The sequence below is a fragment of the Streptomyces sp. MI02-7b genome, assembly GCF_033793585.1.
Classification (GTDB): domain Bacteria; phylum Actinomycetota; class Actinomycetes; order Streptomycetales; family Streptomycetaceae; genus Actinacidiphila.
The window spans coordinates 56,709-265,619 of sequence record NZ_JARAWX010000012.1; the positions used below are offsets into that span (position 1 = coordinate 56,709).

Sequence of the window (208,911 nt, forward strand, 5' to 3'; positions counted from 1 at the left end):
GCCGCCGGTCCAGGCGTACTCGGCCCAATAGCTCTGCGGGGTCAGTGACACGCCAGGCCCTCCAGTACGTCGGCGAGTGCGGTCACCCCGGCCAGGCAGTCGTCCTCGGTCGCGGTCTCCGCCGGGGAGTGCGAGACCCCGGTGGGGTTCCGTACGAACAGCATGGCGGTCGGGACCGCCTCGGAGAGGATGCCGGCGTCGTGTCCCGCGCCGGTCGGCAGCACGGGCACCGTCCCCCCGCCGTCGGCGGTGGTACTCCCGCCGAGCAGCTTGGCGAGCCCGTCGCGCAGGTCGTGGGCGAACTCCACGACCGGGGTGAACGACTCGCGGGTCACGCTGACCGCGACGCCGTCGCGCTCACCCTGCTCCACCGCGGCGTGCTCGATCTCCGCGACGAGTCCGGCGAGGGTCGCCTCGTCGGGCGCGCGGGAGTCCAGCCATCCGCGGACCAGGGAGGCGATGGCGTTGACACCGTTCGGCTCGACACCGACCTTGCCGAAAGTGGCCAGCGCCCCGGCGAGCCGGGCCCTCTCGCGGGCCGCGAGCACGGTGCCGGCGTACGTCAGCATCGGATCGTGGCGGTCGTCCAGGCGGGTGGTGCCCGCGTGGTTGGCCTCGCCGTGGAAGTCGAACCGCCAGCGGCCGTGCGGCCAGATCGCCGAGGCGACGCCCACCGCGTGCGGCGTGTCGGCGAGCGCCCGGCCCTGCTCGACGTGGAGTTCGACGAACGCGCCGATCCGGGCGAGGCGTTCGGGGTCGGGGCCGATCGCCTCCGGGTCGTACCCGGCGCGTTCCATGGCCTGCGCGAGGGTGACGCCGTCGCCGTCGCGCAGTGCCCGCGCCTTCTGCGCGGTGAGCTGCCCGGCGGTGAGCCGGGAGCCGACGCACGCCAGCCCGAAGCGGGCGCCCTCCTCGTCGCCGAAGTTGACGATCGCCAGCGGCTTCGCCGGGCGGGCGCCCCGGGCGCGCAGTTCGTCCAGGGCCGCCAAGGACGACACCACGCCGAGCGGTCCGTCGAAGGCGCCGCCGTCCGGGACCGAGTCCAGGTGCGAACCGGTGACGACGGCGTCCCCCGCGGCGGGGTCGCCGAGCCAGGCCCACTGGTTGCCGTTGCGGTCCACCTCGTACGCCAGGCCGCGGCTCTCCGCCTGCGCCTGGAACCAGGCGCGGCAGTCGGTGTCCGCGCCGGTCCAGGCGTAGCGGCGGTAGCCGCCGGAGCCGGAGTCGCGGCCGATCGGCCGCAACTCCGTCCACATCTCGTGGAACGAGGCGATCACGCCTCCCCGCCTTCCGCGCCCTCGCGCATCGGGACGCGCACGCCGCGCTCGGCCGCGACCTCCTCCGCACGGTCGTAGCCCGCGTCCACGTGCCGGATGACGCCCATGCCCGGGTCGTTGGTGAGCACGCGGCGGATCTTCTCGCCCGCCAGCTTGGTGCCGTCGGCGACGGTGACCTGGCCGGCGTGGATGGAGCGGCCGATGCCGACGCCGCCGCCGTGGTGGATGGAGACCCAGGACGCGCCGGAGGCCACGTTGACCATGGCGTTGAGCAGCGGCCAGTCGGCGATCGCGTCGGAGCCGTCGAGCATGGCCTCGGTCTCGCGGTACGGGGAGGCGACGGAGCCCGCGTCGAGGTGGTCGCGGCCGATGACCACCGGGGCGGCCAGGGTGCCGTCGGCGACCATCTCGTTGAAGCGCTCGCCGGCCTTGTCGCGCTCGCCGTAGCCGAGCCAGCAGATCCGGGCGGGCAGGCCCTGGAAGTGGACGCGCTCGCCGGCCATCTTGATCCAGCGGGCCAGGGACTCGTTCTCCGGGAAGAGTTCCAGGATCGCCTTGTCGGTCTTGGCGATGTCGGCCGGGTCACCGGACAGCGCGGCCCAGCGGAAGGGGCCCTTGCCCTCGCAGAACAGCGGGCGGATGTAGGCGGGGACGAAACCGGGGAAGGCGAACGCGCGCTCGTACCCGGCGAGTTGCGCCTCGCCGCGGATGGAGTTGCCGTAGTCGAAGACCTCGGCGCCGGCGTCCTGGAAGCCGACCATCGCCTCGACGTGCTTGGCCATCGCCTCGCGGGCCCGCTGGGTGAACTCGGCGGGCTTCTCGGCGGCGTAGGAGGCCATGTCCTCGAAGTCGACACCGATCGGCAGGTAGGCCAGCGGGTCGTGCGCGGAGGTCTGGTCGGTGACGATGTCGATCGGGGCGTCCATGGCCAGCAACTGCGGCACGAGCTCGGCGGCGTTGCCGAGCACGCCGATGCTGAGCGCCTTGCGCCGGTCGCGCGCCTCGGTCGCCAGCGCGAGGGCGTGGTCCAGGGAGTCGGCGCGCACGTCCAGGTAGCGGTGCTCGATGCGGCGCTCGATGGCGCGCGGGTCGACGTCGATGCAGATGACGACGCCGCCGTTCATGGTGACGGCGAGCGGCTGGGCGCCGCCCATGCCGCCGAGGCCGGCGGTGAGCGTGATGGTGCCCGCGAGGCTGCCGCCGAACTTCTTCTCCGCGACGGCGGCGAAGGTCTCGTACGTGCCCTGCAGGATGCCCTGGGTGCCGATGTAGATCCACGAACCGGCCGTCATCTGGCCGTACATGGTCAGGCCCAGCGCCTCCAGGCGACGGAACTCCTCCCAGGTGGCCCAGTCGCCCACGAGGTTGGAGTTGGCGATGAGCACGCGCGGCGCCCACTCGTGGGTCTGCATCACGCCGACCGGGCGACCGGACTGGACGAGCATCGTCTCGTCCTGCTTCAGCCCCTGCAGGGTGCGGACCATCGCGTCGAAGGACCGCCAGTCGCGGGCGGCCTTGCCGGTGCCGCCGTACACGACGAGCTTCTCGGGGTGCTCGGCGACCTCCGGGTCGAGGTTGTTCTGCAGCATGCGCAGCGCGGCTTCCTGCTGCCAGCCCTGTGCGGTGAGCGCGCTTCCGCGCGGTGCGCGCACGGTCCTCGGTCCGCTGCCGGTTGCGGTCATGCCCCTGCCTCCTCGCGACTGGATTGAATCATTCACATCCTTGCCTGGTGAATAGCCCCAGTCAACCGGGTCTGTTCCCCTGAGGGAATTGTCCGCCCGCGTCACCATGGAGGCATGAGCCAACGGGCGAACGCCCTGCGCGCCGCCGTCGAGCAGGGGCTGGTCGGACCGGAACGGCCGGTGGCCGGCCTGCTGGACCTCGACGGGATCCGCGCCTCCGCGGCCGCCCTGCGGGACGGCTTCGCGACGCCCGGTGTCGAGGTCACGCACACCTTCGCCGTCAAGGCCGCCTCGCTCGTACCAGTGCTGCGCCTGCTCGCGGAGGAGGGCATCGGGGCCGAGGTCGCCAGTCCCGGGGAACTCGCGCTGGCGCGGGCGGCGGGCGTGCCACCGGACCGCGTCGTGCTGGACTCCCCCGCCAAGACGCCCGCCGAGCTCGCCGAGGCCCTCGCCCTCGGTGTCGCCGTCAACGCCGACAACTTCCAGGAACTCGCCCGGCTGGACCGGCTCGTGCGGCCGGGGACCACCGCGCCCCTCGGGCTCCGCGTCAACCCCCAGGTCGGCGGCGGCACCATCGGCGCGATGAGCACCGCGACCGCCACCTCGAAATTCGGCGTCGCCCTGCGCGACGAGGGCGCCGCCGACCGGGTCGTCCGGGCCTTCCTCGACCGCCCCTGGCTCACCCGCCTCCACACGCACACCGGCTCGCAGGGCGTCCCCCTGGACCTCATGGCGGCCGGCGTCCGCGCCGCGTACGAACTCGCCGAGCGGATCAACCACGAGGCCGGCCGGCAGCAGGTCCGCGTCATCGACATCGGCGGCGGCCTGCCGGTGGACTTCACCTCCGACGACGCGCGGCCCACCTTCGCCGAGTACGCATCGGTGCTGCGGGCCACCGCCCCCGGGCTCTTCGACGGGCGCTACGGGCTGGTCACCGAGTTCGGCCGCGCGCTGCTGGCCCGGCACGGCACGGTCCTCGCGCGCGTGGAGTACGCCAAGTCGGCGGGCGGCCGGGCCATCGCGGTCACCCACGCCGGCGTGCAGGTCGCCACCCGCACCGTCTTCGCCCCCGGGGCGTGGCCGCTGCGTGTGCTGGCGCTCGACGGCAAGGGCCGCCCGAAGCAGGGCGACCCCGTCCTCCAGGACATCGCCGGCCCCTGCTGCTTCGCGGGCGACCTCGTCGCCTCCGCCCGCGCCCTCCCCCTGCTGGAGGAGGGCGACCACGTCGCCCTCCTCGACACGGGCGCGTACTACTTCTCCACCCACTTCGCCTACAACTCCCTGCTGCGCCCCGCCGTCCACGGCCACACCGGCGACCCCCCGCGCTTCCGCACGCTGCGCCGCGCCCAGACCCTCGCGGAACTCGTCACCGAGTCCGGCGGCTGAGCGGCGCGAGGCTTCCCCGGGCGACGGATGCCCCGCATCCAGGGCCGCGCAGGCCCCGGCACCCGTACCGCACCTGAACCACGGGCACGGAGACCGGGCCCACGGCAGTTCCGCACGCCCATCGGGGCCGGGACGGCCCGGCCGGTGCCTGCCCGGCTGTGTGGCTGCCCGGCTGTGTGGCTGCCTGGCTGTCGCAAGCGGAACGGGCCAACGCGCCGCGCAGCCGGGCAGGCCGGACCGGGCACGTCATCAGACGGAGCCCTCGACCCGTCCCGGTCCCGCAACGCGACACCGCACTGGCGCACATCGCCGGAACACCCACCCCTCCGGCGGCAGGACGGCCGCACAGCACCGCCGCCGCGAGCCGAACCCGCGCACGTCGCCCGACGGGGAGGCCCGGGCCGCGCCCGTACCGCGTCCGCCCGCGGCGCAGCCGCGTCAGCGGGCGGCGGCGGGGAGGCGGCGGCGGGTGCCGCCGGGGCCGGCGTCGCCGGCGACGGGGCCGGTGGCCTCGTACGAGGGGACGGACGGTGCGGCCGGGCCGCGGCCGGCGTGCTCGGGGCGGACCCAGAGCAGTTCGTCGTGCGCACGCTCCCAGCGGCCTATGCCGACCGCCTTGGCCCACAGGCCCGCACCGAGGCCCGCGAGCAGCATCCCGGCGGCCGCCGGGACGGCGACGCTGGAGGCCAGGGCGACGGCGAAGGCGCCCAGCAGCCACCAGCGGCGCGAGCGCGCCCAGCCGCGGGCCGTGACCCGGCGGTCCTGGAGGTACACGGACCGGGGGGCACGCCCCGCCTGCCCGGCCAGCGCCACGTACCGCCGCCGCCGGACGAGGAAGGCGGCGAAGGCGGCCACCACGAACAGGGCGGCGCCGCCGAGGACACCGATGCGCCGCCCGGTCAGGCCGGGGAGGAAGACCCCGATCCCCGCCGCGACGACGCCGAGCCACCACAGCCAGCGCGCCGCCGCCCGCACCAGAACCGCGACCCTCGCCAGCACATACGTTCCGCGTACCACGTCCTGCCCCTCCTCCGCGCTCCGCCGGATGTCGAGGAGGGAGATTACTCGGCGAACATCAGAATTCCGTGAGGAGAACTCACTCCACGAAAAGACCCGCGGCCGCCGCCTTCGCGTCGAACTCCTCCAGCCGTGCCTGGGCGTCCGGCAGCCCGTCGCACATGGCCTCCAGCAGCACCCGCCCCAGCAGCATGGGGGCGCACGCGGTGTCGAAGGCGAGGCCCGTGCCCACCGCCGCGGGAAGCAGGATGTCGGAGTGCGCCGCGACCGGCGCGAAGGCGCTGTCGGCCACGGTCACGACGGTCAGACCCGCCCCGCGGGCGTACGCGAGCGCCTCGACCACCTCGCGCGGGTGCCGCGGCAGCGCGAAGCACAGCAGTGCGCTCGCGCCGGCCAGCACCGCCGCGTCGACGCGGTCGGCGAGCATGCTGCCGCCCTCGTCGAGCAGGCGCACGTCGGGATGGACCTTGCCCGCGAAGTAGCCGAAGCCCCGCGCCTGGGCGGCGGCCGCGCGCAGGCCGAGCACGAGCAGCGGGCGGGACCCGGCCAGCAGCGCCCCGGCACGGGCGACGGGAGCCGGGTCGGCGAGGAGCGCCGCGAGGTGCCGCAGGTTCTCGATCTCGGCCTGGACGGCCTCCTGGTACTCGTTGTACGTGTCGCCGGCCGGCCGCCCCTCGGGCACCGCGACGGGCACGACCTCCCGCAGGTGGCGGCGGAGGGCGGGGTAGCCGTCGAAGCCGAGGGCGACGGCGAAGCGGGTCACGGAGGGCTGGCTGACCCCGGCCAGCTCGGCGACCTCGACGCTGGACAGGAAGGGCGCGTCGGCGGCGCGCCGCACCAGGCAGTGGGCGATCCGGCGCTGGGTGGGCGTGAGGCGGTGGGCCTCGAACAGCTTCATCAGACGCGCCGACGCGGTGTCGTTGTCCGTCGACATCTGGCCTCTCCCCGTCCGGTTCCCGCTGTTCCCGCTGTTCCCGCTGCTCCGCGGTTCCCGCTCTTCCGGCAAGCCTGCCATGCCTGCCCGCCCGCGGACCTACGCGGGCGGCAGCAGCTTCTTCTGCGGCTTGCCCATGGCGTTGCGCGGCAGTTCGGCCAGGAAGCGCACCTTGCGGGGGCGCTTGTGCACCGACAGGTGCCCGGCGACGAAGTCGATCAGTTCCCGCTCGGTCGTCCCGTCGGCGACGACGTACGCCACGATCTCCTGGCCGAGATCCGCGTGCGGGACGCCGACCACCGCGGCCTCCCTCACGGCGGGGTGGTCCAGCAGCGCGTTCTCGACCTCGCCGGCGCCGATCCGGTAGCCGCCGGACTTGATCAGGTCGGTGGAGGCCCGGCCGACGATCCGGTGCATGCCGTCCGGGTCGACCGCCGCGATGTCACCGGTGCGGAACCAGCCGTCCTCGGTGTACGACGCGGCGGTGACCTCGGGCCGTCCGAGGTATCCGTCGAAGAGCGTCGGGCCGGTCAGCTGAAGTTCCCCGATCTCCTCGCCGGGCTCGGCCGCGATCCGGGTGCGGACCCCCGGCAGCGGCAGGCCGACGGAACCGGGGCGCCGCTCGCCGGAGGCGCGGGTGCTCACCGTGATCAGGGTCTCCGTCATGCCGTAGCGCTCGACGGGCCGCTGCCCGGTCAGCGCCTCCAGGTCCCGGAAGACCGGCGCGGGCAGCGGCGCGCTGCCGGACACCAGCAGCCGGGCGCCGGCGAGCGCCTTCGCGGCCTCCGGGTCGGCGGCCACGCGGCCCCAGACGGTGGGCACGCCGAAGTACAGGCTGCCGCCCGCCTCCGCGTACGCCCGCGGGGTAGGGCGCCCGGTGTGGACGAGGCGGCTGCCGGTGCGCAGGGCTCCGAGCACGCCGAGCACGAGTCCGTGCACGTGGAACAGCGGCAGGCCGTGGACGAGGGTGTCCAGCGCGGTCCACTCCCACGCCCCGGCGAGCGCGTCGAGGTCGGCGGCGATCGCGCGGCGCGGGACGAGGACGCCCTTGGGGGCGCCGGTCGTGCCGGAGGTGTAGAGCACGAGGGCGGTGGTGTCCGGGCCCGGTTCGGGGCCGTCGAAGGCGCGGGCCTCGGCGAGGTCGACCGGGGGCGCCTCGACCGCCCCGGAGTCCGTGAGGATGTGACCGCGTTCGGCCGGGCCGGCGTCGGGCGGCACCGGCACCACCGGCACACCCGCGAGCAGCCCGCCGACGACCGCGACGACGGTCTCCAGGGTGGCGGTGGCGTGCACGGCCACCGCCGGCGCCCCGGCGATCCGCCGCGCCACGGCCCCGGCCGCGGCCAGCAGCCGTTCGCGGGAGGTGGCCGCCCCCGCGACGACGAGCGCGTCGGGGCGGTCGCCGTGGTCGTCGTACAGCGCGGTCAGCAGGGGCCGGGATGCGGTCACGGCACGACCCTACTGGGGAGGGGGGAGCACCCCTGAGAAGGTTCGGGGGTTTCCCCCAGTGCCACGGCACGCCGTCCTCCGTACGGTGGCGTCATGGACGCCCGCGACCCAGAGCTGAAGAAGGAATTCGCCGCCACCCTTCAGGCGCGCAAGGACCTCGGTGAGGAGTACGAGTCGGCACTCGTCGACTCCTTCCTGGAGAAGATCGACCAGCGCATCGACGCCCAGGTCGAGCGGCGTGTGCGCCGTGAACTGGCGGAGCACCAGACGGCGTTCGCCCGCGCCGGCCGCCAGGTCGGTCCGCGCGGGAGCGACGAGGGCCGCGGCCGTTTCGGCGCCCGCTACGGCTTCGCCGGCTTCTCCCTCATCATGGCCATCCCGCTCTCGGCCATCGGCGCCAGCGAGCACCTGCCGGGTCTGCTCATCGCCTGGGCCGGGATCGTGGGCGTCAACGTCGCCCAGTCCATGGGGTGGCTGTTCACCGAGCGCGAGCAGGAGCGGCGCGCCCGCCGCAGGAACGCGGACGCCTGGGAGGACTGACCCCTGGCGTCAGTCCGCGAGCAGCGCCACGACGCGCTTCGCCGCCGTCTCGTCGCGGGCCGCCGCGAACTGCTGCGGCCCGCCCGCCATGCGGAAGGGCAGCCCGTCCGCGGACAGGACCGTGCCGCCCGCCTCGGCGACGAGGAGGACGCCCGGGGAGTGGTCCCAGGGGTTGTCGTAGGCGTACGTGGCCGCGTCGAGCCGGCCCAGGGCCACGTCGAGGTAGTCGCAGCCGGCAGAACCGCTCGCGCAGGGCTTGATCCCCTGCCCGGCGCCGAGGTCGTACAGGGCCCGGTGCTGGTGGGGGGTGAGGTTGGCCGGGCGGGCCCCGGCGACCAGCAGCACCTCGTCCGGGCCGCTCCCGACGGCCGGCAGCCGCAGCGGGCGCCCGCAGGCCCGCGCGCCCGCGCCGCGCCGCGCGGTGGCCAGGACACCGTCGACCGGCCGGTACACCCAGCACGCCAGCAGCTCGCCGCCTGCGGCGAGCGCGACCTGGGTGACGAAGGAGGCGTCGCCGCGGACGAAGTTGGAGGTGCCGTCGACCGGGTCGATGATCCAGACCGGGTCCTCGCCCAGCCAGGCGTCCAGGAGCCCGGGGTCGGCGTGCACGGCCTCCTCGCCGATCACCGCGGAGCCGGGGAGCAGTGCGGTGAGCGTCCGGGTGAGGCGTTCCTCGACCCGGCGGTCGGCGATGGTGACCAGGTCCTGCGGCCCCTTCTTCTCACTGATGTCGCCCGCGGCGAGCCTCCCGAAGCGGGAGAGCGCCTCCTCGTCGGCGACGGCGCGTACGGACTCCTCGACGGCGGCGAACATCTGTGCGTTGATCACGCGGTCTGCTTACCAGAAGAGCGGCCCGCGCTTGCACGCGGGCCGCTCTTGGACGCATTGCGCGGGGACCGCCGCACCCCCGGTTGCCCGGGGGGCGGGACGACGGCGGTCCCCGCGAGGGACGCGGGCCCGGTCAGGGCCTGGCCTCACGTCCTGGGGTCACCAGGGAAGTCCGGGAGCCGCTCCGGAGGTCCTTGGCGCCACATCCAGCTGTCGGCGGGCCGGTCCGGGACTTCCCGCCCGTCCTGCTGACACCGACCAATCTGCCGGAGCCGTGTTAAGACCGTGCTGCGCTGACGTGACGCGGGTGTACCACTTCCGCGAAACCCTGGTCGCTCCCGGCGGAGCGCCCCCGGGGTGCGGTCACTTGGCGGTCTCGGCCAGGAAGGCCAGCAGGTCCTGCCTGCTCACGACGCCCGTGGGCTTGCCCTCGACCAGCACCACGGCCGCGTCGGCGGTGCCGAGGACGGCCATCAGGTCGGCGACCGGCTCGCCCGAGCCGACCTGCGGCAGCGGCGCGCACATGTGCCGCTCCAGCGGGTCGTCGAGGGTGGCGCGCTGGGTGAACAGCGCGTCCAGCAGCTCGCGCTCCACGACGGAGCCGATGACCTCGGCGGCCATGACGTCGGGGTGGCCGGCGCCCGGCTTGACGATCGGCATCTGGGAGACGCCGTACTCGCGCAGCACCTCGATGGCCTGGCCGACGGTCTCCTCGGGGTGCATGTGCACCAGGTGCGGCAGGCCGCCGTCCTTGCGGTCCAGGACGTCGGCGACGCGGCCCTGGCCGCCGCCCTCCTCCAGGAAGCCGTAGTCGGCCATCCACTCGTCGTTGAAGATCTTGGACAGGTAGCCGCGGCCGGAGTCCGGCAGCAGCACCACGACCACGTCGTCCGGGCCGAGCCGCTCGGCCACGCGCAGCGCCGCGACGACCGCCATGCCGCAGGAGCCGCCGACCAGCAGGCCCTCCTCCTTGGCCAGGCGCCGGGTCATCTGGAAGGCGTCCTTGTCGGAGACGGCCACGATCTCGTCGGCGACGGTGCGGTCGTACGCGGTGGGCCAGAAGTCCTCGCCGACACCCTCGATCAGGTAGGGGCGGCCGCTGCCGCCGCTGTAGACGGAGCCCTCGGGGTCGGCGCCGATGACCTGGACCCTGCCGTCGGAGGCGTCCTTCAGGTACCGGCCGGTGCCGGAGATGGTGCCGCCGGTGCCGACGCCCGCCACGAAGTGCGTGATCCGCCCCTCGGTCTGCTCCCACAGCTCGGGACCGGTGGAGTGGTAGTGCGAGGCCGGGTTGTTGGGGTTGCTGTACTGGTCCGGCTTCCAGGCGTTCGGGATCTCGCGCACCAGGCGGTCGGAGACGTTGTAGTACGAGTCGGGGTGCTCGGGGTCCACGGCGGTGGGGCAGACCACAACCTCGGCCCCGTAGGCGCGCAGCACGTTGATCTTGTCAGTGGACACCTTGTCGGGGCAGACGAAGACGCACTTGTAGCCCTTCTGCTGGGCCACGATCGCCAGTCCCACGCCCGTGTTGCCTGAGGTCGGCTCCACGATCGTGCCGCCCGGCTTGAGCTCGCCGCTCTTCTCCGCGGCCTCGATCATGCGCAGCGCGATCCGGTCCTTCACCGAGCCGCCCGGGTTGAAGTACTCGACCTTGGCCAGGACGGTGGCCTGGATCCCTGCGGTCACGCTGTTGAGCCTCACGAGCGGGGTGTTGCCGACGAGGCTGATCATCGAGTCGTGGAACTGCACCATTGTCTCCGGGTTCTCCGAGATTGTGAGGCCAGGGTAAGCGGTTTTCGCGCGCCGGGCCGCCCCCTGGGGAGGCGGCCGCCGCACGCTTCACATTGGTGTTACGTACGCCCCGGTAGGTCCGGATGTAGAGTCGCACCGTGGCGCGATCACGACACGTCGCACCTACGACACCGGGCCTGTGAAACCGGGGGGTGAGCCATGACCGAACGGCACCCGAAGCGCACCGGGGCCGGCACGGACACCGCCGACTACGCCGCCGCGCTGAGCGGTCTGGCCGCGGTGGAGTCCGGCCTCGCCGCCGTACGCGAGCGGCTCACCGCACTCGCCGCCGCCCGTCCGTCACGACCGGCCGAACCGGTGATGCCCGGCGGCATCGCCGAGGTGGTCCACGGCGAGGCCGAGCAGCAGCACATCGTCGAGCAGCTCCAGCGCGAGGCGCGCAAGGAGGTGCTGACCTTCGTGCGGCCGCCCTACGTCTCCTCCGAGGGCAACATCGTCCAGAAGGAGCGGCTGGCCTCCGGGGTCGAGTACCGCTCGCTGTACGAGACGACCGCGCTGGTCTACCCGGGTGCCGCCGACATGCCCGGCTTCGTCGAGCCGGGCGAGCTGGCGCGGGCCGCGCCGACCGTGCCCATGAAGCTGATGATCGTCGACGCGGAGCGGGCCCTGCTGCCGCTGTCCGGCGGCCGCGACCGGTCGGTGGTCTCCTCCGCCGGGCTGCTGCTGCTGCATCCGTCCGTGCTGGTGGACGCCCTGCTGGAGCTGTTCGAGGACCGCTGGCTGCGCGGCACGCCGCTGCGGATGCCCGCGGTGGGCGACGCGGAGGACGACCCGGAGTTCCCCGGCTCCCCCGAGCTGGACGAGCAGCTGCTCTCCCTGCTGATGTCGGGGCTGCCCGACAAGGCGATCGCCTCGCAACTCGGCATATCCCTGCGCACGCTGCAGCGCAGGATCCGCTCGCTCATGGAGTCCACGGGCACCGCCAACCGCACCCAGCTGGCCTGGTTCGTGGCGCAGCAGCGCCTGACCTGACGACGGTTGCGCCGGGCATCGGACGGGGCAACAAGGTGTTGTAAGCAATGCGGGCCGACGGGGGCCCGTGCGCGGCACGGGAGGTGGACCTTGTCCAGGGCAAGGGTGGCGCGGCGGATCGCGACGGCCGCCGCGTACGGAGGAGGCGGGATCGGGCTCCTGGGCGGAGCGGCGGTCGGCCTGGTGCTGACCGAGGCCGCGCTCGCCCGCCGCGTTGTCGGCGGCTCGGACGCCATCCCCCCGCGCGCGGGCGGCCACTACGGCGCCGCCTTCGCGTTGAGCAGCAGCGAACGCCCCCTCGTGCTGGCGCTCACGGGCGACTCGACGGCGGCGGGCCAGGGCGTCCACCGGGCGAGCCAGACGGTCGGGGCGCTGCTCGCCTCCGGCCTGGCCGCGGTGGCCGAACGTCCGGTGCGGCTGGTCAACGTCGCCAACCCCGGCGCGAAGTCCGACGACCTGGCCCGCCAGGTCGATCTTCTGCTGGCCCCGGACGCGGGCCCCACGCCCGACCTGTGCGTGGTGATGATCGGCGCGAACGACGTGACCCGGCGGATGCCGCTGGCGGTGTCGGTGCGGATGCTGTCCGACGCGGTGGGGCGGCTGCGCGAGGCGGGCGTCGAGGTGATCGTGGGCACGTGTCCCGACCTCGGCTCGGTCGAGCCGGTCTACCAGCCGCTGCGGTGGATCGCCCGCCGGCTGAGCCGGCAGCTGGCCGCGGCGCAGACCATCGCGGTGGTCGGGCTCGGCGGCCGTACCGTGTCGCTGGGCGACCTCCTGGGGCCCGAGTTCGAGTCGCGGCCGCGCGAGATGTTCGGCCCGGACAACTACCACCCCTCCGCGGAGGGGTACGCGACCGCCGCCATGGCGATGCTGCCGACCCTGTGCTCCGCGCTCGGGCTGTGGCCCGAGGATGACGAGCGGCCTGACGCGCGCCGCGGCGAGGGCTTCATGCCGGTCGCCCAGGCCGCCGCGGAGGCGGCCGGCGAGGCCGGCACCGAGGTCGCCGCCGCTTCCGGCAGTGTCTCCGGTCCCCGCGGCCGCTGGGCCCTCCTCAAGCGGCGCCGTCGCCGCCGTCTGCCCGACGCCGCCGATCCCACGCTCGCCGCCGAGGCGGCCGAAGCCGCCGCGGCGGCTGCCGAGGCCGCCCAGAACTGACGCCCGGCCCCGCAAGGGCCCCCGGGCGGGCCTCAGCGGGGCTGGTTGAAGCGCAGCAGGTTGCCCGAGGGGTCGCGGAAGGCGCAGTCGCGAACGCCGTAGGGCTGGTCCATCGGCTCCTGGAGGACTTCCGCGCCCGCCGCGCTGATGCGCTCGAAGGTCGCGTCGCAGTCGGGGGTCGAGAAGATGACGGCGCGGAGCATGCCCTTGGCCATCAGCTCCGACATCGCCTGCTTGTCGGCGGGCGAGGCGTTGGGATTGGCGAGCGGCGGTTCCAGCACGATGCTGACGCCGGGCTGCGCGGGTGAGCCGACGGTGACCCAGCGCATGCCCTCGAAGGAGACGTCGTTGCGGACCTCCAGGCCCAGGACGTCGCGGTAGAAGGCGAGTGCCTTGTCATGGTCGTCGACGGCGATGAAGCACTGTGAAAGCGTGATGTCCATGGGCCTCACGCTAGGCCCTGACGCCGCATCCGCTCCTCCGGCCGCGGCTGGAAGGTTCCGCCCTGTGCGGTGTGCGCCGCACGACGGGGAGCCGTCAGCCGTTCTCGTGGCCGGCCCGCTCGGACGACGCGGCCACTCCCCCGGCCGGGAGCGGGGCGACTACCTGGGCCCGGGAGGGGCCGGCCGCACCGTTCCTGACGGGGCGGGTGAACATCTTGGCCACGCACGCCGGGATCGCCGCGCCGTGCGCGTGGTCGCGTGCGCGGTACGCGCTCGGGCTCTCGCCGACCAGTTCCGTGAAACGGGTGCTGAAGGACCCCAGCGAGGTGCAGCCGACGGCGAAGCACACCTCGGTGACCGACAGGTCCCCGCGCCGCAGCAGTGCCTTGGCGCGCTCGATCCGGCGGGTCATGAGGTAGCTGTACGGCGTCTCGCCGAACGCGGCCCGGAAGCTGCGCGCGAAGTGACCGGTGGACATCAGGGCGCCGCGGGCCAGCGCGGGCACGTCCAGGGGGTCCGCGTAGTCGCGGTCCATCGCGTCCCGTGCCTGCCGGAGCCGTACCAGGTCCTCGGAGTTCACCCGGACAGCATCCCATGGCCGCCACGGGCTAAGCGGGCGCTCAGAAAGAGGCCCGTGTCACAGCGCACAGGAGGTGACTGGGTGCACTACGGACAGGTAACTTCCCCAGGAGTACAGCCGTTCCGACGCCGCCTCGACGAGGAGTCGCGATGCCCGAAGCCGTGATCGTCTCTGCCGCCCGCTCCCCCATCGGCCGGGCCGTGAAGGGGTCCCTGAAGGACCTGCGCCCCGACGATCTCACCGCCACCATCGTCCAGGCGGCGCTGGCGAAGGTCCCGCAGCTCGACCCTCGGGACATCGACGACCTGATGCTCGGCTGCGGCCTGCCCGGCGGCGAGCAGGGCCACAACCTGGGCCGGATCGTGGCCGTGCAGATGGGCATGGACCACTTGCCGGGCTGCACCGTGACGCGCTACTGCTCCTCCTCGCTGCAGACGACCCGGATGGCGCTGCACGCCATCAAGGCGGGCGAGGGCGACGTCTTCATCTCCGCGGGTGTCGAGACGGTCTCCCGCTTCGTCAAGGGCAGCTCCGACGGCATGCCCGGCACCCACAACCCGCTCTTCGCGGAGGCCGAGGCCCGCACCGCGGCCCGCGCCGGGCAGGGCGGGGGAGAATGGCACGACCCGCGCGAGGACGGCCTGGTCCCGGACGCGTACATCGCGATGGGCCAGACCGCGGAGAACCTGGCGGCGCTCAAGGGCGTCACCCGCGCCGAGCAGGACGAGTTCGGCGTGCGCTCGCAGAACCTGGCCGAGGAAGCCATCAAGAAGGGCTTCTGGGAGCGCGAGATCACCCCGGTGACGCTGCCCGACGGCAGCGTGGTCTCCAAGGACGACGGCCCCCGCGCCGGCGTCACCCTGGAGGGGGTGCAGGGCCTGAAGCCGGTCTTCCGTCCCGACGGCACCGTCACCGCCGGCAACTGCTGCCCGCTGAACGACGGCGCGGCCGCGCTGGTCGTCATGAGCGACACCAAGGCCCGCGAGCTCGGCATCACCCCGCTCGCCCGCGTGGTGTCCACCGGCGTGTCCGGCCTGTCCCCGGAGATCATGGGCCACGGCCCGGTCGAGGCCTCCCGCCAGGCCCTCAAGCGGGCCGGGATGTCCATCGGCGACATCGACCTGGTCGAGATGAACGAGGCCTTCGCCGCGCAGGTCATCCCGTCCTACCGGGACCTGGGCGTCGACATCGACCGCCTCAACGTCAACGGCGGCGCGATCGCGGTCGGCCACCCCTTCGGCATGACCGGCGCCCGCATCACCACCACGCTGATCAACTCGCTGCAGTGGCACGACAAGCAGTTCGGCCTGGAGACGATGTGCGTCGGCGGCGGCCAGGGCATGGCCATGGTCATCGAACGTCTGTCGTAACGCCCGCGCGCGTGTCCTAAGTCGCAATCGAACCGCCCCCGGGATGTGACCTTCCCCCGGGGGCGGTCGTTTGCCCAGGTCAGGGGTGCAGCACTCGGCCGTCGCCAGACTTTGGACCTACTCATATCGTGACGTTCCGCACTGCAGAGGCCATGGATTTGAGTGCACAGTGGTGTGTACAGGGGGCCAGGCTCGGGAAAGCACAGTCGGGAGTACGCCAGTGAGCGCCATGTTCCTCGTCCTGCTGACGGGTGCGGCAACCGCCGTGGCCGCCGGCTCCGCCGCGCTGTTCGCCACGCGCGGCGTCCGTCGTGACGTCGCCGCCCTGCGCACGGACCTGGCGGCGGCCACTGCCGCACACGCCGCCGTGCCGGCCGCGCGCACGGCCGCGGAGACCCCCGGCGTCGAGGCCATACGGACCGCTGTCGCGGAAGCCCTCGCCGACGAGCGCGAGCGGGAGCTCGCCGAGGCGCGGGCCTTCTGGGCCGCGCAGGAGGCGCCCCTGGCCTACGGCACCGGCGAGGCGGGCGACGCCGTCGCCGACGCCCAGCTCGACGTCCAGATCTTCGGCGGCACCGGCTTCGGCACGGGCGCCGCGGGTGCGGACTACGAGGTCCTGCCGTACGGCCCGTTCCTGCCCCGCCAGGCGGACCTGACCGGCCTGGAGTCCGGCCCCGTCGGCCCGGTGCCCTTCCGGCACCCCTCCGACCCGGACTTCGCCGCGCCGGCCCCGGTCGTGGCCAACCAGGAGCAGACCGCCGAGCGTCTCGGCGAGCTCGCCGACCTGCGGATGCCGCTGGCCGACGTACGGCCCGGCCCGCTCGGCACGCTGGACGTGTACGTCTTCGCCGACGGCACCACGCTCTGCATGACCCCGGGCGACCGCGAGACCGCGGACCGGCTCTGCGACGCCCTGGACAGCGGTGAGTCCCCAGTCCTGCTGGGCGGCTCCGCGGTCGCCGGCGGCTACGCGCTCACCTTCACCTTCGGCGAGGAGTCGGTGTACGTCCTGGCCGACCGGGTGGTCGCCTCCCTCTGACCCCGCCTACAGACCCCAGCGCGAGGCCGTGTCCCGGATCCGGGCCACGGCCTCGTCGCGTACCCGCGCCAGGTCGGGGCGCGGCTCCAGCGCCGCGGCGAGCTCGTGCGCGGCCACCGCGATCTGGTCCCCGACGGCGAAGATGCCGTCGTCCGGCATCACCAGCGGCTCCCGCCCGGGGAACTCGATCCGCTGCGCCCGCGCGGCCAGCTCACGGGCGAGCGCGAGCCCCGCCGCCGCCGGCTCACCGCGCAGCCTGCTCTGCGGCAGGGAGCGGTAGCGTCCGGCCAGGGTCCCGGCGGCCTCGCGAAGCGTCGTACAGTCCAGCACGGCCGGGAGCCTACCCGGTACGTACACAGAACCGAGCGCGTTGCACTGTTGCCATCGGGAGAAGCCTCAGGCACGGTGGGGTGACCGGAACGCATACCGGAGGCGCCGATGTCCCAGACCTTCTCTGAAGAGACCCACCGGAACCTGCTCTCCCACATCCCGAACTGCACCGGCCGCGAGATCGGCGAATGGCTTCGCACGGTCGACGACGGGCCCGCCTTCCTCCGCTTCGAGGAGAAGGTCAGCTGGCTGCGCAGCGAGCACGACCTGTCCTACGGACACGCCAAGGCGATCGTCCACGAGTACGACCTGAGGCGCGCCGCCAGAAGGCTCGGCTAGCGACCTCCCCCGCACATGCGAACGGGCCCCGAAAGGCACTGCCTCCGGGGCCCGTTGAATGCCGGTGTCCGCTCGGCTAGTCGTCGCCGCGCAGGATCGCGATGAGGCGCAGCAGCTCCAGGTAGATCCAGATGAGGGAGAGGGTCAGGCCGAAGGCCGCCCACCATGCCTCGTTGGCCGGGGCGCCGTAGCGCACCCCGTCCTCGATCTCCTTGAAGTTGAGCGAGAGGAAGAAGGCGCCGAGCAGCACGCCGATGATGCCGACCGCGATGCCGAGGCCGCCGCTGCGCAGGCCCAGCCCGTCACCGCCGCCGAACGCGGAGGCGATCAGGTTGATGACGATCAGGATGAGGAAGCCGATGGCGATCCCCATACCGATGCGGTAGTAACGCCGGGTGACCCGGATGAGCCGGGTGCGGTACGCCACCAGCATGCCCGCGAAGACCGCCATGGTGCCGAGCACCGCCTGCACGGGGGCGCCGCTCCAGGCCGTGTTGTACATCTCGCTGATGATGCCGAGCGCGATGCCCTCGAACGCCGCGTAGCCCAGGATGAGGCCCGGGACCGGCCGGCGCTTGAACATCTGGACCATGTAGAGGACGAAGGCCACCAGGCCGGCGCCGCCCGCGAGGGCATAGCTCTTCGGGCTGACCGGCAGGACGAACCACGCCAGCAGCGCGCCGACCACGACCGTGCCCAGGGTGATCGCCGTCTTGGTGACGACGTCGTCCATCGTCATCCGCCCGGTCTGCGCCGGGGCGGTGGGCGGGGCCTGGTAGGTCGTCGTGTCGTACGGGTTGGTCCCGGCGTACGGGTTCCCGCCCGCGTACGGGCTGCCCTGCGTCTGCGGCTGAGCGCCACCGAAGCCCGCGTAGCCCTCGCCGCGGGAGAACCCCCGCCGGGAGAAGACCGGGTTGCTGCTCCTCATCTGTCACTCCTCCATGGCCGCGCGATACGGCTTCGCACCAAGAGTAATGGCATGGCAAAGCGGGCGGTCTAGTCCTCAAGGAGGATCTTCTTCCGTTCTTAACGCGGATGCCGCCTACGGGAGTGGGCCGTGCGGGTGAAACACGCGCCGTGACGACGGAGGAGCCCCGGGGCGCGATCGCCCCGGGGCTCCGTCGTCGGCGCGTCAGCGCGTCGGCGTGTCAGGCGTCACTCAGTGGCGCGCGAGGACCTGGCGCAGCACGTCGTAGACGTAGGTGTTGGCGTGCTTGCCGGTGAAGCGGTCGGACAGCGGGCCGGCCGCGGTGACGGGCACGTCCACACCGGTGTGACCGGAGGTGGTCCAGTCGATGTAGAAGCTCTTCTCGCTGCCGCGGATGCTGAACGGACCGTCCTCGGTGGAGATGCCGGTGCCGGACTCGTCGGCGGCGTCCGACTCCTCGACGGCCAGGCCGCCGGTCTCGTGGTCGCCGGTGACGACCAGCAGGGTGTCGGAGTGGGTGGCGACGTACGCACGGGCCACGGCCACGGCCTTCTCCAGCTCCTGCATGGACTGCAGGGCGCGGGTGGCGTTGTTGGAGTGCGCGAACTCGTCGGTGCCCTCCTCCTCGACCATGAGGAAGAAGCCCTTCTTGTTCTTGTCCAGCGTGCTCAGGGCCTTGCTGGTCATGGTGGAGAGACCGACCACCGGGCTGTACACGTCGCCCTGGCCCTCGGGACGCTGCTGGAACATCTCCTCGTTGGCGAAGAGACCGAGCAGCTTGCCGCCCTTGGCGCGGCTGAGCTGGTCCGCGCTGGTGACGTAGGAGTAACCGGCCTTCTTGGCCTTCTTGATGAGGTCGCCCTTGGTGCCCTTGCTCGCCTCGGACGGGTCCTCGACGGGCTGGTCCTTGAACGCGCCGGCGCTGCCCGCGGGCAGCCACCAGTCCTCGCCACCGCCCAGGATGACGTCGGGCTTGCTGACCTCGATGTACTGGCGCGCGATCTCGTCCTGTGCCGAACGGTTGGCGGTGTTCGAGAAGAACGCCGCCGGCGAGGCGTCGGTGACCTGCGCGGTGGTGACCAGGCCGGTGGCCTTGCCGGCCGCCTTGGCCTGCTGGCCGAGGGTGGCGAGCGGGTTGCCGTCCACGTCGACGCTGATGGCGCCGTTGTAGGTCTTCTCACCCGTGGCCCACGCGGTCGCGGCGGCGGCCGAGTCGGTGATGACGGCCTTCGGGTCGTCCGGCTCGGTGGTCAGCTGGCCCGAGACGGGGAGCTTGTCCATGGCGAGCTGGCCGTTCAGGCCCGTGAAGTGCAGACGGGCGGCCTGGCGCAGAGCCGCGCCCATGCCGTCGCCGTTGATGAAGATGACGTTCTTGGCAGTCGGGGCCTTCGCCGCCTGCGGCGCCGAGGCGGAAGCGCCCAGCGTCGGGTTGACCACCATCGTGACGACCGCGGCGGCTATGGCAGCAGCCGCGGGAGCGGCGAACCGCCGGGCCCTACGAGCATCCAGGGACACAACGTCCTCCGTTGAAGTTCTTGCCCATTACTTGACCGCGACCATAGGAGCCTCCGGGGGGAGGTTGACCAAAAGCAGATGACCAGCACACAACGAGAACTCCAGGGACTGGTGAAGAAGCAGGCCCGCACTTGTCCGTACAGGTCGCACGGGAGGAACCCCCGACGGGTCCGGCGCCGCGCCGGCCGCTCGCCGCGCGCACGGGACCGGCACACCCCGGCACGGCCCGGGTGGGGGACCACGGCCCCTGCGGGCGGGGCTTGACGTCCGGCCTCCGGGAGCCGGCCGCCTGGCGTGCCGGACGGCGGCCGGGCGGGAGTCCGGCGGCCGGCCGACGGCTGCGTGCGGATGCGCGCGGCTCGGAGTGCGGGTGCGGGGCCCGGCCGGGGCGGACGCCACCACCTCGCGGCCACCACGGGCTTTACCGCGGCCTTGCCCGCCGCATACCGGGGGCGGGACGACTCATGGGCCGGGGCGGTCCGCGGAGGCGTGGTCGGCCGGGATGAGGCGGCCGCGGCCGGCCAGGCGGAAGAGGAGCACGAGCGAGGGAAGGATCAGGAGCCCCGCCACGATCGCGACCCCGACCGTCACCCACAAGGTGGCGTTCGGCGCCGCCGCTTCGGGGATCTCCACATGGGTGCCGAGGAGATAGGGGTACTGGGCGACACCCCACCCGAGGACGATCAGGGCCACCGCGGCGGCGGCCGTCGCCCGCAGGCCCGAGGTCCTGGTGCCGCGCAGCATGACCATGCCGGCCACGCCGCACAGCGCGGCGACCAGGACCAGGGGCAGCGCGCGGTGGCTGAGCTGGTGGAAGAGCCGGGGGGCGTCGTGCCGGAGCACGAAGATGCCCGCGATGCTGACGGCTCCGGTCAACAGGCCGGCGAGCAGTGCCCGGTCGCGGAAGTACCGCGCGAGGCCGGGCTCGTGCTGCCGCCCGGCGGCCACGTGCAGGTAGACCGCGGCCAGGTAGGCGCAGACCAGGACGGCCAGGACTCCGCCGAGGACGGAGGTGGGGTTGAGCCAGCTGGTGATCGCGTCCCCGTTGCCGCCGGCGGGCACCCGTCCGGAGGCGATGCCCCCGGCGATGGAACCGAAGCAGTACGGGGCCAGCAACGACGACAGGGCGAAGGCGGCCCCGTACACGCGCTGTTCCGGCGTGCGCAGGGAGGCCTTGCGGAAGGCGAACCCCGCCCCGCGCAGGACGATGCCGAGCGCCGCGAGCCCCAGCGGCACGTAGAGGGTCGTGGTGATGGCGGTGAAGGCGGTGGGGAAGCCCGACCAGAGGAACACCAGGCAGTACACGAGCCAGGTGTGGTTGGCCTCCCACACCGGGCCGAGCGAGGTGTCGATCAGGTGGCGCGGTCGCCTGCCCCGTTCGGCACCGCCCGCCGTCAGGTCCCAGAAGCCCGCCCCGAAGTCGGCACCGCCGAGCACGGCGTAGGCGATGACGCCGATGAACAGGAAGACGGCGACGAGTTCGGGCATCACTGCCCCGATCCCACGGTGACGCCCGCGCGGTCCGGGCCGGAACCGGGGCCGTAGGGGACGTCCACCGTGTCGTCGCCCTCGGCCTGCCAGCGGCGCTTCATCGACAGCAGCACCCCCACGGCGCTCGCGCCGACCGCCACGTAGATGGCGAGGACGGCCCCGAAGAACGGCCACAGGTTCCCCTGGGTGGTGACCGCGTCCCGGGTCAGGAGGTACCCGACGACCGTCCAGGGCTGGCGGCCCAGTTCCGTGACGACCCATCCGGTCTCCAGGCACGCCACCGCGGCCAGGCCGCTGACCGCGCAGCACCGCAGGAACCAGCGCCGGCCGTCGACGCTGCGGTGCCGCCACCACAGCCAGGCGAACCACACGACCAGCAGCATCAGGACGGAGGACAGGCCGACCATGACGTCGAAGGCCAGGTGCACGGTGCTCACGGCCTGGTCGGAGGGGCGCACGGCCGGCGGGATGGCGTCCAGCCCGGCGATCCTGGTGGACGGGCGGAACGCGGCCAGCAGCGAGGCCACGTCGGGAAGGGGCAGGCCGTAGCGGACCTCGCCGTCGACGAGGATGCCGCCGAGGGTCTCGGGGACGTGGGTGCCGGTGGACGGCAGGAGTTCGATCGCCGCGAACTTCGCGGGCTCCGCCTCGAAGACGTACCGGGCGATCGTGTCCCCGACAACCATCTGGAAGGGCAGCACGACGGCCGCGGTGACGAACCCGATGAGGAACCCGAGCCGGTGGTAGCGGGAGGTCCGGCCGCGCAGCATGCCCACCGCGTAGACGCTCGCCACCGCGAAGCCGGCGACGATGTAGGCGGCGAGCAGCATGTGGAGCATCTCCCACCAGAAGGCCCCATTGAAGAAGACCTCGGCCGGGCGGACGGCGACCACCCGGCTGTCCCGCAGGGTGAACCCTCCGGGCTGGTTCATCCAGCTGTTCGCGGCGATCACGGCGGCCGCGCCGCCGATGCTCGACAGCGCCACGGGCACGCCGGTCCAGAAGTGGGCCCACGGCGGCATGCGGTCCCAGCCGTAGATGTAGATCGACACGAAGATCGCCTCGAGGAAGAAGAAGAGTCCCTCGATCGCGAAGGGGAAGCCGAAGGCGGCTCCGTACCGGCCCATCAGGCCCGGCCACAGGATGCCGAGCTCGAAGGAGAGGACCGTGCCGGTGATCGCCCCCACGGCGAACAGCACCGCGGCCACCTTGGACCAGCGCCGGGCCAGCAGCAGGGCGTCCCGGTCGCCGCGGCGCAGTCCGCGGTGGTTCGCGACGAGCATCAGCGTGGTGAGCGCGACACCGAAGGGCACCAGGATGATGTGGAAGCCCAGGGTGAAGGCCATCTGCTGACGCGCCGGCAGGAGCTGGTCGGGGTCCCCCGCGGCGGCGAGACTCCGCACGGCGTCGAGGACGGGGGTCACGAGTGGCCCCACCGGTGGACTGTCACCATGCATCACCCTGGAGGTATTCGTCCGGTTATGTGGTGACACACAGTAGGTGACGGCATCTCCGGTGGCCGGGATTCGGCCGTTCGGCGGACCGGCGGACCGGGTGGCGCCCCGCCGGGCTCAGCCCACGCACTCCTTCTTGTCGGCCCGCGCCGTCTGGATGTCGGCCGGCGGCTTGTCCGGGTCGGCGAACGCGACGCCCGCGCCCCGGTAGTCGGCACCGAGGGTGAGCGTCATGTCGGCGCCGGGGCCCGCGGCGTCAGTGCCGGGACGCAGTGCCGAGGCGGGCAGCCCCATCATCGCGGCCAGGGCCCGCGCCTGGTCGGCCTGGTCGGGGCCGTAGGTCAGGGACGTCCGCTGCTGCTTCGCGCCGGGCGCGTTGCCGCCGTTGCCCGCGTGGCCGACGCCCTTGGTGCCCTGCAGCCACTCCTGGGTCGTCCGCGCCGCGCCCTGCGGGCCGCCCCCGTTGTAGACGGCGACCCTGACCTGCGACGGGTCCGCCTTCGGGCCGCGGAGCCTGGCGTCGGCGGCCGCGGGCTTCTTCTTGGGGGACCCGGTCAGGGAGACGTCGTTCTTGATGGCCCTGAAGAGCTGAGGCGCCCGGGTCTCGTCGACCACGACCGTCGCGTGGTACTTGATCTCGGCGGGATTGTCCTTGACCGGCAGTGTCGTGAAGGTGATGTTCTTCGGGTCGACCTTGCTCAGGTCCTTCGCGAGGCCGGTGAGCTTCGCGACGCTGCCGATGCCGGTGTCCACGGTGAGCGCGCTGGTGGCGGCGTTGGCCAGCTTGAACAGCTTGCCCGGGTCGGAGAGCGTGTCGCCGGACTTCATCTCGCGGATCATCGAGCCCAGGAACTGCTGCTGGAGGTGGATGCGGTCCAGGTCGCTGCCGTTCGTCAGCGAATGGCGGGTCCTGACGAACTGCAGGGCCTGTTCGCCCGCCACCCTGTGCGGTCCCTCGGTCAGCTTCAGATGGGAGCCCTGCCCCTTGGGGTCGGTGTCGTCGATGGCGTGGGTGAGGCAGATCGGGACCCCGCCGACGGCCGTGGACAGGGTCTTCACGGCCTCGAAATCGACCATCATGAAGTGGTCGATCGACAGGCCGGTGATCTGCGTGACGGTCCGCATCGTGCAGCCCGGGTCGCGGCCCGCCTGACCCAGGCTCTCGTTGAAGCGCGGGCTGAAGTCGGCCCTGGCGGTGGCGGGGATCGTCTTGGTGGAGCCGTCCTTCTGCTTGGTGGGGCAGGCCGGGATGCCGACGATCATGTCGCGCGGGATGCTCATGACGGTCGCGTTCGACCGGTCCTTCGCCACGTGCACCAGGAGGGTGGTGTCGGCGTGGCCGATGTTGTCGGAGTCCCCGTACTTCCCGCTGAGGCCCACCCGGCTGTCGGTCCCGATGACCAGGATGTTGACCGCGTCATGGCTGGTGGCGTGCTTGTTGCCCGCCGTGCCGACGTCCACGGTGCTGATGTTGCCGTCGAAGTGCCGGTACAGGAAGTACGCGCCGGCGCTGCCCGCGAGCAGGACGAACCCGAGGGTGCCCGCGGTCCACATCAGGACCTTGCCCTTCGTGGAGCGCTTGGCCTTGCGCGACGGCTTCACCGCACCGCGGCGACCGCCCTCCCGGGACGGGGCGGGGGCCTGGACGGAGCGCTGTTCCCCGCGGCGCGCCCTGCGGCCGCCCTGCGGGGGCACCGTGGCGGCCGGGGCGTCCCCGGGATCCAGCCGCAGCCGGTACGTGCCGGTCTCCGGGTCGAGGACCCACTGGTCCGCGGGGTCGATGTACCGGCCGTCCTGGGCGTCCACGGTCGTCGGGCCCTCCGTCCGCGCCTGCGGCACGGCCCCTGGCGCTCGAGTGTGGTTTGTCCTGTCCCGGACACCCCTGCCGTCCCAGGGACATCCGTTCAGACATCCGAGTACCGCGCATGGTTGTGCTCGAAGTCGGTCAACTTCTCACCCCTGGCGCACATTTGCCGAACAAGGGGGGCACGGGACCGATCGCCGGCGGCTACGGTCGCGGGCATGGCCGGACACGATGCCCTCAGCACCACCCGCGACGCCTACGACGCGGTTGCCACCACCTACGCGCAGCTGTTCCGCGACGAGCTGCGCGGCAGACCCCTGGACCGCGCCGTCCTGAGCGCCTTCGCCGAAGTCGTGAGCGCGAGCGGCAACGACCGGATCGCCGATCTGGGGTGCGGGCCCGGCCATGTCACCGCCCACCTGGCCGAACTGGGCCTGGCACCGTCCGGCGTCGACGCCTCTCCCGCCATGATCGCGCTGGCCCGGGGGGCCCATCCGGGCCTGCGGTTCGACGTGGGGTCGATGGCCGCGCTGGACATCGCCGACGCCGCGCTGGGCGGCGTGCTCTCGCGGTGGTCCATCATCCATACCCCGCCGCGGGAACTCGGCGCCGTCCTGGCCGAGTTCCACCGCGTACTGGCCCCGGGCGGCCACCTCCTGGTCGGCTTCTCGGCCAGCGACGACGAGGCCCACCCGACGCAGGTCTTCGACCACGCCGTCGCACCGGCCTATCGGTGGTGGCCCGATCACCTCGCCGCGCTGCTGCGCGCGTGCGGACTGACCGAGGTGGCCCGGACGGTCCGCGAGCCACAGCCCACCGACCGGCGCCAGTTCCGGGAGATCCACCTGCTCGCCCGCAAGGCCCCGGCGGCGAGCGGCGCCTAGCCGGGCCCCGCGGCGGGAGCCCCCCGTGCGTACGACCCGGACACGGGCGTACCCGCAGCTGTGGGTAGTGTCGGCGCCCGATGCAGCGGCCGGCCTCGGTTGCCGCGGCCGAGTCGACGTACTGGGAAGGACAAGGATGAGCAGAGTCGAATGGGCGGCACGTCCGCCACGTTCCTCTCGCCGACCGGCGCGGAGCCGGGCCGCCGCCGCCGCGGGGAACGGTGCCCTGTGACTCCGGTGGACACTGCTGTCATATCCGCCGGTACCGGCGGGACGGCCTCCGCGGCGGGCCCGCGGCCAGGAGTCGAGGCCAAGCAGGGCCGCGGCGGGCAGCGCCTGCACACGCTGGACGGACTGCGGCTGATCGCCGCGCTGTCGGTCCTGCTCTTCCACTACCTCTCCCGCGGCGCGGACGTCTCGGACGCCTGGGGGCAGCCGAGCCGCGAGGTCCTTCCGGCATGGACCCCGGTCTCGGACTACGGGTGGCTGGGCGTGGAGTTCTTCTTCCTCATCAGCGGGTTCGTGATCTGCATGAGCGCCTGGGGCCGCGGCCTGGGGCAGTTCCTCCGCTCCCGGATCACCCGGCTCTACCCCGCCTACTGGGCGGCCATCGTGCTGATCAGCGCCGCGCTGACGGCCTTCCCCGTAGTGACCGACCGCCCCGGCATCCACCAGATCCTGCTGAACCTCACGATGCTCCATGAGCCGCTGGGCACGCCGGACGTGAGCGGTGTCTTCTGGAGCCTGTGGGTGGAGCTGCGCTTCTACCTGCTCTTCGCCCTGGTCGTCTGGAAGGGCGTCACCTACCGCAGCACCGTCGCCTTCTGCTGCCTGTGGACCGTCGGCACCGTCATCACGCACGCCGCCAACGACAGGCTGCTCAACAACCTGCTCGTACCGCAGTACTCCGCCTACTTCATCGCCGGCATCGGTTTCTACCTGATCCACCGCTTCGGCTCCCACGCGGTGGCGTGGGGAATCGTCGGCGTCTCCTGGCTCATCGCCCAGGAGACGGTGGTCGCCGAGACGCAACGTTTCAGCAAGATGATCCACACCCATCTCTCCGGCGGCGTGGCCTCCGCCGTGGTCACCCTGTGCTTCGCCGTCATGGCCGGGGTCGCCCTCGGCCGGTTCCGCCACGTCAACTGGCGCCGGCTCACCTTCGCGGGCACCTTGACCTATCCGCTGTACCTGGTGCACGAGAGCATCGGCCACCTGGTGATCTACGGACTGCACGACCATCTCGGCCCCGTCGCGACCCTCGCGATTACCACGGCCGCGATGCTGGTGCTCGCCTGGCTGCTCCACGTCCTCGCCGAGAAGCCGCTCGCGCGCCGCCTCAAGCGCACCTTGGACCGCCCCCTCCCGGCCGGTGGCCCCGACCTCCACCCGGCGCGGTGACCACCCGGTACGACGGTGCTCACCGCACCACCGTGCGCCCGTAAGAGCACGGCCCGGGCGCACCCCGGGCCCCCGGCGGGCGTTGGGCTCGGCAGTCGGCTGCCGAGCCCATCGGAATTCCCGCCTCGGCTCCGTACCGCGGTCTTGGCGGAAACCCGGATCCGGGCGGGTGCTTACGCGTGGTCAACCCTTCCCTGAACGTCCGACTGGAAGACGCCGTCTCATATCGAGGCCCCCGAGCGGCGGGCCCGGCAGTCCCCTGCCTGGGGCTCACCTCCAGGCCTTCGCCACGCACAGCCGCCGCACCCTCCGCCACGTCGGGCGGAAATTCTGCGGCCCCACCATGCCAGGGCACGCCGGCCACACGGCCCACCGACGCTTTCCCCGCCGACGCAGACGGAAATGGGACACCCGCGCCTTGAGCCGTTGGCACCGGAGCAAAGACGGCGCACACATTCTATGAACTGGTTGAAGATTTGACTATCTTCTTCATGGACAAGGCGCATCAACGTGCGAGACGCGCATCGCGTTTCACGCGACTTCGCCCGCGCCACTCAGATGCGCTCCGCAGTAGCGCACCGACGTCGGCGAAAGCCCACGCAAGAACAACGCAGAGAAGGCAATGAACCCCAAGAAGATCTTGAGTGCAATCGCTTCCCCCTTCGTCGCAGCCGCTCTGGTCGCCGGTTTCTCCGTCGCCTCCACGGCGCCCGCGTCGGCATCCAGCATCCAGGACGGCTGGGTGCAGCTGTGCCCCTGGGGGAACTACAAGGTCCACCTTGAGTACTCCGACGAGCATGGGGCCACCCGCACTCTGAGCCCGACGCTCAACCCGGGCGCCGCATGCTGGTGGGGTCCGATGCCCACCGGTAGCCACCCCAGCCTCATTTGGATGGTCGGGCACTACAACACCACCGGCGGGACGTTCGATGTGATCGGCCCGGATCGCAAGTACGAGACGTTCTACGACGGTAAGTCGGGTATAGGGTTCGCGGCCGAAGGAACCACCGAGTTGCACGGAGGGGCCTCGCACTACTACAGGTACTGATGCCGTGGGGTCACAGCTCGCCGCCGTGGCGGCGACCCCCGGACACGGCACTGTGTGAAGCAGCGCGAACAACGCTGCGTCGTTCCTGCTGGATACCGGGCACCGGATACCCGCTCGCTCTGCCTATCCGTTGCACGCAGGCAGTCACCGTTCCGGCTGCCCTGACCTGAGTACTGAACACCGCAGTGCTCGAGGGCTCATTGGGCGGCGCATCAGGATGGCCCCGGTCCCGGCACCGTCGTCTCACGTCGGTGCCGGGACCGCTGCGTGCGCGGCGGCAGTGCCCTGCGCACCCGACTGTCGGCAGCGGCCGAGGGCTCTGCGACCGCACGGCTTCGGTGGTGGCCCCGCTCGGCACTGACCGGGCACACCCTCCACCGCGAACAGTAAATGACACAAAAGAGAGTCAAGTGAGAAAATTTCGACCAGTGGCCGCGCTAGTGACCGGCCTGCTGCTCTCCATCTCGCTGCCGGTCCTTGCCTCAGGGACACCGGCAGCAGCCGCGGTCGCAGCCGGACCCGGAGCGGCCGGACCGGAGCTCGGCCACGCCAACCGCACGGGCCCGCCCGCTGGTCTGCCGGACTGGTCGCGCGTGGGTTACCTGGGCGGCCAGGAGCTGCCCGGGGCCGGTGACATGACCGACGATCCCGGCTGCCGCATCACCCCGGAACTCCTCTCCGGCAAGTACGGAGTCATCGCGAACGACGGCATCGATGACACCACTGGATTGCAGAAGGCCATCGACGACATCAAGAGCCAGTGCTCACCGAGCGCCAACTTCCACCGGCTGTCACTGATCGAGTTGCCGGCCGGACGTATCGATGTGTCACGGCAGATGTACGTCGACGCCAGCTTCCTGATCATGCGCGGGAAGGGTTCCGGCGACGGGGGAACCAAGCTCGTGTTCCGTCCCGACGTCAATACCCGCTACGACGCGCTCGTCAACGGCCGCTGGGACCAGGACGGCATGGCGGCCGGCAGCGGCAGCGACATCGGCACGGGCGGCTGGATATGGCCGGGGCGGGGCATGTTCCGGGTGCAGACCCGAGACGTGGCGGATCGCTACAAGGACGACTTCGCCGCGGCCCCGGTCAATCGCAAGGACCTCTTCGAAGGCAGTGTCAACCAGCACTGGGTCTCCGGCATCAAGGTGGCCGCCCGAACCGACGACGCGGGGTTCTCGGCGAGGCAGGGGGACAACATCGTCCAGCTGAACTCGAAGGCCGACATGAAGGCGTTCACCCTGGGCGGCTATGCCTGGGTGGGAGCGGCCAACAGCGTCAAGTTCTACGAACAGCAGGGTGTGACGGACCGGGCCGCGATGGAGAACCTCCACATGCGCCAGCAGATGTTCCGGGTCACCGCTGTCGACAGCACCGCCAAGACCATCAGACTGGACCGCCCCCTGGAGTGGGACCTGCCCGTCGACTCGACCTCGGACGGGTCCGACTCACTGGGCACCACCCCGTATGCCAGCAAGGTCACCCCTCTGAAGGTGGTCGAGGGGGTGGGATTCGAGGACTTCGCCTTCACGCAGGACATGAACGGCCTGCCCAAGCTGGGCGGCGGCACCTACCAGCTCTCTCCCGACCAGGCCGTGCACAACTACGGCAACATGGCGCCCGAGTACGCGATGCACGGCATCGTCTTCAAGTGGGCCGCGAACAGCTGGGCGCGTGGGCTCAAGGCCACCATGACCGGTTCGCATCCGATCGTGACCGAGAACGCCCGCAACCTGCAGATCGAGCGGAACAGCTTCGACGGCGCGTGGAACAAGGGCAAGGGCGGCAACGGCTACCTGCGGGGCAGCCGTGTGTGGGACTCGCTGTGGGCGTACAACCTCAGCCGCAACCTGCGTCACTTCACCTTCCAGTGGTCGGCCAGCGGCAACGTCGCTTTCCGCAACGACCTCGATTCGGATCTGAACCTGCACGGCGGCTGGGAGCACAACAACCTGTTCGAACAGAACACGGTGAGAGTCCCCTATGAGCACCGCTCGGCCAACTGCCAGACGAATTGCGGCGGAGAGGGCGGCGAGATCGACGACGGTACCTGGCACCCGATCTGGTGGGCGGCCGGCCCCAAGGCGGTCAAGTGGTCGGGGTCCTCAGGACCGCAGAACGTCTTCTACAACAACACGCTCATCAAGCAGACCACGCCGGGCGGGCCGTTCGAGCCCTATGCGCCGTACTCGGCCGGCAGTGCCGGTGCCCAGGGCGGCACGGCCTTTGAGTTCGGCTCGGACAACAACGCCCCCCATCGGTTCCGCCCACTGAGTCAGGACGGCCAGCCGATTCCGGACTGGACCGGGCGGGAGACCCTGGACTACAAGGGAAAGGGAGTGGTGAACCTTTCCGTGGGCAATCGGTCGTCGTTGTTCCTGCGCGACACCGGTGGCGGGATCGACCCCCGTCAGAACGAGCGCCGCAAGGTGATCACCTGGAACATGCAGGGCGCCAACACCGCCGGCGCCAACAGCAACAAGTACAGCGTGGACCTCATGCGACTGGCGAACGACAACGACGCCGACATCATCCTCCTCCAGGAGGCCGGCTCGCCGCCGCCGTCCGCCCACCCCCTGAGAACCATCGCCAACGACAGGATCGAGTACTGGGACAGTCTCGGCTACGTCATCCCGGTCCAGGAATACCGAGTCGGCGGGACGTACGCCCGTCCGCAGGGCTACCTGTACTGGCTGCACACCGACACCAACGAAACGAGTCCGCCGGGCCGGGTGAACCTGGCCATTTGGACGCGTGAACGAGTGGACGAGAGCAACGTCCGCGTCATCAGGTCCGGGTTCTTCGACAGCCGACCCGCGCTCGGCGTCAACATCGGCGGAGTCTTCTACTTCACGGTCCACGGGCTCTCGGGCAGCGGCAACGACGATCCCCAACTGCTGGAAAACATCCGGGGGCGGATGACCCAAGCGGGTCCCGGTCAGACGGCGGTGCCGTGGATCGCCCTCGGTGACTACAACCGGGCCCCCTTCGCACCGTCGGACGGCGGAACGGACACTTCACTGCAAACCGCTCTCAACGCGCAGAACCCCAACACGTTCACCGTATGGGCCCCATCGGTTCCCACCCATCCGACGACGCAGGGCGGGCCCCCGCGAACCCTCGACTACGCGGTGACGCCGACCGGACCCAACGCAGGTCCCACGGTCAATGGAATCGCACGGATCGACAACCTGACGACATCGGACCACTACCCCGTCCTCTACGATCTCGTCGACCTGCCGGACCAGCCGCAACCCGGCGACCAGGCAGGAATACCGGTCCCGCCGGTCAATGCCGTGATGCGCAACGCCGGCACCACCAACGTGGCGGGCCCCTCCGGCAGCAGCAACGTGGTCAGCGACCAGCCGATCAATCAGGCGAACGTACCGATGCAGACCTTCAGCCTCTCTCCCGTGCCCGAGTTCCCCGGCTACTACCGGCTGATCCACGCCGCGGCGCCACTCGCCGGCCGTTACCTGGGGCAGGAAGGCGGTGCCCGCGACGCGCGCGTGGTGCTGTGGCCGACTGAAGCCGCCGATCAACTCTGGGCACCGGTCTATCAGGGCGACGGAACCTGGACGCTTCACAGTTACGTCACCGGTCAATTCCTCACCGCTGTCAACCGCGGACAGGCTCTCGCGGGACGGGACTTCGACGGCTCCGCCGGCCAGCGCTGGTTCCTCGAAACGCCGGCCCAGGCCACGGACGTCAACGAGATCGCCCTGCAGGATGCCGGGACGAACTCGTTGGTGCTGAACATCGACGACCTGGAGGAGGGAGACCTGCCGGTGATCCTCACCCCGGACGCCGATGAACCTCAGCAGCGGTTCATCACGATCCCCGCAGGCCGAACCGGCGAGGACGAGTGCTACTACCTTGCCTACGACGGGAAGTACATCAACTCGACATCGGGCCACCCAGAGGAGCCACGCGACGACAGCGCGGTCACGCTGAGCACGTTTCGCGGCAACGACGACGGCTACCTGTGGTGTGCGACGCCGACCGACGGCGGCGTCTTCCTGAGCAATCACACCACGGCCGACGACCGCCTCTACCTCGCGCATGGAGCGGAGTGGGCCCAGTTGACCGTCCGCGCCTTCTCGCCCGGTATCCCGGTAGCACTGTGGTCCCTGCGGTCCGCCACCAAGTGACGACGGGCGGACATGATCCGACGCCCGTCCGAAGGTGAGTGCCGCCGCTGATGCGCGCGGGGACGAAGGAGTCGCGGCACTCGGACCCCACCGAGTGCCGCGACTGCTAGGGAACCGATCGCGGCGCCGCGGAGAGAGGTGGTGCCCGGAACCGGACTCGAACCGGTACGCCCGCAAGGGGCAGCGAGGTTTAAGCTCGCCGTGTCTGCATTCCACCATCCGGGCAGGGCGGCGCGAGAGCGCAGCACGAGCCTATCCGGGAAGGTGGGTGGGAAGAGGCCCCGGATTCGTCATGTTGTCTGATTCTATTGCTCTCTGACGATCCATCAGATCAGGGGCGGCGCAACGAAACCACAGGCCCGGGGCGGTCCCCGGCGCGGACGGTGTCCCCTGCATATGACGCGAAATAGTTCCGCCCCAGAGGCGGCGCCTCGGGGTGGGTGTCATCCCCTGGTATGACCCGGGGGTCCCCGGGTACCTCTCGGGACTGCCCCCGGAACCAGGTCAGGGACGGATTACCGCGGCCGTTACCGCCGGGACGATGGACGGAGTCCGAACTCCCCCAGCGTTTCCGACAGGAGCAGCCTGCCGTGACCACCACCACCGCAACCCCGACTGCCACGGCCACGGCCGCACAGGCCACCGATCTGAGCAAGGTCTACGGCGAGGGCGAGACCCGCGTCGTCGCGCTCGACGCGGTCTCCGTGGAGTTCCGTGCCGGCGAGTACACCGCGATCATGGGGCCGTCCGGCTCCGGCAAGTCCACGCTGATGCACTGCATGGCGGGGCTGGACACGGTCTCCTCCGGGTCGGCGCGGATCGGCGACACCGAACTGTCCGGGCTGAAGGACAAGCAGCTCACCAAGCTGCGCCGGGACAAGATCGGCTTCATCTTCCAGGCGTTCAACCTGCTGCCGACGCTCACCGCCGCCGAGAACATCACCCTGCCGATGGACATCGCGGGCCGCACGCCCGACAAGGAGTGGCTGGACCGGATCGTGGAGACGGTGGGTCTGGCCGGCCGTCTCAAGCACCGCCCCTCGCAGCTGTCCGGCGGCCAGCAGCAGCGGGTCGCGGTGGCCCGGGCACTGGCGAGCAGGCCAGAGATCGTCTTCGCCGACGAGCCCACCGGCAACCTGGACTCCCGCTCCAGCGCCGAGATCCTCGGCTTCCTGCGCAACTCCGTGCGGGAACTGGGCCAGACCGTCGTCATGGTCACCCATGACCCGGTCGCGGCCTCCTACGCCGACCGCGTGGTCTTCCTCGCCGACGGGCGGATCGTCGACGAGCTGCACGGCCCGACCGCCGACACGGTGCTGGAGCGCATGAAGCGCTTCGACGCCAAGGGCCGCACGAGCTGACCGTCCGCCACCACCGAGCCGACCGAGAGACCCCACCTGCCATGTTCCGTACCGCCCTGCGCAACGTCCTGGCGCACAAGGCCAGACTGCTGATGACCGTGCTCGCCGTGATGCTCGGCGTGTCCTTCGTCTCCGGCACCCTCGTGTTCACCGACACCATAGGCAACGCCCTCCGCAAGGCCTCGGCCAGGAGCTACGCCGACGTGTCGGTGGCCGTCACCTACGGCGACCCCGACCACCCGCTCCCCCAGCGGCTGGTGGACGAGATCGGCCGGCTGCCCGGCGCCGGGTCCACCACCGCGACCGTCACCGGCTTCACCGCCGTCGCCGACAAGCAGGGCCGGCTGGTCGGCGACGGCTGGTCCACCCGCGGCGGCAACTACACCGGAGCGGACCGCTATCCGATACGCGAGGGCCGCGCCCCGCGGGACTCCTCCGAGATCGCGCTGGACTCCAGGACCGCCGAGCGGACGGGCTACACCGTCGGCGACACCGTCCGGATGTCCATCGACGGGCCGGTGATGCCGCAGAAGGTCACCGGCGTCTTCACCACCGACGACGGAAACGTCGCCGCGGGCGGCAGCCTGGTGCTCTTCGACACCGCCACCGCCCAGAAGCTCTTCGGCAAACCGGGCACGTACGAGGAGATCGACGTCAAGGCGGCCCCCGGCACGGCGCAGGCAACGCTGAAGGCCGACATCGAGAAGCTGCTGCCGCGCTACGCCAAGGACGCCTCCGCGACCACCGGCCGGAAGCTGGCGGACGACGAGGCGCGGCAGATCGCCTCCGACCTCAGCAGCTTCAACACCACGCTGCTCAGCTTCGCCGGGATCGCGCTCTTCGTCGGCATCTTCATCATCGCCAACACCTTCACGATGCTGGTCGCGCAGCGCACCAAGGAGCTGGCGCTGCTGCGCGCGGTCGGCGCGAGCCGCCGGCAGGTCACGCGGTCGGTACTGGCCGAGGCCCTCGTCGTGGGCGTGGTGGCCGGCGTGACCGGGTTCCTGCTGGGCATCGGCATCGCGGCCGTCATGCGGGCGGTGCTCGGCTCGGCCGGGGCGGAACTGCCCGACGGCGCGCTGGCCGTGCAGCCGGGCACGGCGGGAGCGGCGCTCGCGGTCGGCGTGGGCGTCACCATGCTCGCCGCGTGGCTGCCGGCCCGCCGCGCCGCCAAGATCCCGCCGGTCGCGGCGATGAGCAGTGTGCACGCCCCGTCCACGGTCAAGGGCCTGCTCCTGCGCAACACCCTCGGGGCGCTGCTCTCGGCGGCCGGCGTCGTCCTGGTGCTGGCCGGCTCGGGCATGAAGGACAACGGCAACATGGTGCTGGGCGGCGGCGCCGGACTGCTGCTGATCGGCGTCTTCGTCCTCACCCCGCTGCTGTCCCGGCCGGTGGTCGCCGCGGCGGGGCCGCTGCTGCGTCCCTTCGGCATCACGGGCAAGCTCGCCCGGCAGAACTCGGTGCGCAACCCGCGGCGGACCGCCGCGACCGCGTCGGCGCTGATGATCGGGCTCACCCTGATCACCGCCCTCACGGTGGTGGCCATTTCCGTCAAGACCACCGTGGACGAACTGGCGGCCGCCCACCTGAAGTCCGACTACCAGGTCACCATGGCCACCGGCCGGAACCTCTCCCCCGAGGTGGCCGAGCGGGTCGCGGGCCTCGACGCGGTCACCGTCTCCAGTGCGGTGCGGGACGCGCACACCGAGCTCGGCGGCGAGGACGAGTGGATCACCGGCGTCGACGCGCCCCAGATCGCGCGGCTGCTGGCGCTGGACTTCACCCGGGGCTCCGTGGCGGCGGTGCACGGCTCCTCGATGGTCGTGGACTCCGACACGATGAAGCGGCGCGGCTGGCACCCCGGGCAGACCCTGCCGGTGCGCTACGACGACGGCACCAAGGGGCGGCTGACGATCGGCGGCGTCTACCAGGGCGGCGACCTCATCAACGGCGTGATCATGGACAACGCCACGGTCACCCCGCACACCCCGAAGGCCGGGGACATGCGGGTGCTGGTGAAGATGGCCGGCGGCGCCGACGAGGCCAACCGCGACGCCCTGGTGAAGGCGCTCGGCGAGAACCCGGTCATCAAGGTGCAGGACAAGGCGGACATCTCCCGGGAGCTCAGCTCCACCATCGACCTGATGCTGAACATCCTCTACGGACTGCTCGCGATGGCGGTGCTGGTCGCGGTGCTGGGAGTGATCAACACGCTGGCGATGTCGGTCTTCGAGCGCAAGCACGAGATCGGCATGCTGCGGGCGATCGGCCTGGACCGGACCGCGGTCAAGCGGATGATCCGGCTGGAGTCCCTGCTGATCTCCCTGTTCGGCGCCGTGCTCGGCACGGGCCTGGGGGTGTTCCTGGCCTGGGCCGTCGGCGGGCTGATCAGGCCCAGTCTGCCGAGCTACGCGATCGTCCTGCCCTGGGACCGGATCGCGGTGTTCCTGTCGATCGCCGCAGTGGTGGGCCTGCTGGCCGCGCTGTGGCCGGCCCGGCGGGCGGCCCGGCTGAACATGCTGGAGGCCATCAAGGCCGAATAGCCGGCCGGCGGGCGGCGGCCGGCGGCCGGACGCCGACGCGCCGCGGGGCGGAGGTCCGGTGACCCCCGCCCCGCGGTACGCCGTACCGGTCCTACCCGCCCTGCCCGCCGTACCCGAGCCACTCGGCCCGGGTGCGCGGCATCCCGGAGTCGCCCGACTCCCGGGTGCGGACCGCGACGATCTGGTTGACCCCGATGCGGTTGTGCTCGAAGGCCAGCGCCGAGGCCGCCATGTACAGCCGCCAGACCCGGGCCCGCCCGGCGCCCGCGAGGCGCACGGCCTCGTCCCAGTTCGCCTCCAGGTTGGCGACCCACTCGCGCAGGGTCAGGGCGTAGTGCTCGCGGATCGCCTCCACGTCGCGGACCTCCAGGCCCGCGTCCTCCAGCCGGGCGACGGTCGAGCCGACGGGGGCCAGTTCGCCGTCCGGGAAGACGTACCGGTCGATGAACTCGTCGACGTGGTAGGCGTCCTCGTCGTCCCACGGGCGGCGGCCGATCTGGTGGTTGAGCAGCCGGCCGCCGGGCCGCAGCAGCCCGTGCAGGATGCCCGCGTACTGGAGGTAGCGCTCGCGGCCCACGTGCTCGGCCATGCCGATCGACGAAATCGCGTCGTAGGGGCCGTCGTTGACCGCCCGGTAGTCCTGGACGCGGATCTCGACGCGGTCGGTGAGCCCGGCCTCGGCGACCCGCTTGCGGGCGTACGCCGCCTGCTCGGTCGAGAGCGTGACGCCGGTGGCGTGCACCCCGTACCGCTCGGCGGCGTGCATCACCATCGAGCCCCAGCCGCAGCCGACGTCCAGCAGCCGCTGTCCGGGCTTCAGGTCCAGCTTGCGGCAGATCAGGTCGAGCTTGGCCTCCTGGGCGTCCTCCAGGGTCGCGTCGGGCCCCTCCCAGTAGGCGCAGGAGTAGACCATGGACGGGCCGAGCACGAGCTCGTAGAAGTCGTTGCCGACGTCGTAGTGGTGGCTGATGGCCTGCCGGTCGCGGATCGGGCTGTGCAGCACGCCGCCGCGTCTGCGGACCTCCTCCGGCGGCGGGGGCGGGGGCAGTCCGGGGCCGGCGAGCGAGAGCACCTCGCGGGCGATCAGGGCGGTCCCGGGGTCGCGCAGCCGGGCGAGCAGACGTCGGTAGGCCGGCTCGCCCTCCTCCGGCGGACGGCCCCAGACGACCCCGGCGAGCCGGTGCAGCGCCTCGTACAGGTCGCCGTCCACGTCGAGTTCACCGGCCACCCACGCACGCACCAGGCCCAGTTCGCCGGGCTTGAACAGCATCCGGCGCAGCGCCCTGCGGTGCCTGACGACCAGGGCCGGCGCGTCCGGCGGCCCGGTCTCGCTGCCGTCCCACGCGCGGATGCGCAGCGGGAAGGGAACGCCGAGCGCTTGCTTGGCGAGAGCGGTCAGTCGTCCGGCCGTATCGGCCATGGCGCGTACCTCCGTGCCTCCATGAAGACGGGTCCACTGCGCAGGGAAAACAGATGTGGAGTACAACCACATTCCCGGAAACGTAGTTCTCCCCTACCCATCTCACGTTTGCAGTGTGCACGGCCAGGACACGGGCATGCCGAAGGGCGCCCGCCCCACGGATGGCGGACGCCCTTCGGCTGTAACGGGTGAACGAGCCCTTCGGCCCGGCGGCGGCTAGGCCTTGGCCTTGGCCGGGGACGCCTCGGCCGGGGCCACGGGGGCCGGCAGCGGCTTGGCGGCCTCGTAGAACTCCTCGCGGGGGTTCTCGATGGCGCCGAGCGAGACGACCTCGCGCTTGAGGAAGACCGCCAGCGTCCAGTCCGCGAGGACCCGGATCTTGCGGTTGAACGTCGGCACCGCCATGCCGTGGTACCCACGGTGCATGTACCAGGCCAGGCGGCCCTTGAACTTCAGCTTCATCTTGCCGAAGCGGACCAGGGCGACACCCTTGTGCAGGCCGAGGCCGGCGACGGCGCCCTTGTTGGCGTGCTTGTACTCCTTCTGCGGGAAGCCCCGCATACCGGAGACCACGTTGTCGCCGAGGACCTTGGCCTGGCGCAGCGCGTGCTGGGCGTTGGGCGGGCACCAGGCGCCGGGGCCGGAGGCCAGGTCGGGGACCTGGGCGTTGTCGCCGGCGGACCAGATGTAGTCGGTGCCCTGGACCTGGAGGGTCGGGGCGGTGTCGACGTGGCCGCGCGGGCCCAGCGGCAGGCCGTACTTGGCCAGCACCGGGTTGGGCTTGACGCCGGCGGTCCACACGATGGTGGAGGCGTCGACCTCCAGGCCGTTGGCGAGCACCACGTGCTTGTCGACACAGGACTTCATCGACGTGCCGAGGTAGACCTCGATGCCGCGCTCGCGCAGGTGCTCCAGGCCCCAGGTGCCGAGCTCAGGACCGACCTCGGGGAGGATCTTGTCGGCGGCGTCGACCAGGATGAAGCGCATGTCCTCGCGCTTGACGTTCGCGTAGTACTTGGCCGCGTCGCGGGCCATGTCCTCGACCTCGCCGATGGTCTCGGCACCGGCGAAGCCGCCGCCGACGAAGACGAAGGTGAGGGCCTTGCGGCGGACGTCCTCGTCCGTCGTGGAGGCGGCCTTGTCGAGCTGCTCCAGCACGTGGTTGCGCAGGCCGATGGCCTCCTCGACGCCCTTCATGCCGATGCCGTTCTCGGCCAGGCCGGGGATCGGGAAGGTGCGGGAGACGGCGCCGAGCGCGACGACCAGGTAGTCGAAGGGCAGTTCGTAGGACTCGCCCACGAGCGGCTCGACGACGGCGACCTTGCGGTCCTGGTCGATGGTGGTGACCCGGCCGGTCAGAACCTCCGCCTGGGGCAGTACGCGGCGCAGCGGCACCACGACATGGCGGGGGGAGATGCTGCCGGCCGCGGCCTCCGGCAGGAAGGGCTGGTACGTCATGTACGAACGCGGGTCGACGACCGTGACGGTCGCCTCCGCATAGCGCATCTTCTTGAGGATGCGCCGGGCCGCGTACAGGCCGACGTACCCACCGCCTACTACGAGGATCCTGGGACGCTCCGTGGTGCTCATGCTTCGAGTATTCACCACGTCCCGGGGGGTACCTCGTGAGCCCCTTCACAAGGTTTCCCGGGCCCTCTGCTACACTGCGCCGCTTCGTGATCAGGACCACAGCCGCCGGGGGGAACCCGTTGCCGGCCGCAGGCGTTGAGTACCCGTCCCACCAGCGACGATCGGCATCCGGGGGGCCTCGACAACGCTCCCGCAATATGGACGAAACACGGGCCCGGCAAGGGCTCTTGGGGGTTCCGGGGGCCCTTGCGCGGGGCAGTTGGGCCGTCCGGCGGGAACTTTCATGTGAAGAAATTCACGAACCTTCTGCGGCAGGCGTGTCGGGCCCACCGCGAAGGCCCGCTCACCTGACAAGCGTGCTGCTCAGGCGATGCTCCAGGCGATGCCGTCGAGGATGTCGTGCTCGCTCACCACGACCTCCCGGGCACCCGTCCGCTCCATGATCCGCAGCAGCACGAGCGCCCCCGCACCGATCACGTCGACCCGCCCCGGATGCAGCACCGGGATCGCCGCGCGCTCGGCGTGCGTGGCGGCCAGCAGCCGCTCGGTGACCGCGCGGACCTGCTCCACCGGGATGCGGGCGTGGTGGATCGCCACCGGGTCGTACTCCGCGAGGCCCAGTGCGATCGCGGCGACGGAGGTCACGGAACCGGCGAGCCCGACGAGCGTGCGCGCCTCGCGCAGCGACACGGTGGCCTCCGCCAGGTCCAGCGCGGCGTCGATGTCCCGCGTCATGGCGGCGATCGCCCCGGGGGTCGGGGGGTCGGTCACGACGCCGTCGCGCACCAGGTGCCGTTCCGTCATCCGCACGCAGCCGACGTCGACCGAGCGGGCGGCGGTGACGGCGGTGTCGCCGACGACGAACTCCGTCGAGCCGCCGCCGATGTCGGTGACGAGGAAGGGGCGCGCCAGGTCGGCGCGGCCCACCAGCTCCCGGGTGGCCCCGGTGAAGGAGAACTCGGCCTCCTGGTCACCGCTGATCACCTCGGGCTCGACGCCGAGGATGTCCACCACGCCGCGCACGAAGTCCTCACGGTTGGAGGCGTCGCGGGAGGCGGAGGTGGCCACGAAACGGATCGCGTCGGCGCCCAGTTCGCCGATGACCGCCGCGTACTCGCGGCAGGCCGCGAAGGTGCGCTCCAGCGCCTCGGGGGCCAGCCGGCCGGTGCGGTCCACGCCCTGGCCGAGCCGGACGATGGTCATCCGGCGGTCCAGGTCCTTGATGGCGCCGGTCGCTGGGTCCGCGTCGGCGACCAGCAGGCGGATCGAGTTGGTGCCGCAGTCGACGGCGGCGACACGGGTCACTGGTCGCCCCCCTCGGCGCCGGTGCCGCCGTCGGGGTCGACGCACGGTCCCTTGCGCCACCATTCCGGCAGCAGCGCGATCGCCTCGTCGCCGAGCGGGTTGACCCCGGGGCCGGCCGCGAGGGAGTGGCCGACCAGCACGTGCAGGCACTTGACCCGGTCGGGCATGCCGCCCGCGCTGGGGAAGCCCTGCAGCACCTCGATCGCGTCGCGGCGGGCGATGTAGTCCTCGTGCGCGGCGCGATAGCCGGCGGCGAGTTCCTCGTCCTCGGCCAGCCGTGCGGTCATGTCCTTCATGACCCCCTCGGCCTCCAGGGTGCCGATCGCGGACGCGGCTCGCGGGCAGGTCAGGTAGTACAGCGTCGGGAACGGCGTGCCGTCCTCCAGTCGCGGCGCCGTCTCGACGACGTCCGGGTTGCCGCAGGGGCAGCGGTGCGCGACGGCCCGCAGACCGCGCGGGACGCGGCCCAACTGCGCCCCGATGGCGGCGACATCGCGCTCCGTCGGCGGGGCGTGCTCGGTGGGCGGCGGGGGCGTTTCCATGCCTGGGTGCGTCTCTTTCAGCGGTGTGCGGGGGCGGCGGCGTCGGCGTGGTCGACACCGTCCCACAGGTTGGCGTACCAGGGGCGGCGGGCGGCGTTGTCGCCGTCGCCGCGGTGCGGGCCGGCGGCCTCGTCGCCCCGGGCGGCGGCCCCGGTGGGCCTGACCACCGTATACGCCGTCTCGCCGGGCAGGACGTAGTGGAGCCGGGCCCGGGCCTGCGCCTTGACGTACTCGGGGTCCTGCCAGCGGGCCTTCTCCTCGCGCAGCTCCTCGACCCGTCGGCGGGCCTGGTCGGCCTGCTTGCGCTGGTCGGCGATCTGCGAGCGCTGCGCCACGTACTGGCGCGTGGGGTAGGCGAGGGCGACCACCAGCGCGCACACGACGAGGGCGAGCAGCGCGGCACGCCCGGTCAGCCGGTTGCGGCCGCGGGGCAGCGAGGGCCGCCGCGGGCGGCCGGTGGCGCGGTAGACCCGGGCCTGCGCCTGTGCCCCGAGGGCACGGATGCGCGTCGCGGTGGAGAAGCGATCCGGCACGTGCACCTCCGGTGGGGGGTTCGCGTTCGTCGTTGCCCCGGGGGGACCGGTGGACCGGTGTTCCGGTGACCGTGAACCGCTGCCGCCCGCCGCGGGTGCGGCGGGCGGCAGCAGGGCGTGCGTCAGCCCTTGAAGCGCGGGAACGCCGAGCGGCCGGCGTACACGGCCGCGTCGTCGAGGATCTCCTCGATGCGCAGGAGCTGGTTGTACTTCGCGACGCGCTCGCTGCGGGCGGGGGCGCCGGTCTTGATCTGGCCGCAGTTGGTGGCGACGGCGAGGTCGGCGATGGTGACGTCCTCGGTCTCGCCGGACCGGTGCGACATCATGCACTTGTAGCCGTTGCGCTGCGCCAGCTCGACGGCGTCCAGGGTCTCGGTCAGCGAGCCGATCTGGTTGACCTTGACCAGCAGGGCGTTGGCGGTGCCGTTGTCGATGCCGCGCTGCAGGCGCTCGGGGTTGGTGACGAACAGGTCGTCGCCGACGAGCTGGACCTTGTCACCGAGCTGCTCGGTGATGGTCTTCCAGCCGTCCCAGTCCTCCTCGTTCAGCGGGTCCTCGATGGAGACCAGCGGGTACGCCGCCACCAGCTCGGCGTAGTACGCGGTCATCTCGGCCGCCGAGAGGGACTTGCCCTCGAAGGAGTAGCTGCCGTCCTTGTAGAACTCGGAGGCGGCCACGTCGAGTGCCAGCGCGATGTCCTGGCCCGGCTGGTAGCCGGCCTTCTTGATGGCCTCGACGATCAGGTCGAGGGCGTCGCGGTTGCTGGGCAGGTTGGGGGCGAAGCCGCCCTCGTCGCCGAGGCCGGTGGACAGGCCGCGCTCCTTCAGGACCCCCTTGAGGGTGTGGTACACCTCGGCGCCCCAGCGCAGAGCCTCGGAGAAGGACTCCGCGCCCACGGGCGCGATCATGAACTCCTGGATGTCCACGTTGGAGTCGGCGTGCGAGCCGCCGTTCAGGATGTTCATCATCGGGACCGGCAGCACGTGGGCGTTCGGGCCGCCGAGGTAGCGGAAGAGCGGGAGGTCGGAGGCCTCGGACGCGGCGTGGGCGACGGCCAGCGAGACACCCAGGATGGCGTTCGCGCCGAGGGAGGACTTGTCCGGGGTCGCGTCCAGGTCGAACATCGCCTGGTCGATCAGCCGCTGCTCGGTGGCGTCGTAGCCGACCAGCTCCGGGCCGATCTGCTCGATGACGGCGAGCACGGCCTTCTCCACGCCCTTGCCCAGGTAACGGCTCTTGTCACCGTCACGGAGCTCAAGGGCCTCGAACGCTCCGGTGGACGCTCCGGAGGGCACGGCGGCACGGCCCGTGCTGCCGTCGTCGAGGCCGACCTCGACCTCCACGGTGGGGTTGCCTCGCGAGTCGAGGATTTCCCGGGCTACGACGACGTCGATCGACGGCACGTGAGTCTCCTTCTGATGTCTCTTCGTTTCGGGCATGAGCCTAACCGACCCGAAAAGCCCCGTCCGGGCACGCTCCGGGGAAGTCCGCACCGGACCGGGAACGGAAGGGGGCACCGAGAAGAACGATCGGGGAAGGACGCCCGCCGACCGGCACGGCGCGGCGCACCGCGCGCGGGCCGCGACGGGGCGCGCCCGAGCTGCCGCGCGGGCGCCCGGCAGGGCGCCCGCGGCGGACGGCACCGGGTCAGCGGCGGCCGAGCTCCAGGGTCTCGCCGGCCACGATCTGGTCCGGGTCCTCGCCGATGACGTCCTTGTTGGCCGCGTACAGTCCGCGCCACCCGCCCGGCAGGCCCTGCTCCATGGCGATCCCGCACAGCGAGTCGCCCTCCTGCACCACGTAGCGGTTGCCGCTGGTGGTCTTGGTGGCGGTGCCCTCCGTCGCGCCGCGGTCCGTGCCGCGGTCCGAGCGGTCGTCCGCGCTGCGGGTGGTGCCGCGGGCGATGCTGCCCCAGGCGGCGTCGCCCTCGACGACCTGCGGAGGCGTCGCGGTCCGGCCGCGCGTGCCGCTGCCGGCGTCCGTCGTGCCGCCGGGCGCCTGGGACGTGCTGCCGGCCTCGGGCTTGCGGTGCTTGCCCGGGAGCTTGACGGAGGTGCCGGTGGAGACCTCCGGGTCGGCGGTGGCGGCAGCGTCCGGGACGGCGGTGGAGTCGTCGCCGCTGTCCGAGGACCCGGCGGACGCGTCCGTGCCGGAGTCGGTGCCGGTCCCGGAGTCCGTGCCGGTGCCGTCGGCGGAGCCGCTGGTGGCGCCCTTGTCGTCGTTGTCCGTGCCGGTGCCGGTGCCGGAGTCCGTACCGGTGCCGTTGCCGGTACCGGTGCCCTGGTCGTCGTGGGAGTCGCCGCCGAGGAGGTCCTGCAGCACCTCGCCCAGCCCGGCCTGGTCGGCACAGCCGGACCACGCGTCGGGGCCGAGCACGCCGAGGATCTTCTCCGCGACGGTTATCTGCTCATTGCGGCTGGCGAGGTCGGGGCGCTCGGCGTAGGCCGTGCCGCCGTACTGCCGCCAGGTCTCCTCGGTGATCTGCAGGCCGCCGTAGAACCCGTTGCCCGTGTTGGAGCTCCACAGCCCGCCGCTCTCGCAGGAGGCGACGGCGTTCCAACTGGCGCCGGCGTCCGCGGCGCTCGCGCCGCTCGCCGCGAAGAGGGGGAGCGTGAGGCCCGCCCCGGTCGCCGCGACCGCGACCATGGCGGTCGGGGCCTGACGCGGCTTGCGGTGTCGGCCGTTCCCGGACTTCAGCATGCGCCATCGCCTTTCAGGTTCGAATATCGCGATGGCGCCTGACCGTAGTGGCCTTGGCCCATGCATCACAAGTCGATGTCTCGCGGATCACGTGAAGATCACGCTATGACGCCCAGTCAGTCACGTTCCGGTGTGAAGGAGACGGGCAAGGTCCGCAAACCTCTCATGATGAGCCCACCGCGCCAGCGCAGCTCGGCCGGATCAGCCGCGAGCCGCAGGTCGGGCAGCCGGGTCAGCAGCGTCGCGAGCGCGGACCGCGCCTCCAGCCGGGCCAGTGGCGCACCCAGGCAGTAGTGGATGCCGTGACCGTAGCCGAGGTGCTGGTTGTCCCGGCGGGAAAGGTCCAGGGTGTCCGGCTCGTTGAAGCGCGCGGGGTCGCGGTCTGCGGCCGCCAGCACCACCAGCACGGGGTCCCCGGTCGCGATCTCCTGGCCGCCGACGGTGAGCCGCTCCGTCGCGAACCGCCAGGTCGCCAGCTCCACCGGCCCGTCGTAGCGCAGGAGTTCCTCGACGGCCGTGCCGAGCAGTCCGTCCTCGCCCTGGGCGAGCGCGTCCTGGAGCCGGCGCCGCGGGCCGGGGTTGCGCAGCAGCGTGTACATGCCGTTGCCGATGAGGTTGACGGTGGTCTCGAACCCCGCGAAGAGCAGGATGAACGCCATCGCGGCGGCCTCGTTCTCGGTGAGGTGCTCGCCGTGGTCACTCGCCCTGATCAGACCGGAGATCAGGTCGTCGCCGAGGTCCGCGCGCTTGCGGTGGATCAGCTCCAGCAGATATGCGCGCATTTTCTTCACCGACCGGGCGACCCCGCCGCGCGGGCCGCCGCCGTGCCGGATCATCATCCCGGCCCAGTCCCGGAAGTCGTCCTGGTCCTCGGCGGGGACGCCGAGCAGGTCGCAGATCGCGTAGATGGGCAGCGGGAAGGCGAACTCATGGATGAGATCGGCCTCCCCCTTCGCGGCGAAGCCGTCGATGAGCCGGTCGGTCAGCTCCTGCACCCGCGGGGCGAACTCGGCGACGCGGCGCGGGGTGAAGGCCTTGGAGACCAGCCGGCGCAGCCGGGTGTGGTCCGGCGGGTCGATGTTGAGCAGGTGCGTCATCAGGTCGGCGCTCCGCTCGCCCGGGATGCCCACCTTCCCCTTCGCATGGGCCCGTTCGGAGTGGTGGACGGGGTTCTTGCTGAGCCGTCCGTCGGCCAGCGCCTGCCGCGCGTCCGCGTACCGGGTCACCAGCCACGCGTCCACACCGCTGGGGAGCGTGGTGCGGTGCACCGGTGAGTGCTCGCGCAGCCAGGCGTACGCGGGATAGGGATCGGTGGCGAACTGCCAGGTGAACAGCTCGGGGGGCTCGGGGGTCACGCTGTCATGCACCCCATGACGTTAGCCGCTCGCGGCTGAGCCGGTCGGCCAGCCGGGTCGTCTCCGGCAGCCGGTAGGAGGGGGACAGGGCCAGGACGTGGCGACACGCGGTGTCCAGGTCGATGCCGTGGCCGGTCGACACGTACACCGGCCGCACCCCGCTCCGCGTGCGCAGCACCCGCCCCACCGTCTCGCCCGCGTCGACCAGCGGCACCGACGCCCCGCGCTCCTCGCCGAGCGCCTCCGGGTCGTACGTGCCGGTGAACGGGGTCTTCGCCACGCCCACGGCCGGCAGCCCGGTGACCACCCCCAGGTGGCAGGCCAGGCCGAAGCGGCGCGGGTGGGCGAGCCCCTGACCGTCGCAGAGCAGCAGGTCCGGCGTGACGGTCAGGCCCCGCAGCGCCTCGATCAGCACGGGGAGCTCCCGGAAGGCGAAGAGCCCCGGGACGTACGGGAAACCCGCCCGGGCCGTCGCGGTGGCCCGGTCGACCGGGGCGAGCGTGGCCGCGTCGAGCACGACGACGGCGGCCGCCACGATGTCCTCCGCGGCGCCGTGACCCCCGCCGTACGCGACGTCCAGCCCCGCCACGTACCGCGGCCGCTGCGGGCCGGGCCCGCGGTGGTCGGCCAGCGGCCGGAGCCGGTCCTGCAGGGCCAGGGCCCCGGCCTCGTCGCGCGGCCATGCGTGGGGGACGTCGATGCGCATGGCCGCGAGACTACGGCGGGGTCAGGTCTGTCCGCCCCGCTGGTCCCTGCCGTCGCCGTTGGCGGGGCCCCTACCGCGCTCCGGCCCGGGTGTCCGGTTCCGGCCCGCGGCGTGGGCCTTGGGCACGGGCACGCCCTCCGGCGGGGTGGCGACCCCGTGGGAACCCCAGTTGCCGAAGCCCTTGAGGGAGTGCGGGAGGTGACGGATGCCGTCCTGCGGCCACTCGTCGTAGTCACGCCACTCGGTCAGGCGGTGCCGCTCCCCGTCCTGGTGACCGGGGCCGTGGTCGGCCGGGGTCTCGCGGCCGTACTCCTGCCGCGTGTGCCACGCCCCGCCGCGGGGCTGTGGCCGCTGCTCGGGCGGCGGCTCCTTGGACCGGGCGTACAGGCCGATCGACACGGCGCCTATCAGCAACCCGACGAGGAAGATGCCCACGACCAGCGGGGCGATGCCGACGAGGTAGTCGTGCGGCACGGCCAGCTGGATCTGCTCAAGTGCTCGCATGTCACCCATTTACCCCATTCGCCCCGAGTCATCCCTCCCACCCGCCCTCCCCCAACCTTCGGCCGGGGGTGCCCCCAGCCCGGCGCGGTCAGTCACCCCGGCGCGCGTTTCGTGGGGGCCGGGTGCGGGGCCTCCGGGGCCGGCCATTCTGGACAGCACATTTAGGTGCCTCAGGCACCTGCCGTTGATCACCCCGGGTTGTGCACCCACATATGCTCCACAGTCCAGAACACCCACCCTCCCCCAGCCTCCGGCCGGGGGTGCCCCCAACTCCCCCGCCCCCTCCGTTTCGTATCGCGCCTGATCCCCGGTGGGGGGTAGAAGCGGCACCGTGCCTGGGGCCGCCCGCTGGCGCAGCGCGGTCCGCGGGGGCAAGAGTGAGGCGATCGGGGTCACCCGGACCGCCCCCACACCCCCCACCGGTGCGGTCCGCGGGGCCAGCGCTCGCGCGGCAGGCGGCCGGGGCAGAGGGAGGCGACCCGGGAGGGGATGTGGCTGGGTGCCCCCGCAGGGGGCAAACGGGGCGCACCCCCGGCGTGGCACCGACCCCCGACGCACGCAGCGCAGGGCCCGCACTTACCGCGCCGGGCTGGGGGAGGGCGGGCGGGGAAAAAGCCCACCCGGACCGGAATCAGCGGGTCTCGGCCTCCACAATCGCATCCCGGTAGCGCCGCGCAGCGGCCCGCAGCGCCGACTCCGGATCGATCCCCGCCGCCTGCGCCGCCAGCGCCAACGCCAGCAGCCGCTCCCCCGTGTCCGCCGCGTCCGCGTCCGGAACCGGCACGTCGAGGCCCGCCCGGTCCGCGCGAGCGCCCAGCTTGGCCGCCAGCGCCAGGGCGGGCTGGCCGAGCGGGACGCCCTCCGTGACCGACGTGCGCTGCTTCTCCTGCTCCTTCATCCGCAGCCAGTGCGCCTGGACCTCTTCCGGCGTCTCGGCCGTCTCGTCACCGAAGACGTGCGGGTGTCGGTGGACGAGCTTGTCGACGATCGTCGCGGCGACGTCGTCGATGGAGAACGGCTCCTCCGGGTCGTCCTGTGCGATCCGCGCGTGGAAGACCACCTGGAGCAGCACGTCGCCGAGTTCCTCGCGCAGTGCGTCCCGGTCGCCCTCCTCGGCCGCCTCGACGAGCTCGTAGATCTCCTCGATGCCGTACTTCACCAGTTCCTGGCTGGTCTGCACGCTGCTCCAGGGACACTCACGGCGGATCCGGTCCATCACCTGGACCAGGTCGAGCAGCCGGGCGCCGGGCAGGTCGTAGGAACCGGGCAGCAGCTCCAGGTCGGGCATGCTCACCCGGCCCGAGCCGCCGAGCCGGGCCAGTTCGTCGGTGACGGCGGCGTCGCCCTCGCCGCCGGTGAGGTAGACCACCGTGCGCCCGCCCCCGGTGAGGTCGACCAGGTCGCGGCCGGTGGGCGCGGAGTGCTCCACGGCGACGCCGGCCTCGCGCAGGTAGGGCAGCTGCGGGTGCCCGGGGTCGGGGCAGACGACCCGGTCGGCACCGCGCAGCAGCTCCCACGCCGGCCAGGACAGCAGGCCGGGGGCGACGCGGTGGGTGGTGGTCAGCAGTACCAGGCGGCCCGGGCGGGCGGAGTCATCCAAGTGGTCCACCCGACGAAACTACCTCGCCCGGGTGACGGCTAGGCATCCGCCTTGGCGGCGCTCACCTCGGTCAGCCACGGGTCCTTGTTGGTGTCGAGGGTGAGCTTCTGCGCGTTCCACGTGCCGTAGCGAGGGTTCACGTCGATGTCGAGGCGGCCGGCAGTGCGGCGCAGGACCGTGAGCAGGGCGGCCTGGCCGTCCGGGGTCTGCACGTTCGCGCCGTAGTGGGCGGCGACCTTCTGCATGAGCAGGTCGGTGCGGATGCTCTCGTCGATGTCGGCGGGGATCATCGCGTACGTCTGCAGGACCTGCGCCTCCAGCTGCTGCTTGCCGCCGGCCTGCGTCTCGGCGGCGCGGCGGGCCTGCTGCACCTCGCGCGGGGTGACGGAGACACCGGCGTCCTTGGCGGCGCGCTCGATGACCCGGGCCTGGACGAGGCTGTGCACGGTGTTGCGCTGGAGGTCGCTGCTGGCCTCGATGAGCTGGTCGGCCTGCGGCGACTTCTCCTGGGCGGCACGCACCGCCGCGACCCTCGCCTGCACCGTGTTCACGGTGATCTGCCGCCCGCCGACGACGGCCGCGGCACCGGCGTGCGGTGTTCCGCAGGAGGTCAGGAGTGGCGCGGCGACGAGCACGGCGGCGGTGGCGAGGGCGGAGAGCGCAGTCCTGCGGCGGAGCATTTTGCCTCCCGGCAAGGGATCGGGCGACGGTGCACGATCTGGCAGATGCAGTGATCGAGGATATTGAGCGGGGACCCGCAATATCCAGCACTCTGCACAAACGATGCCGGGGCCGGTCAGGTGTCGCAGGCCACTCCGTCCCCGTCCCGGTCCAGATCACGCGAGTAGCCGGGGTCGCCGCGGTGGAGCGGGGCGGCGCCCGCCTTCCGGACGGCGGCGCAGTTCGGGTACGAGGTGGCGCCGGAGCCGGGCTTGTCGTCGCCGCCCTTGCCGTCGCCCTGGTCGTCCTTGCCGGAGGGCGCCGCGCCGGGCACGTCCGGCTTGCCGGAACCGGGCAGCCGCTCGTCCGGGCAGGTGCGCAGGACCTCGGTCATGGCGTCCTTCTCGGCCGCGGTGACCCACAGGCCGTACTTCTTCTTCACCGCCACCTGGCGGGCGACGTAGGGGCAGCGGAACGCCTTGTTGGGGGGCAGCCAGGTCGCGGCGTCGCCGTCGCCCTTGCCGCGGTTGGCGGGGCCGTCGACGGCGAGGAGGTTCAGCGGGTCGTTGGCGACCTGTATCCGCTTGTCGCGGTCCCAGTACTTGGCGCCCTTCTGCCACGCGTCGCTGAGCGCCACGACGTGGTCGATGTCGATGGTGCTGCGGCCGCGGGTGAAGCTGATCCCCTTGCCGGTGTACGGGTCGTCGAGCTTGCCGGAGGTGACGATGCAGTCGCCGCCGTCGTCGGACCGGAAGGACTCGTCGGTCAGGTCGCGCTGCAGTATGTCGTCGCGCGTGTCGCAGCCGTTGTGGTCGGTGTCCACCCAGGAACTGCCGAACTGGTCGCGTGCGTAACCGGTCTTGGGCGCACGGCCCTTGACCGTCAGGTCACCGACCGCCTTGAGCGCCGAACCCGCCGGCGCCGCCGCGTCGCTGCCCTGCCCTCCGAGGCCCTCGCCCGTGCACCCCGCGACGCCGAGGAGCACCGCGAGCAGCGCCGCTGCCGTTCCCGTCCTTGAACCCGCCCTGGTAGTGACCACCTTGGCACTGTAGGGGGTGGGGGGCGGCAACCGGCAGGGGGCCTTCCGGCCGGCGAGTGCGCCGGGGCCGCCGCCCCCGCCCCGTCAGCCGGTGACGGCGACCGGGGCGTCCCAGTAGTCGCGGTCCACGGTGAGGGTGTAACCGCCCCGGGTCTCCTTGCTGTTGACCATGTACTGGTGGCCGCGGCGGTGCCCGGTCCACAGGGCTGTGGAGAACGGCCAGTCGGCGGTCGTCGTCTTGTTCTGGTCCCACAGCGCGTACCAGAGCGCGTCGGGCAGGTCGGTACGGTCCTTGGCCTGGGCGACGGCGGCGGCGCTGCTGCTCTTGAATCCGTAGAAGCCGGCCCAGTCGTTCTTGGCGTGGACGGCCTTGTCCCAGGCCCGGATGTAGGTGAGGACCGCGGTGTTGCACGCGGTGTTGGTGGTGTCGTACGACTCCATGTCCAGGTACAGCGTGCTGCCGGCCTTCATCCCGAGCGCCGCCGCCTTGGCCACCGCGTCCGCGCCGTCCGCGGCGCCGAGGGATGCGGCCGTGCCGGCGGTCAGCTTCTCCGGGTTGCGGCTCGTCTGGCACGGCGGCTGCGCGCCGACGTACAGCGGGATCAGCTTCCAGCCGGCCGCGCTCACGGTCCTGACCCACGAAGCGGTCAGGTTCGGCTGGGCGCAACCGCGGTTCTTGCCGCCCACGTAGACGGCCGCCGCGCCGTAGAAGTTCGAGGCCTTCCACGCCTTCATCGCCGACGCCGACGGCGCGGTGCACGTGTCGAACGCCCGCCCCGTGTACACCTTCGGCGCGGGCCGGGACACGGTGGTCGCCACCGAGGCCTCCGCCGCGACGCCGGCACCCGCCAGCACGGCGACCCCCGCGACCGCCCAGGCGATGTAGCGACGCTTCTTCGACATCCGGTGACCGGACATCCCCACCCCATTCGTTGACATGCGAGGCACGAAATGTGCCGCCAAAGCCGCTGAGAGCCCCCACGGGCCGCGCGCTCCGATCCGTCGTGACGCGGCTGAGCGGGCCTCCGCGTGCGGGGCGCCTGGCACCTTATCCGCCCGCTCCCCCGAGATCGGGCAAGTGTGTGCCACGTCCGTCACAAGACTCCCTCAAACAGGGCCCTGCAGCCCGCCCTTCAGTTCCCGGGCACGGACGCCCGGCCATGCCGCGACGGCACCGGGCGGCCCGCTCGCTCCCATGCGACGAACGTGTTGGTGCGGGCGTGGACGAACTCCTTGACGGGGTCGCCGAAGTAGCTCCAGGGGACGCTGCCGATGCAGCCACCGATCGCCGTGAACTGCTCGACCGCCTCGGCGTGGCGCTCCGTCCGGAACAGCGCCTCCGCGAGGAGGTGCCGGGCGGTCGGCAGCCTGTGGTGACCGGGGGGAGCCTGCGCCACCGCGTCGAGCGTGGCGTCCACGGCGGCGGCCACGAACGGCTCGCGGTAGACCGCGGAGCCCGGTTCGTGATGGTCGTGCTCGAAGATCGCGTACAGCCGCAGGGCGGGCAGCAGGCTGCCCCGGGGCGCCGAGGCCGCCGCCTGCTCCGCGAAGCCGAACATCGACTGGGCCGAACCGCGCCATTTCGCGCACCAGTACTGCAGGGCGGCGACGTGGGCGCCGAAGTGGTGCGGGTCGCGCAGGACGATCTGCGTCCACAGCAACCGGAACTCCTCGTGCGACCAGCCCAGGCCCAAAGCGATGGTGATCTGGGCGACCCACGGGGTCGGGTCCTCGGGTGCCGCCAGCCGCGCCGCCTCACGGCAGGCCGGCAGTGCCTCCGCCAAGAGCCGGTGGAAGCCCTGGAACTGTTCACTGGTCGTGTACGTGGCGCGCTTCGCCCCGCGAGCCTTCCCCGCCAGCGCGACAAGGGAGTCGGCGTGCACGAGCGCCGCGTCCGGGTCGCCCGGGCGCTCCGCGCGCCAGGCGCGCAGCCACGCGTCGTCCTCCGCGGCCGCGTCCACGATGTGCCCCAGCCGGTACCAGCGCAGGTCCCAGTCGCGCCCCGCGCCCGCCAGATACCCGGCGGCGCGGCGCCAGTCCCCCGCCAGTGCGGCCGCCACCACGGCGTCCGCCTCCGGGTCCGGCGCGGCCCGCCCCGTGTCCAGCTGCGCCGCCGGCACCAGCCCGTACTTCCCCGGGTCGATGGTCAAAGGCGCCTTGGCCTTCGCCTCCGCCCGCTTGGCACGTGCCTTCATCGCGTTGCGGGGAACGGTGACGGCGGCGTAGGCAAGTACGCCGGCACCGGCCGTCGCTACAAAGGGATTCATGAGCCTTCCGTGAACAGTTCGAAGGGGGCGGGGCCTCTGTCAGGGCGTCCGGCGTCCTGGCCTCCGCCGCGGCACGTGATTCTCCCGCTCGGGTTGCCGCGCGGGACGGCGGGACGGCGGGACGGGTCACGGCGTCGCGGGACGGGCCGTCAGCCGCCGAGCTTGTCGATGTCGACGACGTCCTTGGCGGCGGGCGCCTTGATGTCGACCGGCTTGTCGAAGTCGGTGAAGTGCAGGGTGCCGGGCTCCTTGCCGCCCTTGGTCACGACCTTGAGCATGTACGGCTTGCCCTGGGTGGCGATGTAGGCGGTGATCGTCTCGGCACCGTCCTTGCCGGTGATCGGCAGCGCGGGGGTGCCGTCGACGGTGACGGGCTCGCCCTTGGTGCCGCCGTCGTCGCCGCCCTCCTCCTTGTCGAGTTCGGCGAGGAACGCCTTCAGGTCGCAGGCCTGCAGGAACTCCTTGGAGTCCGGCCCGGAGGCCTTCGTCTTCATCCACCGCTTGCCGATGACTTCCTGGGCGGCCTTGCCGTCGGCCCCCTGGGACGACCAGAAGGCGTCGTCCCCCTTCATGTAGAGGGAGGGGCCGGACTTCACCATGCGGACGTTGCCGCCCTCCATGGTGAGGTTGCCCTGGCAGTCACCGGTGTCGCTCATGGCCATGTGGTACTTCATCGGCTTGCCGTCGGTGATGCCGTCGAGGTCGACGGTCATCGTGGAGGCCGACTTCATGGCGGCCAGGGACTTGGTCCCGATCACGGAGGCGGGCTGGTCGGCCAGCGCGGTCGACGCGGGCTCGGCCTTGCCGCTGCCGAGGGGGCCGCAGGCGGCGATGGTCAGGGCGGCGGCGGAGCAGCCGACCGCGGTGAGGGCAGCGCGGAGGGTGGTCATGTGGGTCTCCCCTTGGTGGGTCGCGCGGGCGTGCTCGGCCCGTCTTCTTCTGCCGGTTCTTCCGGTCGCCGCGGCCGCCGGTGGTGAAGGAGGCCTCCTCGGCCGTGAGGGTCGCGCCGGCGGTGCCGCCGACGGCGTCGTGCGCGGAGATGGGGTCCGGGGGTGCGGTGCGCCCCCGGCCGCTGCGGACAGCGGAGTGCACGGTGACGGAGCTCTCCGTGAACCGATGGGTCAATCACAGCATGACCTGTGAACCGAGTCAACACGGATTCTCGATTCACAGCGATTCACGACGTGAAGGGGCGAAACACACGTTCACCGGTATGCTCGGGCCACAGCAGAGGCCCATGTGGGAGGGGAGCCAGCCAGGTGCCGGAGAACGCAGCAGAAGTGACCGCCGCCGGCATCGCCCGGCTGGCCGGTGTGGGACGCGCGGCCGTGAGCAACTGGCGCCGCCGGCACGCCGACTTCCCCAAGCCGGTGGGCGGCACCGACACCAGCCCGGCGTTCGACCTCGGCGAGGTCGAACGGTGGCTGCGGGACCAGGGCAAACTGGCCGAGGTCCCGCTGCGTGAACGCGTCTGGCAGCGCGCCGAGGCCCACCCCGCGGGTACCGCGACCGCCCTGCGGCAGGCCGGCGCCGTGCTGCTGCTCGTACGCGAACACCCCGGCGACTGGCGGCATCCCGACCCGGACGCGCTCACCCACGCGGCACGCGAACTCCTGGAGCACCGCTTCGGCGGCCGATTCCCGCTCGGGACACCCGTGGACCCGGCCCTGCTGCGCGGCGCCGCCGACCTCGCCGGCGAACTGGGCCCGCGCCAGGCCTACGAGTTCCTGCTCGGCCGCCACCTGGACGCCAACCCGCGGCAGTACACCCTCACCCCGGCCGCCCCCGCCGAGCTGATGGCCGCGCTCGCCGGGCCCGCCCGCAGCGTGCTGGACCCCGCCTGCGGCACCGGCACCCTGCTGCGCGCCGTGCAGGCACCCCACGCGCTGAACGGGCAGGAGGCCGACCCCGACCTCGCCGCCCTCGCCGCGCTCCGGCTGACCCTGCACACCGACACCGCCGCCGAGGTGCGGGTGGCCGCGGGCGACAGCCTCCGCGAGGACGCCTTCCCGGACCTGGCCGCCGACGCCGTGCTGTGCCACCCGCCCTTCAACGAGCGCAACTGGGGCCACGAGGATCTGGCCTACGACCCCCGCTGGGAGTACGGCTTCCCGGCCCGCACCGAGTCCGAACTCGCCTGGGTGCAGCACTGCCTGGCCCGGGTCCGCGACGGCGGCACCGTGGTGCTGCTGATGCCGCCGGCCGCCGCGTCCCGCCGGTCCGGCCGCCGGGTCCGTGCCGACCTGCTGCGGCGCGGCACCCTGCGCGCCGTGATCGCGCTGCCGGCGGGCGCCGCGCCCCCGTACGGCATCCCGCTGCACCTGTGGGTGCTGCGCAGGCCGGAGGGCGGCGCTCCCCCGTCGCCGCACCTGCTGCTGGTCGATGCCGCGCAGGCGCAGGGCGGGGCCGCGGCGGGCGGCGAGAAGCTGCCCTGGCAGACGGTGCGCGCCACCGTGCTGGACGCGTGGACCGCCTTCGACCGCCACGGAGCGGCCGGCCCGGACGCCGACCGGCCCGGCGTCAGCCGCGTCCTGCCCGTCATCGACCTCCTCGACGACGATGTCGACCTGGCGCCCGCGCGTCACCTCCCGCCCCCTGCGGCCGGCGGTGGCCCCTCCGAACTCACCGATGTGCGGGACCGGCTGACGGACACCCTGCGCCGCACCTCCGAACTCGCCCCCGGGCCTGCCCGGTCCGCCCCGCCCGCCCGGTGGCCGCTGACCACCGTCGGCGAACTGGCCCGGGCCGGCGCCCTGGTACTGCGGGCGGGCGGCCAGGGCAGCGCCCGCCCCGGCGGGGGCCCGGCCGTGCTCACCGAGCACGACGTCCTGGCCGGCACCGGTCCGACCGGCGCCCTGCCCGAGGGCCCGCGGGAGGACGAGCCGGTGCTCGTCGAGGAGGGCGACGTGGTCGTCCCGGTCCTGGGCCGCGGCGCGGCCGCGCGGGTCGTCGACGGCGCCACCGCGGGCGCGGCTCTCGGCCGCAACCTGCACCTGCTGCGTCCCGACCCGGCCTCGCTGGACCCGTGGTTCCTCGCCGGCTTCCTGCGCGGCACCGCCAACAACCGCCAGGCCAGCAGCTATGCGTCCACCGCCACCCGGCTCGACGTGCGCCGGCTGCAGATCCCCCGGCTGCCGCCCGCCGACCAGCGGCGCTACGGGGAGCGGTTCCGGACGCTGGCCCTCTTCGAGGAGACGCTGCGCCTGGCCGGGCAGTTGGGCGAGCAACTGGTGCAGGGTCTGTACGACGGCTTGACGGACGGCACCGTGCGGCCCGAATAGTTACGGGATCGGGTGAACGTCTGTCGGCCCCTGCCGATACGCTCGCGATGCCACCCGCAGCTGTCCCGTACGCATGCCCAGGAGTCCAGGAGCAGTGATGAACGGCCCCGGCCCGGTCCCGCCGCCCCCGTCCGCGCAGTCCGGGGGCTCCGCAGTGGCGTTGCGTGCCATTTTCCTGGTGCTGACGGCGCTCAGCTGCGGTTTCCTGTCCTGCCTGCCGTTGCTCCACCTCGCGGTGCAGCGCCGCAGGACACTGGACTGGGTGCTGTTCTGGGTCGGTACGGCCGTGACCATCGCGGCGTTCGCCACCATCGGCGTGCTGCCGGAGTCGAGCGGCTGGACGGACGTGGCGCTGATCACCGTCATATCCATGGTCCCGCTGGTCGGCGTCCACTACCTCGTCGCCGACATGGCCCTGCACCGCAAGCAGGCGCTGACCGGGTACCCGCCGTACGCGACGACGGTCCCCTACCCCCCGCAGCAGCCGCAGCCCGCCTACAACCCCTACAACTCCGTCCCCGCTCCCCCGCCGGCCCGGCCCGCGTCCCCGTCGCAACCGCCGGCCGCGCCGCCGCACCCCCCGCGCCTGAACCAGGTGCGCGCGGAGCTGGACGAGCTCAGTGACCTGCTGCGCAAGCAGGAGGACCAGTAGTGAACGGACGGATCGTCGCCGGCCGTTACGAGCTGGCCACGGTCCTCGGCCAGGGCGGCATGGGCCAGGTGTGGACCGCGTACGACCGCCGGCTGGACCGGCGGGTAGCGGTGAAACTGCTGCGCCCCGACAAGGTCGCCGGCGCGGCCGACGCCGAGGAACTGCGCCGCCGGTTCCTGCGCGAGTGCCGGGTCACCGCCCAGGTCGACCACCCCGGTCTGGTCACCGTCCACGACGCCGGCAGCGACACCGACGAGCTCTACTTCGTCATGCAGTACGTGGAGGGCGCCGACCTCGCCGACCACCTCGCCGAGCACGACCCGTACCCCTGGCCGTGGGCGGTCGCGGTCGCCGCGCAGTTGTGCGCGGTGCTCTCCGCCGTGCACGCGGTGCCGATCGTCCACCGCGACCTCAAGCCGCGCAACGTGATGGTGCGCCCGGACGGCTCGATCGTCGTCCTGGACCTGGGCGTGGCCTCCGTGCTGGACAGCGACACCACGCGCCTGACCCACACCGGCACGCCCATCGGCACCCCCGCCTACATGGCTCCGGAACAGGCCATGAGCGGCGCCGTGGGACCGCGGACGGACCTGTACGCGCTCGGGGTGCTGCTGCACGAACTCCTCAGCGGCAACGTGCCGTTCGCCGGCTCCACGGCCCTCGGCGTGCTGCACCGCCATCTGTACGAGCAGCCGGTCCCGCTGCGCCAGGTGCGCCCGGAGGTGCCCGAGCCGCTGGAGGCACTGGTGCTGCGGCTGCTGGCCAAGGACCCCCAGCACCGGCCCGCGGACGCGCAGGAGACCTACCGCCAGCTGGCACCGCTGCTGCCGGTGCCCGGCACCGTCCACCACGCCCCCGGCCCGATGGACCCCACCCGCCCCTTCCTGCGCCCGCACGCCCCCTGGCCGGACCGGCCGGCCGCACCGCCGCAGCCCTCCGCGGTGCCGCCCGCGCCCGCCGCGGCACCGGCCGCGGGCGCGCGCGGCATCGCCGAGGCCGTGGACGAGGTCAAACGGCTGCTGGACGCGGGCCGTATCACCCAGGCCGTCGACATCCTGGGCGGTGTGCTGCCCGCCGCGGCCGAGAAGCACGGCGAGCACTCCCCCGTGGTGCGCATGCTGCGCAAGCAGTACGCGGCCACGCTCATGGAGGACGGCCAGTACCGCCGCGCGCTGCCGGAGCTGCGCCGCCTGGCGGAGGAACTCGCCGCGGAATCCGGACCCTTGGGGCGGCAGTCGCTGCAGTACCGCTACGAGGCCGCGCAGTGCCTGGAACAGCTCGGCGAGGCCGCGGCGGCCCTGGCCGAGTACCGCGCGCTGCTGCCGTCCTTCGAGCAGTACCGCGCGACCGACCCGGAACTGCCGCTGGAGGTGCGGCGGCGCATCGGCCAGCTGCTGCTGTCGGTCGGCGACCGGATCGGCGCGCACGACGTGCTGTCACGGCTGCTGTACGACTCCGACCGCGTGCACGGCCCGCACCATCCGCTCTCGGTGGAACTGCGGCGGACACTGGCGTGGCTCGGCCGGATGGGCCGCTAGGACGACCCGGAAGGCGGCCACGAAGGACGCCTGCCGGGCCCTGGGCCTCCCCGCCCGGAGCGGGCGGGGAGGCCCGGGGATCACCGCCGTACGCCGCTTCGCGCCGCGCGGTTCGCGAGCTTGATGCGCAGTGCCTCACGCCGGGCCATGCGGTGGACGGCGCGGCCCTCGGGACCGAGCAGTCCGGCGACCCGGGCGATCTCGCTCCACGCCCACGAACGGGTACCCCCGACGCAGGCGAGCGCGGCGAGCAGACTCAGCGCCGCGGCCTTCTCGCCCCGGCGGGCACGGATCTCCGCCATGCCGATCACGACGTCGGCGGGCTGGCGGCGGCGGAGTATCTCCGCGCCGACCCGCAGCGCGTCCTCGTCGCGTCCCGCCTTGAAGTGCTCGACGAAGTCCTCGGTCAGGAAGCGGACCTGCTGCACGAGCGCCGCCGCGAACGGGCTCTCCTCCGCCGTACCGTCGTCGGAGTCACCGGAGTCCTCGGAATCAGCGGAGTCACCGGCTTCCGCGGCGACGGTGCCCACGCCCGCCGTGCCCACGGCCGATCCGCCCATCTGCAGACCGAGCGCGGTCGTCATGCGGGTGGTGAAGGCCGGGATGTCGAAGAGCTCCTCGACCTCCGCGTACCCCGCCTCGGACACCTCGTCCGCCAGCACCTCGCGCAGGGCCTCGAGCGCCGCCTCGGGCGTGTACTCGGCGAACGAGCGGTACCCGGGGACGCCCTGCAGGACCTCCCGGGACCCGACCCGGTCGAAGGTGGCCACGCGGAGCCTGTGCTGCACGGCCTCCACGACCGACAGCGGCATCGGGTCGTCGACGCTCGACAGGAAGAAGACGTCGGACGCGGCCAGTTCCTCGCGGACGCGGTCCCGGGACAGGGCTCCCATCCACTCCACGCGATCCGAGAGCAGCGACTTCTCGCCCACCCGCGGGGTCTTCCAGCCGATCCAGGAGAACCGCCAGGGCAGTCCGAGGCTGTGCGCCCGCTCCGCGACGCGCGAGAACAGGTCGACGCCCTTGCGGTCCTGGACCGTTCCGACCATGACGATGCGAGGACTGGCGCTCGGCGTGCGGCTCGCGATCTTGCGGTGGCTGTCCCGGGGCACCGTGTTGTACACGACGATCGGGTCGACGACCCCGAGCTGCCGGAACATGTCGGCCTGGGCCTTGGACACGCACAGGACCTTGAGCTTGGGCAGGAGGTTCAACATCTCCTGGTGGCGCTCCGGGACGCGGTTGGCCTCCCAGTTGAAGACGTACTCCGTCTCGTGCGCGTAGAGCGCGACGTTGCGGCCGGAGTCGATCAGCGCCTGGACCGTGGCGTTGCCGATGGGCGAACGCCAGAACAGCGCGAGGCTGTTCACCATGATGACCTCGGCTCCGCCCAGGGCGGCGGCCAGGTCGTCGGGGCGCGTGAAGGCGGCGATGTCGAAGTAGCGCACATCGACCGGGCTCTCGGCCAGGAGCGACTGGGTGTACGTGAGGACCGGCACCGCGACGCCGGTGACGTACGAGAAGCCCGCACCCAGCACGGCCAGCGACTTCGGGCGGTCGGCCCGCTTCTGCACGGCGAGGAACGCCCGCTCGGCGAGCGTCAGTCGCGCCGCCTGGCCGGATTCGCCCCGCGACGCCTCCTCCCCGCCGGAAGCCGCGGCGGAGACGGGAGCGGGGAGCTCCGCGTTCTCCACCACACGCAGGATCTGCTCGGCGACGTCCTCACTGAAGGTGAGGTAGTGCTCGATCGGCTCTCCGTGCGTGTTCGCCAGGAACTTCCCGGTGCTCTTGAGCCGGCTGACGACGTCGGTCAGTTCCCCGGCGGAGCCCACGCTGCGCAGCAGCGGGTGGTGGATGGTCGGGAAGACGATGTTGAGCGGGAGCGGGTTCACCAGGACGAGGGGCACTCCGGCCCGCAGCGTCTGCAGGTAGGTGGTGGAGAAGTAGGTGACCGCCAGGTCGTAGGACTGCAGCGCCGCCGCGTCCAGGAGGGCTTCCGCGCTCTGCACCGTGACGTCGGGCAGCGTCCCGAGCCACTTGAGGTGCTGCGGCAGCGAGGAGGGGTGCGGCTTGACGTCCACGTCGCCATAGGCCGCCAGGGCCTCGCAGATCTCCCTCAGGTGCAGGCGGTGCTCCCGCACGGAGAGCTTGCGCTGGTCGCCCAGCGGCTGGTCCAGCACGATGAAGCGGAGGCGGGAGTCGTCGGACGTCGGAGGCCGGTGGATGCCGGAACGCGCGGCCTGCAGCAGGGCGGCGTCGTCGCTGTGCCCCAGCGCACCGGTGATGTGGACCTGCGTCGAGACCTGGGACGAGCGGAAGTTGATGTGGTTGTACGTCGCCGGGCCCCACACGCAGATGGCTGCCGGGGCGGACGAACCGTAGTACCAGTTCTGGTCGCGCTGGCCGGCCCGCTGCTCCTTGTAGTGGAAGTCCAGGTGTCCGTCCTGGACCAGGATCACGGGGAGCCGGGGGTTGAGCGCCTGGGTGACCCGCTTGCCGCGCTGCGACTGGTCGTTGAAGAGGACGACCCGGTCGACTCCCTTTTCCTCCACGAAAGCGGCAACCCGGAGGCTCAATTCCTCGTAGAACGCGCCGTCGTCGAGGGCCTCGCCCTCGTTGAAGAGATTCCGGGCCGGTATGCCGCCGAGACGGAGCGCGGCCTCGTCCCGGATCCAGCGGGCTACGTTCCCCTCCAGATCAGCGGTGATCACGGAGAAGGTGTGTTCTCCGGCTCCTTCCGCTTGCATGATCTTGCCGGCCAGGTCGACCCCGTTCCGGTTCTCGACAAATATCGCTATATGCATTTTATTCCCTTGGCGCGACAGAACCGGGTTGCGGACCCGGCCATCACGCGCCCCTCCGGCCGACAGGCGGACAAATCGAACAGCCAAGTGCCTCGACGCACCGACTGAATAATGAAGGATCCCATAGCGACACGTCGAGTAGCCGGGACCAGAGTTCACCCGTTCCTGGTGCCGACTTCCCCTGGCGTTCACTTGGGCCCGGCGGACCCCTCGACGGGAAGGCCGTAATCGGCGAACCCCTCGTTAACCTTTTGGCAACCCTTTCGCCATGATTCACGAAGCGGCGGGCGACTATACTTGCGGGTCTTGCCACCCGCCCCGAGGCAGCCGGCCGTTCGACCGTGCACACCAGCGGTATGCGCGGGCATAAAGGAAACCTTCGAGATGACCCAGATATTCTTCGCGGCGACACAGTACGCCGCCGCGACCATAACCGCCGCTGTGAAGGCCGGTCTTTTCGGCCCCCGGGAGGGACGGCGACGGGTGCTGGTGGTGAGCAACACCTCGGCGATTCCCGAACTGACCACCCCGCTCGATCGAATGCCCGGGTTCGAGAAACTGCGACCCGAGTTCGACGCGGTGCACTCGTGGAACGAGATGATCGCCCCGCACCACCCGGCCGGCTGGTCCCCTCTCCCCGAGGAGATCCCCGTGTGGGAGCGGGCGCTGCGCCTGGCCTGGGACCTGGGTGACGGGCCGGTGGAGATCGCCTGCGAGTCCATCCAGGCCAACCCGTCCCGGGCGATCGCGGACATCTTCGCCGACAGCCCGATCCATGTGTACGCCGACGGCCTGATGAGCTACGGCCCCACGCGCAACCGCATGCCCGCCGACCTGCACGGCCGCTTCCGGCGCCTGCTCCACCTCGACCTCGTCCCCGGACTGCGGCCCCTGCTGCTGTCCGAGTACGGCGTGGACCCGGTCGTCATCCCCGGCGACATCTTCCAGCAGGTCCTGAAGGACATCGGCGGACACGGGGTGTCCCTGCTGGAGGAGCTCGTCCCGGCGGACGACCGGCCGACGGCGGTGCTGCTCGGCCAGTACCTGTCCGCCCTGGAGCTGATCACGGTGGCGGAGGAGAACGAGCTGCACGTGCGGATGCTGCGCGGCGCCGTGGCCGCCGGCCACCGGCACCTGCTGTTCAAGCCGCACCCGAGCGCGCCCGCCCAGTTCACGCAGTCGCTCGAGCAGTCGGCGGCCGAACTCGGAGTGCGGCTCACCATCCTCGACACGCCCCTGCTGGCCGAGACCGTCTACCAGTACGTCCGTCCGGAACTCGTCGTCGGCTGCTTCTCCACCGCGCTGATGACCGCGTCCGCCTTCTACGGCATCCCGGTCGCCCGGGTGGGCACCGGGGAACTGCTCAAGCGCCTCACCCCGTACGAGAACAGCAACCGGGTTCCGCTGACGGTCATCGATGCCGTCCTGCCGGACCTCGAAGGGGACACGGCCGGGGTCGGCACGCCGCTCCACCAGGACCCTGAGCGGGTCGGGAGCGATCTGGCCCCCCTGGTGAGGACCGTGGGCTACTGCATGCAGCCGCAGTCCTACGCCGCCCTCCGGGACGCATCGGTGGCCTGGCTCACCGCCCATCTCGCCGAGCACCCGCAGTACTTCAGCCAGAAGCGGCTGACGCGGCTGGACCTGCCCGGTGGGAACCCCTCCCGCACAGCCACGCTGCGCCGCAACCCCACGGTCCGGCGCCTGGTGCGCGGCCTCCGGACAGCCCGGCGCTGATCGGCCGGGCTGCCGGTCGGCCCGGTCGGCCCAGCCGGGCGGCCGGGCCGGTCAGCCCAGCCAGCGGGACAGGCGCAGCCGCGTCCACAGCATGCTGACGGCGAAGGACAGCACGGCTGTCGCCCCCACCAGCAGCGTCATCAGGCCCAGGGCGCCGAGCCAGCCGGCGTCCGGAGTGACCAGGTGACGGGCCAGTGCCTTCAGGAAGATCAGGTGCACCAGATAGGCGCCGAAGGCCGCGGTGCCGAGCTTGGAGAGCAGCGGCCGCAAGCGCTTGGGAACGGTGAGCCGGTTGAACGCCATGAGCAGCGTCCCGGCCAGGATCGGCATCATGAAGCCGTCGTACGGTGCCGGGTTGCGCACGAAGTGCTCGTACAGGACCACCGCGGCCCATGCGCACAGGCTGGCGCCCAGCCACAGCATGCGCCGGCCCCGCCCCGTGGTGGCGGCGGCGGGCAGTGCCAGCAGGAAGGCGCCGACGGCCGCGTAGGCGATCTGGTAGGGCAGGGGCACCCAGGTGAACTCGGGCAGGTTCACGTTGAGCACGCCCGCCGCGTCGTCGAGGAAGGCCGGCGTCAGGGCGAGGGTGAGGAACACCGCCGCCAGTCCCCAGGGCCGCTTCCCGTCCTTGACCAGGGACGTCATCGACAGCACGAGGATCACCGGGACGTAGGCGTACAGGTACCACAGGTGCAGGGTGGGGGCGACCGAGCCGAAGAGCGACTCGTACGCCAGCCGCTTGGTCGAGTGGGGGTTGGTGTCCTGCACCCAGCCCCACAGCAGGTAGATGGCCGTCCACACGCCCATGGGCACCAGAATGCGGATCAGCCGGGTCCGCACCTGCGCCTCGCTGCGCGGCGGCGCCCCGGCCAGCACCACCCACCCGGCCATGGCGAAGAACAACGGCACGGCGCAGCGGCTGAGCGCGTGGCCCACGAGCGCGACCCAGTAGACGGGCGCGCCCCCCGACGGATGGCGGCCGACGACGTTGAGGAACTGACCCGCCGCATGGCAGACGATGACGCCGATCGAGCACAGGACGCGCAACAGGTCGATGTCGTACCGGTGCTCACGTACCGGCTTGGCCGGCGACACCGCGGCGGAAGCGGTCTCCGCCGCGGTGAGGGGTTCGGTCGCACCGACGGGGGCGGTCGCGGTGATGGTCGGCTGCACGGAGATCGTGCTCACTCCCTGTCGGGCCTACCGGACCGGACGTCGTCCGGCCCGGGCTCCGGGTCACATGTGTTCGGGGGCACGGCTCTCTCCCCGCGCGGGAGGGCGTCCCGGTTCCCGTGTACCCCGTATCGCCGACCGGACCGCCGATCGGTGGGGGCAGGGCATGCCGCGTACACCGGCCGGGCTGCTGCCCGGCGCTAGGTACCATAACCATCCTTCGTGGGGCAGGGAATGCCTGCGTGACGGATGTGAGACACGACACGCGCCTGCCGTGGAACGCAGACGCGGAACATCCCGTCCGCCCCCTCAGCTGTCGAGCACCGCCGTCAGCAACTCCGCCGTCCACGTGAGCAGTTCGCGCCCGACGACCGGCTTGCCGCCGATGCGCGCCGTGCTGGGGCGCGGAACCAGGATCTGCTTGGTGCCGGCCTTGACGACCGTGCGCGGGTAGAGCCGGTTCAGCCGCAGTTCCTGGGACTCGCGCAGCTCGACCGGGGAGAAGCGGACGTTGGCGCCCTGCAGGGTGATGTCGGCGACGCCGACCTTGCGGGCCAGCAGCCGCAGGCCGGCCACCAGCAGCAGGTTCTCCACCGGCTCGGGGAGCTTGCCGTACCGGTCGGTGAGCTCCTCGCGGACGGCCTTGATGTCCTCCTCGGAGTTGACGGAGGCGATCGCGCGGTAGGCCTGCAGGCGCAGCCGCTCGCCGGGCGCGTAGTCGTGCGGGACGTGTGCGTCGACTGGCAGCTCGATCTTGACCTCCAGCGGGGCCTCCTCGGCCTCGCCGCCGCCCTCCTCCAGGGCCGCCCGGTAGTCGGCGACGGCCTCGCCGACCATGCGGATGTACAGGTCGAAGCCGACACCGGCGATGTGGCCGGACTGCTCGCCGCCGAGCAGGTTGCCCGCGCCGCGGATCTCCAGGTCCTTCATGGCGACGTACATGCCGGCGCCCATCTCGGTGTGCTGGGCGATGGTCGCCAGCCGCTCGTGCGCGGTCTCGGTGAGCGGCTTCTCCGGCGGGTACAGGAAGTACGCGTAACCGCGCTCGCGGCTGCGGCCGACCCGGCCGCGCAGCTGGTGCAGCTGGGACAGGCCGAAGGTGTCGCCACGTTCCACGATGAGGGTGTTGGCGTTGGAGATGTCGATGCCGGACTCGACGATCGTGGTGGAGACCAGGACGTCGAACTTCTTCTCCCAGAAGTCGACGACGACCTGCTCCAGCTGCGACTCGCCCATCTGCCCGTGCGCGGTGGCGATCCGCGCCTCGGGGACCAGGTCGCGCAGCCGCGCCGCGGCCTTGTCGATGCTCTCCACCCGGTTGTGGATGTAGAAGGCCTGGCCCTCGCGCAGCAGCTCGCGCCGGATCGCGGCGGCGATCTGCCGGTCCTCGTACGGCCCGACGAAGGTCAGCACCGGGTGCCGCTCCTCCGGCGGGGTGGTGATCGTCGACATCTCGCGGATGCCGGTGACCGCCATCTCCAGGGTGCGCGGGATGGGGGTGGCGGACATGGTCAGCACGTCGACGTTGGCCCGCAGCTTCTTCAGCTGCTCCTTGTGCTCCACGCCGAACCGCTGCTCCTCGTCCACGATCACCAGGCCGAGGTCCTTGAACTTCGTCTCCGACGAGAACAGGCGGTGCGTGCCGATGACCACGTCCACCGAGCCCTCGCGCAGCCCCTCCAGGACCGCCTTGGCCTCGCTGTCGCTCTGGAACCGGGACAGCGCCTTCACCACGACCGGGAACTGCGAGTAGCGCTCGGAGAAGGTCCCGAAGTGCTGCTGCACCAGCAGCGTGGTGGGCACCAGGACGGCGACCTGCTTGCCGTCCTGCACGGCCTTGAAGGCCGCCCGCACCGCGATCTCGGTCTTGCCGTAGCCGACGTCGCCGCAGATCAGCCGGTCCATCGGGACCGACTTCTCCATGTCCTCCTTCACCTCGGCGATCGTCGTGAGCTGGTCAGGGGTCTCCGCGTACGGGAACGCGTCCTCCAACTCCCGCTGCCAGGGGGTGTCCGGTGCGAAGGTGTGGCCGGGGGCGGCCATGCGCGCGGAGTAGAGCCGGATCAGGTCGGCGGCGATCTCCTTGACCGCCTTCTTGGCTCGCGCCTTGGTCTTCGTCCAGTCCGCGCCGCCCAGGCGGTGCAGGGAGGGCGCCTCGCCACCGACGTACTTGGTGATCTGCTCCAGCTGGTCGGTCGGCACGAACAGCCGGTCGCCGGGCTGGCCCTTCTTGGCGGGCGCGTACTCCACGACCAGGTACTCGCGGGTGGCGCCCTGGACGGTGCGCTGCACCATCTCCACGTAACGGCCGACGCCGTGCTGCTCGTGCACGATGAAGTCGCCCGCCTGCAGCGTGAGCGGGTCGATGGTCTTGCGGCGCCGGGACGGCATGCGGCCCATGTCCTTGGTGGACGAGCGCTGGCCCGACAGGTCCGTCTCGGTGAGGACGGCGATCTTCAGCGCGGGGTCCACGAAGCCGCTCTCGATCGAGCCGCACGCGACATGGACGACGGCGGGCTCCACCGGCCCGGTCAGCTCGGTGTCGAGCCGGGCGGCGATGCCCTCGTTGCCGAGCACCTCCACGATGCGGGCCGCCGGGCCGTGGCCCTCGGTCACGTAGACCGTGCGCCAGCCCTCGGCCAGCCAGCCCTTGGTGTCGGCCAGCGCGCGGGCGGTGTCCCCGCGGTAGACCTCGGGGGCGTGCATACCGAGTTTCAGGGTGTCGGCCTCACCGTCCGCGGCGTCCTCGTCGGCCCCGAACGGGCTGACCGACCACCACGGGGTGCCGAGCTCCCGGGCCCGGTCGCGGACGTCGGCGATGCCCCACAGCGACGCGGCGCCCAGGTCGATCGGCGCCTCCCCGCCGCCCGCGGACGCGGCCCACGAGGCCTCCAGGAACTCCCGGCTGGTCGCCACCAGGTCCGCGGCGCGGGCGCGCACCCGCTCCGGGTCGCAGACCACCGCCATCGCCCCGCCGGGCAGCACGTCCAGCAGCAGTTCCATGTCGTCGACCAGGACGGGCGCCAGGGACTCCATGCCCTCCACGGCGATGCCCTGCGCGATCTTGTCCAGCAGCTCGCGCAACTGCGGGTGCTCCTCGGCGAGCGCGGCCGCCCTGGCCCGCACCTGCTCGGTGAGCAGCAGTTCCCTGCACGGCGGCGCCCACAGACCGTGCTCGGCGACCTCCAGCGAGCGCTGGTCGGCCACCTTGAAGTAACGGATCTCCTCGACGTCGTCGCCCCAGAACTCGATCCGGAGCGGGTGCTCCTCGGTCGGCGGGAAGACGTCCAGGATGCCGCCGCGCACCGCGAACTCGCCGCGCTTCTCCACCAGCTCCACGCGGGCGTACGCGGCGGCCGCGAGGCCGTCCACGATCGCGTTCAGATCGGCGGTCTGGCCGGTGCGCAGCGCCACCGGGACGAGGTCGCCCAGACCCTTGACCTGAGGCTGCAGCACCGAGCGGATCGGGGCGACCACCACCCGCACGGGGCCGGCGGTCGGGTCGTCCGCGCTGGGGTGCGCCAGGCGGCGCAGCACGGCCAGGCGGCGGCCGACGGTGTCCGAGCGCGGGGACAGCCGCTCGTGCGGCAGCGTCTCCCACGCCGGGTACTCCACGACGGAGTCGGCGGGCAGCAGCGACCGCAGGGCCGCCGTCAGGTCCTCGGCCTCGCGGCCGGTGGCCGTGACCGCCAGCACGGTGCGGCCCGTGCGGGCCGCGAGCGCGGCCAGCGCCAGCGGGCGGGCCGCCGGCGGGCCCACGAGGTCGACGTGCGGGCGGTTGCCGTCGGTGGCGGCACGTACGGCCTCCGCGAGCGCGGGGTCGCTCACGACGATGTCCAGCAGACCGTTCAGGCTCATGAGGCTTTCCGTCCCAAGGCAGGCAGGCAACGCGAACAGCCCGACACGTGGAACGAGCCGGGGTGTCCCAAGCGTACGACGCTCCGCTGACACCCGGTGCCGCGTCGTGTGCCCGTTGATTTTTTTCCCCGCCCGCCCGCCCGTGTGCCCGGCAAGGTCTGGGCGCCCCGGCGCGCGTGTGGGGTGGGCCGGGTGCGGTGCCTCCGGGGCTGGGCATTCTGGACAGCACATTTAGGTGCCTCGGGCGCTCGCCGTTGATCACCCCGGGTCATGCACCCAAATATGCTCCACAGTCCAGAACGCCCACCCCTACGACCCCGCCCCCTCCGTAGGTTGTCGCGCCTGATCCCCGGTGGGGGGTATGGATGCGGTCCGGGGTGACCGCGGTTGCCTGACTCCGCCCCGGCGGCCTGCCGCGCGAGCGCTGGCCCCCTCGGACCCCGCCGGAGGGGGGTGTGAGGGCGGTCCGGGTGACCCCGATCGCCTCACTCCTGCCCCCGCGGCCTGCCGCGCGAGCGCTGGCCCCCTCGGACCGCACCGGTGGGGGGTGTCGGGGCGGTCCGGGTGACCCCGATCGCCTCACTCCTGCCCCCGCGGCCTGCCGCGCGAGCGCTGGCCCCCTCGGACCGCGCCGGAGGGGGGTGTCGGGGCGGTCCGGGTGACCGCGATCGCCTGACTCCGCCCCGGCGGCCTGCCGCGCGAGCGCTGGCCCCCTCGGACCGCGCCGGAGGGGGGTGTCGGGGCGGTCCGGGTGACCGCGGTTGCCTGACTCCGCCCCGGCGGCCTGCCGCGCGAGCGCTGGCCCCCTCGGACCGCGCTGCGCCAACGAGCGGCCTCAGGCACGGTGCCGCTCCTACCCCCCTCCGGGGATCAGGCGCGACAACCTACGGAGGGGGCGGGGTCGTAGGGGTGGGCGTTCTGGACTGTGGAGCATATTTGGGTGCATGACCCGGGGTGATCAGTTGAGAGCGCCCGAGGCACCGAAATGTGCTGTCCAGAATGGCCAGCCCCGGAGGCCCCGCACCCGGCCCCCACGAAACGCGCGCCGGGGCGCCCAGACTTCCTGGGGCACACGGGCGGGAGGGCGGGGAAACCCCGCCCCCCTCCCCGCGCGCGCTAGTCCGTCGCGATCGCGTTGAGGACGTTCATGCGACCCGCGCGGAACGCCGGGACCAGGGCCGCGACGAGGCCGACGAAGGCGGAACCGATGAAGACCGTGATGATCGTCGGCCAGGGGATCTCGAGGATGCCGAGGCCCTGGAGGGCGAGCAGCTTCTGCGCCGTGGCGCCCCAGCCCATACCCAGGCCGAGGCCCAGGATCGCGCCGAAGAGGGCGATGACGACGGACTCCAGGCGGATCATGCGGCGCAGCTGGCGGCGGGACATGCCGATCGCCCGCATGAGGCCGATCTCCCGGGTGCGTTCGACGACGGACAGGGCGAGCGTGTTCACCACGCCCAGGATCGCGACGATGATCGCCAGCGCGAGCAGGCCGTAGATCAGGTTGAGCAGCTGGCCGATCTGGTCCTTGAGCAGCTGCTTGTAGTCGGCCTGGTTGCGGACCTGGACCTGCGGGAAGTCGTGCAGGGCCTTCTTGAGTCCGGCGTACGCGGCGTCCTGCCGCCCGTCCTTGGCCGCGGCGAACATGATGTCGTTGATCGGCATCCGGTCGGCGGGGATGTAGTGGGCCGCGGTCGTGATGTTGGTGTACATCGCGCCGCCGTCGAAGGCGGTGTCCTTGGTCGTGATCGCGGTGACCTTGAGCTTGGCGGTGTCGCCCGCCGTGAAGCGGACGGTGAGGGTGTCGCCGAGCTTGACGTGGTGCTTGTCGGCGAAGCTCTCGCCGACCGACATCGCGTCGGCCCCGTAGGCGGCGGAGAGTTCGCCGGCGACGGTCTTGACCTGGAGGTCCTGGGCGTAAGTGGGGTCGGCGGCGGAGATGCTGGTGTCGGAGACCGCGCCGTCGGGGGTGGTGATCCTCGCGTCGAGCGACTTGTAGTCGGTGACGTGGGCGAGGTCGGGCGCGGCCTTGATGGCCTTCTCGATCTGCGGGGTGATGGGCTGGCCGCTGTCGGAGGCGATGATGAAGTCCGCGCCGACCGACTTGTCGAGCTGGTCGCTGGCCGACGCCACCATGGAGGAGCCGACCACGGACAGGCCCGCGACGAGGGCGAGGCCGATCATGAGGGCGGCGGCGGTGGCGCCGGTCCGGCGCGGGTTGCGGAGCGCGTTGCGTTCGGCGAGGCGGCCGACGGAGCCGAAGATCCGCAGGACGCCCGCGCTGATGACGCGGACCACGAAGCCGGCGAGCAGGGGGCCGACGACGACGAAGCCGACCAGCGTCAGCAGGACGCCGAGGCCGAGGAAGGACGAGCCTTCGGCGGCCTTGGTGGCCCGCCCGGCGGCCACGAGGGCGGCGGCACCGCCCAGGGTGAGGACCACGCCGATCACGGCGCGCACCCGGCCGGCCCGGCCGTCGGCCGGGATGCCGGCGTCGCGGAGGGCGGCCATCGGGGAGACCTTCCCGGCCCGGCGGGCGGGCAGGTAGGCGGCGAGAACGGTCACGACGACACCGAGGACCAGACCGGCGACGGGCGTGGTGGCCTTGACGGTCAGGGAGGAGGTGTCGAGGTTCATGCCCATGCTGCCCATGAGCTTCATCAGCAGCACGGCGAGCCCGACGCCGCCGCCGATGCCGAGGACGGAGCCGACGACGCCGAGGAGCAGCGCCTCGATGAGCACGGAGCGGTTGACCTGGCGGCGGCTGGCGCCGATGGCCCGCATGAGGCCGATCTCGCGGGTGCGCTGGGCGACCAGCATGGAGAAGGTGTTGACGATCAGGAAGACGCCGACGAGGACGGCGATCCCGGCGAAGCCGAGCATCGCGTACTTGATGACGTCGAGGAAGCCCGCGATGTCCTTCTTGTTCTCGGCGGTCCACTCGGCCTGGGTCTGGATCTTGTACCCGGCGGAGGTGCCGAGTTCCGCGGCGACGTTCTTCTTCAGCTGGTCGTCGCTGACGCCGGGTGCGGCGGTCAGGCCGATGCTGCTGAAGACGTCCTTGGCGCCGAGGAGCTTGGTCTGGGTGGTGGCGGTGTCGAAGTAGAAGACGGCCGCACCGGGGTTGGTGACCTTGAAGGTGACGATGCCGGTGATCCGGGCGCGGAACTCGCCGGGGATGGCGATGACGCGGATCTCGTCGCCGATCTTCAGGTGGTGCTTGTCGGCGGTGTCGGCGTCGACCATGACCTCGGTGGGGCCGCGCGGGGCGTGGCCGGAGGTGAGGTCGACCGAACGCTCCTCGGTGGAGTCCCAGTTGGTGCCGATGGTGGGGGCGCCGGAGGTGGGGCTGAGGCTGTCGTTGCCGCTGTCGGTGACGGTCAGGGTCTGGCTGTTGGCCTCGCCCGTCGCGTCCTTGACGCCCTTGACGCCCTTGAGCCGCTGGACCACGGAGGCCGGGACGGTGGTGGCCTTCGCCGTCATCTGCATGTCGTCGTTGCCGGGCGCGCCCTTGGGCGTGACGGTGACGTCCGACGCGGTGGCCGCGAAGAGCTTGTCGAAGGTGGAGGTCATCGTGTCGGTGAAGACGAGCGTGCCGCAGACGAAGCCCACCGACAGCAGGACGGCGATGGCGGAGAGCGCCATGCGGCCCTTGTGCGAGACGAAGTTGCGCAGGGAGGTCTTGATGACGGTCACGAGGTCCTCCCGCGGGCGTCGAAGTCCTTCATGCGCTCCAGGACGGAGTCGGCGGTCGGGTCCCGCATCTCGTCGACGATCCGGCCGTCGGCGAGGTAGAGGACGCGGTCGGCGTAGGAGGCGGCGACCGGGTCGTGGGTCACCATGACGATGGTCTGGCCGAGTTCGTCGACCGAGCGGCGCAGGAAGCCGAGGATCTCGGCGCCGGCGCGGGAGTCGAGGTTTCCGGTGGGCTCGTCGCCGAAGATGATCTCGGGGCGGGCGGCGAGGGCGCGGGCCACGGCGACGCGCTGCTGCTGGCCGCCGGAGAGCTGGCCGGGCCGGTGCTTGAGGCGGTCGGCCAGGCCCACGGTCTCCACGACGCGCTGCAGCCACTGCGGGTCGGCCTTGCGGCCGGCGATGTCCATGGGCAGCGTGATGTTCTCGACGGCGTTCAGGGTCGGCAGCAGGTTGAAGGCCTGGAAGATGAAGCCGATCTTGTCCCGGCGCAGCTGGGTGAGCTTCTTGTCCTTGAGCTTGGTGATCTCGATGTCGCCGACGAGGATCTGCCCCTCGGTGACGGTGTCGAGACCGGCGAGGCAGTGCATGAGGGTCGACTTGCCGGAGCCGGACGGCCCCATGATCGCGGTGAACCGTCCGCGCTCGATGTCGACGTCCACCGCGTCGAGGGCCACGACCCGGGTCTCGCCGGAACCGTACGCCTTGGTCACGCCGCGGGCACTGGCGGCAACGGCCGTACGTTCTCCGCTGCCCCCGGACTTGGGAATCGATACTGCCGTTGTCACTGGTCTCTCCTGCTTCGTCGTGAATGTCATGGCTCGTGCGGACGTGCGCCATCGCCTGTACAGACTGGCTGCCGGACGGGGGCCTGGACGATGGTGCGGGTCTCCGTATCGACCCGGGGGCTAGCCCCACCAGAAGGCTAGGGAGCCGATGAGGGGTGGTTCGTCCTCCGCCGGTACGAACCGGGGGTAGGAGAAAACTCGGTACGCCCCCTAGGGGGACTGCGACTTTCGGGTGACCCGGCTCGGGGTCGATGCTGCACCCTCCCGCCGCGGGAGGCTCAAGCACGGGTGTCCGGCCTGCGGGAACCCCCTGTGCGGCGGCGGTGCGGCCATGAAAAAGTGTGTCGTACACAGATCCAGGGGGGTTCTCCCGTGCAGGGCACCGACCAGAGCACGACAGCGGCGGCCGCGACCGCCCCGCCGATCCGCCGCGGCCCGGTGGTGGCCGCGCTGATGCTGGCGATGGCGCTGGCGGCGATGGACTCCACGATCATCTCCACCGCCGTCCCGCAGATCGTCGGCGACCTCGGCGGCTTCTCGGTGTTCTCCTGGCTGTTCTCCGGCTACCTGCTCGCGGTCACGGTGACGCTGCCGGTGTACGGCAAGCTCGCCGACACCTTCGGCCGCAAGCCGGTGCTGCTCGTCGGGATCGCGATCTTCCTGCTGGGGTCCCTGCTGTGCGCGGGTGCGTGGAACATGGCCGGCCTGATCGCCTTCCGCATCGTGCAGGGGCTCGGCGGCGGCGCCATCCAGGGCACGGTGCAGACCGTGGCCGCCGATCTGTACGGGCTGAAGGAGCGCGGGCGCATCCAGGCGGCGATCTCCACGGTGTGGGCGGTATCCGCCGTGGTCGGCCCGCTGTGCGGCGGGGTGCTGTCGGGATACGCCAGCTGGCGCTGGATCTTCCTGATCAACCTGCCCATCGGGGCGATCGCACTCCTGCTCATCTCACGCCACCTGCGCGAGTCGGTCACCCGCCGCACCCGGCACCGCGTCGACTGGCCCGGGGCGCTCGGCCTGTTCCTGTCCGGCGGGCTGCTCATCAGCGGCCTCGTCCAGGGCGGCCCGCTGCGGCCGTGGCTGCTCGGCGGCAGCGTCGTGCTCGGCGTCACGACCTTCTGGATCGAACGCCGCGCGGCCGAGCCGATCATCCCCGGCTGGGTGTGGCGGCGGCGCGCGATCGTCTCGGTCAACCTCGCGCTCGGCATGCTCGGCGTGCTGATGGTGGCGCCGACCGTCTTCCTGCCGACGTACGCGCAGACCGTGCTCGGTCTCGGGCCGATACAGGCGGGTTTCGTGCTGTCGGTGATGACCATCAGCTGGCCGCTGTCGGCCGCCCTGAGCAACCGCGTCTACCTGCGCATCGGGTTCCGCAACACCGCCGCGCTCGGCATGGCCGCCGCCGTGGTCGTCCTCGTCGCGCTGGTGATGCTCCCGTACGCCGGCCCGGCCTGGCAGCCCACGCTCGTCATGCTGCTGCTGGGTGCCGCGCTCGGCCTCTTCCAGTTGCCGCTCATCGTCGGCGTGCAGTCCACGGTGCCCTGGCGCGAGCGGGCCACCGCGACCTCGTCCATCCTCTTCTGCCGCCAGGTGGGGCAGAGCGTCGGGGCGGCGGTCTTCGGCGCCGTCGCCAACGCGACCCTCGCCTCCCGCCTGCACGGCTCCGGCACGGACCTCGACGCGGTCACCGGTGCCGCGCACCTGAGCGAGCCGGTCCGCCGGGCGGTCGCCGCCGCGGTCGACCACGTCTACGCGGGGTCGGCGCTGGCCGCCGTCCTGGCGCTGCTCGCCGTGCTCCTGGTGGCCCCGCGCCGCTTCCCGGTCCTGGAGGAGGACCCGCAGCCGCGGTGAGCCGGCCGGGGCGTTGCGGGACTACGGCTCCCCGCGCGTGTCGTCCCCGGCGGCCGGGGCGTCGCCGGTGCCCTTGGCGTCGCCGGCGTCCTCGGCCGTGGCCGGGGGCGGCACCTCGGCGCTACCGGGGTCGTCGTCCGGGGCGGGGACCTCACCGCCGGTGAGGGCGGCCAGACTGCTGCGGACATGGGCGAGGTGTTCGCGGATCTCGTCGCGGCGGACCTCGTGCTGGCGCAGTTCGCGCTCGGCGGCCAGCCGGATGCGCTCCTCGCGGACGCGGGCCTGGGCGAGCAGTTCTGCCGCGGCCGCCTCGGCGTCCTGGTCCCGGCGGCGCGCGGCCTCCTCGGTGGCCGCCAGGGCGCGGCGGGCCTCCTCGACCATGTTCTCCGCGTAGTGGGTGAGTTCGGCCAGGCGCGCGTCGAGGCCGGCCTCGCGCTCGGCGAGCTCGTGCTCCTGGGCGTCGCGGCGCTCGCGCCGCTCCTTCTCCTGCGCGGCGAAGGCGCGTTCGGTGTCCTGGCGCAGCGCGTCCAGGCGCCGCGTGGCGTCGTCGCGCAGGTGAGCGGCCTCGCGACGGGCCACGCCGAGGAGTTCGGAGGCGGTGGAGCGAGCTTCGTCGAGGGTGCCCGAGGCCTGGACGTCGGCGCTGGTGCGGCGGGCGTGCGCGGCGGCTCGGGACTCGTCCAGCAGGGTGCGCCGGGCGGCCTCGGCCGCGTCGTGCGCGGTCCGGGCCTCCTCCTCCGCGCGGTCGCGCACGGCGGCGGCCTCTTCCTCCACCAGGCGCAGCAGTTCCTGCGCGCCGCCGCCGAGGGACTCGAAGGTGGGCGGGGCGAGGCCGGCGACGACGTCCCGCAGGGCGGCGCACTCGGCGTCCATCTCGTTCGCGAGGACGGTGAGCCGCGCGGCACGCTCCCAGGCGGCGTCGCGGTCCTCGGACAGCTCCTCGAGGAAGCGGTCCACCTGGTCGGTGCGGTATCCGCGGCCGCGGACCATGGCGAAGCCGTAGGGGTATGCCGTACTCATACCCCCATATTCCTGGGTTTGCCCTATTTACACACCATGCGACACTCCGGCCGCGTGCGACCGGAGTGCAGCGGCGACTACAGCATGCCGTCCCACATCTGTTCGATCAGCACGGACCACCAGTGCTCGGGCGACGCGACGGCCGCCGGGTCGAGCGCGGCGATCTGCGCCTGGAAGTCCACCGTCCAGCGGCCCGCCTGTTCCGGCGTCAGCCCCAGCCGCCAGCGCCACATCTTGCCCAGCAGCGCCAGGCAGCGGACGAACTCCGGCAGGCTGGAGTTGACGAACTGCGGCACCGCCGTCCCACCGCCCGGCCCCGCCTCCAGCGGGACCGCGACGATGTGCGCCGTGCCGTACTGCACGCACAGCTGGCGGCCGAAGTCATTGCCCATGACCAGGTAGGAGCCGGCGTCCGGCGCCGGCTGCACGCCGCGCTCGGCGGCCAGCTCGGCCAGGGTCGGCACCGGGCGGCCCGGCTGGGCCTGCGCCCAGAAGAACGGCCCGAAGTCCACCGGCAGGCCCGACCACGTCAGCGTCTGCGCGACGATGTCCGGCACGCCCTGACGGGCGACCGCGCGCTGGTCGAAACGGAACACGCCCTGCGGCCCGAAGGACTGGGCGAGCTCGTGCCCGATCGCGTCCAGCGGGATCGCGGGGACCCGCTGGATCCGGTGCGGCTCGGGCAACGGCACCCGGTGCGGGCGGGCGGGCGCCGGGGCGCTCGCCACCTGGTGCAGCTCGCCGAGGTGCGTCAGCAGGTGCTCGACGCCGGCCCGGCGGCCGGCCCGGTCCTTGCCGTACGGGGCGGTGCTGCTGATCCGGACCTGGGGCCAGGTCTCCCGGATCATGCGGGCGCAGTAACCGCCGGGCAGGTCGCACGACTCCAGCTCGGTGTGCAGCTCCAGCACCGCCTGCGGCGGCACGCCGAGGGCGCGCAGCTCGTGCAGGATCTGCCACTCCGGGTGCGGGGTGCCCGGCGCGGAGCGGCGGATGAGCTGCTGCTCCGAACCGTCCTGCGCGCGGTAGCGGAGCACGGCCATGTAGCCCGGGCCGATCGTGGGCACGCCGGCGGCCGGCTGCGGCGGGGCGGGGGGCTGCGGATAGCCGTACCCGGCCTGCGGCTGCGGCTGCGGCTGCGCCATGGGCGCCGGAGCGGGTCCGGGCGGGGGCGGCGGAGGGCCGTCGGGGCGGGACAGCATCGTCGCGGCGTGGTGCACGTCCGGCGCCTGGGGCCCCGGCGGGGCGGGCGGCGGCTGGTTCGCGGGCAGCGCCTGCACCAGCTGGGTCGGCACATAGCCCGCGCCCGGGGTCCCGGGCACCCCGGGGCCGGGCGGCGGGGGCGGTCCGGCCTTGGAGGTCTCGGCACCGGCCAGGTCCGCCGCGCCCTGCCGCGGCGCCCCGGCGCCCGGTACTCCGGGCGGGGGCGGTGGCGCGGGGGCGTCGGGACGCGACAGCATCGTCGCGGCACGGTGCACGGCGGGCGGCGGGGGCGGAGGCGTGGCCGCGCCGCCCGGGTAGCCGTAGCCGCCGGGCGGCAGCGGGGTGCCGGTCTCCGGCACACCCGGCAGCCGCTCGGTGCTCGCCTCGGCACTGCTCCTCGGCGGCGGCGTGTGGGCGTCGTCGGAGTCGGTGATCGGCGGTGCGTAGACCGTCGCGGGCGGGGGCACGGCACGGCCCGCGTCGCCGTTGTTGGTGTCCCGCCACGCCGAGGGCGGCGGCGTCGGCGACCGGTCGTACGGCAGTGGCATCACCGGCGTCGGCGTCGGGACGAACGGGGGCGGCGGCCCGTCGAAGGGCGTGGGCGCGGGGGTGGGCGTCCCCGCGCCGGTGTCCGCCACGGTCAGGGCGTCGGACGGCGTCACGGCATCGGCCGGCGGCCGGCGGTCCGGGATGCCGAGCCGGTCGGCCGCGTCCTGCAGCCACTGGGGCGGGCTGAGCAGGAAGGAGGTCGCCTCCAGGTCCAGCCGCTTCGGCGGCTCCGGGACGGCGTCCGCGACCGCACCGGCCGCGCCCCCGTACGCCTCCTCCCAGTGGCGGATGATCTCGCCGACCGGCAGCGCCGGCCACAGCGTGGCCTCCCCGCTGTCCTTGGCGATGACCACGCGGGTCTCGCCCTCGTCGCCGATGGGGCCCCCGTCGCGGGGCTCGGACCACACCACGAAGCCCTGGCCGAACTCCCGTACCCGCACCTCGCGGACGAGGTACGCCGGGACACCGGCGTTGATCCACCGCTCGGCGCGCTCCTGCGCCTCCGCGAACGTGACCATCTGCAGCCTCACCCCTCCAACGGGACGGCGCGGGCGAAGCCGCCGTCCACCATCAGGTTCGCGACCGTGTCCAGTTCCGGCGGGTCGCCGGCGAGCGCGGCGAGGAAGGCGTCGAAGTCCTCGCCGCAGGGCAGCAGCAGCGCGGCCACCCGCTCCTCGGTGGAGGCGAAGGCACCGTCGGTGTCCCGTACGTCATCGTAGGCGCACAGCCACATCGAACCGAGGTCGGCGCCGCGCGCCTTGACCGCGAGCACCCCGCCCTGGACGTAGGAGATCGCGAGGTAGTCCTTGGTGAGGTGGTCGCGCAGGCACTTGTTGACGTAGACGAGGTCGTTGACGGCCGACTCGTCGCGCACCGTGAAGAAGGGCTGGTCGACCAGGAGTCCCAGCAGGGGCAGCAGGGCGACGCCGCGCGGGGCGCAGCCGCCGGCGGCCTTGAGGAAGCTGCGGTAGGCGCCGGGGAGCCGGTAGCCGAGCTCCTCCTCGACGTCGCGCACCTGCTGCTCGGTGACGGCCGCGGCGGCGTTCCGGCCCGTTCCCACGGCGAAGTGCGCGGGCCGGGTGTCCTGCAGCGGTCGCGTACCGCGCTTGTCGTGGTCCGCGGAGGCGGTCGTGGCGAGGCCGCCGTGGTGCCGCAGCAGCGACTTGACCTCGGCGGGGATCAGTTCCAGGCGGCGCGAGCCGGCGACATGGTGCCACGTCCAGCCGTGCGGGGTGGCGACCGGCGACAGGCTGCCCCACAGTTCGTGACCGGCGGCGTGCTGGGCGGCGTTGGCGGACACGTAGTCGGTGAGCCGCAGTTCGTCGATGCCGAAGCCGTCCGGCGGCTCGGCGATCTCGGCGGCGGCACGGGCGTAGGGCGTGAAGTCCGGGAAGCCGAGGTCGTCCACGCGGACGCCCTGCGGATGGCGGGCGCGGCGCACCGGGTCGGGGAAGTGCACGATCTGACCGGCGTAGGCCGCGTTCGGTGGCGCGGCCCGGTGCCCGAGCCGACCTGTCGTCATTGCGGATGCCCCCATGCTGGATCTGGTGTTGGGCACAGCCTAGGGGGTGGGGCGGCAGGTGCTTCGGCTGGTTCCGGTCACTGCTCGGCGGCAACGCGGCGGAGTTTCGCGTCCTGCGTGCGCACGACCGCGGCGGGCGGTCCGCCGGTGCCGCCGGACAGTTGGACGGTCACATAGGTGGCGGTGCTGCCGCCGGTGCGGACGACGGTGACGGTGGCGGCCCCGTCCGCGGGCGCGGCGGTGTCGGTCAGGACGTACGCGACCGCATCGTCCCCGGCCGTGGGCGCCTCGGCGGGACGGACGGCGAAGGCGGTGGCGCGGCCGCCGCCGTCGGTCGCCTCGAAGGTGCGGCACTTCCGCAAGGCGGAGGCGAGACCGCCCATGATCTTCCGCGCGTCGCCCGGCGCGTGCGCGGACAGCAGCAGCATGTCGAGTTCGCCGCTGCCCCCGGCCGCCTCCTTCGAGGTGAACGTCGTGGAGGCGTACGCGGTGCGCCGGTGGGCGGGCCGGGCGCTGACGGGGTCGGACAGCGGGCGGCATTCGGCGCGGCCGGCGGTGAGCACCTGATGTGGACTCATCGCGCCGGTCCCCGCGGTACCGGTCACCACATAACCGGGCACATCGGCGTTGGTGACGAGTGCGGCCCTCAACTGGGGAGCACTCAGCGGCTCGTGATCGTCCGAAGCGACGGGAACCCCCGAATCGACGACCTTCCCGCCCTTCGCGTCCGGCCCGGCGCTACTATCCGTACAACCAGTGGCCAACACCAGGACGACGAGAGCGGTGGCACATCGGACTGCGATACCCATCTCCCCACAGTGCCGTGACATCCGGCACAAAGTAAACCTCTCACCTCACAACCGACTTCCGTAACGCGCGATCAATTGGCAGTCTTGCGCAGATAAGGGGGACGTCCTCCTCGGAGGACGGATCGGAGGGCCGTAGGAACATGCTGACGAGAGGTGCCGCGGACCCGCGGCTGACCTGGGGAAGTGAGGAAGCGCCGCCACCGCCCGTGCTGCGCCACCGCCGCGACGGCATCCTGCCGGCGGTCGCCGCGGCGCTGTCGGTCAAGGACGAGGTGCTCACCTGTACCGGGAGCAAGGGCGAACAGCCGCCCGAACTGCACCCCTTGGTCCAGGACGCGCTCGACACCCTGCCCGTCGCACAGCGTGAGCGCTTCACCGGTCGGTGCCCGGAGCCCGTACTGCTGTCGCGCTGGCTCACCCAGGCCGACGCGGGGCGCAGCAAGCGCGCCGCGCGCAAGCCGCTCACCCACGCCGAGGCCCGCAAGGCGCTCAAGGGCGCGAAAGTGACGGCCCGTCACATACGTGAGGACGGCGACCCGGCGCACGGCGGCTACGCGCCGCCGTGCCGCTCCTGCCTGCCGCTGCTCGCGCACTTCGGCGTGCGGCCCTTCGATCCGGGGGCCGAGGCCGAGTGAGCGCGAGCGACGCCCTCAACGCACGGACCACCTCGACGCGCTTCCCCGTCGGCGTCGACGCCGCGCTGCGCTCCGCGGGCTGGCAGCCCGGCCAGTGGGACATCCGCCAGGCCGAGGTCTGGGCCGACACCCTGCGCGCCTACGTCTCCCCCGGCGGCCACCGGCACAGCGTCTTCCCCGCCGCGGTCGAGGCCTGGGCCGAGTTCGGCGGCCTGACCGTCCCCGCGGTCTCCGCCCCGGGCCGCCCCCAGGTCGCGCCGAGCGGGGTCCTCATCGACCCCCTCCAGGGCCTGCACCTCGCCCGCACCTGGGGCGATCTCGGCTCCGCGCTCGACACGGAGGTCGCGCCGCTCGGGGTGGAGTCCTCCGGGCAGGGACATCTCGGCGTCGATGCGCTCGGGCGCGTCTACTGCGTGGACCACACCGGGGACTACTACTTGGGCCCGACGATCGACGCTGCGCTGTGCACGCTCACGGCGGGCGTGCGCCCCCACCGCCTCACGACGTGACCCCGGGTTGCTGTGCGGGCAGGTTTTTTCCCTCCCGCCCTCCCTCCCCCAGCCTCCGGCCGGGGGTGCCCCCAACTCCCCCGCCCCTCCGTAGTTCCATGCGCATGATCCCCGGTAGGGGGTATGGCCGCGGTCCGGGCGACCCCGGTCGCCTGACTCCGCCCCTTCGGCCTGCCGCGTGAGCGCTGGCCCCTCGGACCGCACCGGTGGGGGGTGTGGGGGCGGTCCGGGTGACCGCGGTTGCCTCACTCTTGCCCCGCCCGCCTGCCGCGAGACAGCGGGCCCCCTCGGACCGCACCGGAGGGGGTGAGAAAGCGGTCCGGGGTGACCGCGGTCGCCTCACTCTTGCCCCGCGGCCTGCCGCGCGAGCGCTGGCCCCCTCGGACCGCGCTGCGCCAACGAGCGGCCCCAGGCACGGTGCCGCTTCCACCCCCCACCGGGGATCAGGCGCGACAACCTACGGAGGGGGCGGGGTCGTAGGGGTGGGCGTTCTGGACTGTGGAGCATATTTGGGTGCATGACCCGGGGTGATCAGTTGAGGGTGCCCGAGGCACCGAAATGTGCTGTCCAGAATGGCCAGCCCCGGAGGCCCCGACCCCGGCACCCCACGAAACGCGCGCCGGGGCGCCCTGACTTCACAGGGCACACGGGAGGGCGGGCGGGGAAAAAACCCCACAGCTACGCAGGCAGAAGCGCGGAGACGCGGAAGCCGCCTTCCGTCGTGGTCCCGGCGGCGAAGCCGCCTCCGAGCGCGGTGACACGCTCCCGCATGCCGATGAGCCCGTTCCCCCCACTGGGCAGCGCGATGGCCGCCGCCCCGTCGGAGGGCCCGTTCTGGACGAGGACGGCTATCTCCGCCTCGCGGTACGCCAGCCGGATGCGCGCGCGGGCGCCCGGGGCGTGCTTGTGAACGTTGGTGAGGGCTTCCTGCACCACGCGGTAGACCGTGGTCTCCACGCGCGCCGCCAGGGACCGCTCCGTCCCCTCCACCGTGAACTCCACGTGCATGCCCGCCGCCCGCGACTCCTCGACGAGCGCGTGCAGTTCCGCGAGGCAGGGCCCGGAGTCGTCGTGGACATCCGCGGGCGCGGGCGCCGGGGCGGGCTCCGCAACGGGCGCGGTCACCGCCGGCACCGCCGGCCCGGGCCCCGGGACGGTCCGCAGGACGCCGAGCATCTCGCGCAGCTCGTTGAGGGCCTGGCGTCCCATGTCGCCCAGCAGCTGCGCGCTCGCGGAGGCCTTCTCGGGGTCCTTGACGGCGATCGCCTGGAGCGCCGCCGCGTGGACGACCATGAGGCTCACCCGGTGCGCGACCACGTCGTGCATCTCGCGGGCGATACGGGTGCGCTCCTCCATGCGGGCCCGTTCGGCGCGCTCGGAGGCCTTCTCCGCCAGCAGGGACAGCTCCCGCTCCAGGCCGTCCGCCCGCTCGCGCAGCGACTCCACCAGGCGCCGCCTGGCGCCCGCGTAGAGCCCGAGGAGCACCGGCGGCGCTGTCACGCCGATCGCCGCGAGCACGGAGGTGAGGGCGACCGCCGCGAGCGGCGCGTGGTAGGTGCCGGAGCTGAGGTCGCCGTGCATCTGCAGGAAGGTGACGATCAGCGTGCCGAGCATGGTCATCCCGGAGAGCACCGCGATGATGCGCCGGGGCACGTCGGAGGCGGCCAGGGTGTAGAGGCCGACGACGCTGAGCAGGATGCCCATCTGGGCGGGCGTGATCGCGATGGACACGAGGACCACCGCCACCGGCCACCGCCTGCGCAGCACCAGCAGGGAGCCGACCAGCAGACCGAAGACGCCCGCGACGACCGGGGACACCCCGGTCTTCTCCGCGAAGGCGACGCCCTCGACGAGGCACTCCAGCGCCGAGACGGCGGCCAGCACCACGTCGAGCACCATGCTCCGCCGCCGGGCCCACCACCACGGCCCGGCGGCCCCCCGGCTCCGTCCTCCAGCTCCGTCCGGTACGTACTCCCCCGTCGTACTCATACGGCCCAGCCTAGACGCGGCGCTGTCCGCCTGGCGGTCAGCCCCGGTCGCGGGCGGGCGGCCCTTCTATCCTGGTGGCGTCGGACAGCGCGGTCCGCCTCTCCCGTCCCCTCACGACCGGACGACCCGCCGTGCGGGGCCCACGCGTTTCTTGCCGCGATCCATACCACTGCACTAGGAGCCGCACCTGTGAGCAGCGCCGACAACACCACCGAGAGCGCACCCCTGCGCGCGGACATCCGCCGCCTGGGCGACCTCCTCGGCGGGACGCTCGTACGGCAGGAAGGCCAGGAACTCCTCGACCTCGTGGAGAAGGTGCGGGCGCTGACCCGCAGCGACGGCGAGGCCGCCGCCGCCCTTCTCGGCGACACAGATCTGCAGACCGCCGCCAAACTGGTGCGCGCCTTCTCCACCTACTTCCACCTCGCCAATGTCACCGAGCAGGTGCACCGCGGCCGTGAGCTGCAGGCCCGCCGGGCCACCGACGGGGGCCTGCTGACCCGTACGGCTGACCTGCTGAAGGACGCCGATCCCGAGCACCTGCGCCAGTCCGTGCGCAACCTCAACGTGCGGCCGGTCTTCACCGCCCATCCGACCGAGGCGGCCCGCCGCAGCGTGCTGAACAAGCTGCGCCGCATCGCCGCCCTGCTGGACAAGCCGCAGGACGCCGACCGCCGCCGCACCGACGTGCGGCTGGCGGAGAACATCGACCTGCTGTGGCAGACCGACGAGCTGCGCGTGGTGCGTCCCGAGCCCGCGGACGAGGCGCGCAACGCCATCTACTACCTGGACGAGCTGCACGCCCGCGCCGTGGGCGACGTCCTGGAGGACCTGGCCGCCGAGCTGGAGCGGGTGGGTGTGCCGCTGCCGCCGGAGACCCGCCCGCTGACCTTCGGCACCTGGATCGGCGGCGACCGGGACGGCAACCCGAACGTCACACCGCAGGTCACCTGGGACGTGCTGATCCTGCAGCACGAGCACGGCATCACCGACGCCCTGGAGATGGTCGACGACCTGCGGGCGATGCTGTCGAACTCCATCCGCAACTCCGGCGCCAGCCCGGAGCTGCTCGCCGACCTGGAGCAGGACCTCAGCCGGCTCCCGGGGATCAGCCCGCGCTACAAGCGGCTGAACGCGGAGGAGCCGTACCGGCTCAAGGCCACCTGCATCCGGCAGAAGCTGCTCAACACGCGCGAGCGGCTGGCCACCGGCACCCCGCACGTCCCCGGCAGGGACTACCTGGGCACCGGCGGGCTCCTGGCCGACCTGCGCCTGATCCAGGACTCGCTGCGCGCCAACCGCGGCGAGCTGATCGCCGACGGCCGCCTGGACCGCACGATCCGCACGCTGTCGGCCTTCGGTCTGCAGCTGGCCACGATGGACGTCCGTGAGCACGCGGACGCCCACCACCACGCCCTCGGCCAGCTCTTCGACCGCCTCGGCGAGGAGTCCTGGCGGTACGCGGACATGCCGCGCGAGTACCGCCGCAAGCTGCTCGCCAAGGAACTGCGCTCGCGCCGCCCGCTGGCGCCCACCCCGGCGCCGCTGGACGCGGCCGGCGCGAAGACGCTGGGTGTCTTCCACACCATCGCCGAGGCCTTCGAGCGCTTCGGGCCGGAGGTCGTGGAGTCGTACATCATCTCGATGTGCCTCGGCTCCGACGACGTCTTCGCGGCGGCGGTGCTGGCGCGCGAGGCCGGGCTGATCGACCTGCACGGGGATGTCGCCAGGATCGGCATCGTGCCGCTGCTGGAGACCACCGACGAGCTGAAGGTCGCCGACAGGCTGCTCGACGAGATGCTCTCCGACCCCTCCTACCGCAAGCTCGTGTCGCTGCGCGGGGACGTGCAGGAGGTGATGCTCGGCTACAGCGACAGCTCCAAGTTCGGCGGCATCACCACCTCGCAGTGGGAGATCCACCGCGCGCAGCGGCGGCTGCGCGACGTGGCGCACCGGCACGGGGTGCGGCTGCGGCTGTTCCACGGCCGCGGCGGCACGGTGGGCCGGGGCGGCGGCCCCACCCACGACGCGATCCTGGCGCAGCCCTGGGGCACGCTGGAGGGCGAGATCAAGGTGACGGAGCAGGGCGAGGTCATCTCGGACAAGTACCTGATCCCGTCGCTGGCCCGGGAGAACCTGGAACTGACGGTGGCGGCCACGCTGCAGGCCTCGGCCCTGCACACCGCCCCGCGCCAGTCCGACGAGGCGCTGGCCCGCTGGGACGCCGCCATGGACGTGGTCTCCGACGCCGCGCACGCCACATACCGGCGGCTGGTGGAGGACCCGGACCTGCCGGCGTACTTCTTCGCCTCCACGCCGGTCGACCAGCTCGCCGAGCTGCACCTGGGGTCCCGTCCCTCCCGCCGCCCGGACAGCGGCGCGGGTCTGGACGGGCTGCGGGCGATCCCGTGGGTGTTCGGCTGGACGCAGTCGCGGCAGATCGTGCCCGGCTGGTTCGGCGTCGGCTCGGGGCTGAAGGCCGCGCGCGAGGCGGGCCGGGAGGCGGACATCGCCGAGGCGTACGAGCAGTGGCACTTCTTCCGCAACTTCCTGTCCAACGTCGAGATGACGCTGGCCAAGACGGACCTGCGGATCGCCCGGCACTACGTGGACACCCTGGTGCCGGAGGAGCTGAAGCACGTCTTCGACACCATCCGGGCGGAGCACGAGCTGACGGTCGCCGAGGTGCTGCGGATCACCGGCGAGGCGGAGCTGCTGGACGCGCAGCCGGCGCTGCGGCAGACCTTCCACATCCGCGACGCCTACCTGGACCCGATCTCCTACCTCCAGGTCGCCCTGCTGCACCGGCAGCGGGAGGCCGCCGCCCGCGGGGAGGAGCCCGACCCGCTGCTCGCCCGCGCGCTGCTGCTGACCGTCAACGGCGTGGCGGCCGGCCTGCGCAACACCGGCTGATCGCGCCGGCACGGCACGGCGAAGGCGCCGCACCCCACTCGGGTGCGGCGCCTTCGCCGTACAGGTCGGGGCGGCGCTCAGTTCTTGCGGTGGCCGATCAGCCGGGGTCTGGGCTCCAGGCCCGACAGCCCGTTCCAGGAGAGGTTGACCAGGTGCGCGGCGACGTCGGCCTTCTTCGGCTTCTGGGCGTCCAGCCACCACTGGCCGGTGAGCGCGACCATGCCGACCAGGGCCTGCGCGTACATCGGGGCGAGCTTGGGGTCGAAGCCGCGCTGCTTGAACTCCATGCCGAGGATGTCCTCCACCTGGGTGGCGATGTCGCTGATCAGTGAGGCGAAGGTGCCTGTCGACTGCGCGACCGGGGAGTCCCGTACGAGGATCCGGAAGCCGTCGGTGAACTGCTCGATGTAGTCCAGGAGCGCGAAGGCGGCCTGTTCCAGCAGTTCGCGCGGATGACCGCCGGTGAGCGCCCCGGTGACCATGTCCAGCAGCTGGCGCATCTCGCGGTCCACGACGACGGCGTAGAGGCCTTCCTTGCCGCCGAAGTGCTCGTACACCACGGGCTTGGAGACGCCCGCCTTGTGCGCGATCTCCTCGACCGAGGTGCCCTCGTAGCCGCGCTCGGCGAAGAGCGTGCGCCCCACGTCGAGGAGCTGCTCGCGGCGCTCCTTGCCGGTCATGCGCACCCTGCGGGCACGCCGGGACGACGTGCCCTCGCTCCCTCTGCTGCTACTGCTGCCGTCGCTCACCCGTCAATCATGCCGCTTCGCTGACGCTTTCCTTACGGCGGGCCGCGATACGGTCAGCGGTCGGCCAGCGCACGTCCGTGGCCCAGCCGAGCATCTCGAACCAGCGGATGATCCGGGCGCTGGAGTCGATCTGGCCGCGCAGCACACCGTGCCGGGCGCTGGTCGGATCGGCGTGGTGGAGGTTGTGCCAGGACTCGCCGCAGGACAGGACGGCCAGCCACCAGACGTTGCCGGACTTGTCGCGGGAGCGGAAGGGGCGCTTGCCGACCGCGTGGCAGATCGAGTTGATCGACCACGTGACGTGGTGCAGCAGCGCGACGCGCACCAGGGAGCCCCAGAAGAAGGCGGTGGCGGCGCCGGTCCAGGACATGGTGGCCAGACCGCCGACGAGCGGCGGCAGCGCCAGCGAGACCGTCGTCCAGAGCCAGAAGTCGCGGCTGACCCGCCGGATCGCCGGGTCCTTGATCAGGTCCGGGGCGTACTTCTGCTGCGGGGTCTGCTCCTCGTCGAAGAGCCAGCCCATGTGCGCCCACCACAGGCCCTTCAGCAGGGCGGGCAGGGTCTCCCCGTAGCGCCAGGGGCTGTGCGGGTCGCCCTCGGCGTCGGAGTACCGGTGGTGCTTGCGGTGGTCGGCGACCCAGCGCACGACCGGCCCCTCGACGGCCATGGAGCCCGCGATCGCCAGGGCGATCTTGAGCGGCCGGTTGGCCTTGAACGATCCGTGGGTGAAGTGGCGGTGGAAGCCGATGGTGATGCCGTGGCAGCCCAGGAAGTACATCCCGACCATCAGGCCGAGGTCGAGCCAGCTCAGGCCCCAGCCCCACGCGAACGGGATCGCCGCGACGAGCGCGAGGAAGGGGACGGCGATGAAGAGCCCGAGGGTGATCTGTTCAAGTGACTGCTTCCGGTCCGCGCCGAGGGTGGCGCGCGGAAGCGACGTGCCGTCGCCGGGCCCGGGTTCCGGGGACTCGGTGATCACGTCGGTCTGTGTGGTCATGGGGGTCCCTCACGATGTCGGGGAGCTACGCAACCGTAACCTACGGTGCCGTAATTCCGGCAACTCCAAGTGACAGGCGAACCGGGCGCGCGTGTCGACCCGGAATACGGCTCTTGACACGTGTACCCACGATCGGGGAAAGAGAAGTGCCGATCTTTGTCGTCGCATTGGGGGGCCTCGGTGCGGCATAGTGGGGGAGGCCGAACGGGCACCCCGGCAGGGGCGTCCGGTACGACGGCTTGTGCCATCCGCTGTGGTGTAACGGCAGCACTGAGGGTTTTGGTCCCTTAAGTCCGGGTTCGAATCCTGGCAGCGGAGCGCCTACCCGGGGTCACGTCGGCTTCCGTGCCCCTGGTCCGTTACGCCCCGGTATCCTGCGGGTGAATGTCACCCCACGCCGAGGAGCCCCTTCCGTGAGCGCCCACCGCCCGGCTGCTGTCATCGTCCTTGCCGCGGGTGAGGGCACCCGCATGAAGTCGGCAACCCCCAAAGTCCTGCACGCGATCAGTGGCCGTTCCCTGGTGGGGCATGTCGTCGCCGCCGCGCGCGCCCTGGACCCCGAGCACCTGCTCGTCGTGGTCGGCCACGCCCGCGACCAGGTGACCGCGCACCTCGGCGAGATCGACCCGTCGATCCGCACCGCGGTCCAGCACGAGCAGAACGGCACCGGCCACGCGGTCCGCGTCGGGCTCGCGGAACTCCCCGAGCTCAGCGGCACGGTGGTGATCGCCGCCGGCGACACCCCGCTGCTCACCCCCGACACGCTGCGCACCCTGATCGCCGCGCACGCCGCCGACGCCAACGCGGTGACCGTGCTCACCGCAGAGGTCCCCGACCCGACGGGCTACGGCCGCATCGTGCGCGGCGACGACGGCTCGGTGCTGGCGATCGTGGAGCAGAAGGACGCCACCGTCGAGCAGCGCGCCATCTGCGAGATCAACTCCGGGGTGTTCGCGTTCGACGCGGCGCTGCTGGCGGACGCGCTGGCCAAGGTGACCACCGACAACGCCCAGGGCGAGGAGTACCTGACCGACACCCTGGGCATCCTGCGCGAGGCCGGTCACCGCGTCGGCGCCTCCGTGGCCGCCGACCACCGCGAGATCGCCGGCATCAACAACCGCGTTCAGCTCGCCGAGGCCCGCCGGCTGCTCAACGACCGCCTGCTGGAACGGGCGATGCTCGAAGGCGCGACGATCATGGACCCGGCCTCCACGTGGGTGGACGTCACCGTGGAGTTCGAGCCCGACACGGTCGTGCTGCCGAACACCCAGCTGTACGGCGCCACCCGGCTCGCCGCCGGCGCCGAGGTGGGCCCCAACTGCACCCTGACCGACACCGTCGTGGGCCCCGGCGCCCGCGTGGTCAACGCGGTCTGCGACGGCGCCGAGATCGGCGAGGCGGCCGGCGTGGGCCCGTACGCCTACCTGCGCCCGGGTACCCGGCTCGGCCCGAAGTCCAAGGCCGGCACGTACGTGGAGATGAAGAACGCCACGATCGGCGAGGGCACCAAGGTGCCGCACCTGTCGTACGTCGGCGACGCGACCATCGGCGAGTACACCAACATCGGCGCGGCCAGCGTCTTCGTCAACTACGACGGACAGCACAAGCACCACACCAGCATCGGCTCCCATTGCCGCACCGGCTCGGACAACATGTTCGTGGCTCCCGTCACAGTCGGGGACGGCGCCTACACCGCCGCGGGCTCGGTCATCACCAAGGACGTGCCCGCCGGTTCGCTCGCCGTCGCGCGCGGCCAGCAGCGCAACATCGAGGGCTGGGTGGCCCGGAAGCGTCCGGGAAGCGCCGCGGCGCACGCCGCCGAACGCGCCCAGCAGGACGACCAGGACGCCTGACCGGACCCGCGGCGAACCGGAAGAGGCCATTCTCACGTGCGCGGGTGCTCCCAGCAGCGCGTACCGTGTGAGGTGCACACAATTCCGCCGGCTAGCCGACCGTGGGCGAAGCTGCGTTGAACACCAAGGAGACGGTGCAGTGACCGGGATCAAGACGACCGGTGAGAAGAAGCTGATGCTCTTCTCCGGCCGCGCACACCCCGAACTCGCGGAGGAGGTGGCACGCGAGCTGGGCGTCTCCCTTGTGCCGACCAAGGCCTTCGACTTCGCGAACGGTGAGATCTACGTCCGTTTCGAGGAGTCGGCACGCGGCTCGGACGCCTTCGTCATCCAGAGCCACACCGCGCCCATCAACAAGTGGATCATGGAGCAGCTGATCATGATCGACGCGCTGAAGCGGGCCTCCGCCAAGCGCATCACCGTGGTCGTGCCCTTCTACGGCTATGCCCGGCAGGACAAGAAGCACCGCGGCCGCGAGCCCATCTCGGCGCGGCTCATCGCCGATGTGCTCAAGACCGCGGGTGCCGACCGCATCCTCACGGTCGACCTGCACACCGACCAGATCCAGGGCTTCTTCGACGGACCGGTGGACCACCTGTTCGCGCTGCCGCTGCTGGCCGACTACGTGGGCGCCAAGGTCGACCGCTCCAAGCTGACCGTGGTCTCCCCCGACGCCGGCCGCGTCCGGGTGGCCGACCGCTGGTGCGACCGGCTCGGCGCGCCGCTGGCGATCGTCCACAAGCGGCGCGACCCGGACGTCGCCAACCAGGTCACCGTGCACGAGGTCGTCGGTGACGTGCGCGGCCGCATCTGCGTCCTGGTGGACGACATGATCGACACCGGTGGCACCATCTGCGCCGCGGCGGACGCCCTGTTCGCCAACGGCGCGGAGGACGTCATCGTGACCGCCACGCACGGTGTGCTCTCCGGCCCGGCCGCGGACCGGCTGAAGAACTCCAAGGTGAGCGAGTTCGTCTTCACCGACACGCTGCCCACGCCGGGCGAGCTGGAGCTGGACAAGATCACGGTGCTGTCCATCGCTCCGACCATCGCCAACGCGGTCCGCGAGGTCTTCGAGGACGGGTCCGTGACGAGCCTCTTCGAGGACTCGCACTGATCACGCGCTGATCGATTTCCGGGGCGGCCTCCCCGCCGGGTAGACTCACCGAGTTGCTCGGCGAGGGAGGCCGTTGCCGTTTGGGCGGCGGACTCCGTTATCGACGCGCTCCTCGTAAGTGGAACGGCCCGTCGTGGGCTGGGCGACCAGACAGAAGTCCCGTCGTCACTACGAGGAGTGTGATTCCCATGTCCGAGGTGAAGATCGCCGCCCAGCTGCGCACCGAGTTCGGCAAGGGCGCTGCCCGCCGCATCCGCCGCGCGCACCAGGTTCCCGGTGTCATCTACGGCCACGGCCAGGAGCCCAAGCACGTCTCCATGCCGGGTCACGAGCTGCTGCTCGCCCTGCGCACCCCGAACGTCCTGATCAGCCTGGACATCGAGGGTGACGGCAAGGAGCTCGTCATCCCCAAGGCCGTCTCCCGCGACCCGCTGAAGGGCTTCCTGGAGCACGTCGACCTGCTCGCGGTCAAGCGCGGCGAGAAGGTCACCGTCGAGATCGTGGTCAGCACCGAGGGCGAGCTCGCCCCCGGCGGCAACCTCCTGGAGCACGTGCTCAACGCGCTGCCGGTCGAGGCCGAGGCCACCCACATCCCCGACGGCGTCACCGTCTCCGTCGAGGGCCTGGAGGCCGGTACCTCCATCCTCGCCAAGGACATCCCGCTCCCCAAGGGCACCACCCTGGCCGTGGACGAGGACACCGTCGTCCTGCAGGTCGTCGCCGCCCAGGCCGAGGCCGCCGCCGAGGGTGAGGGCGAGGAGGGCGAGGGCGCCGAGGGCGCCGAGGCCGCCGCCGAGTAATCAGCGGCACGCAGCACGCTTCTCACGACCGCCGTCCCGCTCCGTCAGGAGCGGGACGGCGGTCCTGTTGAATGGACGCCATGAGCATGAGCGCAGCGGATAGCGCCCCCGAGGGGCCCTGGCTGGTGGCCGGACTGGGCAACCCCGGACCGGAGTACGCCGGCAACCGGCACAACATCGGCTTCATGGTGGCCGATCTGCTCGCCGACCGGATCGGCGGGCGCTTCAAGACCCACAAGAGCCGCTCGCAGGTGGTGGAGGGGCGCATCAGCGGTCACCGGGTGGTCCTGGCCAAGCCGATGACGTTCATGAACCTCTCGGGTGGACCGGTGACCGCGCTGCGCGACTTCTACAAGGTGCCGCTCGGCAACATCATCGCCGTCCACGACGAACTGGACATCGACTACGCGACGCTGCGGCTCAAGAAGGGCGGCGGCGACAACGGCCACAACGGCCTGAAGTCGATCACCAAGTCGCTCGGCCCGGACTACCTGCGGGTGCGCTGCGGCATCGGGCGCCCGCCGGGACGGATGCAGGTGGCGGACTTCGTGCTCAAGGACTTCTCCGGCACGGAGCGCAAGGAGCTGGACTGGTTCGTGGACCGGGCGGCCGACGCCGTGGAGGCACTGGTCTGCGAGGGCCTGGAACGGGCGCAGGGCACCTACAACAGCTGACCTGCCTGCGAAGTTGACCGAGTGGCAGGCAATGGCCAAGGATCGCCCGCATGGCCAAACGGAGTCTTGCCCGCCGCACCGCAGAGAGCACGTGGGGTCTGGTGCTGGTCGCCCGGATCGTGGTGCTGAGCGCGCTCGTCCTGGTGATCCTGGCAGCCGGGGTGTGGACCTCGTGGAAGACCGCCCAGCACGCGATGCTCACCAAGGGGCGCGAGCGGGGCACCATGACGGTCTCCGCCTGCGCCGCCGACACCTGCACGGGACCCTTCGTGCCGACCGGGCTCGGCTCCATCCGGGCGAAGGTGACGATCGACAAGGCGGTCACGCACCGTGTCGGCGAGCGGATCCCCGTCGCCGTCGAGCCCGGCACGGACACGGTGGTGCGGATTGGCACGGCGGGCGTGCTGCACACCTGGATCCCGTTCGGGGGCGCGCTGTTGCTGGCGGCACTCGTGCTGGCGGGCGGTCTGCGGTGGACCCGCACCGCCTGGGTGGCCGGGATCGCCGGGGCGGCGCTGCTGGGGGCGGCGTTCCTCACGCTGTAGGCCCGCCGCCCCCGGCGCTCCGGCCCGCTCAGGCCCCCTCGGGCTCCAGGAACTCCAGGCGGTTGCCGACCGGGTCCTCGGAGTAGAAGCGGTGGTGGCCCGGCAGGTCGTGATCCCAGACGACCGTCGCGCCCCGGGACTCCAGCGTCTCGGCGTAGGCGCGGATGCCGCGCACCCGCAGGCCCGGGTGGGCCTTGCGCGCGGGGCGGAAGTCCTCCTCCACCCCGATGTGGATCTGCGCGGCGCCGGAGGTGAACCAGCATCCGCCGCGGGCGGCCAGTACGGGCGGCTTGGGCACCTCGGTCATACCGAGCACGCCGGCGTAGTAGGCGCGCAGCCGTTCCTCGCAACCGGGCGGCGCGACGAGCTGGACGTGGTCGAGCGCGGCTATCACGGGGTCAGCGGGCCTTTCGTGCGATGGCGAAGATCCGCCGGAACGGGAAGACGGTGCCGTGCGGGCCCGCGGGGTAGGCCTTGCGCAGCAGGTCGCGGTACTGGCCGAGAAACTCCGCGGCGGCGGCGGGGTCGTCGGCCAGTTCGGTGAGCACCGGGCGCAGCGCGGTGCCCTTGGTCCACTCCAGGACCGGGTCCTCGCCCTGGAGCAGCTGGACGTAGGTGGTCTCCCAGACGTCGACGTCCACGTCGACGTCCGGAATGTCGATGAGGCGTTCCAGGTAGGCGGCGGGCTCCAGGATGTGGACGTAGCGGCGGCCGTGGCCGTCGCCCAGCCGGTGGCGCCAGGCCGGGGAGTCGCACAGCTCGCCCAGCAGCGCATGGCTGGGGGAGGTGAAGTTGCCCGGCACCTGGAAGGCGAGCACCCCGCCGGGCACCAGGTGCGCGGTCCACTCGGGGAAGCGCTCGGCGTGGCCCTCGACCCACTGCAGGGCGGCGTTGGACACGATCAGGTCGTAGTCCTCCTCCGGCACCCAGTGCGCGGCGTCGGCGGCCCTGAAGTCCAGGCTGCCGCCCCCGGGGGTGACGCCCGCATGGGCCTGCGCGGCCTCCAGCATGTCGGCGGAGCTGTCGAGGCCGGTGATGCGCGCGGCAGGCCAGCGGTCCGCGAGCAGGGCCGTCACGTTGCCGGGGCCGCAGCCGATGTCGACGATGCGCGGGGACGGGCCGGGGAGCTCCGGTATCCGGGCCAGAAGGTCGTGGAAGGGACGGGTCCTGTGGGTGGAATGCCGGAGGTACTGCTGCGGGTCCCACGATGCTGCGGGCATGTCTCGAACTCCCTGGCGAAGGTTGGATCTCTTCCTGCGGCCGACCTTGCCCACAAGGTTCCGCACCTAATCTCTTGATGTCAAGAGACTTCATGTCGACAGAACCACTACACTGATCCCCATGGAGGACGAGGTCGACCGATTGGTCGCGGCGTGGCGCAGGGAGCGCCCCGACCTCGACGTCGAACCGCTCGAGGTACTCAGCCGGGTCAGCCGGCTGGCGCGGCACCTGGACCGGGCACGTCGCCTGGCGTTCGCGGAGCACGGCCTGGAGCCATGGGAGTTCGACGTCCTCACGTCGCTGCGCCGCGCGGGCGCGCCCTATCAGCTCTCCCCGGGGCAACTGCTCACCCAGACGCTCGTGACGTCCGGGACGATGACCAACCGCATCGACCGGCTCACCAAGAAGGGTCTGGTGGAACGACTCCCCGACCCCTCGGACCGGCGCGGCGTCCTCGTACGGCTCACTCCGGAGGGCCGGGACCGTGCCGACCAGGCCCTGGCGGGACTGCTCGCGCAGGAACGAGCCATCCTCGGCGAGCTCTCCGGCCGCCAGCGCGGAGAACTCGCCGACCTTCTGCGCCAGTTGACGGCGCCGTTCGACAACATCCCGAGCTGAGGCCGATTACCCGGCGTAATCACCCAGGGAAGATCACAAACGGCCACGCTCTGCCACCGGTTGCGCACCCAAAGTGGCAGATTTAGCGTGATCTACGTGAACGCCGCATAAAGGCCCGGATGGCCACCTTTGCGGCTGCCGGCGCACCCGAGCACCGGCGCCATTTTTTGAAAGGCGCCGAGCCGCGCCGGCTTCCAATCCCTGGACCCTGTCGGGTCCCGCTCCACCTTGGAGATGCAGATGACTCTGCACACCCGCGCAAGCAAGATAGCCGCGACAGCGGTGACCGGCGCCTTGGCCGGCACCCTTGCCATTGGCACGATGGGCACCGCGTTCGCCAACGAGATCGCTGCACCCGGCGCGCCGAAGGCCGCACCGGCTCCCTCGGGGAACACGGAAAGCGTGGGCGCCGGCGAGGACCTCCCGGACCTGTCCGGCGAGATCGCGTCCGCAGCGGCGGACGGCCCCAACAGCGCCCTCTACCAGGGCCGTGTCATCGCCCGGATCGGTCTGCGCGTTCGCAGCGGCCCGGGCACGCAGTTCAGCTCGGTGGGCGTGCTCCCGTACAACGCTCTGGTCTCGATTGTCTGCAAGACCAATGGCCAGGACATCGGTGGTAATCCGCGTTGGTACCGCCTGGCCCAGAACCTCTACGCATGGTCGGCAGGGCGTTACATCGCCAACGTCGGCGCGTCGCCGCGCGTCTGCAACGCCAGTGAGCTCAGTGGCGGTGGTGGCGTCGGCGGCATCGGCGGTGGCGGCATCGGCGGCATCGGCGGCATCGGCGGTGGCGGCATCGGCGGCATCGGCGGTGGCGGCATCGGTGGTGGCGGCGGTGGCTGCTACGGCGGTGGCGGCGGAGGCCGCGACGACGGCCGTGGCGGCGGCGGTGGCGGTCGCGGCGGCGAAGGCGGCGGCCGTGACGGCAACTACGGTGGCAGCGGCGGCCGTGGCGGCGAAGGCGGCGGTCGCGGCGGCGAAGGCGGCGGCCGTGGCGGCGAAGGCGGCCGTGGTCGCTAGGACATCGCGATGATGCGGCGGCCCGTCCTCCCGGTTCCGGGGAGGGCGGGCCGCCGTCGCGTCATGCAGGGGCCGCCGAGCCCACCCGGCCGCCGTCGCCCTCCACCGGAGGCACCCCCGCCCGCCGGGCAAGCGCCACCGCGGCCAGCGTCGAGTGCACACCCAACTTGCCCAGCACGTTCTGCATATGGGTGCGGACGGTGTGCGGGGACAGGTAGAGCCGTTCGGCCACCGCCTTGCGGCCCAGCCCCGCCACCATGCAGCGCAGGACCTCCTGCTCGCGCGGGGTGAGCGACTCCACCAGCTGTTCGCTCTCGGTGCGGTGGCGGCGAGCGGCGGTCAACTCCCGCAGCACACCTGTGAGCAGGGCGGGCGGCAGGTGGGTCTCGTCCCTCAGCACCCCGCGCATGACCGCCAGCAGCCGGGACAGCGAGCAGTCCTTGGCCACCCATCCCGAGGCGCCGGCCTGCAACGCGCGGGCGGCGCGGCGCGCGTCGTCACGCTCGGCGAGCACCACCGTGCGGGTGGCGGGGTGTTCGTTCCTGACGCGTTCCACCAGCGCGATGCCGTCGACACCGGGCGGCGTGCCGCCCGGGGCGGCGGGACCGCCGGAGACGACGGCTGCGGAGCCGTTGGTGTCCACGGCGTTCAGCGTGCGCACGCCCGCCGCGCCCGCGGCCGACCCGAGGTCGGCGTCCACCAGCAGTACGTCGTAGCGGCGGCCGTCCGCCGCCGCGCGTTCGAGGCAGCGCTGGGCGGCCGCGCCACTGCCGGCCGCCGACACGTCCACATCGGATTCCGCGGCCAGGGCCGCGGCGAGCGACTCGGCGAAGATGCGGTGGTCGTCCACGACGAGAACACGGATTCGTCCCACGGGCCCCACTCCCGGCATTAGGCGGTTTCCCCCCAACGGACGAGGTTGAGGTGCACTGAGGCCCGGCACCTGGAGCGGACGCCGCATGCCGCCGGGCTAGCCGTCGTCCTCCGCCAGGTGCCGAACCCTTGTGTCTCGCCCCCTGATGCCACCGGCCCCCACCGGCGGTGTTCAAGAGCCTAGGGGCAGGAGCAGACAAAGGCGCCCGAATGGAAAAACTGGGCGGCCCCAGTTGCCGGCCCGGGTCCGCGGGTGTGACCCCCGGTGCGCGGCGTGTCCCGTGCGCCGGGGGTCGTTCCGCTACGCGAGCCGCCGCGCGCCCGCCGAGGGCACCGCCGTGAAGACGCGGGGTTCGCGGTACCCCGCGTCGGCGAAGGCGGCCACCACCGAGTCGGCGACCTTCTCCGCGGCCGGCTCCTCGACCAGCACGATGGCCGAGCCGCCGAATCCGCCGCCCGTCATGCGGGCGCCGAGCGCTCCGGCCTCGTTGCCCGCGGAGACCACGAGGTCGAGTTCGGGGCAGGAGACCCGGAAGTCGTCGCGGAGCGAGGCGTGCCCCTCGGTCAGGACCGGCCCGATGGCACGGGCGTCGCCCGCCTCCAGCAGCCCGACGACCCGCTCCACGCGCCGGTCCTCGGTCACCACGTGCCGTACCAGCGGCCGCAGTTCGGGCTCGCCGGCCAGTTGCTCCAGGGCCGCGTCGAGACCGTCGTAGGGGATGTCGCGCAGCGCCTCGACGCCCAGTACGGCTGCCGCCCGCTCGCAGCCGGTCCGGCGCTTGCCGTACTCGCCCTCGCTGTGGGCGTGGGTGACCCGGGTGTCGACGACGAGCAGCCGCAGGCCCTGCGCGGCCATGTCGAACGGGATCTGACGCTGCGACAGGTCGCGGGTGTCCAGCCACAGCGCGTGCCCCTCGGTGCAGCACGCCGAGGCGGTCTGGTCCATGATGCCGGTGGGGGCGCCCACGTAGACGTTCTCGGCGCGCTGGCACAGCCGGGCCAGCCGCCAGGGCTCCAGGCCCAGCCCGTACAGCTCGTTGAGCGCGACGGCCGTCACCACCTCCAGCGCGGCCGAGGACGACAGGCCCGCACCGGTCGGGACGGTGCTCTCGAAGTGGATGTCGGCGCCGGTGATCGCGTGGCCTGCGTCGCGCAGCGCCCACACCACCCCGGCGGGGTAGTCGGCCCAGCCCGCGCCGCCGCCGGCCTCCAGTTCGTCCACGTGCAGTTCGACCACGCCGCCGTCGACGTCCGGCGAGGCGCTGTGCAGCCGCAGCCGCCCGTCGGCGCGGCGGGCCACCGCCGCGACGGTGGTGTGCGGCAGCGCGAAGGGCATCACGAAGCCGTCGTTGTAGTCGGTGTGCTCACCGATGAGGTTGACCCGCCCGGGGGCGGCCCACACGCCCTCGGGCCCGGTGCCGTACGTCGTTCGGAAGGCGTCCGCTGTCACTGTCGCTCTACTCCCGGTTCTGCAGGGCCTGCGTGAAGGTCCAGGCGTCGCGGACGATCTCCGCGAGGTCGGTGCGTGAGGGCCGCCAGCCCAGCCGCTCCTTGGCGCGCTCGGCGGAGGCGACCAGGACCGCGGGGTCGCCGGCCCGGCGCGGGGCGACGACCTCGGGGACGGGGTGGCCGGTGACCTGCCGTACGGTCTCGACGACCTCGCGCACCGAGAAGCCGTTGCCGTTGCCCAGGTTGCAGATCAGGTGCTCGCCCGGGGTGGCGGCGTCGACGGCGAGCAGGTGCGCCTCGGCGAGGTCGGCGACGTGGATGTAGTCGCGGATGCAGGTGCCGTCGGGGGTCGGGTAGTCGTCACCGAAGACCGAGATCGCCTCGCGGCGGCCCTGGGCGACCTGGAGGACCAGCGGGATCAGGTGCGACTCGGGGTCGTGCCGCTCGCCGAACTCCCCGTAGGCGCCGGCCACGTTGAAGTAGCGCAGGGACACCGCCGCCAGGCCGTGCGCGACGGCCTCGCTGGTGATCATGTGGTCGACGGCGAGCTTGGACGCGCCGTACGGGTTGGTCGGCAGGGTCGGGTCGTCCTCGGTGATCGGGACGGACTTCGGCTCGCCGTAGGTGGCCGCCGTGGAGGAGAAGACCAGCCGGCGCACCCCCGTCTCGCGCATGGCGCCCAGCAGTTCCAGGGTGCCCGCGACGTTGTTGCGCCAGTACTTCTCCGGGTTGACCACGGACTCGCCGACCTGGGAGCTGGCCGCGAAGTGCAGCACGGCGTCGTACGAGGAGTCGAGCACCTTGCCCGCGTCCTGGACGCGGCCCTCGACGAACGTGGCGCCGCCGGGCACGCCGGCCCGGAAGCCGGTGGACAGGTCGTCCAGCACGGTGACCCGGTGCCCTGCCTCCAGCAGGTGGGCCGCCACGACGCTGCCCACGTAACCGGCGCCGCCGGTCACCAGGACCTTCTTCCCGCCGGTCTCGGGGGCACCGGCGCTGGGGGTGTCGCTCATGAGGTCTCAGCCTTTCTCGGGTCCGTCTCGGAGCAACCGTAGTGGGGACGGACGAGGGCGTGCCGCGCGCATGCCGTGGAGGGCCTCATGGGGTGGCGACCTCGCGCAGACGGGCCGCGGCGGCCTCCGGCGGCACGTCGTTGATGAAGACGCTCATGCCGGACTCAGAACCGGCCAGGAACTTCAGCTTCCCCTTGGTGCGGCGGATCGTGAACAGCTCCAGGTGCAGCGCGAACTCCCGACGCAGCGGACTGCTGAAGGGTGCCTGGTGCCAGCCCGAGATGTAGGGGGTCGGCGGCTCCTCCGGACCGAAGATCCGGTCGAAGCGGCGCAGCAGTTCCAGGTAGACCGCCGGGAACTCGGCGCGCGCCTCCTCGTCCAGACCGAGCAGGTCGGGGACCCGGCGGCGCGGGTAGAGGTGCACCTCGTACGGCCAGTGGGCGGCGTAGGGGACGAAGGCGGTCCAGTGCTCGCCCTCGAGGACGATCCGCGAACCGTCCTCGCGCTCGCGCTCCACGACGTCGTCGAAGAGGTTGCGCCCGCCGGTGGCCTCGCTGTGCCGCTCCAGCGACCGCAGCATCAGCTCGGTGCGCGGGGTCGCGAAGGGGTAGCCGTAGATCTGGCCGTGCGGGTGGCCGAGGGTGACGCCGATCTCCTCGCCGCGGTTCTCGAAGCAGTAGACCTGCTCGACCCCGGCGAGCTGCGACAGCTCGCGCGTGCGGTCGGTCCACGCGTCGAGCACCAGCCGCGCCCGCTCGGGGCTCAGACCCGCGAACGACGTGTCGTGGTGGTCGGTGAAGACGACCACCTCGCAACGGCCATGTTCTCCGGAGAGTGAGGGAAAGCGGTTCTCGAAGACGGCAACCTCGTAGTGGTCGTCGGGGATCTCGGTGAGGTGACCGTCACGCGTGGGACACAACGGGCACTCGTCCACGGGCGGGTGGTACGTACGGGCCTGGCGGTGCGAGGCGACGGCGACGGAGTCGCCCAGCAGGACGTCGTGACGGATCTCGGAGACCGAGGACACCGGATCCAGCGGGCGCCGGTCGACGGCGTCGTGCACCGCGTCGTCCCGGGTGTCGTAGTAGATCAGCTCGCGCCCGTCGGCGAGCCGGGTCGATGTCTTCTTCACCCTGCGGGCTCCTCACACACACCCCAACCAACAGAACCGAACACAATGAACCACAACGAAACAGCAACGTCAACGAATGAGGCGCTGCGGGGAGTGATCACACCATGAACCTGCTGGCAGAGGGGCTACGGCTGCCGACCAACGCCCTCGACTACTCGATCCTCGCGATCTACTTCGTCGTCGTCCTGGGCATCGGCTTCGCGGCCCGCCGCTCCGTGAAGACCAGCCTGGACTTCTTCCTGTCGGGGCGCTCGCTGCCGGCCTGGGTCACCGGCCTGGCGTTCATCGCCGCCAACCTGGGCGCCACCGAGATCCTCGGCATGGCGGCCAACGGCGCACAGTACGGCGTGTACACCGTGCACTGGTACTGGATCGGCGCCATTCCGGCCATGGTCTTCCTCGGCCTGGTGATGATGCCCTTCTACTACGGCTCCAAGGTCCGCTCCGTGCCGGAGTTCCTGCTGCACCGCTTCGGGCCGTCCTCGCACCTGCTCAGCTCGATCATCTTCGCGGTCTCGGCGCTGCTCATCGCGGGCGTCAACCTCTACGCGATGGCGATCGTGCTGGAGGCGCTGATCGGCTGGCCGCAGTGGGTGGCGATCGTCGTCGCCGGGCTCTTCGTGCTCTTCTACATCACCCTCGGCGGACTGTCCTCGGCGATCTACAACGAGGTGCTGCAGTTCTTCGTCATCCTCGCCGCGCTCATCCCGCTCACCGTCGTCGGCCTCAAGCGGGTCGGCGGCTGGTCGGGCCTGCGGGACTCGCTGACCGACTCGCACTCCCCGGCGTTCCTCTCCGCCTGGCAGGACACCGGGATCGGCTCGCAGAACCCGCTCGGCGCCAACTGGCTGACCATCGTGCTCGGTCTCGGCTTCGTGCTGAGCTTCGGCTACTGGACGACCAACTTCGCCGAGGTGCAGCGCGCCCTGTCGGCCAAGAACCTCTCGGCGGCCCAGCGCACCCCGCTGATCGCGGCGTACCCCAAGATCTTCATCCCGCTGATCGTCGTCCTGCCCGGGCTGATCGCGCTCGTCATGGAGCCGGACATCGGCAAGGACGGCAGCGGACTGCAGTACAACGACGCGATCCCGGTGCTCATGCGCGACCTGCTGCCCAACGGCGTCCTCGGCATCGCCGTCACCGGCCTGCTGGCCGCCTTCATGGCCGGCATGGCGGCCAACGTCTCGTCGTTCAACACCGTCTTCACGTACGACATCTGGGGCCGCTACGTGCGGCGGGACCGGCCGGACGCGTACTACGTCACCACCGGTCGCGTGGTGACGGCGATCGGCGTGCTGATCGGCATGGGCACGGCCTTCATCGCCTCGTCCTTCAGCAACATCATGAACTACCTGCAGACGCTCTTCTCGTTCTTCAACGTGCCGCTGTTCTGCGTCTTCATCCTCGGCATGTTCTGGAAGCGCTCGACCGCGGCGGCGGGCTTCTGGGGACTGCTCAGCGGCACGGTGGCCGCGATGATCAACTACTTCTGGTTCTACAAGGGCGGCCTGATCTCCATCCCCAGCGACCAGGGCGCCAACTTCGTCTCCGCCATCGCCGCGTTCGTCGTGGGCGGCGTCGTGATGGTGCTGGTCTCGTGGTTCACCCGGCCCAAGCCCACCGAGTCGCTGGCCGGCCTGGTCTACGGGACCACCTCGCCCGGCATGGCCGAGCCGCCCGCCAAGGGCGACGACGCCTGGTACCGCAGGCCCGCCCTGCTGGGCTGGGGCGCGGTCGTCCTCGCCGCCCTGTGCTACATCCCCTTCTCCCTGTGAGGTGACCTGTCGTGACCAGTTTCGGGAACGAGTCCGAGTTCCAGGACGACATGGGGAGCCTGGAGCGCAAGTCGGCCACCGCGGCCCGGCTGTTCGACGTACGCCGCGTCATCGGCGGTCTCTTCGTCGTCTACGGGGTGCTCGTCACCATCGCCGGGATCACCGCCTCCGACGCCGACATCACCAAGGCCCAGGGCATCAACATCAACCTCTGGGCCGGCATCGGCATGCTGGTGCTGGGGCTGGCCTTCCTGCTGTGGATGAGGCTCAGCCCGCCCCCTCCCCCGCCGTCCCCGGACCCGACACCTGCTGAGGAATCACGACCCCGCCCGGAGGGCGGTGCGTGACGCGGTCCAGCAGTCCGGTGCGGGCGGCCAGCGCGGCCGCCTCCAGTCGCGACCCGACGCCCAGCTTCATCAGCACCCGCTGCACATGCGTACGGGCGGTGCTCGGCGCGATCGCCATTCCCGCGGCGATCAGCCGGGTGTCCTCCCCCTCCGCGACCCGCATCAGCACCTCGACCTCGCGCGGGGTGAGCATCTGAAGCAGCCGTGTGCCCTCGTCGTCCGGCTCCACCACGGGGTTGAGCAGTTCCGCGAAAGCCCCCTGGAGCAGCGCGGGGGCCACGGCGACCTCGCCCGCCCGGGCCTTGGCCATCGCCCGTTCGACGCCCTCGATCCGCTCGTCGTGCCGGACGTAGCCCGAGGCGCCGGCGGCGAACGCGGCGGCTATGCCACGCGGGTTGGGCACCGGTCCTAGGACCAGCACCGCCACCCCCGGCCGCTCGCGCTTGATCCGCGCGACGGCGTCGAAGGCGCCCGGCTCGGCCGGGGCGGCGGTGCCGATCAGGCACACCTCGGGTGCCCGGCTCAGGACCAGATCGGCCGCTCCCGAGGCGGGCGCGGCCGCGGCGAGCACCCGGTGCCCGCGCAGTTTCAGGGCCGAGGCGAGCGCCTCGGCCAGCAGACGATGGTCGTCGACGACGACGAGCCGTACGCCCATGGGCGTCCCCCTCATCCCCCCATGGACCGGTGCGGGCCTGCCCACCGAGTCCAAGCCGGTCCCCCCTCACATGCCGTAGCGCGGCCACGGCCCGGCGTCCCGCGCGTACCCCCACAGTGGCCCACAGCGGTCCGGGTCATGCCCGGGAAGGTACACGCTTGTTCGACGCGGCGCGCCCCCTACCGGCCAGATGCCTCCAGCAATTCCGAAATGACCGGCGTTCCTGGCTGCTTCTCACCCGAAACCGCTCGTTCCGTACCGTACATACCCAGGAATCGACCGCTCAGCCGAAGGCCGCGATCGCCTTGCCGGTGAGGCTGGTGTTGGCCGAGATGCTGGCGGGGTTGACGAAGAAGTGGTCCTTGTAGAGCCAGTAGTAGGAACTGCCGTCCAGGAACTGGTTCTCCAGTTCCTTGCCGCCGGCGGGGAGTTCCATGAAGTCCGTCGTCCTGCGCGTACCGGGGTCCAGGGAGACCAGCCGGCCCGGCTTGTCGTAGGTGTTGCGCTGGTAGGCGATCACCTTGCCGTCCCTCATGCCGACGACCTTCATCTCGCGCTCCTCGCCGGGCTCCGCCAGCCACTGGGGCTTGCCGGTCCGCAGGTCGAGCGCCGCGATCTCGTTGGTCTGCGTGTACGAGTCGCCGGTGCCGGCATGGCTTTTGGTGGGCAGGTAGATCGTGGTGCCGTCGATCGCGAAGTTGGAGCAGTGCGCCTCGCCGTTGGGCGGGCAGGAGACCGCGTACGTGCCCTGGTAGCCGCCGGCGCCCAGGGAGATGCGGCTCTTCATCCTGCCGTCCTCCAGGTACGCCAGATCCGTCATCAGACCGCTCGCACCGGCCGACAGCCCGACCACGACCGGGTCGGTGGACAGGATGTTCTGCACGTCGCTGCCCGTGGGCACCTGCCAGGACCACTGCTTGCGGCCGCTCTCGCTCAGCCCCTGGACGTAGATGTCGCCGTTGTAGCCGCCGCACTGGACGACGGCGACCAGCTTCGTACCGCCCTTGTAGCCCTTGTCGTTGCAGTCGGAACCGGCCTTCGGGGTCCACAGGACCTCGCCGCTGCCGATCCGGTAGCCGACCGAGCCGCCCAGCCACGCCAGGGCGGCGGTGTCCCCGGTGACGGCGACCTGCGTGTAGTCGTGCGAGGTCTGGCCGTTCTGGTCCGGCAGCTGCTTGTCCCACAGCTTCACGCCCTTGGCGATGTCGATCGCCATCACCTGGCCGCAGTCCGTGCCGTACGTGACGACCACGCGGTCCCCCGACGCCTCGCGCGAGGCCGGGCAGGACTCGCCGGACAGCGGGACCGACCAGTTCTCCTTGCCGCTGCCGATGTCGTAGGAGCGCACCGCGTCCGGCGTCGTCTTCACCACCGCGTTGCCGGTGAACCAGGCGTCGGGAATCGCCGCCAGGATCTCCGACTTGGGCGGGCGCACCCCGTCCTTGTCCCACAGCGCCTTCGCCTGGATCGCGCCGCCGCCACGGCCGTCCTGGCCGCCGCTGCCGCCGCGGCTGTCCGACGGCGTGCCGGGCTTGCCCGTGCCCCCGCCGGCGTTGAGCGCCACGAACACACCGCCGCCGACGACCAGGACGCCCGCGATCGCCGCCGCCACGACGGCGACCAGCCTGCCGTTGCCCTTCCGGGGCGGCGGCGGGGGCGGGAACTGCGGGTAGCCGTACGGCGGTACGGGCTGGGTCGGCGCCTGCGCGTACGGGTGGGGTCCGTACGGACCGGGGCCCGGAGGTGGCGGCGGAACCGGTGCGGCGTACGGGTTCGGCTGCGCGGGCGGGTAACCGTACTGGGGCGGCTGCGGCCCGAAACCGGGCTGGTGGCCGGGCGGGGGCGGCGGCTGCGACATCAGCGGGCACCTTTCGGGCACAGACGTGCGAGGGCGGACGGTGACCCTCTTTGTACCACCGGTGACACACTGTTCCGAGCTCGCGCCCGGCGACCGTTACGGCACTGCTACACCCGTTCCCACGTCACGCCTCGTCGGCCAACTCCAGCCAGCGCATCTCCAGTTCCTCACGCTCCGCGCTCAGCGAACGCAGCTCCATGTCGAGTTCGGCGACCTTCTCGAAGTCGGTCGCGTTCTCGGCGATGGCGGTGTGCAGCTTGGACTCCCGCTCGCCGACCTTGTCCAGCTGCCGCTCGATGCGCTGCAGTTCCTTCTTGGCGGCACGGCTGTCGCCACCGCCCTTGGGCTTGGCCGGGGCGGGCGCGGGGGCCGCGGCCTCGACGACGGCGCGACGCCGCTCCAGGTACTCGTCGATGCCGCGCGGCAGCATGCGCAGCGTCGCGTCGCCGAGCAGGGCGAAGGTGCGGTCGGTGGTCCGCTCCAGGAAGTACCGGTCGTGGGAGATGACGACCATTGAGCCCGGCCAGCCGTCGAGCAGGTCCTCCAGCTGGGTCAGCGTCTCGATGTCCAGGTCGTTGGTGGGCTCGTCGAGGAAGAGCACGTTCGGCTCGTCCATCAGCAGCCGCAGCAACTGGAGCCTGCGGCGCTCGCCGCCGGACAGGTCGCCGACGGGCGTCCACTGCTTCTCGTTGGTGAAGCCGAACTTCTCACACAGCTGACCTGCCGTCAGTTCCCGGCCCTTGCCGAGGTCCACCCGGCCGCGCACCGACTCCACGGCCTGCAGCACACGCATCGCCGGGTCGAGTTCGGCGACCTCCTGCGACAGGTAGGCCAGGCGCACGGTCCTGCCCACGGCGACCTTGCCCGCCGCCGGCTGCTTCTCCCCGTCGCTCGTGGCGGCGTCGGCCAGCGCCCGCAGCAGCGAGGTCTTGCCCGCGCCGTTGACGCCGACCAGGCCGACCCGGTCGCCGGGGCCGAGCTGCCAGGTCAGGTGCTTCAGCAGCACCTTGGGACCGGCCTGCACGGTCACGTTCTCCAGGTCGAAGACGGTCTTGCCGAGCCGGGTCGTGGCGAACTTCATCAGCTCGGCGTTGTCGCGCGGCGGCGGCACGTCCGCGATGAGCTCGTTGGCCGCCTCGATGCGGAAGCGCGGCTTGCTGGTGCGCGCCGGGGCGCCGCGGCGCAGCCACGCCAGCTCCTTGCGCATCAGGTTCTGCCGCTTGACCTCCTCGGTCGCGGCGATCCGCTCGCGCTCGGCGCGGGCGAAGACGTAGTCGCTGTAGCCGCCCTCGTAGTCGTGGACGTCACCGCGCTGCACGTCCCACATCCGCGTGCAGACCTGGTCCAGGAACCAGCGGTCGTGGGTGACGCACACCAGCGCCGAGCGGCGCGCCCGCAGGTGGCCCGCGAGCCACGAGATGCCCTCGACGTCGAGGTGGTTGGTGGGCTCGTCGAGCACGATCAGGTCCTGCTCGGCGATCAGCAGCTTCGCCAGCGCGATGCGGCGGCGCTCGCCACCGGAGAGCGGACCGATCACCGTCTCCAGGCCCTGCGGGAAGCCGGGCAGGTCCAGCCCGCCGAACAGGCCGGTCAGCACGTCCCGGATCTTCGCGTCGCCTGCCCAGTCGTGGTCGGGCCGGTCCCCGATCACCTCGTGGCGTACGGTCGCCGCCGGGTCCAGGCTGTCGTGCTGGGTCAGCACGCCCAGCCGCAGCCCGGAGGTGTGGGTCACCCGGCCGCTGTCCGGGCCCTCCAGCTTGGCCAGCATCCGGATCAGGGTCGTCTTGCCGTCCCCGTTGCGGCCGACGACCCCGATGCGGTCGCCCTCCGATACGCCGAGCGAGATCCCGTCCAGCAGGGTACGGGTGCCGTACACCTTGCTGACGGACTCGACGTTGACCAGATTGACGGCCATGGGACTCCTGTCGATACGGAAGAACGACCTCCCAGAGTAGTGCTGCCGCCTGCCGCCCCCGAATACGCCCATCGGGCTCCGGCGTCCGCCCGCACGGCGCGGGCGCCTCGGGCTCCCCGCCCCCGATGGCCGAATCCGGCATGTCGGGCACGGTACGCGGCCGCAGGTCTGCGCGGTTTCCCCCTGGAGGCGTATCCGCTCGTCGAAGCCCGCAACCCGCCCGGGCCGCTCGTCGGCCGCCTCCGGCACGGGCACGAACCCGTCCTCATCAGCGAATACGGCAAACCCGCCGCCGCTCTGATCCTGATGAGCGAGCCGTCACCGTGGTCGTCCTCGAGGTCGGCCGGGTGAAGTGAGGCCTCACCCCCGGCTCCGGCCCGCGCGTTCCACCAGGGCCCAGCCGGCGGCGGCCATGAGGATCGCGGCCGGGGCGGTGAGGCGGACGGCGACGAGGACGGCGGAGTGCCCGTCGAGGAGGCCGCCGAAGCCCACCGTGGACAGGCCCAGGACGCCGAGGAGGGCGAGGGCCGCACCCAGGGCGGCGCCGGGGCCGCCGAGCCGGCCGGGGGCCGCCGGCGGGCGGGGCGCGGGCGGGCGCTCGGCGCGGCGGAAGACGGCGACCAAGGCGGCGGTCAGGGCCGCCGCGACGGCGATCCGCAGCGGGACCTGGGCCCACCACGCGGCGGACGCGGGGGCGGGCAGGTCGCCGCCGAGGGCGATCAGCGCACCGTAGACCGCGAGCATGGCCGTGAGGTGCCACAGGAAGGCGCTCATGGCGACGCCGTTCGCCGCGACCACTCCCCGCCACACGCGCGGCCGCCGCAGCCACCGTCCGGCGGGGCCGCCCAGCAGCTCGACGGCGCCGACCAGCCACACGCCGTGGCAGAGCAGCGCGAGCGTGGGCGGCGCCATGTTCGAGATCCGCTCGCCGGGCATCCCCACCATGGACAGCGGGTACGGGCCCAGCGCCACCAGCGCCGCCGCGGCCGCCAGCCCGCCCGCCGCCATCACGGCGGGCCGCCGCAGCCGGCCGTCGGCCCGCAGGAAGCCCAGCTGGTGCACCGCCAGCCATACGAAGGCGAAGTTCAGGAACGGCACGAAGGGCACCCCGGCGGCGAAGCGCAGCGCGTCCACGGCCGCGGCCGCACCGCACAGGGCCGCGAACGCGCCCCACCCGTACCGGTCGTGCAGCCGCAGCAGCGGCGGCGTGAAGGCCGCCATCCCCAGGTAGACCCCGATGAACCACAGCGGCTGCGCCACCAGCCGTGCCGCGGCGTCCGGTACGGACAGCAGCAGTGCCGCGGCGCCCCAGACGACGGTGAAGACCGCCGTCGGCAGCAGCAGCCGGTGCGACCGGGCGCGCAGGAACGCCGCGTAGCCGCCGCCCGCGCGCACCACCGAGCGGTACGACAGGGCGTGCGAGAAGCCGCCGACGAAGAAGAAGACCGGCATGACCTGGAGCACCCAGGTCAGCGGCTGGAGAGCGGGGCGTACGGCCAGCAGGTTGCCGACCTCGATGCCGCCGCCGTCGCGGGTGGTGACCGCCGCCATCAGCCAGTGCCCCAGCACGACCGTGGCCAGCGATGCCACCCTCAGGAAGTCCACGTACCGGTCCCGGCTCGCGGGCGTGGCCGCGGCCAGTGCCGCGGCGTTCGTCTCCACCATGCGGTCCACGATGCCGCCGGACGGCCGTGGCCCGGCAGCGGCGGGCTACTCAACTCCCGTACGGGGTCGCTGAGTACGCGTACCTACGACTGCCGGACGACGGTCGCTCCCTCGGCCGGTCCCGAGGTGACGCGGACCGCCCGGCAGGTGCCGGAGGCGCTGAGCGCGGCCGCGACGGACCGCGCGGACTCCGCGTCCTTGGCGAGGAACGCGCAGGTCGGCCCGGAGCCGGAGACGAGACCGGCCAGCGCCCCCGCGTCGGTGCCGGCGGCCAGGGTGGCCGCGAGCGAGGGGCGCAGGGACACCGCGGCGGCCTGGAGGTCGTTGGCCAGCGAGGCGGCGAGCGCCACGGGGTCGCCGGTGCGCAGTGCGTCCAGCAGGGCCGGGGCCGGCTCGGGTTCGGGCACCGCGGCGTCGCCGCGCAGGCGGTCGCACTCGCGGTAGACGGCCGGGGTCGACAGGCCGCCGTCGGCGACCGCGAAGACCCAGTGGAAGGCGCCGCCGACCGGCAGCGCGGTGAGCAGTTCGCCGCGGCCCCGGCCGAGGGCGGCGCCGCCGACCAGGCTGAACGGCACGTCGCTGCCCAGCTCCGCGCAGATCTCCAGCATCTCCTCACGGCCGGCCCCGGTCCCCCACAGCGCGTCGCACGCGAGCAGGGCGGCGGCAGCGTCGGCGCTGCCGCCCGCCATGCCGCCCGCGACGGGGATGTCCTTGACGATGTGGATGTGCACGTCCGGCGTCACGCCCTCGCGCCGCGCGGCCAGCGCGAGCGCCGCGCGGGCGGCGAGGTTGCTCGCGTCCGCCGGCACCTGGTCCGCGTCGCGGCCCTCGACGGTGATCCGCAGCCCGTCGGCCGGGGTGACGGTGACCTCGTCGTACAGGCCCACGGCCAGGAAGACGTTGGCCAGGTCGTGGAAACCGTCCGGGCGCGGACCGCCCACCGCGAGCTGGACGTTGACCTTGGCAGGGACGCGGACGGTCACGGATCGGCTGGTCACGGGCGTGGTTCTCCTCGGGGAACGGGACGGGGCCGCACGGCGGCGGCCCCCATTGTGCCTTCTGCTACCGCTGGGCGCCGTGCTCGGCGATCGCCGCGAACTCCTCCACCGTCAGCGACTCCCCGCGCGCCTGCGGCGACACCCCGGCGGCCACCAGGGCCTCCTCCGCGGCCGCGGCCGAGCCCGCCCAGCCGGACAGCGCGGCCCGCAGGGTCTTGCGGCGCTGCGCGAAGGCCGCGTCCACGACGGCGAAGACCTGCTCGCGGGTCGCGGTCGTCTTCAGCGGCTCGGTGCGGCGCACGAGCGAGACGAGACCGGAGTCCACGTTCGGCGCGGGCCAGAACACCGTGCGGCCGATCGCGCCGGCCCGCTTGACCTCCGCGTACCAGGCGGCCTTGACCGACGGCACGCCGTACACCTTGGAGCCGGGGCTCGCGGCGAGGCGGTCGGCTACCTCCGCCTGCACCATCACCAGCGTCCGGTCGATGGTCGGGAACGTCGCCAGCATGTGCAGCAGCACCGGCACGGCCACGTTGTACGGCAGGTTCGCCACCAGCGCGGTCGGCGGCGGCCCGGGCAGCTCCGCCACCCGCAGCGCGTCGCTGTGCACCAGCGTGAAGCGGTCCGCCCGGCCGGGCAGACGATCGGCGACGGTGTCCGGGAGCGCCGCGGCCAGCACGTCGTCGATCTCCACGGCCGTCACGCGGTCCGCGGCCTCCAGCAGCGCCAGCGTCAGTGAGCCCAGCCCCGGCCCGACCTCCACCACCACGTCCTGCGGCCGCACGTCCGCGGTCCGGACGATACGGCGCACGGTGTTGGCGTCGATCACGAAGTTCTGCCCGCGCTGCTTGGTCGGGCGTACGCCCAGCCTTGCGGCGAGGGCCCTCACGTCCCCGGGCCCCAGCAGTGCGTCGTCTTGATGATCGTTACGGTCGGTCTCGCTCACCGTCCCAGCCTATCCGCGCCTGACGGCGCGACCGGGCAGGCTCTTTCCCCGCCCGCCCGCCCGTGAAGTCAGGGCGCCCCGACGCGCGTGCGGGGTGGGCCGGGTGCGGGGCCTCCGGGGCTGCACGTCCTGGACTGGGATATTTACGCGCCTTTCCAGCACCTGCTCATCCCGTCCCTGCCCGGATGGCGCGCACAAATATCCCGCACCGTCCAGAACATCCACCCCTCCGACCCCGCCCCCTCCGTCTCCATATGCGCCTGATCCCCGGTGGGGGGTATGGAGGCGGTCCGGGGTGACCGCGGTTGCCTGACTCCGCCCCTTCGGCCTGCCGCGCGAGCGCTGGCCCCGCGGACCGCACCGGTGGGGGGTGTGGGGGCGGTCCGGGTGACCGCGGTCGCCTCACTCCTGCCCCGGCAGCCTGCCGCGCGAGCGCTCGCCCCCGCGGACCGCGCTGCGCCAACGGGCGGCCCCAGGCACGGTGCCGCTTCTACCCCCCACCGGGGATCAGGCGCGATACGAAACGGAGGGGGCGGGGTCGGAGGGGTGGGCGTTCTGGACTGTGGAGCATATTTGGGTGCACAACCCGGGGTGATCAACGGCGAGTGCCCGAGGCACCGAAATGTGCTGTCCAGAATGCCCAGCCCCGGAGGCCCCGCACCCGGCCCCCACGAAACGCGCGCCGGGGCGCCCAGACCTCGCCGGGCACACGGGCGGGAGGGCGGGGAAAAAACCTCCCCCACGGCCACCCGCGTCAGCGGTAGAGCTTGCGGCCGCAGACCGGCCACGGAGTGGCGCCGCGCTGGATGTAGAGCCGCTTGGCGCGGTAGGTCTGCTCCTTCGCCGGCGCGTCCTGAGGGCGGCCGCTGCCGCCGAGGGCGTGCCAGGTCCGGCGGTCGAACTGGTACAGGCCGCCGTAGGTGCCGCTGGAGTCGACCGCGTTGGGCCTGCCGCCCGCCTCGCACTTGCCCAGGGCCTGCCAGTTGAGGTGGTCGGCGCCGTCGACGGACTCGGGGAGGCGCTTGGTGCCGACCCGCACGATCTCCTGGACCGGCTCGCGCACCAGTTCCTCGGCGATGGGCTCGGGTTTCTGCCGGACCCCGTTGATCGTGCGGTAGGCGTACGTGACGCGCCGGACCCCGTTGCGGCCCCGGGAGTCGACGGCGGTGGTGCCCTGGAAGAGCCGGGGGTCCTCGCGCCGCACGACCTCGTAGGGGATCGGCTGCTCGCGGGTCTCCTCGCGGCCGCGGATGCGCATGACGGAGATGGTCTGGCCGTCCCGGGGGAAGCTGTCGGGGGCGGCGGAGGTGGTGTCCTCGCCGCTCAGCCGGATGCCGGCGTCCCGCACGGCCTCGGCGATGGTGGCGGCGTTGGTCTGGACGGTGCGTTCCTTGCCGTCCACGAGGAAGGTCAGCTGCCGCTCGGTCCGTACGTTCAGGTCCAGGCCGCGGCGCCCGATCGGCTCGGAGCGCGAGGTGGAGACGTACGCCCCGTCGGCGCGCACGCCGAGCCGGCCCAGGGCCTCGTCGACGGTGCGGGCGGTGGTCCACAGCCGCTTCGGGCGGCCGTCGAGGGTGAGCGAGACGGGGCGGCCGTAGCGGACGGCGACGCTGTCGCCGTCGTGCAGTTCGGCGTGCCGGCCGGGGGCGACGATGTCGTGGTCGCCGACCCGGACGCCCTGCCGGCGCAGCAGTTCCCCGACGTCCCCGGCGTAGGTGTGCAGGGTGCGCACCTGGCCGTCGACGGACAGCTGGACCGCCTTGCCGCCCGTCACGTAGGCACCGGTGCCGCCGGCGAGGACGGCGACGACCAGCGCGCGGGGCAGCAGCCTGGCCAGCGCGTCGGGGCGCTCGGCCGCGCGCCGCCTGCGGGCCTCCGCGCGTGCGGCGATCCGGGCGGCCGCGCGGCCGCCCACGGCGGGCGCCGGGCGTTGCAGCGGCAGCCCGCTGCCGTACAGCCCGGCTTCGGCATACGAATGACTCACGACGTACCTCCGGCGGGTCCGGTCGGAACCGAACCGGGACCATAACCGACATTCGTCGCGATCCATCGCTGCGTGGTGACCCCGTGTCGCGGATCAGTAACCGAAGGCGCGCGCCGTGTTGGCGCCGATCGCCGCCGCGACCTCGTCCTCTGCCGCCTTCCGCGCCTCCGCCATGGCACGCACCGTTATCGGAACGAGATACGGAGCGTTAGGCCGACCGCGGTACGGAACCGGGGTCAGGAAAGGGGCGTCGGTCTCGACCAGCAGCAGCTCGGCCGGGGCCACCGCGACCGCGTCGCGCAGGTTCTGGGCGGACTTGTAGGTGATGTTGCCGGCGAAGGACATGTAGTAGCCCTTGTCCGCGCAGGTCCGCGCCATCTCCTCGTCGCCGGAGTAGCAGTGGAAGACCACGGTGTCCGGTGCGCCCTCCTCGTCGAGGATGCGCAGGACGTCGGCGTGGGCCTCGCGGTCGTGGATGACCAGGGCCTTGCCGTGCCGCTTGGCGATGTCGATGTGGCGCCGGAAGGAGTAGTGCTGGGCCTCCACGCCCTCCGGCCCGGTGCGGTAGTAGTCCAGGCCGGTCTCACCGACACCGCGTACGTGCGGCAGCGCGGCCAGCGCGTCGATCTCGGCGAGCGCGGCGTCCAGCGCGGCGGTGCCGCCCCCTTCGCGGGCCCCCTGACGGGACCCCCCTCCCCCAGGATCCCCGTGCACGATCCGCGGCGCCTCGTTGGGGTGCAGCGCGACGGCTGCCCAGACGGTGTCGTACGCCGCGGCCGTGCGGGCCGCCCAGTGGGAACCGTTCACGTCGCAGCCGACCTGCACGACGGTGGTGACACCGACGGAGGCCGCCTTGGCCAGCGCGTCCTCGACACTGCCTTCCTGCATGTCGAGGTGGGTGTGCGAGTCCGCCACCGGGACCGCGAGCGGTTCCGGGAGGGGAGGGGCGGCGGACCCGTCCTTGCGCTGGTCCCTCTGCTGGCGTTCGGGCTTCTGGGGCATGCCCCAGATCCTAGGCGGCGGCCGTGACGGCTACGCCTGGCCCCTCCTGCGGTGGAGCAGGTGCAGCGGCGACCAGTGCCGGCCGCGGCGCTCGGTGCCCTCGGCGGGGGTGGCGGCGGCGACCGGGCGCCGGGGGGCGGCGCAGGGAAGCGGGCCGGCGGTCGCGGTGCTGGACCACGTACCGGTCACATCGGACACCTGTCCGGCCCGCATGATGCGGACCTTGTGGCCCTCGCACTCGACGCACGTGGGGCGGGTCAGCGGGGACGGGACCCGCTTGCCCTCGACCATGTACCAGACGAGTTCGCGGCCCTGGGCGTCGACGTGGTGCTCTATCTCGTACGCCTGCTCCCAGCCGCGACCGCAGCTGATGCAGACGAAGGCGTACGCCTCACGAACCGTGCCATCGGTTCCGATGGTCTCGCTCATGGCAGCTCCTGTTGCCCTCCGGACGAGGCGTCCGGAGCGGGACTTCCCACTACAGAGAACGCCCGCGAAGGCGGCGGTGACAGCGGGGGTGCCCTTTCTTGAGCCAGTTTTGGGAAGTATGTGACGCGGGGCCGACAGAGCGGCCAACACCCTTTCCCTACCCCACGACAGTACTTTGCCGACGCCGTGTTTAGCCCTTTGTGGGGGGGTTCGTCGCCGCGGCGTGCTTGGCGGACACCACGGCGTCGAAGACCTCGCGCTTGGGCAGCCCCGCGTCCGCCGCGACGGCGGCGATCGCCTCCTTGCGCCGCTCCCCCGCCTCCTCGCGCAGCTGCACCCGGCGTACCAGTTCGGCCGGGTCCAGCTCCTGCGGGCCGGTCTCCGGGGCGCCCTCGACGACGATCGTGATCTCTCCGCGCACGCCGTCGGCGGCCCAGGCCGCCAGTTCCTTCAGCGGCCCGCGGCGGACCTCCTCGTAGGTCTTGGTCAGCTCGCGGCAGACGGCGGCGCGCCGGTCCGCGCCGAAGACCTCGGCCATCGCGGTCAGCGTCTCCGCGAGCCGGTGCGGGGCCTCGAACCACACCAGCGTGCGCCGCTCGGCCGCGGTCTCGGCCAGCCGGGCCCGGCGCTCGCCCGCCTTGCGGGGCGGGAAGCCCTCGAAGCAGAAGCGGTCGACGGGCAGGCCGCTGAGCGCCAGCGCGGTGAGCACGGCGGACGGGCCCGGCACCGCGGTGACCCGCAGGTCCCGCTCGACGGCAGCGGCGACCAGCCGGTAGCCGGGGTCGGACACCGAGGGCATCCCCGCGTCGGTCACCAGCAGCACCCGCGCCCCGTCCTCCAGGGCGCGGACCAGCTCCGGGGTGCGGGCCGACTCGTTGCCCTCGAAGTACGACACGACCCGCGCGGTGGTCGTCACACCGAGCGCCTGGGTGAGCCGGCGCAGCCGCCGGGTGTCCTCGGCGGCGATGACGTCCGCGGCGGCCAGCTCGGCCGACAGCCGGGGCGGTGCGTCGGTGACGTCGCCGATGGGAGTGCCCGCGAGCACGAGTACGCCTGCGTCCGCCGGTCCGGTCGATGTGGTCACCGACCCAGTCTCCCACCCGGTCGGACCCGGCCCGACCCTCGGATGGCCCGGTCCTCAGCGCATCCGCGAGCGGCTTCCCTACGATGGCCCGGTGACGAGTGACACCGCTACGCAGGCAGACCCGGCCGAGGGCGCCGAGAACGCCTCCTCCGAGCCCGCGGAGCAGGACTCCTGGCAGCGGCGGCTGCGCCGCTTCGGCCACGTGGACCGTCCGCGCACGAGCCTGCGCGAGCGGCTGGTCCCGCCGTTCCCCGAGCCGGGGACGCGCGCCTGGTCGGCGCTCGGGCTGGGCCCGGTGCTCGCGAACCGGCTGGCCCGCTGGTCGGCCTGGGGCGGTCCGCTGCTGGTGGCGCTCCTCGCGGGACTGATGCGGTTCTGGAACCTGGGCTCACCGCGCGCGGTGATTTTCGACGAGACGTACTACGCCAAGGACGCCTGGTCGCTGCTGCAGTACGGCTACGAGGGCAGCTGGCCCGACAAGGCCAACGACCAGATCCTCGCCCACCCGCCGACGATCCCGCTGTCGGCGGCGCCGTCGTACGTCGTCCACCCGCCCGTCGGCAAGTGGGTCATCGCCTCCGGCGAGTGGATCTTCGGGCTGAACCCGTTCGGCTGGCGGTTCGCGATGGCCGTCCTGGGCACCCTGTCGGTGCTCATGCTGTGCCGCATCGGCCGGCGGCTGTTCCGCTCCACCGCGCTGGGCTGCCTGGCCGGCGGCCTCATGGCGGTGGACGGCCTGCACTTCGTGATGAGCCGCACCGCCCTGCTCGACCTCGTCGTGATGTTCTGGGTGCTGGCCGCCTTCGGCTGCCTGCTGATCGACCGTGACAAGGCCCGCGCCCGCCTGGCGGCGGCGCTGCCCGAAGGGCGCCCGGACGACCGCGTCGCGTCCTTCGCGTGGCTGGGCGTGCGGCCGTGGCGGATCGCGGCCGCGGTCTGCCTGGGCCTGGCCGCCGGCACCAAGTGGAACGGCCTGTACGTCCTGGCCGCCTTCGGCGTCCTCACCGTACTGTGGGACGCCGGCGCCCGCCGCGTCGCCGGTGCCCGCCATCCCTGGCTGACCGCGTCGTGGCTGGACGGCCTGTGGGCCGGCTTCTCCATGGTGGCCGTCGCCCTCGGCACCTACCTGCTGTCCTGGCTCGGCTGGTTCACCACCGACAAGGGCTACGACCGGAACTGGGCCAAGGGCGACGGTGGGTTCCTCTCCGACGCCTGGGCGGCGCTGCGCAGCCTGTGGCACTACGAGACCCAGGTCTACGACTTCCACGTCAACCTGCACTCGCCGCACACCTACCAGTCGAACCCCTGGAGCTGGCTGGTGCTGGGCCGGCCCGTCTCGTACTTCTACGAATCCCCCAAGGAGGGCCAGGACGGCTGCACCGCCGTCGGCGGCTGCGCGCGCGAGGTCCTGGGCATCGGCACGCCCGCGCTGTGGTGGGCCGCCTGCTTCGCCCTGCTGTACGTGCTGTACCGCTGGGCCTTCCGCCGCGACTGGCGGGCCGGGGCCATCGCGTGCGGCGTCGCGGCCGGCTACCTGCCCTGGTTCCTCTACCAGGGCCGCACGATCTTCTTCTTCTACGCGGTCGTCTTCCTGCCCTTCCTCTGCCTCGCCCTGGCCATGATGCTGGGCGCGATCCTCGGCCCACCGGGCGCGGGCGAGCGTCGCCGCATGTGGGGCGCCGTGGGCGCCGGCACTCTCGTGCTGCTGATCGTCTTCAACTTCATCTACTTCTGGCCGCTCTACACCGGCCAGACCATCCCGTTGGACGCCTGGCGGCAGCGGATGTGGCTCGACACCTGGATCTGACCCGCCCGCGGGACGGGTCCTCGGCGGCGCGGGTGCCGGTGCGGGTGCGGGCGTTGTCGGTCGGCACGATTGCCCGCCCCCGCTGCTGGGGCCGCCCGGGGCACGGCGCAGCCGCCCGTCGGTGACGGTTCCGGTCCGGTGACGGTCACCGTGCCGGGCGGCACGGAGGTTCGGCCCCGCTGCCGGGGCCCCGCAAGCCTTGGCGCAAGCGCCCGTGACGGTGCCGGTTCCGGTGACGGGCGACCGAAGGTGCGCCGCGCTGCTGGGGCCTCGCGGGCTGTGGCGCGGCGCACGTACGGACGCGGCGGAGCCCGCCCGACGCGGACCATGACGGTCAGGACCCCGCCGGCGCGATCCGCTCGTGCGGCCCTGTCGCCGTACACGCCCTCCGAAGACTCCTTGCGCAGCCGCCCGACGGGGACCGCGACGGTCACTGCGCCGGACGGCACGAAGGTTCGCCCCCGCTGCTGGGGTCCCACAGGGCCACGGCGCGCCGGGCCGTCAGCAGTCGGGGCCCCAGGGGCCGAGGTCGCGGAGGGTGTCCTCGACGAGGGCGGCCACGAACTCGCCGACGGGGTCGGTGCCGTCGTCGCCGGGCCGGTCCGGGCGGACGGCGGTGAAGGAGTCGATCGGCGCGGTGCCCAGGTCCTCGCCGTTCCCGCCGTCCCGACCCTGCCCGTCGCCGCCGCCGTTGCCGTTGCCGTTGCCGTCGTTCACGACCGGTTCGGGGCGGGCGGCGGGGCGGAGCGCGGCCGTGCCGGACGGGACGCGCGGGGCGGCGGCGGAGCCCTCGCCGCAGTCCAGGCCGGCGCGGTCGGCCCGGACGAGGCCGTAGCGGACGCCGTGGCCGGTCGCGGGGATGGGCTGGGAGCACGCGCCGAGCCGGGCCAGGGTCTGCCCGGGGGCGCCGGTGCACACCCCGGCGGTACGGCACAGCGCGGCGGTGGCGCTGACGAAGCCGGTGGCCATGCTCGTGCCGGACAGAGTCGCGTAGGTGTTGCCGGCGTAGGTCGAGACGATGTCGACCCCGGGTGCGGCCACGTCGACCCAGTCGCCGCGCGTGGAGAAGGACGCCAGGGAGTTGTCGGAGCCGGTCGCGGCGACCGAGATCACCTCGGGGTAGCCGGACGGGTACTCCCGGGCCGTCGTGCCGTCGTTGCCCGCGGCCCCGACGAGGGTGACCCCGGAGGCGGCGGCGATCTGGACGGCCGCGTGCAGCAGCGGGCTGTCGTCGGGCGAGGTCAGGCTCATGTTGACGACGCCGATGTTGTGCGTCGCGGCGTTGGCGGCCACCCACAGCAGGCCCTCGGCGACCTGGGAGACGGAGCCGGTTCCGTTGTCGTCGAGGACCTTGACGTTCCACAGCCGGGTGCCCATGGCCTCGCTGGCGACACCGATGCCGTTGTCGGTGACGGCCCCGATGATCCCGGCCAGGTGGGTGCCGTGCCCGTAGTGGTCGTCGGCGGTGGCGCTGTCGGAGAAGTTGACCGACCCGGCGACCACGCCGGCCAGGTCCTCGTGCCGCGCGTCGATGCCGGTGTCCAGCACGGCGACGGTGACGTCGTTGCGGGCGCCGCAGGTGGGGGCCTTGACCGCGAGCAGTCCCCACTGGTTGCCGGAGGTGTAGTACGGGTCGTTCGGCACGCACCCGCCGGCCGGCCCGGCGAGCGGCACGCGGTCCTTGCCGGGCAGGACACCCCCCTCGCCGGGCGCGGGCCGGTCCGCGGCGCGGGGCGGCAGCGGCGTGACCACCGCGGGCCGCCCCATGCGCTCGGGCGCGTGCACGACCCCGTCCCGTACGACGGAGCTGACCAGGCGGTTCCCACGGAGGGCCGCGGCCTGTGCCGCGGTCGCCCGGATCGTGTACGCCTTCAGCGTGCGGCCGGCGGCGGCGACGTCGTAGACCCGGCCGACGGTGGCGTGGTGCGGGCGGGCGTGCTCGGCGGCCAGCGTGCGGACGTCGCCCGCCGTGTCCCTGAGCATCACGATCCACTGCGCGGCCGGGCCGTCCGCCGCGCCCGCCGTACCCGGCACGAACGCCGAGAGCAGCGCGCCCACCACCAAGGGGGCCGCCACGTCCGCCCCACGTGCCCACGTCAACGACCGCCTGGTCCGCATGCGTACTCCCGTCACACCGGCGCGCGCCCTCGCGCGACCATCGAGACCGGGAACGTACGACAATCCGACTGTCTTACTGATCTCCCACACCGGGAGCGGCCCCCCGCCCACCCCAGCGGGTCAGCGCCGGGCCGTTTTGCGGCGCCCTCGCCGCCGCCCTAGCGTGGAAAGGCGCTCAACCCCGGCACGGGGACCACTGGACCACCTCATATGACAGGCCCCGACGACAAGGCAATCGATGCGGCCGCTGCCGACACCGGCGGCGGCACCGCGCTGGCGGTGATCGACCCGGCCGGACGCCTGAGCCGGTGGACCGACAGCGCGCGCCGACTGCTGGGCTACCGGGCCGAGGAAGTACTGAGCACCCCCGCCATCGACCTGCTGGCCGAGGTGGACGACCTGCCGCACGACTTCACCGGCGGGTGGTCCGGCACGGTCGCGCTGCGGCACCGCGAGGGCCGGCCGTTCCCGGTGGGGCTGCGGGTCTCCCCGCTGCCGGGGCGGAACGGGCAGGTGGACTGGCTGGTCTCGACGACGACCACCGAGGCCTCGGTGCTGGAGGCGGTCGGCGAGGCCTGCCCCTTCCCGATGGCCGTGTGGGACGCCGACCTGCGCATGACCTGGCTCAACGAGGCCCTGGCCCGGTCCTACGGGACGCCCCGCGAGCAGCGCCTCGGGCGGCGGCTGGACGAGTCGCCGCTCTACCGCAACACCCGGGAGGTCACCCGGCTGCTGCAGAAGGTGCTGGACACCGGCGTACCGGAGATCGACCACGAGCTGGAGCAGCTGGACCACTACCGCCACCGCGCCTACGCGCTGTCGGTGTTCCCCGTCGCCAACGCCCGCGACGGCCGGCCGGGGGTCTGCTCCCTCAATGTGGACGTCACCAGCAGCCGGCGGACCCGGGAGCGGATGACCCTGCTGAGCCGGGCGAGCCGGCGCATCGGCGCGCACCTGGACGTCATGCAGACCGCGCAGGACCTGGCCGACGTGCTGGTGCCGGTGCTCGCGGACTACGTCACCGTCGACCTGGCGGAGTCCGTCGAGCTCGGCGACGCCCCGCTCGCCCGGCTCGGCTCGGCGCAGGGGGACGTCCCGGCCTTCTTCCGCGCCGGGCAGATGTCCATCCACGAGGACTTCCGGGAATCGCTCTGGCCGCGCGGGAGCGCCGTCTTCGTCCCGCCGGACTCCCCCTTCATCGAGGTCCTGCATTCGGGCCGGTCCCATATGGAGACCGTCCTGGACGCCGGTCCCGGCAACTGGCTCGACCACGACCCGCGGCGCCGGGAGCGGATCCTGACCCTTGGGATGCACACGCTGCTGATCCTGCCCATCCACGCCCGCGACGAGATCCTGGGCATCGCGGTGATGGTCCGCACCGACAACCCGCTGCCCTTCGACGAGAACGACCGGACGCTCGCCGAGGAGCTGGTCAGCCGTGCCGCGCTGAGCCTGGACAACGCCCGCCGCTACACCCGTGAGCACACCGCGGCCCTGGCGCTGCAGCGGAACCTGCTGCCGAGCAACCCGGACGGCGGGAACGCCGTCGACGTGGTGTCCCGCTACCTGCCCTCGGACGCGGAGGGCGGCGTCGGCGGCGACTGGTTCGACGTGATCCCGGTGTCCGGCGCCCGGGTGGCCCTGGTGGTGGGGGACGTCGTCGGGCACGGCATCAACGCGGCGGCGACCATGGGGCGGCTGCGCACCGCGGTGATCACCCTCGCCGCCCTGGACCAGCCGCCCGACGAACTGCTCACCAACCTCGACGAGTTGTTCGTGCGCCTCACTGAGGAGTCCGACGACCGGGCGCCGCCCACCGCGCTCATGGGCGCGACCTGCCTGTACCTGGTCTACGACCCGGTGACCCGGTACTGCGTCGGGGCGCGGGCGGGCCATCCGCCGCCCGCGGTCATCGACCCGGCGTCGGGCGAGGTGTCCTTCCTCGACATCCCCTCCGGGGCGCCGCTGGGCATCGGCACCCGGTCGTTCCTGCCGGTCGCGCACCAGCTGCCCGAGGGCAGCGTCCTCGTCCTGTACACCGACGGCCTGGTCGAGACCCGGGAGCACGACATCGACCACGGCCTGCAGCGCCTGCGCCGGGCGCTCACCCAGCCGCCCGGGACCGGGCTGGAGGACCTGTGCGCCATGGCGATGGGCACGCTCGGCGACCACCGCCAGGACGACGACGTGGCGGTGCTGATCGCCCGCACCCGGACGCTGTGCCCGAGCCGGTTCGCCACCTGGCAGGTGCCGCGGGACCCCGCGGCGGTCGCGGGCCTGCGTGCCGCGGCCGTGCGGACGCTCACCGACTGGGGCCTGGAACGCCTGGTGCCCGCAGCGGAGCAGATCGTCGGCGAACTGCTCGCCAACGCCGTGCTCCACGGACTGGCACCGGTGCGGCTGCGGCTGATCCGCGACCGGGTCCTGGTCTGCGAGGTCTTCGACCACGGATGCTCCATGCCGCGGCAGCACCACAAGGCGTCCCCGGCCGACGAGTCCGGACGCGGCGTCGCCGTCGCCGCGGCACTGTCCTCACGGTTCGGCGTCCGCAGTTTCCCCGAGGGCAAGAGCGTCTGGGCGGAACTGGAGTTGCCGCCCGGCTACACCGGCCCGCCGTGCTGAGGATGTCCCCGCCGGTGCCCCGACCGGCAGGGCACTCCGCCGGGCCGTACGAGCCCTACCGGCGTGCGACGGATGGTGAACCTGTGACCCGATAGAAGCCCCGGTTGTCACCCGCGAAGCGTAGAGTGCGCTTGCTGCACAGCTTTTTGAACGCGTTCAGGAGGATCACGGGGAGGGTCGGCCATGCGCCGAGGCGTGAAGGCGGGGATCATCGGCACGGTGTTCGCGGGGATGGTGGGAGTCGCGGGCTACGGTGCGTACAACCTCTACCAGGGGTTGAACGGCGGCGGCGGGGGCTTCACGGCCCAGGCCGCGCCTGTCGAAACGGGGCCGCCGTCCGCGGCCGAGGTACGCAAGACGGCGGCCGACTTCCTGGCTGCCTGGGCCAAGGGCGACACCGCGGCCGCCGGGAGCCTGACCAACGACGCCACCGCGGCGAGCGAGGCCCTGGCCGCCTACCGCACCGAGGCCCACGTGACCCGGGTGAAGCTGACGCCCGGCACCCCGGTGGACCGCGTGGTGCCCTTCAATGTCGTCGCCACGCTCTCGTACCAGGGCAAGACCTCCACGTGGAAGTACGGCTCCGCGCTCACGGTCTTCCGCGGCGCCACCACCCACAAGCCACTGGTGGACTGGGAACCGTCGGTGCTGAACCCGAAACTGACGGCAGGCCAGTCCCTGGTGACCGGGGAGGCCCCCTCCCCGCAGGTGGTCGTGGTGGACCGGTCCGGCAAGACCCTGGACGCCGCCAAGCTCCCCTCGCTCGCCTCCGTCCTGCCGCAACTGCGCGAGCGGTACGGCAGCAAGCTCAGCGGCGGCAAGGCCGGTATCGAGACCTGGGTCAACGGCGGCGACGGCCCCGGGCAGACCCTGCACACCATCACCAAGGGCACCCCGGCCAAGCTGCGGACCACCCTCGACGCGCGGCTCCAGGCGACCGCGGAACAGGCCGTCAAGGGCAAGCCGCAGTCGTCGGTCGCGGCGGTGCAGGCGAGCACGGGCGAGATCCTGGCGTTCGCCAACAACCCGTCCACCGACAACAACAACGCGTTCAACGCCCAGGTGGCGCCCGGCTCCACCTTCAAGGTCCTCACCGCGACGGCCCTGCTGGAGAAGGGCGTCAGCCCCGGCACCGCCGCGCCGTGCCCGGCGACCGCCAATTACGACAACGGCAAGATGTTCCACAACGTGGAGAGTTCGTCCGACCCCTCGGCGACCTTCCAGCGGGACTTCGCCATCTCCTGCAACACCGGCTTCATCAAGCTCGCGGGCAACCTCAGCGAGTCCTCCGTGCCCACCGTCGCCCAGCGCTACTACGGCTTCGGCCAGACCTGGAACGTCGGCGTCCCGGCCTGGGACGGCCGCGTGCCCGGAGGCAGCGGCGACGAGATGACCGAGGAGATGATCGGCCAGGGCCAGATCCAGATGAGCCCCCTCAACATGGCCGCCGTGGCGGCGACCGCGGACACCGGCACCTTCCGCCAGCCCCGGCTGGTCTCCGCCGGCCTCATCGGCGAACCGCTCGCCAAGGCCGGCAGCTCGCTGCCGTACGGCGTGCGGAGCAACCTCAAGTCGATGATGCGGCTCACCGCGTCGAGCGGCACCGCCGCCGGGGCGATGAGCGGCGTCTACGGGGACGTCGGCGCGAAGACCGGCTCGGCGGAGGTCGGCGGCCAGGAGAAGCCGAACGGGTGGTTCCTCGCCTACCGCAACGACGTCGCAGCCGCCGGCATGGTGCTGGAGGGCGGCCACGGAGGCGATTCCGCCGGGCCGATCGTGGCGTCCGTGCTCAAGGCCTCCTCGTAAACGGTTTGGCGTCCGGCCCCCGTACCGGGCTAGCGTTCCGGGCATGCAGACCCCCGCCACCGCCGCCCACCCCCGGTTCGCCGAGGCCCTCGCCGGACTCGGGCTCGAGGTCCCCGTACGTTCCTTCCCGGACGCGACCCGCACCGCGGCGCAGGCCGCGGAGGCGATCGGCTGCGAGCTCAGTCAGATCGTCAAGTCGCTGATCTTCCAGGCGGACGGCGCCCCGGTGCTCGTCCTCATGGACGGCGCCTCGCGGGTCGACGTGGAGCTGGTCCGGGCGGAGCTGGGCGCGACGGCCGTCCGCCACGCCGACGCGGACCTGGTGCGCGAGACGACGGGGTACGCCATCGGCGGCGTACCCCCCTTCGGGCACCGGACCCGCACCACCGTGCTGGCCGACCGGCAGTTGCTGCGGCACGAGACCGTGTGGGCCGCCGCCGGCACCCCGCACACCGTCTTCCCGATGGCCCCGGGCGACCTCGTCCGGCACGCCGGAGCCACCCTGGCCGACGTCCGCGAACGCCCCGCGTGACCCCCCTCATAGCGGCGGCCGTCCTGGTCGCCGCGGTGACGCACGCCTCCTGGAACGCCCTCGCCCACGGCATCGGCGACCGGTTCGCCGCCTTCACCCTCGTCGGCGCGGGCGGCGGGCTGTGCGCCGCCCTCATCGCCCTGTTCGCGCCGGTGCCGGCGTCCGGGGCGTGGCTCTGCCTCCTGGCGTCGGTGGGCATCCATCTCGCCTACATGTACCTGCTGATGAAGTCCTTCACCCTGGGCGACTTCGGGCAGGTCTACCCCGTCGCCCGCGGCGTCGCCCCCATGGTGGTGACCCTGCTCGCGGCCGTGTTCATCGGCGAGGTGCCGGACGCCTGGCAGGCCGCGGGCGTCGCCGTCGCCTCCGCGGGGCTGGCCGGCACCGCCCTGTGGGGCATGCGCGGACGCGGCCCCGACTGGCCCGCGCTCGGCGCGGCCGTCGGCACCGGCCTGACGATCGCGGCGTACACCGTCGTCGACGGCGTGGGTGTCCGTGCCTCCGGCACCGCCCTCGGCTATGTCGCGTGGCTCCTGCTCCTCCAGGGCATCGTGCTGGCCGGCACCGCCTTCGCGGTGCGCCGCGCGGCCCTGCTGCCCCAACTGCGCCCCGTCGCCGGGCGCGGCCTCCTCAGCGGCGCCCTCTCCGTCTCCGCCTACGGGCTCGTCCTGTGGGCCCAGACCCGCGGCGAGCTGGCCCCCATCGCCGCCCTCCGCGAGACGTCGATCATCGCGGGCGCGGTCATCGGCGCGGTGTTCTTCCGCGAACGCCTCGGGCGCCCGCGGATCGTCGCGTCCCTGGTGGTCGTCGCGGGCATCGGACTCATGCTGCACTCCTGAGGGCTGGTCCGCGCAGAGCGTTCACTTCTCATCCATTGCAACAAGTGTGCTCTCAACCCCGTTGCATTGACATCAAATCCATTGCAACAATTTCCCTGACTTTACCTGCAACAACGCCGATTTGGCGCAACAACTTCATTGCAAGATTAATGAATGCAACGTAGCGTTTCCCACATCGGAAACAGCGAATCAAGGAGCGCACGATGCAGAAGTTCGACACCCCCGCCCCCGTCTCCGTCGTCCTCGACGTCCCCGCGGGACGCGTCCGGTTCATCGCCGCCGACCGGTCCGACACCACGGTCGAGATCCTGCCCGCGGACGCCTCCAAGAGCCGCGACGTGAAGGCGGCGGAGCGGACCGAGGTCGCCTACGGCGACGGCGTCCTGCGCATCGACGCCCGGGCCGCGGGCAACCGGGTCCTCGGCGCCTCCGGATCAGTCGAGGTGACCGTCCAACTGCCCGCCGGCTCACGCGTCGAGGCGAAGGCGGCGAGTGCCGACCTCCGGGGCGTCGGCCGGCTCGGCGACGTCGTCCTCGACGGCCAGCAGGCCACGGTCAAGCTCGACGAGACCGGGAGCGCCCGCCTCACCGTCCTCGCCGGCGACATCTCGGTCGGCCGCCTGGGCGGCCCCGCGGAGATCAGCGTCCAGCAGGGCGACATCCACATCACCGAGGCCGTCCAGGGCACCGTCACCCTGCGCACCGAGCACGGCGAGATCTCGGTCGGCGCCGCCCACGGGGTCTCCGCCTCCCTGGACGCCGGCACCGCCCACGGGCGGATCCACAACACGCTCAAGAACACCGACGGCGGCACCGCCGGCCTGACCATCCACGCGACCACCGCCTACGGCGACATCACCGCCCGCAGCCTGTAAAGGAGAGCACCCCTCATGACCAACGTGGCCATCGCGGCGAACGGGCTGCGCAAGTCCTACGGCGACAAGACCGTCCTCGACGGGATCGACCTGGCCGTCCCGGAAGGAACGATCTTCGCTCTGCTCGGGCCGAACGGCGCGGGCAAGACCACCGCCGTCAAGATCCTTTCCACCCTGATCTCCGCGGACGGCGGACAGGCCCAGGTCGCGGGGCACGACCTGGCCACCGCCCCGCAGGCGGTACGCGCCGCGATCGGCGTCACCGGGCAGTTCTCCGCCGTCGACGGCCTGATCACCGGCGAGGAGAACATGCTCCTCATGGCCGACCTGCACCACCTGCCCCGGCCCGAAGGACGCCGCACCGCCGCAGAACTCCTGGCCCGCTTCGACCTCACCGACGCCGCCGGCAAACCCGCCTCCACCTACTCCGGCGGCATGAAACGCCGCCTCGACCTGGCCATGACCCTGGTCGGCAACCCCCGCATCATCTTCCTCGACGAACCCACCACCGGCCTGGACCCCCGCTCCCGCCACAACATGTGGCAGATCATCCGCGAACTCGTCACCAGCGGCGTCACCGTCTTCCTCACCACCCAGTACCTCGAGGAAGCCGACGAACTCGCCGACCGCATCGCCGTCCTCCACAACGGCACCATCGCCGCCGAAGGCACCGCCGAAGAACTCAAACGCCTCATCCCCGGCGGCCACGTCCGCCTCCGCTTCACCGACCCCGCGGCCTACCACCACGCCGCCACCGCACTGCCCACCGCCACCCACGACACCGAAGCCCTCACCCTCCAACTCCCCAGCGACGGCAGCCAGCACGCCCTGCGCACCCTCCTCGACACCCTCGACACCGCCGGCATCCACGCCGACGAACTCACCGTCCACACCCCCGATCTCGACGACGTCTTCTTCGCCCTCACCGACACCACCGCAGCCATCAGGGAGACCGTCCGATGAGCACCCTCACCCTCGCCGTCCGCGACTCCACCACCATGCTCCGCCGCAACCTCCTGCACGCACGCCGCTACCCCTCCCTGACCCTGAACCTCTTGCTCACCCCGGTCATGCTGCTGCTGCTCTTCGTCTACATCTTCGGCAACGTCATCAGCGCCGGCATGGGTGGTGGCGCCGACCGCTCCGCGTACATCGCCTACGTCGTCCCCGGCATCCTGCTCATGACCATCGGCAGCACTGTCATCGGGGCGGCCGTCTCCGTGGCCACCGACATGTCCGAGGGGATCATCGCCCGCTTCCGCACGATGGCGATCCACCGCGGGTCCGTGCTCATCGGGCACGTCGTCGGCAGCGTCCTGCAGTCCGTCGCCAGCGTCGTCCTGGTCGGCGCGGTCGCCGTCGCCATCGGCTTCCGCTCCACCGACGCCACGGCCCTGGAGTGGCTCGCCGCGTTCGGCCTGCTCGCCCTCTTCGCCCTGGCGCTCACCTGGATCGCGGTCGGGATGGGCATGGCCAGCCCCAACGCGGAGGCCGCCAGCAACAGCGCGATGCCGCTGATCCTCCTGCCCCTCATCTCCAGCGCGTTCACCCCGATCGACGCGATGCCGGGCTGGTTCCAGCCGATCGCCCAGTACCAGCCGTTCACGCCGGCCATCGAGACGCTGCGGGGGTTGCTGCTGGGGACGGAGATCGGTTCCAACGGGTGGCTCGCGGCCGGCTGGTGCGCGGTGCTCACGGTGCTGGGCTATCGCTGGTCGACGGCATCCTTCCGACGCGACCCCAAGTAGACGTCGCCCGTTGAGCGGTTTTTTCCCCGCCCGCCCGCCCGAGTGCCCCGTGAAGTCACGCACCCCGGCGCCCGTTTCCTTGGGCGCCGGGGTCGGGGCCTCCGGGGCTGGCCATTCTGGACAGCACATTTCGGTGCCTCAGGCACTCGCCGCTGATCACCCCGGGTCATGCACCCAAATATGCTCCACAGTCCAGAACACCCACCCCTACGACCCCGCCCCCTCCGTTGTGTCCGCGCCTGATCCCCGGTGGGGGTATTGAGGGGGACCGTGCTCGGGCCATCCGTTGGCGCAGCGCGGGGGCAAACGCCGGAACTCAGATTCAGCTCAGCGGAATGACGAACCTTCGGCAACCATCCCGAGGCGTGAGTAGGTTCCGCCTCATCACGCTGAACGGGCGCGGGACAGCAAGCAAGTGGAAGAGCACCACGCTGCCGCCCGGCAAGTCGTACGTAGTGATGGTCGTCTGCGCCGGGAAGGCGTAGGTCGACCTCTCGCTGGGGTCGAGCCTCCCGGTCCGTCAGGCCCTGCCGCGTGACTGCGCGCCGGGGACCTTTGAGATCGACGCCACCGGGGAGCCCGGCGCTGCTGGGATGGTGGCCTGGCGCATCAGCACGATTGCGGGGTGATCCTTTGCCCCACCCGGCCGCGCTGCGCCAACGGGTGGCCCGGGCACGGTGCCGCTTCTACCCCCCTCCGGGGATCAGGCGCATGACGAAACGGAGGGGGCGGGGTCGGAGGGGTGGGTGTTCTGGACTGTGGAGCATATTTGGGTGCATGACCCGGGGTGATCAACGACAGGTACCCGAGGCACCTAAATGTGCTGTCCAGAATGGCCAGCCCCGGAGGCCCCGCACCCGGCCCCCACGAAACGCGCGCCGGGGTCACTGACTTCACAGGGCACACGGGCGGGAGGGCGGGGGAAAAACCGGTCCGGACGCGAAGCGTCAGGCGCGGCCGCGGAACCCCACGTTGTGGATGAGCACGCCCCCGTCCACCGGCAGCACAACCCCCGTCACCCACGCCGCGTCCCCGGACGCGAGGAACGCCACCGCCGACGCGATGTCCTCCGGCTCGCCGACCCGCCCGAGGGGATAGATCTCCGCGATGCGGTCGAGGTCGTCCTCGCGCCCGTCCCACGCGGGCGTGCGGACCGTCCCTGGGGCGACGAGGTTGACGCGGACGCCGCGCGGCGCGGCGTGCACCGCGAGGGTGCGGGTGAGCGACGCGAGGCCCGCCTTGGCGGCGCTGTAGGCGTGGTTGCCGAAGTTCATGTGCCCGTTGACGGAGCCGATGCTCACGATCGCGCCGCGTCCCCCGGCCTCCGCCAGGTACGGCAGGGCCGCCCGCGCGCAGCGCATCGCGCCGGTGAGGGTGATCTCGATGTCCTCGTACCAGTCCGCGTCGAGGAGGTCCTCGAAGAGCGGGGGGTCCACATGGCACGCGTACGCGTTGTTGACCAGGACGTCGAGCCGCCCGAAGCGTTCGACGGCGTGGGCCATGGCCGCGTCGACCGCCTCCTGGTCCGCGACGTCGCAGGCGACCGCGCCGGCCACGCCGCCACCGTCCGTGTGCTCCGTGAGCGCGGCCGCCGTGGCCGCCGCCCGCTCCCCGTCGAGGTCGGCGAGGAGGACCGCGGCGCCCTCGGACATCAGCCGCCGCGCGGTGGCCGCGCCGATGCCCTGCCCGCCTCCGGTGACGACGGCGACGTGTCCTTCGAACCTGCGCATGCGCGTGTCCTTCCGCCGCTCGCGGGACGCCATTTCGCCCCGCGCCCCCTCTCGCCCCCCTACTCGCGCGTAGCGTAACGTGCACGCACACCAAAAGGGAGCGGAGAGGCACACCCATGGCGCTGGACGCGGACGTCGTCGTCGTCGGAGCGGGACTGGCCGGGCTGGTCGCCACCGCGGAACTGGCCGACGCGGGCAGGAAGGTGATCCTGCTCGATCAGGAGCCGGAGTCCAACTTCGGGGGGCAGGCGTTCTGGTCGTTCGGCGGCCTCTTCCTCGTGGACTCGCCCGAGCAGCGCAGGATGCGCATCAAGGACGACCGGGAACTGGCCCTGCAGGACTGGATGGGCACCGCCGGGTTCGACCGCCCCGAGGACCGCTGGCCGCGCGAGTGGGCCGAGGCGTACGTGGACTTCGCCGCCGGCGAGAAGCGCTCGTGGCTGCACGCGCAGGGGCTGCGCTTCTTCCCGCTCGTCGGCTGGGCGGAGCGCGGCGGTTACCTGGCCACCGGGCACGGCAATTCGGTGCCGCGCTTCCACATCACGTGGGGCACCGGCCCGGGGGTGGTGGCGCCGTTCGCGCGCCGCGTGCGGGAGGCCGTCGCCAAGGGCCTGGTGGAGCTGCGCTTCCGGCACCGGGTGACGGCGCTGACCACGACCGGCGGGGCCGTGGACGGTGTGGCGGGCGAGGTGCTGGTGGACAGCGACGCCGAGCGCGGCAGGCCGAGTTCGCGGGAGGTCCGCTCGGAGTTCCGGCTCGGGGCGCAGGCGGTGATCGTCACCTCGGGCGGCATCGGCGGCAACCACGACCTGGTGCGCAAGGCATGGCCCGAGCGGCTGGGCACGCCGCCGCGCAAGCTGCTCTCCGGCGTCCCGGCGCACGTGGACGGCCTGATGCTGGGCATCGCCGAGCAGGCGGGCGGCCATCTGATCAACGGCGACCGGATGTGGCACTACACCGAGGGCATCGAGAACTGGAACCCGATCTGGGCCCGGCACGGCATACGCATCCTGCCCGGCCCGTCCTCGCTGTGGCTGGACGCGACGGGCAGGCGGCTGCCGGTGCCGCTGTTCCCCGGCTTCGACACGCTCGGCACGCTGGAGCACATCATGCGGACCGGCCACGAGTACACGTGGTTCGTCCTCACCCAGAAGATCATCGAGAAGGAGTTCGCGCTGTCGGGCTCCGAGCAGAACCCGGACCTGACCGGCAAGAGCGTGCGCGAGGTGCTGCGCCGGGTGCTGCCGGGCGCGCCCGGCCCGGTGGAGGCGTTCAAGGAGCACGGCGTGGACTTCGTCGTCGAGAGCGACCTGTCCGCCCTGGTGCGCGGGATGAACGCGGTCACCGAGGACGACCTGATCGACGAGGCCGCGCTGCGCCGCGAGATCACGGCCCGCGACCGGGAGATCACCAACACCTTCACCAAGGACCTCCAGGTCACCGCGATCCGCGGGGCCCGCAACTACCTCGGCGACAAGCTGAGCCGCACCGCGACCCCGCACCGGCTGCTGGACCCGAAGGCCGGCCCGCTGATCGCGGTGCGGCTGAACATCCTGACCCGCAAGTCGCTCGGCGGCCTGGAGACCGATCTGGACAGCCGGGTGCTGCGGGCCGACGGGCAGCCGCTGCCGGGCCTGTACTCGGCGGGCGAGGCGGCCGGCTTCGGCGGCGGCGGGGTGCACGGATACCGCTCGCTGGAGGGCACGTTCCTCGGCGGCTGCATCTTCTCCGGCCGTACCGCGGGCCGCGCGGCGGCCGCGGCCACCGCCTGAGCGGCGGCCCGCCCCTCGCCCTGTCCGGTCGTACCGGTGTGCGACCCCGGTCCGGGGACGCCGTGCGCGGGAGGCACCATGGAGGGGAGCAAGAGCGGCGGCGCAAGGCGGGAGTACGGGCAGTGGTGGACGTCCTGGGAGCGGTGGCGGACGGTTTCGAGCCGGTCCGGGAGGCTTTCGTCCGGAACTTCGAGGAGCGCGGGGAGCTCGGCGCGGCGGTGACGCTGTACCGGGACGGCCGGAAGGTCGTGGACCTGTGGGCCGGCGCGGCGGACGCGGACGGCGACGGGACCGGGGCGGGGTCCGGGGCCGCGTGGGCGGAGGACACCGCGCAGGTGGTCCGCTCCGCGACCAAGGGCGTGGCCTCGGCATGCCTGCTCCTGCTGCACCAGCGCGGGCAGCTCGACCTGGACGCCCCGGTCGGGACGTACTGGCCGGAGTTCAAGACGGCCGGCAAGGAGCGGGTGACGGTGCGCGACGCCCTGGCGCACCGGGCGGGCGTGCCCGCGCTGGACACCCCGCTCACCCCGGCGCAGGCGATGGACGGTGTCAGCGGCCCGCGGGCGCTCGCCGCGCAGGCGCCGTTCTGGGTGCCGGGGGGCGACCACGGCTACCACGCGATGACCTACAGCTGGCTGATAGGCGAGCTGGTGCTGCGCGCGAGCGGCGGGCGCTCGGTCGGCCGCTACGTGGCGGAGGAGATCGCCCGTCCGCTGGGCCTGGACCTGTGGGTGGGCCTGCCGGCCGGGCAGGAGGCGCGGGTCGGCCGGATCGCCGCGATCCGGGCCCCGGAGGCGCCCCCGGCGGCGGGGCTGCGCGCGCGGCCCAAGCGCAGCGTCACCGAGGCGTACGACAACCCCCGGTCGCTGACCCGGCAGGCGTTCGGCGCCATCGACCCGCTGCCGGACGAGAACGACCCCGCCTACCGTGCCGCGGAGCTCGCGGCGTCCGCGGGCATCGCCACCGCGCGCTCGCTGGCCCGCTTCTACGCCGCCCTGGTCGGCGGCCTGGAGGACGGCGGTCCCCGGCTGTTCGCCCCGGCGACGCTCACCTCGGCGCGCACGGCCGAGTCGGAGGGCCCCGACCGGGTCCTGGTGGTGAACACCCGCTTCGGCCTGGGCTACATGCTGCACGGCCCGTCCTCGCCCTTCCTGTCCCCCGGTTCCTTCGGGCATCCCGGCCGGGGCGGCTCGCTGGGCTTCGCCGACCCGGACGCCGGGATCGGCTTCGGCTACGTCACCAACGGCATGCAGAAGAACGTCACCGCCGACCCGCGTGCCCAGGCGCTGGTGCGGGCGGTACGGGAGTGCCTGCGCTGACGCGGGGCGGCGCGGACGCCGGCACGGGTCGCCACGAGTTGCCCGGGCCCCGGGACCCGCGAACGATGGATGGGTGAGCGACGCCGCGTACCTCCGGTTTCCGCATGTCCACGGTGAACGGCTGTGCTTCGTCGCCGAGGACGACATCTGGGTCGCGCCCCTGGACGAGGGGCGCGCGTGGCGGGTGACGGCCGACCGGACCCGGGTGGGCCATCCCCGTTTCTCGCCGGACGGTTCGGTGATCGCCTTCAACAGCTGGCGCTCGCTGGACCCCGAGGTCCATCTCGCACCGGTGGAGGGCGGGCAGGCGAGCCGGCTCACCTACTGGGGCAGCCCCGACACCCGCGTGCGGTCCTGGACACCGGACGGCCGGATTCTGGCCGTCTCCTCGCACGGTGAGCCGTTCTCGCACTACACGTGGGGGTACGCCGTCCGCGCCGACGGCGGCCCGGGCAGCCGGCTGCCGTGGGGGCCGGTGTCGGACGTCGCCGTGCGGGACAGCGCCGCAGGCGAGCACCAGACGCTGCTGCTGTCGGCGACCGCGCCGCACGAGCCCGCCTCGTGGAAGCGGTACCGGGGCGGGGCGACGGGCCGGCTGTGGCTGCAGGGCGAGCTGCTGGTGCCGGACATCGGCGGGCACCTGGAGTCGCCGATGTTCGTGGGCGAGCGGATCGCCTTCCTCAGCGACCACGAGGGCATCGGCAACCTCTACTCCTGCCGGCCCGACGGCACGGACCTGCGGCGCCACACCGACCACGCCGACTTCTACGCCCGCCACGCGGCCACCGACGGCCGGCGGGTGGTCTACCAGTGCGCGGGCGGGCTGTGGATGGTCGACGAGCTGACCCCCGACTCGGCACCGCGGCGCCTGGACATCGACCTCGGCGGTACGCGGGCCGGGCGGCGCCCCTACCAGGTGCCGGCGGCCGCCTATCTGGACGGGCTGGCCGTGGACCGCACGGGCCGGGCGAGCGCGGTGTGCGTGCGCGGCAGCCTGTACTGGCTCACGCACCGCGACGGCCCCGCCCGCACCATCTCCGACGAGCCCGGCTCGCGGGTCCGGCTGCCGGCGATGCTGGGTGACACCGGCCGGATCGCCTTCGTCACGGACGCCGACGGCGAGGACGCGATCGAGATCGCGGCGCTGCCGGGCCGGCCGGCGGCGCTGGCCGTGGCCGAGATCGCCGACGAGGACGACGCCGTGGCGCAGGCGCTGCGGGCGACCGAGGAGGCGGGCGGGAACGCGCCGGCCGGTGCGGAGGAGGACGGGACGGCCGGCGAGGGCGCGCGCGCCCCGTGCCACAGCGGCGGCGCACGACTGGCCTGCGGGGAGATCGGCCGGGTGCAGGAACTCGTGCCCTCCCCCGACGGCGAGACGATGGCGGTCGCGGCCCACGACGGGCGGCTGCTGATGGTCTCCGCGGAGACGGGCGCGGTCACCGAACTCGTCCGCTCGGACAACGGCCCCGTGCGCGACCTGGCCTTCTCCCCGGACTCGGCGTGGATCGCCTGGTCCCAGCCGGTGGTCGGCCGCTCGCTGCGCAAGATCCGGATCGCCCGGCTGGTGCCGGACCCCGAGAGCGGGGAGCGCACGGTCATCGACGTCACCAACGGCCGGTTCGAGGACGAGCAGCCGGTCTTCACCCGTGACGGCCGCTATCTGGCCTTCCTGTCCTGGCGCGGCTTCGACCCGGTGTACGACGTGCACACCGGCGACCTGTCCTTCCCGCTGGGCTGCCGCCCGCACCTGGTGCCGCTGCACTCGGCGACGCCGTCGCCCTTCGCGCTGCCCGTGGAGGGCCGGCCGGCCGGCGGCGGTCTCGACCCGACGGACTTCGCCGAGGGCCCGCTGGCGGTGGAGGCCGCCGGGTTGCCGATGCGGGTGACGCCGTTCCCGGTGCCGGCCTCCAAGTACAGCTCGCTGGAGGCGGTGCGCGGCGGGCTGACGTGGCTGCGCTGGCCGATCTCCGGCGCGCTCGGCGAGACGTTCGTCAATCCGACCGACCCCTCGGCCCGGCCGACGCTGGAGTACTTCGGCCTGGCCAAGTCCAAGCGGGTCGAGCTGGTGCGGCACATGGACTGGTACCGGGTCAGCGGCGACGGCACGCACCTGGTGGTCTTCGACGAGGGCGAGCTGACGGTCGTGCCCGCCTACGAGCCGGGCGACCTGGACTCCACCGTCTACGTCGACATGCGGCGGGTGCTGCACGAGGCCGACCCGCCCGCCGAGTGGCGCCAGGCGTACGCGGAGGCCGGGCGGATCATCCGCGACTACTTCTGGGCCCCTGACATGTGCGGCATCGACTGGCCCGCGGTGCTCGACCAGTACCGCCCCCTGGTCGAACAGGTCTCCACCCCGGACGAGTTCGCCGACCTGCTGCGCGAGGTGCTGGGCGAGCTCGGCACCTCGCACGCGTACGTCGCCCCGGCCCGGCGCAACGAGGGGCCGCCGCACTACCAGCGGCCGATCGGCCTGCTGGGCGTCAACTTCGCCCACACCAAGGACGGCCGGTGGGTCGTGGGCCGCATCCTGCCCGGCGAGTCCTCGGACTCCAGGGCGCGTTCGCCGCTGGCCGGCACCGGCATCCTGGAGGGCGCGACGCTCACCCACGTCGACGGCCGCGCGGTGGACCCGGTCGCCGGTCCCGGGCCGCTGCTGTCGGCGGCGGGCGGCACCACGGTGGAGCTGACGTTCACACCGCCCGGCGACGGCCCCCCGCGCCGGGTCGCGGTCGTGCCGCTGGTGGACGAGCGCCCGCTGCGCTACCAGGACTGGGTGGCCAAACGCCGCGCGGTGGTGAGGGAGTTGAGCGAAGGCAAGTGCGGCTATCTGCACATCCCCGACCTCGGCGGCTCCGGCTGGGCGCAGTTCAACCGCGATCTGCGGATGGAGGTCGTGCGCCCGGCGCTCATCGTCGACGTGCGCGGGAACGCCGGCGGCAACATCAGCGACCTGGTGGTGGAGAGCCTGACCCGCAAGATCCTCGGCTGGGACTGGATCCGCGACGCGCAGCCGGTGAGTTACGCGGGCAACGCGCCGCGCGGGCCCATCGTTGCGCTGGCCGACGAGGCGACCGCCTCCGACGGCGACATGATCACGGCGACCTTCCGGCTGCTGTCCATCGGCCCGGTGGTGGGCCACCGCACCTGGGGCGGCGTGGTGGGCATGACCGGGCGGCACCGGCTGGGCGACGGCACGGTCATCACGGTGCCGATGAACGCGGCCTGGTTCGAGGCGTACGGCTGGTCGGTGGAGAACCACGGCGTGGAGCCGGACATCCCCTGCATCCGCACCCCGCTGGACTGGGCGGAGGGCCGGCGCACCGATGTGGAGGTGGCGGTCCAGACCGCGTTGGACCTGCTGGAGAAGCATCCCCCCGCGACACCGCCCGACCTGTCAGACCGCCCCGACCGCCGCCGCCCCCCGCTTCCCCCGCGCCGCTGAAGGACGCCGCGGCGCCCGGAGCGCTCAGGGTGGTGCCCGGGACGCCGTCCCGCCCACCGCGACCGCCCCGCCCGCAGCACGCCAACGGCTCCCCGCCGAGCCCGCTTCGCCGCCCGCGCCCCCGCCGGGCCCGCCCGCCCACCACGGTCACGGCACGGAACCTCCCGCCCCCGGACCGCCGGCCCCTACCGCTGAAGGACGGCCCCGCGGCCCCTGCCGTTCGTTCGCCGCACCCACCGCGGCACGGACGACATGCTTCAAGGCGGTGCGCCCGCCCTCCGGAAGCACCCCCCGGACGCCGACAACCCCCGCCGTACTCCGCTCGGCGCCGCGCGCACCCGCGGCCCCGGCCGCTTCGAGGCGGTGCGCCCGCTCCCGGGCGGCACCACCGCGTGGGCCCCCGCACGGGACCGCCCGCCGCCGGACGTCAACGGCCCTCCCCCGTACCCGGCTCGGCGTACCCGGCTCGGCCACCGCGGCCCGGAACGCGGCCCCGAGGCACGGACACGGGAAGGGGCGCGCCCTCACGGGCGCGCCCCTCGGCGCTCACGCCTGAACCACGCGGGTCAGTGGTCCCGGTGCTGCCGCTCGTCCCGGATCGCGGACTGCTCGCGACCGGTGCCCTTCGGCGAGGACTGCGGGGACTGCTTGCCGGACTGACCACCCTGGCCGGGCTGCCGCTGCTGCGTCCTGCCCTGCTCGCCCTGCTGGCGCATCTGCTCGTCGGTCATGCCCTGGGACTTGTCCCGGGTCTGGCCGATCCGCTCCTGCGGGCGGTCCTGCTGGCGCTGCTGCCCGGCCTTGCTACGCGTGGGGTCGTTCTTGCCCATGATCACTCCTTCGTGATGTGTGGACTGGGCCTCGACCAGGCTGACACGTCCGGACACGCTACGCATTTCGGACGAACGCGCTGCGTGAACAGTGCTGGTCAGAGTGCCTTTTCGGACCGCGCACGCTCATCGGCCGCGCCGCCAGGGCCGACCAGCCCGTGCCGTATGCCGCCCGCCGCCGCGATCCTCGGCTCCAGGCGGCGCATTTCGCGCTGCCCGATGGCGCCGCCGATCAGCCCCGGCAGGTAACCGCGCACGGACTGCATGCCGCGCAGCCACCACTGGGCGTAGACGTGCGGCGAGCGGCGCGCGACGCCGTCCGCGATGCGCTCCACGGCCGGCTCCAGCGGGTACGTGCGGTTGGCCGGCCACGGCAGCCTGCGGCGGGCCGCGCGCATCACGTCGTCCTCGTCGGCGCCGCGCACCATGTCGGTGTCGGTCCAGCTCAGGTACCCCACGCCGACCTTCACGCCCTTGGCGCCCACCTCGGCGCGCAGGCAGTGCGCGAACGCCTCGACGCCCGCCTTGCTCGCGCAGTACGCGGTCATCAGCGGCGCCGGGGCGATCGCGGCGAGCGAGGCGATCTGGAGCAGATAGCCGCGCGAGGCGATGAGCGCCGGCAGGAAGGCGCGTGCGGTGGCGACACCACCCAGCAGATTGACCTGGATGACCCGGTCGAAGTCGGCCGCGTCCACGTCGAGGAACGGACCCCCGGTCGCCACACCGGCGTTGGCGACCACCGCGTCGACCCGTCCGTAGCGCTCCACGACCTCCCCGGCGACGCGCGCCATCGCGTCCCGGTCGGTGACGTCGGCCGTCCAGTGCCCGGTGCCGGAGCCGATCTCCGCGGCGACCGCCTTGAGTTCGTCCGGCTCCAGCCCGACGAGCGCCAGACGGGCGCCGCGCGCGGCGAGGGTGCGGGCCAGCAGTGCGCCGACCCCGCGGGCGGCGCCGGTCACCACCACGACCTGGCCGTTCAGCGACCTGCTCATGCCTTCTCCTCCTTGACCTGCGCCTGCGGCCGCAGATGGTCCGTGATCAGGGTGCGGACGACGCCCGCGACCGCGGCGGGTGCCTCCAGCGGCGTCATGTGGCCGAGGCCCGGCAGTTCGGTGAGACCGGCGAAGTGGGAGAGCCGTGCGGCCAGCCCCCGGGCGTGCACCGGCGGGGTCAGCTTGTCGTCGGTGCCCACCAGCACGGCGGTCGGTACGCGCAGCGCCGCCACTCCCGCGTCCAGGTTGAGCCCGGCCAGCACCCGCCCCCACGCCGCGCGCTGCCTGCGCCCGCAGGCGTGCACGATCCGCGCCGTCGCGGCGACCAGTTCCGGGCTCGAATCCGGGCCGAGGATCCCGTACTTGAGGGCCGCGCGGGTCACCGCGGACTGCGGCCCCAGCGGCGCCGCGCTGATCAGCAGGAAGCGGTGGAAGGCGTCGCGCACCCGCTTGGCGCGCACCCGCGGCGGCAGTACCAGCGTCTCGGCGAGCAGCCGCCCGCTGCCGGTGCTGGCCAGCAGCAGCGCGGCGGTACGGGACTGGATCGCCGGCCGGTCGCCCGCCGCCATCGCCGTCATGCCGCCCATGGAGTGACCGACCAGCACCGCCTTCTCGTCGGAGGCGAGCACGGACTCCAGTACCGCGGTCAGGTCGTCGGCGAGCGCGTCGGTGCCGTAGCCGTCGCGCCGCGGCGTCCCGCTGCGGCCGTGACCGCGCTGGTCGTACGCCACGACCCGGTACTCACCGGCCAGTTCGTGGACGAGCGGCGCCCAGAACCGGGTGTTGCAGGTCCAGCCGTGGATCAGCACGACGGTCGGCGCCGTGCCCGGCTCGGGGCCGTACTCCTCCACGTTGATCGAGGTGCCGTCGGCGGAGCGCACGAAGTGCGCGTGCCGGGCCTTGGGCAGGTCGAAGACGCCGCTGGTCACGAAGCCACCTCCACAGGGGCCGGGCGCTGCTCGGGGGCGCCGGCGGTCACGATCGTGTACTCGTCGAGCCTCACCCGGCGGGTGGCGCGCCGGAACCCGGCGGTCGTCCCCGGCCAGACGGTGGTGTTGCGGCCCTGGTCGTCCAGGTACCAGCTGACGCAGCCGCCGGTGTTCCACACGGTGCGGACCATGCGGCGCTGCACCTCCTCGTTCCACGACCGCACGGCATCCGGCCTGGCGTCCAGCGCGGCGGCGCCGGTGGTGTCCAGGGCCCGCAGGTAGTCGGCGATGTAGTTGAGCGAGGACTCGATCATCAGGATCATCGAGCTGTTCCCGAGGCCGGTGTTGGGCCCGATGACGAACAGCAGGTTGGGGAAGCCGTCGACGCTGGAGCCGCGCAGCGCGGCCATCCCGTCCTTCCAGTGCTCGGCCAGCGTCCGCCCGTCGGCGCCGAGGACCCGGTCGCCGATGGGCATGTCGGTGACGTGGAAGCCGGTGCCGAAGACGATGGCGTCTACCTCGCGCTCGGTGCCGTCGGCCATGACGATCGTCGAGCCGCGCACTTCCCTGAGCGCGGAGGCCACGACCTCGGTGTTGGACCTGGTGAGCGCCGGGTAGTAGTCGTTGGACAGCAGGATGCGCTTGCAGCCGATCCGGTAGTCAGGGGTGAGCTTCGCGCGCAGGACCGGGTCCTTGACCGCCTTGGCGAGGTGCGACAGGGCGAGCCGCTGCACGCCCCCCAGCAGCGCCGGGCGCTTGGTGAAGGCGCCCACCTGCAACTCGCGCAGCAGCCAGAGCATTCCGCGCCGCGCCCTGGCGGTCGCCGGGACCTTCCCGTGCAGCCACCGCTCGGCCCGGGTGATGTCCCGGTCCATGCGCGGCATCACCCACGGCGGGGTCCGCTGCACCACGGTCAGGCTCTCCACCTCGGGCTGGATCGCCGGCACGATCTGGATGGCGGAGGCCCCGGTGCCGATCACGGCGACGCGCTTGCCCTTGATGTCGTAGTCGTGGTCCCACTGCGAGGAGTGGAAGACCGCGCCCGGGAAGGCGTCAAGGCCCGGGATGTCCGGCAGCCTGGGGTCGGACAGCGGGCCGCCCGCCGAGATCAGGACGTCTGCGGTCAGCTCGCCGCGCGAGGTGGTGATGTGCCAGTGCCGCGCCTCGCCGTCCCAGCGGGCCTGGCGCACCTCGGTGTCCAGCCGCAGATGGGGACGGAGGCCGAAGGTGTCGGCGACGCGCTCCAGATAGGCCCGGATGTGCGGCTGGCCGGAGAAGGTGCGCGGCCACTCCGGGTTCGGCGCGAACGAGAAGGAGTACAGGTGCGAGGGCACGTCGCACGCGCACCCCGGATAGCTGTTGTCGCGCCAGGTGCCGCCGACGGAGTCGCGCCGCTCCAGCACGACGAAGTCGGTGATCCCCTCCCGGCGCAGCCGCACCGCTGCGCCGAGGCCGCCGAAGCCGGATCCGATGACTGCCACCCGTACGTGTTCTGTGCGCTCGGCCATGCCGCCGCCTCTCGGTGCCGCCCCTGAGCCTGATCGTGCCAGTGTTCACTGGCATGGTTCGGAGCGTAGACCAGAACGCGTTACCAGCGGTAGAGGTCCGACCGCGCGAGTTGCCCCGGCCCACCGCATAGGCTGGCGGGCGTGGCAACGCACGAGCGCGAGTACCGGATGGACGAACTGGCCCAGGCCGCCGGAGTGCCCGTCCGCACCGTCCGCTTCTACCGGGAGCGCAAACTGCTCCCCGCCCCGCGCCGCGAGGGCCGCATCGCCTGGTACAACGAGCACCACCTCGCCCGGCTCCGCACGATCACGGCCCTGCTGGAGCGCGGCCACACCCTCGGCGGCATCGCCGAGCTGATGGACGCCTGGGAGAGCGGCCGCCGTGACGTCGGCGAGCTGCTGGGCCTGGACCCGGCCCTGAACACCCCCTGGTCGGAGGAGGAACCGCTGCGGCTGACCCCCGAGGGGCTGGCCGACTTCTACGGGGAGCAGGCCACCGCAGAGAACCTGGCCACCGCCCTGGACATCGGTTACATCGCCGTCGACGGCGACGACGTCGTACACGTCAGCCGCCGCCTGCTGGAGGCCTCGTCCGCGCTGGTCAAGGAGGGCATCCCGCTCGCCGAGGTGCTGGCCGCCGGCCGCGACATGCGCCACCGCATGGACCTGCTCGCCGAACTCTTCGTGGAACTCGCCCGCGCCCACGTCCTCCCAGACGCCGAGACCGGCCTCCAGACCGGCGACACCACCCGCCTCACGGAGGCGATAGCCCGGCTGCGCCCGCTGGTGAAAGCCGTCGTCGAGGCGGAGCTCGCCCTGGCGATGGACCGCCGACTGCGCGAGGAACTCAAGGGATAGCCCCGCGCGCCGCCCTCCGGAGGACTACCGTTACCCAGAGTGACTGCGGTGGCACGGACGGGGGTTGGCGTGGCGGTGTCCGATGACAAGCGCTCCGTGAGCATGGCGATCTTCGGCGACCTCTTGAAGGCCCTCCGCGAGGGCCGGGGCGTCACCCTCGACGCACTGGCCGCGCACACGGGTTACTCGAAATCGCTGGCCGTCAAGATCGAGTCCGGCGAGCGCCTCGCGAGCAAGGCCTTCATCGACAAGGCGGAGGAACTGCTCCGCTGCGCGGGCGCGTTGCGGGCGGTCGCGCCGCACCTGTCCCGCGAGAAGCTGCCCGCGGGGTACGGCGAGTACGCGGACGAGGAGGCCCGGGCGGCCAGCATCGGCTTCTATGACGCGCACGTGGTCAACGGGCTGCTGCAAACCGAGGCCTACATGCGCGCGGTGTTCAACGCCCGCTGCCCGCCGCTCGAAGAGGACGAGATCGACCGCTGGACGGAGGGCCGGCTCGCCCGCCAGGCGCTCATCACGCGGAAGCCGGTGTGCATGCTGTCGTTCGTCCTGGAGGAGTGGCTGCTGCGCCGGCCCGTGGGCGGACGGCAGGTCATGAAGGACCAGTTGGAACGCCTCCTGGAGGTCGGGAAGCGCCGGAACGTGCAGGTCCAGGTCATGCCGACGCGCTACGAGTCCGTGGCCGGATTCAACGGCCCTTTCACGTTCCTGGAAACCGCCGAACGGCAGTGGCTGGCTTACGCTGAGGGACAGGTCGGGGGGTATCTGAGCGACGATCGCGAGAGGGTCAGCGACCTGTACCACCGGTACGGCATGATCCGGGCGCAGGCCCTCACCCCCGAGGATTCGGCGAAGGCCATCGAGCAGATTGCGGGCGAGCTGTGAGCGCACTCGTGTGGTTCAAGTCCAGCTACAGCGGCGATGACGGCGGACAGTGCGTCGAAGTCGCGTCGGGCGCGACCGCCGTGCACGTGCGGGACTCCAAGGACCGGAACGGGCCCATGCTCACGTTCCCGCCCGACGCGTGGGCCGCGTTCGTCGCGTTCGCCGCCGCGGCGGGCCCCGAGGCCACGTAGGTCACCGAATGCGGCCGGCACGTGGCGACCGCGCCCAGGGCGCTGACCGGCCGGCTCGTACGCCTGCGGGCCCCCGCCCAGGCGCGTGGCGGCCCACGACGGCGCGCCGGACCGCGGAGGAAGGCCCCCTTCCGACCGGCGCCCGGGGGCGACCGTTCCCCGGGCGTTCACCATGTCCTCATACCGATGCTTGGTGCGGGCTTTGCCTGCGTCCTACCTTCGCGAAGTTCAGTTCGCCCGAAGTAGACGAGGTATAAATGTCCCTCCGGCATGCAGTCGCCGCCCTGGCAGTGGTGCCCGCGCTGGTGGTCCCCGCGACCGCCCAGGCGGCCACGGACCACCATCACCACCACGTTCCGTCCCAGAAGAACCACTTCGACCTGCAGGCCCACCGCGGCGGCCTCGGCATGACCACCGAGGAGTCGCTGGAGGGCTTCGGCAAGGCGCTGCGCCTCGGTGTGAGCACCCTGGAGCTGGACACCCACGTCACCAAGGACGAGAAGGTCGTGGTCAACCACGACCGGCAGATCAGCGCGCAGAAGTGCAAGGACACCGCTCCGGTGACGCCGGGCGACCCGATGTACCCCTACGTCGGGAAGTACATCAAGGACCTGACCCTGGCCCAGATCAAGACCATGGACTGCGGCTACCAGCAGCTGCCCGGCTTCCCCGAGCAGGAGCAGATCAAGGGCTTCCGCATGGTGGAGCTCAAGGACGTCCTGAACCTGGTCAAGAGCTACCGGGCCAACAAGGTCAAGCTCAACATCGAGACCAAGGTGGAGGCCGGCGCGCCCACGCAGACCGCGCCCCGCGAGCTGTTCGTGCGGCGTGTCTTCGAGGAGATCCACCGCTCGGGCATCGAGAAGCAGGTCACCATTCAGTCCTTCGACTGGGGCGCGCTGAACGAGATGCACAAGCTCGCGCCGAAGTACCCGCTGGTGGCGCTCACCAACTTCGACTTCCTGCAGGTCGGCAAGCCCGGCGCCTCCCCGTGGCTCGGCGGCATCGACGCCGACGACTACGACGGCGACTTCGTCAAGGCCGCCGCCTCCATCCCCGGCGTCACGGCGCTCTCGCCGGTCTACGGCCTGCCGCAGAACGGCACCGTCGCCGACCCCAACTTCACGTTCTACGTCAACAAGAAGATGGTGGACGACGCCCACCGGCGCGGCCTGCGGGTCGTCCCGTGGACCTGTGACGACCCCGCCACCATCAAGGCGCTGCTCGACATGAACATCGACGGCATCATCACGGACTACCCGAACCGGGTCCGCGACATCATGGCCGAGCGCGGCATGCGGCTGCCCCGCGCCTACAAGGCGCCCCGCCACTGACGACCGGCGCCCCTGCACGGATACGCCCCCGGAGCCGCGCGGTTCCGGGGGCGTACGCACGCTCACATGGGCGACCCGGCCGGCTGGCCCGCGGCCACCGGCGCGTTCTCCTCGGGGTGGACGCACTTGTACAGGCACTGCGTGCGGGAGAGCGCGAAGACGCCGTAGGTGAGCAGGGCGAAGCCCAGCACCGCGGGCGCCAGCCACAGCCCGGTCCGCGGCTGCTCCCCGTACAGGACCACCCCGAGGGCGAAGCCCGCCACGGCGTCGCAGAGCGTCAGGGCGGGCTGGGAGGCGATGAGCGGGCCGCCCTGCATGGCGGTGCCGAGCAGGAAGAGGGAGAAGCCGCCCGTGGCGGCGAAGGCGTAGGTCTGCCAGGACAGCAGCCAGGCCGCGATGCCCTGGTGGCCCAGGATGTCCATGGACGACTTGATCAGCGCGGCGGTCAGCGCGTTGCCCACGGCCGCCGCCGCACCGAGGCAGGCCGCACGGGTCAGGCCGAGGGGACGCCGCAGCCCGGCCACCACCAGTGCGGCGCCCAGCCCGCCGACGATGAGCAGCGTCGGCACCCACCAGATCCCCGGCACCTGTTCGCGTCCTCCGGTGGGCGCCAGCGAGAACAGGAAGACGCCCAGGCCCACGGCGATGCACCCGACGCAGAGCCACGCCTTGTGCGAGAGGTCGACGTGGAAGACGGCCCCGCCGATCACCAGGGCCAGCGGCAGTTCCAGGATGAAGACCGGCTGCACGGTGGCCAGGGAGCCGGTGCCGAGGGCGAGTGCCTGGAAGACCGCGGCGCCGACGACCGCGAGGATGCCGGCCAGCCAGACCGGGGTGCGCAGCAGGTCGCGCATGAGCCCGAGGCGCAGCGAGGTGGAGGCGGGGACCTTCAGTACCGCCTGCCGTTGCAGCACGGTCCCGAGCGCGTTGCTGCACGCCGCGATCACGGCGAAGAGGACCGACAGGATCATGTCGGCTGCACCACTTCCGTGCCTCCGCTGGCTCGACCTGGTCCGGCACGGGCCGTGTACGCCCACGGCCCCCGGAGCTCACGGACCGCCGCAATACCGAGATACGGGGCAGATCCGGAATCTCCGGTCAAAGGCTCAGTCTAACGTCGGCGGCGCGGGCACCGCCCGGCCTCACAGGGCCGCGCGGCTGCCGGTGTCCACGGCCTGCGTGGCGGCCGCGGCGCGGCGCGGGCACCGCCCGGCCTCACAGGGCCGCGCGGCTGCCGGTGTCCACGGCCTGCGTGGCGGCCGCGGCGCGGCGCGCGTCGTCGCGGACCTCGTCGGCGGTGAGGACGTAGCCGGTGGTGGAGTCCGTGGTGGAGCGGGCGAAGACGACCCCGTAGACGTGGCCCGTGGTGTCCAGCAGCGGGCCGCCCGAGTTGCCGGGGCGCACGACCGAGCGCACCTGGTAGATGTCGCGGGTCACGATGCCGTCCCCGTAGATGTCCTGGCCGGTGGCGCGGATGCGGCCGGCCACGGTCGCCGCCCGCAGGTCCAGGCCGCCGTCCTCGGGGTATCCGGCCACGACCGCGCCGTCGCCGCGCTCGGCGGCGTCGGTGAAGTCCAGGGTGGGGGCGCGCAGCCCGGGCACGTTGAGGACCGCGACGTCCTTGCCGGGGTCGAAGAGCACGACCGTGGCCCGGTACGCGCGCCCGGCGCCGCCGATCTGGACGGCGGGGCTGTCGACGCCCGCGACGACGTGGGCGTTGGTCATGACGTGCTCGTCGGCGTAGACGAAGCCGGTGCCCTCCTGGCCCTGGCGGCGGCCGTCCACGAAGGCGATGCCCTCGATCTTCACCGTGCTGCGGGCGGCGGCCCGTGAGGCGGCCTCGGTGACGCTGTCGCCGGACGGCGCGGGCACCCCGTTGACGGGCTCGGACTCGAAGGGGTTGAAGACCTGCGGGAAGCCGGCCTGGGCCAGGGCGCTGGACGCGCTGCTGAACCAGCTGGGCGCCTGCCGCGGCATGGTGTCCTGGACAGCGCCGAGCACCGCGGAGCCGCGGATCGACTGGGCGAGCACGCTGGACGAGGCGGTCACCAGGACGCTCGCGGCGACCCAGGCGACCAGCAGCACCGCCACCGCGTTCGCGGCCGCCCCGCCGACACCGTCGAGCCAGCGCAGCGGCCCCCAGTCCAGTCCGGTGCGTACCTTCCAGGCGACCCCGGAGGCGACGGCGTGGCCCGCGGCCGCCGGGATGAGGACGGTGAGCAGGGCGACGAGCGTGGCGCGGGAGGTGCCCGGCTCGACGTACTGGAGCACGTACGGCAGCAGCCACACGCCGATCACGGCGCCACCGAGGAAGCCCGCGAGCGAGATGGTGCCCGCGACCAGTCCTCGCCGGTAACCGGCGACCGCGTAGGCGACCGTCAGCACGAGCAGCAACAGGTCGAGCAGGTTCAACCGAGAGGCCTTTCCCCGAAACCGTATGGACCCGTAAAAACGCACATTAACCGACCATCGGTTCCCTTTTGTGTCGCACCGCACGCACTCTCTGCCCGAAAAGCCATACGAACGGCCCGGTTCCGGCCCCGTAGAAGGTTCTACGGAGGCCGTCACCGGGCCGTTCATCGCGCCGTACCCCGTCCCCACGGGTGGGCGCGCACGGGACGTCCCACCGCTCAGGGGAGGTCCCGCGGCACAGCGGAGCCCGACGTCACATGTGCACGACGGGGGCCGCGCCGGCGTCCTGCCGCGGCGCGCCGCGCCGGTAGAGCAGGAAGCTGATCACCAGGCCGGCCGCGAAGAAGGCCGCCGCCCACCAGTAGGCCGTCGAGTAGCTCTCCAGCGCGGCGTTCGCCTTCACCAGCGGGTCGGCCGGGTCCTTGCCCGCGATGTAGTCCGTGGCGGCGCTCGTGGCAAGGGTGTTGAGCAGGGCGGTACCGATCGAGCCGCCGATCTGCTGCATGGCGTTGACGGCGGCGGACGCGACGCCCGCGTCCTCGGCGCCGACGCCGGTGGTCGCCAGGTTCATGGCGGGCGGGAAGATCAGGCCCATGCCGAGGCCGATCACCAGCAGCGGCGGCAGGACCTCGGTGGCGTAGCCGCTGTGCAGGCCGAGCCCGGTCAGCCAGACCAGTCCGGCGGCGGCCAGGCCGAAGCCCACCGGGACCACCGGCTTGGGGCCGATGCGGGGCACCAGCACGACGGTGGCGACCTGGGCGCCCACCATCAGCGCGGCGACCAGCGGCAGGAAGGCCAGGCCGGTCCTGACCGCCGAGAAGCCGAGGGTGAGCCGCAGGTAGTAGGTCAGGAAGAGGAAGACCGCGAACATGCCGGCGCTGGAGACCAGCGAGGCGGCGAAGGAGGCGCCGCGGTTGCGGTCGAGCAGCACGCGCAGCGGCAGCAGCGGGTGCGCGGCCCGGGTCTGCCACCAGGTGAAGGCGGTCAGCAGCAGCCCGCCGGCGACCAGGTAGCCCCAGGTCTGCGGGGAGCTCCAGTCGTGGCTCTCGGCGTTGGAGAAGCCGTAGACCAGGGCGAACAGTCCGGTGGTGACCAGCAGCGTGCCGGGCAGGTCGATGGAGGCGCCGGGACGGCGGCGGGCACGCTGCAGCAGGGCCATGCCGCCGAGGAAGGCGACGACGGCGAAGGCCAGGTTGACGTACAGGGTCCAGCGCCAGTTCAGGTACTCGGTGAGGACACCGCCGAGCAGCAGGCCGACGGCCGCGCCCGATCCGGCGATGGCGCCGTAGATGCCGAACGCGCGGGCGCGTTCCCTGGGCTCGGTGAAGGTCGTCGTCAGCAGCGACAGCGCGGCGGGCGCCAGCAGGGCGCCGAATCCGCCCTGCAGGGCGCGGGCGGTGACCAGCATCTCGAAGCTGCCGGCCGCGCCGCCGAGCGCGGAGGCCGCCGCGAAGCCGGCGACCCCGATGAGGAAGGCGGTCTTGCGGCCGAAGAGGTCGGCGATCCGGCCGCCGAGCAGCAGCAGGCTGCCGAACGCGAGGGCGTACGCGGTGACGATCCACTGCCGGTTGCCGTCGGTGAAGCCGAGGTCGGCCTGGGCGGAGGGCAGGGCGATGTTCACGATGGTCGCGTCCAGCACGACCATCAGCTGGGCGACGCCGATGACGGCGAGGACCCACCAGCGCCTGGCGTGGACGTCGTGGTCGTGGCCCACCCCCTCGACCGGGGGTGCGGCGACGCCGGCGCGGGGCTCGGCGGTGCTCTGGGACATGGGGACGTGCTCCCGTCGTTCGGAAGAGGCGTGGGACAGGCGTGGGGCAGGCGTGATCACGGGGTACGATCGATACGAAACCGTTTCGTACGCTTGAAGCCTAAGCTCCGATCCATCGAAACGCAAGAGTTTCGATCGCATGGCCGCGGGACGCTGCCTAGAGTGGGTGCCGAGCGAACGAGGAGGTGCGTGCCGTGGCCGACCAGCACACGGGAGATCGCCCGGAACAGGCGATACTGCAACGGATCAGCGCGATGGTCACCGACGAGCGGACGCTGCGCGAACTGCTCGCCGCGGGGCGGATCGACGGCGAGACCGAGCGGGAGCGGCTCGACGCACTGGAGCGCGAACTCGACCAGTGCTGGGACCTGTTGCGCCAGCGCCGCGCCAAGACCGAGGTCGGGCAGGACCCGGGCCAGGCCCGCGTGCGGCCCTCCGGCACGGTGGAGGGCTACCAGTCGTGAGCGCCCCGACGATCACCGACTCCCCGGGGACCCGCCGCTACGAGGCGCACGTGGACGGCAGACTGGCCGGGTTCTCGGCGTACATCCGCACACCCGAGATGATCGCCTTCCTGCACACCGAGGTGGACCCGGAGTTCGAGGGCCGCGGCGTGGGGTCGGCGCTCGCCCGGCAGGCGCTGGACGAGGCCCGGGAGCGCGGGCAGAGCGTGCTGGCGGCGTGCCCCTTCATCGCGGGCTGGATCGCCCACCACCCGGACTACCAGGACCTGGAGTACAGGCCCCGCAGCGTCGTCAGCGACTGAGATCGGCCGCCGCGGCCCGTCGGGTCAGCGGCGGAAGCCCAGGGCCGGCAGCACGATCGCGTCGATGTAGCGGTGCATGAAGGCCGCGTCGACCTCCACGTCCTCCAGCAGGCGCCGGGTGATGACGGCGCCCAGCATCATGTGCGGCATGAAGTCGGCCGCCGGGTTGTCCCGGGGGATCTCGCCGCGGTCGGCGGCCCGGGTCAGCAGCTGGCGCAGCCCGGCCAGCTCGGGGTCGATGAGGTGCTCGCGCATCGCCTCGGCGAGGTCGGGACTGCCGGCGGAGGCGTGCGACAGCCCCCTGAGCAGCGAGGTGTCCACCTCGGAACCGTCCCCGAACCCGTCGGCCATGGCGTGCAGATCGCCGTCGAGGGAACCGGTGTCGACCGGCGCGTGCGCGGGCTTGGTGCAGCGCAACGCGGTGACCACCAGCTCCGGCTTGCTCTTCCACTGCCGGTAGAGCGTGGCCTTGCTGGACCGGGTGCGGGAGGCGACCGCGTCCATGGTCAGCGCCTCGTAGCCGACCTCGCGGAGCAGTTCGATCACCGCCCCGTAGAGCTCCTGCTCACGCTCCGGTGTCAGGCGGGTGCGCCGCGCCGCGGCGCTCGCGTCCGTGGTCATCTCGACTCTCCGTCTCTCGTCCCCTGCGAAACGGTTTCGTATCCAATGACAATATGGCACCGCCCACCGAAACCGAAACGTTTCGATGGGCGGTGGGGAACGTCCGGGCGGGTGCTCAGGCCAGGGACGCGGTGAGGGTGATCGCGGTGCCCGCGAGCGCCTGGCTCACCGGGCAGTTGGCCTTCGCGTCCTCCGCCGCCTTGATGAACTCGGCCTCGTCCAGACCGGGCACCTGGCCGACCACGGTCAGGTGGATACCGGTGATGCCGGTGCCGGGCTTGAAGGTGACGTCGGCCTGCGTGCGCAGCTGCGTCGGCGGGGTCTTGGCCCGGGACAGGCCGGCGGACAGGGCCATCGAGAAGCAGCTGGAGTGCGCGGCGGCGATGAGCTCCTCCGGACTGGTCTTCCCGCCGGGCTCCTGCGAGCGGGCGACCCACGTGACCGGGTACTCGCCGATCCCGGAGGAGTCGAGGGTGACGACTCCACTGCCCTCGATGAGGGAGCCGTCCCACACGGTGTGGGCGACGCGCGTCGTCTCGCTGGGCGTGGTCATGGTGGATCCTTCCGGTTCGTGGCTCGGTTCGCCGGGCACGTACGGCGTTCCGGGGGCGCCGGCCGGGGGCGCCGGCCTGCGGCGCGTCCAAGTCTCCACCACCGGCCGCCGCTTCGCGACGTGATCCCCGGCCGTTCCTCCGGCGTGTTGCCCGTGTCAAACGGACCGTCACCCACAAGAGTGGCTGTACGCAGGGATTTCACGGTCCCGGCCCCGGCCGGTCGCCGCCGGTCCTACGTTCGGCAAGAGGACGCGGACGTCAAGGAGTGAGCCAGGTGGAGGAATCCGTACGGGTGCCGATCCTCGCGTCATGGGAACGCTGCCAGGCCGCCGGCCTCGACCCCGAACACCTCGACGTCCCGTACACCCGGGACATCGACCTCGCCGGCCCGCTCGCCAGGGCCGCCCGGCCGGTCCTCGACCGGCTCGCCGACGCCCTCGCCGGGTCCGGGACGGCCGTCCTCCTCACCGACGGCAGCGGGCTCGTGCTGGACCGCAGGGCCGCCCGGCCGCCGCTGCTGCCCGCCCTCGACGACGTCGGCCTCGCCCCCGGCTTCGGCTACCACGAACTCGGCGCCGGTACCAACGGCATCGGCACCACGCTCGCCGCCCGGCGCCCGGTCCGGGTCAGCGGTGAGGAGCACTACTGCGCCGCCCTGCGCCGCTTCACCTGTTTCGGCGTGCCCCTGCGGCACCCCGTGAGCGGCCGCATCGAAGGGGTGCTGGACCTCACCAGCCTCCAGGACGAGGCCCATCCCCTCATGCCGCAACTCGCCCGCGGCTCCGCCCTCGCCATCGAGCACCGGCTGCTGGAGGACTCCGGCCGCCGCGAACGCGCGATGCTGCACTCGTACTTGGCGGCGGAACGCCGCAACCCGAGCCCGGTCTCGCTGCGGCTCGACGGCGACGGCCGCATCCAGCCCGTCGGTCCCCCGACCGGACTCACCGCCGGCGACGAGGCCGCCCTCGCCGAGACCGCCACCGGCCTCATCGCCGCCGGACGGCGCGACGCCGTCGAACTGCCGCTCTCCCGGGGGCGCACGGCCGTGCTGCTGTGCCGGCCGCTCGCGCAGGGCGCGGTGGTCGAGGTGAGCCTTCCCGACGACGCCGGACCGCGGGCCGTCCGCCGGCCGCTGCTCGTCGGCGACGCGGGGGTCGGCCGGCTCGCCGTCGCCGCCCGGCTGCGGCTGGAACTGCTCAGCGACGCAGCCCTGCGCATCGGCACCACCCTCGACGTCGCCCGCACCGCCGCCGAACTGTGCGAGGCCGCCGTCCCGCGCTTCGCCGACCGGGTCACCGTGGACCTGCTCGCCCCCGTCGTCCGGGGCGGCACCCCGGACACCGCCGACACCGCCGCACCGGTCCTGTGCCGCGTGGCGGACGCCGGGACGGGCGCGACGGGACCGCCCGCCGTGCCCGGCCCGGGCGCGGAGCCCTACCCGGCCGCGCCGGACGGCCCGCAGGCGCGGGCCCTGGCGGGCGACGGCCCGGTGCGGGCCGGGGACGCGCTCATCGCCGTACCGCTGCGCGCCCGGGACACCCCGCTCGGCGTGGCCACCTTCCACCGGGCCGCCGACAGCGCGCCCTTCGCGGAGGACGACCTCACCCTCGCCCGCGAACTGGCCGCCCGCGCCGCCGTCTGCATCGACAACGCCCGGCTGTTCACCCGCGAGCACCACCTCGCCCTGGAACTCCAGCGCAGCCTGCTCCCGCACGGCCTTCCCGCGCAGCACGCCGTGGACGTCGCCCACCGCTATCTGCCCGCCCCGGGCCGCGTCGGCGGCGACTGGTTCGACGTCATCCCGCTCTCCGGCGCGCGGGTCGCCCTCGTCGTCGGCGACGTCGTCGGCCACGGCATCCACGCCGCCGCCGCGATGGGCCGGCTGCGCACCGCCGTCCACAACTTCTCCGCCCTCGACCTGCCCCCCGACGAACTGCTCGGCCGCCTCGACGACCTGGCCGTGCGGCTCGACGAGGAGGGCGGCGCGCACACCGGACTGGCCGGCGCGACCTGCCTGTACGTGGTGTACGACCCCGTCGCCCGGCGCTGCCAGCTCGCCCGCGCCGGACACCTGCCGCCCGCGCTGCTCGGCCCGGACGGCGACGTGCGCTTCCCCGAACTGCCCGCGGGACCGCCCCTCGGACTCGGGCAAGTCCCCTTCGAGACCACCGAGTTCGACCTCCCCGAGGGCACCGGCCTGGTCCTCTACACCGACGGCCTCATCGAGGGCGGCCATGCCGACCCCGAGGCCGGTATGCGCAGACTCGGGCGGGCGCTGGCCGGCGCGCCCAGGGACGGGACGCCGGAGGAGCTGTGCGCGGCCGTGGAGTCCGCGCTGCGCCCGGTGCCCACGGCCGACGACATCGTGCTGCTGGTGGCCCGTACCCGCGCGCTCGACGGCGGCCAGGTCGCCTGCTGGGACGTGCCCGACGACCCGGCCGCCGTCTCGGCGCTGCGCTGTGCGATCACCCGCCGGCTGCGCTCCTGGGACCTGGACGAACTCACCTTCACCACCGAACTGATCGCCAGTGAGCTGATCACCAACGCCATCCGGCACGCCCAGGGGCCGGTCCAGGCCCGGCTCGTCCGCGACCGGGCCCTGGTCTTCGAGGTCGCCGACGCCAGCGGCACCTCCCCCAGGCTGCGCCGCGCCGCCACCACCGACGAGGGCGGCCGCGGCATCTTCATGGTCGCCCAGCTCTGCCGCCGGTGGGGCACCCGCTACACCGAGCAGGGCAAGGTCATCTGGACCGAGCAGCAGCTGCCCGCGTGACCGTCACCCCCGGCGTCCCCCCGTCCCCGTGTCCCCACCGGACGCCCGTACGGCGCAGCCTGCCGCGCCCGCCCGGCCGGCCGTCCCCGCGGCGGGAAAGCACCCGTCACGGCCGGACGGCGCCGCCGGGCCGCGCGGGGCGGTCCCTACCCCACGCCGCACGATGCTGCCCGTTCCGGCTGTGCGACGGCCCGGTGTTGCCTACGGTGGGACCATGACCACCGCGGCGCGGACCAGCGCAGACAGCAGCACGGACACGTACGACGTCATCGTCATCGGAGCGGGACCGACCGGCGAGAACGTCGCCGACCGCACCCAGGCGGCCGGGCTGAGCACCGTGATCGTCGAGGCCGAACTGGTGGGCGGCGAGTGCTCGTACTGGGCGTGCATCCCCAGTAAGGCCCTGCTGCGCCCGCAGGCCGCCCTGGGGGCCGCCCGCGCGGTCCCCGGCGCGCGTGAGGCCGCCGGCGGGCGGCTGGACACGGCCGCCGTACTGGCCCGGCGCGACTGGGCCACCGCGGGCTGGAAGGACGACGGGCAGATCAGCTGGCTGGATTCGGTCGGCGTCGACCTGGTGCGCGGCCTCGGCCGGCTCGACGGGCCGCGCCGCGTCGTCGTACGCACCCCGGAGGGTGGCGAGCGGGTGCTGACCGCCCGCCACGCGGTCGCGGTGTGCACCGGCACCCGCGCGCTCCTGCCCGACCTGCCCGGCCTCGCCGAGGCGCGCCCCTGGACCAGCCGCGAGGCGACCAGCGCCCACGAGGTGCCGGGGCGTCTGCTGGTGGTCGGCGGCGGCGTCGTGGCGGTGGAGATGGCGACCGCCTGGCAGTCGCTCGGCTCGCGGGTGACCGTGCTCGTCCGCGGTTCCGACGTACTGCCGCGCTGGGAGCCCTTCGCCCGTGAGCTCGTCGCGGAGGGGCTGCGGACGGCCGGCGTCGACCTGCGGACCGGGGTGTCCGTCACCGCCGTGCGACGCGACGGGGACTCGGGACCGGTGACCGCGACGCTGTCCGACGGCTCCGAACTCACCGCCGACGAGATCCTCTGCGCCACCGGCCGCGTGCCGCACACCGACGACCTCGGCCTGGAGACGGTCGGCCTGACCCCCGGTTCCTGGCTGGAGGTGGACGACACCTGCCAGGTCCGCGGCGTGGACGGCGGCTGGCTGTACTGCGCGGGCGACACCAACCACCGCGCCCTGCTCACCCACCAGGGCAAGTACCAGGCCCGCATCGCCGGCGCGGCCATCGCCGCCCGTGCCAAGGGCGAGCCGCTCGACACCGACCCCTGGGGCGCGCACGCGGCCACCGCCGACCACGAGGCCGTCCCCCAGGTGGTCTTCAGCGAGCCCGAGGCCGCCGCGGTCGGCGTCACCGCCGAGGAGGCCGAGCGCGCGGGCCGCCGCGTCAAGGTGGTCGACTACGAGATCGGCAACGTCTCGGGCGCCTACCTGCACGCCGAGGACTACCGCGGCCACGCCCGCGCCGTCGTGGACCTCGACCGGGGCCACCTGATCGGCGTCACCTTCGTCGGGCCGGGCGTGGGCGAGCTGCTGCACTCGGCCACCATCGCGGTGGCCGGCCAGGTGCCCGTGGAGCGGCTGTGGCACGCCGTCCCGTCGTTCCCGACCGTCAGCGAGATCTGGCTGCGCCTGCTGGAGGCGTACCGGGACCAGTAGACCCGCCCCCGTCCTCCGCGCGGAGGACGCTTCGCCATCGGGAAGGCGCGACCGGCCGATAGGATCGCGCCTTGCCCGTCGAGTCCAGGTCCAGGGAGTTGCAGAGGTGGGGATTTTCCGGCGCGGGCCGAAGCGCGACCAGCGGGACGCGCCTCGCGACCCCGAGTACGCCTTCTTCTCCGTGGACGAGGGCGCGCGCTTTCGCGCCCATGTGCGTGAGGCCTTCGCCGAACTCGGCCTGGAGGTCACCGTCTTCGCGGACCTGGTGACCGACAGCTCCGGCCGCAAGTTCGGCACCGGCAACCTGGCGGCGCTGTGCCACAACGACCGGCGCGGGCCGCGGGTGTGGCCGCAGCTGGCCAGGGAGCACGTCGGCGCCGTGCTGCGGACCCTCGACGGCCCGTCCCCGCTGGAGACGATGCCGCCCGAGGAGATCCGCGAGCGGCTCTACCCGCGGCTGGTCACCCCGGACATGATCGACCCCGAGACCTTCCGGTACGCCCGGATCGCCGCCCCCGGGCTGCTGGAAGTGCTCGCGCTCGACCTCCCCGAGAGCGTCATGACGCTCGCCGACCACGCGCTGGCGCCGCTGGGCGACATCCGGGAGCTGCGCGGCCGGGCGCTGCTCAACCTCCGCGACCTCCCCGTGGAGCGGCACGAGGTCGTCCGCCACGCCGATGTGCGCTTCGACGTCGTCGTCGGCGACTCCTTCTTCACCGCCGCCCGGGTCCTCGCCCTCGACGAGCTCGTCGAACGCGTCACCGGAGCGCCGCTGACCGCCGACGGCGCCCTCGTCGCCATGCCGTTCCGTCACCAGCTGGCCTTCCACGCCATCCGGGACAGCGCGGTCATCCCGGCCCTCAACGGCATGGCGGGCTTCGCGGCCGCCGGCCACGAGGAGGCGGTCGGCCCGATCAGCCCCTACGTCTACTGGTGGCGCGGCGGCGTCCTCACCCAGCTCAGCGAGAAGGACGGCGACGGGCTGCTCATCACCGTCGGCGAGGAGTTCCAGAACGTCCTGGAACGCCTGGTCCCCGACCAGGCCGGCGAGGAGCGCTGAACCCCGGGCGCCGGAACGCCCTTTCGTGCCGCCCCGGCACCTGCGGGGACGGTCACCGCGCGAGCGCGCCGGGCACACCCGCGTTCTCGGGCAGCAGGGGGTTGGCCAGCGGCACGTAGCGCGCGGCGGCGCCGTCCGCGGCCGTCCAGCGCAGCAGGAGGTTGGTCTTCGCCGGGACGTGCGGCGCGGTGAGCAGGTCCCGCACCGGGGCCGGGTCGCCGTGGCCGCGGGCCCAGTCGGCGAGGAGGTCGCGGGCCCGGGCCCACAGCACGGGGGCGAGCGCGGGGCGGCCGTCGGCGAGGGCTCCCGCGATCTCCAGCAGGTTGTTGGTGACCAGGCAGTAGACCAGCCGCTCCCAGCCGTACGCGGGGCTGACGCCGGGCGTCGGTTCGTCGCCGTGCGCGTGGCGGCGCAGCAGTTCACGGTGGCGTTCCTCGTCGAGCTTGACGCCCTCGTGGTCGCGGAAGACCGCCTGCGCGGGCAAGCCGTCGCCGTCCACGGCGATCACGACGTTCTGCAGGTGGGCCTCCAGCACCACGCCGTGCCCGAACCAGGCCGCGAGCACGGGCGGCACCACGCTCTCCAGGTAGGCCTGCCACCAGGCGAGGGCGGTGCGCTCGTCGCGGCGCGCGGCCGCCAGGGGATCGCCCTCGAAGCCGCCCTCGGCGACCGCCGCCGCCAGCAGCGGGGTGAGGCCGGGCCGGACGTGGCCGCCGAGGCCGTCGCGGACCAGGACCGCCAAGGCCTCGTACGTGTCCCGGCCGCCGAGGTCGGCGGTGCGGTGGCCGCGGTCGGAGAGGATCCCGGCGCCGGTGACGGTCCGCAGGACCTGGTCCACCGGGCCGAGCCAGCGCAGGTCGTGCCGCCACAGCCGGCGGATGTCGTTGGTGATCCGCACGTCCAGGCTGAACTTGAGGAAGAGGTCGGCGTCGGGCAGGTACACCGTGCGCAGCGACGCCGTGGGCACGGCGGGGACGGCCGTGCGGCCGAGCCGCAGCAGGCGCCCGTCGTGCAGGGCGGGCAGGTCCCCGAGGAGTTCCAGCTGCCACGGGTGCGCGGGCAGCAGCCGGTAGCCGTCGGGCACGTCGTCGTGGAGGCGGTCGACGGCGGAGGTGTCGCCCTGCCCCGCCAGCAGGTCGGCGCGCACGGCGAGCAGCGTCAGCGGGAAGGCGGTGTGCGCCTCGGGCGCGTACGGCAGCCAGCTCGCCGGGGCGCCGCCGCCGCGGGCCTTGGGCGCGGGGTGGTACCGGTGCCCCGCGACGAGGGCCTGCTCGGAGCGCAGGTACGGATCGGCGGGCGGCGGCGCGTCCTCCCGGGCCGCCAGCAGCGCGGCCAGCACGTCGCGGCTGTCGCGGATCTCCGCCGGCAGTGTGGCGTTGGCGGTGCCGGTGCGGGCCGTCAGTTCCCCGGCGGTGAGGTCGACGAGCCCGTCGAAGGCCAGGGGGTGCCAGTCGCCGTCCGCGCCGAGCAGTTCGGGGCGGGAGGGGTGGCGGCCGGGGCGCACCCGCAGGAGCCGGCCCGTCGCGGGGAGCCGCAGGACGTCCCGCCCGGCGGGTTCCGCGACTTCGCGGACGAGGCAGTTCAGCAGGGCCGTGGCGGCCAGTCCGTCGGCCCGGCGACCGGTCCCCGCCGGTGCTCCCGCTGCTCGTTCCACGGTGCGGCGTCCTCCTGCGTAGGCTAGGGACCCATCATGCACCCCGATTCGACGACCGCGACGCGGCGCCCCACGGAGGCCGCGTTCGCCACCGGGCTGACCGCCCTGCGTCCCGGCCTGGCCGATGCCTGGGCCGCCTCGTTGCCCGGAGCCCGCGCCGCCGTCCTCGGCCGCCTGTGGCGCGCCCTGCTGCTGGAGCCGCTGCCGGGCCTGACCGTCGAAGGGCCGGGGCGGGTGCGCCTGGACGACGGCCGGCCGCTGACCGGGCCGGAGCGCCTGCCGCACGATCTCGGCCTCGCACAGGAGGAGTTGGTGCTGCGCCTGGACGGTCGCCCGTTCGACCACCCGGCGGCCCTGCTGGAGGCGCTGGGACTGCCCGGCTCCGGGCCGCTGCGGGACGAGCTGGAGGACAGCGTCGCCTCGCTGGCCCTCTCACGGGCGGGCGCGCCCCGGGCCGGCGGCCCCGACGCCGCCCCGACCGGCCGGAACGGCTCGACCGGGTCGACCAGCCCGACCAGCCCGACCGGGTTGACCGGCTTCGAGCAGGGCGTGGTCGACGGGCACCCGTACCACCCCTGCTGCCGCAGCCGCCCCGGCTTCTCGCCGGCCGAACAACTGGCGTACGGCCCCGAGCACCGCCCGGTCGTGGCCCTCGACCTCGTCGCCGTACCCGCCGCCGGGGCGCTGGTGTCGGGCGACTGGCCGGACCGGCTGCGGGACGGCGACCGGCTGCTGCTGCCCGTGCACCCCTGGCAGACCCGGCACGTCCTGCCGGGCCTCTGTGTGCGCCCCCACACCACCGCGGCGATCGCCGCGCGACCGCTGATGTCCGTGCGCACCTTCGCGCCGCTCGACGGCGGACCGCACCTGAAGACGGCGCTCAGCATGCGGATGACCTCCGCGGTCCGGGACATCTCCGCCCAGTCGGTGGCGGACAGCGCCCGGCTGTCGGAGCTGCTGGACACGCTGACGCGCCGGCTGGACGGCGGCGCGCTGCGCGTGACCCGCAACCTGGCGGCGGCCTCGGCGGTGCTCGACGGCACCGCGAGCCCCGACGTGGCCGCGCTGGTACGGGAGTCCCCGGAGGCCTTCGCCGACCCCGCCGCCGGCGAGACCGTGCTGCCGGTGGCCGCGCTCATCGGGCGTCCCGCGGACGGCGGCCAGCCGCTCGTCCGCTCCCTGCTGTCCGCGGCGGCCCCCGGTCAGGACGGCGCCGCCTGGCTGACCGCGTTCGCGCGGCTCGCGCTGCCGCCGGTGCTGCGGCTGCTGTCCTGGGGCGTCGCGCTGGAGGCGCACGGCCAGAACCTGCTGGTCGTCCTGGACCGGAGGGCCCGGCCGCTGCGGCTGGTCTACCGCGACCTGGCCGACGTACGGATCAGCCCGGCCCGGCTGGCCCGCAACGGCTTCGCGACGCCGCCCCTGGGCCGCGGGCTGAGCGACGACCCGGCCGTCCTGCACGCCAAGGTGTACGGATCCCTGGTGGCCACCACCTTCGGCAGCCTGGTCTCCGCGCTCGGCGAGGCGGACCGCCCCGCCGAGGCCCGCCTGTGGGCCGCCGTCGCCGCGGAGGCGGTACGCGCCTGCGACGCCCTCCCGGACACCCCGGACACCCGCGCCGACCGCACGGCCCTGTTCGCCGCCGAACTGCCCGTCAAGGCGCTGACCTTGATGCGCCTCCAGCAGGCCGCGCATGGCGACCAGTGGGCCCGGCTCCGCAATCCCCTGCGCTGATCCGCACCGGCGGGGCGGGCCCGGATCACGCGTACCGTTCGAGAACCGCGTCCACGGAGGCCTCCAGCCGCCGCGCCGGCAGTCCCGGCGTCAGATCGGTCCGCCCGAGCTCCCGCCACGGCACCGCGACCTTCTCGGCGTCGGGCGCGAAGGCCGGCGCGTCCAGCAGCCGCCAGTACAGGTGCGCGGCGCCGTCCGCGAGCGGCCTGCCGCCCGCCGCGGCGTAGGCCATGCCCTCCTGCGGGCCGTGCAGCAGCGCGAGCGCGGTCGCGCAGTGCGCCACGTCCAGGTCGGCCGGCCCCCAGGACGTCTCCACCCAGTCCACGACGCCGCTGACGGCGCCGTCCGCGAAGAGCACGTTCCCCGGGTGGCAGTCCCGGTGCAGGAAGCACCCCTGGTACGGAGGGGGTGCGCGGCGGATCGCCGCCACGGCCCGCTCCCACACCCGCGGCACCGGCGTCCCCTCCGGGACGCCCACCCGCTCCGGGGAGGTCCACGCCTGGTAGGGGCGCGGCCGGCCGGACTCCGGCGGTCGTACGGCATGGACGGCCGCCAGTTGGCGTGCCAGCAGGTCCGCACGCCGCGCCGCGCCGCGCCGCGCTCGTCCAGGCACACGGTGCCCGGCCGCCGGGTCATCAGCAGCGAGGGGGCGTCGCAGTGCCGCGCCGTCGGGTCCACGGCCACCAGCCGGGCCGCCGGCACGCCTCCTCCCCGCGAGCAGCGTCAGCACGGCCGCCTCGCGGTCCAGCAGCCCTTCGGCGTGGCGTCGGTAGAAGGGCGTGACGAACGACCGCAGCACCAGGTGCCGTTCGGCCGTCGTGCGCAGCAGACGCATCTGCGAGGTCCAGCCCCCGCGCAGCCGCTCGGCGGCCACCACCCGCTCGCCGCCGGCCAGTTGCCCGTCCACCCGGCTCCGGGTCGCCGCCCGTTCCCCGCTGAAGGCCATCAGCCGGCCACGATCCCCGCCGCACGCGCCGCCGCCAGCCACTGGGGGAACTCGGCCACCAGCGCCTCGTACAACGTCCCCTCCGGCACGGCACCCGGCTCCGAACCCGCGGCCCAGAAACCGGCGTTGTCCACCGGACGCCTGGCCGGCACGGGCAGTTCGTCGAGCTTGCGCAGGAAGTCGAACTCCTTGCTCGCCGGCTCCCCGAAGCCCACGAACTGCCAGAACAGCGGCAACCGCGCCGCTTCGCACAGCACGCGCTCGGCCGCGGTCCGCGACGACGGGCCCCCGTCCGTCTGGAACACCACCAGCGCGGGCTGCCGCGCGCCCGACGCCTCGTAGTGGTCGACCACGGCCCGCATGGCCAGGTGGTAGTTGGTGCGCCCCATGTGGCCGTAGCCCTCGTGCAGCGCGTTCACCCGGCCCGTGTAGTCCTCGAGCCCGATTTCCGCGATTCCGTCGACCTCCGTGGAGAAGAAGACGACGGGCACGACCCCGTCGTCGTCCAGGTTCGCCGCCAGCCCCAGCACCTGTTCGGCCAGCCGCTGCACCGTCCCCTCCCGGTAGTGCCGCCGCATGCTCCCGGACCGGTCCAGCACCAGGTAGACCGCCGCCCGCTCCCCCGCGACCCCGGCCTTCTCCAGCGACACCCGCGCGCCCTTGAAGAGCCCCACCAGCCCCGGTGCCGCGGCCTCCACCTTCTCCAGCCCGATGCCCATCCCCGCGCCCCTTCCGCCCGGCGGCGACCCACCCGGGCCGCCCCGCCATGTCCACAGTAGGCAACACGGCGCCGGGCACGGCACCCTCGCCCGGGCCGGAACGGGACGCGCTCGTCGGGCCGGAGCGCCGGGTCCCGGCACCCGCGGACGTGGACGCGGACGCGGACGCGGACGTGGGCGCCACCTCGGCAGCGGGAACCTACTACCTGCGCTCCCTCAAGTAGGCGGCGGGCGTGGCCCCGTAGGCGGATTTGAAGTGCCGGATGAAGTGACTGGCGTCCGAGAAGTGCCAGCGTGCCGCGATCTCGGACATCCCGGCCGCGCTGCCCAGGGTCATGAGTTCGTCGTGCGCCTTCTGCAGGCGCCGCCGCCGGGCGAAAGCCATGACCGAGTCGTCGGACGCGGAAAAGCAGCGGTGCAGCGTGCGCAGGGACACCCCGACGCTCTTGGCGACCATCGGCGGGGACAGGTCGCCGCTTTCGAGGTTCTCCTCGATGACGTTCTTGGCGGCCGCGACCACGGCCCGGGGATGATCGCTCAGCGCCGAACCGGGGCGCTCCGAGATGATGTGCGAGAACAGCGTCGCGCAGGCGTCCCGGGCCATGGTCCGCGCGGAGGCCGACCCCTCCAGTTCGCTGCTGCTCTTCTTGATCACTTCCAGGAAATTGACGAAGAAACGGACTTCGGGGACGTCGACATCCGATATGTGGGCCCGTCCCAGGGTTCTGCCCGACCCGATGTGCGGCAGCACGAGATGTCGCGGGATGGAAATCACGTGCGCGGTCGTCGCCGGCGCACAGGAGAACTCCCAGGATGCCTTCGTGTCACGGACGCATATCTGCCCGGGTTTGACGGAGTGCTTTTCCTTGCCCTCCAGGAACTCGATCCAGCCCGAGGTCACCAGGTCGGCGACGATCGGATCCTGGTCGAGATGGTTCCCGGACACCCCGGTCAGCGTGTCGCAGTACACCTCCGCGGACAGCAGTCCGTCGATGAGATGACCGTTCGCGACGAAGCGAAAACCGCGGGGAACGGCGAAGTCCGGCACGGCGAGGCGGATGAGATGGGAGAACGGACCGCGCTCCCAGTTCATGAAGTGCCGCTCGGAGACCCGCGCCTCCTCGGCGGTCAGGACCATGTCGGCCCGGTAGTGGACCGCACCCTCGGGACTCTGCGCGGAGATCACCGTGCCCGCCCGCCGGTGCCGGTCCATCCGGAGCGCTCCCGCCGCGCGCGCATCGCCGGCGCCGGGGCGACGGCGTGCCCGGACGTTCGCGACAAGGTTGTCACCCTTGCGCGGGCCATGCGTGACTCAGTCATCGAACGTGAATGCAATTCCTTGATCCATTGCGGTCGGCTGCCGGATTCGAGACCTCTCCCCGCAGGGGAACCGACACATCAAGCGGGCGTCATTGCCCGTGAGGCCGCTCGCCACCGGATTGTCCCCGCGGCGAGACACGGCACGCACGACGCACCGCGGCCGAGTCGAAGGCTGCTCGTCCGCATTATTGCCGACCATCCGCCTCACAAAATAGTACGGCCGTGCCAGAGTTCCGTTCCCGGCGGACGAGGAGGGCACCCGCATCCCATGAATGCCGCCCGGACAGTGCCCGCCGATCCGCTCGTCCGGACATCCGGCCCGACAACCGGCCGAATAGAATATCCGCGCCCGGGAATGGAATACGCACGCCAATCCGGGCGAATCATGTCCCTTATGCCTGATACTTTGTCAGCTTCCTTTCCTGCCCGCCCTGTTCGGTCTCCGCGCCGCGTGAAAACAGGTTTATGATCTGCTCCGTCATCGGCCCCGCGTCGCATCGACCGCCGTTTGACGCAGAAGCCGTGGAAGACGGAGAAGAGGACAGCGCGCGCCATGAACCAGCCAGGTGTGTCGATCCATCAGTTGCGCGTCGTCATGGCCGTGCTCAGCCTCGCGTTGTTCGTCCAGACGGCGTTCTGGCTCCTGTACGACCTCGTCGTGCGCGGCCTGCCGGGCGCGTGGACGATGTGGACGACCGGGTACGTCCCCGGCCTGTCGGCGACGTCCTCCCTCGACCTGGGCCTGGCGGCACTGCAACTCGCCGCCGCGGCGGGTGCGTTCCTGGGGACCCGGGGCGCCGGCGGGCTCCTGGTGACGGCCTGTGCCGTGACACTCGGCTTCCGTCTGCCCGCGGTCTGGTACTTCCTGCTCGACTCGCCCGCCGACCCGTGGTTCGGCCCGCTCACGGGCCCCTCGGTGAACGCCGTCGGCGGCAGCGCCCTCCTCGCCGTGGTGGTCGCCCTCGTCCTCGGCGCACTCCTGCTCCTGGCCCGGCACATGGAGTACGAGGCCGCCGCCGCGGACGCGGCATCCGGCGGCGGGATCCGCCCCGTGAAGGTCACGGCGGCCACTTCGGGGCTGTTGCTGGCGGTGCTCAACATCTTCTACATCGGCCGGAACACGGTGACGGCCTTCCAGGTGGGCCCCGGCGTGCTCGGCGACCTGCTCGTCGGCAGGGGCACCGGGCGCGCGGTCCTCGGTGTGTCCGCCCCGTACCAGTGGGCCTGCCTGACCGTGCTGTGCGGGGCCGGCATGCTGCTGGCCGCCAGGCGCCGCCCGGTCGCGACGGGATTCTCCAGCGGGCTGTCGCTGTTCATGATGCCGTCGGCGTTCACCGATCTGTGGGCGTACACGGCCGCCACGATGTCGCCGACCCTCGTGGACACGTCCCAGCACCTGCTGGAGTTCGTCGGCTCCGCTGCCGTCGTGGCCCTCACCATCGGGGACGTCCGCCGGGAACGGCGGCCGGACCGCCCCGCCGTGCAGGCGCCCGAGGTACCCGAGACGGAGGCGCCGGAGACGCCCGAAGCCGGCAGCCCCGCACGGCGTGAGGTCGAGTCCGAGCCCGCCGAGGCCTGAGCCCGGGGCCCACGGCCCGCGCGGCGTCAGTCGGTCGGTCCGGTCAGCCGGAGCCCGTCCACCGCGTGCTCGAAGACCGCCCGGCGCGAGGCCAACTGGTCGGCCGGGGCGGAGAGGTAGACCGTGAACTCCTGCTCTCCGGGCTGCCCGAATCCGAGGTCGATCGCGCGGAACGGACGTACCTTGCCCCGGAAGGTGAACTCCCATATGGCGGCGGGCCGTCCGCGCCATTGCGTGCTCTGCATGCGCAGCTGCTCGTAGCCGTCCAGGTTCGGGACCGTCTGCGCCTCCAAGTCCTTGAAGTGCTGCAGGGGGCTGGGCCCCGCGAAGTCCAGCGTGCCGATGCGCAGTCCGACCAGCCCCGTCGGGTCGACGTACACGAACTGCCGGCCCGCATCGCTCACCTGCCGCGTCCAGCCGTCCGGCACGGGGATGGCGAAGCCGCGGTCCGGCTCCTCGGCCAGGTGGTAGCCGTCCGGGACGGGAGGCGGGCTGTACGAGGGGGACGGCGAGGCGGCCGCGGAGGTGGACGGCGTGCTCGGCGGCACCGACGGTGACGGCGAAGACGACAACGGGGACGGCGACGACGGTCCGGGCGAGCCGGCGCCGGCGTCACCGACACCGCCGAAGTGCGGGGCGGCGTAGAACCCGCCCCCGGCGAGAGCCGCCACCAGGACGCCACCGGCGGCCCACAGCGGCGCCCGGCGGCCGCGAGCGCGCGGCACGAGGACCGGGGCGGTCAGCGGCTGCGGGTGTCCCAGGGCTTCGCGGGGCACGCCGGCCGTGGCCGACTCGGCGGCCACCGCCCGCAGCATCCGCTCCGCCTCCACCGCCGACAACCGCCGCCCCGGCTCACGCACCAGCAACCCCGCGATCACCGGACCCAGCCCACCCGCACGACCCGCCACCGGCACCTCATCCGTGGCAATCGCATACGCCGTCTCGATCGCCGTGTCCCGACGAAACGGCGAACGCCCCTCCACCGCCTGGAACAACGTCGCCCCCAACGCCCACAGATCCGCCTCAGGACCCGGCACACCACCCGTCAACCGCTCCGGCGCCAGAAAATCAATCGACCCGATCAACTCCCCCGTACGCGTCAACGTCGACGTCCCCGACGCCTGAGCGATACCGAAATCCGTCAACACCACCCGACCGGTCTCCGACAACAGGACATTGCCGGGCTTGACATCCCGGTGCAGCACCCCCGCCGCATGCGCCGCACGCAACGCCCCGATCATCCCCCGCCCGATCCGCGCCGCCTCCTCAGGCCCGACCGGCCCCCGCTCCTTCAGCAGATCACCCAACGTCGTCGCCGGAACGAACTCCATCACGATCGACGGCAGCCCCTCGTCCTCCACCACGTCATGCACCACCACGACATTGGGATGACTGATCCGCGCCGCACTGCGCGCCTCACGCCGCGTCCGCTCGAACAACGTCTCCACCTCGTCGTCCTGCAGATGCGGCTGCGGCGGATGCAACTTCTTCACCGCCACCGAACGCCCGAGCAACTCGTCCTCGGCCCGCCACACGGTGCCCATCCCGCCACGGCCTATCCGCTCGACAAGCCGGTACCGCCCAGCCACCAAGCGTCCGAGGTCCGACATCGCGCGATACTCCTTGATTCTCCGTTGACGGATCTCGTGGGTTGACGGGCCGTCACGACAGTGCGGTGACCCGCGCCTCCGTACGGCCTCCGCCGGAGCGCAGGACGATGTCGTAGAGGTAGGTGTCGCCGTCGCGGGGGCCCAGGGCGGCCCGCGCCCCGGGGGGCAGGAGGCGGGAGACGGTCTCGTGCCGTACGCCCGGTGCCGAGCCGCTGATCCCGACCAGCCGCAGGTCGGTGCGCCCGGTGTTCTGGAGCGTCACGGTGCGGGTCCGCGGACACGGGGCGGTGCGGGTGCCCGCCGGGCACAGGAAGCGCACGTCGCCGAAGCTCGCCAGGCCGCAGGAGACGTCGGTGGCGTAGCCGATGTCCGACGAGCAGACGGCGCCGACCCGCAGATCGCTCGGGAGCGTGGCACCGTCGTCCCCGGACCGGTGCGCGGCGCCGCTCCGCGGCTGCGCGAGGACGAATACGCCGAGAACCGCCGTGGCGAACACGGCGGACACGAGTGCATTCCGCACGGGTTGCTCCAGGGTTCGCGGGCCGTGAAAGAATCCGCGCATTGTGCCCCTGGCCGGAGTCGGGACAGCCTTTCTCACGAGGAAGACGGCTTTCACCGGAGAACGGCACGTACCTTCAGGAGCGGCACACATCTTCCGTCCCGTGAAACACAGGCTCCGGACCCGCCTGTGAAATCACCGCACATCAGTGGCTCCTTGACGCTGCCGGTCCGGATACGGCCCCATGCCCAGGCCGCGGGACGAACCGGCCCCCACGTTCGGGGAATTGACGACAACCCGCTCGAGGTTAGCCGTCCCCGTCCGCCCGCCATAGAATCGGGGCGCCATTTTCCCGCGCCGTCGCGCACCGGAAGCGGCATGCTTGATCCATGGCCGGGCGGGCCATCCGTTCGCGCCGTCCGTCCGGGCGGACGGAAACCCCGAAAGGGCCCCGCCCGTTCGCGAATCGGAGCTCGGCGAACCGGGAATCCCCGCCGGGGAAAAGGATCGTGCGGCCGGGGGTGCCGCCCCGCCCACCGCAGGAGATCGCCTCCCTCACGGCCGGTCGAAGGTGGCGGGCACCGGCAGCAAGGACCATCGTGACAGGGGCCAGGCGACGACGAAGGCCCGGCCGATCACGTCGTCGACGGGCACGAAACCGCCGCCCGGTTCCTCGACATGGGCGCGGGAGTCCCTGGAGCTGTCGCGGTGGTCGCCCATGACCCACAGGTGGTCCTTCGGGACCTTGACCGTGCCGACCGGGAGGTCGTCGCAGGGTGTGGCGCCGGGGTAGACGTAGGGCTCGTTCAGGGGCCTGCCGTTGACCTCGACGGGTTCGCCGCGTTCGCACGTCACGGTGTCGCCGCCGACCGCGATCACACGCTTGATCAGGTCCTGCTCGTCGGCCGAGGGCATCAGGCCGACGAAGGCCAGGGCCTTGCTGATCACGTTCGGCGAGGCACCGCCGTCCTGTGCGGGCTGGTCGTCCAGCCAGCCGCCGGGATCCCGGAAGACCACGACCTCGCCGCGCTGCGGTTCCGCGCCGAACCACGGGGTGAACTTGTCCACCAGGACCCGGTCGCCGACCTGGAGGGTGTTCTGCATCGAACCCGAGGGGATGGAGAAGGCCTGGACGAAGAACGTCTTGATGCCCAGGGCCACGACCAGCGCCACCACGATCAGGATCGGCAGCTCCTGCCACCAGGGCCACTGCTTGCCCACCTTGCGGACCTTGCGGGGCCGCTCGGGTCGCGCTCCCGCCAGGGCGGTGCCACCGGTCCCCGCGGTGCCGGTGCGGTCGTCGTCCCCGACGGTCATGGGTGCTCCTTCGTGGTGCCTGCGCGCGTTGCGGTACCCGTGGCACGCGTCGTGCGTTCCTGAACAGCGGTGAACCCGCCGTGCGACGCTCAGTCTGCCGCCAGGAGGTGGGCGGGGGCGATGCGGGAGTGGGCCCGGATGGGGAAGGCGAGGGCGGCGCTGACGAGGGCGACGGCGGCGAGGGTGGCCAGGAGGGCTGCGCCGCCGACCGTGAGCAGGTGTCCTTGCAGTACCCCGCTGCCGATCGCCAGGACGGCGGCGAGTCCCGCGAGGGCTCCGGTGAGGCCGCCCAGGAGAGCGAGGAGGATGCCTTCGTGGACGGTGAGGCGGGCGAGTTCGCGGGTGGTCCATCCGGTGGCGCGCAGGACGGCGAGGTCGGCGGCGCGCTCGCGTTGGGACAGGACCAGCACGTCGACGGCGCCCGCCGCGCCGAGCAGCAGGGACAGGGCGACGCTGAGGTAGTCGGCGGTGCGCGCCTGGGCGACGACGGCGTTGCCGAGCAGGGAGCCGGCGACTTCGCCGCGGAAGGCGAGGGTCAGGGCGAGCAGCACGGTGAAGGCCGCGACGCCGAGGGCGAGTCCGGCGGCGCCGAGCAGGGTACGGCCGGGGACGCGGAGCAGATTGCGTGCGGCGAGGCCGAGGACGCTGCGGACGGGTGCGGCCCGGCCGCCTGTGGTGACGGGGGGCCGGATGGCGTCGATGGGTCGCAGACGGGTGGCCCGCCAGGCGGGGACGGCACCGGCGGTGAGGGCGAGCAGCAGGGCGACGGGCAGGACGAGGGCGGCTTTCGCGGCCGCGTCGGACAGGCCGAGCAGCGAGCCCAGGAGGTACGCGAGCAGCGCGCCTGCGGTGCCCGCGGCGAGGCCGATGACCGCCAGTTCACCGAGGACGAGGCGGAGGATGTCCCGTGATGTCCAGCCCACGCAGCGCAGGGTGCCGATCTCGGTGCGGCGGGAGCGCACCGAGGCGAGCGCGGCCTGCGCGAGGAACAGTCCGCACACCACCAGCACCAGGACGAAGAGCACCGCGCTCTTGGCGTCGACGGCCTTCAGAATGCGCAGGGCCACGCCCTTGGCGGTCCAGTACTCGCGGACGTTCACGCCCGACAGCGCGATGGTCTGCGGCGCCGGGGAACTGCCGATGGTGATGTCGACCTGCAGCCCGGGGTACGCGGTGCGGATCCGCCCGGCCACCGCGTTGACGCGGGCCTGGGAGGCGGCGTCGACGCCGGTGACGCCGGCCACCCGGATACGGATAGCGCTGACGGGTGCCTTGTCCTGCAACGACGGCAGCCGGCGGCTCTTGGTGAGCACGGAGATCGAGTCGATCGTGGTGAGCATGGTGGGCGGCGCGGCGAGGTAGCCGCCGAGGTTCCGGTCGGGAGCCAGGGGCCGGTCGTGCAGGGCGGCCCGTGCGGCCGCGTCGGCGCCGGTGACCTGCGGGGAACGGTAGGTCTCCAACGGCACCTGCGTCAGCGAGGAGAAGCCGGGCAACTTGGTGGCGTCGTAACGCCCGACGGGGGTGAGATAGGGGATCGGGGTCCGCCCGGAGTCCTGGTGGCCGCAGGTCTGCGTGCCCCAGCAGGCGGTGCCCGGGTGGCTGGTGACCTTGCGGAACTGGATCCCGGTGTTCTCCTCGGGCACCATCTCGATGAACTGCCCGTCCGAGTTGGTCCGCCAGAGCTCGGGCGACTGGTCCGCGCGGGCGCGTGGGGCCAGGCCGTGGTCGGTGCGGTCGTAATCGACGGGGCCGACCGTCCAGTAACTGTCCGAGCGAATCTGGTCGGTGCTGTCCGGGAATGCCTCGGCGAGGTCGGCGCTGATGTGTCCGACGGGCGTTCCGCGCAGGCCGTTGACGAAGTCGTGGGCGGCGGTGCTGCCGAGCTTCTCGGGCAGAGCCAGGGGGTTGCCGGTGTCCAGCCGCTCAACGGTGGCGTGCACGGTACCAGCGGTGAGCGACCGGTCGTTGAGCACGACCGGGACCTTCCAGTACGGCTTGTCCGACCAGCCCTCCTTTCGGTTCCAGACGGGCTTGTCCCGGTCGGTGAGCATCCGGCCCTGGGTGATCGCCCGGCCCAGCCCCACCAGTTGGTTCTCGGCGGTGGGGTCCACCGCCGACAGCAGCACCGGGTAGGTGACCGGGAACTCGGCCGTCGCCTTGTCGTGGCCCGACCGGCACGTCAGCCACGCGTTCATGTCGGGGTCGAACGGCGACTCCTCGCGGCGGTCCTCCCGGATGAAATTGGGCTGCAGCGGCTCGTAGCCCCCGTCGTCGGCATGCTGAATGTGCAGGTCGGTCTTGTTGGAGTTGTAGTACCAGCAGACGTAGTAGGTCTTGGTGCCCACATGCTCCTGCACCATCCCGGGGAACAGGGCGTCGGGCAGCTTGGTGGGCGGTCGGATGGGGTTGCGGGTCAGGTAGACGTACTGGTCGGCGGCTCGATACGTGCCCAGTCCCGCGGTCAGGGTCGGTTTGATCCGCAGTATCTGGGCGGGTGCCTTGCTGTCCAGGAAGTCGGACACATCGATCTTCATGGTGCCCTGCACCATGAGGTAGCCCAGGTTGGCGACCGGTGCGGCGATCTGCACCCCGGGCATGTCCTTGATCGCGCCGTACTGGCCGAGCGTGATGCCGCCGAAGATCCCGGACAGGAAGTTGGCCTCGACCAGGCCGTCGGCCCGCTCGATGGCGGTCTGGCTGCCGCGGGGGCGGACGAGGACGTCGTAGGCGGAGCGGGCGTTCTTCCGGACGGTGTCGGTGGTGCGGGCCTGACTTGTCGTCACCGTCGAGGTGAGCAGGGTGAAGCTGGTGGCAGCCACCAGGATGCCGGCGGCCAGCGCCAGCGCGCGGCCCCGGTGCCTGCTCAGCTGGGAGAGGATCATGGCTATCACGGACGCAGGCCCCCGAGCCGGTCGAGGACGTCGTCGGCCGGCGTCACCTGCTCGTCGGAGGTGATCCGGCCGTCCTGCAGCCTCACGATCCGGTCGCAGTTCGCGGCGACCTCGGCGTCGTGGGTGGCGATCAGCATCGTCGTGCCGTACTGCTCGCTCAGTGACAGCAGCAGGTCGATGATCTCCCGCCCGGTGGAACTGTCGAGGTTGCCGGTCGGCTCGTCCGCGAGCAGCAGCCCCGGGCGGTTGATCAACGCCCGGGCGACCGCGACGCGTTGCTGCTGTCCCCCGGAGAGCTGCGAGGGCAGCGCGTCGGCGCGTTGCGCCAGGCCGACGGCGTCCAGGAGTTCCATGGCGCGCTCCCGCCGGTCGAAGTCGACCCGGCGGGGCAGTACCGGCACCAGGACGTTGTCCAGCGCCGTCAGCGCGGGCAGCAGGTGGAAGCGCTGGAAGACGAACCCGATCCGGCGGCGGTGCGCGTCCAGCCGGGCCGGCGTCAGCTCGACACCGTCGACCTCCACCGTGCCGGAGTCCGGCCGGTCCATACCGCCGATCACGTGCAGAACGGTGGACTTGCCCGCACCTGACGGGCCGGTCAGCGCCACCGACACACCCTCGTCGATGACCAGGTCGACGCCCTCCAGCGCGGTGATCCCCGGATACCGGCGGGTCACCCCCCGCAAGGTCACACCCATGAACCCCTCCCACCCTCCCGCAGCGCTGCATTGCCGCAATGCAGCGGTACATTGTCACAATCCACAGGGGGTGTAAAATGCCACTGCACCACGCGGTGCTCGCGTTGCTGTCCGAAGGCCCGAGCCACGGCTACGAACTCAAAGGACGCTTCGAGCAGGCCATCGGCCCCCAGTGGGGCGGCCTCAATATCGGCCACCTGTACCAGATCCTGGACCGCCTGGTCCGCGACGGCTACGTCACCAGGTCCCAAGTCGCCCAGTCCGACCGCCCCGACAAGACCCGCTACCACCTCACCCCCACCGGGCAGGGTGAGTTGCGGACCTGGGCGACGACCGCCTGGACGCGCACGGGCGGCTTCCGCGACGAACTCTTCCTCAAACTCTTCGGCGCGGCCTCCGTGGGCCCCGAGGCGCTGGACGCCCTCGTCGCGGCCCAGCGGCAGACCTATCTGTCCGAACTCGCCGGCCTCACACGCCAACGCCGCAACCACGCGGACGACCCCCTGGTGGCCCTGCTCATCGACGCCGCCATCGCCCACACCAAAGCCGACCTCGAACTGATCGACAACGCCGTCGGCCGCCTCGCCGCGCTGGCCGACGCCCGGCCGGGCGTTCGTGCCGTCACAGCACCGCTGGTGGACACCGTGGCAGAAGAGGGTCACAACCCCTCCATGTCCGCCTGAGTTTCTCCGCCGTCCGTGGCCGGCGTGTGCGCGGAACGGGACTCCGACGCCTGTCAGATGCCGGGGGTCAATTCCTGTTCGGCCCAGACGATCTTCCCCTCGCCCATGGTGTAACGGGTTCCGCGGCGCTGGGAGAGCCGGTTCACGAGGAGCAGCCCGCGGCCGTTCTCGTCGGTGACGCGGGCGTGGCGCAGGCGCGGAAGAGTGTTACTCCTGTCGGAGACCTCACAGGTCACGAACGCGTCGCGAATGAGGCGGAGGCCGATCGGCCCTTTGCCGTGCCGTACGGCGTTGGTGACCAGTTCGCTCACGATGAGTTCGGTCGACGTCACCAGATGTTCCAGCCCCCATCTCGCCAGTTGCCGTGCGGACAGGAATCGGGCCTTGCTGACGGCGGCCGGGTCGGGAGGCAGGTCCCAGGAGGCGACCTGGCAGGAGCCGAGTCCGTGGGTCCGGGCCATGAGCAACGTGATGTCGTCGGCCGGCGGGTGCGCCGACAGGGCCTCGACGACGGCGGAGCACCGGTCGTCCAGCGGGAGGTCGTGCTGGGCCAGGACAGCGCGGAGACGGTCGGTCCCGGCGTCGAGGTCCTGGGTTCGCGATTCGACCAGGCCGTCGGTGTACAGGGCGAGGACGCTGCCTTCCGGCACCTCCAGCTCGACGGCCTCGAATGAGGACAGCCCTACGCCGAGTGGGGTTCCGGGCGGGAGGTCGGGAAAGGTGATGCGGCCCTGCGGCTCGATGATCGCGGGCGGTGGGTGACCGGCCCGTGCCATGGTGCATCGTCTCGTCACCGGGTCGTAGATGACGTACAGGCAGGTGGCCCACAGGACTTGGGTCGCCAGTTCCTGGACGCCGTCCTCCCGGGTGAGACGGATGATCAGATCGTCGAGGTGGGTGAGCAGGTCGTCGGGGGGCAGATCCAGGTCGGCGAGGGCCCGTACGGCGGTGCGCAGTCTGCCCATCGTCGCGGCGGCTTCGATACCGTGCCCGACCACGTCGCCCACGACCAGTGCCACCCGGGCCCCCGACAGCGGGATCACGTCGAACCAGTCTCCGCCGACCCCCGCGTCGATGTCGGCCGGCAGGTAGCGCGAAGCCACGTCGACGGCGGATCCGCCGGTCAGATGGTGAGGGAGCAGGTTGCGCTGCAGGGCCAGCGCTATGGCACGTTCACGCGTGTACCGGTTGGCGTTCCTCAGGCCGACCGCGGCCCGCGCGACGAGTTCCTCCGCGAGGAGCAGGTCGCCGTCCTCGAACGGCGTCGGATTCCTCGAACGAGCGAAGGCCGCCACGCCCAGCGCCTCGCCGCGGGCGTGGATCGGCACGACCATGAAGGCGTGGATCCCGTACTTGCGGATCTTCTCGGCCCAGGCCATGCCCCGGTGGGGACGGCTGTCCGGCGGCAGCCTCAGGACCGTCCTGGACGGTCTGCCCGAGGACAGCACGAAGGCGTAGGTCGAGGTCGGCGGGACGGAGATCTCCTCCCCGGGCGCCCAGATCGCCTCCGGGGCCCCCTGGTTGACCGACGCCAGTCCGGCGCGGCGGAACGGGGGGATCGGGCTGTCCGCCGGCGCCGGGTAGAGCAGGGCGTCCTGACCCAGCCGGACCGGGTCGGCCAGGTCGACGATCGCGAAGTCCGCCAGGAGCGGCACCGCGATGTCGGCCAGTTCCTGCCCCGTCCGCGCGACGTCCAAGGTGGTGCCGACGCGGGCGGCGGCACCGTCGACGATCGCCAGGCGCTCCCGGGCCCGGTCCCTGTCGGCGATGCTCACCCACATGGCGCACAGAGCCGGCGGGCTGCCGTCGGGGCCGTCGAGGCGGAAGTACGAGGCCTCGAAGGGGCCGTACGCGCCGACCGACGAGAGCCATTCGGGATATTCGAGGTCGATGGCCGAGGTCCCGCTCCGCAGGACGTGCCGCATCGCCGTCTCCAGTGCGTCGGACTCCGTGCTGGGCCGTATGTCCGACAGGCGCCGGCCGAGCCGCGTCGCGGAGGGAATGCCGTCGACGAGCTCCGCGGTGCCGCTCACCCAGGTACAGCGGAGCTCGGCGTCGCGGATGCAGATCGCGACCGGTGCGCCGCCCAGGAGGGAGGACGGCCTCAGGCCCCTTGCCGCCGACGAGAGCACGGCGTCCGCCCGGGTCACCGTGACGAGCCAGCGGACGGCTCCATCGGGCCCGGACAGCCGGGAGAGCCGCAGCCCCACTTCGAGGGTGTGCCCGTCCATGTGGCGGAGCGCGACGGGGCCGGACCAGACGTCCGGGCCGGGGGAGCGCTGCACACGGGCGGATGCCGTCGTCCAGTCCGCGGCCGATGCCAGCATGCTTGCGGCCGGACGCCGCATCGCCTGCACCGGCGAGTAGCCGACCAGCCGCCGGGCCGGCTCGGTCCACCCGAACACCGCCCCTTCCTCGTCGATCACCGCCATCGGGGTGCAGACCACCTCGGAGACTTCCAGCAGTGTGGGGGGACGGTGTCCTTCGTTTGTGGTCATCGGAGAGGTCTCTCCTGACTGGGCATGTGCCTCAAAGGAGCCGTCGACGTGGGCCGCGCCGGGCAGCCCCTCCTTCCGTGCCGACGGCCTCGGACTCGGCCTTCGACCGCCTCGAGGTCCGAACGGTGAACGCTCCGTGCCAGTGTCCCCGCCTTCCGCGCCGCGCAGATCGGGATTTACCCGCAGATTCCGGCCGCCCCTGCGAGGCCGCCCCACGGCCCGGTTGCGGGTTTGCCGCAGAAGCGGCACGTGGGCCGGCACACCCTCGGCGGACGCGGGGGCCCACCCGCACGCCCTCCCGCACGGCCCCGCACGGGCTCGCGGCCCGGACCGCGTGACGCGGTCCGGGCGATCCACGGTGCAGCGGATGGCTTGATTCCGCCTCCGCGTGAACGGCACGAAAGGGGTGAAGAGGGGCGGAGTTCCCTCTACCAATTACCAATCAATCGTTAGATGGTCACGACATGAACACAACTCGCATAAAGTAGTTGCGGTAGTAGTACATATTTTGACAAGCTAAGGATGCTGCCGGACGGGCGGGGGCGGTGTGGGGACACCGTGCCGGTCGGCGGTTCAGGGGCTGGGAGGGGATTCCAAGTACCGGCGAGGTGTGCGTTTTGGCATGCCCTGACGGGCGCAGACACGCCTTTTCGGCTCGACATGCGTCATGTTCCGCGCGCGGTAATAACGTTGAGAAGGCCATTTAACGCAATGTCACATGCTGTTGTCGGCGGGCTGCCCGCCCACTCTTGGCGCACGACGAAGTCGGCGCGGCGAACCGCCGCGCAGGGGCGGGGAATTCCAATTTTCCGGAAGTCTTCCTTCCCGTCGGCGGCCTGTAACCCGGCCGTCTCCTTCACGCCAGGCGGATCGCCGGCGGGCTCCGGGGCGCGCCACCTGGGGGAGCCGGCATGAGTTCGCTGCAGCCCGCGTCGACGAGTGGGCACCACCGCGCGCAGCCGGTCGGCAGACGGCGCGCCGCCAAGGCGGGCGCGGCGCCGCTCGGACTCCTGCCGCAGCCGCCCACGGCCCTGGAGAAGTACGCGTTCGCCAGGCGCAACCTGTGGGTGCTGACCGTCAGCTCCGTGATCAGCTTCTGCTGCCTGGGCTACAGCCAGTACAAGCTGGCCCAGTCCAACCCGCTGCTGTGGCTCTACGCGCCCCCGCTGCTGTTCACCGTGGTCTACTACCTGATCTCGTTGCGGGTGAACGGGTTCTCCCGGGGCTTCGATCTCAAGCGCCACAAGCAGCTGGTCCGCGACTGGCGGCCGGAGGTCTACCCGTCCGTCGACGTGTTCCTGCCGGTGTGCGGCGAGCCCATCGAGGTGCTGCACAACACCTGGACGCATGTCCGGGCGCTGGCCGACCGCTACCCGGGTGTGTGTGTCCCGTTCGTGCTCGACGACGGCGCCAGCCCGGAGCTGGAGGCCATGGCCGCCGACTTCGGATTCCGGTACGGCACCCGCCCGAATCGCGGCTGGTTCAAGAAGGCCGGCAACCTGCACTTCGGCTTCGGGCAGTCCGACGGCAAGTACATCCTGATCCTCGACGCCGACTTCACCCCGCGCTCCGATCTCCTGGAGGAGATGCTCCCGTACATGGAGACGGACGAGCGGATCGGCATCGTCCAGTCGCCGCAGTTCTTCCGGGTGCTCGACTCGCAGAACTGGATCGAGCGGGGCGCGGGCGCGGTGCAGGAGCTGTTCTACCGCTCGGTCCAGGTCTCCCGGCAGAGCAGCGACGGCGCGATCTGCGTCGGCAGCTGCGCCATCTACCGGCGTGCGGCCCTGGAGACCAACGGCGGCACGACGCTCATCGAGCACTCCGAGGACGTGCACACCGGCTTCGACCTGCGCGGTCTGGGCTGGGACCTGCGCTACATCCCGATCGCACTGTCGACCGGGGTGTGCCCGGACAACGCCGGAGCCTTCTTCAACCAGCAGTACCGCTGGTGCTCCGGCTCGATGAGCCTGCTGGGCAGCAAGAAGTTCTGGGACGCCAGGGTCAAGTTCTCCAGCCGGCTCTGCTACCTGTCGGGCTTCTTCTACTACATCCACACCGCGTTGTTCACCTTCGCGGCACCGATCATCCCGATCGTGCTGCTGCTGACCCTGCCGGACAAGCTCGAGGTGGACAACCTGCTCATGGTGCTGCCGAGCATCATCTACACCACCGTCATCTTCCCCATCTGGCACAAGTCCCCCTACCGCCTCGAAGCGTGGTCGGCCCGGCTGATGTACGGCTGGGCGCACTTCTTCGCGATCTGGGACATCCTGCGCAAGCAGCGGATGGGCTGGCAGCCCACCGGTTCCTCGGGGGCGAAGAAGAACAAGACCCGCCGGTTCTGGCTCGGCCTCCGTATCTGGAGCGGCGGCACCGCGGTGATCTGGGTGGGCGCCGCGGTCTGGCGGATGCTGGACGGCTACCCGCCGGACTTCGCCCTCGTCCTGTCCTCCGGCCTCTTCTACGCGCTCGTCGTCGGACGGGTCCTGGTCCAGCCGCGAAACGAGATGTCCGCATGAACCTGTTCCCTGTGTCCCTCCGCCGTGCGGCGGCCGGGGCTCTCCTGGTCTGCCTCACCGGCACCGGTTGCGTATCGGGCGCGACGCACTCCGGGTCGAACCGCGGTGCCGCACCGGAGTCCAGCGCCGTGAGCGAGGTGCCGGAGGTCACGTACGACACCACCGACCTGCTGAAGCCCGACAAGAAGTACTTCGGCGTCGCGGTCGACGGTGCCCCGGACTCCTTGACCCCGGTGGGGAAGTACGCCGATCTGGTCGGCAAGCAGCCCAACGTCGTCGCCTCCTACTCGGCGTGGGGCAACGACTTCAACATCGACGGGGCCCGGCGCGTGCTGGGCGCGGGCGCGATGCTCTACGTCTCCTGGGAGCCGTTCAAGCCGTCGCTCGCGAAGATCGCCGACGGATCGCAGGACGAGTACATCAGGCGTTACGCCTCCGAGGTGCGCAAGGGCAACGCACCGGTGGCGATCAGCTTCGGCCACGAGATGAACGGCCACTGGTACCCGTGGGGCACCAAGAACGCGACCCCCGCCCAGTTCGTGAAGGCGTGGCGGCACATCCACGACATCTTCCAGGACGAGGGCGCCACCAACGTCATCTGGGTGTGGAGTCCGAACGTCGTCAACCCGGTGCCCGACGTCGCGCTGAAGCCGTACTGGCCCGGCGACGCCTACGTCGACTGGGTCGGTGTGGTCGGGTACTGGACGGCCACGGGCGCGTCGACCTTCGACACCCTGTACGGGCCCACGACGAGCCAGGTCCGGAAGTTCACGAAGAAGCCGTTCTTCCTCTCCGAGACCGCCTCCGAACCGGGGCAACGCCGCCGGGCGGACGTCCGCAGCCTCTTCGAGGGCATCGAGGCCCACGACGACGTGCTGGGCTTCGTCTGGTTCAACATCACCAAGCGCGCCGACTGGCGGCTCCAGGCGAGCCCGCTGGCCCTGGCGGAGTTCAAGCGGCTGGCCGCCGACGACAGAATCGGTTTCGAGGTGCCCCGCCAGTGAAGGACCAGGAGACCCACCACCACGACCAGTACGGCGACTGGCCGCCGGCCGACGGCCGGCACGAGGACACGGCCTGGCAGGACCCCGCGTCCTACCCGCGGTACCGGCCGCAGCAGTACGCGCAGCAGCCGTACGAACAGCCCTACCCGCAGCCGTACGAGCAGGTGGCGGCGCACGTCGTCACGGGCACGCAGGCCCACCCGGCGGACGGGCGGGAGGCCGGGCCCGAGGCGCCGGCCGTCCCGGGCTACGTCGTGCCGGAGGTACCGGTGTCGGCCTGGTCGATCGATACCCGGCGCAGCACCTGGATCGGCCGGAGCCTGGTGCTGTGCGTCCTGCTGGTCCAGGCCGGCCTGTCGTTCCGGCTCGGCGGGCGTGCCTTCGCCGCCGAGGCGTACTACCTGGCCCCCGGTCACCACCGGATCGGCCACTCCGGCGTCTATCCGGTGGTGGCGAAGGCGGCGGACGCGGTGGGCGGCCTGGCCGCCGCCCGCTCGCTCAGCCTGCTGTTCATGCTGGGAGTCACCGCGCTGCTCTACGCGATGACGAGCCGGATGTTCAACGAGCGGGCCGGGCTGGCCGCTGCCGGGCTGTTCGCCGTGGTCGAGTCCACCGAACTCCTCGGGAGCCTCGCCACCGCGGACGCGATGGCGCTCTTCCTGATCGCCGCGGCGGCGTGGGCCCTGGTCCGTACCGGCCGGTCGCACCCCTCCCTGGCGCTGCTTGCCGCACCCTTTGCGGCCCTCGCTCCGGCGACCAAGTCCGTCGCCGTGCTGTACCTGCCGAGCCTGGTGGTGCTCGCCGTGCTGTCGGCCTACCCCTACCGGGGTGCGCGGGCCTTCCTTCGGGGCCTGTTCTTCGGTGCCGGGACGCTGCTCCTCCTCGGGGCGGCCGCGTACCTGTCCGGCGGGCTGGACGGCCTCACCTCCGCCACCACCGGGCGCGCGCACGGCACCGACCCGGCGCTGGACGTGCTGTGGCGCAGCGCGGAGTGGGGCGGCCTGGTGCTGCTGGTCGCGGTCGGCGGCGCCGTCGACTACGTACGCAGGTCGCGCATGGGGGAGATGCCCTGGGCGACGGGCGACACACCGGGGGCGGTCCGCCGCACCGCACTGGGCCTGCTGATGTGCGGCACCGCTCTGCTCGCCCCCGTTTGCCAGGCCTACCTGAACGACGACGTCTCGCTTTTCAAGCACGTCGGATTCGGCCTGCTGTTCGCCGCGCCCATGGCGGGGCTCGGTATCTCCCGGCTCGTGGGGGCGCACTTCCGCTATCCGCAACTCGGCATCATGGTCTGGGTCGGAGTGCTGGTCGTGGGCATGGCGCAGACCCAGACCCTCTACCGTCCGCCGGACTCCGGTCAGATGGTGAACACCCTGAGGAAGGTCGTCGGCAAGGACGGCCGGTACCTCGCCGAGCAGGCAGAGATCCCCGCCTACTACTTGGCCGACTCGACGCGCCGGGATCAGTGGCACGGCACGCGCGACATCGACTTCACCGACAAGAGCGGCGAGCACCACACCGGCCCCGACGGCTTCCGCAGGGCCGTGCGGGCGGGGTGGTTCGACGCGATCGTGCTCAACGGCGACGTCACCCCTGGGACCGACAAGGCGATCACCGACGCGCTGCACGGCAACTCCGGTTACCGGCTGCTGGCCGTCCTGCCGTCCACCGACGCCTATGGGTCGACCACCTACCGGATCTGGGTGAAACGATGACCGTCACCGAACCGACCCACGGACCCGCGCCCGTCGCGGCCGACGAGGAACCGGTCTCCCGGCGGCGCGGCCGGTCGAACGGCGGCGCCGGCCGGGTGGCCACCGCCCTGCTCTTCCTGGTGCCCGCGGCGCTCACCCTCGCCTCCTCCCTGAACGGCATCGGCGACCGGCAGATGTGGCGTGACGAGCACGCCACCTGGTGGGCGGCCACGCTCTCCCTCGGCGACCTGTCCCAGCTGATCCGGAACATCGACGTCGTCTTCGCCCCGTACTACTTCCTGATGCACCTGTGGGTCTCGTCGGCCGGGGACTCGCCGACCGCGCTGCGGGTGCCGGCGGCGTTCGCCATGGCCGCCGCGGCCGGCCTGCTCGCGCTCGTCGGGCGGCGGATGTTCACCACGGGGACCGGGCTGCTGGCCGGCCTGGTCTTCGCGGCGGTGCCCTCGGTCACCGAGTACGGGCAGCAGGCGCGGCCCTACGCCTTCGCGGTCGCGTTCACGCTGCTGTCCACGCTGGTCCTGCTGCGCGCACTCGACCGGCCGAGCCTCAAGGGCTGGACGCTGTACGCCGCGACGATTCCGCTGATCGGGTTCAGCCACCTGGTCTCGCTGTCGGTGCTCGCCGGCCATCTGGGCATGGTGGTCATGGCCAGGCGCAAGGGCGACCGCATCGCCCACTGGGCTTTCGCCGCGGCCGCGCTGACCGGCCTGTCCGTGGTGCTCCCGATGCTGGCGCAGGGCTCGAACCAGAGCGGGCAGATCGCCTGGAACAACCCCACGTTCCAGGACCTGGTCAACCATCCGCAGAAGTTGTTCGGCTCCTGGGTGACCGGCGGGGCGGTGATGGCACTCGGGGTGGTCGGCCTGCTGGTGGTGCGCAAGTACGCCGTGCTGCTGGCGCCCTGGGTGGTGCTGCCTCCGGTCGTCACCTACCTCACGGCGGCGCAGCTGCACCTGTTCCTGCCGCGGTATCTGCTCTTCACCGTGCCCGCCTGGGTGCTTCTGGCGAGCGCCGCCGTCACCCGGCTGTCCGGGCCGCTGACCGACGCGGTCCGTACCGGCACGGCCCGGCGGGTGTTCGGCGGGGTCCTGGTGGCGGTGGCGGCAGCCGTGTTCGCCTGGCAGGCACAGCCCGGTCTGGCGCTCGCCCGGCAGAACGACCCGGCAGAGCCGGACTACCGGGGCGCGCACCGCCTGGTGGCCCAGGGGTTCGAGCGGGGTGACGGAATCGCCTTCTCGGGGCAGAAATCGGAACGCCGGGCGATGGCCTTCGAATTCCGGCACGCCGGGGCGGCCGACCGGCCCAAGGATGTGCTGATGTGGCGGACGCCGCAGCAGATGGGCAACTTCGGCGCTCTGGAATGTCCGGACCCCGCCAAGTGCCTGGCGAAGACGGACCGGTTGTGGGTGGTCTCCACCTCTCAGCTGGGCACCCCGTTCGCCGACATGCCGCAGAAGACGGCCGTCGTGCTCTCGACCCGGTTCAAGGTGGCGAAGACCAGTTCCCTGCCCAACGTTCGCGTCCTGTTGCTGAAACGCGTCCGATAGCCACCCGCGACACACCGAAGAGCACCGCGGTCACACGGATCACCTCTTCGAACCCCGTACCCGGACGGTCACCAGGCGCGCCGCGACGCGCGCCGGGTGGCCGCCCGCCCGAAATCCGCGCGCTGGGCCGTCCGGCCCGGCTCCCGCCGGCGCGGCGACCAAGGAGATGCCATGAACCACCCGTTCCCGGAGTCTCTCCCCGTCACCTGGGGGGACGTACCGGTCACGGTTGTCATGCCGACGTACAACGAGGCAGCGAACCTGGAGTGGATGGCCGACATCGTGATGCGGCTGCCGCTTCCCGGCCTTCATCTGAAGATCGTGGACGACTCCAGCCCTGACGGCACGGGCGCACTCGCCGAGCAACTCGCGGACAAATACAACGAGTTCAGTCCGCGTCCGCGCATGAGTGTACTGCACCGGACCACCAAGGACGGCCTGGGCAGGGCCTACACCGCGGGCATGCTGGCCGCGCTGGACGAGGGTGCGCAGTTCGTGGTGCAGATGGACGCGGACGGCAGTCACCCGGCCCATGTCATCCCGCAGATGCTGGGCACCGCGCTGGCCACCGGAGCGGGCTTCGTCGTCGGCAGCAGGTACGTGGACGGCGGCTCCCTGGACGAGGAGTGGGGGAAGCACCGCCAGTTGCTGTCGCGCTTCGCCAACCGCTACGCGCGGACCATCCTCGACACCAAGATCCGCGACATCACCGCCGGCTTCAATCTCTGGCGGGCCGAGACGCTGCGCGACGTCGACCTGCGGACGCTGGACAGCGCGGGCTACAGCTTCCAGGTGGAGCTGAAGTTCCTCGCGGCGCGAAGCGGTCACAGCGGCGTGGAGATCCCGATCCGCTTCGAGGAGCGCACCGAGGGCGTCTCCAAGATGAACCTCGCCACGCAGATCGAGTCGGCGCTGGTTCCGCTGCGTCTGCGGCTGCGCAACCGCCGGGGCTGAACCGCCCCCACGAGCACCACCAGGCATCACGAGACCGCGAACGAAACGGACAGGACTTCACCATGAGCGGACGGCACGCGGTTCCTTCGCGGCTGGGCGGGCTGTACCGCGAGGTGGCGAAGTTCGGACTGGTGGGCATCTCGGGGTTCGTGGTCAACCTGGCGATCTTCAACCTGATCAGGAACCTCGCGCAGTGGCAGACCGTACGGGCGAGTGTCCTCGCCACGGCCTGCGCCATCATGACCAACTATCTGGGGCTGCGGTACTTCACGTACCGGGACCGCGACCAGGAGAGCCGCAGCAGCCGGCGGCGGGAGCTCGGCCTCTTCGCCTTCTTCAGCGCGGTCGGCCTGGTGATCGAGAACGCCGTGCTCTACGCGACCACGTACGGCTTCGGCTGGGACGGCACCCTCGCCAACAACGTCTGGAAGTTCGTCGGCATCGGCATCGCGACCCTCTTCCGGTTCTGGTCGTACCGGACATGGGTCTTCGGGACCTCCGGAGGCGAGCCGGTCCCGACCGCCGACGCCCCCGGTGGCGAGGCGCCGGTCCACCTCGTCCCGCCGGCCGTGCCCGCCGACCCCTTCCTGACCGTTTCCTGGGAGAAGACATGACCGACCCGGCGCCCCTCGTGAAGGGTCGTCCCGCCGGCGGACCGACGGCCGTACGTGCGGGGGTGTGGACGCCGTGAGCGAAGCCATCCTCCTCGTCGGCGGCAAGGGCACCCGGCTGCACCCGCTCTGCACCTACACCCCCAAACCGCTGCTGCTCGTCGCCGGGGTACCGTTGCTGACCCATCAGCTGGCCCGCGCCGCGGCGGCGGGGGTGACCCGGGTCGTCTTCGCCACGTCCTACCTGGCCGAGCTCTTCGAGCGGGAGTACGGCGACGGTTCCGGGCTGGGCCTGGAGCTGGTCTACGTCACCGAGACCGAGCCCCTGGGCACCGGCGGTGCGATCCGCAACGCGGCGCGCCACCTGACCTGCGCGCCCGGCGAACCGGTGCTGGTCTTCAACGGCGACATCCTCGGCGGCCTGGACATCGCGGCCCTCAGGGACGGCCACCGCGCGTCCGGCGCGGACGTGACCCTGCACCTGACCCGGGTCGCGGACCCGCGGGCGTACGGGCTGGTCACCACCGACGCCCACGGCCGGGTCGAGGCGTTCCTGGAGAAGCCGGAACGGCCGGAGGACATCGTCACCGACCAGATCAACGCGGGCTGCTACGTCTTCACGCGCTCGGTCATCGACGGCATCCCCGAGGGCCGGGTCGTGTCCGTCGAACGTGAGACGTTTCCCGGTCTGCTGGAGACCGGCGCCCACGTGCGCGGGGTCGTCGACCGCACGTACTGGCTGGACCTCGGGACGCCGTCGGCCTTCGTCACCGGGTCTGCCGACCTGGTCCGCGGGCACGTGGACTCACCCGCGCTGCCCGGCCCGCCGGGCGACGCACTCGTCCTGCCGGGGGCGCGAGTCGACCCGCTGGCGGTGCTCTCGGCAGGCACGACGGTGTGCGAGGGCGCCGTGGTGGACGCCGGGGCCGTCATCGAGGGCAGCGTCGTCCTGCCCGGGGCGCACATCCATGGCACGGCACTGGTCCGGCGGTCGGTCGTGGGACGCGATGCGGTGGTCGGCGAGGGCACCAGCGTCGTCGACGCGGTAATCGGCGACCACGCCCACGTCGGACCGCACAACGAGCTTCCGGCGGGGGTGCGGCTCGACTGCGGCGTCCGTCTGCCCGAGCGGGCGGTCCGCGTCTCCGCGCCCACGTACGCGTTCTGACACCGAGGCGCGACCCGTGTGCGGCGGTCGGCGCCGGACGCCCGCGCCGACCGGAGCGGCGCCGCGGGCGGGTGTCCAGCGGCAGCGGGGCCTTCGCGGAGGCCGCGCAGTCGTACGCACATCGCGAACGGACCGTTGTCGTGCGCCGTTCACGGGCGGGCCGGGCCGACCTGAGCCCATGTCCGCCGTGCGGAATCCCCTTCCCGCGCAGGCTGGGACCGCTTCCCTTCGTGGCATGCGCAGACCCTCCCCTTTGGCGCGGTCCCGCGCCCGCGGTGGGCGCGCCTGACGGGTCGTTCCCCGCCGGGGGCCGGAGCCCGGCGGCGACCGCGAAGAGGGACGAGGGCAGCCCCGGTACGGGGTCAGTTGCGGAGGAAGTCCAGGGCCTGCCGCACGAACACCTCGTGGTACTGGAAGATGCCGCCGTGGCCGGAGTCGGGGTAGACGGCGAGCTTGGCGTCGGGGAGCAGCTGGGCGAGGCGGAGGGTGCCGGACGCCGTGGGCCACATCGTGTCGTTGTCGCCGTTGACGACGAGCGCGGGGTGCTTCACCGCTGCCAGGCCGGCCGGCGAGGTGTTCTGCTCCCACGTGGTGAGCGCGGTGAGCTGGGCGCCGATGGCCTCGTTGGAGATCGGGGTGTCGCGGTCGTCGGCGGTGCGCTGGTCCAGGCGGGCGAGGAAGGCGTCCGCGGCTGCCTGGCCGGCCGTCGACGGCTCGAAGAACAGGAAGTGCTTGGGGTGCTTGCCCTGCTCGGTGGCCTTCTGGATGGCCGCCTGGACGGTGGCGCCGGTGGCAGCCGGGCCTGGGGCGCCGGCGGGCGCGGTGGCGGCCAGGATGATCCGGCGGACGCGGTCGGGGTACTGCTGGGCGACGACCTGGGCGACGATGCCGCCCAGGGAGTAGCCGAACAGGTCGACCGCCTCCAGGCCGAGGGCGTCCAGGAAGGCGACGGTGTCGTCGGCCATCGCCTCGAAGGTGTCGGGGGTGGTCCCGCCGGAGCGGCCGACCCCGCGCAGGTCGACCAGGATGACGCGCCGCTCGGTTGCCAGGCCGTCGACGACGGCGGGGTCCCAGTCGTCCAGCACCGCGGTCACGTGGTGCAGGAGGACCAGCGGCACGCCCTCGTCCGTGCCCACCTCCCGGTAGGCGAACGGGGTCCCTGCGACATCAACGGTCCTGGTCGGAGCAGAAGTTGCGGTTACTGCGGACATGGCGGGGCCCTTCCCTCGTCATCGGTGCCAGCGGGGCTGCCGGGCATCCATAGGATAGCGCTCGTTATATAACGATCGCTACCCTATACATGGGGAAGAGCGAGCCGCACACGGCGGGAGCCGAAGGGAACCGGTATGAGGTACTCCAAAGACCACAAGGCGCACGCCAAGGCGGCCATCCTGCGGGAGGCCTCCGGCACGCTGAAGGAGAAGGGCTTCCACGCCGTCGGGGTCGACACACTGGCCGCCGCGGCCAACGTCACCTCGGGGGCCATCTACTCCAACTTCGCGGGCAAGGAAGGACTGCTCGAAGAGGTCGTCGCCGCCGAACTGGGCCTGCAGTTCGCCGGCATCGCCGACCCCGACCCCGCCGAACGACGCCGCCGGCTCGCCGGCGTACTCCACCTCTACCTCAGCGACGAGCACCGCACCGATCCCGCCACCGGCTGTGTGATGCCGTCCCTGAGCGCCGACGTCGCACGGGCCGGCGACTCCGTCCGCGAGACCTACCGCAGCCACATGGCCGACCTGGTCGCCATCCTGGCTCCCGCCATGCACGGCACGCCGGAAGAACAGGCCAAGCAGGCCTGGACCATGATCGCCTCCATCGTCGGCGCGGTCACCGTGGCCCGTGCGCTCCCCCCAGGCGCGGAGGCCCGGGCCGTCCTGGAGGCCACCCTGGACACCCTCATGCGGACCCTCGCCGACGACCACTGAACCCGCTCCCGCGCGACCCGGCCCCGAACGGCACCGAAGACGCCGCCCGAGGCCGGAACGGAGCCCGGAAGCCGACCACGCCCCGTTGCCCCGCCACGGCGCCATCCTCTTGGCAGTACCCCGACGCCCCCGCCCATGACGGGACGTCACCGGCCACCGGTGCGCGGTCGCGCACACCCGCTTCACGGACCTCCACGCACCGACAGGTGCGCGCAGCGGCGATCAGAAATCGCGATGAAAAGTCGCGGGCACCGGCAGCGTTGCCCACCGGGGGATCGGCCAAGCCACGGTGAAAGCACGGCCGACCACATTCTTCACGGGGACGAACCCGCCGGTGGGACCGTTGACGTGAGCGCGGGAATCCCAGGAGTCGTCGCGATGGTCCCCCATCACCCACAGGTGGTCCTTGGGCACCTTGATCGTACCGACGGGATTGTCGTCACATGGGGTGGAACCCGGATAGATGTACGGCTCGTTCAGCGGGATTCCGTTGACTTTGAGCGGTTCCCCCCGATTGCACTCCACGGTGTCACCGCCGACCGCGATCACCCGCTTGATCAGATCTTTTTCTTCGACCGACGGCATGAGACCGATGAAGGTCAATCCCTTCCGCAGCCCTCGCAGGACGACATTGCTCTCCTTCGGAACTCCTTCGTCCAGCCAACCACCGGGATCGCGGAAGACCACCACCTCGCCGCGCTGCGGTGTTGCTCCGAACCACGGCGTGAACTTGTCCACCAGGACCCGATCGCCTCTCTGCAGCGTATTCTGCATCGAATCGGAAGGGATCGAGAAGGCTTGCACAAAAAACGTCTTGATGAGGAACGAGAGAAGGAGGGCAACGACGACCAGTACGGGTAGCTCCTGCCACCAACGGCGCCTCGCACCAGGCGCCTTGCCGGGGCCCTCAGGGTCCACGCTCTGCGCCGTCCTGCGCTCAGGCGTCACTTCTTCTTCGGCGCTCATGAGGTTTCTTTCCTTCTGAGGATATCCCGCTCGACAGCGAACGGACCCTAGCCGCACCGCAGTAGGGCTGACATAAGCAGAGCGCCGGAGCGCTGCCGCGAAATCACCCTCTGCCGTACACGGGAGCGGGCCGCCGTCATCACGACCGACGGGGTTCCGCACCCGCGGGCCACGACTGGCGGTGCCGAGCCGGGCTTTCATTCAGTGAAAGTTTTTTGCCGCCCCCTGGCCCGGAGGTAGCATACGGACGTTCGTATTCCCATTGCGGGCAGCTCCGGGATTCCCCGCAATACATCGACGTGGCGGCGCTCCCACCCCGGCTCCGCGCTGCACTCTCCGGCTTGTGCGAGTGATACGTGGCGAGCGGCCAGGCCCGCGACAGACGAAAGAACCCTCCCTGATGAAAGACGGCAAGCGAATATTCGGGTATGTCGGGTGCGGCCACGTCGGTGAGCGCACGCTGCTGGAGATGGTGGCAGCCGCCGGAATCGATGTGGCCTACAGCGTCGTGGGTGATCACGAACCGTTCTCGGATCTGGAGCAGAGCTTTCCTGGTCGCCTCCGGATCGTCACTCCCGAGGAAGCCGCGGAGCAGGGGGACTGGCTGACCCTGCTGATGCCCTTCGAGGAACACCGGTTGCTTCGGGGGGACCTGGGATCCGGGAAGCCGGTCATCGACATGACGAACCTGTATACGCGTCACCTGACAGGCGGCACCGGGACCGAGGGTCCCTCCACGACGAGCAGTGAAATCATCCAGCGGCATTTCCGGGAGGCCAACGTCGTCAAGGCGATCAACAACATCGACTACAAGCACTTCAGGGACCTCGCCCGGCCGCAGGCAGCGGACAGCAGAACTGCCCTCCCCCTCGCCGGGGACGACGAGTCGGCCAAGGCGGACGTCACGTGGCTGCTCGGACGTCTGGGCTTCGACGCAGTCGACGTGGGTCCGCTCAGCGAAGGATGGCGCTTCCAGCCGGGAATGCCGGCCTGCCACCTCCCCTACGGCGCGGGTGGTGCGGACGACGTCCGCCGGCAGCCGGCCGCTCCGGTGTCCGCGGCAGCGCTGAGGCAGATCCTGTGGGCCTCCACCTGCGCCCCCTGACGAAGCCCCGCCCGTGCGTCCGCCCCGGCCGCCCCGGGATCGGCTCGGCGCGTCCGATCTCTCCGCCTACCCGAAAGCTCTCTCATGTCACTTCCGGCTCTGCTCCTCGTCCACGGCGCCTGGCACGACTCCCCCGCTTGGCAGCTCCTTGCCTCGTGTCTCCCCGATGTGGACGTGAGGACCGTCCGCCTGCCCAGTACCGGGGAGGACCCCGCACTCCTCGGGGACCTGTACGCGGATGCGGAACGCATCGAAGCCGTCCTGGGGGAAGTCGGAGGACCGGCGGTGGTCCTCGGCCATTCCTACGGGGGAGCGCCCGTGTCGCAGACGCAGGCGGGGCCCGGCATCGTGCGGGTGATCTACCTGGCGGCGATGATGCAGGACGTGGGTGACACGGTGCTGACCCCGACCGGAGGCGTCCATCCCCCGTACTGGGACGTCCATGAAGACGAGGGCGACCGCCCGGGCCACTTCGGCGTGTCCGATCCGGTGGACGTGCTGTACAACGGCGTCGACCCGCAACTGGCCGAGTCCGTCGCGGCTTCTCTGCGCCTGCAGTCCCTCGCCTCGGTCACCCAGCCTCTCACCCGGGCCATCTGGCACGACGTACCGAGCTCCTACATCGTCTGCGAGCAGGATCGCGCGATTCCCGCCGCGTTCCAGCACTCCATGGCCCGGCAGGCCGACCGGGTGCGTCCGATGGACAGCGGCCACTCGCCGTTCCTCTCGCACCCGGCGGAACTGGCCCGCCTGATCCGCGAGGAGATGGCTGTCTGAAGAGGCGATGAGGTGGGCGCAAAAAAGGAGAACACACCGCCGGACACCGTCAGTCACACCTCGATGGCCGTGTCCGCCGGTGACCGGCGGTCGCCCACCACACTGTGCGCGGGCACCAGCGCCGTGAGGGCGTCGCGCAGGCCGGCGTTCCAGTCCTGTGCGGCAGCCCGGACGTTCTCATCGAGATGAGAGCGGTAGCGGGTGCCAGGGATGGCGACGATGTCCTCGCCGGCGGCCAGCACCCAGGCCAGTGACGCCTCGGCCGGCGTGACGCCGCGCTCTTCGGCGAACTCCTCGACCGCCCGCAGGACTCCGAGGTTGCCGCGGATCGCCTCGCCCTGGAAGCGGGGGAAGCCGGTCCTGAGATCGGTCTCCGCGATGTCCTCCCTCGATCGGACCGCCCCGGCGAGGAACCCGCGGCCCAGGGGCGAGGACGCCACGAACCCGATACCCAGCTCACGCGCGACGCTGAGGACCCCGTTCTCCTCGACTTGCCTGCTGAACAGGGAGTACTCGGTCTGGACCGCCGAAAGCGGGGCCGCAGCATGGGCCCGTCGAATGGTCTCGGGCGCTGCCTCGCAGATGCCCAGGTACCGTAGCTTCCCCTGGGCCACCAGCTCACCCAGGGCACCGAACGTCTCCTCCACCGGAACCCGAGGATCGACGCGATGCTGGTAGTAGAGATCGATGTAATCGGTGCCGAGCCTGCGCAGGGCGCGGTCGACACTCCGCCGCACATAGTCGGCCCTGCCATTGGGTCCGCCCAGGGGCTCTCCGTCGTCGCCCAACTCGGCTCCGCCGAACTTGCTGGCTACCACTACCTCCGCGCGCCGGACGCCCAGGGCTCTGCCGAGCAGTTCCTCGCCCAAGTGGGGTCCGTAGACGTCGGCGGTGTCGAACAGGGTGATACCCGCGTCCATCGCCGCGCGGACGGTCGATATGGCCTGCTCGGCATCCACCGCCCCGTAGGCCCCGGTCAGGCCCATGCACCCCAGTCCCAGGGCCGAACACCCAAGTCCCCTTCCTCCGACCGATCTCTGCCGCATCACCGACACTCCGTTCCGCAGTCGTCCTTACCTGTGCAGCACAGTCCAGCAAGCGCGACCGCCCGGCTTCCACAGCCTGGCCAGCCCTGCGGTACCTGGGTACGGCAGGGCCACCCGGCGCCCTTGCGCCCGGCCCCTCATCAAGCCCTCCCCCTGTGAAAGCAATGCCATGAACCGAAACCACGCCCTCGCAGCGTTCCTGCGCGATCGCCGCGGCAAGGTGGAACCCGCAGATGTGGGCCTGCCCCACCAGGACGGCCGACGGGTCCCCGGCCTGCGGCGCGAGGAGGTCGCCCAACTCGCGCGTGTCAGTCCTGACTACTACACGCGCCTCGAACAAGGGCGTCAGCCCACGGCGTCGCCCTCGGTGCTCGGCGCACTCTCCCAGGCGCTGCGCCTGAGCCCCGAGGAGCACGCGCACCTGTGCACCCTGGCCGGCGTGCCTGCCCCCATCGCCCGCACGGACCGCAGCGCCTCACGCGTCGTGGGCCCCGGAGCGCAGCGCTTCATGGACCTGCTGGGCGACACGCCCGCGATCCTCTTCGGCCCCTTCATCGACGTCGTCTCCGTCAACCGGGCCGGGGCCTTCCTGTTCGCCGACTTCAACCGCCTGCCGGCCGCGGAGCGCAACGGCCTGCGCTGGATGTTCCTCTCCCCCACGGCCCGGGAACGCTACCAAGACAGCTGGCAGCAGGCGGCCTCCGAGATGGTGGGTATGTTGCGCTTGGACGCGGGACGCCACCCCGGGCACCCGCGACTCGCGGAGATCGTCGACGATCTCAGCGGACGCAGCGAACTCTTCAGCAGCCTGTGGTCCGCCATCACCGTGTCCGAGTGGAACCTCGACCACAAGGTCCTGCACCATCCGGCTTTCGGCGGCATGCGTTTCCGCAACGAGTTCGTCTCGCTGCACTCCGCGCCAGGGCAGACGCTCGTGGTCGTGATCCCGGACGATCAAACGGCGTTCCACAGGGCATTGGCATGAGATCAGCTCTGCCGGCGTGGTGTTCGCCGAGCCGTCCGGGACACGGAAGGCCTCGCTGTCTGCGTGATTGAGGAGCGCGGAACACCCTCCGACCGTGGCATCTGCGATCGGTCACTTCGGCCCGCCGGGCGGCGGCGTCTTCGGGCCGGCGGGGTGCGACGGCGGGGCAGCGTGGGTGGTTCCGCCGCCGTTGCCCGCGGCAGTGCCGGTCAGCCGGGCACAGTAGGCGGCGACTTCTCCCTTGCCGCCCGCCGCCCACTCGAGCCGCGCCTTGGAGGAGGACTCCTGCGACTTGCCATGGTCTGCCGCCTTGGCGTACGACTCGCACAGCCCCTTCAGTGCCGCGGCCGGAGGTGTGCCGGGAGCGGCCCCCGGGTGCGTGGTGGCCGGCGATGTCCGCCGGGATGTGCGGGGCAAGGCCGTGGCCGGGTCGGGGCCGGAGGTCGCGCGGGGGTGCGCGGTGGCAGTACCGGCTCCGGACGAGGTGGCGGAAGGTACCCGCGTGGGAGTGCCGGGGCCCGGGTGGAGGGGGCCCGGCAGCGTGCCGGTCTGCGCGGCGATCGCCACCCCGCCGAGGACGAAGACCGCGGCGGCGCCGCCGATCACCGCCTTGGCACGTCGTTGCCTGCTGGTCTTCTGCCCGCTCCGGCGACCGCGCCAGGAGGGCCGGGTGCGCCAGGAGGCCGTACGCAGCGCACCCTCTCGGTAGGCGTCCCGGGCCTCACGGAAAGCCGCCAGCGCCGCCCGCTCGTGTTCCGGGTTGCCCGGTGCCGGTCCGGCCGCCGCTGTGAGGACGCGTACCAGAGCGACCACCCGGTCGTCGGACTGCGCGACGTCGGCCCCGTCGAGCAGTCGCTCGACGAGGGCCGCGTCCATCCATTCCTCGTGCTCTCGGCTGTCGTTCATCCGTCATTTCTCCCTGGCGCCGCTCAGGCGGTCCGACAGGCGCTTGAGACCTCGGTGGGCGGCGATCCGTACCGCACCCGGCCGCTTGCCCAGTACCTTCGCTGCGGTGGGCGCGTTGAGCCCGAGAACCACCCGCAGCAGTACGGCCTCGGCTTGGTCCTGGGGCAGGGCGGCGATGAGGGCCAAGGCACGTTCGGTGGAGAGGTTCTCCAGCGCGGCACGCTCCGAATCCTGGCCCGCCACCGGCTCGGCGGTGCTCTCGTCCAGTGCGGTGGTTCGCGGCCTGGCCTTGATCCTGCGCAAGTGGTCCAGCGCGCGATGCCGGGCGATCGTGGCCGCCCATCCCCGGAAGGCCACTCCGTCGCCGCGGAAGCCGCGCAGATCGCGGATGATGTCGTGCCACGTCTCCGAGGCGACGTCATCGGCTTCGTCGCCGACCAGGCCTCGCAGATAGCCCAGGAGCAGCGGATGGACCTCCCGGTACAGGACACCGAACGCCGACTCGTCCCCGCTCCGGGCCCGCTGGACGGCGTCGCCCAGTTCCCCGTCGTCCATCCGCTTGCGCGGACGGACCTCCGCCTTGCCCACTACGCCCTCTTCGTGCTCGCCGACACCGCGCTACGTCTCTGTCTCGCCTCAGGACCCGGCCGGCCTCTGCCCTGGGGTCCGTCCGGCGTCACCTCCGGGCCTGGCCCACCACGGAGAAATAGAAGAGGCGCAAACTGTCCGCCGCTCCGTTCTCGTACCTCTTGAGAGCTTTTCCGAGCGGGTTCCAGACCCGCCCGTCGGGCGTACGGATCCCGAACGACTGCCCGAATGTACCGCGCTGCTCCGCGTCGAAGTCCACCCAGGCCGCTCCCGACCCGCGCACCAGCACCTCGCCGGTGTAGGCGCCGAAGCCGAGGAGCGTGCGGCTGACCGCCTCGGCGGGCGGTCCCTCGTGCCGGATGCCGTCGATGACGCGATCGACGAGGGTCAGGCTCGCCGGCGAGTAGTCGAGCCGGATTCCGGCCCCCTCCCGCACCATGGCCACGATGTCCGCAGCGAGACGGGGGCCGGATATCACCGGTGGCTTTCTCACGCCGTGCTCCATCGTGCCGCTCCGCTCATCGCAACCGTCCGCGCGGACGGCGCGGCTCCTACGGAAGGCGCAGCGCTTCGCGAAAGTGTTACACCGAGCGCGGCCCAGACGAAAGTCGGCTTTCAGACCGGGGCATATCCGATATATCCTTCGCGTCGCCAACCGGCCACCGTGGCTTGTATGGTGCGCGGCTGTGCACACCACCTCCGGTACCGACACGGCGGCCGACGATCCCCAGGGACGCGTCGTACGTCGGCATGCCGCAGCCCGACCCGTATTCGTCGACGCCTCGGGACGGCGGCAGCTGTGGGTGCGACGCACCGGCTGGTTCCTTGCCGTCCCGGCTGTCGGATACGTCGCGCTGCTGCTGAGCGCGGCCCTCGGCGGGCCGACGGTGTCCTCCCCGTACCTCCCCCTGCCCGAGGCCGGCGACCGACCCCCCGCCGTGTCCGGTCCCGGCACCGGCGGTTCCGCCTGGGGCAAGCCAACACCTACGACCACGGCTCAGCCGATGCCGTCCTCCGGCACGGGCCGCCCGGCCGGAACCCGCTCGCGCGGCGGATCCGCCGTCACCCCCGCGACCGGTGCGACCGGCACGGCCGGTGCGGCCAGTGCGGCCGGTGCGGCCGGAACTCCGAGCCCGGCCCCCTCGCCGAGCGGGTCCGCCACCGGTTCCAGTCCCGCCCCCACGGTGACCCACGGCAAGAGCAAGGCGACGACGCATCCCGTACCCGTCCACACCGGTCACGGCCGCGGATGACCCCGGCAGCCGATTCCGCCGCGCAGGAAGCACTCCGATGACGCACGCCCCCGGTACCGCCCGCTCCCGAAGACGCCGCGGACTCCGGAGCACAGGGCGCAACGTCCCCGTCCGTACCCACTGGCTGCTGCTGACCACCCTGGTCCTCACGCTCTGCTCAGCACTGCTCATCCAGGGCTACACCCAGCACATGTTCGGGATCAGTGAGGACGCGGCCGTCGCGGGCGGCGGCCCCGCCGACCGGGTTCCCACCGCTGTCGCCGGGGGCGGCCCGGTGATCGACAGCTCGGCCGTGCCGGCACGTACCGCCCGTCCCCGGCCGCACACCATCGCGCTCACCTTCGACGACGGGCCCGATCCGACCTGGACGCCGAGGATCCTGGACGTGCTGCGACGCCACCACGTCCACGCCACGTTCTTCGTCGTCGGCACCCAGGTCGCGGCGCATCCCGAACTGGTGCGGCGGATCCTCGCCGAGGGCCACCAGATCGGCATCCACACCTTCACTCACGCCGACCTCGGGAAGATCCCCGACTGGCAGCGCCGCCTGGAACTGCGCGAGGCCCAGCTGGCTTTTGCCGGAGCAACCGGTCGGACCAGCTCGCTGCTGCGCCCGCCCTACTCCTCCGGCAACGACGCCCTGGACAACCAGGACTGGGACGCGATCCGCGCGGCCGGGCAGGCCGGCTACCTGACCGTCCTGAGCACCCAGGACAGCGAGGACTGGCAGCGCCCCGGCACCGACCGCATCGTGGCGAACGCCACTCCGCGCGGCAACGCCGGCCAGATCCTGCTCATGCACGACGCGGGCGGCGACCGCTCCCAGACCGTGGCCGCCCTCGACCGGCTGCTGCCGCAGCTGAGCGCCCGGGGATTCACCGTCACGACGGTCGGCGAGGCCGTGGGCGTCCCACAGGCCGTGACACCCGCCGCCACCAAGGACCACTGGCTGGGCCTCGGCCTCATCGCGGCCCTGGACAGCACCGCGTGGGCCCTGCGGATCCTCGGCTGGCTGCTCTACGCGGCCGGTGCGCTCGCCGTCCTGCGGGCCGCCGCCGTACTGGTGGCCGCCCGACGGCACGTCCGGATGCGCCGCACCACATGGGGGCCGCCGGTCACCGAACCGGTCAGCGTCATCGTCCCGGCGTACAACGAAAGTGCCGGTATCGAGGCCGCCGTTCGCTCGCTGCTTGCCTCCGACCACCCCGTCGAGATCATCGTGGTCGACGACGGCTCCACCGACGGCACCGCCGACCTCGTCGACTCCCTCGGCCTCCCGTCCGTCCGCGTCTTCCGGCAGCCCAACGCGGGTAAGCCCGCCGCGCTCAACACCGGGATCGCAGCGGCCTCCCACGATCTGCTCGTGATGGTCGACGGCGACACCGTGTTCGAACCCGACGCCGTCCGCGCGCTCGTGCAGCCGTTCGCCGACCACCGCGTCGGAGCGGTCTCCGGCAACGCCAAGGTCATCAACCGCGGCGGCCTCCTGGGCCGCTGGCAGCACATCGAGTACGTCGTCGGGTTCAACCTGGATCGCCGCCTGTTCGACCTGGCCGAATGCATGCCCACAGTCCCCGGGGCCGTTGGCGCGTTCCGCCGCGGCGCCCTGTTGCGCGTCGGCGGGGTCAGCGACGCCACCCTCGCCGAGGACACCGACCTGACCATGGCGCTGTGCCGGGACGGCTGGCGGGTGGTCTACCAGGAGGACGCGGTCGCCTGGACCGAGGCGCCTGCCTCGCTCGGCACGCTGTGGCGGCAGCGCTACCGCTGGTGCTACGGCACCCTGCAGGCCATGTGGAAGCACCGCGGCGCCCTGCTGCAGAGCGGCGCGGCGGGCAAGCTGGGCCGCCGGGGACTGGTCTACCTGCTGCTCTTCCAGGTCCTGCTACCGCTGTTGGCCCCGGTCGTCGACATCTTGGCCGTGTACGGCCTGGTCTTCCTCGACCCGGTCCGGATCCTGGCGCTCTGGCTGGGCTTCCTCGCGCTCCAGGCCGCCATGGGCGTCTACGCCTTCCGGCTCGACGGCGAACCTGCCGGACCGCTGTGGAGCCTGCCCCTACAGCAATTCGTGTACCGGCAGTTGATGTACCTCGTGGTCATCCAGTCGGTGGTGACCGCGGTCGCCGGATCGAGGCTGCGCTGGCAGCGCATGGAGAGATACGGCAGCCTCTCCGTGCCCGGGGCCGGAACGCGACCCCAGCCTGCGCCCGTGCACCTGCCGGATCCCTCAACTCCCCTCGCAACCGACCTGGCCGACACATGGTTGAGGGAAGCACAGGCCTCCACACGCTCCACCGACGTCCGCTACCTCCGCAGCGGCGAGACCTCGGACCTGCTCGAGGAACCTGCCGGCACGCCGTGGAACGGCGAACCGGGCTGGTAACGGGAACGAGCGGCACCGGGCTTGGAAGCCCGGTGCCGCTCGGCGTTGCAACCCGAGCCGGAGACCTCACCCTTCACCCGGTTGTCACCCTCGCCGAGTGGTGGACCTCCCGCCGCGAGGGCGGGGATGGGGACGGGGTCGACACCAGCGAAGCCATTTCCTACCTACCGGCCCAGATCGTCGGGGCGACCACCGGCGCGGTGCCGGCGGACGCCATACTCGGTGAGCCGCTGGTGAAGTGGTCCACGCACGACCGTTCGGCAGGGCATCTGCTGCTCGGCGAGGTCGTCGCCACAGCGGGCCTGGTGCTGCTGATCTTCGGGCCGGCCCGCACGCAGCGGCTGCATTTCGCGCCGGTCGCCGTCGCGTCGTTACATCGGTGCCGCCTACTGGTTCACCTCCTCGACCTCCTTCGCGAACCCCGCGGTCACCATCGGTCGGGCCTTCTCCGATACCTTCGCGGGCATCGCCCCCGGCTCGGTACCGGGCTTCATCGGCACGCAGATCATCGTCGGCCTCGTCGGCCTGGCCCTGGTCGCGCTGATCCTCACCCGACCCGAGAAGTCATCTCGCTGACGCAGGCAGTCGTCAACGGTGACGAAGCCGCCGTGGAGCCCGGGATATTGGGGCCCACGGCGGTCGCTCGGCCGATCAGCGAAGCCGATACGCGCTACGTCGTGGGAGCGCAGATCACGTACGCCTGGTAGTTGCCGCCACCCACGCCGGCGGTCGCAAACCAGCCGTTGGCCAGATCACCGGCGTTCGACCCGCTTCCGTTGGTCGTGGGTACAGACGTCGTCAGCGGGTTGTGCGCCCCCGTGCCGGACGGTACGCCCCCACCGCCCAGCGCGACCTGCCCCGACGGGCAACTGACGAATGCGAAGACGGCGGGCGCCCCGACGACCACACGGGCGTTGGCGACGCCCGACGGACCAGCCGGCCCCGCAGGACCACCAGGGCCAGCAGGCCCCTGCACGCCGGTTTCGCCCTGCGGCCCCGCAGGCCCCTGCGGCCCAAGAGGGCCCGGCTGCCCCGGCGGACCGTCGGCTCCGGTGTCACCCTGTGGCCCCAGAGGGCCCGCAGGGCCGGCAGGACCCTGCGGCCCGACCGGACCGGGCGGCCCAGGCGGGCCTGGAGGACCGGGGCGGCCCGGACGACCCAGGCAGTAGCCAGGTGGGTACGGGAAGAAGCGGCACGGGCAGAAGGAACCGTTGTAGGCACGAAGCTCCGTACCCCGTGGCGTGGTGCCACCTTCCGCATGCGCCACACTTGTCACGGCGTTCGAGGCCAAGGCCAGAGCGCTCGCGACCAGTGCCCAAAGACGTAGGAGCTGTCACGGACAGCGGCGAGCCCACAACCAAGAGTCGCCCCGAGTAGCCGGGTGTGCACATTCAGTGGTTAAGGTGAGTGATAGCCGTACCGGTGCCGAAGCCGCAGTTCGGACGGGCTTCCCGAAGCGGAATCCTCGCCGTACCCGGCCCGGAATACAGAAGATCCCACCCAGACAACCAACCTGGATGGGATCTCGTGAACCGTTCCCGACCTGAGTCGGGAGTAGCCCGTTGTTGTGGACCTGAGGGGATTCGAACCCCTGACCCCCTCGATGCGAACGAGGTGCGCTACCGGACTGCGCCACAGGCCCTTGCAACGAGGAAAACTCTAGCATCCCGGCGGGGGTGCTCCGCTCACCCCCGGCGGGTCACTCGTTGGCGGCGCGGGGGCGGTCGCGGTCGGAGTGCTGGTCGAAGAGGGGGGTGCGGCTGCGGTCGCGGGTGCGGCGGGGGGTGACGGGGGCCGTGGAGAAGGTGGGGCGGGGAGCCGGGACTTCCCAGGTGTCCTCGGTGGGGGTCCGCTGCTGGTCGACCCACTCGGCGTGGTCGGTCTGCTCCACGAGGGCGCGGCGGTCGGCCGTGGCCGGCTCCTCGGGCGGGGGCAGCGGCGCGGGCTCGGCCACGTCGGGGGCCTCGGGGGCGTGCTCACGGACCGTGCGGGCGTCACGGAGACGCTTGGCGGCCTCCGCGGCGCGGCGCTGGTCGAGCTTGACCTCGAAGCGGCGGCGCTCCTGCGCCCGCAGGTGGGCGATGTAGATCGTGAGCAGCACCGCGGGGATGCCCGGGGCCCACAGGAAGGCGACACCGCCGACGGCGGCCACGATCATGCCGAAGGTGAAGCCGAGGAAGAGCAGCGTGGTGGTGCGGCGGCGCGCGGCGAGCACCTTGGCCCGCGGATTGGGCTTCTTGGTCTTGGACTGCGCCCCGGCCTGCGCCTGCGGCTTGGCCTGCAGAGGCTTGGGCTGGGCCGGCACCTCGGGCGCGGGCACGGCAAGGTCCCGGACGTCGACCGCGGGGTCTCCCTCGGTCTCCTCGTCCGGGTCCGCCGTTTTGGCGTACCTGCGCTCCAGCGCCGCGCGTCCGGACAGCAGCCGGATGGCGGTGCTGAAGCGTTCCGTCGGGCGCGCTTCGTTGAGCTCGTCCTGCCTACGGAGCCACATCGGCACCAAGTAGGCAGCCCAGGCCCCGACGATGACTGCGTAGATGAGGCCGCTGCTGCTCACGCATCACACGGTAGGGGGGTTCGCGACGGGGGATACGCAATTTGGCGCGGTGTGTCGCACGATCTGGCTGATACGCCGAAATTTTTTTCTGATTGCGTTCGTGCGAGAGTCGGATCGGCGACGTATTTCGAACAGATATTTTATTTGTGAGCTGTGCCGGGTCGCGCCTGATGCCAGCGGTGCAGCATTCCCTCCGGCACCTCCTCCGCCGTCAGCGCGAACACCAGATGATCGCGCCACGCCCCGTCGATATGCAGATAGCGGGGGCGCAGTCCTTCGTCGCGGAAGCCGAGTTTCTCCACCACGCGCCGGCTCGGCCGGTTCTCCGGCCGGATGCACACCTCGATGCGGTGCAGGCCGACCGCGCGGAAGCAGTGGTCCACCGCGAGGGCGACGGCGGTCGGCATCACGCCGCGCCCGGCGACCGCCTCGTCGACCCAGTAGCCGATGTGGGCGCTGCACATGGAGCCCCAGGTGATGCCGGCCACGGTGATCTGCCCGGCCAGCCGTCCCTGGTACTCGATGACGAACGGCATCATGCGGCCGGAGGCGGCCTCGTGGCGCAGGTGCCGGACCATCTGCCGGTAGGTGGGCCGCAGGGCGAGGTGGCCGGGCGGGGCGGGCGGCACGGTGGCCTCCCACGGCCGCAGCCAGTCGCGGTTGCGGCGGTTGACCTCGCGCCAGGCACGCTGGTCGCGCATCTTTATCGGGCGGAGGAGGACGTCCCCGTCCGCCAGCTCGGCCGGCCAGGACACGTTCAGCTCGGTCTCCCAGACATAGGGTGGTCGCCGCCGCGGAGCTGGTCGACGGCGTGCACCAGCAAGGGGGCCAGCACGGCCAGCCCGTCCTTGACACCGCCGGTGGATCCGGGAAGGTTCACCACCAGGGTGCGCCCGGCCACGCCGCACACGCCACGGGAGAGCGCCGCCGTGGGCACCTTCTCCCGGCCGGCGGCGCGGATGGCCTCGGCGACGCCGGGGATCTCGTAGTCCAGCACGTCGCGGGTCACCTCGGGGGTGCGGTCGGTGGGCGAGACGCCGGTGCCGCCGGTGGTGACGACGACGTCGTAGCCCTCCGCCACCGCCTGCCGCAGGGCGTGCCCGACGGGCTCGCCGTCCGGGACGACGCGCGGGCCGTCCACGGTGAAGCCCAGTTCCGCGAGCCCGGCGACGACGAGAGGGCCGCCCCGGTCCTCGTAGACCCCGGCGGCGGCGCGGTTGGACGCGGTGATCGCGAGCGCCTTCACGAGCTACGGCTCCAGTCCCCGGACTTGCCGCCGGTCTTCTCCTCGACCCGTACGTCCGTGATGACCGCGCCCTTGTCCACGGCCTTGACCATGTCGACCACGGTGAGCGCGGCGACGCTGACCGCGGTCAGGGCCTCCATCTCGACGCCCGTGCGGTCGGTGGTCCGCACGGTGGCGGTGATGTCGACGGAGGAGTCGCCCACGGCGAGGTCCACCTTCACCCCGGAGACCGCCAGCGGGTGGCAGAGCGGGATCAGGTCGGGGGTGCGCTTGGCGCCCATGATGCCGGCGATGCGCGCGGTGGCGAGGGCGTCGCCCTTGGGGACGCCCTCGCCCCGCAGCAGTTCGATGACGCGCGGCGAGACCCGGACCCGCCCGGTGGCGCGTGCCGTGCGGGTGGTGACGTCCTTCGCGGAGACGTCGACCATACGGGCCGCGCCCGCGTCGTCGACGTGCGTCAGGCGCTGCTGTTCTGTCATCGCTACGGACACTCCCACTGCTCGCGCGTGCTCGCGTGGGCAGTACGCTACCCGCTCAGTCGAGCAGTACCACGTCGACCTCGGAGCCCGCGGCGATCTCCGTGACGTCCTCCGGGACCACGATCAGCGAGTTCGCGTGGGCGAGTGCCCCCACCAGGTGGGATCCCGCCCCTCCCACGGGGGTGACTGTGCCGGCGGTGGCCTCGTAGCGGCCGCGCAGGAACTGGCGCCTGCCCTTCGGCGAGGACGTCACGGCCGCCGGGCAGACCGCCCGCAGCGACGGCCGGTGGACCGGCTCGACGCCCATCAGCGTGCGGATGGCGGGGCGCACGAACAGCTCGAAGGAGACATACGCGCTGACCGGGTTGCCCGGCAGCGCGACCAGCGGGGTGCGCTCCGGCTCCACGGCCGCCTCCTCGTCCTCTCCGGAGGGCTCCGTCTCGGCGCGGGCGCCCGCGTCGACGAAGCCGAATCCCTGCGGCTTGCCGGGCTGCATGGCCAGCGTGCGGAACTCGATCTCCTCGCCCAGCGCCTCCTTCACCACGTCGTACGCGCCGACGCTGACGCCACCGCTGGTGACCACCAGGTCGGCGCGGATCAGCTGGTCCTCGACGGTGGCGCGGAAGGTCTCGGCGTCGTCGGCGACCGCCCCGACGCGGTACGCCTGGGCGCCGGCGTCCCGCGCGGCGGCGGTGAGCATGTAGCTGTTGGAGTCGTGGATACGGCCGGGGCCCAGCGCCTCGCCGGGCGGGACGAGTTCACTGCCGGTGGACACCACGACGACCCGCGGACGGGGGCGCACCCGCACCGCGGCACGGCCGACGGCGGCGAGCAGCGCGATCTGCGGCGGCCCCAGCACCGTGCCCGCGGCAAGGGCCAGTTCACCGGCGGCCACGTCGCTGCCGCGGGCGCGGACGTGCGCGCCGGCCTCGACCTGCCGGTAGACCCGGACCTCGCCCGAGGACGCCTCGGGCGAACGGCTCGCGGCGGACATGCCGGTGACCGGGCCCGCCTCGCCGCTGCCACCGTCGGTCCACTCGACCGGGACGACGGCCTCGGCGCCGGGCGGCAGCGGGGCGCCGGTCATGATCCGCGCGGCCTCGCCCGGGCCGACGGTCGGCGGCTCGCCGCTGCCGGCCGCCACGTCACCGATGACCGTGAGCACGGCCGGGTGCTCGTCGTCCGCGCCCTGGGTGTCGGTGGTGCGGACCGCGTAGCCGTCCATCGAGCTGTTCTCGAAGGGCGGCAGCGACACCGGCACCATGACGTCCTCGACGAGCACGCACCCCTGGGCGTCGAGCAGTTGCAGCTCGATCGGCTCCAGGGGCCTCAGCTGCCGGAGGATGTTGTCGAGGTGTTCCGAGACGGACCAGACGCGATCGGCACCGGCGGCCGTGCTACTGCTCAAGCTTGCATCTCCTCGTTGACGTACGAACGCAGCCAGGTCCGGAAGTCCGGGCCCAGGTCATCACGTTCGCATGCCAGTCGGACAATGGCACGCAGATAGTCGGCGCGGTCTCCGGTGTCGTAGCGCCGGCCCTTGAAGATCACGCCGTGCACGGGGCCGTCCGGGCCGCCCTCCTGGGCCAGTTCGCGCAGGGCGTCGGTCAGCTGGATCTCGCCGCCGCGGCCGGGCTGCGTCTTGCCCAGCACACCGAAGATCGCCGGGTCCAGGACGTAGCGGCCGATGATGGCGTACGAGGAGGGCGCCTCGCCCTGTGCGGGCTTCTCGACGAGGTCGGTGATCCGGACCACGTCGTCGTCGTCGGTGGGGACGATCGCCGCGCTGCCGTAGAGGTGGATCTGGCCGGGATCGACCTCCATCAGCGCGACGACGCTGCCGCCGTGCCGCTCCTGGACGTCGATCATGGTGCTGAGCAGCGGGTCGCGGGGGTCGATCAGGTCGTCACCGAGCAGGACCGCGAAGGGCTGGTCGCCGACGTGCGGTTCGGCGCAGAGCACCGCGTGGCCGAGGCCCCGGGGGTTGCCCTGGCGGACGTAGTGCATGGTCGCCAGGTCGCTGGACTCCTGGACCTTGGCGAGCCGGGACTCGTCGCCCTTGCGGGTCAGGGCCTCTTCGAGCTCGTAGTTGCGGTCGAAGTGGTCCTCGAGCGGGCGCTTGTTGCGGCCGGTGATCATGAGGACATCGGAGAGGTTGGCCGCGACGGCCTCCTCGACCACGTACTGGATGGCGGGCTTGTCCACGACCGGAAGCATTTCCTTGGGTGTCGCCTTGGTGGCGGGGAGGAAACGGGTGCCGAGGCCGGCTGCGGGGATGACAGCCTTGCTGATCCGAGTACGCGCGTGAGTCATGGTCTGCACAATATCCGCTGCATATGAGGTGAAGATGAAGTTCCGGTTGCATGACGGGTATAGGCGGCGATTGTGGGCCAAATGAGTGGCAGTCACGGTAGCAAGGCCGAGTTGCGGAAAACCCTCCTGCGGATGAGGAGTGGGTTCACGGAAGGTTTCCGCGAGGAGGCGGAACGGGGAATCGCCCGGCACGCGCTGGAGTTGCCCGAGCTGTCCGGAGCGTCCAGGACTGTGGCGGCCTACGTCTCGATGGGCGCGGAACCTGGCACCCGTGCGCTGCTGGAGGCGCTGCGCGAGCGCGGCGCGCGGGTCCTGCTGCCCGTCCTGCTGCCCGACAACGATCTGGACTGGGCGGCCTACGAGGGCCCGGACGCGCTCGTGCGGACGTCGCGCGGCCTGTACGAGCCCACCGGCCGCCGCCTCGGCCCGGACGCCGTCACGGGCGCCCACGCCGTGCTGCTGCCCGGTCTCGCCGCCGACGCGAACGGCCTGCGCCTGGGCCGCGGCGGCGGCAGTTACGACCGCGTGCTGACCCGGCTGGAGGCGGGCGGGGCGACGCCGGCCCTGGTGGTCCTGCTGTACGGGCACGAAGTGCTGGAGCACGTGCCCGCCGAGCCGCACGACCGGCCGGTGGACGCGGTGGTCACCCCGGACGGCGTGCGGCGCTTCGGGCGGCCGGGGAGCCGCTGAACGCGCGAGGGGGCGGGCCCGCGGGCCCGCCCCCTCGACGTACGTCCACTGCCCGCGCCCCGGCGTGGTGGCGTCAGCGCTTTACGGCGTCAGCGCGAGCGTGTCGTCGGTGCTCGCGTCCACGGACTGCTTGGTGAACGCCCACGGCAGCAGCTCGCCCTTGGCCCACTTCGTCGTCTGGTCCGAGTAGTGCGCGCTGTAGGCGTGCCCGGAGGCGCCGGTGAGGTTGATCCACCGCGACTTGTCGAAGTCGTCCAGCGAGACCACCATCCGCATCGACGGCACCCAGACCACCTCGTAGCCGCCGGCCGCGTTCCAGCCGGTGGCGTCGACCGCCGCCTCGCCGCCGCCGAGGTTCCAGGGACCGCGGTTGAGCAGCCAGCGGACGACGGCAGGACCGCCGGTGCCCAGCGTCTGGTTGCGCAGCTCCAGCTGGTGCAGCCGGCCCCAGCTCCAGGTGTCGATGTTCTTGCCGAGCTTGGCGGTCAGCTCGTAGCGGGCGTCCTTCATCGCCTGGGCGAGCAGCTCGTCGCGGGTCGTGCGCGGCTTGCCGCTGTCCTTGTCGAAGAAGGCCGTGGGGGACGTGGTCCACCACGGGTTGTCCTCGTCCTTGATGATCGACCGCACGACCTCGAACCAGCGGTCGCCGCCGTCCGGCTGCGCCTGGTCGGCGTCGCGCTGGCCGCACTCGCGCACCAGCTTGGACTTGCCGCTGAGGTCGTCGACCGGACCGGACCGGTCGGTCGCCGGCACGGTCAGGCACTGTCCCTTCGGCCGCAGCTCCTTGGGCAGCTTGTTGCCGAAGGCGAGCTTGAGGGTGTTGCGCCAGACCGCGTTGAAGTAGGCCGCGGCCGCGGAGTCCGCGTCCTGGTTGTAGTCCCAGCTCTCCAGCAGCTTCTGCGCGTTGCGGACGTAGTCGTCCTTGTCGTTCTTGATGTCGATCTTCAGCAGGTACGGCACCAGCAGCTTGGCGATCTCGCTGCTGCTGTCGCTCTGCATCTTCTGCATGTCGTCCATCGAGACCAGCCCGCTGTCCTTGATCTTGGACGCGATCAGGTCGTTGATCCGCTGGCTCCGCGTGCCGTAGCCCCAGTCCTGGGTGAGCAGGTAGGGGTACTTGCGCTGGTCGACGACGGCCTGGTTGGCGGTGACGATGTAGCCGCGGGGCGGGTTGAACTCCCACGGCATGGCGTCGAACGGGATCGGCTTGCCCCACTGGTACTTCGGGTCCCAGCCGGGGGCCGGGTAGGTGCCGTCGTAGCCCGCGGCGCGGGTCGGGACCTGCCCGGGGGCCTGGTAGCCGATGTTGCCGTGGTCGCCCTTGCCGTCGGCGTAGATCAGGTTCTGCGAGGGGACGGCGAAGTCGCGGGCCGCGGCGCGGAACTCCTCCCAGCCGGTCGCCGTGTCCAGCTCGAACACCGCGTCCATCGTCTTGGACGGCTGCAGGGCGGTCCACTTCAGGGAGATCGCGTAGCCGTTGCCCCGGTCGGGCGCGGAGTTGTCCACCGGCGCCCGGTCGCCGACCTTGAGCAGCTCGGAGCTGCGGTCGGAGACCACCGGGCCGTTGTTGGTGCTGCGGACGGTGATCGTGCGGTCCGCTCCCCCGGCGACCTTGATCGTCTCCTGGCGGGTCTTGAGGGGCAGCTGCTTGCCGTCGTAGAAGTAGCTGTCGTCGCTCAGCTTCTCCAGGTACAGGTCGGTGACGTCGGCTCCCAGGTTGGTCATGCCCCAGGCGATCGACTGGTTGTGGCCGATGACCACGCCCGGCATTCCGGAGAAGGTGTAGCCGGCGACGTCGAAGGGGCAGGCCTTGGAGACCGCCGTGCAGTGCAGGCCCATCTGGTACCAGAGCGAGGGCATCTGGGGCGCCAGGTGCGGGTCGTTGGCGAGCAGCGGCTTGCCGGTGGTGGTGTGGCCGCCGGCGACGACCCAGGAGTTGGAGCCGATGCCGTTGCCGTTGGGGCCGAGCAGCGCCGGGATCTGGTCGAGGGTGCCGGAGAGCGAGGCGAGCTGCGACTGCAGGTTGCCGGCGGCTTCGTCGACGGTCGAGCCGGTGTCGGTGCTGGTGCCGGTTCCCGTCGTGCCCGTGCCCGTGCCCGTTCCCGTTCCCGTCTCGGTGCCGGTGCCAGCGCCGGTGCCGGTGCCGGTGCCCGAAGTGTCGCCGGACGCGCCGCTCGTGGCGGAATTGGGTGGTTCGTACGCACCCGTGACGGTATTGACCGTTCCGCTGTCCACGATCGTCCGGTGCCGCGCGTACGGATACGCCGGGTAGAGACTGGCGATCTGCTTCGCGTTCAACCGGCTGGTCAGCAGCGCGCGGTCGATCTCGTCCTGCATGTTGCCGCGCAGGTCCCAGGCCATGGCTTTGAGCCAGGCGACCGAGTCGACCGGCGTCCACTTCTCCGGGGTGTAGTCGTTGGTCAGCGACAGGGCCGCGTACTCCACGGACAGGTCGGCGCCCTTGTGGCCCGCCAAGTAGGCGTTGACACCGTCCGAGTAGGCCTGCAGGTAGTCCTTGGTGGTCTGCGAGAGCTTGGTGTCGTACTCGGTCTGCGCGACCTCGCGCCAGCCCAGCGTGCGCAGGAAGGCGTCGGTCTCCACCTGGCCGCTGCCGAACATCTCCGAGAGGCGGCCCGCGGTGAGGTGCCGGCGCACGTCCATCTCGTAGAAACGGTCCTGGGCCTGGACGTACCCCTGGGCGCGGAAGAGGTCCTGCGGGGTGTCCGCGTAGATCTGCGGGATGCCGTTGCCGTCCCGCTTGACCTGGACCGGCCCGGACAGGCCCTTGAGCTGCAGGGTGCCGGCGGTCTGCGGGAGGGACGCGCGGACGGTCGCCACGCTCCAGTACGACCCGAAGGCGATGCCCGCCACCAGCAGGAGTACGACCCCGATCACGATCAGGCGCACGCGGCGGGACTTTGTCTTGGGGGGCATCGATGTCCTTCGAGGGCAGGGTGGACCGATTGCTAGGGGCCACCTTAGGCGTAGTGCCCAGCGGCCTCCCAAGCGGTGCCGGAAGCGAGGACGGAAGCTGTACGGAAGCGGTGCAGAAGCCGCTCCCGGACGGCCCGTGGAGATCGCAGCGACCTCAAGCACAGGTAAAATATTAGGCAAGGCAATGAACTGCAGTGAAAGGACGGGCTCCTGACTGTCGACCGCCTCAACGAGCTCCTGCTGGTGTGCGCCGCCGTGCTGCTCATCGCAGTGGTCGCGGTGCGCCTGTCGTCGCGCAGCGGACTGCCGACCCTGCTGATCTACCTGGGCATCGGCGTCGCCATCGGGCAGGACGGCCTCGGCGTCAAATTCGACAACGCCGAATTGACCCAAGTGCTGGGATATGCGGCACTTGTGGTGATTCTGGCCGAAGGTGGTCTGGGCACCAAGTGGCGCGAGATCAAACCGGCGGTTCCCGCCGCCACGGTGCTCGCGACCCTCGGGATCGCGGTCAGCGTCGGCGTCACCGCGGCGGGCGGCCACTACCTCGTCGGGCTCGACTGGCGGCAGTCGATCATCATCGGCGCCGTGGTGTCCTCCACCGACGCGGCGGCGGTCTTCTCCGTGCTGCGCCGGGTGCCGCTGCCCACGCGGCTGACCGGTGTCCTGGAGGCCGAGTCGGGCTTCAACGACGCTCCCGTGGTCATCCTGGTCGTCGCCTTCTCCGAGCACTGGCCGGTGCACAACTGGGGCGTCCTGCTGGGCGAGATCCTCCTGGAGCTGGCGATCGGCGCCGTCGTCGGCCTGGCGGTCGGCCTGCTCGGCGCGTACGCCCTGCGGCACGTGGCGCTGCCCGCCTCCGGCCTCTACCCGATCGCGGTGATGGCCATCGCCGTCCTCGCGTACGCGAGCGGGGCCATGGCGCACGGCTCCGGCTTCCTCGCCGTCTACGTCGCCTCCGTCGTACTCGGCAACGCCAAACTGCCGCACCGGCCCGCCACCCGCGGCTTCGCCGAGGGGCTCGCCTGGATCGCGCAGATCGGGCTGTTCGTCCTGCTGGGCCTGCTCGTGACCCCGCACGAACTGGGCGACGACATCGTGCCCGCGATCGTCGTCGGGCTCGTGCTGACGATGGTGGCGCGGCCGCTGTCGGTGACGGCGAGTCTGCTGCCCTTCCGAACGCCCTTCCGCGAACACGTGTTGCTCTCCTGGGCGGGACTGCGCGGCGCGGTACCCATCGTGCTGGCCACCATCCCGATGGTGGCCGAGGTCGAGCAGAGCGAGCGGATCTTCAACATCGTCTTCGTGCTGGTGATCGTCTACACCCTGGTGCAGGGGCCGACCCTGCCGTGGCTCGCCAAGATGCTGCGGATCGACGACCCGGGCGCCGCCGAGGACCTGGGCATCGAATCCGCCCCGCTGGAACGGCTGCGCGGCCACCTGCTGTCGATGCGCATCCCCGACCGGTCCCGTATGCACGGCGTGGAGGTCAACGAACTGCGGCTGCCGCCCGGGGCTGCGGTCACGCTGGTCGTCCGCGAGGGCAAGAGCTTCGTACCGCTGCCGACGACCGTGCTGCGGACCGGCGACGAACTCCTGGTCGTCGCGACCGACCCGGTGCGCGACAGGGCCGAGGCGCGGCTGCGCGCGGTCGGCCGGGGCGGCAAGCTGGCCGGATGGCTGGAATCAGGCCGCGAAACCAGCCGTTAACATGGCTGCACGACAGTCACCACCAACTCTGCCTGACGCAGAGCTGGCGCGACCGCCCGGCGGCCGGACACCCGGTATCTACCTCGGTCAAGCGCGAGAGGACAGCTCTCGGCGCACCGTACGCGACCAGGCGTCCAGGGTGCGCTACCAGGCGGCAGAAAGGCCCGGGCCGTGGCATCCACGGTCACTCGCTCCTCCCGTCGCTCGCCGCTGAGGCCCCACCGGGACCGGCGCGAACGGCGCGGCCTCCGGGACCGCGCGTCCGGCGCGGGGCGCCCCGGTTACGGACAGCTGCTGCGCACCCCCGGTGCGTGGACGTTCCTGCTGCCCGGGTTCACCGCCCGGCAGCCCTTCGCGATGCTGACGATCGGCATCGTGCTGCTGGTGCAGCACACCACCGGCTCCTACGGCACCGCGGGGGCGGTGTCCGCCGTCACCGGCGTCGCCATGGCGCTGTTCGCCCCGCAGAGCGGCAAGCTCGCCGACCGCTTCGGCCAGGGCGCGGTCCTCGTACCCGGTGTGATCGTGCACACGGCGGCCGTGACGCTGCTGGCGCTGCTCGCCCTCGCCCACGCCCCGCTGTGGGCGCTGCTGGCGATGGCGGTGCCGGCGGGCGCCTCCGTGCCGCAGATCGGGCCGATGGTGCGCGCCCGCTGGGCCGCCACCCTGCCGGAGAACTCCCCGCTGCTGCAGACCGCAGCGGCCTTCGAGTCGGTGACCGACGAGTTCACGTTCGTCATCGGGCCGGTGCTGGCCACGGCGCTGAGCACCGGCGTCCACCCGGCGGCCGGGCTGCTGGCCGAAGCTGCGCTGACGCTGGCCGGCGGTCTGATCTTCGCGGTGCAGCGGCGGACCGCTCCGGCGCCGGCCGCCCGCACCGCGGACGGCGCCCGTGAGCGGCAGCCCTCGGCGCTGACCGTGCCGGGCGTGCGGGTGCTCGCGGTCGCCTTCCTCGGCATCGGCGCCGTTTTCGGCGGCATGCAGGTCTCGATGACAGCCTTCACCGAGGAGATCGGGCGGCCGGGCATCAACGGCCTGCTGTACTGCACCTTCGCGGCGGGCAACATGCTGGCGGGCATCGTCTGCGGCGCGGTGGCCTGGAAGTCCGGGCCCCGGCGGCGGATGGTCGTCGGCTACACCGCGCTGACCGCGGCCACCTCGATGCTCTGGGCTGCGCACGCCGTTCCGCTGCTCGGCGGCCTCGGGCTGCTGGTGGGGCTGACCATCGCCCCGGCACTGATCACCGGCTACACGCTGGTGGAGTCGCTGGTGCCCGCGCGGGTCCGCACGGAGGCCTTCACCTGGCTGACGGGGGCGGTCGCGCTCGGGCAGGCGGCGGCAGCCACGGCCGCCGGCCGGCTCGCGGACGGCATCGGTGCGAGCGCCGGATTCACCGTGCCCCTGGCCGGTACCGCACTGGCGCTGATCACCTTGCTGGCACTGCGCGGCAGGCTCGCCCCGCGGTCCGCGGGACTGGTCGCGGCACGCGGCGACGGCAGTGGTATCGGTCACCGAGTGGCGGTCACGGTGGACTGACGCCGCGGAATGCTGCACTATTGACCGTCGTTAGCACTCACTGAACCAGAGTGCCAGGAGGAGCAAGTGCCGACCTACCAGTACCAGTGCACCGAGTGCGGCGAGGGCCTCGAGGCGGTGCAGAAGTTCAGCGACGACGCGCTCACCGAGTGCCCGGCGTGCCATGGCCGCCTGCGCAAGGTCTTCTCCGCGGTCGGCGTTGTCTTCAAGGGTTCCGGTTTCTACCGGACCGACAGCCGCGGCTCGTCGTCCAGCAGCGCCCCGGCGGCCAAGGCCGGCAGCGGGTCCGACGCGAAGTCGTCGGCGACGTCGTCGTCCTCGTCTTCTTCGAGCTCCTCGGGCACCGGCGGCTCCTCGTCGAGCTCGGCAAGCACCTCCGCCGCCTGAGCGGAGTGCTCGCGCGGCCGCCTGAGCGGATCGCCCGAGCGGCGCCCCACTTTCGGGTGAAGGCCCCCGTCGACCACGACCGGGGGCCTTCGGCGTACCCCGCCGTCGTCCCCCGGGTCGTTTCGCCGTGCGTGGGGACGGCCCCGGGCCGCAGACTGGAGACATGCTGTGCGGTTGGGTCGTCGACCGGCCCGGTCCCATGCTCACGGAGCCGCTGGTGCGCGTCGGGCGGCCGAAACCGGTGCCGGGGCCGAGGGAGCTGCTGCTGCGCGTCGAGGCGTGCGGCGTCTGCCGGACCGACCTCCACCTGGCCGAGGGGGACCTTCCCCCGCACCGTCGGGAGACCGTGCCCGGGCACGAGGTCGTCGGGCGGGTCATCGCCACCGGTGAGTTCGCCGGCCGATTCACCGAGGGCGACCGGGTAGGCGTCGCCTGGCTGCGCGGCACGTGCGGGAACTGCGTCCACTGCCGGTCCGGCCGGGAGAACCTGTGCCCCGACTCCCTCTACACCGGCTGGGACGCCGACGGCGGCTTCGCGGACTTCACCACCGTCCCGGAGGACTACGCGTATGCGCTGCCCGAGGACGCCGGCGGCCGCGACGCCGTGCACCTGGCGCCCCTGCTGTGCGCCGGGATCATCGGCTACCGCGCGCTGCGCCGTAGCGATCTGCCGCCCGGAGGACGCCTGGGCATCTACGGCTTCGGGGCCTCGGCGCACATCGCCGCACAGGTCGCGCTGGCCGAGGGCGCGACCGTGCATGTGCTGACCCGGTCGGCGAAGGCGCGCGAGCTCGCGCTGGAACTCGGTGCGGCCTCGGCGGCCGGTGCCGACGCCAGGCCCCCGGAACCACTGGACGCGGCGATCCTCTTCGCGCCCGTCGGCGATCTGGTGCCGGTGGCCCTGGAGGCCCTGGACCGCGGTGGCACGCTGCTCGTCGCCGGCATCCACCTCACCGACGTCCCCACGCTCAACTATCAGCGCCATCTGTTCCAGGAACGGAATCTGCGCAGTGTCACCTCCAACACCAGACAGGACGGACAGGAGTTCCTGGCGCTGGCAGCCAGGATCGGGATCCGGGTGACCGTCACCCCGTATCCGCTGGACCAGGCGGACCGGGCCCTGGGGGATCTGGCCGCCGACCGCGTCAACGGCGCCGCCGTGCTCGTACCGGACTGAGGCACGCGGGGCGCGGCACATGGCACATGACACATGGGGCGCGGCTCACTCGACGCGTATCAGGCATCCCGTGACGTTGGACGGGACGATGCGTATCCACAGGTCGTCGGTGCCGTCGGCCCACGGGTCGGGGTGGGCGCCCTCGGCCAGCGCACGCACCTCGTCGGAGTCGGTGACGTGCTCGACGATTCCGAGAAGCAGCACGCTCCAGCCGGCGCTGAGGCACGCGTCGAATCGATCGACCTCGAAGGCGACCTCGATGCCGTGCCCGGCGGCCGGCGGGGCCTTCGGCGCCGTGCGGTAGACGATGGTGCCGTCGACCACGGAGTAGATGACCGGCACCACGGCGGGGTGACCGGTGGCGGTGGTCAGCGCGATCCTGCCGACGTCCTGTCCGGCCAGCCGGTTCCAGCACTCACCGGCGTCGAGGTCGCACGGCACGGGCTGTCCGGTCGCCACCTCGTCCGGGCAGTTCTCGGTGTCGCCCCCGAGCAGCCGGCTGGCCGTGGTCCGCAACGCGCCCGCGAGGCGGAGCAGGGCATTGGTGCCGATGGTGTGATGGCACTGCTCCTCGATGTAGCGCACATAGCTGGGTGTCATCCCGGCCCGTGCGGCCACTTCCTCGCGGCTGAGGCCCAGTTGCTCCCGCCGCTGTGCGACGCGGCGGGCTACGTCGCCCGGGTGGGACCTGGCGTTTCCGGACAGGTCGTCGTGCAAGGTCTGCCTGGGCACGTCGACCACCTCCCGTTGTCGGGCTCAGGCGCTTCGCTTCACTGACCAGCACATCACCGCCGGGGCCGTGCCGCCAGGTCTGGGCCCTTTGTCCCCTCGACCGGGCGACGAAGTTTTCCACAACCCGCGAGTAATCCACAGGCCGGGAACGGCCGTCGGCGCGCTGGTGCATCGTGGTCCGTGCCGCCCCGGACCGCCGTCTGCGGCAGGGTCCGGCGGTGCCGACGAGTGCCGCGGGTGGTCCCGGTGACGGGTCTGACGATGTGGAGGGTGTGACGGATATGGAGAGTGTGACGGGCATGAACGGCATGAACTGCGTGGACAGTCTGGGCGGGGTGGACGGCATGAACGGTGTGACGACCGCGGCTGCGGGTGCGAGTGCGATCCGCCGGGCGGGCGCCGGGGCGCCGGCGCCGTGCCCGGTGCCGGACTTCGCACCGATCAGGGCGGGCGGCGGAGGCCACCGCCTGCGGCGGTTGCTGCGCCGCCGCCGACGGATGGCCGCGGCGGGTCTGGCCATTGCGGCCGCGGCGGTCGCGGCCGCCGCACCCCGGGAGGCCCCCCGACCCGCGTGGTCC

167 protein-coding genes, 3 tRNA genes and 3 pseudogenes (1 of these 173 cut by a window edge) are annotated in these 208,911 nt (G+C 72.3%); 75 read left to right on the top strand and 98 right to left on the bottom strand.

Annotated features, from left to right (window positions below):
• The 3 genes in view from PV364_RS20885 to hutU are tightly spaced (at most 17 nt apart) and all read right to left on the bottom strand, a layout consistent with a single transcriptional unit that may run on beyond the window.
• Positions 1–51, bottom strand: the start of a protein-coding gene (locus tag PV364_RS20885) for a formimidoylglutamate deiminase (protein ID WP_319661645.1). 1,332 nt of this gene lie to the left of the window's left edge; 51 of the gene's 1,383 nt are visible here — the first part of the coding sequence; it begins with the start codon at positions 49–51; its stop codon lies beyond the left edge, outside the window.
• A complete protein-coding gene (locus PV364_RS20890) occupies positions 42–1,256 on the bottom strand; it encodes an allantoate amidohydrolase (protein ID WP_415924582.1) in 1,215 nt (404 codons plus the stop codon). Before PV364_RS20890 ends, PV364_RS20885 begins: the two co-directional genes overlap by 10 nt.
• Before the next feature lie 17 nt (positions 1,257–1,273).
• Complete coding sequence (gene hutU / locus PV364_RS20895) at positions 1,274–2,959, bottom strand: urocanate hydratase (RefSeq protein WP_319661647.1); 1,686 nt, start codon at positions 2,957–2,959, stop codon at positions 1,274–1,276.
• A gap of 114 nt (positions 2,960–3,073) precedes the next feature.
• Here hutU and PV364_RS20900 point away from each other — a divergent pair, with 114 nt between their 5' ends.
• Positions 3,074–4,345 (top strand): diaminopimelate decarboxylase, encoded by a 1,272-nt coding sequence (locus PV364_RS20900; protein ID WP_319661648.1) that lies wholly within the window; start codon positions 3,074–3,076, stop codon positions 4,343–4,345.
• A gap of 438 nt (positions 4,346–4,783) precedes the next feature.
• Here PV364_RS20900 and PV364_RS20905 read toward each other — a convergent pair whose 3' ends face one another.
• The 3 genes from PV364_RS20905 to PV364_RS20915 all read right to left on the bottom strand — a co-directional run bounded on the left by PV364_RS20905 (position 4,784) and on the right by PV364_RS20915 (position 7,727).
• A complete protein-coding gene (locus PV364_RS20905; RefSeq protein WP_319661649.1) occupies positions 4,784–5,362 on the bottom strand; it encodes a hypothetical protein in 579 nt (192 codons plus the stop codon).
• Between the two features lie 79 nt (positions 5,363–5,441).
• On the bottom strand, positions 5,442–6,296 hold the full coding sequence (locus PV364_RS20910; RefSeq protein WP_319661650.1) for a MurR/RpiR family transcriptional regulator: 855 nt from the start codon (positions 6,294–6,296) through the stop codon (positions 5,442–5,444).
• A 99-nt stretch (positions 6,297–6,395) separates the two neighbouring features.
• Positions 6,396–7,727 (bottom strand): acyl-CoA synthetase, encoded by a 1,332-nt coding sequence (locus PV364_RS20915; RefSeq protein WP_415924583.1) that lies wholly within the window; start codon positions 7,725–7,727, stop codon positions 6,396–6,398.
• 111 nt (positions 7,728–7,838) lie between these two features.
• On the opposite strand from PV364_RS20915, the gene PV364_RS20920 reads away from it, so the two are divergent.
• Entirely contained in the window at positions 7,839–8,285 is a 447-nt protein-coding gene (locus PV364_RS20920; RefSeq protein WP_319661652.1) for a hypothetical protein, read from the top strand.
• Positions 8,286–8,294: 9 nt separating this feature from the next.
• Here the strand turns inward: PV364_RS20920 and PV364_RS20925 are convergent, their stop codons facing one another.
• Together PV364_RS20925 and PV364_RS20930 are read right to left on the bottom strand one after the other, a co-directional pair.
• Positions 8,295–9,113 (bottom strand): inositol monophosphatase, encoded by an 819-nt coding sequence (locus tag PV364_RS20925; protein WP_319661653.1) that lies wholly within the window; start codon positions 9,111–9,113, stop codon positions 8,295–8,297.
• Positions 9,114–9,476: 363 nt separating this feature from the next.
• On the bottom strand, positions 9,477–10,862 hold the full coding sequence (locus PV364_RS20930; protein ID WP_319661805.1) for a cystathionine beta-synthase: 1,386 nt from the start codon (positions 10,860–10,862) through the stop codon (positions 9,477–9,479).
• A 201-nt stretch (positions 10,863–11,063) separates the two neighbouring features.
• Between PV364_RS20930 and PV364_RS20935 the strand changes: the two genes are divergently transcribed.
• Together PV364_RS20935 and PV364_RS20940 are read left to right on the top strand one after the other, a co-directional pair.
• On the top strand, positions 11,064–11,897 hold the full coding sequence (locus PV364_RS20935; protein WP_319661654.1) for a helix-turn-helix transcriptional regulator: 834 nt from the start codon (positions 11,064–11,066) through the stop codon (positions 11,895–11,897).
• 105 nt (positions 11,898–12,002) lie between these two features.
• Entirely contained in the window at positions 12,003–13,052 is a 1,050-nt protein-coding gene (locus PV364_RS20940; RefSeq protein WP_319661806.1) for an SGNH/GDSL hydrolase family protein, read from the top strand.
• A 32-nt stretch (positions 13,053–13,084) separates the two neighbouring features.
• Here the strand turns inward: PV364_RS20940 and PV364_RS20945 are convergent, their stop codons facing one another.
• Together PV364_RS20945 and PV364_RS20950 are read right to left on the bottom strand one after the other, a co-directional pair.
• Positions 13,085–13,495, bottom strand: coding sequence for a VOC family protein (locus PV364_RS20945; RefSeq protein WP_319661655.1), 411 nt, complete (start codon positions 13,493–13,495; stop codon positions 13,085–13,087).
• Positions 13,496–13,589: 94 nt separating this feature from the next.
• Positions 13,590–14,030, bottom strand: a complete 441-nt coding sequence (locus tag PV364_RS20950) for a helix-turn-helix transcriptional regulator (RefSeq protein ID WP_401978014.1) — start codon at positions 14,028–14,030, stop codon at positions 13,590–13,592.
• Positions 14,031–14,224: 194 nt separating this feature from the next.
• On the opposite strand from PV364_RS20950, the gene PV364_RS20955 reads away from it, so the two are divergent.
• Together PV364_RS20955 and PV364_RS20960 are read left to right on the top strand one after the other, a co-directional pair.
• Positions 14,225–15,445 carry an acetyl-CoA C-acetyltransferase gene (locus PV364_RS20955; protein ID WP_319661657.1) on the top strand — a complete coding sequence of 407 codons (1,221 nt, stop codon included), beginning with the start codon at positions 14,225–14,227 and terminating at the stop codon, positions 15,443–15,445.
• A gap of 229 nt (positions 15,446–15,674) precedes the next feature.
• Positions 15,675–16,484: a hypothetical protein gene (locus tag PV364_RS20960; RefSeq protein ID WP_319661807.1), complete on the top strand. Its 810-nt coding sequence runs from the start codon at positions 15,675–15,677 to the stop codon at positions 16,482–16,484.
• Between the two features lie 6 nt (positions 16,485–16,490).
• Here PV364_RS20960 and PV364_RS20965 read toward each other — a convergent pair whose 3' ends face one another.
• Entirely contained in the window at positions 16,491–16,814 is a 324-nt protein-coding gene (locus PV364_RS20965; protein ID WP_319661658.1) for a hypothetical protein, read from the bottom strand.
• Between the two features lie 108 nt (positions 16,815–16,922).
• Here PV364_RS20965 and PV364_RS20970 point away from each other — a divergent pair, with 108 nt between their 5' ends.
• Positions 16,923–17,153 carry a DUF4287 domain-containing protein gene (locus PV364_RS20970; RefSeq protein WP_319661659.1) on the top strand — a complete coding sequence of 77 codons (231 nt, stop codon included), beginning with the start codon at positions 16,923–16,925 and terminating at the stop codon, positions 17,151–17,153.
• A 76-nt stretch (positions 17,154–17,229) separates the two neighbouring features.
• Here the strand turns inward: PV364_RS20970 and PV364_RS20975 are convergent, their stop codons facing one another.
• The 5 genes from PV364_RS20975 to PV364_RS20995 all read right to left on the bottom strand — a co-directional run bounded on the left by PV364_RS20975 (position 17,230) and on the right by PV364_RS20995 (position 24,347).
• Positions 17,230–18,081, bottom strand: a complete 852-nt coding sequence (locus tag PV364_RS20975; protein ID WP_319661660.1) for a Bax inhibitor-1/YccA family protein — start codon at positions 18,079–18,081, stop codon at positions 17,230–17,232.
• A 231-nt stretch (positions 18,082–18,312) separates the two neighbouring features.
• Entirely contained in the window at positions 18,313–19,521 is a 1,209-nt protein-coding gene (locus PV364_RS20980) for an alkaline phosphatase (RefSeq protein WP_415924584.1), read from the bottom strand.
• Positions 19,522–20,058: 537 nt separating this feature from the next.
• Positions 20,059–21,084 carry a cytochrome d ubiquinol oxidase subunit II gene (locus tag PV364_RS20985; protein WP_319661662.1) on the bottom strand — a complete coding sequence of 342 codons (1,026 nt, stop codon included), beginning with the start codon at positions 21,082–21,084 and terminating at the stop codon, positions 20,059–20,061.
• Positions 21,084–22,433: a cytochrome ubiquinol oxidase subunit I gene (locus tag PV364_RS20990; RefSeq protein ID WP_415924585.1), complete on the bottom strand. Its 1,350-nt coding sequence runs from the start codon at positions 22,431–22,433 to the stop codon at positions 21,084–21,086. Before PV364_RS20990 ends, PV364_RS20985 begins: the two co-directional genes overlap by 1 nt.
• A gap of 225 nt (positions 22,434–22,658) precedes the next feature.
• Positions 22,659–24,347, bottom strand: a complete 1,689-nt coding sequence (locus tag PV364_RS20995) for an LCP family protein (RefSeq protein ID WP_319661664.1) — start codon at positions 24,345–24,347, stop codon at positions 22,659–22,661.
• Between the two features lie 216 nt (positions 24,348–24,563).
• On the opposite strand from PV364_RS20995, the gene PV364_RS21000 reads away from it, so the two are divergent.
• From PV364_RS21000 to PV364_RS21015, 4 genes are all read left to right on the top strand, one after another.
• Entirely contained in the window at positions 24,564–25,229 is a 666-nt protein-coding gene (locus PV364_RS21000) for a class I SAM-dependent DNA methyltransferase (RefSeq protein WP_319661665.1), read from the top strand.
• A 237-nt stretch (positions 25,230–25,466) separates the two neighbouring features.
• Complete coding sequence (locus PV364_RS21005; protein WP_319661666.1) at positions 25,467–26,630, top strand: acyltransferase; 1,164 nt, start codon at positions 25,467–25,469, stop codon at positions 26,628–26,630.
• A gap of 640 nt (positions 26,631–27,270) precedes the next feature.
• On the top strand, positions 27,271–27,678 hold the full coding sequence (locus PV364_RS21010) for a hypothetical protein (protein WP_319661667.1): 408 nt from the start codon (positions 27,271–27,273) through the stop codon (positions 27,676–27,678).
• Positions 27,679–27,929: 251 nt separating this feature from the next.
• On the top strand, positions 27,930–31,832 hold the full coding sequence (locus PV364_RS21015) for an endonuclease/exonuclease/phosphatase family protein (protein WP_319661668.1): 3,903 nt from the start codon (positions 27,930–27,932) through the stop codon (positions 31,830–31,832).
• 139 nt (positions 31,833–31,971) lie between these two features.
• Here PV364_RS21015 and PV364_RS21020 read toward each other — a convergent pair.
• Positions 31,972–32,057: transfer RNA gene (locus PV364_RS21020), tRNA-Leu, on the bottom strand.
• A 365-nt stretch (positions 32,058–32,422) separates the two neighbouring features.
• Between PV364_RS21020 and PV364_RS21025 the strand changes: the two genes are divergently transcribed.
• Together PV364_RS21025 and PV364_RS21030 are read left to right on the top strand one after the other, a co-directional pair.
• Positions 32,423–33,193: an ABC transporter ATP-binding protein gene (locus PV364_RS21025; RefSeq protein WP_319661669.1), complete on the top strand. Its 771-nt coding sequence runs from the start codon at positions 32,423–32,425 to the stop codon at positions 33,191–33,193.
• Between the two features lie 41 nt (positions 33,194–33,234).
• On the top strand, positions 33,235–35,736 hold the full coding sequence (locus PV364_RS21030) for an ABC transporter permease (protein ID WP_319661670.1): 2,502 nt from the start codon (positions 33,235–33,237) through the stop codon (positions 35,734–35,736).
• Positions 35,737–35,827: 91 nt separating this feature from the next.
• Here the strand turns inward: PV364_RS21030 and PV364_RS21035 are convergent, their stop codons facing one another.
• From PV364_RS21035 to PV364_RS21115, 17 genes and pseudogenes are all read right to left on the bottom strand, one after another.
• On the bottom strand, positions 35,828–37,156 hold the full coding sequence (locus PV364_RS21035) for a cyclopropane-fatty-acyl-phospholipid synthase family protein (RefSeq protein ID WP_319661671.1): 1,329 nt from the start codon (positions 37,154–37,156) through the stop codon (positions 35,828–35,830).
• A 216-nt stretch (positions 37,157–37,372) separates the two neighbouring features.
• Positions 37,373–38,746 (bottom strand): NAD(P)/FAD-dependent oxidoreductase, encoded by a 1,374-nt coding sequence (locus PV364_RS21040; RefSeq protein ID WP_319661672.1) that lies wholly within the window; start codon positions 38,744–38,746, stop codon positions 37,373–37,375.
• A gap of 363 nt (positions 38,747–39,109) precedes the next feature.
• On the bottom strand, positions 39,110–40,051 hold the full coding sequence (locus PV364_RS21045; RefSeq protein ID WP_319661673.1) for a Ppx/GppA phosphatase family protein: 942 nt from the start codon (positions 40,049–40,051) through the stop codon (positions 39,110–39,112).
• The gene (locus PV364_RS21050) at positions 40,048–40,593 is read right to left on the bottom strand and encodes a DUF501 domain-containing protein (RefSeq protein ID WP_319661674.1); all 546 of its coding nucleotides are present in this window, start codon (positions 40,591–40,593) and stop codon (positions 40,048–40,050) included. Before PV364_RS21050 ends, PV364_RS21045 begins: the two co-directional genes overlap by 4 nt.
• Before the next feature lie 17 nt (positions 40,594–40,610).
• Positions 40,611–41,126 (bottom strand): septum formation initiator family protein, encoded by a 516-nt coding sequence (locus tag PV364_RS21055; RefSeq protein ID WP_319661675.1) that lies wholly within the window; start codon positions 41,124–41,126, stop codon positions 40,611–40,613.
• A 122-nt stretch (positions 41,127–41,248) separates the two neighbouring features.
• On the bottom strand, positions 41,249–42,529 hold the full coding sequence (gene eno / locus PV364_RS21060) for a phosphopyruvate hydratase (protein ID WP_319661676.1): 1,281 nt from the start codon (positions 42,527–42,529) through the stop codon (positions 41,249–41,251).
• A gap of 244 nt (positions 42,530–42,773) precedes the next feature.
• Complete coding sequence (locus PV364_RS21065) at positions 42,774–43,826, bottom strand: transglycosylase family protein (protein ID WP_319661677.1); 1,053 nt, start codon at positions 43,824–43,826, stop codon at positions 42,774–42,776.
• Positions 43,827–43,942: 116 nt separating this feature from the next.
• Positions 43,943–45,193, bottom strand: a complete 1,251-nt coding sequence (locus tag PV364_RS21070) for a cytochrome P450 (protein WP_319661678.1) — start codon at positions 45,191–45,193, stop codon at positions 43,943–43,945.
• Positions 45,186–45,887 carry an endonuclease V gene (locus PV364_RS21075; protein ID WP_319661680.1) on the bottom strand — a complete coding sequence of 234 codons (702 nt, stop codon included), beginning with the start codon at positions 45,885–45,887 and terminating at the stop codon, positions 45,186–45,188. Before PV364_RS21075 ends, PV364_RS21070 begins: the two co-directional genes overlap by 8 nt.
• Positions 45,888–45,908: 21 nt before the next feature.
• Positions 45,909–46,391, bottom strand: a complete 483-nt coding sequence (locus PV364_RS21080) for a DUF6479 family protein (protein WP_319661682.1) — start codon at positions 46,389–46,391, stop codon at positions 45,909–45,911.
• A gap of 631 nt (positions 46,392–47,022) precedes the next feature.
• On the bottom strand, positions 47,023–48,000 hold the full coding sequence (locus PV364_RS21085; RefSeq protein WP_319661683.1) for a nucleoside triphosphate pyrophosphohydrolase: 978 nt from the start codon (positions 47,998–48,000) through the stop codon (positions 47,023–47,025).
• Between the two features lie 29 nt (positions 48,001–48,029).
• Positions 48,030–48,671: a SurA N-terminal domain-containing protein gene (locus PV364_RS21090; RefSeq protein ID WP_319661684.1), complete on the bottom strand. Its 642-nt coding sequence runs from the start codon at positions 48,669–48,671 to the stop codon at positions 48,030–48,032.
• A gap of 116 nt (positions 48,672–48,787) precedes the next feature.
• Positions 48,788–48,985: an excalibur calcium-binding domain-containing protein gene (locus PV364_RS21095; protein WP_319661808.1), complete on the bottom strand. Its 198-nt coding sequence runs from the start codon at positions 48,983–48,985 to the stop codon at positions 48,788–48,790.
• A gap of 3 nt (positions 48,986–48,988) precedes the next feature.
• Positions 48,989–49,690: pseudogene (locus tag PV364_RS21100) on the bottom strand (HNH endonuclease family protein); the annotation flags it as partial.
• A gap of 84 nt (positions 49,691–49,774) precedes the next feature.
• Positions 49,775–50,608, bottom strand: a complete 834-nt coding sequence (locus PV364_RS21105) for a glycoside hydrolase domain-containing protein (RefSeq protein WP_319661809.1) — start codon at positions 50,606–50,608, stop codon at positions 49,775–49,777.
• 215 nt (positions 50,609–50,823) lie between these two features.
• Positions 50,824–51,957, bottom strand: coding sequence for a hypothetical protein (locus PV364_RS21110; protein ID WP_319661685.1), 1,134 nt, complete (start codon positions 51,955–51,957; stop codon positions 50,824–50,826).
• 149 nt (positions 51,958–52,106) lie between these two features.
• Positions 52,107–52,847, bottom strand: coding sequence for a hypothetical protein (locus PV364_RS21115; protein ID WP_319661686.1), 741 nt, complete (start codon positions 52,845–52,847; stop codon positions 52,107–52,109).
• 369 nt (positions 52,848–53,216) lie between these two features.
• On the opposite strand from PV364_RS21115, the gene PV364_RS21120 reads away from it, so the two are divergent.
• The 3 genes from PV364_RS21120 to PV364_RS21130 all read left to right on the top strand — a co-directional run bounded on the left by PV364_RS21120 (position 53,217) and on the right by PV364_RS21130 (position 57,428).
• The gene (locus PV364_RS21120) at positions 53,217–55,238 is read left to right on the top strand and encodes an N-6 DNA methylase (protein ID WP_319661687.1); all 2,022 of its coding nucleotides are present in this window, start codon (positions 53,217–53,219) and stop codon (positions 55,236–55,238) included.
• A 97-nt stretch (positions 55,239–55,335) separates the two neighbouring features.
• Positions 55,336–55,890, top strand: a complete 555-nt coding sequence (locus PV364_RS21125) for a hypothetical protein (protein WP_319661688.1) — start codon at positions 55,336–55,338, stop codon at positions 55,888–55,890.
• Entirely contained in the window at positions 55,890–57,428 is a 1,539-nt protein-coding gene (locus tag PV364_RS21130) for a serine/threonine-protein kinase (RefSeq protein ID WP_319661689.1), read from the top strand. The genes PV364_RS21125 and PV364_RS21130 overlap by 1 nt, the downstream gene beginning before the upstream one ends.
• 80 nt (positions 57,429–57,508) lie before the next feature.
• Here the strand turns inward: PV364_RS21130 and PV364_RS21135 are convergent, their stop codons facing one another.
• Positions 57,509–60,232 (bottom strand): glycosyltransferase family 4 protein, encoded by a 2,724-nt coding sequence (locus PV364_RS21135; protein WP_319661690.1) that lies wholly within the window; start codon positions 60,230–60,232, stop codon positions 57,509–57,511.
• Between the two features lie 384 nt (positions 60,233–60,616).
• On the opposite strand from PV364_RS21135, the gene PV364_RS21140 reads away from it, so the two are divergent.
• A complete protein-coding gene (locus tag PV364_RS21140) occupies positions 60,617–61,969 on the top strand; it encodes a polysialyltransferase family glycosyltransferase (protein WP_319661691.1) in 1,353 nt (450 codons plus the stop codon).
• A 51-nt stretch (positions 61,970–62,020) separates the two neighbouring features.
• Here PV364_RS21140 and PV364_RS21145 read toward each other — a convergent pair whose 3' ends face one another.
• From PV364_RS21145 to PV364_RS21160, 4 genes are all read right to left on the bottom strand, one after another.
• Positions 62,021–63,157, bottom strand: coding sequence for an acyltransferase (locus tag PV364_RS21145; protein ID WP_319661692.1), 1,137 nt, complete (start codon positions 63,155–63,157; stop codon positions 62,021–62,023).
• A 294-nt stretch (positions 63,158–63,451) separates the two neighbouring features.
• Entirely contained in the window at positions 63,452–67,000 is a 3,549-nt protein-coding gene (mfd, locus tag PV364_RS21150; RefSeq protein WP_319661693.1) for a transcription-repair coupling factor, read from the bottom strand.
• A gap of 1,116 nt (positions 67,001–68,116) precedes the next feature.
• Entirely contained in the window at positions 68,117–70,696 is a 2,580-nt protein-coding gene (locus PV364_RS21155) for an ABC transporter permease (protein WP_319661694.1), read from the bottom strand.
• Positions 70,693–71,481: an ABC transporter ATP-binding protein gene (locus tag PV364_RS21160; protein WP_319661695.1), complete on the bottom strand. Its 789-nt coding sequence runs from the start codon at positions 71,479–71,481 to the stop codon at positions 70,693–70,695. Before PV364_RS21160 ends, PV364_RS21155 begins: the two co-directional genes overlap by 4 nt.
• A gap of 372 nt (positions 71,482–71,853) precedes the next feature.
• Between PV364_RS21160 and PV364_RS21165 the strand changes: the two genes are divergently transcribed.
• On the top strand, positions 71,854–73,332 hold the full coding sequence (locus tag PV364_RS21165; protein ID WP_319661696.1) for an MFS transporter: 1,479 nt from the start codon (positions 71,854–71,856) through the stop codon (positions 73,330–73,332).
• Between the two features lie 21 nt (positions 73,333–73,353).
• Here PV364_RS21165 and PV364_RS21170 read toward each other — a convergent pair whose 3' ends face one another.
• The 4 genes from PV364_RS21170 to PV364_RS21185 form a co-directional block, all read right to left on the bottom strand.
• Positions 73,354–74,352, bottom strand: coding sequence for a DivIVA domain-containing protein (locus tag PV364_RS21170; RefSeq protein WP_319661697.1), 999 nt, complete (start codon positions 74,350–74,352; stop codon positions 73,354–73,356).
• Between the two features lie 77 nt (positions 74,353–74,429).
• Complete coding sequence (locus tag PV364_RS21175) at positions 74,430–76,619, bottom strand: SUKH-4 family immunity protein (RefSeq protein ID WP_319661811.1); 2,190 nt, start codon at positions 76,617–76,619, stop codon at positions 74,430–74,432.
• 8 nt (positions 76,620–76,627) lie between these two features.
• Positions 76,628–77,623, bottom strand: a complete 996-nt coding sequence (locus PV364_RS21180) for an HNH endonuclease (protein WP_319661698.1) — start codon at positions 77,621–77,623, stop codon at positions 76,628–76,630.
• Positions 77,624–77,700: 77 nt separating this feature from the next.
• Positions 77,701–78,273, bottom strand: coding sequence for a hypothetical protein (locus PV364_RS21185; protein WP_319661699.1), 573 nt, complete (start codon positions 78,271–78,273; stop codon positions 77,701–77,703).
• A 299-nt stretch (positions 78,274–78,572) separates the two neighbouring features.
• Here PV364_RS21185 and PV364_RS21190 point away from each other — a divergent pair, with 299 nt between their 5' ends.
• Both PV364_RS21190 and PV364_RS21195 read left to right on the top strand, forming a co-directional pair.
• A complete protein-coding gene (locus PV364_RS21190) occupies positions 78,573–79,067 on the top strand; it encodes a YwqJ-related putative deaminase (RefSeq protein ID WP_319661700.1) in 495 nt (164 codons plus the stop codon).
• Positions 79,064–79,576, top strand: coding sequence for an SUKH-3 domain-containing protein (locus PV364_RS21195; RefSeq protein ID WP_319661701.1), 513 nt, complete (start codon positions 79,064–79,066; stop codon positions 79,574–79,576). Before PV364_RS21190 ends, PV364_RS21195 begins: the two co-directional genes overlap by 4 nt.
• A gap of 678 nt (positions 79,577–80,254) precedes the next feature.
• Here PV364_RS21195 and PV364_RS21200 read toward each other — a convergent pair.
• A complete protein-coding gene (locus PV364_RS21200; RefSeq protein WP_319661703.1) occupies positions 80,255–81,565 on the bottom strand; it encodes a sensor histidine kinase in 1,311 nt (436 codons plus the stop codon).
• A gap of 189 nt (positions 81,566–81,754) precedes the next feature.
• Between PV364_RS21200 and ppc the strand changes: the two genes are divergently transcribed.
• Positions 81,755–84,478 carry a phosphoenolpyruvate carboxylase gene (gene ppc / locus PV364_RS21205; protein WP_319661704.1) on the top strand — a complete coding sequence of 908 codons (2,724 nt, stop codon included), beginning with the start codon at positions 81,755–81,757 and terminating at the stop codon, positions 84,476–84,478.
• A gap of 77 nt (positions 84,479–84,555) precedes the next feature.
• On the opposite strand, the gene PV364_RS21210 is transcribed toward ppc, so the two are convergent.
• Both PV364_RS21210 and PV364_RS21215 read right to left on the bottom strand, forming a co-directional pair.
• The gene (locus PV364_RS21210; protein ID WP_319661813.1) at positions 84,556–85,158 is read right to left on the bottom strand and encodes a TetR/AcrR family transcriptional regulator; all 603 of its coding nucleotides are present in this window, start codon (positions 85,156–85,158) and stop codon (positions 84,556–84,558) included.
• 76 nt (positions 85,159–85,234) lie between these two features.
• Positions 85,235–86,224, bottom strand: a complete 990-nt coding sequence (locus tag PV364_RS21215) for an acyl-CoA desaturase (protein ID WP_319661705.1) — start codon at positions 86,222–86,224, stop codon at positions 85,235–85,237.
• 247 nt (positions 86,225–86,471) lie between these two features.
• Between PV364_RS21215 and PV364_RS21220 the strand changes: the two genes are divergently transcribed.
• The 6 genes from PV364_RS21220 (at position 86,472) to PV364_RS21245 (ending at position 91,213) form a co-directional block, all read left to right on the top strand.
• A tRNA-Gln gene (locus PV364_RS21220) sits at positions 86,472–86,542 on the top strand.
• Positions 86,543–86,637: 95 nt separating this feature from the next.
• Positions 86,638–88,077 (top strand): bifunctional UDP-N-acetylglucosamine diphosphorylase/glucosamine-1-phosphate N-acetyltransferase GlmU, encoded by a 1,440-nt coding sequence (gene glmU, locus PV364_RS21225; RefSeq protein ID WP_319661706.1) that lies wholly within the window; start codon positions 86,638–86,640, stop codon positions 88,075–88,077.
• Positions 88,078–88,216: 139 nt separating this feature from the next.
• Positions 88,217–89,194 (top strand): ribose-phosphate diphosphokinase, encoded by a 978-nt coding sequence (locus tag PV364_RS21230; RefSeq protein WP_319661707.1) that lies wholly within the window; start codon positions 88,217–88,219, stop codon positions 89,192–89,194.
• Positions 89,195–89,382: 188 nt separating this feature from the next.
• On the top strand, positions 89,383–89,994 hold the full coding sequence (locus PV364_RS21235) for a 50S ribosomal protein L25/general stress protein Ctc (RefSeq protein ID WP_319661708.1): 612 nt from the start codon (positions 89,383–89,385) through the stop codon (positions 89,992–89,994).
• Positions 89,995–90,080: 86 nt separating this feature from the next.
• Positions 90,081–90,668 carry an aminoacyl-tRNA hydrolase gene (gene pth / locus PV364_RS21240; protein ID WP_319661709.1) on the top strand — a complete coding sequence of 196 codons (588 nt, stop codon included), beginning with the start codon at positions 90,081–90,083 and terminating at the stop codon, positions 90,666–90,668.
• A gap of 50 nt (positions 90,669–90,718) precedes the next feature.
• Positions 90,719–91,213 carry a hypothetical protein gene (locus PV364_RS21245; protein WP_319661710.1) on the top strand — a complete coding sequence of 165 codons (495 nt, stop codon included), beginning with the start codon at positions 90,719–90,721 and terminating at the stop codon, positions 91,211–91,213.
• Positions 91,214–91,241: 28 nt separating this feature from the next.
• Here PV364_RS21245 and PV364_RS21250 read toward each other — a convergent pair whose 3' ends face one another.
• Both PV364_RS21250 and PV364_RS21255 read right to left on the bottom strand, forming a co-directional pair.
• The gene (locus PV364_RS21250; protein ID WP_319661711.1) at positions 91,242–91,607 is read right to left on the bottom strand and encodes a VOC family protein; all 366 of its coding nucleotides are present in this window, start codon (positions 91,605–91,607) and stop codon (positions 91,242–91,244) included.
• Positions 91,608–91,611: 4 nt separating this feature from the next.
• Positions 91,612–92,433: a trans-aconitate 2-methyltransferase gene (locus PV364_RS21255; protein ID WP_319661712.1), complete on the bottom strand. Its 822-nt coding sequence runs from the start codon at positions 92,431–92,433 to the stop codon at positions 91,612–91,614.
• Between the two features lie 121 nt (positions 92,434–92,554).
• On the opposite strand from PV364_RS21255, the gene PV364_RS21260 reads away from it, so the two are divergent.
• Together PV364_RS21260 and PV364_RS21265 are read left to right on the top strand one after the other, a co-directional pair.
• Positions 92,555–93,052 (top strand): MarR family winged helix-turn-helix transcriptional regulator, encoded by a 498-nt coding sequence (locus PV364_RS21260; protein ID WP_319661713.1) that lies wholly within the window; start codon positions 92,555–92,557, stop codon positions 93,050–93,052.
• 240 nt (positions 93,053–93,292) lie between these two features.
• Entirely contained in the window at positions 93,293–94,072 is a 780-nt protein-coding gene (locus PV364_RS21265) for an SH3 domain-containing protein (RefSeq protein WP_319661714.1), read from the top strand.
• Positions 94,073–94,133: 61 nt separating this feature from the next.
• Here PV364_RS21265 and PV364_RS21270 read toward each other — a convergent pair whose 3' ends face one another.
• From PV364_RS21270 to galT, 4 genes are all read right to left on the bottom strand, one after another.
• A complete protein-coding gene (locus PV364_RS21270) occupies positions 94,134–94,946 on the bottom strand; it encodes a response regulator transcription factor (RefSeq protein ID WP_319661715.1) in 813 nt (270 codons plus the stop codon).
• Between the two features lie 300 nt (positions 94,947–95,246).
• Positions 95,247–96,395, bottom strand: coding sequence for a galactokinase (gene galK / locus PV364_RS21275; RefSeq protein WP_319661716.1), 1,149 nt, complete (start codon positions 96,393–96,395; stop codon positions 95,247–95,249).
• A gap of 7 nt (positions 96,396–96,402) precedes the next feature.
• Positions 96,403–97,407, bottom strand: coding sequence for a UDP-glucose 4-epimerase GalE (gene galE / locus PV364_RS21280; protein ID WP_319661717.1), 1,005 nt, complete (start codon positions 97,405–97,407; stop codon positions 96,403–96,405).
• Positions 97,408–97,492: 85 nt separating this feature from the next.
• Positions 97,493–98,539, bottom strand: coding sequence for a galactose-1-phosphate uridylyltransferase (galT, locus tag PV364_RS21285; RefSeq protein WP_319661718.1), 1,047 nt, complete (start codon positions 98,537–98,539; stop codon positions 97,493–97,495).
• Between the two features lie 104 nt (positions 98,540–98,643).
• Between galT and PV364_RS21290 the strand changes: the two genes are divergently transcribed.
• Positions 98,644–100,314 carry a sodium:solute symporter family protein gene (locus tag PV364_RS21290; protein ID WP_319661719.1) on the top strand — a complete coding sequence of 557 codons (1,671 nt, stop codon included), beginning with the start codon at positions 98,644–98,646 and terminating at the stop codon, positions 100,312–100,314.
• Positions 100,315–100,364: 50 nt separating this feature from the next.
• The gene (locus PV364_RS21295; protein ID WP_319661815.1) at positions 100,365–100,661 is read left to right on the top strand and encodes a hypothetical protein; all 297 of its coding nucleotides are present in this window, start codon (positions 100,365–100,367) and stop codon (positions 100,659–100,661) included.
• Here the strand turns inward: PV364_RS21295 and PV364_RS21300 are convergent.
• The 10 genes from PV364_RS21300 to rsmI form a co-directional block, all read right to left on the bottom strand.
• Positions 100,582–101,316 carry a response regulator transcription factor gene (locus PV364_RS21300; RefSeq protein WP_319661720.1) on the bottom strand — a complete coding sequence of 245 codons (735 nt, stop codon included), beginning with the start codon at positions 101,314–101,316 and terminating at the stop codon, positions 100,582–100,584. The two genes, PV364_RS21295 and PV364_RS21300, sit on opposite strands and share 80 nt — an antisense overlap.
• A gap of 283 nt (positions 101,317–101,599) precedes the next feature.
• The gene (locus PV364_RS21305) at positions 101,600–103,174 is read right to left on the bottom strand and encodes a PQQ-binding-like beta-propeller repeat protein (protein ID WP_319661721.1); all 1,575 of its coding nucleotides are present in this window, start codon (positions 103,172–103,174) and stop codon (positions 101,600–101,602) included.
• A gap of 124 nt (positions 103,175–103,298) precedes the next feature.
• A complete protein-coding gene (locus PV364_RS21310) occupies positions 103,299–105,089 on the bottom strand; it encodes an ABC-F family ATP-binding cassette domain-containing protein (RefSeq protein WP_319661722.1) in 1,791 nt (596 codons plus the stop codon).
• A gap of 360 nt (positions 105,090–105,449) precedes the next feature.
• The gene (locus PV364_RS21315) at positions 105,450–106,754 is read right to left on the bottom strand and encodes an acyltransferase (protein WP_319661723.1); all 1,305 of its coding nucleotides are present in this window, start codon (positions 106,752–106,754) and stop codon (positions 105,450–105,452) included.
• 83 nt (positions 106,755–106,837) lie between these two features.
• Positions 106,838–107,752, bottom strand: coding sequence for a 4-(cytidine 5'-diphospho)-2-C-methyl-D-erythritol kinase (locus PV364_RS21320; protein WP_319661724.1), 915 nt, complete (start codon positions 107,750–107,752; stop codon positions 106,838–106,840).
• Between the two features lie 64 nt (positions 107,753–107,816).
• Positions 107,817–108,698, bottom strand: coding sequence for a 16S rRNA (adenine(1518)-N(6)/adenine(1519)-N(6))-dimethyltransferase RsmA (gene rsmA / locus PV364_RS21325; RefSeq protein ID WP_319661725.1), 882 nt, complete (start codon positions 108,696–108,698; stop codon positions 107,817–107,819).
• A 754-nt stretch (positions 108,699–109,452) separates the two neighbouring features.
• Complete coding sequence (locus PV364_RS21330; RefSeq protein ID WP_415924581.1) at positions 109,453–110,748, bottom strand: ubiquitin-like domain-containing protein; 1,296 nt, start codon at positions 110,746–110,748, stop codon at positions 109,453–109,455.
• A 27-nt stretch (positions 110,749–110,775) separates the two neighbouring features.
• The gene (locus PV364_RS21335; protein ID WP_319661726.1) at positions 110,776–111,684 is read right to left on the bottom strand and encodes a TatD family hydrolase; all 909 of its coding nucleotides are present in this window, start codon (positions 111,682–111,684) and stop codon (positions 110,776–110,778) included.
• Positions 111,685–111,714: 30 nt separating this feature from the next.
• A complete protein-coding gene (locus PV364_RS21340; protein WP_319661727.1) occupies positions 111,715–112,113 on the bottom strand; it encodes a hypothetical protein in 399 nt (132 codons plus the stop codon).
• 190 nt (positions 112,114–112,303) lie between these two features.
• Positions 112,304–113,197 carry a 16S rRNA (cytidine(1402)-2'-O)-methyltransferase gene (gene rsmI / locus PV364_RS21345; RefSeq protein ID WP_319661728.1) on the bottom strand — a complete coding sequence of 298 codons (894 nt, stop codon included), beginning with the start codon at positions 113,195–113,197 and terminating at the stop codon, positions 112,304–112,306.
• A gap of 91 nt (positions 113,198–113,288) precedes the next feature.
• On the opposite strand from rsmI, the gene PV364_RS21350 reads away from it, so the two are divergent.
• Positions 113,289–115,004 (top strand): dolichyl-phosphate-mannose--protein mannosyltransferase, encoded by a 1,716-nt coding sequence (locus tag PV364_RS21350; RefSeq protein ID WP_319661729.1) that lies wholly within the window; start codon positions 113,289–113,291, stop codon positions 115,002–115,004.
• 501 nt (positions 115,005–115,505) lie between these two features.
• On the opposite strand, the gene PV364_RS21355 is transcribed toward PV364_RS21350, so the two are convergent.
• On the bottom strand, positions 115,506–117,080 hold the full coding sequence (locus PV364_RS21355) for a S8 family peptidase (protein WP_319661730.1): 1,575 nt from the start codon (positions 117,078–117,080) through the stop codon (positions 115,506–115,508).
• Positions 117,081–117,332: 252 nt separating this feature from the next.
• On the opposite strand from PV364_RS21355, the gene PV364_RS21360 reads away from it, so the two are divergent.
• The 7 genes from PV364_RS21360 (at position 117,333) to PV364_RS21390 (ending at position 125,544) form a co-directional block, all read left to right on the top strand.
• Positions 117,333–119,744, top strand: a complete 2,412-nt coding sequence (locus PV364_RS21360; RefSeq protein WP_319661731.1) for a SpoIIE family protein phosphatase — start codon at positions 117,333–117,335, stop codon at positions 119,742–119,744.
• 183 nt (positions 119,745–119,927) lie between these two features.
• Positions 119,928–121,550 carry a penicillin-binding transpeptidase domain-containing protein gene (locus PV364_RS21365; protein ID WP_319661732.1) on the top strand — a complete coding sequence of 541 codons (1,623 nt, stop codon included), beginning with the start codon at positions 119,928–119,930 and terminating at the stop codon, positions 121,548–121,550.
• 43 nt (positions 121,551–121,593) lie between these two features.
• Entirely contained in the window at positions 121,594–122,082 is a 489-nt protein-coding gene (locus tag PV364_RS21370) for a YbaK/EbsC family protein (RefSeq protein ID WP_319661733.1), read from the top strand.
• Positions 122,079–122,921 carry a DMT family transporter gene (locus PV364_RS21375; RefSeq protein WP_319661734.1) on the top strand — a complete coding sequence of 281 codons (843 nt, stop codon included), beginning with the start codon at positions 122,079–122,081 and terminating at the stop codon, positions 122,919–122,921. Before PV364_RS21370 ends, PV364_RS21375 begins: the two co-directional genes overlap by 4 nt.
• 203 nt (positions 122,922–123,124) lie before the next feature.
• Positions 123,125–123,796: a DUF4097 family beta strand repeat-containing protein gene (locus PV364_RS21380; RefSeq protein ID WP_319661735.1), complete on the top strand. Its 672-nt coding sequence runs from the start codon at positions 123,125–123,127 to the stop codon at positions 123,794–123,796.
• A gap of 15 nt (positions 123,797–123,811) precedes the next feature.
• Positions 123,812–124,759, top strand: coding sequence for an ATP-binding cassette domain-containing protein (locus PV364_RS21385; RefSeq protein ID WP_319661736.1), 948 nt, complete (start codon positions 123,812–123,814; stop codon positions 124,757–124,759).
• A complete protein-coding gene (locus tag PV364_RS21390) occupies positions 124,756–125,544 on the top strand; it encodes an ABC transporter permease (RefSeq protein WP_319661737.1) in 789 nt (262 codons plus the stop codon). The genes PV364_RS21385 and PV364_RS21390 overlap by 4 nt, the downstream gene beginning before the upstream one ends.
• A gap of 947 nt (positions 125,545–126,491) precedes the next feature.
• On the opposite strand, the gene PV364_RS21395 is transcribed toward PV364_RS21390, so the two are convergent.
• Positions 126,492–127,274, bottom strand: coding sequence for an SDR family NAD(P)-dependent oxidoreductase (locus tag PV364_RS21395; protein WP_319661738.1), 783 nt, complete (start codon positions 127,272–127,274; stop codon positions 126,492–126,494).
• A gap of 116 nt (positions 127,275–127,390) precedes the next feature.
• Here PV364_RS21395 and PV364_RS21400 point away from each other — a divergent pair, with 116 nt between their 5' ends.
• From PV364_RS21400 to PV364_RS21410, 3 genes are all read left to right on the top strand, one after another.
• Complete coding sequence (locus PV364_RS21400; protein WP_319661739.1) at positions 127,391–129,046, top strand: FAD-binding dehydrogenase; 1,656 nt, start codon at positions 127,391–127,393, stop codon at positions 129,044–129,046.
• A 122-nt stretch (positions 129,047–129,168) separates the two neighbouring features.
• Positions 129,169–130,365, top strand: a complete 1,197-nt coding sequence (locus PV364_RS21405; RefSeq protein ID WP_319661740.1) for a serine hydrolase domain-containing protein — start codon at positions 129,169–129,171, stop codon at positions 130,363–130,365.
• 73 nt (positions 130,366–130,438) lie between these two features.
• Positions 130,439–133,810 (top strand): S41 family peptidase, encoded by a 3,372-nt coding sequence (locus PV364_RS21410; RefSeq protein WP_319661741.1) that lies wholly within the window; start codon positions 130,439–130,441, stop codon positions 133,808–133,810.
• A gap of 566 nt (positions 133,811–134,376) precedes the next feature.
• Here PV364_RS21410 and PV364_RS21415 read toward each other — a convergent pair.
• The 4 genes from PV364_RS21415 to PV364_RS21430 all read right to left on the bottom strand — a co-directional run bounded on the left by PV364_RS21415 (position 134,377) and on the right by PV364_RS21430 (position 138,069).
• Complete coding sequence (locus PV364_RS21415) at positions 134,377–134,640, bottom strand: hypothetical protein (RefSeq protein ID WP_319661742.1); 264 nt, start codon at positions 134,638–134,640, stop codon at positions 134,377–134,379.
• Between the two features lie 98 nt (positions 134,641–134,738).
• Complete coding sequence (locus PV364_RS21420) at positions 134,739–135,632, bottom strand: SDR family oxidoreductase (RefSeq protein WP_319661743.1); 894 nt, start codon at positions 135,630–135,632, stop codon at positions 134,739–134,741.
• Positions 135,629–136,561 carry an alpha/beta hydrolase gene (locus tag PV364_RS21425; RefSeq protein WP_319661744.1) on the bottom strand — a complete coding sequence of 311 codons (933 nt, stop codon included), beginning with the start codon at positions 136,559–136,561 and terminating at the stop codon, positions 135,629–135,631. Before PV364_RS21425 ends, PV364_RS21420 begins: the two co-directional genes overlap by 4 nt.
• On the bottom strand, positions 136,558–138,069 hold the full coding sequence (locus PV364_RS21430; protein ID WP_319661746.1) for an NAD(P)/FAD-dependent oxidoreductase: 1,512 nt from the start codon (positions 138,067–138,069) through the stop codon (positions 136,558–136,560). Before PV364_RS21430 ends, PV364_RS21425 begins: the two co-directional genes overlap by 4 nt.
• A 168-nt stretch (positions 138,070–138,237) precedes the next feature.
• Between PV364_RS21430 and PV364_RS21435 the strand changes: the two genes are divergently transcribed.
• From PV364_RS21435 to PV364_RS21450, 4 genes are all read left to right on the top strand, one after another.
• Positions 138,238–138,927, top strand: a complete 690-nt coding sequence (locus PV364_RS21435; protein WP_319661817.1) for a MerR family transcriptional regulator — start codon at positions 138,238–138,240, stop codon at positions 138,925–138,927.
• Between the two features lie 69 nt (positions 138,928–138,996).
• Positions 138,997–139,812, top strand: a complete 816-nt coding sequence (locus PV364_RS21440) for a helix-turn-helix transcriptional regulator (protein WP_319661747.1) — start codon at positions 138,997–138,999, stop codon at positions 139,810–139,812.
• Positions 139,809–140,003 carry a DUF397 domain-containing protein gene (locus PV364_RS21445; RefSeq protein ID WP_319661748.1) on the top strand — a complete coding sequence of 65 codons (195 nt, stop codon included), beginning with the start codon at positions 139,809–139,811 and terminating at the stop codon, positions 140,001–140,003. Before PV364_RS21440 ends, PV364_RS21445 begins: the two co-directional genes overlap by 4 nt.
• A gap of 257 nt (positions 140,004–140,260) precedes the next feature.
• The gene (locus tag PV364_RS21450; RefSeq protein WP_319661749.1) at positions 140,261–141,337 is read left to right on the top strand and encodes a glycerophosphodiester phosphodiesterase family protein; all 1,077 of its coding nucleotides are present in this window, start codon (positions 140,261–140,263) and stop codon (positions 141,335–141,337) included.
• Between the two features lie 62 nt (positions 141,338–141,399).
• Here PV364_RS21450 and PV364_RS21455 read toward each other — a convergent pair whose 3' ends face one another.
• The 3 genes from PV364_RS21455 to PV364_RS21465 all read right to left on the bottom strand — a co-directional run bounded on the left by PV364_RS21455 (position 141,400) and on the right by PV364_RS21465 (position 145,520).
• Entirely contained in the window at positions 141,400–142,308 is a 909-nt protein-coding gene (locus tag PV364_RS21455) for a DMT family transporter (protein WP_319661750.1), read from the bottom strand.
• Positions 142,309–142,552: 244 nt separating this feature from the next.
• A complete protein-coding gene (locus PV364_RS21460) occupies positions 142,553–143,749 on the bottom strand; it encodes a MarP family serine protease (protein WP_319661751.1) in 1,197 nt (398 codons plus the stop codon).
• 253 nt (positions 143,750–144,002) lie between these two features.
• Positions 144,003–145,520, bottom strand: coding sequence for an MFS transporter (locus PV364_RS21465; protein WP_319661752.1), 1,518 nt, complete (start codon positions 145,518–145,520; stop codon positions 144,003–144,005).
• Between the two features lie 194 nt (positions 145,521–145,714).
• Between PV364_RS21465 and PV364_RS21470 the strand changes: the two genes are divergently transcribed.
• Positions 145,715–145,984, top strand: coding sequence for a DUF2630 family protein (locus PV364_RS21470; protein ID WP_401981026.1), 270 nt, complete (start codon positions 145,715–145,717; stop codon positions 145,982–145,984).
• Positions 145,981–146,286 (top strand): GNAT family N-acetyltransferase, encoded by a 306-nt coding sequence (locus PV364_RS21475; RefSeq protein WP_319661753.1) that lies wholly within the window; start codon positions 145,981–145,983, stop codon positions 146,284–146,286. Before PV364_RS21470 ends, PV364_RS21475 begins: the two co-directional genes overlap by 4 nt.
• A gap of 24 nt (positions 146,287–146,310) precedes the next feature.
• Here the strand turns inward: PV364_RS21475 and PV364_RS21480 are convergent, their stop codons facing one another.
• Together PV364_RS21480 and PV364_RS21485 are read right to left on the bottom strand one after the other, a co-directional pair.
• Positions 146,311–146,907 carry a TetR/AcrR family transcriptional regulator gene (locus tag PV364_RS21480; RefSeq protein WP_319661754.1) on the bottom strand — a complete coding sequence of 199 codons (597 nt, stop codon included), beginning with the start codon at positions 146,905–146,907 and terminating at the stop codon, positions 146,311–146,313.
• A gap of 115 nt (positions 146,908–147,022) precedes the next feature.
• On the bottom strand, positions 147,023–147,460 hold the full coding sequence (locus PV364_RS21485) for an OsmC family protein (protein ID WP_319661755.1): 438 nt from the start codon (positions 147,458–147,460) through the stop codon (positions 147,023–147,025).
• Positions 147,461–147,735: 275 nt separating this feature from the next.
• Here PV364_RS21485 and PV364_RS21490 point away from each other — a divergent pair, with 275 nt between their 5' ends.
• The 3 genes from PV364_RS21490 (at position 147,736) to PV364_RS21500 (ending at position 152,972) form a co-directional block, all read left to right on the top strand.
• Positions 147,736–150,234 carry a SpoIIE family protein phosphatase gene (locus PV364_RS21490; protein ID WP_319661756.1) on the top strand — a complete coding sequence of 833 codons (2,499 nt, stop codon included), beginning with the start codon at positions 147,736–147,738 and terminating at the stop codon, positions 150,232–150,234.
• A gap of 214 nt (positions 150,235–150,448) precedes the next feature.
• Positions 150,449–151,912: an NAD(P)/FAD-dependent oxidoreductase gene (locus PV364_RS21495; protein ID WP_319661757.1), complete on the top strand. Its 1,464-nt coding sequence runs from the start codon at positions 150,449–150,451 to the stop codon at positions 151,910–151,912.
• A gap of 106 nt (positions 151,913–152,018) precedes the next feature.
• Positions 152,019–152,972 (top strand): hypothetical protein, encoded by a 954-nt coding sequence (locus tag PV364_RS21500; RefSeq protein WP_319661758.1) that lies wholly within the window; start codon positions 152,019–152,021, stop codon positions 152,970–152,972.
• A gap of 52 nt (positions 152,973–153,024) precedes the next feature.
• Here PV364_RS21500 and PV364_RS21505 read toward each other — a convergent pair whose 3' ends face one another.
• The gene (locus tag PV364_RS21505) at positions 153,025–154,626 is read right to left on the bottom strand and encodes an IucA/IucC family protein (RefSeq protein ID WP_319661759.1); all 1,602 of its coding nucleotides are present in this window, start codon (positions 154,624–154,626) and stop codon (positions 153,025–153,027) included.
• A 36-nt stretch (positions 154,627–154,662) separates the two neighbouring features.
• Between PV364_RS21505 and PV364_RS21510 the strand changes: the two genes are divergently transcribed.
• Positions 154,663–156,357, top strand: a complete 1,695-nt coding sequence (locus PV364_RS21510; protein ID WP_319661760.1) for an IucA/IucC family protein — start codon at positions 154,663–154,665, stop codon at positions 156,355–156,357.
• A 25-nt stretch (positions 156,358–156,382) separates the two neighbouring features.
• Here the strand turns inward: PV364_RS21510 and PV364_RS21515 are convergent, their stop codons facing one another.
• Complete coding sequence (locus PV364_RS21515; protein WP_319661761.1) at positions 156,383–157,303, bottom strand: aminoglycoside phosphotransferase family protein; 921 nt, start codon at positions 157,301–157,303, stop codon at positions 156,383–156,385.
• A complete protein-coding gene (locus tag PV364_RS21520; protein WP_319661762.1) occupies positions 157,303–158,022 on the bottom strand; it encodes a VWA domain-containing protein in 720 nt (239 codons plus the stop codon). The genes PV364_RS21515 and PV364_RS21520 overlap by 1 nt, the downstream gene beginning before the upstream one ends.
• Positions 158,023–158,069: 47 nt before the next feature.
• Here PV364_RS21520 and PV364_RS21525 point away from each other — a divergent pair, with 47 nt between their 5' ends.
• Positions 158,070–158,246 carry a hypothetical protein gene (locus PV364_RS21525; protein WP_319661763.1) on the top strand — a complete coding sequence of 59 codons (177 nt, stop codon included), beginning with the start codon at positions 158,070–158,072 and terminating at the stop codon, positions 158,244–158,246.
• Here the strand turns inward: PV364_RS21525 and PV364_RS21530 are convergent.
• Entirely contained in the window at positions 158,225–159,235 is a 1,011-nt protein-coding gene (locus tag PV364_RS21530; protein WP_319661764.1) for a helix-turn-helix transcriptional regulator, read from the bottom strand. The two genes, PV364_RS21525 and PV364_RS21530, sit on opposite strands and share 22 nt — an antisense overlap.
• A 660-nt stretch (positions 159,236–159,895) precedes the next feature.
• On the opposite strand from PV364_RS21530, the gene PV364_RS21535 reads away from it, so the two are divergent.
• Positions 159,896–160,921: a hypothetical protein gene (locus PV364_RS21535; RefSeq protein ID WP_319661765.1), complete on the top strand. Its 1,026-nt coding sequence runs from the start codon at positions 159,896–159,898 to the stop codon at positions 160,919–160,921.
• A gap of 26 nt (positions 160,922–160,947) precedes the next feature.
• On the opposite strand, the gene PV364_RS21540 is transcribed toward PV364_RS21535, so the two are convergent.
• The 5 genes from PV364_RS21540 to PV364_RS21560 all read right to left on the bottom strand — a co-directional run bounded on the left by PV364_RS21540 (position 160,948) and on the right by PV364_RS21560 (position 167,933).
• Positions 160,948–162,531, bottom strand: coding sequence for a serine/threonine-protein kinase (locus PV364_RS21540; RefSeq protein ID WP_319661766.1), 1,584 nt, complete (start codon positions 162,529–162,531; stop codon positions 160,948–160,950).
• 52 nt (positions 162,532–162,583) lie between these two features.
• Positions 162,584–163,051, bottom strand: a complete 468-nt coding sequence (locus PV364_RS21545; protein ID WP_319661767.1) for a hypothetical protein — start codon at positions 163,049–163,051, stop codon at positions 162,584–162,586.
• Between the two features lie 534 nt (positions 163,052–163,585).
• Positions 163,586–164,347 carry a signal peptidase I gene (lepB, locus tag PV364_RS21550; RefSeq protein WP_319661768.1) on the bottom strand — a complete coding sequence of 254 codons (762 nt, stop codon included), beginning with the start codon at positions 164,345–164,347 and terminating at the stop codon, positions 163,586–163,588.
• An 89-nt stretch (positions 164,348–164,436) separates the two neighbouring features.
• Positions 164,437–167,229 (bottom strand): FtsX-like permease family protein, encoded by a 2,793-nt coding sequence (locus PV364_RS21555; protein ID WP_319661769.1) that lies wholly within the window; start codon positions 167,227–167,229, stop codon positions 164,437–164,439.
• Positions 167,230–167,234: 5 nt separating this feature from the next.
• Entirely contained in the window at positions 167,235–167,933 is a 699-nt protein-coding gene (locus tag PV364_RS21560) for an ABC transporter ATP-binding protein (RefSeq protein WP_319661770.1), read from the bottom strand.
• A 77-nt stretch (positions 167,934–168,010) separates the two neighbouring features.
• Between PV364_RS21560 and PV364_RS21565 the strand changes: the two genes are divergently transcribed.
• Complete coding sequence (locus tag PV364_RS21565) at positions 168,011–168,616, top strand: PadR family transcriptional regulator (RefSeq protein WP_319661771.1); 606 nt, start codon at positions 168,011–168,013, stop codon at positions 168,614–168,616.
• A 53-nt stretch (positions 168,617–168,669) separates the two neighbouring features.
• Here the strand turns inward: PV364_RS21565 and PV364_RS21570 are convergent, their stop codons facing one another.
• Positions 168,670–171,114 (bottom strand): SpoIIE family protein phosphatase, encoded by a 2,445-nt coding sequence (locus PV364_RS21570; protein ID WP_319661772.1) that lies wholly within the window; start codon positions 171,112–171,114, stop codon positions 168,670–168,672.
• 911 nt (positions 171,115–172,025) lie between these two features.
• On the opposite strand from PV364_RS21570, the gene PV364_RS21575 reads away from it, so the two are divergent.
• The 7 genes from PV364_RS21575 to PV364_RS21605 all read left to right on the top strand — a co-directional run bounded on the left by PV364_RS21575 (position 172,026) and on the right by PV364_RS21605 (position 180,638).
• Positions 172,026–173,636, top strand: coding sequence for a glycosyltransferase family 2 protein (locus PV364_RS21575; RefSeq protein ID WP_319661773.1), 1,611 nt, complete (start codon positions 172,026–172,028; stop codon positions 173,634–173,636).
• Positions 173,633–174,640: a glycoside hydrolase family 26 protein gene (locus PV364_RS21580; protein ID WP_319661774.1), complete on the top strand. Its 1,008-nt coding sequence runs from the start codon at positions 173,633–173,635 to the stop codon at positions 174,638–174,640. The genes PV364_RS21575 and PV364_RS21580 overlap by 4 nt, the downstream gene beginning before the upstream one ends.
• Positions 174,637–176,358: a glycosyltransferase family 39 protein gene (locus PV364_RS21585; protein ID WP_319661775.1), complete on the top strand. Its 1,722-nt coding sequence runs from the start codon at positions 174,637–174,639 to the stop codon at positions 176,356–176,358. The genes PV364_RS21580 and PV364_RS21585 overlap by 4 nt, the downstream gene beginning before the upstream one ends.
• A complete protein-coding gene (locus PV364_RS21590) occupies positions 176,355–177,905 on the top strand; it encodes a glycosyltransferase family 39 protein (protein WP_319661776.1) in 1,551 nt (516 codons plus the stop codon). The genes PV364_RS21585 and PV364_RS21590 overlap by 4 nt, the downstream gene beginning before the upstream one ends.
• Positions 177,906–178,076: 171 nt before the next feature.
• Positions 178,077–178,859 (top strand): polyprenol monophosphomannose synthase, encoded by a 783-nt coding sequence (locus PV364_RS21595; RefSeq protein WP_319661777.1) that lies wholly within the window; start codon positions 178,077–178,079, stop codon positions 178,857–178,859.
• Between the two features lie 62 nt (positions 178,860–178,921).
• On the top strand, positions 178,922–179,473 hold the full coding sequence (locus tag PV364_RS21600) for a GtrA family protein (protein WP_319661778.1): 552 nt from the start codon (positions 178,922–178,924) through the stop codon (positions 179,471–179,473).
• 73 nt (positions 179,474–179,546) lie between these two features.
• A complete protein-coding gene (locus PV364_RS21605) occupies positions 179,547–180,638 on the top strand; it encodes an NDP-sugar synthase (protein ID WP_319661779.1) in 1,092 nt (363 codons plus the stop codon).
• Between the two features lie 362 nt (positions 180,639–181,000).
• Here PV364_RS21605 and PV364_RS21610 read toward each other — a convergent pair whose 3' ends face one another.
• Positions 181,001–181,849: an alpha/beta hydrolase gene (locus PV364_RS21610; protein WP_319661780.1), complete on the bottom strand. Its 849-nt coding sequence runs from the start codon at positions 181,847–181,849 to the stop codon at positions 181,001–181,003.
• 135 nt (positions 181,850–181,984) lie between these two features.
• Here PV364_RS21610 and PV364_RS21615 point away from each other — a divergent pair, with 135 nt between their 5' ends.
• Positions 181,985–182,566, top strand: coding sequence for a TetR/AcrR family transcriptional regulator (locus tag PV364_RS21615; RefSeq protein ID WP_319661781.1), 582 nt, complete (start codon positions 181,985–181,987; stop codon positions 182,564–182,566).
• A gap of 222 nt (positions 182,567–182,788) precedes the next feature.
• On the opposite strand, the gene lepB (PV364_RS21620) is transcribed toward PV364_RS21615, so the two are convergent.
• Positions 182,789–183,532, bottom strand: a complete 744-nt coding sequence (gene lepB / locus PV364_RS21620; RefSeq protein WP_319661782.1) for a signal peptidase I — start codon at positions 183,530–183,532, stop codon at positions 182,789–182,791.
• Between the two features lie 400 nt (positions 183,533–183,932).
• Here lepB (PV364_RS21620) and PV364_RS21625 point away from each other — a divergent pair, with 400 nt between their 5' ends.
• Together PV364_RS21625 and PV364_RS21630 are read left to right on the top strand one after the other, a co-directional pair.
• The gene (locus PV364_RS21625) at positions 183,933–184,637 is read left to right on the top strand and encodes an NADPH-dependent F420 reductase (protein WP_319661783.1); all 705 of its coding nucleotides are present in this window, start codon (positions 183,933–183,935) and stop codon (positions 184,635–184,637) included.
• 84 nt (positions 184,638–184,721) lie between these two features.
• Positions 184,722–185,414, top strand: coding sequence for an alpha/beta hydrolase (locus PV364_RS21630; protein ID WP_319661784.1), 693 nt, complete (start codon positions 184,722–184,724; stop codon positions 185,412–185,414).
• 53 nt (positions 185,415–185,467) lie between these two features.
• On the opposite strand, the gene PV364_RS21635 is transcribed toward PV364_RS21630, so the two are convergent.
• The gene (locus tag PV364_RS21635; protein WP_319661785.1) at positions 185,468–186,460 is read right to left on the bottom strand and encodes an aldo/keto reductase; all 993 of its coding nucleotides are present in this window, start codon (positions 186,458–186,460) and stop codon (positions 185,468–185,470) included.
• Between the two features lie 169 nt (positions 186,461–186,629).
• Here PV364_RS21635 and PV364_RS21640 point away from each other — a divergent pair, with 169 nt between their 5' ends.
• Positions 186,630–187,445 (top strand): helix-turn-helix transcriptional regulator, encoded by an 816-nt coding sequence (locus tag PV364_RS21640; protein WP_319661786.1) that lies wholly within the window; start codon positions 186,630–186,632, stop codon positions 187,443–187,445.
• A 111-nt stretch (positions 187,446–187,556) separates the two neighbouring features.
• On the opposite strand, the gene PV364_RS21645 is transcribed toward PV364_RS21640, so the two are convergent.
• The 3 genes from PV364_RS21645 to PV364_RS21655 form a co-directional block, all read right to left on the bottom strand.
• Positions 187,557–188,351 (bottom strand): hypothetical protein, encoded by a 795-nt coding sequence (locus PV364_RS21645; protein ID WP_319661787.1) that lies wholly within the window; start codon positions 188,349–188,351, stop codon positions 187,557–187,559.
• 3 nt (positions 188,352–188,354) lie between these two features.
• Positions 188,355–188,906, bottom strand: coding sequence for an RNA polymerase sigma factor (locus PV364_RS21650; RefSeq protein ID WP_319661819.1), 552 nt, complete (start codon positions 188,904–188,906; stop codon positions 188,355–188,357).
• A gap of 121 nt (positions 188,907–189,027) precedes the next feature.
• A complete protein-coding gene (locus PV364_RS21655; RefSeq protein WP_319661788.1) occupies positions 189,028–189,432 on the bottom strand; it encodes a hypothetical protein in 405 nt (134 codons plus the stop codon).
• 193 nt (positions 189,433–189,625) lie between these two features.
• Between PV364_RS21655 and PV364_RS21660 the strand changes: the two genes are divergently transcribed.
• From PV364_RS21660 to PV364_RS21670, 3 genes and pseudogenes are all read left to right on the top strand, one after another.
• Positions 189,626–190,192, top strand: coding sequence for a hypothetical protein (locus PV364_RS21660; RefSeq protein ID WP_319661789.1), 567 nt, complete (start codon positions 189,626–189,628; stop codon positions 190,190–190,192).
• A gap of 37 nt (positions 190,193–190,229) precedes the next feature.
• Positions 190,230–192,575: a bifunctional polysaccharide deacetylase/glycosyltransferase family 2 protein gene (locus PV364_RS21665; protein WP_319661791.1), complete on the top strand. Its 2,346-nt coding sequence runs from the start codon at positions 190,230–190,232 to the stop codon at positions 192,573–192,575.
• A 74-nt stretch (positions 192,576–192,649) separates the two neighbouring features.
• Positions 192,650–193,151 (top strand): annotated as a pseudogene (locus PV364_RS21670) (aquaporin family protein); the annotation flags it as partial.
• 992 nt (positions 193,152–194,143) lie between these two features.
• Here the strand turns inward: PV364_RS21670 and PV364_RS21675 are convergent.
• The 7 genes from PV364_RS21675 to galU form a co-directional block, all read right to left on the bottom strand.
• Positions 194,144–194,217: transfer RNA gene (locus PV364_RS21675), tRNA-Ala, on the bottom strand.
• 57 nt (positions 194,218–194,274) lie between these two features.
• Complete coding sequence (locus PV364_RS21680; protein WP_319661792.1) at positions 194,275–195,129, bottom strand: hypothetical protein; 855 nt, start codon at positions 195,127–195,129, stop codon at positions 194,275–194,277.
• A gap of 140 nt (positions 195,130–195,269) precedes the next feature.
• A complete protein-coding gene (locus PV364_RS21685) occupies positions 195,270–195,890 on the bottom strand; it encodes a GNAT family protein (protein ID WP_319661820.1) in 621 nt (206 codons plus the stop codon).
• Positions 195,887–196,375, bottom strand: a complete 489-nt coding sequence (locus PV364_RS21690; RefSeq protein ID WP_319661793.1) for a molybdenum cofactor synthesis domain-containing protein — start codon at positions 196,373–196,375, stop codon at positions 195,887–195,889. Before PV364_RS21690 ends, PV364_RS21685 begins: the two co-directional genes overlap by 4 nt.
• On the bottom strand, positions 196,372–196,854 hold the full coding sequence (gene moaC / locus PV364_RS21695; RefSeq protein WP_319661794.1) for a cyclic pyranopterin monophosphate synthase MoaC: 483 nt from the start codon (positions 196,852–196,854) through the stop codon (positions 196,372–196,374). The genes PV364_RS21690 and moaC overlap by 4 nt, the downstream gene beginning before the upstream one ends.
• A gap of 55 nt (positions 196,855–196,909) precedes the next feature.
• Positions 196,910–198,262: a gephyrin-like molybdotransferase Glp gene (gene glp / locus PV364_RS21700; protein WP_319661795.1), complete on the bottom strand. Its 1,353-nt coding sequence runs from the start codon at positions 198,260–198,262 to the stop codon at positions 196,910–196,912.
• Positions 198,259–199,167: a UTP--glucose-1-phosphate uridylyltransferase GalU gene (galU, locus tag PV364_RS21705; RefSeq protein WP_319661796.1), complete on the bottom strand. Its 909-nt coding sequence runs from the start codon at positions 199,165–199,167 to the stop codon at positions 198,259–198,261. The genes glp and galU overlap by 4 nt, the downstream gene beginning before the upstream one ends.
• Before the next feature lie 81 nt (positions 199,168–199,248).
• Between galU and PV364_RS21710 the strand changes: the two genes are divergently transcribed.
• Positions 199,249–199,857 (top strand): 5-formyltetrahydrofolate cyclo-ligase, encoded by a 609-nt coding sequence (locus PV364_RS21710; RefSeq protein ID WP_319661797.1) that lies wholly within the window; start codon positions 199,249–199,251, stop codon positions 199,855–199,857.
• Between the two features lie 81 nt (positions 199,858–199,938).
• Here PV364_RS21710 and PV364_RS21715 read toward each other — a convergent pair whose 3' ends face one another.
• Positions 199,939–202,791: a penicillin acylase family protein gene (locus PV364_RS21715; protein ID WP_319661798.1), complete on the bottom strand. Its 2,853-nt coding sequence runs from the start codon at positions 202,789–202,791 to the stop codon at positions 199,939–199,941.
• A gap of 210 nt (positions 202,792–203,001) precedes the next feature.
• Here PV364_RS21715 and PV364_RS21720 point away from each other — a divergent pair, with 210 nt between their 5' ends.
• The 4 genes from PV364_RS21720 (at position 203,002) to PV364_RS21735 (ending at position 207,601) form a co-directional block, all read left to right on the top strand.
• Entirely contained in the window at positions 203,002–204,501 is a 1,500-nt protein-coding gene (locus PV364_RS21720) for a potassium/proton antiporter (protein WP_319661821.1), read from the top strand.
• 291 nt (positions 204,502–204,792) lie between these two features.
• Complete coding sequence (locus PV364_RS21725) at positions 204,793–206,037, top strand: MFS transporter (protein ID WP_319661822.1); 1,245 nt, start codon at positions 204,793–204,795, stop codon at positions 206,035–206,037.
• Positions 206,038–206,103: 66 nt separating this feature from the next.
• A complete protein-coding gene (locus PV364_RS21730; protein ID WP_319661799.1) occupies positions 206,104–206,424 on the top strand; it encodes an FmdB family zinc ribbon protein in 321 nt (106 codons plus the stop codon).
• 166 nt (positions 206,425–206,590) lie between these two features.
• Positions 206,591–207,601: a zinc-dependent alcohol dehydrogenase family protein gene (locus tag PV364_RS21735; RefSeq protein ID WP_415924586.1), complete on the top strand. Its 1,011-nt coding sequence runs from the start codon at positions 206,591–206,593 to the stop codon at positions 207,599–207,601.
• Between the two features lie 45 nt (positions 207,602–207,646).
• On the opposite strand, the gene PV364_RS21740 is transcribed toward PV364_RS21735, so the two are convergent.
• Positions 207,647–208,333 (bottom strand): helix-turn-helix domain-containing protein, encoded by a 687-nt coding sequence (locus PV364_RS21740; protein ID WP_319661802.1) that lies wholly within the window; start codon positions 208,331–208,333, stop codon positions 207,647–207,649.
• Positions 208,334–208,614: 281 nt separating this feature from the next.
• On the opposite strand from PV364_RS21740, the pseudogene PV364_RS21745 reads away from it, so the two are divergent.
• Positions 208,615–208,911, top strand: a pseudogene (locus PV364_RS21745) (hypothetical protein); the annotation flags it as partial.

Bases quoted from the DNA above. Each gene is read 5' to 3' on its own strand.
- PV364_RS20890 (WP_415924582.1), bottom strand. From the start codon at position 1,256: ATGTGGACGGAGTTGCGGCCGATCGGCCGCGACTCCGGCTCCGGCGGC.
- hutU (WP_319661647.1), bottom strand. From the start codon at position 2,959: ATGACCGCAACCGGCAGCGGACCGAGGACCGTGCGCGCACCGCGCGGA.
- PV364_RS20900 (WP_319661648.1), top strand. From the start codon at position 3,074: ATGAGCCAACGGGCGAACGCCCTGCGCGCCGCCGTCGAGCAGGGGCTG.
- PV364_RS20910 (WP_319661650.1), bottom strand. From the start codon at position 6,296: ATGTCGACGGACAACGACACCGCGTCGGCGCGTCTGATGAAGCTGTTC.
- PV364_RS20920 (WP_319661652.1), top strand. From the start codon at position 7,839: ATGGACGCCCGCGACCCAGAGCTGAAGAAGGAATTCGCCGCCACCCTT.
- PV364_RS20935 (WP_319661654.1), top strand. From the start codon at position 11,064: ATGACCGAACGGCACCCGAAGCGCACCGGGGCCGGCACGGACACCGCC.
- PV364_RS20945 (WP_319661655.1), bottom strand. From the start codon at position 13,495: ATGGACATCACGCTTTCACAGTGCTTCATCGCCGTCGACGACCATGAC.
- PV364_RS20950 (WP_401978014.1), bottom strand. From the start codon at position 14,030: ATGGACCGCGACTACGCGGACCCCCTGGACGTGCCCGCGCTGGCCCGC.
- PV364_RS20955 (WP_319661657.1), top strand. From the start codon at position 14,225: ATGCCCGAAGCCGTGATCGTCTCTGCCGCCCGCTCCCCCATCGGCCGG.
- PV364_RS20960 (WP_319661807.1), top strand. From the start codon at position 15,675: ATGTTCCTCGTCCTGCTGACGGGTGCGGCAACCGCCGTGGCCGCCGGC.
- PV364_RS20970 (WP_319661659.1), top strand. From the start codon at position 16,923: ATGTCCCAGACCTTCTCTGAAGAGACCCACCGGAACCTGCTCTCCCAC.
- PV364_RS20975 (WP_319661660.1), bottom strand. From the start codon at position 18,081: ATGAGGAGCAGCAACCCGGTCTTCTCCCGGCGGGGGTTCTCCCGCGGC.
- PV364_RS20980 (WP_415924584.1), bottom strand. From the start codon at position 19,521: ATGGTGGTCAACCCGACGCTGGGCGCTTCCGCCTCGGCGCCGCAGGCG.
- PV364_RS20985 (WP_319661662.1), bottom strand. From the start codon at position 21,084: ATGCCCGAACTCGTCGCCGTCTTCCTGTTCATCGGCGTCATCGCCTAC.
- PV364_RS20990 (WP_415924585.1), bottom strand. From the start codon at position 22,433: ATGGCCTTCACCCTGGGCTTCCACATCATCCTGGTGCCCTTCGGTGTC.
- PV364_RS21000 (WP_319661665.1), top strand. From the start codon at position 24,564: ATGGCCGGACACGATGCCCTCAGCACCACCCGCGACGCCTACGACGCG.
- PV364_RS21030 (WP_319661670.1), top strand. From the start codon at position 33,235: ATGTTCCGTACCGCCCTGCGCAACGTCCTGGCGCACAAGGCCAGACTG.
- PV364_RS21035 (WP_319661671.1), bottom strand. From the start codon at position 37,156: ATGGCCGATACGGCCGGACGACTGACCGCTCTCGCCAAGCAAGCGCTC.
- PV364_RS21040 (WP_319661672.1), bottom strand. From the start codon at position 38,746: ATGAGCACCACGGAGCGTCCCAGGATCCTCGTAGTAGGCGGTGGGTAC.
- PV364_RS21050 (WP_319661674.1), bottom strand. From the start codon at position 40,593: ATGGAAACGCCCCCGCCGCCCACCGAGCACGCCCCGCCGACGGAGCGC.
- PV364_RS21065 (WP_319661677.1), bottom strand. From the start codon at position 43,826: ATGCTGAAGTCCGGGAACGGCCGACACCGCAAGCCGCGTCAGGCCCCG.
- PV364_RS21075 (WP_319661680.1), bottom strand. From the start codon at position 45,887: ATGCGCATCGACGTCCCCCACGCATGGCCGCGCGACGAGGCCGGGGCC.
- PV364_RS21080 (WP_319661682.1), bottom strand. From the start codon at position 46,391: ATGCGAGCACTTGAGCAGATCCAGCTGGCCGTGCCGCACGACTACCTC.
- PV364_RS21090 (WP_319661684.1), bottom strand. From the start codon at position 48,671: ATGCTCCGCCGCAGGACTGCGCTCTCCGCCCTCGCCACCGCCGCCGTG.
- PV364_RS21105 (WP_319661809.1), bottom strand. From the start codon at position 50,608: ATGTCCGGTCACCGGATGTCGAAGAAGCGTCGCTACATCGCCTGGGCG.
- PV364_RS21110 (WP_319661685.1), bottom strand. From the start codon at position 51,957: ATGAATCCCTTTGTAGCGACGGCCGGTGCCGGCGTACTTGCCTACGCC.
- PV364_RS21115 (WP_319661686.1), bottom strand. From the start codon at position 52,847: ATGACCACCCTCCGCGCTGCCCTCACCGCGGTCGGCTGCTCCGCCGCC.
- PV364_RS21125 (WP_319661688.1), top strand. From the start codon at position 55,336: ATGAACGGCCCCGGCCCGGTCCCGCCGCCCCCGTCCGCGCAGTCCGGG.
- PV364_RS21135 (WP_319661690.1), bottom strand. From the start codon at position 60,232: ATGCATATAGCGATATTTGTCGAGAACCGGAACGGGGTCGACCTGGCC.
- PV364_RS21140 (WP_319661691.1), top strand. From the start codon at position 60,617: ATGACCCAGATATTCTTCGCGGCGACACAGTACGCCGCCGCGACCATA.
- mfd (WP_319661693.1), bottom strand. From the start codon at position 67,000: ATGAGCCTGAACGGTCTGCTGGACATCGTCGTGAGCGACCCCGCGCTC.
- PV364_RS21170 (WP_319661697.1), bottom strand. From the start codon at position 74,352: ATGAGTACGGCATACCCCTACGGCTTCGCCATGGTCCGCGGCCGCGGA.
- PV364_RS21175 (WP_319661811.1), bottom strand. From the start codon at position 76,619: ATGGTCACGTTCGCGGAGGCGCAGGAGCGCGCCGAGCGGTGGATCAAC.
- PV364_RS21180 (WP_319661698.1), bottom strand. From the start codon at position 77,623: ATGACGACAGGTCGGCTCGGGCACCGGGCCGCGCCACCGAACGCGGCC.
- PV364_RS21190 (WP_319661700.1), top strand. From the start codon at position 78,573: ATGCTGACGAGAGGTGCCGCGGACCCGCGGCTGACCTGGGGAAGTGAG.
- PV364_RS21200 (WP_319661703.1), bottom strand. From the start codon at position 81,565: ATGAGTACGACGGGGGAGTACGTACCGGACGGAGCTGGAGGACGGAGC.
- PV364_RS21210 (WP_319661813.1), bottom strand. From the start codon at position 85,158: ATGACCGGCAAGGAGCGCCGCGAGCAGCTCCTCGACGTGGGGCGCACG.
- PV364_RS21215 (WP_319661705.1), bottom strand. From the start codon at position 86,224: ATGACCACACAGACCGACGTGATCACCGAGTCCCCGGAACCCGGGCCC.
- PV364_RS21235 (WP_319661708.1), top strand. From the start codon at position 89,383: ATGTCCGAGGTGAAGATCGCCGCCCAGCTGCGCACCGAGTTCGGCAAG.
- pth (WP_319661709.1), top strand. From the start codon at position 90,081: ATGAGCGCAGCGGATAGCGCCCCCGAGGGGCCCTGGCTGGTGGCCGGA.
- PV364_RS21245 (WP_319661710.1), top strand. From the start codon at position 90,719: ATGGCCAAACGGAGTCTTGCCCGCCGCACCGCAGAGAGCACGTGGGGT.
- PV364_RS21255 (WP_319661712.1), bottom strand. From the start codon at position 92,433: ATGCCCGCAGCATCGTGGGACCCGCAGCAGTACCTCCGGCATTCCACC.
- PV364_RS21260 (WP_319661713.1), top strand. From the start codon at position 92,555: ATGGAGGACGAGGTCGACCGATTGGTCGCGGCGTGGCGCAGGGAGCGC.
- PV364_RS21265 (WP_319661714.1), top strand. From the start codon at position 93,293: ATGACTCTGCACACCCGCGCAAGCAAGATAGCCGCGACAGCGGTGACC.
- galE (WP_319661717.1), bottom strand. From the start codon at position 97,407: ATGAGCGACACCCCCAGCGCCGGTGCCCCCGAGACCGGCGGGAAGAAG.
- PV364_RS21290 (WP_319661719.1), top strand. From the start codon at position 98,644: ATGAACCTGCTGGCAGAGGGGCTACGGCTGCCGACCAACGCCCTCGAC.
- PV364_RS21295 (WP_319661815.1), top strand. From the start codon at position 100,365: ATGGGGAGCCTGGAGCGCAAGTCGGCCACCGCGGCCCGGCTGTTCGAC.
- PV364_RS21300 (WP_319661720.1), bottom strand. From the start codon at position 101,316: ATGGGCGTACGGCTCGTCGTCGTCGACGACCATCGTCTGCTGGCCGAG.
- PV364_RS21305 (WP_319661721.1), bottom strand. From the start codon at position 103,174: ATGTCGCAGCCGCCGCCCCCGCCCGGCCACCAGCCCGGTTTCGGGCCG.
- PV364_RS21310 (WP_319661722.1), bottom strand. From the start codon at position 105,089: ATGGCCGTCAATCTGGTCAACGTCGAGTCCGTCAGCAAGGTGTACGGC.
- PV364_RS21315 (WP_319661723.1), bottom strand. From the start codon at position 106,754: ATGGTGGAGACGAACGCCGCGGCACTGGCCGCGGCCACGCCCGCGAGC.
- PV364_RS21330 (WP_415924581.1), bottom strand. From the start codon at position 110,748: ATGGATCGCGACGAATGTCGGTTATGGTCCCGGTTCGGTTCCGACCGG.
- PV364_RS21335 (WP_319661726.1), bottom strand. From the start codon at position 111,684: ATGCCCCAGAAGCCCGAACGCCAGCAGAGGGACCAGCGCAAGGACGGG.
- PV364_RS21340 (WP_319661727.1), bottom strand. From the start codon at position 112,113: ATGAGCGAGACCATCGGAACCGATGGCACGGTTCGTGAGGCGTACGCC.
- PV364_RS21360 (WP_319661731.1), top strand. From the start codon at position 117,333: ATGACAGGCCCCGACGACAAGGCAATCGATGCGGCCGCTGCCGACACC.
- PV364_RS21365 (WP_319661732.1), top strand. From the start codon at position 119,928: ATGCGCCGAGGCGTGAAGGCGGGGATCATCGGCACGGTGTTCGCGGGG.
- PV364_RS21370 (WP_319661733.1), top strand. From the start codon at position 121,594: ATGCAGACCCCCGCCACCGCCGCCCACCCCCGGTTCGCCGAGGCCCTC.
- PV364_RS21380 (WP_319661735.1), top strand. From the start codon at position 123,125: ATGCAGAAGTTCGACACCCCCGCCCCCGTCTCCGTCGTCCTCGACGTC.
- PV364_RS21385 (WP_319661736.1), top strand. From the start codon at position 123,812: ATGACCAACGTGGCCATCGCGGCGAACGGGCTGCGCAAGTCCTACGGC.
- PV364_RS21390 (WP_319661737.1), top strand. From the start codon at position 124,756: ATGAGCACCCTCACCCTCGCCGTCCGCGACTCCACCACCATGCTCCGC.
- PV364_RS21395 (WP_319661738.1), bottom strand. From the start codon at position 127,274: ATGCGCAGGTTCGAAGGACACGTCGCCGTCGTCACCGGAGGCGGGCAG.
- PV364_RS21400 (WP_319661739.1), top strand. From the start codon at position 127,391: ATGGCGCTGGACGCGGACGTCGTCGTCGTCGGAGCGGGACTGGCCGGG.
- PV364_RS21415 (WP_319661742.1), bottom strand. From the start codon at position 134,640: ATGGGCAAGAACGACCCCACGCGTAGCAAGGCCGGGCAGCAGCGCCAG.
- PV364_RS21420 (WP_319661743.1), bottom strand. From the start codon at position 135,632: ATGAGCAGGTCGCTGAACGGCCAGGTCGTGGTGGTGACCGGCGCCGCC.
- PV364_RS21430 (WP_319661746.1), bottom strand. From the start codon at position 138,069: ATGGCCGAGCGCACAGAACACGTACGGGTGGCAGTCATCGGATCCGGC.
- PV364_RS21435 (WP_319661817.1), top strand. From the start codon at position 138,238: ATGGACGAACTGGCCCAGGCCGCCGGAGTGCCCGTCCGCACCGTCCGC.
- PV364_RS21450 (WP_319661749.1), top strand. From the start codon at position 140,261: ATGTCCCTCCGGCATGCAGTCGCCGCCCTGGCAGTGGTGCCCGCGCTG.
- PV364_RS21455 (WP_319661750.1), bottom strand. From the start codon at position 142,308: ATGATCCTGTCGGTCCTCTTCGCCGTGATCGCGGCGTGCAGCAACGCG.
- PV364_RS21465 (WP_319661752.1), bottom strand. From the start codon at position 145,520: ATGTCCCAGAGCACCGCCGAGCCCCGCGCCGGCGTCGCCGCACCCCCG.
- PV364_RS21480 (WP_319661754.1), bottom strand. From the start codon at position 146,907: ATGACCACGGACGCGAGCGCCGCGGCGCGGCGCACCCGCCTGACACCG.
- PV364_RS21485 (WP_319661755.1), bottom strand. From the start codon at position 147,460: ATGACCACGCCCAGCGAGACGACGCGCGTCGCCCACACCGTGTGGGAC.
- PV364_RS21495 (WP_319661757.1), top strand. From the start codon at position 150,449: ATGACCACCGCGGCGCGGACCAGCGCAGACAGCAGCACGGACACGTAC.
- PV364_RS21510 (WP_319661760.1), top strand. From the start codon at position 154,663: ATGCACCCCGATTCGACGACCGCGACGCGGCGCCCCACGGAGGCCGCG.
- PV364_RS21515 (WP_319661761.1), bottom strand. From the start codon at position 157,303: ATGGCCTTCAGCGGGGAACGGGCGGCGACCCGGAGCCGGGTGGACGGG.
- PV364_RS21520 (WP_319661762.1), bottom strand. From the start codon at position 158,022: ATGGGCATCGGGCTGGAGAAGGTGGAGGCCGCGGCACCGGGGCTGGTG.
- PV364_RS21525 (WP_319661763.1), top strand. From the start codon at position 158,070: ATGTCCACAGTAGGCAACACGGCGCCGGGCACGGCACCCTCGCCCGGG.
- PV364_RS21530 (WP_319661764.1), bottom strand. From the start codon at position 159,235: ATGGACCGGCACCGGCGGGCGGGCACGGTGATCTCCGCGCAGAGTCCC.
- PV364_RS21535 (WP_319661765.1), top strand. From the start codon at position 159,896: ATGAACCAGCCAGGTGTGTCGATCCATCAGTTGCGCGTCGTCATGGCC.
- PV364_RS21540 (WP_319661766.1), bottom strand. From the start codon at position 162,531: ATGTCGGACCTCGGACGCTTGGTGGCTGGGCGGTACCGGCTTGTCGAG.
- lepB (WP_319661768.1), bottom strand. From the start codon at position 164,347: ATGACCGTCGGGGACGACGACCGCACCGGCACCGCGGGGACCGGTGGC.
- PV364_RS21555 (WP_319661769.1), bottom strand. From the start codon at position 167,229: ATGATCCTCTCCCAGCTGAGCAGGCACCGGGGCCGCGCGCTGGCGCTG.
- PV364_RS21560 (WP_319661770.1), bottom strand. From the start codon at position 167,933: ATGGGTGTGACCTTGCGGGGGGTGACCCGCCGGTATCCGGGGATCACC.
- PV364_RS21565 (WP_319661771.1), top strand. From the start codon at position 168,011: ATGCCACTGCACCACGCGGTGCTCGCGTTGCTGTCCGAAGGCCCGAGC.
- PV364_RS21570 (WP_319661772.1), bottom strand. From the start codon at position 171,114: ATGACCACAAACGAAGGACACCGTCCCCCCACACTGCTGGAAGTCTCC.
- PV364_RS21575 (WP_319661773.1), top strand. From the start codon at position 172,026: ATGAGTTCGCTGCAGCCCGCGTCGACGAGTGGGCACCACCGCGCGCAG.
- PV364_RS21580 (WP_319661774.1), top strand. From the start codon at position 173,633: ATGAACCTGTTCCCTGTGTCCCTCCGCCGTGCGGCGGCCGGGGCTCTC.
- PV364_RS21590 (WP_319661776.1), top strand. From the start codon at position 176,355: ATGACCGTCACCGAACCGACCCACGGACCCGCGCCCGTCGCGGCCGAC.
- PV364_RS21595 (WP_319661777.1), top strand. From the start codon at position 178,077: ATGAACCACCCGTTCCCGGAGTCTCTCCCCGTCACCTGGGGGGACGTA.
- PV364_RS21600 (WP_319661778.1), top strand. From the start codon at position 178,922: ATGAGCGGACGGCACGCGGTTCCTTCGCGGCTGGGCGGGCTGTACCGC.
- PV364_RS21610 (WP_319661780.1), bottom strand. From the start codon at position 181,849: ATGTCCGCAGTAACCGCAACTTCTGCTCCGACCAGGACCGTTGATGTC.
- PV364_RS21615 (WP_319661781.1), top strand. From the start codon at position 181,985: ATGAGGTACTCCAAAGACCACAAGGCGCACGCCAAGGCGGCCATCCTG.
- lepB (WP_319661782.1), bottom strand. From the start codon at position 183,532: ATGAGCGCCGAAGAAGAAGTGACGCCTGAGCGCAGGACGGCGCAGAGC.
- PV364_RS21625 (WP_319661783.1), top strand. From the start codon at position 183,933: ATGAAAGACGGCAAGCGAATATTCGGGTATGTCGGGTGCGGCCACGTC.
- PV364_RS21630 (WP_319661784.1), top strand. From the start codon at position 184,722: ATGTCACTTCCGGCTCTGCTCCTCGTCCACGGCGCCTGGCACGACTCC.
- PV364_RS21635 (WP_319661785.1), bottom strand. From the start codon at position 186,460: ATGCGGCAGAGATCGGTCGGAGGAAGGGGACTTGGGTGTTCGGCCCTG.
- PV364_RS21640 (WP_319661786.1), top strand. From the start codon at position 186,630: ATGAACCGAAACCACGCCCTCGCAGCGTTCCTGCGCGATCGCCGCGGC.
- PV364_RS21645 (WP_319661787.1), bottom strand. From the start codon at position 188,351: ATGAACGACAGCCGAGAGCACGAGGAATGGATGGACGCGGCCCTCGTC.
- PV364_RS21650 (WP_319661819.1), bottom strand. From the start codon at position 188,906: ATGGACGACGGGGAACTGGGCGACGCCGTCCAGCGGGCCCGGAGCGGG.
- PV364_RS21665 (WP_319661791.1), top strand. From the start codon at position 190,230: ATGACGCACGCCCCCGGTACCGCCCGCTCCCGAAGACGCCGCGGACTC.
- moaC (WP_319661794.1), bottom strand. From the start codon at position 196,854: ATGACAGAACAGCAGCGCCTGACGCACGTCGACGACGCGGGCGCGGCC.
- galU (WP_319661796.1), bottom strand. From the start codon at position 199,167: ATGACTCACGCGCGTACTCGGATCAGCAAGGCTGTCATCCCCGCAGCC.
- PV364_RS21710 (WP_319661797.1), top strand. From the start codon at position 199,249: ATGAGTGGCAGTCACGGTAGCAAGGCCGAGTTGCGGAAAACCCTCCTG.
- PV364_RS21715 (WP_319661798.1), bottom strand. From the start codon at position 202,791: ATGCCCCCCAAGACAAAGTCCCGCCGCGTGCGCCTGATCGTGATCGGG.